Genomic DNA, 229702 nt, shown 5'->3' with positions numbered 1-229702 from the left:
TCACGAAGCCCTGCGCATTGAAACCAATTAACAGAAAACCACACTGACAAACCGGTATTGGTATTAAGGAATTCTGATGACAACCGAAATCAAGGCACCCACTTTTCCCGAGTCAGTGGCCGATGGCACCATCGCAACCTGGCACAAACAGCCCGGCGAGGCTTGCTCGCGCGACGAGCTGATTGTCGATATTGAGACCGACAAGGTTGTGCTGGAAGTGGTCGCTCCTGCTGACGGCGTGCTCGAAGAAATTGTGAAGGGCGAGGGCGAAACGGTCCTCAGCGACGAGCTGATCGGTCGCTTCAAGGAAGGTGCTAAAGCCAGCAGTGCTCCTGCTGCAAAATCTGACTCCAAGGATGATGGCGCGGCGGCACCCGCGGCAGCCGAGGATCTGAAAATCAGCCCGGCGGCCCGCAAAATGATTGAAGAGAACGGCCTGGAAGCCGGCAATATCAGCGGCACCGGCAAAGGTGGTCTGATCACCAAAGAAGACGTCGTGGCCCACATGGCGCAGCCCAAGGCAAGTGACAAGGCGGCAGCGCCGGCCAAGGCCAGCGCATCTCAGGCTCCGGAGAAAGCCTCGCTGGAAAATCTGGTCGTGGGTGAGCGCGTTGAGAAACGCGTTCCAATGACCCGTCTGCGTGCCCGTATTGCCGAGCGTCTGCTGGATGCCAGTCAAAGCACGGCGATGTTGACCACCTTTAACGAGGTCAACATGAAGCCGGTTATGGAACTGCGCAGCCAGTACAAGGAGCTGTTTGAGAAAACCCACAACGGTACCCGCTTGGGTTTCATGGGCTTTTTCGTCAAGGCAGCCTGTGAGGCACTGAAGCGCTTCCCGGCGGTGAATGCGTCTATCGACGGCAATGACATTGTCTACCACGGCTATCAGGACATCGGCGTAGCGGTTTCGACCGACAAGGGTCTGGTAGTACCCGTACTGCGTGATGCGGATTCTCTGGGGCTGGCCAATGTGGAAGACAAGATCCGCGACTTCGGTCTGCGCGCCCGCGACGGCAAGCTGGGTATTGACGATATTCAGGGTGGCACCTTTACCATCACCAACGGCGGTGTGTTTGGTTCACTGCTGTCAACGCCGATCCTGAATCCGCCGCAAACAGCGATTCTGGGCATGCATAAAATTCAGGAGCGTCCGATGGCAGTCAATGGCCAGGTGGAAATCCTGCCGATGATGTATCTGGCGCTGTCCTACGATCACCGCCTGATCGATGGCAAGGAAGCGGTGCAGTTCCTCGTCACCATCAAAGACCTGATCGAAGACCCGGCACGTATTCTGCTGGAAGTCTGATTCTCTGCCGGTCAGTGGTGTGGGCGCTTAGCCGAAATGGCTGCGCCCGATGACCATTCTCTCGGAACACAGTTTTTATAAAGGTTGATCTTATGTCGAAATTCGATGTTGTAGTCATTGGCTCCGGCCCCGCTGGCTATGTCGCTGCCATCCGTGCTGCCCAAATGGGCCTGAAAACCGCTTGTATTGAAAAAGGGAAGGGCAAGAACGGTAAGCCCGCCCACGGCGGTACCTGCCTGAACGTAGGTTGCATTCCCTCCAAGGCGCTGTTGGACTCTTCTCACAAATACGTTGAGGCTGCCCACGATTTTGCAGCGCACGGTATTACCGCCAAAGATCTGAAAATTGACGTGCCTGCGATGATCAAGCGCAAGGATCAGGTGGTGACTCAGCTGACCGGTGGTATTGGTGGTCTGTTCAAAGCCAATGGTGTTACGCCGATCGAAGGCGCAGGCAAGCTGCTGGCCGGTAAAAAAGTCGAGGTGACCAAGGAAGACGGTTCTACCGAAACCCTTGAAGCGGAAAACGTCATTATTGCTGCGGGCTCACTGCCTGTTGAAATTCCGCCGGCTCCGGTTGATCAGGATGTGATTGTAGATTCCACCGGTGCGCTGGAGTTCCAGTCCGTGCCGAAGCGTCTGGGTGTTATCGGTGCCGGTGTTATCGGTCTCGAGCTGGGCAGTGTCTGGGCGCGTCTGGGCAGTGAAGTGGTAGTGCTGGAAGCGCTGCCGGATTTCCTGCCGGCGGTTGATCAGCAGATCGCCAAGGAAGCGGCCAAGATCTACAAAAAACAGGGCCTCGATATTCGTCTTGGCTGCCGCGTAATGGATAGCAAAGTGGCCAAGAAAAAGGTCACGGTTAAGTACAACGACGGTGACAAAGAGCAGGAAGAAGTTTTCGACAAGCTGATTGTAGCGGTAGGTCGTCGCCCCCAGAGCCAGAACCTGCTGTCTCAGGACTGTGGTGTCAATCTGGATGAGCGCGGCTTTATCTTCGTTAACGATTACTGCGAAACCGATGCGCCGGGCGTTTACGCGGTCGGTGATATCGTGCGCGGCCCGATGCTGGCCCACAAAGGCTCGGAAGAGGGTGTGATGGTTGCCGAGCGCATCGCCGGCAAGAAAACCGCCATGAACTACGACGTGATCCCGAGCGTGATCTATACCCATCCGGAAGTGGCCTGGGTCGGCAAGACCGAAGAACAACTGAAAGCCGACGGTGTGCCCTACAACGTGGGTGTGTTCCCGTTTGTGGCCAGCGGTCGGGCACTGGCCGCCAACGACGCCAGCGGCATGGTCAAAATGATCGCCCACGCGGAAACCGATCGTATCCTCGGCTGCCACATTATTGGCGCCAGCGCCGCGGATCTGGTGCAGCAGGTTGTGATCGCAATGGAGTTTGGCTCCAGCGCTGAAGACATCGGTCTGACGGTGTTTGGTCACCCGACCCTGTCGGAGGCGGTCCACGAAGCCGCGCTGGCCGTGGCTGGACACGCCATCCACATTCCTAACCGGAAGAAACGATAGACTTTTTTGCCCGGGTATGCAGCCCGGGCAAAGAAAGGGGGAGAGGGGTTTGGGCTGGTTGATTATTGATCAGCAGCTTGGGCTTTAATTTGCGGTAACCGCTAAATTCAGGGAAAATACGCGCCCAAATTTTGCGGTTTTCGCAATATTTTCGAGGGAGCAGGTCACACACTGACAGGATGAGATCTGCTTGAAGTTCCACAGACCGAGACGGTAAAAAAACATGAACCTTCACGAGTACCAGGGCAAACAACTCTTTGCCGAGTACGGCCTGCCTGTATCCAAGGGTTTTGCCTGCGATACACCAGAAGAAGCAGTAGAAGCCGCCAAGAAAATTGGTGGAGATCAGTGGGTAGTAAAAGCACAGGTACACGCCGGTGGCCGCGGTAAAGCTGGTGGTGTGAAACTGGTCAGCAATACTGACGACATCAAAGCATTTGCCGAACAGTGGCTGGGCAAAAACCTGGTGACCTATCAAACAGACGAAAACGGTCAGCCGGTTTCCAAAATTCTGGTTGAATCCTGCACCGACATCGATCAGGAACTCTACTTGGGTGCGGTAGTAGACCGCTCCACGCGCAAGATCGTTTTCATGGCCTCTACCGAGGGCGGCGTTGAAATCGAGAAAGTCGCGGAAGAGACTCCCGAGAAAATCCTGAAAGCCATCATTGATCCGCTGACAGGCGCTCAGCCTTACCAAGGTCGCGAGCTGGCCTTCAAACTGGGCCTGAACGGCACTCAGGTGAAGCAGTTCGTTAATATCTTCCTGGGACTGGCTAAACTGTTCCAAGAAAAAGACCTGGCTCTGCTGGAAATCAACCCTCTGGTTATCACCAGCGAAGGCAACCTGCACTGCCTGGATGCCAAGCTGAACATCGATAGCAACGCCATGTACCGTCAGCCTCAGCTGAAGGAAATGCATGATCCTTCACAGGAAGACGAGCGCGAAGCGCATGCGGCGGCGTGGGAACTGAACTACGTAGCTCTGGATGGCAACATCGGCTGTATGGTTAACGGTGCTGGCCTGGCCATGGGCACTATGGATATCGTCAAGCTGCACGGCGGTGCTCCGGCCAACTTCCTTGACGTAGGTGGCGGTGCGACCAAAGAGCGCGTTTCCGAGGCCTTCAAGATCATCCTCTCCGACGAAAGTGTTAAAGCCGTTCTGGTTAACATCTTCGGCGGTATTGTTCGCTGTGACCTGATTGCCGAAGGTATTATCGGCGCGGTAGAAAAAGTTGGCGTTAAAGTGCCCGTTGTTGTTCGCCTGGAAGGTAACAACGCTGATCTGGGTGCCAAACTGCTGGCGGAATCCGGTCTGAACATCATTGCTGCAAACGGCTTGACCGAAGCTGCTGATGCAGTTGTTAAAGCAGCGGCGGAGGGTTAATCAATGAGTATCCTTATCAATAAAGACACTAAAGTCATCTGTCAGGGCTTCACCGGTTCTCAGGGTACTTTCCACTCTGAGCAGGCGATTGCCTACGGCACTAAAATGGTCGGCGGTGTAACCCCGGGCAAAGGCGGTCAGGAGCATCTGGGCCTGCCCGTTTTCAACACCGTTGCCGACGCCGTTGAAGCGACTGGCGCGGAAGCCTCTGTCATCTACGTTCCGGCTCCCTTCTGTAAGGATTCCATCCTGGAAGCGGCCAACGCTGGCATCAAACTGATCGTCTGCATCACCGAAGGTATTCCGACGTTGGATATGCTGGAGTGCAAGGTCAAGTGTGACGAACTGGGCGTGCGCCTGATCGGCCCCAACTGCCCCGGCGTTATCACTCCCGGCGAGTGCAAGATCGGCATCATGCCCGGTCACATCCACCTGCCTGGCAAAGTGGGCATCGTTTCCCGCTCCGGTACGCTGACCTATGAAGCGGTTAAACAAACCACTGACTACGGCTTCGGCCAGTCCACCTGTGTGGGCATCGGTGGTGACCCGATTCCGGGCTCCAACTTTATCGACATTCTGGAAATGTTCGAGAAAGATGAGAAGACCGAAGCTATCGTGATGATCGGTGAGATTGGTGGGACTGCGGAAGAAGAAGCGGCTGCCTACATCAAAGCCAACGTCACCAAGCCGGTGGTTTCTTACATCGCGGGTGTGACTGCACCTCCGGGCAAGCGCATGGGTCACGCCGGTGCGATCATCTCCGGTGGTAAAGGTACGGCGGACGAGAAATTCGCTGCCCTGCAAGACGCGGGCGTTAAAACCGTGCGTTCACTGGCCGATATCGGCAAGGCACTGCAGGAAGCAACTGGCTGGTAAGCTGGCAGGTTGTTGGAGAAAGGCGGCTTAGGCCGCCTTTTTTATTGTCTGCCGTTTTCGATGGCAGGGCGCTATGAGTTTGCTGCGGAAAAATGCTCCTCAATCTGCTTGGCGAGTGTGATATCACGCATCGAAATCCCGCCAAGGTCATGAGTTGTCAGTTTGATATCGACGCGGTTGTAGACGTTGGACCATTCTGGATGGTGATCCATCTTCTCTGCCAGAATCGCCACCTGACTCATAAAGCCAAAGGCGCTGACAAAATCCTTGAAGGTCAGTTGTCGATAGAGTTTGTCTTCCCGCACTGTCCAATCTGGCAACTCTGCCATCACATCTTTCAATTGAGATTCGCTGAATCGCGTGGTCATACAGATTTTTCCTCCAGGAAAACGCCACATTCCATATGTGTTGTATAAGGAAATTGATCAAAAAATGCCAGTGAGCGAATGTGATGATTTTGGCATAAATACTCTAAATCCCTGAGTAGGGTTTCCGGGTTGCAGGAGATATACAGGATACGCTTGAACTGCCCGACAAAGGTGCGACTGAAATCGTCCAGCCCGGCGCGGGGGGGATCAACAAACACCGTATTGAGCTGGTAATCCGCAAGATCGAGGTGTGCCAGGCGCCGGAAAGGGCGAACCCCTTGGAGGGCCTGTGAAATTTCCTCCGCCGAGAGACGGGCGAACTCAATATTGCTTATATCGTTAAGCGTGCAGTTTTCCTTGGCGGCCTGGGTAGAGGTTTTCGAAACCTCTGTGGCCAGCACCTTGTTGAAATAACGCGACAGGGGCAGGGTGAAGTTACCGCAACCACAATATAGTTCAAGCAGGTCGTCAGAGAGTTTTGGAAGCTGCTTACAGGCCCAGCTGATCATCTGCTCGTTTACCCCGGCATTTGGCTGGGTAAAACTGTTTTCGTAGTGGCGAAACGTGAATGCCTGACCATCGGCGTTCAGTGTTTCGGTGATATAGGGCTGCGCCAGCACCAATCGCTGCTTACGGCTGCGGCCGACAATACCAATGGAAAACTGCTCCATCAGTGCGCGGGCTTCACGCTCCCAGTCTTCATCTAATGGTCGGTGATAGATCAGGCTGACCAATACTTCGCCGCTGAGGCCGGATAGAAATTCGATCTGAAAAAGCCGGCGCTTCAACGTGTCTGATTGGGCAATGGCGCGACGCAAGGGCTGCATCAACTCGGCAATCGGTTTGCAGGCCACGGGAAACTCGTCAATCACCACAGCTTTGCGATCGCCATCCTTGCGGAACATGACGTACTGGGGTTCGTCATCGATATGCTGAATCCGAAATTCGGCGCGCATACGGTAGTGGGTTTCGCTGGACGAAAACACTTCGGCAGTGGCTGCACCAAGTTCGGCGAAGGCGGGCTTCAAGCGGTCGACTTTCTGTTGCAACTGAGCGCGGTACTCCGCCGGTTTGAAATTACTTAGGGGCATGAGGTTCTCGTAAAGTAGCCACTCAGTGGTGGCGGTTTTGCCAGAGCTCGCTGGCTAGTGCGTGGGCGTCATCGGCGTTTTGAGCTTTGCCCATCAGTCTGAGTGCAATGGCCAGGGTGCCGGTAACCGCAAGCTCGCCGTATTCATCGGCAGTTTTGCTTTCCCAAAATGCGCGCAGATGCGCGATGGGCAATTCTTCCAGTTTTTCCTGCTTGCCGGAAAGCAGACGTGGCCACTCTTCAATTGAGGCTTCGCCGTTTTCAATCAGGTGCAGTTTCAAGTCAGCTTCCGGGCGACGCTCAACTTCGCCCGCTTCACCTTTAAACACCACCGCATGTTTCTGGCCGAGTAATTGGGCAGCGCGTTGATGGCTGTCGGCATAGGCCGGATGAAAAATACTCTGAAGGGAGTAGGGCGCGGCGGTTGGATTGATCAGCCTCGTTAAGGTGTGAACCGGTGAGCGCAAGCCAAATACGTTGCGCAGATCGATAATCTCCTGCAGCGGGGCGCAGAAAGCTCTCAGAGGCACAAAGGCAAAGTTTTTTTGGTCGAGGGCGGTTTGCGCGGCTTGCCAATTCTCACAGGCTGAGTGGCCAAGTTCAGCTAGTACCTCTTCGGAATAAATGCGGCCTTCTGTATGCCCGGCGGCACCGTGCATCACCACGCGATGGCCCGCCTTGGCCAGTGTTAGCGCGGCCAGCAAATACCAGGGGTGCTGGCGGCGTTTGCCGGCATAGCTGGCCCAATCAACATCTACGGTGATGTTCGGCTTGTCGATAAAGTCGCGAACGGCTGAAACAAAGCCCGCCAGCTCTTCGGGGCTTTCCTCTTTAACTCGCAGCAGCATGAGAAATGCCCCGAGCTGAACCTGCTCCACTTCGTCGCGCAGAATCATGCCAAAGGCGGTGCGGGCTTCATCGAAATCGAGCGAGCGCGAACCGGTTTTGCCCTTGCCGAGAATGCGAACGTACTGTGCAAAAGGATGTTCAGACATAAATGCTCTGCTGCGGATAGGGTTAGGACGTTAAAGGCAGTTTTCCGGGCGTGGCAGTCCGGCAATTCTGCTCAGAAGCTTGGCCGGGCTGCCGGGAAACAGGCTGAGAAAATACAGGCTGTTACCCTTGTCGGCGCCCAGTTTGAGCTTGGCATATTTTATCAGAGGCCGCATGGCGGGGGAGTGGTCGAACTCTTTATAAAAGGCTTGAATCAATTCGATCAGCTCCCAGTGGGCCTCGCTGAGGCTGATACCTTCTTCGTCGGCGAGCTGCTCTGCAACCGTCGGGTTCCAGTCGGTCAAATCGAGCAGGTAGCCTTCTTCATCGGTCGCGAGAGCCATCAGAACCAGCTCAGATTGTGGCGATGCTGATCGCAGAGTTCGACGAGGCCGCTGTAATCAATAAGGGTAACGGCCGGGTCTGTTCGTCCCTGTAGGCCGCGTTCCTCAAGATCGGATTGCAGCGCATAGCAGGTGTGGGCACTGGGTTTTTCCATGGCGGCGTACACCCCATCGTGCATCAGTACAATGCTGTCTGCGGGGCCGGCGACTGCGAGGCAGTCTCGTAAGGCCGAGCTGGCGGTCGGGGATTGTTGAACGAGGTGGAGGATCGCGTCAGTCATCAGATGGTCAGCACCCGGTCATACTTCGCGCAAAGGGTTGGCAATTCGCCCGGCTGGCAAAGCTCTACAGGCAGGTTTAAATCTCCCGTCGTCAGATGGCGTTCAGACAGCGCCGCTTCATTCACCAGGATTGGTGCCACGTCGTATAGCGGTAATGAGCTGAGTACCGACTCCACATTCTTGCTGCCGGTATTGTCGGTGTTCTGCCCCTTTACTAACTGCAATACACCGTCATCGGTAAACAGCATGGCAACGTCTACGTCAAAGGCGCTGGCGGCGAGGGCGATATCAATCGCTTCACGGGCATAGCTGGTGCCGTAGGGGGCTTTGCGACAGATCATTAACAGCGATGCCATGCTCAGCCTCCGAAGGTCACGATGCGATCAGAGACCAGCATGGCTTCAACCCACTGTCCCAAACCGGAAAGGTCAAAGCCTTCGAGGGCATTTGCGCCCTGAAGCTTGTAGCGATCGGATTCCCGGGTGTTAACCACGCCCCGTCGCAGTGCGCTGGAGATGCATAGCACCATATCCACGTTGTGAGCCTGGCCGAAGGTCTGCCAGGCCTGTGGCAGGCTTTCCTGATCCTGAGGGGTGACGGTGTAGCCATTGCCGGTCGTTACCGCGTCATGAAAGAAGAACACGCGAAATAACTCATGGCCACTGGCAACCGCCGCTTCCGCAAAGCGTAAGGCCGAGCGGACCGCCGGTGTGGATTGAGGGGAGCCGAGAACGAGTAGGGAATATTTCATGCAAGTAAAAAGCCCCGGCGTGCCGGGGCTTTAATCAGGATTCTGCGATAAGAATCAATCGTCACCTGAGAAAGCCATAAGCAGGTGTAGCAGGCTCATAAACAGGTTGTAGATAGAGGCATACAGGGTAATGGTCGCCAGAATGTAGTTGCGCTCACCGCCGTTCACGATCTGTCCAGTCTGGAACAGAATTGCAGCGCTGGCGAACAGCATAAAGCCGGCAGACAGAGCCAGGCGCAGGGTCGGCATTTCAAATACCAGCGCAGCGACAACACCCAGCATCAGGATGATACCGCCAGCGACGATAAAGCCCGACAGGAAGGAGAAGTCCTTCTTGGTGGTGACCGCGTAAGCTGACAGGCCGAGGAAGATCGCGGCAGTGCCGCCTAGCGCTTGCATGACCAGTTCTGCACCGACGCTGCTTTGCATCAGGGCGCCCATCAGGGGGCCAATAGCGAAGCCGACAAATCCGGTAAAGCCGAAGACAGCCAGCAGCCCCCAGGCGCTGTTAGCCAGCATCTGAGTCAGAAAGGACAGGCCGATAAAGCCGCCCAGAAATACCCAGGGGTTAATCGGTGCCATACCGCGAGACAGGAAGGCGGTAAAGGCGCTGAAAGCGAGTGTCATCGCCAGCAGCAGGTAGGTGTTCTTCAGTACCTTGTTGGTCCCAACCGCTTCAATACCGGCGGGGCTATGAGCTTGGGCAACGGTTCTGTCTTGCATTGCAGTCTCCGAAATAGGTTTCAACTAAGCCAAATCATACTGCGCAGGACGCCAAAAGCAAGGTTAATTGGCATAACCCGAGCGATAGTTTAGACGCTTGATTTGCAAGGAAGTTCTAGCGAGAAAAAGGGGGGAAACCAGGAGAAGAATGGCGGAGGGGCAGGGATTTGAACCCTGGGTGGGCGTTAACCCACGCCGGTTTTCAAGACCGGTGCATTCAACCACTCTGCCACCCCTCCGCGGCAGTCGGCAATTATACAGAGCTCGTTTTTACAAACAAGCATAAGAACAGACGATTCAGTGACTTTTGGAGCATAAAGTAGAGTTTGGCTTAGACAATTGCGTAGCGAGTCCTTTCATGGAACGAAAAACGATCAACTCAAAGGACGGGGTAAAGCTTTCCTGTCTGGTGTCAGACGAATCCGGCGGCGAAGGGCCTATGATGATTTTCTGTCATGGCTTTCCCGGTCTGGCCTATAGCTGGCGTCATCAGCTGCGGTATTTTTCCAAGCGGGGTTATCTTGCTGTGGCTCTGGATATGCGCGGTTACGGTGACAGCGATGCGCCACAGGCGATTGCCGATTATTCGCTGGATCATATTCGCGGGGATCTTCTTGCGGTGCTCTCGCATTTCGGAAAATCCTCAGCGGTTTTTGTCGGTCAGGATTTTGGGGCGCCGGTGGTGTGGAATATGGCCTTGCACGAGCCCGACTGTGTTGATGGCTTGGTTGTGCTTAGTGTGCCTTACGATTTTGATTACTACGGGCGGCGCGGAGATCTGTCGGCGAATGTGTTGCCCTCTGTGCAGTTTGCCAAGGTAGCCGAATCGCACTTTTTGCACGGCCACTATTTTCAGGAACCGGGTCTCGCGGAATCCGAGTTGGATGACAATAGCAGTACGTTTTTGCGGCGGCTTTACTGGGCCTTGAGCGCCAAGGGTGATCTGCTGTCGAGTTTTGGCTCGGGCAAGGATGGTCAAGGTTATATCGAGATCTTGCCGCCCGTGAATGAAATGCTGCCGTGGCCCTGGTTGAGTCAGGCGGAATTTGCGGTTTATGCGGAGGCTTTTTCGCGAACCGGGTTTCGAGGTGGACTGAACTGGTATCGAGTGTCTGATATCAATTGGCAGTTGAATGCGCGTTATCTCGGCCAAAATGTTGCTGTGCCGGTGTGTTTTCTTGCCGGTGAGCAGGATCCGGTGATTGCAATGAGCGCACCGGACTGTTGGTCGGTTATGAAGGATCGAGTGCCGGACCTTCGGGTGTGTGAGTTGCTGCCTGAGGCGGGACATTGGGTGCAGCAGGAGCAGCCGCTTTTGGTCAATGAGAAGATATTGACGTTTTTGGCGGGGCTTTGATTAGGGTGGGACGATATAGAGCTTCGTAGTCCGGGCCGCGTCGGGCGCAGGCCGCGAATCGGGCATCTCACGGCCGAAAACGCCAGCGCTGCGGAACTCGCGCGGTGCGCTCAGACAGTCCTCGCGACAACCCTGACGTTTTCGGCCGTGAGACTGCATGCCCTGACTGATTCGCGGCCTGCGCCCGGCGCGGCCCTAGACTGGGTGCGGAATTTTGGTTCATAAAATAAAAAAGGCCAGCTCCTTTATTAGCTGGCCTTTTCTTTTTGCTTTTAACGATTTCTTGGATCGTTGCTGGCTCGGGGTGGAATTACGCGATCGGGGTCGGGTGAAGCCACTAGGCTGCGATCCAGCTCGGCGGGCAAGGGTGAGGTGGTGGCGATATCGACACTGGTCACCGGCTTGGGGTTTTCCCGTGGATCGTTGGCGGCGCGGCCGCGAGCGCTCGGCGGAACAACCGGTTTGCTGCTTGGTGCAGGTTCACTGGCTGTTTCGCTAACGGTCGGTTTGGCTTTTGCCGCTGGAGCAGGTTGTTCCTGCTGAGCGGGTTTGGGAGCCTCTGCAGCGGGAGCCGCTTCGCTGGCAGCCGGTTTTGCTTCTGCAGTCTCAGCTGGTGCTTCAGCTTTAGCGGTTTCTGCTTCGCTTGCTGCGGGTGCTTCTGTGACTGCGGGCTTCTCGACTTGCTCAGCCTTGCTCTCGGCAGGCTTGCTTTCAGAAGACGTGTTTTCTGAAGCAGCTTGTTCTTGCTTGGCCTCAGTTTTTGCTTCTGCTGTTGTTTCAACAGCAGGCGCAGCCGCTTTAGGCTCTACCGCTTCTTTTGCAGGGGCTTCGGCAGTTGTGTTGTCAGCTTTGGGCTGTTCAACTTCGGCAACTGCATCTGCGGGCAGGGCGATCGCTTCTTCGCGCTTGCGCTCGCCTTTTTGACGTGGCTTGCGGTTGCTCGGGCGGCGCTGCGGACGATTTTCGTCGCGAGAGTTGTTTTCGCCCGCGTTGTCATTGCGGTTGTTAGCCTTGGATGCGTTGTCGTCGTTCTGACGATTCTCCGCATTGTTGTCGCGATTGCCGCCACGGCGATTATCAGAACGACCTTCGTTTTCCTGATCACGGCTGCGATTGCGGTTCTGGTTGTCACCACCGTCACGACGGTTGCGATTACGGTTGCGATTACGGTTGCGGTTACGCTGTTGTGGCTTGCTGGATTCCTGCTCGGGTTCCGGCTCAGGCTGGGCTTTAGCGACCGGGGCAGAGCGAACGTCGATCTCTTCGGCCTGGAAGAAGGTGCTCAGGCTGGAAACGATTTTCTTGAACAGTCCGGAGCTGCTTTCCTGCGGAGCTGCGGACGGCGCTGGCGCAGCGGCAGCAGGCTGCTGAGCAGCAGGAGCTTCGGTGCGCTGGGGCGCCGGAGCGCGAGGTGACAAACCGGAAACAGCAGCTTGTTGGATCGGTGGCAGCTCTTCGTCCTTGGCTTCCTGTTCTTCCTGAGCGTTTTCCAGTTCGCTGGTGATTTTGTAGCTCACCAATTCTTCTTCACCTACATCGCTTTCGCGCAGGCGCTGAACTTCAAAGTGGGGCGTTTCCAGATTGATTGACGGAATCACCACTACGCGAACGTCGGAGCGCTTTTCGATATCGTGAATCGGCTGGCGCTTTTCGTTCAACAGGTAAGAGGCGACGGTGACCGGCACGATGGCGCGGACTTCTGCGCTTTTCTCTTTGTTGGCCTCTTCTTCCAGCAGGCGCAGGATGGAGAGGGCCAGAGATTTGGTGTCGCGAATGGTGCCGTGACCTTCACAGCGCGGGCAGACCTTGGCGCTGGTTTCGCCCAGTGAGGGGCGCAGGCGCTGACGGGACATTTCCAGCAGACCAAAGCGGGAGATGCGACCCAGCTGAACACGGGCGCGATCCGGCTCAAGCGCATCGCGCATGCGATTTTCTACTTCGCGCTGGTTACGCGGCGCCATCATGTCGATAAAGTCGATGACGATCAGGCCGCCGATATCGCGCAGGCGTAGCTGACGGGCGATCTCGTCGGCGGCTTCCAGGTTGGTTTGCAGTGCGGTTTCTTCAATATCACCGCCTTTGGTGGCACGGGCGGAGTTGATATCGATAGACACCAGCGCTTCGGTCGGGTCAATCACGATGGAACCGCCGGAAGGCAGGCTGACTTCGCGCTGGAAGGCCGACTCGATCTGGCTTTCAATCTGGTAGCGGTTGAACAGGGGAACCGGGTCTTTGTAGAGGCGGATCTTGTTCTTGTACTGGGGCATCACCTGCTCGACGAAGGTTTTGGCTTCTTCGAAGGAGGTTTCGTTGTCGATCAAAACTTGATCAATATCGTCGCGCAGGTAATCGCGAATCGCGCGGATAATGACGTTGCTTTCCTGCAGGATCAGCAGGGGGGCTTTGTTTTCTTCCGAGGCCTTGGTCACCGCGCTCCACAGGTGGAGGAGGTAGTCCAGGTCCCACTGCAGCTCTTCTGAGGAGCGGCCGATACCGGCGGTGCGCACAATGACGCCCATACCGTCAGGAATATTGATGTTGCTCAGGGCTTCGCGCAGTTGGGTGCGCTCTTCACCTTCAATGCGACGGGAAATCCCACCAGCGCGGGGGTTGTTCGGCATCAGCACCATGTAGCGGCCGGCGAGGCTGATAAAGGTAGTCAGTGCCGCACCTTTGTTGCCGCGTTCTTCCTTTTCTACCTGAACGATAACCTGGGTGCCTTCCTTGACCACATCCTTGATTTTGACGCGGCCATCCACCTCGGAGGGTGAGCGGTAGAAGTATTCTTTGGAAATTTCTTTCAGGGGGAGAAAGCCGTGGCGCTCGGCGCCGAAGTCGACAAAGGCGGCTTCAAGGCTGGGCTCTACGCGGGTAATGGTGCCCTTGTAGATGTTGGCTTTTTTCTGGATGCGGGTGCGGTTTTCGATGTCGAGGTCGTACAGCCGTTGACCGTCGACGAGGGCGACACGCAACTCTTCGGGCTGCGTGGCATTAATGAGCATTCTTTTCATTTGGTAAATCCTTGATTATGAAGGACTTACCGCAGTGTTACTCGAGCTGAGAACAGCTTACAGTGGCGTCAAACCCGCGTTATAACGCAGTGTTTCAGGCCCTTTCCCGGAGGCGGATCGCGCTTCTACGGCTTGGGACGAACTGAAATGGCTTGGCGAAAACTCCCTGATTACTGTTTGAAAGGCTTGATTGCTAAGATCGGCGAGAGCGGTTTTCTTCACTTCAATTTTCATTTCTACAGACTGGTCGGCTGCTCGAACGATCGCTTAACTTATCGGCGATGCCTTTGGCACCGCTTGCTCAATTCTCATATCTCTCGTGGTAACGATGCGGTAAAATCCACTCGCATGGTTAACATGGGTGCCAGCGACGATTTATTCGCGCGTGCACGGGCTTGTTCTCTACAGTTTTGCGGGTTCGGACACATCCTACGGGACGCTGTCGACAAACCTGCGGAGCCCCTGATCTCTTTGCCTCTTTTGTAAAAAGGTGCGCAGCCTGTGGGTTGTCGCGAGAGACCAAGCGGCTACTGGCGCGAATATAGCAGTTAAGTTCTGTTCGATCAATCAGTTAGATGGGAAGTGTGGCTTGGGTATGGAATCCGGGCGGCCTCAGGCTGTTCAATTAGTTACCGTGGACGAGGGTGCGGATGGTCAGCGCATCGACAATTACTTGCTCAAGGTATTGAAAGGTGTCCCGAAATCGCGCATTTACCGGATTCTCCGCAAGGGCGAGGTGAGGGTCAACAAGTCCCGGGTCAAACCGGAGTACAAGCTGGAGGTGGGGGATGTAGTGCGGATTCCGCCGGTTCGGGTCAGTGATCCTGGCGAAAAAGCTAGCGCCTTTGTTTCCGATTCGCTGGCCGATACCCTGCAGAAGGCCATTCTCTTCGAAGATGATCGTCTCCTTATTATCGATAAGCCTTCAGGTCTGGCAGTGCACGGCGGCAGCGGTGTCAGCCTGGGATTGATCGAAGCTCTGCGTAAAATGCGCCCGGAGGCGAAGTTTCTTGAATTGGTTCACCGCCTCGACCGGGATACCTCCGGTTGCGTTATGCTGGCCAAAAAGCGTAGCACGCTCAAAACCTTGCACGGGCTTCTTCGAGGAGACGGTGTCGACAAGCGCTATCTCGCCTTGGTGGAGGGGCGTTGGTCCCACCGCAAGGAGCAGGTCAAGCTGCCACTGGAAAAGAACGTGTTGCGCTCCGGTGAGCGAATGGTAAAAACCACCCCAGAGGGCAAATATGCCCTGACGCGATATCAGGTGGTGCAGCGATTTGCCGGCGCCACCCTGGTTGAGGCCAAGCCAGTTACGGGTCGAACCCATCAGATACGGGTTCACTGTCAGGCGGCGGGCCATCCCATTATTGGCGATGACAAGTACGGCAAGGATGAGGTTAATCAGCGTTTTCGCGAGCGGGGCGTCCAGCGATTGTTCCTGCACGCCCATTCCCTGCGATTTGAGCTGGAGGGGGAGTGGATTGAAGTGCGCGCGCCGCTTAGTAAAGACCTCCAGTCTTTTGTCGAGAGTGAGTCATAAGTTATTGCTATGGTTGTAATCTTTGACTGGGATGGAACCCTGATTGATTCTGCGGGCAAGATCGTTGCCTGTATGCAGCAGGCGGCGCGGGATGCGGATTTGCCACCGCCCAGTGATGCCGAGGTGCGCAACATCATCGGTTTGGGGCTAGATTTGGCGATCCACCAATTGTTCCCGGAGGCGAGTGTGACAACCCGCGGTGCGCTGCGGGAGCACTATTCGCGTAATTTTATCGCCGCTGATCAAACTCCTTGCGAATTCTTTCCCGGTGTTACCGAATTGCTGTCCTCGCTAAAGGCGCAGGGTGCGGTATTGGCAGTCGCAACGGGCAAAAGCCGGAAGGGCTTATTGCGGGTGCTGGGTAATTCGGGGTTCGAACATTTCTTTGCGGCTACCCGCTGCGCGGATGAGACCGCGTCAAAACCCGACCCTCTGATGCTTCATGAGTTGTGTGAGGAGTTCCGTATCAGCCCGGAAGAGGCGGTTATGGTGGGTGATACCGAATACGATCTTGAGATGGCAAAGCGCATTGCCATGCCCAGTGTGGGGGTGAGTTACGGGGCGCATGCGCCAGAGCGGCTGGCGCAGTGGGAGCCCTTGCAGATTATTGATGCATTTGGCGAGCTGGAAGGTGTTCTAGGTCGCCACTACAGTATTGCCCAGTAACCCTCGTCATTGCGAAACCGCGGTCATTGCGAGGAGCGCAGCGACGCGGCAATCTCTTCGGGTGTGGCAGAGGCGTTACGAGATTGCTTCACTTCGTTCGCAACGACAGGTGGCATCTTCAGGGTATAGTAACACCACGCTTGTTAAGCAATGTCGTCAGTTCTATCAAAGGTAATCCAATCAAAGTGTTAGGGTCATTTCCTTCCGTCTTTTCAAAGAGTGAAATGCCTAAGCCCTCCATTTTAAAGCTCCCCGCGCAGTCCAGCGGCAGCTCTTTCTCGACGTAGCGCTGAATCTGTTCGGTGCTGAGCGTGCGAAACGTTACGGTATAAAGGTCGACTAGGCTGTCCGTGCCATCAGGTCCTGTTAAGCAAAGCCCTGTATAAAAGGAAACGGTCTTGCCGCTGCAGGCCGCCAGTTGCTCGCATGCACGCTCAGCGGTGCCGGGCTTGCCTAGAGGCTTGCCATCCAGTGAGGCCACCTGATCAGAGCCAATCACCAGGGCCTTGGGGTGCTGGCGGGCGATGGCTGCGGCTTTCTCTTCGGCCAATCGCAGCGCCAGATCCTGTGGTTTCTCGCCGGGTTTTGCGCTTTCATCGATATCCGGGCTGTGCCGGGCAAAGCTGATGCCGAGGCGGTGCAATAGCTCGGCGCGGTAGCTAGAACCGGAAGCGAGAACGATTTCGGGTGTCGTTGCAGATGGCATAAGTCGTTATCAAGTCTAAACATACTGATTTGCGGGCAGTTTAGCGGATTTTGCTTTGACAAACTGCCACCTCGGCCCTATGATTGCGCGCCTATGCGAAGACAGCCTCTGCCCCGACAGGTGGACGCTCGGAAGTTAACATCCACTGATGTTGAAATTTCCGGATGTCAGCCAGTCAGCGATTTCCCACGATTTGCTGCGGGACTCTGCGATAACGGCGGAGAAGTAGACGTTAAACTGCACTTTTTCCGGGACGATTCTTCGATCCACCGGCTTAGTGCGAGTCTGGCAACCCGGGTTTCCGTGGTCTGTCAGCGCTGTATGCAGGGCATGCCCATCGATATTCGCTCGGAGTTCGAGCTCGGTATCGTCTGGACAGAAGCTCAGGCCAAAGCGCTACCTCGCGAACTGGATTCGGTGATTCTGGGTGAAGAGCCACTGGAACTGCTTCCTCTTATAGAGGATGAACTGATTATCGAGACACCGTTCACCAATTTTCACCCGGTGGGCGAATGTCAGCCGGCGGGCCCTGTGGCCTACGGTGAGGAACAACCCGAGACTGCCGAGGAGAGGGACAACCCCTTCGCGGTATTGAAAGATTTGAAATCTAGCGATTAAACGCTGAGGAGCATTTAGCCATGGCTGTACAGAAGAGCAAAAAGACCCGGTCTCGCCGGGATATGCGTCGTTCACACGATGCGCTGAGCGGTCCCGCGCTGTCTGTGGATTCGACCAGCGGTGAGAAGCACCGTCGTCACCACGTGACTGCTGACGGTTTCTACCGTGGCCGCAAAGTTGTTGCCGGCAAAGACGACGAGTAACATTGGGCAGCAATGCCAACCCTAGCGATTGACGCCATGAGCGGAGACCACGGTCTCCGCTCTTCACTTCCGGCCGCCGCCAAGGCCATCGCTGAAATCCCCCATCTAAAGTTGACACTGCTTGGTCAGAAACAGGCCATGTTGGATGAGTGTCAGCGTCGCGCCATCGACCCTTCTCAATTTACCCTAGTCGACGTTCCCGATGTTATCGGCATGGACGAATCGCCTGCGGTTGCTTTGCGCAAAAAACAGGATTCTTCCATGTATAAAGCCATCGAGCTGCTGCGCGATGGCCAGGTGGAAGGTGTGGTCAGTGCGGGTAACACCGGCGCACTGGTCGCGCTGAGCCGCTTTCTGCTGGAGCGCTCACCGGGTATTCGCCGCCCGGCCATGTGTGCACCGCTGCCGGGGGATGGTGGCGATACCTATATGCTCGATCTCGGCGCCAATGTGGATTGCAAGGCCGAGGAGCTGGTGCAGTTTGCCGAGATGGGCTCAGCGCTGGTTACCTGCCTGAAGGGGATTGAAGCTCCCCGAGTGGCGCTGCTGAATATTGGTGAAGAGGCGAGCAAAGGCACGGAGCTCGTGCGTCAGACCGCTGAGCTGCTGGCCGCCGAGCCCAGCCTGAACTACATCGGTTTTATCGAAGGTTTCGACCTGTTTACCCACAAGGCCGATGTGATTGTGTGCGATGGCTTTGTGGGCAATATCGCGCTCAAGGTCTGCGAGGGTACTGCATCCTACATCAGCCGACAGCTCAAGGGCCGGTTTCGCCGCAGCTGGTATGGCCTGATCAGCGGGCTCTTTGTGCAGCCGCTCCTGAAAAACTTCAAAGACGACATCAACCCCGACGAATATAACGGAGCCGCCTTGCTGGGACTCAGTGGCGTGGTGGTGAAAAGCCACGGCGGTTCCAGCAAAAAAAGCTTTTATAGCGCAATCCGCCACGCCGCCAAGGCGGCAGAGCAGGATTTGCCACGGCGCATAGCGCAACAACTCACACTGACTTAAATCATTAACACAGGATAGGTATAACAATGACGAAAGGATTGGCTTTTGTATTTCCCGGTCAGGGCTCGCAGAAGGTCGGTATGCTGGCAGAGATTGCCGAGCAGGAAGCTGTGGTTCGCGAAACCTTCCAGGAAGCCTCAGATGCCCTCGGTTATGACATGTGGGACATGGTCCAGAACGGCGAGCAGGAAACCCTGAATCTGACGGAAAATACCCAGCCGATACTGCTGACCTCCAGCGTGGCCATGTGGCGCGTATGGCAGGCTCGCGGCGGCGCGGCGCCTTCTTATATGGCGGGTCACAGCCTGGGTGAATTCTCGGCGCTGGTCTGCGCCGGCAGCCTGAGCTTTGCCGATGGCGTGAAACTGGTGCGCTCGCGCGGCCAGTTTATGCAAACCGCCGTACCGGTGGGTGAGGGTTCCATGGCCGCCGTGCTGGGTCTGGATGATCAGGTGATTCTGGATATCTGCGCTCAATGCAGCGATGCCGGCGTGGTGGAAGCGGTTAACTTCAACGCCCCCGGTCAGGTGGTTATCGCGGGTAAAGTAGCTGCCGTGGACAAGGCCATTGAGGCACTGAAGGAGGCGGGTGCCAAGCGTGCCATGCCGCTGCCCGTCAGCGCACCTTTCCATACGTCTTTGATGCAGCCCGCGGCGGAAAAACTGAGCGAAGCCATCAACGCTATTCAATGGCAGGCGCCAAGCGTACCTGTGGTACATAACGTGCATGCCAAACCAGAAAATAGTGAGGCGGCAATCCGCGAGATTCTGATCAAACAGCTCTACAGCCCGGTGAAATGGGTGGATTGCGTACAGACCATGGTGGATGCAGGCGTGGAAACGACCCTCGAATGTGGCCCTGGCAAGGTGCTCAGTGGTCTGAACAAGCGCATTCACAAGCCGCTTAACTGCCTCAATATTGAAGACCCCGCAAGCCTTGAAAAAGCAATGGAAGCCTGCGGCTGATAACGAATAGAACAACTGGAGAGCATAATGAGCGACAAAATCGCACTGGTAACGGGCGCGAGCCGGGGTATTGGCAAGGCCATCGCGATGGCCCTTTCCGGGCAGGGGATGACGGTTATCGGTACCGCCACCACAGAGGGTGGTGCTGAGGCTATCACCGCCTATCTGAAAGAGGCGGGCAACGCCGGCTGCGGTATGGCGCTGAATGTGTCAGAGGCGGAGTCTGTCGACAGCGTTATCAAAGCCATCAATGAGCAGTTCGGTGCGCCGACGGTATTGGTCAATAATGCCGGCATCACCAAAGACAACATCATGATGCGCATGAAAGACGAGGAGTGGTTCGATGTCATCGATACCAACCTCAACTCCCTCTATCGTCTGACCAAGGCCTGCTTGCGCGGCATGACCAAGGCGCGTTGGGGGCGAATCGTTAATATCAGCTCCGTGGTCGGCTCCATGGGAAATGCCGGCCAGGCCAACTACGCCGCTTCCAAGGGCGGTATGGACGGTTTTTCCCGTGCTTTGGCTCGAGAAGTGGGTTCGCGCAATATCACCGTAAACAGTGTGGCGCCGGGCTTTATCGATACTGATATGACTGCCAAACTGCCGGAAGAGCAGCGCCAAGCGCTGGCGGCCCAAATTCCGCTGGCAAGACTCGGTCAACCCGAGGAAATTGCCGGCGTGGTGGCCTTCCTCGTCAGTGATGCTGCGGCCTACGTGACGGGTGATACCATCCACGTGAACGGCGGCATGTATATGGCGTAAACATTTGTTGTGCGGGATATTTTTGCCAGAAATGGGGTGAATTCAGTAAAATCCTGTGCACAAATTTCAAATCACGGGGTACAATGCCGACCTGATTTGGGGTGGTACTTTATACAGGTTTTCGAACGCGGCTTTTGTCCCCGACAGGCAGGCCCAACGAACCGACAAATACCGATTCATTAAACTAGGAGTCAATAACGACATGAGTAGCATTGAAGAACGCGTCAAGAAGATTGTTGCCGAGCAACTGGGCGTTAAAGAAGAAGACGTACAGGAGTCAGCATCTTTCGTCGAAGACCTGGGCGCGGATTCTCTGGATACCGTTGAGCTGGTGATGGCGCTGGAAGAGGAATTCGAGACTGAAATTCCTGACGAAGAAGCTGAAAAAATCACCACAGTTAAGCTGGCCATCGATTACATCAAGGAAAACCTGCAGTAATCACACGCCTTAGCGGCGTAACTGGTCTACAAAAAGCCGTTTCTATTGTTTAATAGAGCGGCTTTTTTTTTGGCGCTCCCTTTGTATTTCAGTTGTACGAAAAGTGGGCGCTGCTGCGTTGGGATAGACAGGGGCTGATAATGTCGAAAAGAAGAGTCGTTGTTACCGGAATGGGCATGGTGACCCCACTGGGTAATAACCTGGATGAAACCTGGAAGAACATCTGTGCGGGCAAGAGCGGTATTGGCCCTATAGAAAGTTTTGATGTCAGCGCGTTCAGTACTCAATTCGGTGGTTCCATTCGCGACTTCGATGTCAGCCCCTACATGGAGCCAAAAGAAGCCAAGCGCTTTGACCCCTTTATTCACTACGGTATGGCTGCGGCTATTCAGGCGCTGGAAGACAGTGGTCTGGAAATTGCCGAGGCCAACGCGGATCGCGTCGGTGCGGCTATTGGCTCCGGTATCGGCGGTATTGGTCTGATTGAGAAAAGCCGTCATATCATCGACAAATCGGGCCCGCGCAAACTGTCTCCCTTTACTGTCCCCGGCGCGATCATCAATATGCTGGGCGGGCTGTTGTCCATTCGCTACAACATGCGCGGCCCAAACATTGCTATCACCACAGCCTGTACTACAGGTACCCACAATATCGGCATGGCCGGGCGCATGATTGCTTATGGCGATGCCGATGCCATGATTGTCGGCGGCGCCGAGCTGGCCACGACACCGGTTGGCCTCGGCGGTTTTGCGGCGGCGCGAGCGATGTCGACCCGCAACGATGATCCGCAAGCCGCATCGCGCCCCTGGGATAAGGATCGCGATGGTTTTGTGCTCAGTGACGGGGCCGGCGTTCTGGTTCTTGAAGAACTGGAAAGTGCGCGGGCGCGCGGCGCGACGATTTACGCTGAATTGCAAGGCTTTGGCATGAGTGCCGACGCCTTCCATATGACCTCGCCACCGGAAGACGGCAACGGTGCGGCGCGGGCGATGCAAGCCGCGCTTAGTGATGCCGGGGTCGCCGCGGCGGATGTTCAATATATAAACGCTCATGGTACGTCGACGCCCGCGGGTGATGTTGCTGAAGCCCGGGCAGTGAAATCTGTGTTCGGCGACGCGGCCAATCAACTGGCGGTCAGCTCCACCAAATCCATGGTTGGCCACTTGCTGGGTGCTGCTGGCGCGGTAGAAGCCATCTTTTCGGTGTTGGCGATTCGCGACCAGATCGCGCCGCCGACCATTAACCTGGATAACCCGGACGATGAGTGCGATCTGAATTTTGTGCCGCATACCGCGCAGAAAATGACCATCACCCGAGCATTGTCAAACTCCTTCGGTTTTGGCGGAACCAACGGCAGTTTGCTGTTCGGTAAAGTCGACTGATCGCCGGCACAAGAGCTCAGACACCGGGGATGCAAACCCTGCATAATGGAAAGCCGGCCCAATCACTTCCCTTTGAGGACAGAGGTTGGGCGCTCGGCGATGCGCTGTTCGAAACCCTGTTGGTACGACAGGGTAGAGCGGTGTGGCTGGATGAACACCTGCAGCGTTTGCAGCAGGGCTGTGCGCAAATTCAATTGGATTTTCCCGAGAAAGCGCTGCGCACTGAGATTGATGCGCTGCTGAAATCCCACCCCTCAGAGCGCGCGGTGTTAAGACTTTGCCTGAGTCGCGACAGCCTCGGACTGCGCGGCTACGCGGCGGCTACTCGCACGCCTCATCGCTACTGTCAGATTGTTCCCGTGCCAGAGCCAGTTCGCGAATACTGGGAGCAAGGGGTTCGCGCGTTCGTGGCGCAAACAAGGTTACCCGAGCAGGGGCAATTGGCAGGTATCAAACACACCAACCGTCTGCCGCATGTGCTGGCGCGAGCTGAGCGCCCTCAGAGTGACTTTTCCGAAGGGCTGATGCTGTCGGTTAGCGGGTTGGTGATTGAAGGCATAGCCTCTAACTGTTTTATCGCGAAGAACGAAGTGCTATTTACGCCATTGCTGGATCAGGCTGGTGTGGCTGGTATCGCACGGAAGAAAGTAATTCAAAGTGCCCAGGTGGCTGGTGTACCCGTGATAGAGCGGAGACTGACAATGGCGGATATCACTGCGGCCGATGAGCTGTTTTTCTGCAACAGTTTGATTGGGCTCTGGCCGGTGCGGCAGCTAGACTGCCTGTCTTATTCATCTTTCAAGCTGTGCCAGTGGGTGCAGAGGGACCTGGAATCCGTCTGGTATGGTTAAGTGGTTAAAACGGCTTTTGCCGTTCAGTCTGGTAGCGATTACGCTGGCGGCCCTGACGGTATTATGGGCTGATCAGAAACTTAGTGAGCCCTTGAATCTGGTCGACGATGACTACCTGCTGGATTTGCGGCCCGGCACTGGGTTTTCCGCAATGGCCGCCAGTCTCGCCGCCGATGGCGTAATCGCCTATCCGGCGGATATCCTGAATGTCTACGCTCGTCTCACCGGCTCGGCTGGCGCGATCCAGTCCGGTGAATATCGCTTGCCTTCGGGGCTCAACAGTTACGATCTGCTGGCCTTACTGGTCAGTGGCGATGTGGTTCGCTATAGGGCGACCCTGATTGAGGGTTGGACCTTTGCGGAGATGGTGTCTTATCTGGCCGAGCACCCGGAGCTCGACAAACGTTTTGATCCCGCTCAGCCGCTGTGGGCGCAACTGGAAGTGACAGCGCCTCTGCACGAAAACCCCGAGGGGCTCTTTTTTCCGGATACCTACAGCTTTGTCAAAGGCGCGACGGATACGGGAATCATGAAGCGGGCTTACCGTCGCATGCAGGCTGTGCTGAATCAGGAGTGGCCCAAGCGCAGTGACAATTTGCCCTATGATTCGCCCTATGAAGCACTGATCATGGCGTCGATCGTTGAGAAGGAAACCGGTCAACCCCATGAGCGCCAGCGTATTGCCGGTGTTTTTGTCAGTCGGCTGGAGAAGAACATGCGGCTGCAGACAGACCCGACGGTCATTTATGGTTTGCCTGCGGCGGAAAAAAAGAATCTTCGATCGCGTCACCTGAAAGACGACAGTAACCCCTACAACACCTACCGACACAAAGGTCTGCCGCCAACGCCCATTGCCTTGCCGGGTCGAGCGGCCATTCACGCGGCGTTGCACCCGGTGCAGGATGGGGCTTTGTTCTTTGTCGCGAAGGGGGATGGCAGTCATCAGTTCTCGGAAACACTGGAACAGCACCAGCAGGCAGTGCGAGACTACCAGCTCAAGCGTCGCAAGGATTATCGATCCTCGCCGACAAAACCCTGAATCAAGGTCAGTCGTGAGCGGAAAATTTATTACACTGGAAGGCACTGAGGGCGTTGGGAAGTCAACCAACCTTGCCGTGATTGTGCAGTGGCTTGAGAGCCACAATATTCCCTTTATTCAAACGCGGGAGCCCGGCGGTACGCCGCTGGCGGAGCAGCTGCGCGAACTGCTGTTGGCACCGCGTGAAGAAGCGGTAGATCCCAAAGCGGAACTCCTGATGGTGTTTGCCGCCCGCGCCCAACACCTTGCCGAAGTGGTAAAGCCGGCTCTGGCGCGGGGCGAGTGGGTACTCTGTGATCGTTTTACCGATGCGACCTTTGCCTATCAGGGCGGCGGCCGGCAGTTGCCAACGACTTTGATTGAAGAGCTGGAAGCGTTGGTGCAAGAAGGGCTGCAGCCTGACTGTACTTTGTTGCTCGATCTTTGCCCGGAAGTCGGGCTGTCCCGCGCGCAGGAACGTGGTGAACTGGATCGTTTTGAAACCGAGGCCCAGGAATTTTTCGAGCGCGTGCGCGATGCCTATCTCAGTCGCGCCAAGGCCGACCCCGAGCGGTTTCATGTTATCGACGCCGCCCAGAGTATCGAGGCGGTAGCGTCAGATATTCGCAAGGTTCTGGACAGTGAACTGACGGGAGCGGGCAATGGCTGAGACCATATTGCCCTGGCAGGTGAGTCAGTGGGATCAGCTGGTACGCGCTGAAGAAGAGGGGCGTTTGGGTCACGCGCTGTTGTTGTCCGGCCCGTCGGGCATTGGCAAACAGCGTTTTGCCAAAGCCTTGATGCACTGGTTAGCCTGTGAGCAGCCTTCTGCACAAGGGGCATGCGGTACCTGCAGAGCTTGTCATTTCGGTCTGGAAAACCCGGATATTCATATTATTGAGCCACCTGAGGGCAAGCGTCAGATTGGCGTGGATCAGGTGCGCGAGCTGGTGGGTATCTCAGCGCAAACGGCCCATCGCAGTGGCGGCCGTAAAGTGATTTTGATTCAACCTGCGGATGCGATGAACACCAACACCGCCAATGCGCTGTTGAAAACGCTGGAAGAGCCGACGGGTGATACCGTATTGATTCTAATCAGTGACGAGCCAGCCAGATTGCTGCCGACCATTCGATCACGCTGCCAGCGGTTGCCCTTTCCCGTGCCGCCAAAATCGCTGGCACAGGATTGGTTGAAGATGATTGTCACCGATCGCGAGCAATGTGAGGTTTGCCTCCATGAAACGGGGGGGCGTCCGCTAGCCGCCCAGTTTTTGTTTGAGAGTGATGGTCTCGCTGCGCGCCAGCGTTGTGATGAGACCTTGCAAGCGTGGGTTGCCGGCGAGATCAGTTTGTCGCAGGCTTCAGATGCGTTGAAAGACTGCGAACTCGATTTTCTGCTGGAATGGCTGTCGCAGCGCACTCATCACTTGTTGCGTGCCGTGATGGGGGGCGATGAGTCTGCAGTAAACACGATTTGGCAAAGCTGGCGGCAGCGTCCGGCGCAGGACATCCTCGCGTTTCAGCAGCAAGTTCTGGAACTGCGCGCGCAGGTTCAGCGCGGTGTGGCAGTGAACCGCCAGCTGACGCTGGAGTCTTTGTTGCTGAGCTGGAATATGCCGGCAAGGCGGGTAGGGCTTGGCCTATAGTGGTCATCCCGTTATGCTTGCGCATACTGACTGACACGAACGTCGACAACGGAGCAAAAAGAGAATGGCGCTGAACCCGGGTGGCAAAGGTGGCATGCTGTCACTGAACATCAAGGATAAGTCTGTGCTGTTCAGTGCGTATATGCCCTTTGTGAGCGGTGGCGGTCTGTTTATTCCGACCAATAAACCTTATCAGATCGGTGATGAGGTTTTCATGCTTCTTACGCTGATGGAAGAGCCCGAAAAGATTCCGGTAGCTGGCAAGGTTGTCTGGATTACGCCGCGTGGTGCGCAGGGTAACCGCAGCCCCGGTATCGGCGTTCAGTTTATTGGCGATGACGATACTGCCAATCGCAAGATCGAGGAATATCTGGCGGGTATGCTGGATTCCGATCGCGCGACTCATACGATGTAACGGTCGGGCGCCGCATCGCAACTTAGCCCATTCGGGTATCAGTAAATACGGAACAGGTATTATGTTGATCGATAGCCACTGTCATCTCGACAGACTGGATCTTTCTCCCTATGACGGTAATCTCGACGCGGCACTGCAGGCGGCGCGCGAGCGCGGTGTGCAGCGGATGTTGTGCATCGGCATTGATCGCGGCAATGCGCAAACTGTGGTGGATATTGCCTCAAAACATGAGGACATCTACGCATCCGTCGGTATCCACCCACTGGACCTGGCTGACGACATTGAAGCAACTGATGCACTGATCGAACTGGCGGATCACCAGCGAGTGATTGCCATCGGTGAAACCGGTCTGGATTATTATTACTCCGAAGACAACAAGGCCGCCCAACAGGACAGTTTTCGCAATCACCTTCGCGCTGCCGCCAAAATCCGCAAGCCGTTAATAGTCCATACCCGCAATGCTCGCCAGGACACCCTCGATATTATTCGCGAAGAATCCGATCCTGACGTGGCCGGTGTGCTGCACTGTTTTACCGAGAGCCGGGAAATGGCTCATGCGGCGCTGGATATGAATTTCTATATTTCCTTCTCGGGTATTATCACCTTCAAAAATGCTGCAGATTTACGCGAGGTGGTTGCCAGCGTGCCGCTGGATCGTATGCTTGTGGAAACCGATTCTCCCTATCTGGCGCCGGTGCCGTTTCGCGGCAAGAAAAACGAGCCCAAATACGTAGTGGAAGTGGCGCAATGCGTGGCTGATATCAAGGGCATTTCCTTTGAAGAGGTGGTCGCGCAAACCGCTGAAAACTTTAATCGCCTGTTTAAACTGGCAGCTTAAGAGGCCTGCTCCTTGTCTGATCTGTTGAAAACCCCGCTGTTTGATTTGCACGAAAAACTCGGTGCGAAAATGGTTCCCTTTGCAGGCTATGCCATGCCCGTGCAATACCCGGAAGGCGTATTGAAAGAACATCTCGCCACCCGCGACAGCGCCGGCTTGTTTGATGTATCGCATATGGGGCAGATTCGCGTTACGGGTGAGGACATCGCAGCGGCACTGGAAAGCGCCTTGCCTCAGGACGTGATCGGTCTGGCAGAGAACCGCCAGCGCTACGGTCTGCTGACCAACGAAGAGGGCGGTATTCTCGATGATCTGATGTTTGCCAACTGTGGTGACCATTTCATGCTGGTGGTTAACGCGGCCTGTAAACACGAGGATCTGGCCTGGCTGCGCGCCCGGGTTCCCCAACTGCAGTTCGAATTGCTGGACGACAAAGCTCTGCTCGCATTGCAGGGGCCGAAAGCCCGCGCGGTGATGGAACGCTTGGCACCCGGTGCGGAAAAGATGGTATTTATGGATACCGCTGATCTGACAGTAGCCGGCATCGATTGTTGGGTCAGCTGCTCGGGCTACACCGGTGAAGACGGCTATGAAATCTCGGTGCCGTCTACACGCGCCGCAGAGCTCGCCGAAGCTCTGCTGGCCTGCGATGAAGTTTCCGCCATCGGTCTCGGCGCACGGGATTCCCTGCGACTGGAAGCGGGACTTTGTCTCTATGGCCATGATATCGACACCAGCAAAACTCCGGTTACCGCCAATCTGAAATGGGCGGTCAACAAGGCCCGCCGCCCTGATGGCGAGCGCGCCGGCGGCTATCCCGGTTCTGAGGTGATTGCTGCACAGTGGTCTACTGGGGTGGACAGCCAGCGGGTGCTGCTGGACATAGAAGGTCGCGCGCCCGTTCGTGAGGGCGTGCGCCTAGTGGATGCCAACGATGTGCCGGTTGGCGTGGTAACCAGCGGTGGTTTTGGTCCCAGCGTAAGCAAGCCCGTTGCCATGGGCTATGTTTCCTCTGCTGCGATGGAAGGGGAAATTTTCGCCGAGGTACGCAAAAAGAAAATCCCCATTGCCGTGCGCAGCAAGCCCTTTGTTGAACAGCGTTATTTCAGAGGCTAATCCCACGCATGTCGACCTTTCGGCTGGGATTAATAGAGGGCTTCTACGGGCGCCAATGGTCCTGGCCGGAACGTCACGATATGGCGTCTTTTCTCGCCGACGCCGGCTACAGTCACTACGTCTATGCGCCGAAAGGGGATGGTAGCCTGCGCGCGCAATGGCGCGAGCCATTTGTTGATCTCCAGAATCTGACGCATTTTTCAGCGTATTGCCGTGGATTGGGCCTGAAATTCGGGGTGGGCCTGTCACCCATGGGACTGCAATTATCCTATTCAGACCGTGATCGGGCGGTATTGAGAGATCGTCTCAACGAGCTTGCAGCGATTGGGCTCGATACGCTGTGGATACTGTTTGACGATATGCGCGGTGATCACGCCGATCTTGCTGCCAGTCAATCCCGTGTTATGCACGATGTGCGTGACGTCTTTGACGGTGAGTTGGCTGTTTGCCCCGGCTACTACAGTTTTGATCCGGTGTTGGATGAGGTTTTTGGTGAGCGCCCGGCGAACTATCTGCAAGATCTCGATGCGGGGCTGGATGCCAGTGTTGATATTCTCTGGACCGGTGCGAAGGTCATTTGCGAGACGCTGACGGTCGAGGATTGTCGCCAATTCACCGAGCTTACCGGGCGTAAGCCGCTATTGTGGGACAACTACCCCGTCAACGATGGCCGCAAAACTAGCCCCTTTCTTCATCTGAATGCCTTTACCGGTCGTGATCCCGCGATTAAACAGGCGGCGGCGGGGCATTTCGCCAATCCGATGAATCAGCCGAGTCTGTCAAAAATTCCACTGATGACCCTCCCGCAATTGTACAGCGACTACACTGATGCGGATCAGTTGCGTCGTGCCTCACTGGATAGGCTTCCCGCAGACTTGTCGCAGGTGTTGGAGCGGGATTGGGCGCGATTCCAGCGCCAAGGGCTGGACGGGCTTTCTGATCGGGAGAAACGCGCTCTGCTGCATGAATATCGGTCATTGCCCCATCCGGCGGCCAAAGAGGTCTGCGACTGGCTGGAAGGAGGCTATACCTTTGATCCTGAGTGTTTGACGGGCTGAGGCGGGCCTAAGCGGTTGCGGAAAATGGCCGGTTACGGTAATGTCTGCACCCCATGTTTACATGGTAAACATGTTTGTGGCGTCAGCTGTACTCATCCGGCGCCGCGCCGAGGAAGGATTTGAACGCCCGTCGGATTTTCGACAATGGCCGGTTCGCCGGCGATGTGTTCACGCTGCACTGCAGCCAATAACTCAAGTGATGTGAGGAAAACACATGATTTACGAAGGCAAGGCCATCTCGGCCAAGTTCCTGGATAACGGTGTCGCTGAGCTGTGTTTCGATCAGCAAGGCGAATCTGTCAATAAATTCGACCAGCTTACGCTACGCGAACTGGACGAAGCCACCAAAGCGCTGGCCCAGGAAAAGGACCTGAAAGGGGTTCTGGTCACCAGTGCCAAGTCTGTCTTTATCGTCGGTGCCGATATCATGGAATTCACCGACATGTTCAAACTGCCCGACGACGAGCTGAAGGGCTGGGTTCGCGAGGCCAATGGCATCTTCAATCGTTTCGAAGACCTGCCGGTTCCCACTGTAGCGGCCATTAACGGCATCGCACTGGGTGGCGGTTTTGAAATGTGTCTGGCCTGTGACTACCGCGTTATGTCCAGTAAGGCCCGTGTTGGTCTGCCGGAAGTTAAACTGGGCATCAACCCCGGTTTCGGCGGCACTGTACGCCTGCCGCGAGTCATCGGTCCCGACAACGCCATGCTGTGGGCGGCTACTGGCAATGATCAAAAGCCTGATGCCGCTTTGAAAGACGGCGGTGTGGACGCGGTTGTTGAGCCTGACAACCTGCGCGACGCGGCGCTGGATTTGCTCTCCAAAGCCATCGACGGCACCTTCGATTACAAAGCCCGCCGTCAGGAAAAACTGGAGCCGGTTAAACTGAACGACATCGAGCGCATGATGTCTTTCACCACCGGTAAAGCCATGATCGCCCAGCAGGCTGGCAAGAACATGCCCGCGCCGCTGACCGTTGGCAAATCCATGGAGAAAAACGCGGCTCTGGGTCGTGACGAAGCCATCGAAGTTGAAATTGAATACTTCGCCAAGCTGGCCAAAACACCTGAAGCGGCTGCACTGGTTGGTCTGTTCCTGAACCAGCAGACTCTGGGTAAGCGCAACAAGCAGTGGGAAAACAAGGCTGAGCCTGTAAACAAGGCGGCTGTACTGGGTGCCGGCATCATGGGCGGCGGTATTGCTTACCAGAGCGCTTACAAGGGCACGCCGATCCTGATGAAGGACATCGCAGACGCGGGTCTGGATCTGGGTATGAGCGAAGCCACCAAACTGCTGGCCAAGCGCGTTGATCGCGGCCGTATGTCTGGCCTGCAAATGGGTGAAGTGCTGAGCAGCATCCGTCCGACGCTGGACTACACCGGTTTTGATAAAGCCGACGTTGTCGTTGAAGCGGTTGTTGAAAACGTGAAGGTCAAACACGCGGTACTGTCCGAGTGCGAGCAGCACATTCGTGAAGACGCGGTGCTGGCTTCCAACACTTCAACGATCTCGATCACCCGTCTGGCCGAGCCCCTGAAGCGTCCGGAAAACTTCTGTGGCATGCACTTCTTCAACCCGGTACATCAGATGCCGCTGGTTGAGGTTATTCGCGGTGAGAAGACCAGCGATGAAACCGTTGCGCGCGTTGTGAAATACGCCACGCAAATGGGCAAGACGCCGATTGTTATCAACGATTGCCCCGGATTCTTCGTTAACCGTGTTCTGTTCCCGTACTTTGCCGGTTTCGACATGATGGTGCGTGACGGTGTGGATTTCCGCCGCATCGACAAGGTCATGGAAAAATTCGGCATGCCGATGGGTCCTGCCTACCTGATGGACGTGGTGGGTATCGATACCGGTTTCCACGCTGCCGAAGTGATGGCAGAAGGCTTCCCGGATCGCATGAAGCACGACTACACCGGTATTTCCGAGCTGATGTTCAAGGCTGATCGCTACGGTCAGAAGAACGGTGTTGGCTTCTACCGCTACGAGAAGGACAAGAAGGGCAAGCCGCGCAAGACTGAAGACGAAACGGCCCTGAAAATGGCGGCCGATTGCGCCGAGAAGTCCATCGAGATCACTGACGAAGAAATCGTTGCCCGCATGATGATCCCCATGTGTACCGAAACTCTGCGCTGTCTGGATGAGAACATCGTCAGCTGCCCGGAAGATGCGGACATGGGTCTGATCATGGGTATCGGCTTCCCGGTATTCCGTGGCGGCGCGCTGCGCTACATCGACCAGATGGGTGCCAAGGCCTTCTGCGAAATGGCAGATAAATTTGCCCACCTCGGTAAGCTCTACGAGCCCACTGAGAGCATTCGCAAAATGGCCGAAAACGGCGAAACCTTCTTTAAATAATCTGGTGCAGGAGCTTAACCAATGAGTTACCAAGATACTGATGTTGTAATTGTTGATTGCGCCAGAACCGCGATGGGGCGCTCAAAGAACGGTGTTTACCGCAACGTTCGTGCTGAAAACATGTCTGCGGAGCTGGTCAACAAACTGTTGGCCCGCAACCCGGAACTGGACCCGGCGGATATCGAAGATGTGATCTGGGGCTGTGTTAACCAGACCCTGGAGCAGGGTTGGAACATTGCCCGCATGATGTCTGTACTGACGGTTATCCCGCACACCGTTGCTGGCCAAACCGTCAGCCGCCTGTGTGGCTCTTCCATGTCGGCGCTGCACACCGCCGCTCAGGGCATCCAAACCGGTTACGGTGACGTCTTCCTGGTGGGTGGTGTTGAACACATGGGTCATCTGGCTATGAACCACGGTATTGATCCCAACCCGCAGGCCAGCAAGCACGTTGCCCGTGCCGCCGGCATGATGGGCATGACCGCTGAAGCGCTGGGTATGCTGCACGGCATCACTCGCGAGCAGCAGGATCAGTTCGGTCTGCGTTCTCACCTGCGTGCCGCCGATGCCCGCGCCAATGGTCGTTTTGATGGTGAAATCATTGCCATTGAAGGTCACGACGAAGACGGCAAGAAAATCCTCGTGACCGAAGACAACACCATACGTCCGGAAACCACGCTGGAAGGTCTGGCGGAACTGCGTCCGGCCTTTGATCCGCGCAACGGTACCGTAACTGCCGGTACCAGCTCGCAGATCGCTGACGGTGCCTCGGCCATGCTGGTGATGTCTGGAGCCAAGGCCAAGGCCATCGGTGCCAAGCCTCGCGCCCGTATCATCGGTATGGGTGTGGCCGGTGTTGATCCGTCTATCATGGGTTACGGTCCTGTGCCTTCCACTCAGAAGGTCCTGAAGAAACTCGGCATGACCATGAAAGACGTGGATCTGGTTGAGCTGAACGAGGCCTTCGCCGCGCAGGCGCTGCCGGTACTGAAGGATCTGGAGCTGCTGGACGTAATGGATGAGAAGGTCAACCTGAATGGCGGCGCGATCGCTCTGGGCCACCCCTTCGGTTGTTCCGGTACCCGTATCACCGGCACTTTGCTGAACGTGATGGAACAGCAGGACAAGAGTGTTGGTCTGTCGACCATGTGTATTGGCATGGGTCAGGGCATCAGCACCATTATCGAACGCGTCTGATTCATCGTTCGATGCACGTCGCAAACGGGCCTTCGGGCCCGTTTTTGTTTGTGCGATCAGGCAGTTGGCCGTGCTACCATTGCGCTTCCGAAGCTATCAGCCTGTTATTTACAGCCCATTCCCGCTCATGACTGTTCCCGTACTCCTCGCCCAGCATTCACCGGAATCCCTGTTGGCCGCACAACCCCCAGGCGGTTTGGTGGCGATTGCCTATGGCCTTGAGCGCTTCTGGTCATCGGAAGGCGGTGAGGAGCGCTTGATAGCGGTTTATCAACGACAGGAGCAGGGAACCACATTCATTGTTCAATCTGACTCGAAGCCGTTGCGGGAAACGCTGAAAGCGCATGCGGGCGACCTCGCGACCTTGGCGAGTGAACTGCAAACCGACGTTTTCAGCACCAACACAGCGATTGCGCTTGATCCTGTCCATATCCCCAAACCCTGGGGGGGAGAGATCTGGTACACCGGAATGGAAGATCGCGGTCTGGCCGGAGCGGGCCATGCGGGACGCAGTGTGCCACTGCCGTGGGTGCTTTCCGCCTTGCCGGATCAGCTGGTCGCGGGTCGGGAGCGGGGTATTGTGCTCCTTAAAATACTGGCGCCGCGTCCGGAAGAGGTCTTTGGTGATCTCTATTTCGAGCTGCACGAAGAAAAGCGGGAAGTCTATGTGGTTACGGCAGTAGATGAGAGCGCCTGGCCGGATGGTACCGGTGCCATTCGCTTTGGTTTTGATCCGGCGGTTCGTGCGCAATATGACAGCGACAGCGAATTTCGCAGCGCCTTTGCTAGCGCTGTAGCAGATTATGAGGCGGTTCGTCGCAAAATTGACGAGGAGCTTGATCGGCGAGCCGAAACTGAGGGCAGGGCGGCGGACAGGGAGGCCTGGTTGGCGGACCTGCCTGCAGAACTGACCGCGGAGGAGAAATCCCAGCGCGACGCCATGAATCGCTTTACCGCCCTCAAACCCTTGCGGGTGGGGGATGTGGTCAAGGTGCCTACCCTGACGCCGCATTCCCTGCAGCACGGCGTGCGCACGGTCGAGTTCCAGACCCCCGTCTATGAGCGTTTGATTGTGGCCTTCGCCCAGAAAGTGCTCACACAAAAGCACTGGGATACTGCCAAGGCCATCGAGCTGATGAATCTCGAGCCCGAGCCCGAGGCGCCTTTTGAGGTGTTGGTTGAGAGCGAGGGTGTCTGCGTCGAACGCATTGTCGATTTTCCGGATTTTGAGGTGCAGCGTTATACCGTGGCGCCCGGATACACCGTTTCGATCCCGAGCCCTTCAGACTATGCGGTGCTTATGCAGGTGCAGGGCGAGCTGCCGCTAGGCGTGTGCCCGCTGCAAGCCGAGCAGGCGGTTCTCTTGCCGCAAAACTGGAGGGGATTGGAGATTGAGCACAAAGGCGCTAAGCCGCTGATTTTTCTTGTCGCCTTGCCCCGCTAAATCCCTTTGATAGCGCGCTGCCCTCGCTTGCGAGGCGCGGGGCGCTGTGGCACAATTGCCGACCAAAATTTGCAGGCCCAATCGCACCTTTATGTTGTTTAGCCTGCTAATACAAAGGCTTAGACCTGCCTTTTGAAGAATTTGCGAAAGTGGCGGAATTGGTAGACGCACTGGATTTAGGTTCCAGCGCCGCAAGGCGTGAGAGTTCGAGTCTCTCCTTTCGCACCATATTTTGACAATCTACTTTTTCGACAGACAGGCTGCGCGCTCCGCGCAGCTTCCTCAGAGGGATTCCCATGCAAGTGTCAGTAGAAACGACTTCTGGTCTGGAGCGTCGTTTAATCGTTGGTGTACCCGCCGAGCGCATCGACAGCGCGGTTAACTCCAAACTTCAGAAAGCTTCCAAAACCGTTCGTCTGGACGGTTTCCGCCCCGGCAAAGTGCCGATGAAGGTTATGCGCCAGCGTTTTGGTGAGTCTGTGCGCATGGAAGTGCTGGGCGAAGTGATGAATGAATCCTTCTACGAGGCCATTCAGCAGCAGGATCTCAAGCCGGCTGGTCAGCCCGCGATTGAGCCTAAATCCATGGAAGCCGGCCGTGATCTGGAATACGTGGCGACCTTCGAAGTCTTCCCTGAAATTGAGCTGAAAGACTACAGCAGCATCAAGGTTGTCAAGCCGGTGGCTGAAGTGACTGACGCTGATATCGACAAGATGATCGATAATCTGCGCGAGCAGCGCGCGACCTACGAGACCGTTGAGCGTGCCGCTCAGGACGGCGATCAGGTGGTTATCGACTATCTGGGCACCAAAGACGGCGAAGCCTTTGAAGGTGGTGCTGCGGAAGATTCCAATCTGGTGCTGGGCAGTGGCCAAATGATTCCGGGCTTTGAGGATGGAATCGTCGGCATGAAGGCCGGTGAAGAGAAAGTCCTGTCATTGAGCTTCCCTGAGGACTACCACAGCGAAGAGCTGAAAGGTGCCGCAGTTGAGTTCAAGATCAACCTAAAAGAAGTGAAGGAAAAAGCTCAGCCAGAGCTGAACGACGAGTTCTTCAAGTTGTTCGGTGTCGAAGAGGGCGGTATGGATGCCTTCCGCGCTGAAGTGAAGAAAAACATGGATGGTCAGCTGGAAAGTGCGGTGGAAAACCGTATCAAGCAGCAGATCATGGACGGCGTTCTGGATGTGCACAGCGACCTGCAAGTGCCCAAGGCACTGATCAGTCAGGAAATTGATGCTCTGCGCAACCAACAGCTGCAGCAGTTTGGCGATCTGGCCAAGCAGATCAATGCCAAAGACATCTTCCCCGATGAAGTGTTCGCGGAAAATGCCGAGCGCCGCGTTAAACTGGGTCTGGTGCTGAATGAGCTGGTCAGCAAGGAAGGCATCGAAGCCGATGCGGACAAAGTTCGCGAAACTATCGAAAAAATGGCGGCGAGCTATGATGACGCGGAGCAGGTGGTAAACTGGTACTACAGCAACCCGCAACAGCTTCAGGGAATCGAGTCTCTGGTGGTTGAAAATCAGGTTGTTGATAATCTGCTTGAAAAAGCGCAGGTTAGCGAGGAAACTTCCAGTTACGAAAAAGTGATGTCGCCGCCCGAAGAAGAGGCTGCTGAAGACGAATAAGCCGTCTCAGCTGTAGTGGACTCTTAAAGCGATCGGGTGAAAATTCGGTCGCTTTGTTTTTTGTGGGTCCGAAAATGTGGCGGCGCTAATTAATTGGCAAGCCGGAATATAAAAGAGGAACTATGTCGCGCTACAGTTCAGAAGGTTATAACTCCCAACAGATTAACAATCTCGGCCTGGTGCCGATGGTCGTCGAGCAGACCGCCCGCGGTGAACGCTCCTTTGATATCTATTCCCGCATGCTGAAAGAGCGCGTGATTTTCTGTGTTGGCCCTGTTGAAGACCATATGGCCAACCTGATCGTGGCGCAGATGCTTTTCCTCGAGTCTGAAAACCCCGATAAGGACATCCACCTATATATCAATTCACCCGGTGGGTCGGTGACTGCGGGGCTGTCAATTTACGACACGATGCAGTTTATCAAACCGGATGTCAGCACCATGTGTATTGGCCAGGCGGCCAGCATGGGGGCCTTTTTGCTGTCGGGCGGCACCAAAGGCAAGCGCTTCATGCTGCCCAATGCCCGCACCATGATCCACCAGCCCAGCGGCGGTGCTCAGGGTCAGGCGACCGATATTGATATTCACGCTCGTGAGATCCTGATCATTCGAGAGCGCCTGAACGAACTGATGGCTGAGCATACAGGTCAGGATATTGAAAAAATCCGTCTGGACACTGAGCGTGACAATTTCATGAATGCAGAGCAGTCCAAGGCTTATGGTCTGGTCGATGAGGTGATGACGCAGCGGAAAATGGCCGAGAATACGTAGTATTCATTATGCCCTAGGCTTGCAAATTGCGGCAAAAATCCGCATCTTTAGAGAGTTAAAGTTTTTAATGCACCGTTATGGTGCATCTGTTGGAGAGCTTGATGGCAGATCACACGAAAGACGGGGACGACAGTGGCAAACTGCTTTACTGTTCGTTCTGTGGCAAAAGCCAGCACGAAGTCAGAAAACTGATTGCGGGACCGTCTGTATTTATCTGCGACGAATGTGTTGATCTCTGTAATGACATTATTCGCGAAGAGATTCAGGAAAGCAGCAGTGAAGGTAGCCATGATCGCCTGCCCACACCCGCTGAAATCAAAGACATCCTCGGCCAGTACGTTATTGGTCAGGAACGTGCTAAGAAGGTATTGGCGGTAGCGGTTTACAACCACTACAAGCGTCTTCGTTACGCGGATACCAGTGCAGAAGACGTTGAGTTGGGCAAGAGTAATATCCTCTTGGTTGGCCCCACCGGTAGCGGTAAAACGCTTTTGGCCGAAACTCTGGCGCGCCTGCTGGATGTGCCCTTTACTATTGCTGACGCCACTACCCTGACCGAAGCCGGTTACGTGGGTGAGGACGTCGAAAACATCATTCAGAAACTGCTGCAGAAATGCGACTACGATGTCGACAAGGCTCAGATGGGTATTGTCTATATCGATGAGATAGACAAGATTTCCCGAAAGTCGGATAACCCCTCAATCACCCGCGATGTGTCGGGTGAGGGTGTTCAGCAGGCTCTGTTGAAACTGATCGAAGGCACCGTGGCTTCGGTTCCGCCGCAGGGTGGCCGCAAGCATCCGCAGCAGGAATTCCTGCAAGTGAATACGGCCAATATCCTGTTTATCTGTGGCGGCGCGTTTGCCGGCCTGGATAAAGTGATTCGCGATCGTTCCGAGCGCGGTGGTATTGGCTTCTCAGCGGAAGTGAAAAGCAAGAACGACAAGCGCAACGTTGGGGAAGTACTGGCCGATCTGGAACCGGAAGATCTGGTTCGCTACGGTCTGATTCCCGAGTTTGTCGGTCGTCTGCCGGTTATTGCCACGCTGGAAGAGCTGGACGTGGATGCGCTGATCAGCATTCTGACAGAGCCCAAGAACTCTCTGACCAAGCAGTACGGCAAACTGTTTGAGATGGAAGGGGTGGATGTCGACTTCCGTGAGGATGGTCTGCGTGCGGTGGCTGAACGGGCCATGGAACGCAAAACCGGTGCCCGCGGGCTGCGCTCCATTTTGGAGGCGGTACTACTCGATACCATGTACCAAATCCCGTCGCTGGATAATGTCAGCAAGGTGGTCATTGATGAATCCGTGATCAAGGGCGAGTCGGAGCCCATGCTGGTGTACCACAACAGCGACAAGAAGAAAGCCGCGCCAGACGATTAAAATCTGAGCAGAACCAAGCAGGACGGGCCGATTTATCGGCCCTTTTTCATTTATTTCTCTGTCAATACCTTGTAATTCCGCTGTCTACGCCCCATGTTAAAGGGAGTCGGACACAGGTGCCGACCTCCGTTCCACCTGTTACGAGGTTGCCAATGGGTGATTCCAACGAGATGAAGGACTTTCCGTTACTGCCGTTGAGGGATGTGGTTGTCTACCCTCATATGGTGATACCCCTTTTTGTCGGGCGCGATAAATCAATCCGTGCGCTCGAAACCGCGATGGCATCGAATAAGGAAATTATGCTAGTCGCGCAACGTGACCCGAATGTCGACGAGCCGGGCACAGACGATCTGTACGATGTTGGTACGGTCTCCAATATCCTCCAACTGCTACGACTGCCAGACGGTACGGTGAAGGTTTTGGTGGAAGGCGCTTATCGCGCCGAAATTCATCAGGTCGAAGATAACGGCGAATTTTTCCAGGCGCAGGTCTCCGGTCTGGATGCGGAGGAAGTGGATAGCAGCGAAGCAGAATCCCTGATTCGCAGTGCCATCACCCAGTTTGAAAAATACGTCAACGTCAGCAAGAAGATTCCGGCTGAAGTTCTGACGTCTTTGTCAGGTATCGACGAGGTTGGCCGGCTGGCTGACAGCGTTGCGGCGCACATGAGTATGGAGCTGGAACAGAAGCAGGCCATTCTCGAAATGCTGTCCGAGCGCGAGCGCCTCGAGCATTTGATGACGGTCATGGAATCTGAAATTGACCTGTTCGCGGTCGAGAAGCGCATTCGCGGCCGGGTCAAAAAGCAGATGGAGCGCAGTCAGCGCGAGTATTATCTGAATGAGCAAATGAAGGCCATTCAGCGCGAACTGGGCGACATGGAAGAGGGTGGTAACGAGCTCGAAGCCCTCGAAGCCAAGATTAAAGAAGCGGGTATGAGCGCTGAGGCCGAAGAAAAGGCCATGTCGGAGCTTGCCAAGCTGAAGATGATGTCGCCGATGTCTGCCGAGGCCTCGGTGGTGCGCGGTTACATTGACTGGCTGATTTCCATTCCCTGGCAGAAACGCTCTCGCGTAAAACACAACCTCGACAAGGCCGAGGAAGTACTGAACGCGGATCACTACGGTCTGGAAGAAGTTAAAGACCGTATTGTTGAATATCTCGCGGTGCAAAAACGGGTCAAGAAAGTGAAGGGCCCGGTGCTTTGTCTGGTGGGACCACCGGGGGTAGGTAAAACCTCTCTGGGTGAATCGATTGCTCGCTCCACCAATCGCAAGTTTGTGCGGATGGCGCTGGGCGGCGTTCGCGATGAGGCAGAAATTCGCGGTCATCGCCGTACGTATATCGGCTCGATGCCGGGTAAGATCATTCAGAAGCTGTCCAAAGTCGGTGTGCGAAATCCCCTGTTCCTGCTCGATGAAATCGACAAAATGGGTATGGATCATCGGGGCGATCCAGCCTCAGCCTTGCTGGAGGTGCTCGATCCGGAGCAGAACAACAGCTTCAGTGATCACTATCTGGAGGTGGATTACGATTTGTCAGACGTGATGTTTGTCTGCACGTCGAACTCTCTCAATATTCCGCCGGCACTCTTGGACCGTATGGAAGTCATCCGTATTCCCGGTTATACCGAAGCGGAAAAAACCAATATTGCGCGCCGTTATCTGATTCCCAAGCAGATGAAGAACAATGGTTTGGCTGAGAACGAATTAACCATCGAAGAAAGCGCGATCCGCGACGTGATTCGCTTCTATACCCGCGAAGCGGGTGTACGCGGACTTGAGCGTGAGCTCGCCAAAGTCTGTCGCAAGGTGGTGAAAAGTCTTGCCAGAAAGCAGGGTAAGGACTCCCAGCTGGTGGTGTCGTCAGATAATCTGGGTGATTTTCTGGGTGTGCCGAAGTACAGCTTTGGCAAAGCCGAAGAAGAAAACCGCATTGGTCAGGTGACCGGTCTCGCCTGGACACAGGTAGGTGGTGAGCTGCTGACGATCGAAGCCGTGTCCGTAGTGGGCAAGGGGCGTCACGTTAAGACGGGCTCGTTGGGCGACGTGATGCAGGAATCCATTCAGGCTGCTCTGACGGTGGTGAAAAGTCGCTCTCAGGCGCTGGGGATTCCCGCCAATTATCACGATACCCACGACATACACATTCACGTTCCAGAGGGGGCGACTCCGAAGGACGGCCCGTCTGCGGGTATTGGAATGTGTACGGCATTAGTGTCGGTGATAACGGGTATACCCGTGAAGTCTTCAGTTGCGATGACCGGAGAGATTACACTTCGTGGTCAAGTGCTGAAGATTGGTGGGCTAAAGGAAAAACTTCTTGCCGCGCACCGGGGTGGTATCACAACCATCATTATTCCCGCTGAAAATGAGCCGGATCTGAAAGAGATTCCGGATGACATTAAAGCTGACCTAGTGATTAAACCGGTCAAGTGGATCGATGAGGTTTTGGAGATAGCACTCGAGCATTTACCAAAGCCAATATCTGATGAAGAGTACCTTGCGGGCTTGTCTCAGCAGAAATTGGACGCGGATGTGACAGAAGGTCAGGGGAGCTCGCGATATAGTGCGCATTGACGCGACACTTCCTTGACCGTCATAAATGCAGTTGGTATAAATCCCACTCTTAATTCAGTTGATAAGCCTGTTGTCACTGAGAACAGGGAGTGGTTTATTAATTACTTTCTTTTTACGCATTGCCTACAAACGAAGGGGATAATAAGTGAATAAATCTGAGCTAATCGATGCCATCGCTGCTTCAGCGGACCTGCCTAAAGCTGCCGCAGGTCGTGCACTGGACGCGGTTGTCGATTCAATTACGGATGCTTTGAAAAAAGACGATTCGGTATCTCTGGTTGGTTTCGGTACGTTCAGTGTTAAAGAGCGTGCTGCTCGCACTGGTCGCAACCCGCAAACTGGTGAGCCGATCAACATTGCTGCGGCCAAGATCCCCAGCTTTAAAGCGGGTAAAGCGCTGAAGGATGCTGTTAACTAATACGGCGCCTACTTCGTAACACCGTTCGGGGCCTTAGCGCTCCATAATAAAGGCGCATCGAAAGATGCGCTTTTTTTGTAAGTAGTGGAAGAACATGCTTCAGAATATCCGCGACAATATCCAAGGCGTCGCCGCCAAAATAATTATCGGTCTGATGATCGTTCCCTTCGCGCTGTACGGTATCGATTTCCTGTTCAGTGGTAGCAGTGACACACCGGTCGCTGTGGTGAATGGTGAGAAAGTCAGTCAGTTTGAACTTGATCAGGCGCTCGCCATGCAGAAGCGCCAGCTGCTCGCCATGATGGGGAATAATATTGATCCCGGATTGCTCGATGACGCTGTTTTGCGAAGGCCGGCGCTGGACTCCCTGATTCGACAGAAGGTTCTGTTGCAAGCCGCTGATGAGGCGGGTATTGCTGTGCCAGACAGCGTGCTGAATCAGGCGATTATGCAGATGCCGCAATTCCAGGAAGGGGGGCGCTTTTCATCAGAGCGTTTTCGTCAAATACTGGCAGCTCAGGGATTTACCCCTCAGTTGTTCCGCTCTCTGCTGCGGACTGATCTCCTGATTGATCAGCTTAATCAGGGGGTAGCCGGCTCAACCTTTATTACCGATGTGCAGGAAAGCGCGGCGATCCGCCTTGGCGATCAGAAGCGCAGCTTTCACTACCTTACCCTCGATACGCAGAAGTTCGCCGAGCAAATCAGCCCATCTGATGAGGCGATTGAGGCCTACTATCGTGAAAACGAAAGTCGCTTCAAATCACCCGAATCGGTTCGTGTTGCCTACCTCGAACTGAAGATCGAGGATTTCTATGAGCCAGTGGCGGAAGAGGATATTCGTGCGGCCTATCAGCAGGAATTAGAGGCGGCAAACGAGCGCACTGAGCGCCGGGCAGCCCATATTCTGGTTGAGGGTGCTGGCGATGATGCAAAAGCCAAGCTGGCCGAGGCGCAAGAGCGTATTCGTTCGGGTGAAAGTTTTGCCGATGTCGCCAAGGATATTTCCGATGACTTCGGCAGCGCGGAGCAGGGTGGCGATCTCGGTTTCAGCGCTGGTGATACCTTCCCGGAAGCTTTCGAAAGTGCGCTTTCAGAGTTGGAGGTTGGAGAGGTTTCCGAGCCGGTAGAAACCGATGCGGGTCTGCATCTTGTAAAATTGCTGGAAGTGCGAGTTCCCGATGTCGCCTCTCTCGAATCGCGCCGCGCCGATATTGAGCGACAACTTCAGGTTCGCGCGGCCAAGCCGCGATTGATCAGCGAAGTCGAAGCTCTGCGCGATTTGGTGTTCAACGCAGACGGTCTGGATGAACCTGCCAAGACACTGGATCTCGAGGTGAAACAGAGCGATTGGCTGACGCCGGATCAGAACAAAGGCTTGCTGGAGCACCCTGCGGTAAAGGCTGCAGCGTTTAATGTCGATTTGCGTGAGCAGGGTTACAACTCCGAAGTAATCGAGGTGTCGCCCAGTAACTTTGTGGTATTGCATCCGCTAGATTACAAAGCGCCTGAAGTTCGTCCTCTGGAAGAGGTTCGCGACACGATCGTTGCCAGCCTGAAGCAGCAGGGTGGTCGCGAGTTGGCTGAGGCTGCCGCGGATGAACTGATGGCGTCGCTGAGTAATGGCGATTCAGCAGAATCATTAGCCAAGAAAACCGAGGGCGTGGAATGGCAGGTGGCAGTACGCGCCTCACGTCAGGATTCCAGCATTGGTGAGGCGATTCGCCGTAAGGTTTTCCAGATGGCTCGTCCAGAGGAAGGCGCCAGCGGGAATGTTGCCGAAACCAGTGATGCGAGCGGTAATCTGGTGGTTATTCAACTCACAAATGTATACGATGGAGAGCGCAGTCTGGTGGCGGAAAATCGCCGCAGAGAACTCTTGGCAGGTGCCCAGCGTGTGCAGGCGAACCAAAGCTACAACGCCTACTTCGCCAGCCTGATGAGCCGCGCTGAGGTTAAGTACAATTGATTAGCTGTTGCCGGTACAGATTTTTGTACCGGCACAAGGAAATATAATAATGATAGAGCCGGGATCAGAAAGTGCATTACCCGGTGGACAGTTGGATATCTGGATCGCGATTTCGGCCCACGTGGCCGATCATCATCGTGAGTCGGCCTATGAGGCCATGCTGGATGCCAGTGAGCTGGATCACTACCGTTCCTTGCAGTACCCGGAACACCGCTTTGATTACCTTTTAAGCCGAGCCCTGTTGCGCACGGTGCTGTCTTGCTACACCGGGCTTGCACCTGAGCAGCATCGCTTTACCCGTAATGAGTCGGGCAAGCCCAAGTTGGATCGTGAGTCATTGCCCGAGGGAGTTTTTCTTCCCCGCTTCAACCTGTCGCTCACTGACGGTGTTGTGGTGTGCGCAATCAACCGTGATGCACCGCTGGGTATCGATGTGGAGTACCACGGCCACGGCCGTTCCATGCTGGACGTTGCCGATCAGTATTTTTCATCCCTTGAAATTGCCGAGTTGAAGCGGCTGCCGGCCCTGGAGCAACGTGCGGGTTTTTTTCGCTACTGGACCCTCAAGGAGTCGCTGATCAAGGCGCGCGGAGAGGGTTTGTCGGTTCCGCTGGATAGTTTTTCCTTTCGGGCGGCGACCGGCGTGCAAGGCAGTACTCAGAAAGCCAAACTGGTATCCATGGCCGAAGGATTTCTGCCAAGCGAAGAGGCCTGGAGTTTTCGCTACTTTGATTTGGGTAGTGACTATACGGTCGCCGTCAGTATGGGCGAAACCATCGACCATATTTGTCTGCGGGAATCCATTCCACTGGTTGGCTGTGTGGATGTGCAGGATACCTCGAGCCTCTTTACACACGCCCATCAGGACGCACTTTACGCGGCTTTCTGTTAGAATCCCCCGACTTTTTTACAGCTAGAGCCATTGGGGGAAAACGTGTTCAAGGTACTGACGCGAAATCAGATTTCAGTAAAAGGTTTGGATCGCCTGCCGCGCCAGCAGTATGAAATTGCCAGTGAGTTCAGCTCGCCGGATGCCATACTGCTGCGCAGTCACAAGTTGACCATGGAAGAGGTTTCCCCGTCGGTAATGGCGATTGCCCGTGCCGGTGCCGGTGTCAACAATATTCCTGTTGCGGACTGTACCAGCCGCGGTATCCCGGTTTTCAATACGCCCGGCGCCAATGCCAACGCAGTGAAAGAGCTGGTTATCGCCGGCATGACACTCGGTTCGCGCGGTATTCTCAACGGCATGGACTACGTCAACACCCTTGGCGATATGACCGATGGCGCTGAGATGAGCAAGTTGCTCGAGAAAGAGAAAAAACGCTTTAAGGGCCAAGAGCTCATGGGTAAAACCCTGGGTGTGGTCGGCCTTGGCGCGATTGGCTCATTGGTGGCCCGTGCAGGTTTGGATCTGGGTATGGATGTTATTGGCTACGATCCGGCCTTGTCGGTCGACGCGGCTTGGCGTCTGCCAAGTTCGGTTCGCCGGATGGAAAATATCGCCAGCCTGTTTGCCCGCGCGGACTATATCAGCCTGCACTTGCCGGTGCTGGACGCAACGCGTGGTCTGGTCAACGCGGAGCTGCTGTCCAACTGTAAGCCGACGCTGAAGCTGCTGAATTTTGCCCGTGAAGAAATCGTCGACAATGCGGCGATCATTGAAGCGCTGGACGCCGGGCGTCTGGAGCGCTACATCGCTGATTTCCCGGCACCGGGTCTGATTGGTCGCGACGATGTGATTCTGATGCCGCATATCGGTGCCAGCACCGATGAAGCCGAAGAAAACTGTGCCATCATGGCGGCAGAGCAGCTTCGCGATTTTCTTGAAAACGGCAATATCAAGAATTCTGTCAATTTTCCCGCGCTGGCGCTCGAGCGCAGCGAAGGTACTCGTATAGCGATCAGCAACAATAACGTGCCCAAGATACTTGGCCACGTGTTGTCGGCTCTGGCCGATGCAGATCTCAATGTGATTGATATGCTGAACAAGAGTCGCGATGATGTGGCTTACAATCTGATCGATGTTGCCGTGGCGCCATCCGATGACGTCATTGCGCGGATTCGCGGCATCGAAGGTGTTATCAACGTGCGGGTCATAGCCTGATCCGCACGCCAACCGGAAAGGGGCGAGCGTGAGCAGACTGGATACCATTGCCGATCTCATCAGCAATCAGCGAGGCAAGCCCCCCATCCATAAGTGGCACCCGGATCTCAGTGGTGATATTGATATCGTCATAGAGTCAGACGGGCGCTGGGTTCACGAAGGCGGTGAAATCAAACGCCATGAGCTGGTCAAACTCTTTGCCTCCATCCTGCGCCGGGAAGATGATGGCGAATACTATCTGGTAACGCCGGTTGAAAAGTGGCGCATTCGCGTCGAGGACCTTCCCCTGCAGATTATTGACGCCGAAACAGCGCCTGACCGGATGGCGGTGCTGACCAACGTTGATGACTGGCATATTCTCGGGGAGCAGGTTCCGCTGGTGGTTGAGACGGACGCTGCCACCGGAGAACCACGGCCGCGTGTCGAATTGAATCACGGTCTTAGCGCGCGCGTTGGGCGAGCGGTGTTCTACCGCCTCGTCGAGCAAGCGACAGAAGAAAATGGACAGCTGTGGCTGCAGTCGCAGGGGCAGCGATTTTCCTTGGGTTATATGGAGTAGATCAGGATGTCTCGCATTTCTCTCAGCAAAAAGCATAACAAGCCAGAGAGCGACGTTCGGCACATGGTAGGTGAATTGGTCGAGTCACTGGCCCGGCGCTACGACGCCAAAGCCGTATGGGAAGGCGATAGCTCAGTTAAAATCGATCACTCGCGGTTGAGCGGTCGGCTGGATATTCTGCCGGGCGAGGTGCGTGTCGACGTGAAACTGGGCATGCTGGCCGGTGCTTTCAAGGGCAAGATCGAGTCTGAGCTTAGAAAAGCCCTGGACGAAAAGCTCAGTTAATCCTGTTCTTCAGTAAAAAAGCGAAAAAGTTGGGAGAATTTCTCGAGATTGCTGCTCTAAACAGCACTAGCTAATAATGGAGATGCTTTGTGAGGCAATTTAGCAGTCAGTTAAATCTTTGGTCCCTGGTGCTGTTAACGGCACTGACAGTCTTCATGAGTAGCGCGGTGCATGCCGCGTGGCCCCTGACCGACGGCGACGACAAACCGTTGCCCAGCCTGGCCCCCATGCTGGAAAAGGTTAACCCGGCGGTCGTTAATATTTCCACCTATACCACCCGCACCGTGCAGCAGAACCCCCTGTTGCGCGATCCGTTTTTCCGCCGCTTCTTCAATATGCCTGAGCAGCAAATGCCCGAGAGAAAGCGGCGTACAACCAGTGCTGGGTCGGGAGTCATCATCGACGCCAAGAACGGTACCGTAGTCACCAATCACCACGTCATTGATGGAGCCGACGAAATCACGGTCGCTCTGGAAGACGGTCGCAGCTACACTGCTGAACTGATTGGTTCCGACCCTGATGTCGATATTGCAGTCTTGAAGATCGACGCCAAAAATCTGCGTGAGGTTCCGATTTCCGATTCAGAGAAACTGAGAGTCGGTGACTTTGTCGTGGCGATTGGCAACCCCTTTGGTTTGGGCCAAACGGTCACTACCGGTATTGTCAGTGCACTGGGTCGCACGGGGTTAGGTATCGAGGGTTATGAGAATTTCATCCAGACTGATGCCTCGATTAACCCCGGCAACTCTGGCGGGGCGCTGGTAAATCTTCAGGGCGAGTTGATCGGTATCAATACAGCCATTATTGCGCCCGCAGGCGGCAACGTCGGCATTGGCTTTGCGATTCCCACCAATATGGCGAATGCCAGTATTTCCCAGATCCTTGAACATGGCGAGGTTAAGCGCGGTCAGTTAGGCGTAATTATTCAGGACCTGACACCAGAGCTGGCTGATGCATTTGGTATCGATAACGGTCAGCGGGGCGCGCTGATTGCAGAAGTGCAGCCTGGCACTGCTGCAGATAAAGCCGGGCTCGAAGCGGGTGATGTGGTTGTGGCCGTTGATGGCAAGGATATTCTCAGCTCCGCTCAGCTGCGCAATGCCGTCGGTGTGAGAAAGATCGGCGATACGCTGACGCTGACGATTGTTCGCGACGGTAAGCAGCGCACGATCAAGTCCAAGATTGGTGAGCCTTCGAAACTGGTCGCCGGCAAGGACGAAGCTGTGCACAGATTCCTCGAGGGCGCCTCACTGCAAGAGGCCGATGACAAGGACGGCGTGCTCGTGTCCGAGATTGAGCAGGGTACCGCGGCTGCGCGCTCCGGACTGCGTCCTGGCGATATAATTGTCTCTGCCAACAAACAGCGGGTGAAAACCATTGCCGAACTGCGTAAGGCAGCCAAGGGCTCCGATAAACGGCTGTTATTGCAGGTGAAGCGGGGCAGGGCAGCCCTCTACATTGTGCTGCAGTAATTCGGTACTTCATGCGCTAGTTGTGCGCAAAGTGTGAACGGCTTGGCCCTCGGGGTTAAGCCGTTGTTCATTTGGCGGGCGTATTGTGTTGATAGATTCATCAAGAGAGGTGGCCACCATGGGTAAGATGTTGGTTCTCGCGCTCACGATAGTGCTGACGGCCTGCGCCGGCGCCCCGGTCGCAACCGACTACGATACCGACTTTCCCTTTGCTTCGGTTAAACGCTACGCTTGGCTGGATAGTGGCTCAGCGGAAGAGCCCGATCCTGCCGCCCGGCGCAATGATCTGATGCGTGACCGCCTGCGCAAGGCAATTGATGATCAGATGGCGGCGCGCGGTTATCGTAAGGTAGAGCCTAGCGCCAGCCCGGATCTACTGGTTACCTTTCATATGGGAATCACCGAAAGGGTGGAAACCTATGATTTCCATGACCACTTTGGCTACTACCCCTGTTTCAATCGCTACTGTGATAGCAATGGCCACGCCTACTATCCGGGAGGCATCAACCACGATCATTGGCAGACCGAATATCATGAAGGCCGGCTCCTTATTGATATGATCTCTCCGGACACCCGCAAGCTGGTGTGGCGCGGTATTTCGGAGCGACGCATTCCGCAGCTGGAGACGCCGGAAGAGCGCCGACTGTTTATTGTGGAAACCGTGGGTGACACGCTCAGTCACTTTCCGCCGGGCAATCAAACGCATTAAGCGGATAAACCCGGCCATTAGCGGTTGAATCTCATTAGCAGATAACAGACAATACCGCGCCGCGGCAGACAGGGTCTGTCGCTCGTTATGGTGGCCCATCCGGTCCCCTCGCAACGATAGATGGTAAACCCCGCCAGGCCCGGAAGGGAGCAACGGTAGCCGTCGACTCGTGTGCCGGGGTGTGGCTGGTTGGGCCGCCACCCAAACCTCTTCTTTTTAGCCAGTCTCCGCCTAGCCGCAAGTTCAAGTCACGGCCGCGCTGGTGTATCCTAGACCGCTTGATTTCACGTCCACAGGAAAACCATGAGTTATCAGGTTCTTGCGCGAAAATGGCGGCCAAAAAGCTTTCGTGAGCTGGCCGGGCAGGCTCATGTTCTGAAGGCGCTGGTCAATGCGCTTGACCACGATCGATTGCACCATGCCTATTTGTTTACCGGCACACGCGGTGTCGGGAAAACCACCATTGCACGCATTCTCGCCAAGTGCCTCAACTGTGAGACCGGTGTCAGCTCGGAACCCTGCGGTACCTGCGATGCCTGTGTGTCTATCGGTGAGGGGCGCTTTGTTGACCTTATTGAAGTAGATGCGGCGTCGAAAACCAAGGTAGATGATACCCGCGAACTGCTTGAAAACGTCCAGTACACACCCACCCGCGGGCGCTACAAGGTTTATTTGATAGACGAAGTGCACATGCTGTCCACCCACAGTTTTAATGCACTGCTGAAGACCCTGGAAGAGCCGCCACCTCACGTAAAATTCCTGCTGGCGACAACTGACCCTCAGAAGATTCCGGCCACTATCCTGTCGCGCTGTCTGCAGTTCAGCCTGAAAAATATGACGCCGGAGAAGATCGTCGAGCATCTGACCCATATTCTCGGGCAGGAGATGATCGGCTTTGACGAGGCGGCATTGTGGCAGTTAGCGCGGTCTGCGCAGGGTAGTATGCGGGATGCGCTGAGCCTTACCGATCAGGCGATTGCGTTTGGTGGCGGCAAGCTCAATGCCGCCGATGTCGAGTCCATGCTCGGCACGATCGATCACACAGCCGTGGCAGATTTGGCTCGGTGTCTTGCCGAGGGCAATGCGCCCGAACTGTTAGACGTTATTGCACGCCAGTCAGAGCAGGGTGTGGATTTTGCGGCCGTGCTCGGTGAGCTGTTATCGCTGCTGCACAGAATTGCTATCGCTCAGGCGGTGCCGGATGCGGTTGATAAGACGCTGCCGGATAGTGCGACGGTCATCGAGATGGCTGGCGCGATTGCCCCGGAAGATGTGCAGTTTTTCTATCAGGTCGGACTGTCCGGGCGGCGGGATTTGCCGCTGGCGCCCGATGCGCGCAGTGGCCTGGAAATGATTCTGTTGCGCATGCTGGCTTTCAAACCGGCCGGCGTTCACCAGCTACCTGCAGCGGCCCCGGGTGGTGCCGGTACCCCGGCAAAAAAGCCCTCGGCGACGCAGGCTGAAGCCGCACAGGCTGCGCCCGTGTCGCAGCAGCAGAATAAACCTCAGCCCCAAAGCGTTGCAAGCCAGCCCCAAGCTGCGCCCCCTGAGCCCGAGCAGGTTTCGGAGCCGTCGGGCGTTTCCCCCGGGTCAGAACAGAGTGTTATAAAGCCGGCGGGTGTGGCGCACAGTGCGGTCGTTGGACTGTCAGATCTGACGCCTCTGTTATGGCGCGAACGATTTGATGATTTTGGCTTGGCGGGTTTACTTCGTTCCATCTGTTCGCACTGTGTATTGGACTCCGTGCAGGGCAGCAAATTGATGTTCTCGATTGCGCAAAGCAATGCGCATCTTCTGAATGACACGCACATCGAGCGCTTTGAAAAAGCCTTGCAGGCGTATTTTGAGCACGACTTGTCGCTGACGGTAAATCAGGTTGAGGAAGTCGAGCAGGAAACCCCTGCGGAATATCAGTTGAGACGAGAGCAGGAAAATCTGGATCAGCTAAAAATGCTGATTCGTGAAGATCCGCACGTGCTTCGGCTGATGCAAGAATTTCAGGCAACGGTAGACGAAAACAGTATTCGTCCTGCCAGCGACAAATAAATATTGAGGAAGCGTCATGAAAGACCTGAATGATTTAATGAAGCAAGCCGGCAAAATGCAGGAGCAGATGCAAAAGGCCCAGGAAGATCTGGCCAAGCAGGAAGTGGTCGGCGAATCGGGGGCCGGCATGGTCAAGGTCACTATGAACGGGCGTCATTCCGTGCGTGCGGTGCAGCTTGATGAAAGCCTGTTGAGTGAAGACAAAAGTCTGCTTGAGGATCTGCTGGCCGCTGCGGTCAACGATGCGGTTCGCCGGGTGGAGGAGAGTAACAAAAGTGCGCTTGGAAAAATGTTTTCCGGCGTGCCCGGCGGTTTTCCGTTTCAGTAAGCCTTTCGAATTAATGAGTCGCGCTTGAATGAGTCACTACAGCCCTCTGATTGAAGAATTGATTGATGCTCTGCGGGTGTTGCAGGGGGTGGGGCGCAAATCGGCCCAGCGTATGGCCTTCAACCTGCTGCAGCACAAGCGAGAGGGTGCACTGGCCTTGAGTGCGGCTCTGGAGAAAGCGGTCGGGCATATCGGCCACTGCCAACACTGTCGCTGTCTTACCGAGCAGGCGGTCTGCCATCTATGCGCCAGTGAAAAGCGAGACAAAACCACCCTCTGCGTGGTGGAGTCCCCGGCGGATGTGATCGCTTTCGAGCAGGCTGGCGGCTACAACGGTCAATATTTTGTGCTGATGGGACACCTGTCTCCGATAGATGGTATCGGTCCCGAGGATATCGGTATCGACCGACTGATCGAGCGCGCCCAGTCCCTTCAGATCAGTGAATTGATTCTGGCGACCAATCCCACGGTGGAAGGCGAGGCGACCGCCTACTACATCACCGAACAGTTGCGGCAAATGGGGGTCAAGGTGTCCCGCATTGCCCACGGCGTGCCGCTGGGGGGTGAGCTGGAATATGTCGACAGCGGTACGCTGGCCCATGCGCTGAGCGGTCGCAGGGTCGTTGAGTGATGAGCGTCGATTACCAGTATATAGACAGCGATGCGGTTCTAGAGACCATGTGCCAGCAGCTGGCGCAGGCAGAGGTGCTGGCTCTCGATACCGAGTTCATGCGAACGGATACGTTCTATCCGATTCCGGCGCTGTTGCAGTTGTCAGATGGCGAGGCGGTCTATCTCGTTGACCCTCTGGCCATCAGTGACTGGCAAGCTCTTCAGCAACTGCTGACCTGCGCTTCGCCGGTCAAGGTCATGCATTCGGTCAGTGAAGACTTTGAAGTGTTTCAGCGCTTGTTCGGTGTTGTGCCCCGGCCATTACTGGATACTCAGGTCGGCGCAGCGCTTGCCAGTCTGGATAGCGGCATGGGCTACCAGCGGTTGGTGGCCGAGTTGCTGGATATCGAAGTGGACAAGGGCGAAACCCGATCCAATTGGTTGCAACGCCCCCTGAGTGATTCCCAGTGCCTTTATGCAGCTCTGGATGTGGTTCACCTGTTGCCGGTATACCGGAAACTGCAGTCGATACTTGAAGAAAGCGGTCGTTTCGGCTGGTGGCAAGAAGAGGGCGAGCGTCAGGTCAACTCGGCGCAGCCGCTTGCGCCCGAGCAGTACTATCAGCGGGTAAAGTCCGGTTGGAAACTGTCGGCGTCCGAACAGGCTCGGCTGAAGGCCCTTTGCACCTGGCGGGAAACCGAAGCCCGTGAGCGGGATGTGCCGCGCGGACGCATTCTGAAAGATGCCCTGTGCGTGGATGTCGTGCGGCGCCAGCCTCAGAGTTCGTCTGACCTGTCGCGACTGAAGGATATTACCCCGTCGATCGTTCGACGCTTCGGGGATGCGATCTGTGAGGCGATTGAGGATGTGCCGCCGCTGACTCAGAACGAGCTATTGTTACCGCCCCCGGCCGGTGAAGGGCGGGATCAGATGAAATCCCTGCGTCAGCAGGTCGACAAACTCAGTGAAACGCTGGGGATATCCCGCGACGTCATCATGAGTAAGAAGCTGCTGGAAGAAACCGTCCGGCAGCAGGGACTACCCGCGGATTATCGCGGCTGGCGCAGTGAATTGCTGGCCGACACTCTACACGCATTATTTGGAAGCCGAGAAGCATGAAGGTCATCGTCAGTATCTATCGCAGCCCCAAAAAAGAGGGCATGTACCTTTATGTCGAGAAGAGTGAGGGGCTGGAGCGGGTGCCGGAGCCTCTGCTAAAGCAGTTCGGCGCTCCTGAGCTAGCCATGACCCTGGTGTTGACCCCGGAACGCAAGTTGGCCCGGGCGGAAGCACCGAAAGTCCTCGAGTCGATTGCCGATCAGGGGTTTTACCTGCAGATGCCGCCGGTCCCGGACGCATCAGCCCGGAGTTGATGGTGGAAAAATTCTGGGAAACCAAAGCCTTGTCTGACATGACTGCGACCGAGTGGGAGTCACTCTGCGACGGTTGTGGCAAGTGCTGTCTGCACAAGCTGGAAGATGAGGATACGGGCGATATCTACTACACACGGGTGGCTTGCCAGTGGCTGGATGTTGAAACCTGCCAGTGTAGCCATTACGCTGAGCGCCTCGAAAAAGAGCCCACCTGCGTCAAACTGACGCCAAATGACGTAGATGATCTGCAGTGGTTGCCCGAGAGCTGTTCCTATCGACGGCTGCAGGACGGTCGTGGATTACCGGAGTGGCACCATCTGGTATGCGGTGACCGCAACCGGGTTCACGAAGAAGGGCATTCGATTATGGGGCTCTGTGTCAGCGAGCGTCATGTACACCCGGATGGTCTGGAAGAGCACATTGTTCACTGGGTAAATTAAAGATTCACTGGGTGAATTAAGGATCTGATTGGTAAATATGGAAGGCTTAATCGAACGGCAAGAATATATGACTGCTTGGGGTGCTTACCTAGGCGCCTGTTTGGTTCTGATTGCCATTGGTTGGCTGTGGACCCGCGTGATCGGTAATACCTACGCACGCACCGCAATTCGCTTTGTGGCCATTACTCTGCTGTTGTTGCCGGTGGTGCATGAAAGCAGCAACGAGATTCTGGTGCCCGCGCTGGTGGTTGTATCGCTGGGTGCCTTTGTTGGTAACACCCAGGAAGCCATCGAAGCCATGAACATCCTGGGCGGTGCCTGTCTCGGCGCCTTTATGCTGGCGCTGGTCGCTGGCTGGTTTATTTCCAATCGGCAGCGCGGTCGCGCTTATGAAAGCGAGCAACGCCAAGCGCCAACACTGAATGACAGCGGCGACGCTGAGCGCACGCCGCAACCTGAATAAGTGAGTGAAAGGACAAAACTATGAAGTTTGAAGGAACTGAAAATTACGTCGCTACAGACGATCTTCGTCTGGCGGTTAACTCTGCAGTTGCGCTGCAGCGCCCGCTGCTGATCAAGGGTGAGCCCGGCACGGGTAAAACGATGCTGGCGGAAGAGGTCGCCAAGGGCCTCGGTAAAAAACTGCTGCAGTGGCACATCAAGTCCACCACCAAGGCGCAGCAGGGGCTCTATGAATACGACGCGGTATCGCGCCTGCGTGATTCCCAGCTGGGTGACGACAAGGTGCACGATATCAGCAACTACATCAAACGCGGCAAACTCTGGGAAGCTTTTGATGCGGATGAGCAGGTCGTGCTGCTGATCGACGAGATCGACAAGGCCGATATCGAATTCCCCAATGACCTGCTGGTCGAACTCGACAAGATGGAGTTTCACGTCTATGAAACCGGCGAGACGGTGAAAGCCAAGCATCGCCCCATCATTATTATCACCAGTAACAATGAAAAAGAACTGCCCGACGCCTTCCTGCGTCGCTGTTTCTTCCACTTCATTAATTTCCCTGACCGGGAAACCATGCAGAAAATTGTGGCGGTTCACCACCCGGATGCGAAGCAAACACTGGTCAATGAGGCGCTGGAAGTCTTTTTTGATGTGCGCAGCATTCCTGGCCTGAAGAAAAAACCTTCAACCTCCGAGCTGATTGACTGGCTGAAACTCCTGATGGCCGATGACGTGCCAGATGAAATTCTCAAGAACCGCGATGGCAGCAAGGCGATCCCGCCCTTGTATGGCGCGCTGCTGAAAAACGAGCAGGACGTTCACCTGCTGGAGCGCCTGGCCTTCATGCACCGTCGCGAGAGCCGTGGTTAACCGCTTATGCTTGTCAGCTTTTTCTATACGCTCAAGGAATCCGGAGTACCGGTCAGTATCCGTGAATTGCTGGATCTGATTTCGGCCTTGAAGGCACGCCTGGTGTTTGCCGACATCGACGAGTTCTACCACCTCGCGCGTATTTGTATGGTCAAGGACGAAAAGTACTACGATCGTTTTGACTTGGCCTTTGGGCGCTATTTTCGTGATCTGGAAACGCTGGACGATGTTATCGAGGCGATGATTCCGGATGACTGGTTGCGCACCGAGTTTCTTAAGCAGCTGACCGAAGAAGAGAAGGCGAAAATTGAATCTCTCGGCGGGCTAGACAAGCTGATTGAGGAATTCAAAAAGCGTCTGGAGGAGCAAAAGGAGCGTCACGAAGGCGGTAACAAGTGGATCGGAACCGGTGGCACCTCACCCTTTGGTCACAGCGGTTATCACCCGGAAGGGATTCGCGTTGGCGGAGAGAGCAAAAACAAAAAAGCGGTTAAGGTTTGGGAAAAGCGGGATTTCAAAAACCTCGACGACAGTGTTGAGCTGGGCACGCGCAATATCAAAATAGCGCTGAGAAGGCTGCGCAAGTTTGCCCGCACCGGTGCTGCCGATGAGCTGGATCTCGATGACACCATCACCTCTACCGCACGCAATGCCGGCCTACTGGACATCAAGATGGTGCCCGAGCGCCACAATGCGGTAAAAGTGCTGTTGTTTTTCGACGTGGGTGGTTCGATGGACCCTTACGTAAAAACCTGCGAAGAGTTGTTTTCTGCAGCTCGCACAGAGTTCAAGCATATGGAATATTTTTACTTCCATAACTACCTGTACGAGTCAGTCTGGAAAAACAATATTCGCCGTCACGCAGAGCGCACGCCGACGCTGGATATCCTGCACAAGTACAGCGCGGATTATAAAGTGATCTTCGTCGGGGATGCGTCCATGTCACCCTACGAAATTCTGCAGCCGGGTGGCAGTGTTGAGCACTGGAATGACGAAGCCGGTGAGGTCTGGGTTGATCGCGTTAAATCAACTTACGACAAGGTCGCTTGGATTAACCCGGTGCCTCAGGACGAATGGGGTTGGACCCAGTCCATTGATCTGGCCTACAAGCAGATGGAGGGGCATATGTACCCGCTGACGCTGAAAGGGCTGGAAGATGCGATGGCCTATTTGGCCAAATAAGAAATACAAAAGGCTGTCTCCGGGCGGAGACAGCCTGCTGGTTTTACTCGGCTTCTTCAGTGTCCTGCTGATAATCCTGCCAGGCTTCTTTCACCTCGTTAGAGGCTGTGCGCAGTGTATCCATCATGTCCCTATACACTTCAGCAATGGCGTCTTGCTCATCCTGCGTGGCGGCGTCAGCCTTTTGCATGTTGTCGGCCACGCGCTCCTGAAAGTCGTGAGCCGCATCCTGCATCTCGGCTGAAGCCTCATTCATTTTGCGCAGCATGGCGTCGTACATCTGCGCGATCTCGCGTCGTTCATCCGCGGTCGCATCGGCCGCTTTGTCTTGCAAGCAGCTCAAATAGTTTTCGCTTTCCTGAGCGAAGTCTTTTACCTCAGCTTTAGCCTGTTCCATCTGTGACTGTGTGGCGGAATCGCCGTCGGGAACATTCGGCAACTCGGGCGCGTTACATTCGACTGCGAGTGCGGCTGAAGAAAACAGCGTGAAACCGGCAGCGATCAAGAAATGTTGAGTGCGCTTCATGGTGTTTCTCCTTGTTAAGTTGGCTTGAGGAGAAAGTAAATCGACGGCGGGGCGATCTCAAATCGGATGGCGGTAATTTGCCACAGCTATACTGGGTGAAATACGAAAATGCGAAATCGCACACCGGCAGGTGTGCGATATTTACGTTAAGGCTAGAACTAAATGCTTGGAATCAGCGAACTTTGATTTCCGTCCACAGACGACTGGTGAAGCGGCGCTCTTTAGAATTTCTTGCGCTGATGGTTTCCAGGGTTTTGAGCTGTTCTTCGCTGGGGAAAATTGCATTGATGGCGAGAATTTCAGGCTCGATAAGGCGCTTGGCTTCGGCGTTCGGGTTGCCGGTTCCAACGATGTTGGTGAGCTCGGCGGCATTTTCCGGCGCCATCATGAAATTAATAAACTGATGGGCCAGTTCCGGGCTGCGGGCCTTTTTCGGTATCACCATGTTATCCAGAGCCAAGACCGCCCCCTGTTTGGGCAGAACAAAGCCAACGGTAAACGGGCGACCGGCTTCCTGGGCGTCGCTACGTGCCTGAAACATGTCACTGGAGTAGCCGTGGGCAACCCAGATATTACCGACGGTCAGTTCCTTGATATAGCTTGAGGAATTAAACGCGGCCCAGAAAGGTTTGGCTTTGAGAATAACGGCTTGGGCTTCCTTGAGGTGTTGCTCGTTAGTGTCATTCACCGAGTAACCAAGATATTTAAGCGCGGCCGCTATCAGTTCTTCCGAGTCATCCATGACGGTCACCTTGCCTTTGATTTTGGCCAGTATCGTGGGGTCAAAGATCACGCGCCAGTCACTCGGATCAATGCCCAATTCCTGCAGCTTGTTTTCGTTGTAGCCAATAAGGGTTGTGGTGAATGCATAAGGCAGGCTGTACTGATTGCCTGGATCGTAGCTGCGATTCATAAAGCCCGGGCCCATGTTTTTTACATTTCCCAGTTTGCTTTTATCCAGCGGCATCAGAAAGCCTTGCTTGATCAGTGCTTCAACCGCGTTCTGGGTGGGAATGACCACATCATAATCACCGCCGCCGGCGAGCAGTTTGGCCATCATTTCTTCTGTGGAAGAAAAATAGTCCTGCACAACCTTGCAGTCACATTGCTGCTCGAACCGGGCAACGGTTTCGTCTGCAATATAGTCGTTCCAGTTAAACAGGTTTAGCGTTTTCTGGGCCTGCGCAGGTGAGACCAGCGCGGTCAGACTCAAAACCACAGCGGTGACAAGTTTCTTCATGGCTTTCAGCTCCGAAGGGATTGCGGTGAAAAACGCGACAGGGCGGTAATCAATATCAGCGTCAGCAACATCAGCAGGGTTGATACCGCGTTAACTTCCGGAGTGACAGCAATCTTGACCATGGAGTAAATCTCCAGCGGCAAGGTAGAGCTGCCGACGCCGGCAGTGAAAAAGGTCACGACAAAGTCATCAATCGACAGCGTGAACGCCATCATCATGCCCGCCACGATCCCAGGCATCAGCAGGGGCAGGGTAATCAGGCGAAAACTCTGCCATTGGCTTGCGCCGAGATCGCGGGCGGCCTCCAGCAAACTGTCGTCCATGCCGGCCATCCGGGACTGTACCGCCATGGCGACAAAGCCAATACAGAAGGTGACGTGCGCCAGAATGATCGACATCATGCCAAGGCTGATATTCATCAGCATAAAGGTTAGCAGCAGGCTGACACCGATCAGGATGTCGGGCATGGCGACCGGGCCGAGCACCAGTGCCGTCAGCCATTTCTGGCGAAAACGGTGCAGGGCAACGCCAGCCAGTGTGCCGAGAACGCCAGCGGCAATAGCGGCACAGCTTGCAATAATCAACGAATTGGCGGCGGCCTGCAGCATGGCATCATTCTCGATCAGCTGGCGATACCATTTCATGGTAAAGCCGACCCACTCCGCATTGAGGCGCGAATCGTTAAACGAAAAGATCGCTACCACAATCAGCGGAATGTAGAGGAAGGCGTAAACGCCGACGGCAGCGCTGGTAACCAAGGGGTTGCGACGCCTCATGCCCAAATCTCCTGCGCCATCATGTGAGGGCTCCCGGAGTGCGCCCAAGGCGACCGGCGAGAACTACCAGTACCAGGGTAATACCGGTCAGTACCAACGACAGCACACTGCCGAAGGGCCAGTCGCGGCTTTCCACAAATTGTTGCTTGATCACATTACCGATCATGATGCCGTTGGTGCCGCCTAACAAGTCGGGTATGGCGAAAATGCCCAGCGTTGGAATAAACACCAGCACGGCGCCGGCGTATAGGCCGGGCAGGCTAAGCGGCCAGGTAACCTTCCAGAAGCGCTGGGCGCGGGTTGCACCAAGGTCCTGTGCCGCGTCGAGCAAGGCCGGATCGTGTTTTTCCAGATTGGCGTACAGCGGTAGCACCATGAAGGGCAGGTGGACGTAGACCAGGCAGGTGATAACTGCCACGCTGCTAAACATCAGATTGACGGGTTCCAGACCGAGTAAGCCGGTGATGTGATTGAGGCCTTCGGTCAGCGCGCCCTGCGGACTGAAGATAATCATCCAGGCATAGATGCGCACCAGAAAATTACTCCAGAACGGCAGGATGACCATCAAGATCAGCAAATCGCGATGCTTTTTCGGGCTGGCGGCAATGGTCAGCGCCAGCGGGTAGGCGAGTAAAGCGCAGATAGCCGTTGTCAGAACGGCAAACAGCAGGGATTTGAGTAGCAGCTGCAGGTAGAGCGTGGTTTCAAACAGGCGCGCCCAGTTCTCCAGTGTCAGGTCGAAGGTTATCGCGCCGTCTTCCACGTAATACCAAGGAGCCAGACCACCGTAGTCGCCGGGGAAGCGAAATGAGGCCAGCAGCATCAGCAGGCCGGGTACCGCAAAAAACAGAAAGAGGTATACGGCCGGCGGCAGGGTCAGCAGGGCCTTGGCACCGTTTTTCATCGTGAGCTTCACGGTCAGCGAACCAGATGGCCGGCGTCACGCGGCCAGCAGATTTCGACGGCATCGCCGGTATCGAGCAGGCGAGCGCGCCCCGGAGCGCTGTTGGCGAGCAGGGCTTCGATCAGTACCGGATGGCCATCGCGCTTAACCTCGATGATATAAACCGTTACATCACCCAGATACAGCATGTCGTGAACGGTTCCTGGAAAGTGGACTTCGTCGCTTTCGGGCGCAACACTTTTCGCCAGACGAATCTTTTCCGGGCGCAAAGTCAGTGCGCAATCATCGCCGACATTGAACGGGATGTTCGGATTGCTTTGCACGGCGAGTTCACCGAGACCATCGATTGTGATTCGGGTAGTTGCCCCGTCACAGCTTACGACCTTACCATCCAGCAGATTGCACTGGCCGATGAAGTCCGCGACAAAGCGGTTTTTCGGACTGCTGTACAGCAGGGATGGCTCGTCGATCTGGCTGACCTCACCCTTGTTCATGACCGCAATGCGATGGGACAGGGCCAGCGCCTCGCCCTGATCGTGAGTCACGTAAACGAAGGTAATGCCGACTTCCTTCTGCAGGTTGATCAATTCAATCTGCATTTGTTCGCGTAGCTTTGCGTCGAGTGCCGATAGCGGCTCATCGAGCAAGAGAAGGCGAGGGCGATTGACCAGTGCGCGGGCAATAGCAATGCGCTGGCGTTGACCGCCGGACAATTCTTCCGGGAAATGTTTGGCCTTGTCGGGCAGGCGCACGTCCTCAAGGACATCGGCAACGCGGCGCTCAATCTCGGCCTTGCCGACGCCACTCATGCGCAGCGGAAAAGCGATATTGTCAGCTACCGTCATATGCGGGAACAGGGCGTAGCTCTGAAAGACGGTGTGCACCGGCCGCTTTTCCGGCGGCAGGGCCAGCAGGGATTTGCCATCGAGGAGGATGTCGCCACTATCCGGTGTGTCAAAACCCGCAATGGAACGCAGCAGGGTGGTTTTGCCGCAGCCCGAAGGCCCCAACAAGGTAAAGAACTCCCCTGCCTGTACCTGAAGGCTGACCTCGTTCAGTGCCTGAAAGTCGCCGAACCGGCGTGATACGTTAACGATTTCCAACACGCCTGGCAGACTCTCCTGTGGCCAAAACCGGGGGGTGGTAAAAACGGCGCTAATGTCGGGCTAAGTGTGCCCGGCGTCAATACCCTTGGCAAAATATTTTTGCGGGCTTAGTCGAAAGGTTTCTAGTCGGTAAGGAGGGAATGGCCGCCCGAGGGCGGCCAAGAGGGTCAGACGTGAATGCCCTTGAGGACGGCGGCCAGTGCCACCTGCTCTGAGGAGGGCTCGGTTTTGGAACCTTCGGTATCGCTGCCCTGGGCCGCAGCAGAGTCCGGGAAGGTTTTGAAAACCATATTCATAATGATCTCGGTCGCCTTCGGCATGATGGCGTTGAGCACCTGCATGGTAATGCCCAGTGGCGTGGCGATACGCTTGGGTCGTTTCACAATGGCCTCGCCGATCATGTTGGCGGCTTCTTCCGGTGTCAGGGTCGGCACGGCTTGATAGATCGAGGTCGGGCCGATCATCGGGGTGCGTACCAAGGGCATATTGATCGTGGTGAAGGCAATATTGCGATCCGAAAATTCCGCCGCCGCGCTGCGAGAGAAGGCATCCAGTGCAGATTTGGAGGCCGCGTAGGCCGAGAATCGGGGCGAGGTGCCAACGATAACGGCGATCGATGAAATATTGATGACGTGCCCCTGGCGACGCTCCAGCATGGAGGGCGCAAAGCCCATCACCAGACGGATGGCACCAAAGTAGTTGAGCTGCATGGTGCGCTCGAAGTCATGGAATCGATCGAAGGTCAGTTCCAGTGAGCGGCGGATCGAGCGGCCGGCGTTGTTAATCAACACATCCACGTGGCCGTGATTTTTGAGGACGGTTTCCACCAGCTTGTCGCAGGATTCCATGTCGGAGACGTCGCAGGGATAGGCGAATGAGGTGCCCCCCATTTCTTTAATCTCTTTCTGGGTTTCTTCCAGTTTTTCGATGCTGCGGGCAACCAGTACAACCTGAGCGCCGGCTTCGGCCAGCTGCAGGGCGGCGGCTTTACCGATACCGGAAGAGGCGCCAGTAATAACCACAACCTTGCCGGCAACGTTCCCCTTGAGGGTGCGGTCCTTAAACAGATCTGGATCGAGTTTACGCTCCCAGTAATCCCAGATCGCTGGCGCGTAGCTTTCCAGTGAGGGCACGCTTATACCACTGCCTTTCAGCGCGCGCTCAGTCTCGCGGGTATCGTAGCGAGTTTGCATGTTGGCAAATTTGAGGGCATCGGCAGGAATGCCGAAGTCACCCAAGACCGCCTGAATAATGCGCTTGATGGGGGGTAAGTTGCCGAGCATGGAGCGGATGCCTTCCGGGATAAAGGCAAACATGCGGGTGTCGATGCGCAGGGCCATGCGCGGTGCGTGACCAGCTTCGGCAAAAATATTGAGCACTTCGCCCACCCGTTTTGAGTTCGGGTCGGTCAGGTGGAAGCAGGTATTGTCGAGCTTGGGTTTGTGAGAGATGTAGTCGATGGCATCGGCAACATAATCTACCGGCACAATGTTCATTTGGCCGCCTTCAACCCCGATCAGAGAAACCCAGGGTGGCAGCATGCGACGGAATTTCTGGAGTACCTTGAAGAAGTAATAAGGTCCATCAATCTTGTCCATTTCACCGGTCTGAGAATGACCGACTACCATTGACGGGCGATACACGCGCCAGGGAATGGAGCACTCCTTGCGAACAATGCCTTCACTCACATGTTTGGTGCGGAAGTAGGGGTGAGAGAGTCCTTCGGCTTCCTCGAACATGTCTTCGCGGAAGGTGCCGCGGTACATGCCGGCGGCTGCGATTGAACTGGCCAGATGGAAGCATTTGGCCTGCATTTGTTCTGCACAGGCTACTGCATTGCGGGTGCCTTCAACATTGGCAACTTCCTGACTGGCGGCATCGGCTTTCAGATCGTAGATGGCGCCGAGGTGATAAAAGTGATCGATGTTGCCGGTGAGGGCTTTCATGTCCTTGGGTGAAACCCCCAGACGCTTTTTCGAAAGATCGCCGTTAACCGCAACAATTTTGTCTTTGTCCACACCACACTGTTCGATCAGTGTTTGTATTTTATGGCGGGAGCTTTTTCGAACTAACACATAGATAGTGCCGTCACGCTTGCAGAGGTTTTGGATCAGAAAGCGGCCAATGAATCCGGTTCCGCCTGTCACGAAGTAGTTCATGCCTTGCTCCTCAATAATACGAATTATCAGTTTTTCTAGGTGTTGTTTTCGATAAGGGACTTAGTGTTCGTGTTGTCTAGATTCCGTTGTTATGCGTTAGTGAGGTCGACTGCTTGCTCAAGCTCGATAAAAGCATCGTGGATGTATCCGCCCAATTTGTCCAGATTGGGTAGGGCATGGGAAGCAACCAGACCGAAATGCAGATGTTTATCGTAACTGTACAGCGTGATGTTCATATGATTGCCCGGAGTCAATGCGCTCACCGGATAGCTCTCTTCGAGCCGTGCTCCCGCCATATACAGCGTATTGCGCGGCCCCGGCACGTTAGATACTAGAGTGTTGCCAAGCGGCGGCAGTACATCACTCAGTTTTAACAGTTCTGCCAGCTGGGCGAATACGCCGAGTGTCAGGGTGTAGGCAATAACCGACGAGGGTGCAACACCGTCCACCTGATAGCGCACATTACGCAGGGTGAAGCCGATTTCGCGCAGGCGCTCGTACGGGTCGTTAGTCTTGCGCGCCAGATCGACCAGCACAATCCCGATGCGGTTGCCGCCCTCAGCTTCACCCTCGGCGCGCAGGTTGACCGGCATTTGAATCGTGATGGGTTCTTCCAGATCGGTGCCGCATTCCTCAAGGTAGCGATGCAGCGCACCGTCGATACAGCTCAGGGCTACGTGATTCAGTGTGGAGCGAGTGATCTTGCGCAGGCGATTAACCCGTTCCATCGGCACCGTTGCGGTGGACACTTGCCGACCGGCCGATACCTGCCCCGTCAGTACGGTTTTATGACTTAGTTTAAAGGGGACCGCGACGGCGTTTTTAGTGAGATTGACCTGCTCCAGCACCAATTGAGTGCTGAGTTTGGACAAGCCAGCGATCATCTTTAGCTGATCTCGCGACTTGCTGAACAGCGTGCGAACGATGCTGGTGACGGAAGGGCGTTCCCGGTCGCGATGTTCGCGATCGCTCGGCACTGACCAGACAGGGGTTAACTTTTTGGGACGCGCCGATTCCGACAGGCTGCGAATGGTCCATCGCGTAATAGTGACCCCGTCGGCATAGGCGTGATGCAGGCGTGAGTAAACCGCAAAGCGGTCACCGTCCATGCCGTCCAGCAAATAAAATTCCCACATGGGCCTGCTGCGATCCATCTTTGGCGTGTGCAGCTCACCGGCGAGGCGGTTCAGTACACGGCGGTTGCCGGGGGCCGGCAGCTCCCGGTAGAAAATATGATCGTGCAGTGAGAAGTTTTCGGCGAGGCGCCATTCCGGTCGCCCCAATTTAGGAAAATGAATGACCTGATTAAAGGGAGGTTTGACTTGGTCGGCGGTATTCAGCAGTTCGGCGTGCAGATTTTTGACGAAATCTGGCCCCTCGTTTTTGGGCTTGCGGAAAATCATCAGGCCGCCCACATGTTTTGGGCTGGCCTCGGTTTCGGTTAAAAAAAATGCCAGGTCCATCATGGACAGCTTGCTCATACTACCCCCGGTTTTTCTGTATCGATAACGACTTACGGCGGACTTCCTTTAGCGAGAGTCTAGAGTGCCTGTTCCTTATTCTCCAAATCAATGAACTTATAAACATTATTATCTGAGTTAATATGCCTTTGCATCTCAACCAGTATAGACCGAGTCTGGCGAGCTTTCAGGTCAGTGCTTGAACGCGATCAAGGCGGCGGTCACTGCTACATTAAGCGATTCCACACCGTTATGCATAGGGATGGCCAGACTGACATCACTTAGCTGACTGACTTTTCTGGAAACGCCCTCGGTTTCATTGCCAAGCACGTAGACGGTCGGTCCTTCGGGTTGCCATTCCAGCAGTGAGTGACTGGCGTGAGAAGACAGTGTTGCCACGCGACAACCTCGCGCCTTCAGCGTCGATAGCGTATCCGGCAGTTCCTGGCAGTGGTAGATCGGCGCTTTGAACAGTGTGCCGGCGCTTGCCTTAATTACCAGAGGGCCCAGGCTGGCACAGCCCGTTTTTGGCAGTAACAGTCCGGTTATGCCACTAGCGGCTATGCTGCGAACAATCATTCCCAGGTTCTGGGGGTTGGTAATGCGATCCAGTGCCAGTAGCCGGCAGTCGCCAGGTAGAGGTTCGGAGAGAGTCTTAATATCGCGATAGCCCGGTAGCTGCAAATCCAACGCCACGCCCTGATCCTGCTTGCCGTTGCGAGATATCCGCGCCAGCGCTTCGCGGCTGTGAAACTGGGTTTCGATGTTGCGTTTATCTGCCAGCGCCTGGATATCGCGAATAATTCCGTCTTTGCGGTTGCTGTCTGCGAGATGAAGGCGATAGGCGGGGAGGTTTTCGTCCTGCAAAGCTTCAAGTACCGGTTTGCGTCCATAGACGGTGAGCATCTGCTCGTAAAACTGTTTGCGGGCCCGGTATTGCTCGGAATCCTGTTGCGTCACGTTTGGCTGTCCAGTTGGCGGCGGTACTGACCCGGAGACTGGCCAGTCCATTTCTTAAATGAGCGATGAAACGCGCTGCTGTCCTGAAAGCCCATCAGCAGGGCGATGGTATTGATCTTGAGTTCGCGCCGTTTCATATAGGCCAGTGCGGTTTCCTTGCGAAATTCATCCTTCAGTGTCTGGTAGCTCGTGCCTTCTTTCTGAAGGTGGCGGTGCAGGGTGCGTACTGACATGTTCAAGTGTTCGGCAATGCGTTGGGCCGAGGGCACTTCGCTGCCGGGGTGGCGGGCGAAGATGGCTTTGACCTTCTCCTGCCAAGCGTCATTGTCATGGGGATCGCTGCGGCTGATCAAGGGGTAGGGGGCGGATCGCAGAAAACTCTGCAGAGTGCTTTCTGTCTGAACCAGAGGGATATCCAGTAGATTGATCGGTAGAACCAGGGCGTAATCGTCCATGTCGGTACGTACGCTGGCACCAAACAGCGTTTCATACTCCTGACACAGGCGTTCGTCCGTGCTGACAAAGTGCACCTCCAGCGGCGTCAATGGGTGGCCGGTAAACCAGCTGAACAGGCGCCACATCATATAGAGGGTAGAGGCCTTCGAGGCGTGACCGTCATTGGCCTCTTCGCTATTCGGGGGGTTAAATCTAATCAGACAGCGGCCACTCTCATGATCTTCTGTCAGCGGGATGCGGCGATTGCCGGCACTGCGGAACTGATCGCAGTAATCCAGAAACTCCGCGTTGCGAATGATCCCCTGCCGCAGGGTTTTACAGCCGAGAATGAACAGGCACATCATTCGAAAGGTGCCGGGTGGGGCCCGATTGGGCGTCATCATACCAAAGGCTTCGTCCTGAAGCAGGATCATGAGGTGGCGGTAGAGGCGGCTGTATACCCGAGTTGGGACGTTGTCGATGTCGACGGGACTGGCGTTGAGCAGGTTGTAGTCTTCGAGCCCCAGGTCTGACAGTACGTCTGTTACCTGATAACCGTGGTTCGCCACGACCCGCAGCAGGGAGCGGAAAGCCTTGACCGGCATGGTGTCGCGGTTTTCTGCGCTTGCCATTGCTGGGCTCAGGTCTGCGTTCGGTTGTAGGCACGGGCCGCAGCGAGTCGGGCTCTTTCGGCGGCCGCTTTAAGCTGTTCGGCAATCTCCAGTATTTCCTTGCCACTGAGATCGCGATTAATGGAGCCGGTCGAGAACATCAATTCGGGCAGTTGATCATAACCGAATACCGGGACGGTAATGTTGCACACGGGGTAGCGGCTGCCGGGATCGATTCGGTCCAGGTGGTAGTGGGATTGCAGCAGGGCTTTTTGGTATTTACTCGTGACCTGCTCAAGCGTTTCGATATCCCAGGTGCCTCGCAGTTGGGTGAGGTCATCAAACAGAGTCTCTTCGGCTTCGGTTTTCAGGGTGACCTCAAAACCTCGTGCGCGAATGGCGATGACCGAGATGCGCAGTTGCTGGTCAAGCTTGTCGTCAAGCGCTTCCCCCAGTTGCTGCTCGCCAGTCTGCAGCCATTGTTCGAGCTGCCGTGCGGGTGACCAGGCAATGAAGCTGGCGCCGAGTGGCGCCATGAAGGGCAGGCGCATACCCAGCTGATAGGGCGATTGGGCGGGATTGGAATGACCGTAGTGAGCGAGTAGTACCAGATTGCGACCGCTGCGGCCGGCGGCGCCACAGCCCATATTCAGTCGCTGGGCAAGACTCTCCAGCTCGGGGCGGGCGTATTCCAGCACCGGAAACAGGGCAAACGCAGCATTCCCTGCCGCCACAATATTGGGCCCTAGGCGATAGGCTTTGCTGCGCGGATCCTGAACCAGAAAACCGTAGTGGGCCATGGTGGTGAGTATGGCGTGGCAGGTGGCTTTGTTCAGGCCCAGTTTGCGGGTGATGTCAGTCAAGCCAAACGCATCCTGTGGATTGGCGGTTAGCAGATCGAGGATGGCCAGTGCGCGAGCTGTGGGTTTAGAAAATAACGCCATAAGTTGTGCTTACCTCTGTCGGGATAAAAATTTAAACCACGCTGCACAGTGGTACAAATGAATTTGCTGTAATTGAGTTTGGGGCTTTATTACACCCACTTGCACTTAAATGGCACGCTTATTGCTCCAGTCTGGCGCATAGCACCGATCAGATGGTCGATTATTGGGCGATATTCCTCGCTGATGCCTGCGGATGTCTGATATTCGTGAGGAAATGCTGAAAGCAGTCTATCCTCAATTCGGTGCGGTGGCGCGAACCACAATGGTGCGTAGTGCACTGATGTGGGGATTTAATGAATTTCAGCACTGTTATGGTGCGAAATCTGGGGAGATTTATGAAAACACTCAAACACTGGGGGCTGGCGGCTGCTGGCCTGATGTTGACGACCGCGGCAGCGGCTGACGAGTTGAATGGAGCCAATACCGGCTGGATTTTGACGTCGACTGCGCTGGTACTTTTTATGACCCTGCCGGGGCTGGCACTGTTTTACGGTGGCTTGGTGCGCAGCAAGAACGTGCTAAGCGTGCTAATGCAGTGTTTCACCATCGCCTGCGTGGCGTCGGTACTGTGGTTTGTTGTGGGTTACAGCATTGCCTTTACTGAGGGTAATGCCTTCATGGGTAGCCTGAGTGCGAGGGCCTTTTTGGTCGGGGTGGGCGAAGACACGCTTTCAGGCGACATCCCCGAAACCCTTTTCGTCATGTTCCAGATGACCTTCGCGATCATTACGCCGGCGCTGATTGTCGGTGGTTTCGCTGAGCGGATGCGCTTTTCTGCCGTGGTGTTGTTCTCCGCACTGTGGCTGCTGGTTGTCTACGCGCCGGTGACACACTGGGTGTGGGGCGGAGGCTGGCTCGCGGAAATGGGCCTGCTGGATTTTGCCGGCGGCACCGTGGTGCACGTTACTGCCGGCGTGGCGGCACTGGTGGCAGCGCTTGTGCTGGGTAATCGCAATGGTTTTCCGACTACGGCTATGCCTCCCCATAACCTGACCATGACCATGACCGGTGCTGGCATGCTGTGGGTCGGTTGGTTTGGTTTTAACGCAGGTAGTGCCTTGGCGGCCAATGGCGATGCGGCGATGGCTATGCTGGTTACGCATCTGTCTGCTGCGGCGGGCGCCTTCACCTGGTTAACCATTGAATGGATTCGCTTCGGCAAGCCCAGTGCGCTGGGCGCGGTAACCGGTATGGTGGCTGGTTTGGGTACCATTACACCGGCTTCTGGCTTTGTTGGCCCTGCCGGTGCGTTGGTGATTGGTATCAGCGCGGGTGTGATCTGTTTCTACGCGACCATGACGATCAAGCAGGTTTTGAAGATTGACGACTCGCTGGACGTATTTCCGGTGCACGGTGTCGGCGGTATTCTGGGTACCTTTATGGCGGGTATCTTTGCCAGTGATCAGCTCGGTCTGTTCAGTGGCCAAGGCTACGCCGAGGGCATGACCATGTCTTCACAGGTTGGCGTGCAGTTGATCGGCATCGGCGCTACCTTTGTATACACCGCAATCGTCACCTTTGTTCTGTTGAAAGTGGTGCAGTTGATCTGCGGTTTGCGGGTTAGCCCGGAAGAGGAAACCGAGGGGCTGGACATCGTCGGCCACAACGAATCCGGTTACGATATCTAACTCGCCATCGACCTCTGAAACGCCCGGCACTTGCCGGGCGTTTTTATTTTGGGGGTGAGATTGCGTGGTATACTTGCGCGAAATTTGCATAATCAACGTGCCAGGTTGATGGCAGTCGGGGAATAGAAATGGGCGCGAAATTTCTGCTGGTTTCCGTCGATAACGGCGATGAGTTCACGCTAAATGATGGAGGCAGTTACACCATAGGTCGTAATCCTGATTGCGATCTGGTGGTCACTGAAGGCTATCCATCACGTCAACACGCACGTATTTCGGTGAAAGACGGTCAGATCACCCTAGAAGACCTCGGCTCAACCAACGGCACCTTCGTCAATAAACGCCAGATTGACATGCCGATTCAGGTAAAGCCCGGTGATGTGATCAAATTCGATTCTGCGGCTTACCACCTTGTGTCACCGGAAAGCGGCAGCTCGACATTGGTGATGCGCAACCTCGGCAGTACCAGTCAGATACCAGCATCTTCTTCCATTGTTATCGAAGACGGTGAGCAGGATATCGGTTCCGAAACGGCCTTCCATCAGGCCTTCCCTTTGCCCGCGGATTGGGCTGAGGCCGGCGAAAACAGTCAGGCTTTTGGTGGTGGTTCATTTTCCAAGGAAGAGATCGACAAGTTGCTGGAGAGCTGTCTGCCAAAAGACAGAAAGGTCAATGCGGCGCTGGTGATTACCAGTGGCAACCATAAATCCCGGGTGGTGGGCTTGATCGCCAAGGGTGACTCACAGCGCTGGACCATTGGGCGCAGTGAGAAATGCCAGTTTCCGTTGACGGATTCCAGTGTCAGTAGCGAGCACGCGGTGCTGCAATATTTGGCGGGAAGCTGGGAATTGGCAGATACTAATTCAACCAATGGCATCAAGATCAACGGCCGGCGGGAGATGAAAGGGCGATTGCGCGACGGTGACAAGCTGTCACTCGGTCAGGTCAACATGGTCTTTCGGTTGCTCTAATTCGTGACGGAATTGATTTTATACAGCACATCGGCCTGCCATCTTTGCGAGATGGCGGAGGAATTGCTGGACGAGGCGCGCTCACAGGGCGCTCCCATCCAGTTCGAAAAAGTCGATATTGTCGACGACGATGCCTTGATGGAACGTTACGGGGTGCGCATCCCGGTGCTCAGACGTCGCTCTGACAACGCGGAATTGGGGTGGCCCTTCGACGCCGTGACCTTGCATCGCTGGCTGCAGGGCTGACGCTCGTCTTACTCGCCGACCCTCACTGCCAGTACATCGCAGTGGGCGCCGTGAAGGACGCCGTTGGCGGTCGAGCCCAGAATCAGGGCCAGCCCCTGACGTCCATGTGAGCCGACAACAATGAGGTCGGCGCTGATGTCTTCCGCCAGCTGGTGAATTTGACTCTCCGGGCGGCCTATCATTAAATGCAGGCGCTCAGGGGCTATTTGATAGCGCCGACCGAACTGCTCCAGCTGTTTCTCAGCCTGCTCTTGCAGCTGATCCTGCACACCCGAGAAATCCATTGGTATGTCGCCGCCATAGGCGAGGCTGAGGGGTTCTATCACGTGAACAAGATGCAGGGCAGCCTGATTGCGTGCAGCAATATCATTGGCGCGATTGACTACCGCTGCAGACTCTTCGGACAGATCAATAGCCGTCACAACGCACTGGTAGTTTTGCATGAGAGTTTACCCTCCGCAGGTTCTTTGCGTTCAATCATTAAGATACAGAATAGCCCTTACGTCCAGTGTTTAGGAGGCAATTTTGACCTGGCTTATAGCGTTTTTCGTGGTAGCGTTTGTGGTTGCGCCAGTAATCTGGGTGATGCCAACACCGGCCCAGCGTCGGCAGGCACGAATTCGTCAACACGCCCACACACTTGGACTTTCAATCAATATTGTCGAACTGCCTCAGTCACGGCGTGCCCAAGTGCGAAAAGAGGGTGCCCAGCTGGGTGTGCGCTATTGTCTGCCCATCAAGCGAGAGAAGAATGTGTACCGCCCGCAGTGGTTGTTGTGGCGAGTGCCGCCAGAGGGGGAAGACGATGTGCCCCCTCATTGTCCGAAGGCGGTAAGTGCGCAAGCAGACGCCTTGCGGGCGCGCATGGCCGAGGATGTGGTGGCCTTGGAGTCCGGACCTGAAGGTTATGCTGTGTTTTGGCGCGAGCGCGGTGAGGAAGAGGCTGTAGACCGGGTTGCGGCCTTGCTGGAGGATGTAAGACAACTGGCAGGAGGAGAACGACTTGTCCGCAAATGAGGTCAAAAATGGTCGCTACCGGCACTATAAAGGTGGTGAGTATCAGGTGCTGGGTGTGGCTCGGCACAGTGAAACGGAAGAGTTGGTGGTGGTCTATCGCCCCCTCTACGGAGAGCGAGGGCTTTGGGTGCGGCCGCTGACGATGTTTACTGAAACCGTGAACCACGAGGGTCGTGAGCAACCGCGATTTGCGCTTGTCGCCGCCGACCCGATATGAGATTGTGCGCTCGTCCCCCAAATTCAGCAACTTAGGGGGTGTGTGCTTGACCCTTTGCAGGCGACCCCTTATATATGTCGCCTCGTTCAGCGCGGTGCACGTCATCGCAACGTCAATGTCAGAAGGAAATTATGGCCAAATCGCTGGTAATCGTGGAGTCACCCGCGAAAGCAAAAACCATCAACAAGTATCTGGGCCCGGATTACATCGTAAAGTCCAGTGTTGGTCATATCCGGGATCTGCCCACCAGCGGCAGCGGTTCCAAGCAGGTCGACCCCAAGGCCCGCGCCAAGGCGGCCGCCAAAACCCGCAAGATGTCGCCGGAAGAGAAGGCTGAACACAAACGCAAGAAGGCCCGCGAGCAGCTCATCAACCGCATGGGCGTGGACCCGGACAATGGTTGGGACGCGCGCTACGAAATTCTTCCCGGTAAGGAAAAAGTGGTCGCCGAGCTGAAAAAGCTGGCCAGCGACGCGGACTACGTGTATCTGGCAACGGATTTGGACCGCGAGGGAGAAGCCATCGCCTGGCACTTGCGGGAAGCGATTGCCGGTGATGAGAGCCGTTATCGTCGCGTGGTCTTCAATGAAATCACCAAAAAAGCGATTACCGAGGCCTTTTCCAAACCGTCCAACCTCGACCTGAACCGCGTTAATGCCCAGCAAGCACGGCGCTTCCTCGACCGCGTGGTGGGCTACATGGTCTCGCCACTGCTTTGGTCAAAAGTCGCCCGTGGTCTGTCAGCCGGGCGAGTGCAGTCGGTTGCCGTGCGCCTGATCGTCGAGCGCGAGCGCGAGATTCGCGCCTTTATCCCCGAGGAATTTTGGCAGGTTCACACCGACCTGAAACACGCCAAGGGCGACCTGCGGCTTGAAGTTAAAAAACAGGCGGGCAACAACTTCCGCCCCAGCAATGAAGCCCAGACCATGGCGGCGGTCGAATCGCTGCGCGGGTCTAATTACAAGGTCAGTGAGCGCGAGGATAAACCCACCAGCTCGCGGCCATCGGCTCCCTTTATTACCTCGACTCTGCAGCAGGCAGCCAGCACCCGCATGGGTTTTGGTGTCAAAAAGACCATGATGTTGGCCCAGCGGCTCTATGAGGCGGGCTACATCACTTATATGCGTACCGACTCGACCAACCTGAGTGCCGACGCGGTGAACCAGTGTCGCGACTATATCGAAGGGGAATACGGCAAACGCTATCTACCGGAGCAGCCCAATCGCTATAGCAGCAAGGAAGGGGCGCAGGAGGCGCACGAGGCGATTCGTCCTTCCGATGTCACCTTGTTGCCCACCCAGCTGCGCGGCATGGAGCGCGATGCTGAGCGGCTTTATACCCTGATCTGGCGTCAGTTTGTCGCCTGTCAAATGACCCCGGCCGAGTTTACCAGCACCAGCGTTACCGTTGCGGCAGGTGACTTCGAACTTAAGACCCGTGGCCGTGTGATGCGCTTTGACGGTTACCTTCGGGTACAACCTCAGGCGGGCAAGAAAGACGAAGACGCCGAGCTGCCGGATGTGAAAGTGGGTGATGAACTGGATTTGATCAAGATCGATCCGACTCAGCATTTCACCAAGCCACCGCCGCGTTATACCGAGGCCTCGCTGGTCAAAGAGCTGGAAAAACGCGGGATCGGTCGGCCATCGACCTACGCGGCGATTATTTCGACCATCCAGGATCGCGGCTATGTGCGGGTTGAAAACCGCCGCTTTTATGCCGAGAAAATGGGCGATATCGTGACCGATCGACTGGTGGAAAGCTTTAGCGATCTGCTGGATTACAGCTTCACCGCGAAGATGGAAGAGTCGCTGGATGAGGTGGCGGAATCCAAAAAAGACTGGCGCGAGCTGCTCAACGAATTTTACAGCGATTTTTCCAAGCGTCTGGAACAGGCCGAAGCTGACGATGCGGGCATGCGTGCCAACCAGCCCTCGGAAACTGATATTGAATGCCCCGCCTGTGGCCGCAATATGCAGATTCGCACGGCAAGCACCGGCGTATTTCTCGGTTGTTCTGGCTACGCCCTGCCGCCGAAAGAGCGCTGCAAGCAAACCATTAATCTCATTCCCGGCGATGAAGTCGTGCGGGCTGATGCCGATGATGAAGAAGAATCGCGCCTGCTGATCAATCGCCATCGCTGCCCCAAGTGCAATACCGCGATGGACAGCTACCTGATCGATGAATCCCGCAAGCTGCATGTGTGTGGTAACAACCCCGACTGCAGTGGCTTTGAAGTAGAGCAGGGGCAGTTCAAGATCAAGGGTTATGACGGCCCGGTAATCGAATGCGATAAATGTGGATCGGATATGCAGCTGAAGACTGGGCGCTTCGGTAAATACTTCGGTTGTACCTCTGACGACTGCAAGAACACCCGCAAGCTGCTGCGCAGCGGGGAGCCGGCGCCACCGAAAATGGATCCGGTGCCGATGCCCGAGTTGGCCTGTGAAAAGGTGGACGATTACTACGTTTTGCGCGATGGCGCGGCGGGACTGTTTCTCGCTGCCAAGGGCTTCCCGAAAAACCGCGAAACTCGTGCCCCCTTGCTGGCGGAAATCCTGCCGCACAAAGAGGCCATCGACAGTAAATACAGCTATCTGTTTTCCGCGCCAGTCGCCGACGATGCCGGTCGCCCGTCGGTGATCCGTTTTAGTCGCAAGGCGCAGGAGCACTACGTTCAGACGGAAGAAGACGGCAAGCCCACCGGTTGGGCCGCTTACTACCGTGATGGCAAGTGGCAGGTAGAGCAGAAGAAGTCGGCGAAAAAGAAAGCGCCAGCCAAGAAGAAGGCTACTGCCAAGAAAAAAGCGCCGGCGAAAAAGAAAGCGCCCGCGAAGGCCAAGGGAGACTGACGTGGCGGCCAGCGTTCGTGCCCACGCCAATCTTCAGCTTTTCCTGGCGCGCAAGTGCATAGAGCGGCTAGAGCAGCCCGCAGATCCGTTTTGGGGGGAGCACGCTGAGACCGTCGATCGGGATCATGCGGTTTTTCACCTGCAGCTGGCCTATCGCGGCCACTTGGCGGATCTTTGCGAGCAGCGTCAGCGAACACTTCGCCCGGTAACGGCAGCGCAGGCAGTTGCCATGCTTCAGGGTGAGCCTATACCGGAAATTGCCGAGCTGGCAGAAAAGGAAGAGCTGCAGGATTGGCTGAAAGCGCTGGTGTCGGAAAACTTTCTTCCAGGTGTGGAAACCGCTTCACTTGTAAACAATAGCGATTTGATTCCCGTGTCCAGTCCCAATGCGCTGTCGGGAGCTCGTGCACTGTCTCAGATTGCCGATGAATTGGCGTCTCTATTTGCCCGGCATCGGGATACTCAGCAAGAATACTGATCGGCAAGTGTACTGACGCCCAGAATAGGGTTGCCGGGAATCTTGCGTCTTTCTTTAGCCTTTCTTTGCCCTTCCTTGGCCCCGGCAGTTCGGGTTGTTACAATCGAACTTATCAGAGGCGACATTTGCCGCTTCAGTCATACAAGGTGTCAGTGTGTTTTCATACCTCGAACTCGTGGAACTCCCCAACGGCGATATCGTCTTGCAGCGCTCTGACGATGACAGCGAGCCACTGGTGGTGATCAGCTTCTCCGAGGAATCCCGTCAATTTATGGCTGTGCCTCCTCTAGAGGTGGCGCGTGCCATGATTCAGGCGGGTATCCAAGTGGCTTCAGAGTCGCCCGAGATTGCCATCGAGGAAGAGCTGGAAGGCGAAGAGATGCTGGATTCAACGGTTGCTAGCAAAACCGTTCACTAATCGCCTTTGAAAGCCGGGCTCAGCCTTCGAGATAGATGATCAGGCATTCTGCCTGACCTTTACGAGCCGCCCATTCTAGTTGGGCATAAGCGCTTTCGTTCAGCGGGCGTCGAGCCATCATGACGACCGTGTGGCTCTTGCCACCCTGCAGAGCGCGCAATGTCAGTCCCATTGTGTCATCGGCTGTGCGAGACAGTACCTGGAGCAGGTGGTGTCCGCTCTTGCGCACGCTGTCACTCAAAAAACTTTTCACGGACATATCGCCAATCCAGCACACCCAGCGATTATCGTTAGTGTCGTTAAGTTCGCGCAGGATACCGCTCAATAGCAGCTGTCGGGACAGCTGGTTGCTGGCTGGAATATGTAGTTCAGCAATACGGCTGTGATCGTCGCTGGGGGCGAGCAGGTGTTGTTGTGCCATCATCTTCAGTGTCTCCGCAGAATGCCAACGCTCAGACCTTCAATCGCGAAATCCTGTTCGCGCAGGTCCACTTCGATCGGAGCGTAATCCTTATTCTCCGGTAGCAGCAGTATCTGATGCTTGCTCTTGGTCGGTTGAAACCGTTTGACGGTGACTTCGTCGTCGATTCGGGCGACCACAATATCACCTTTATTTGCGATTTGAGTGCGGTGAACGGCGAGCAGGTCGTCTTCGTAAATGCCGATTTCTATCATGCTGTCACCGCGAACCCGGAGGAAATAATCGGCACGCGGCGAAAAGGTTGAGCCGGGCATATCGCAGTAATCCTCAATATGCTCTTCCGCGAGTATCGGGTTGCCTGCGGCAACTCGGCCGACAATGGGGATACCATTGCTGGCGGCGGGCAGTCGAATGCCGCGGGAGGCTCCGGCAATCATTTCGATAGCGCCTTTGCGGGCGAGGGCCTTGAGATGTTCCTCTGCAGCATTGGGAGAGCGGAAGCCCAGCTCGCGTGCAATATCTGCGCGGGTCGGCGGATAGCCGGTCTCTTCTATGTACTGCTTGATCAGGCTAAGAACGTCCTGTTGCCTGGCGGTCAGTGTGCTCATATCGATAACCTGTCTGAATATACAGTATGCTGTTAGTATATACAGTAAGGTTGTCTCTGCAAGGCTTTTTTTAAAGAAACTTTGAGTACGCGATAGGCGGATATATAGATAGAGGGCGCGACCGGGAGATCGCGCGGGAAGGGTCGATCAGAAATCGTCGATCAGACCATTGATTGTATCGGGTTCGATTTCCAGCGGGTTGGACCAGTCGTCGCCGTTATAGTCGCTGGGATCGCGATAGTCGTCGTCGGATAGCTCAAAGGGGTTGCGCCAATCCTCCGGCTCTTCAACGGGTTCCAGTACCAGTTCGTCCCAGCTCTCCATGTCGAACTCGCAGAGCGCGCCGTCCAGCAGTTGGGTTTCAATCGCGTCGTCGATCGCGACAACTTCAAAGATCGAACCGAGTTGAAGGTCTTTGTACCAGCTCCCCACCTGGGGTGTGACATTATTCATTGGATACTCCTCAAAGTGGCGTGGTGTCACCTGTAAAGTATCACTCGCGTGTTTGCTGTCCAGCACCGGAATTGCACAAAAAATTCATGCCATCTGGCCTACGCAATAACCCGTACTGCGCGTAAAATCACTGGTTTTTCATTCGTTTAAATTTTATTCGAGAGTAGAAGCCTGCTGCGCAAGGGCTTTTTTTATTCGGAGTTTGCATAACGGATGGGGCTGTCCTAAAAAAATATTCTAGGACAAAATGCCATGCTGTGATGCGGGCACTTTTTGCAAGCGACTAAAACGCTGTGTCGCGCTGATTCCGGGGACCAACAATGATAGAAGAATGGCTGCAGAAATTACCGGGGGGAGACTACCCTTGGTTGTGGAAGGTGTTTATGGCGGTGCTGGCCACGGCCATCGTCAATTATTTGGTAGGGCGCGCGCTGAATCGCCTGCAAGTCCACTTGGAAAAGACCCACAACGTATGGGATGACGCGGTTCTAGCGTCGGTACGTCGGCCGGCGTACTGGATGATCTGGCTGGTGGGTTTCAGTTACGCGCTGCAATTAATTCTGCAGACCTCCGAAGCCGAGATTTTTACCCTGCTGAATTCACTGCGCTCTGTGATGGCCGTGCTGATCCTGACCTGGTTTTTGGTGGGGCTGGTGCGGGAAGTCGAGCAGCGCTTGCTGTCCGGTGAATACACTCGTTCCGATCAGCCCTTTGACCCGACCACGGTGATGGCGCTGGGTAAATTGGTCAAAACCGCCATTATTATCACGGCGCTTCTGGTGGTAATGCAGTCACTCGGCTACAGCATTACCGGGGTACTGGCCTTCGGTGGCGTAGGCGGCATCGCGGTCGGTTTTGCGGCAAAAGATCTGCTGGCGAATTTTTTTGGTGGTCTGATGGTGTATCTGGATCGTCCCTTTGCGGTGGGCGACTGGATCCGTTCGCCGGACAAGAATATTGAAGGCACCGTTGAAAATATCGGTTGGCGTCAGACCCGGATTCGCACCTTTGACCAGCGGCCGCTTTATGTTCCCAACGCAACCTTTACCCAAATCTCGGTTGAAAACCCCTCGCGGATGCTCAATCGTCGAATTTACGAAACGATTGGTCTGCGTTATGACGATGCGCGGCAGTTGCGCAGTATCGTTGATGAGGTGCGCAGCTATCTCGAACAGCACGATGAGATTGATCAAGGCAAAACCCTGATTGTGAATTTCAACAGTTTTGGCGCGTCATCGCTGGATTTCTTTATCTACACCTTTACCAAAACCACCAAGTGGGTTGAATACCACGCGATCAAGCAGTCCATCTTGCTCGATATTCTGGAAATCATTCACAAGCACGAGGCTGACGTGGCTTACCCCACATCGACGATCAAGTTGCAGCAGGAAACCGCGCAGCAGATTGAACAGCAGGCTGCAAACGGACGCGAAGGTGCCAGTGAATCCAAATCGAAAGCGGGCAGCGCAAAACAAGATGCAGACGAAAACAGCCACAAGGAAGCAGAGTAGTGAGTGACCTGATTGCCATTATCGGCGGCACCGGTTTGTGTGATTGGCAGGGGGCGGAGCACATTTCGTCTGAGCCGATAGAGACGCCATACGGTGAAGCCAGTGCGCCTTTGCGGCGTATGCGCTATCAAGGTAGCGAGTTTGTCTTCCTGCCAAGGCATGGCGACGGTCATAAGTTTCCGCCTCACAAGATTAACTACCGGGCGAATATCTGGGGTCTGAAGTCGCTAGGTATCAGTCAGGTTATTGCGGTCAATGCGGTGGGCGGGATTCATCCGGACTGCGGTACCGGTGCGCTGGTGGTACCGGATCAGATCATCGATTACAGCTACGGTCGCGAACATACGTTTTACGATGGCAGTGATGGTCGTCTGGATCATGTGGATTTGGGGGAGCCCTACAGTATGGCCTTGCGCCGTCGCATTCTGGCGGCGGGGCAGTCAGAGGGCGTCGCGCTGGTTGATGGTGGGGTTTACGCCTGTACTCAGGGGCCACGTTTGGAAACGGCCGCCGAAATTCAGCGCTTGAAGCGCGATGGTGCTGATTTGGTGGGGATGACCGCTATGCCGGAAGCCGGGCTGGCCCGGGAGGCCGGTCTTGATTACGCCTCCCTGTGCTTGGTGGTGAATCCCGCGGCGGGTCTCAGCAGTGAGCCGATTACCATGGACGATATCCAGAAGGTAATTGACTCCGGCATGCAAACGGTAAAGCAGGTGCTGGCGACTGCGGTCAGCGCATAGCCGTTTTATCGCTGGCTTTGCCGGTGATGGGTGTGATTTTGACGATCACACCAAACAGCGGATGGTCCAGATAATGCACCTCGCCACTGCGCATGCGCCGGTTTTGGCGCATGACGACGGTGCGTTCCACATAGTAGCTGCTGTCATTGGCCATCAGGACATCGAGGTTGCTGGCAGGGCGGTTCTGTTCGTTTTCCATCGCCATGTCATCCTCGGGAAGCGGATTCTCCTGCTCGGGTCTAAAGCCCGGGTCATTGACCGGGAAGGGGGTTGGCAGGGCGGGAAATTCCCGCCGTCGCGCCGCTTGCAGTTCTTCTTCACTGAGCTCAAAGCGCTGGGCTGACTGCAAAATGGCTGCGCCGCGGCCAAAGTCGCTCAGCCACAGGTCGGTATCAATGTGCAGGTAGCGCTCCAGTGCGACCTTGATATAGCCCTCCAATTCAAAGTGCTGGCCGACCGGGTCACCGCCCTGAATCAGAATGGGGGTGGCGCTGTCGCGGGGATTCAGGCGCTGTGGCCAAGAGCCGCTAAACAGCAGTCGATAGCGATGAGCGCCGCGAATCTTCTTAACCATGCCGGCAAATTCTGCGTCGCTACTCTCCTTGGCCAGAATAAACGGCAGCGGCGGTTTGGTAACGCCGTTGGACGTTGTTGTGCCGAGCGCGTTCGGGTCGCTCAGCAGCGAAGCCGCTTCTTCGACGGTCGCCTGGGCGCGGGCATTGGCCTGTTCCTCTGCAGATTCTGGGAAGCGCTCCGGATACAGCTCTTTACAGGCAGGGTCGAGAGCCTGTTGCACGCCGGCGGGGGCAGACGGTTCGCGGTAGTCGTCGGGATAACCCTCTCCGGAGTCAACCCGCTCGAGAATATCCAGTAGGCGGTTTTCACCGCTGCCAGCGGTAGCAGCGGGTGAGCACAGGTCAGCCAGAAATTTTTCGCGCGTTTTCAGACGCGTCAGACCTTTCGGGTAGCGCAGCTGCAGCTGGTTGCGCCATATTTCATCGTACTCGCCGGCATCGGTGCGGTGGGCAAAGACCGCCAGATGAATCTGGTACCAGCCTTCCAGCGCCTTGCTGTCAGGCGTTTCGGCGAGCAGGCTGTGACCGGAGAGTGTCAGCGCGGCAGCCAACAGGATTCGAGGGAAGATATTCATGCGGCGGGAGCGAGCTCTCTTATTAGGTTTTCGACAAACTGGAAGCGGGCCTCATTATCAGCCAAGGGTTCCGAGAAGCGCAAGGCGGTGGCGCCGTCGAGTCGATAACGGGCGGGTTTGGTCTGTACCAGCGTGACCAGGTTCGCAGGGTCGATTCGCGGTTCATCGGAGAATTCCAGACGACCGCCCTGTGCGGAGGCTTCCACCTTGAGTATCCCGAGCCGGTCGGCATCCAGTTTCAGCTTTGCCAGGCGGAACAGGTTTTTAGTGGGTTCCGGTAGCAGGCCGAAACGATCGATCATTTCCACCTGAAGCTCGCGCAGATCGTCTTCGCTGGTAGCGCTGGCTATGCGCTTGTAGAGAATCAGGCGGCCCTGAATGTCCGGCAGATAATCATCGGGGATAAGGGCGGGCAAGCGCAGATTGATATCGGTATTGGCCGCCGGTTTTTCCAGATCGACGGTGCGGCCTTCCTTGATGGCAGTAACGGCGCGCTCCAGCATTTCCATATAAAGACTGAAGCCCACGGCGCTGATCTGCCCGCTCTGCTCGTCGCCGAGCAATTCACCCGCGCCGCGAATTTCCAGATCGTGGGTCGCGAGCGTAAAGCCGGCACCGAGAGTGTCGGCTTCGCTGATGGCGGTCAGGCGTTTCTCTGCGTCCGGGGTCATTTGCCGCGCGGGCGGCGTCAGCAGATAAGCGTAGGCCTGGTGGTGGGAGCGCCCAACCCGGCCGCGCAGCTGATGGAGCTGGGCGAGCCCGAATTTATCGGCGCGCTCAATAATAATGGTATTGGCATTGGGAACGTCGATACCGGTCTCGATTATGGTGGAGCACACCAGCACGTTAAAGCGCTTGTGGTAGAAGTCGCTCATTACCTGTTCCAGATCGCGTTCGCGCATCTGGCCGTGGCCCACTGCAACCCGGATTTCCGGCACGGATTCCTGGAGCTCCCGCGCTGCCTTTTCAATGGTTTTGACATCGTTGTGCAGGTAATACACCTGTCCGCCCCGGAGGATCTCCCGGAGGATGGCTTCTTTTACCAGTGCGCTGTCGTATTCCCGGACGAAGGTTTTAACCGAGAGGCGGCGGGCTGGCGGAGTGGCAATTATGGACAGGTCGCGCATCCCAGACATGGACATATTCAGCGTTCGCGGAATAGGCGTTGCGGTCAGGGTAAGGATATCCACTTCCGCGCGCAGGGCCTTGAGCACTTCTTTCTGGCGAACGCCGAAGCGGTGTTCCTCGTCGATAATCACGAGTCCCAGATTGTTGTATTTCAGGTCGCTGCTGAGCAGTTTGTGGGTGCCGATCAGGATATCGATCTTGCCGGCGTTCAGTTTTTCAATAATGGCGCTCTGCTCCGCCTGACTGCGAAAGCGCGACACCACATCCACGGTAATCGGCCAGTTGGCAAAGCGATCCCGGAACGATTCAAAGTGCTGCTGGGCGAGCAGAGTGGTGGGCACCAGAACCGCCACTTGCCGGCTGTTTTGTACGGCGACGAATGCGGCGCGCATGGCCACTTCGGTTTTGCCAAAACCCACGTCGCCACAGACCAACCGATCCATCGGTTTGGGCGCCTGCATATCGCGCACTACGGCCTCGATGGCCTGTTCCTGGTCTGGTGTTTCCTCAAAGGGAAATTCACTGCTAAAGCGCAAGTAGTCTTCCCGCTCAAGTGGATAGGCATAGCCGCGACGGGCTTCGCGTTTGGCGTAAATGTCGAGAAGCTCGGCGGCGACATCACGAACTTTCTCGGCGGCTTTCTTGCGCGCCTTGGACCATTGGTCGGTGCCGAGTTTGTGGAGTGGGGCCGTCTCGGCGTCTGCGCCGCTGTAGCGGCTGATCATGTGCAGGGCGCTGACCGGAACGTAGAGCTTGGCGCCGTCGGCATATTCCAGTGTCAAAAACTCTTCGGTCTGGTTGTCGACATCGATGCTCTGCAGGCCCTGATAGCGGCCAACGCCATGATCGATATGGACCACCGGCGCACCGATGCGCAGTTCGGCCAGATTCTTGACGGTCTGGTCGGTGGTTGTCGTCGCCTTGCGACGGCGCCGGGACTGGGCCACGTGATGGCCAAACAGCTGGCTTTCCGCAACCGCGGCCAGCCTGTCGTCGCTCAGTACCACACCGTGTTCCAGTGCCGCGGTGGTGATACACAAAGCCTCCGCACCCGTCAGAAAGTCTTCCCAGCCTTTAACTTCTTTCGGTTTTAGCTTGTGGCGGCCAAGTAATTCCAACAGGGCTTCGCGGCGCCCGGCGGATTCGGCGCAGAGCAGCACCCGGTGCTGGGCGTTGAAACTGCGCAGCGCCGCGGCCGGGTCTTCATTGTGAGCATCAATCTGCAGCGCCGGGGGTGATGACGACGGCAGGTTGATATTGTCGCCCTCAATCGGCAAAGCTTCGCTGTGCAGCACAAGCTGCGGGTGCTTTTTCAGCTTGCCAAAGACCTCTTCAACCGCGAGGAAGATTTCCGCTGGGGTCAGCACGGGACGCTGCCGGTCGCCCTGGCGCTGTTCAAAGCGCTGGCGGGCGTCGCGCCAGAAGTGTTCGGCAGCGGCTTCTATACCCGCGCCGGTGGCGATGGTGGCGTCCTCGGGGAGGTAGTCAAACAGCGTGGCGCAGTCGTTAAAGAAGAGAGGTAAGTAGTATTCGATGCCGGCGGAGGGGATGCCGTCGCAGATATCCTGATACACCGGGCACTGGCGGTGATCCACATCAAAGCGTGCGTGCCAGCGGTCCCGGAAACTGCGGATGCCGGCTTCGTCGAGGGGGTATTCCCGCCCCGGCAGCAGGTCGATGTTGTCGAACTGGTCAATACTGCGCTGGGTTTCCGGGTCGAAGCTGCGCAGGGTGTCAATTTCGTCGTCGAATAGGTCAATCCGGTAGGGCACTTTGCTGCCCATGGGGAATAGATCGAGCAGGGCGCCGCGCAAGGTGTATTCGCCGTGTTCGTAGACCGTGTCGACATGGCGATAGCCGCTTTTCTCCAGCGACTGGCGCATGGCCTTGAGATCCAGAACCTCGCCCTTCGCCAGCCGGAGACTGTGGCCGCGAATATAGTCCAGTGGTGGCAGCCGGTGTAGCAGGGTGGTGACGGGAACCACCAGAACGCCTTGCCTCATTGTCGGCAGCTCCGCCAGGCAGCGCAGTCGCTCGGAAATGATGTCCTGATGGGGAGAAAAGACGTCGTAGGGCAGGGTTTCCCAGTCCGGCAGTAAGTGCACGGGCAGTTCCGGCGCAAAAAAGCGCAGTTCCTGCTCCATGCGATAAGCCGCCGAGGTGTTGTCAGTAATCAGCAGTACCGGCCCCTGACGCTGGCTGGCAATTTCGGCAATCGCCAGACTTTGGGCGGCGGCGTGGGCGGAGCCGAGTCGCAGTTTGCGACCGGCGCGAATCTGGAGGTCTAGACCGGTTGTCAGCACGTTAAGCGGGGTCTCTCAGCTTGTCCCTCGGGACTGTGGGTTGTTCAGGCGGGCCGCATTTTAGCCCGAGCGCCTCATAATTTCACAGAATGGTGTTGATTGGCCGGGTGAATGCGGCGCCGGGCGTGGCCCTCCGGGCGGTAAAACATAGGAATGTTGTCGTCAAACCCGTTGATCTGGTTGAACTCCGGGGCCGGAATAAAGATAATACGCGCACATTTTTCCGCGCAATCAACAGGGTACCCGCAGTGACCGAGAGAAAACGTGCACGTCCGGCCGATTATTTCGCTGATTGGAAGGAGCGTGAAGCGCTTGCAGAGGGTATGATCCCTCTGGTTGGCAAGCTTTACCGCAACAACAACGTCAAGACCTACATTTACGGTCAGGCTCTGGTCAATAAGTCGGTTCTGGAAATCATGCAGGCGCATCGCTTTGTGCGTCAGGTTGAACAGAACGAACTCTCCGAATTTGAAACCTTCCCCGTGATCAAGGCGCTGGCCGCGCTGGATCTGGGTACGGCCCATATTGATGCCGGTCGCATTGCTGTTGGTTATGAAACCGAAGGCAAGGCGCAGGGCGTTTCTGTTGATGAATACGTAAAAAGTCAGGTTTCGGACCTGATTGGCGCTTCTGCCGAGCCGACGCGCGAGCCGCGTGATGTGATTCTCTACGGCTTTGGTCGTATTGGTCGCCTGATGGCCCGTCTGCTGATTGAAAAAGCCGGTGGCGGCGAGAACCTGCGCCTGAAGGCGGTTGTGGTTCGCCCGAGCGGCAAGGAAGACGATCTGGTCAAGCGCGCCAGCTTGCTGCAGCGTGACTCCGTGCACGGTCAGTTCCGCGGCACTATCCGGGTAGATGAAGAGCGCAGCTCCTTTGTGGCCAACGGCAATGAGATCAAAGTGATCTACGCCGGCTCACCCCAGGAAATTGACTACACCGAATACGGTATTAAAGACGCTATCGTTGTGGACAACACCGGTAAGTGGCGTGACCGTGATGGTCTGTCCCAGCATCTGGCCTGCCCCGGTGTGGCCAAGGTAATTCTGACCGCGCCCGGTAAAGGCGATCTGAAGAATATCGTTTACGGTATCAACGATGGTGAAATCAGTGATGACGACGCGATCATTTCTGCGGCGAGCTGTACCACCAACGCCATCGCGCCGCCGCTGAAGGCGCTGGATGACGAATTCCAGGTGATCAACGGTCACGTTGAGACCGTACACGCCTATACCAATGACCAGAACCTGATTGACAACTACCACAGCGCCAAGCGCCGTGGTCGCAGCGCCCCGCTGAACATGGTACTCACCGAAACCGGTGCGGCCAAAGCAGTGGGTAAAGTGTTGCCCCAGATGCAGGGCAAACTGACCGGTAACGCTATCCGAGTACCGACGCCAAACGTTTCCATGGCGATCATGAAACTGACTCTCGGCCGCGAAACAACCGTTGAAGAGGTGAATGAGTACATGCGCAAGGTTGCGCTGCATTCGCCGCTGCGCAAGCAAATCGATTACTCAAACTCGCCAGAGGTGGTCTCCAGCGATTTCGTTGGGTCGCGCCATGCCTGTATCTACGATAGTGAAGCTACCATTGTGAATGGCAGTTCGGCAGTGATCTATTGTTGGTACGACAACGAATTCGGTTACAGCTGCCAGGTACACCGTATTCTGGAAAAAATGGCTGGCGTAGATTACGCCATCTACCCCAAAGAGAGTTAATTTCTGGGTGCGGTAAGTTGGGGAGCTTACCGTGCAGCAGCAACTCTCCGGCAAGTTTGCAGCGCAGCGGGTCACCGCTGGGCTGCTGAGTGTCGTCCCCCTCAAACGGTTGGCTCGTCCTGCGAGCCAATGGCTTTCGCATTAACAAGAGTGCTAGGCAGGCTGATGATCAAGATTAGTAAGGGTCTGGATTTGCCCATCACCGGCGCCCCGGCTCAGCAGATAGATGCTGGCCCGAAGGTTCGCACGGTCGCGGTGGTCGGTTTCGACTACGTGGGTATGAAGCCGACGATGGAAGTGTCGGTGGGTGATCGGGTTAAAACCGGTCAATTACTGTTTACCGACAAGAAAACCGCAGGTGTGCGCTTTACAGCGCCCGCGACCGGTGTGGTGTCCGCGATCAATCGCGGCGAGCGCCGGGTGCTGCAGTCTGTGGTCATCGACGTGGAAGACGACGACTTTGTCGATTTTGGCAAAGTGGAAGCGTCTCAACTGGAGACTCTTGAAGAATCGGCGGTTCGCAGCAAGCTGATCGAGTCCGGTCTGTGGACTGCATTGCGCACGCGTCCTTTCAGCAAGACGCCCGCCGTTGACGCCTCAGCGGCTGCGATTTTCGTCAATGCCATGGATACGCGCCCGCTGGCGGGTGACCCGCAGGTGGTGATTGCCGAGCAGCGCGACGATTTTGTTAACGGCCTGAAAGTTCTGTCGCGCTTGAACAGCAACCTGTTCGTGTGCAAGGCGCCGGGTGCTGATATCCCCGAAGCGGCGTCGGCCAAGGTAGAAGAATTCGCTGGTCCGCACCCGGCTGGTCTGCCCGGCACGCACGTGCACTACTTGCTGGGAGCCTCCAGCAAGAAAGTCGCATGGACAGTGGACTATCAAGACGTCATTGCGATCGGCAAGCTGTTCACCACTGGTCAATTGTGGACCGAGCGCGTGATCGCGCTGGCCGGCCCGCAGGTTGAAAATCCCCGTCTGATTCGCACCCGCGTTGGCGCGCACTTGGACGAGCTGGTCGCCGGTCAGGTCAAACCCGAAGACAACCGTGTTATTTCCGGTTCGGTACTGGGCGGTCGCACCGCGCGTGGCCCGGTTGCCTACCTCGGTCGCTTCCATAATCAGGTCAGTGTGCTGAAAGAGGGCACCGAGCGTGAATTTATGGGCTGGCTGTCGCCGGGTACCCAGAAACACTCCACGCTGAAAATTTACCTGTCCCAGTTTGCGCCAAAGCGTCTGTTCAACTTTAGCACCAATACCAATGGTAGTGAGCGTGCCATGGTGCCGGTAGGTGTGTATGAAAACATCATGCCGCTGGACATTCTGCCGACTCAGCTGCTGCGTTCACTGATCGTGGGTGACACCCAGATGGCTCAGTCACTCGGCGCACTGGAGCTGGATGAAGAAGATCTCGCGCTGTGCACCTACGTGTGCCCAGGCAAATACGAATATGGTCCGATTCTGCGTGAGAACCTCACGCGTATCGAGCATGAGGGTTAATGATGGGGCTGCGAAAATTACTCGATTCGATGGAGCCGCACTTTCATAAGGGCGGTCGCTACGAAAAGTGGTACGCCCTCTATGAGGCGGTTGATACCATTTTCTATTCACCCGGGTCTACCACCAAGACCACCGCTCATGTGCGAGACGGCATCGACCTGAAACGCATCATGATTACGGTCTGGTTCTGTACCTTCCCGGCCATGTTCTTTGGTATGTGGAACGTGGGCTACCAGGCCAACTCCATTCTGCTGGAGACCGGTGCTGCGATGAACGCCGACTGGCGCACACCGCTGATCGCCGCGCTGGCTGGCAATGATCCGGCCAGTTTGTGGGATAACTTCTGGTACGGCTTCTGGTACTTTGCTCCGGTTTACTTCGTCACGTTTGTAGTGGGCGGCTTCTGGGAAGTCCTGTTCGCCATGAAGCGCGGCCACGAAGTGAATGAAGGCTTCTTTGTTACCTCTATTCTGTTCGCGCTGACCTGTCCGCCCACAATCCCGCTGTGGATGGTGGCACTGGGCATCACCTTTGGTGTGGTCGTCGGTAAAGAAGTCTTTGGCGGTACTGGCAAAAACTTCTTGAACCCGGCGCTGACCGGTCGTGCTTTCCTGTTCTTCGCCTACCCGGCGGCCATGAGTGGCGACGCGGTATGGACAGCAGTTGATGGTTACACCGGCGCGACTGCACTGTCGATTGCGGCCAGTGAGGGCGTAGCCACGCTGCAAAACACCTTCAGCTGGTGGGATTCTTTCCTAGGTACCATCCCGGGTTCTATCGGTGAAACCTCGACGCTGGCGATTCTGATTGGTGGTGCCTTCTTGCTGTGGACCCGCATCGCTTCCTGGCGCATTGTTGCCGGTGTGATGATCGGCATGGTGGCGCTGTCATCCCTGTTCAATGCCATCGATTCCACCAACCCAATGTTTGCACTGCCCTGGCAGTGGCATCTGGTGGTTGGCGGTTTTGCCTTCGGCATGATCTTTATGGCAACCGACCCCGTATCGGCGTCCATGACCAATACCGGCAAGTGGATCTTTGGTGCCCTGATCGGTGTGATGGTCGTTCTGATTCGCGTCGTGAACCCGGCATTCCCGGAAGGCATGATGCTGGCAATTCTGTTTGCCAACCTGTTCTCACCGCTGATCGACCACTTCGTTGTCGAAGCAAATATCAAACGGAGGCTCGCGCGTGGCTAGTAACGATACCATCAAGAAGACGCTGGTAGTCGCCGTTGCTCTCTGTATCGTCTGCTCACTGGTGGTTTCCAGTGCAGCGGTACTGCTGAAGCCGGCCCAGGTCAAAAACAAGGCGCTGGATCGCAAGAGCAACATTTTGGCGGCCGCCGGTATGCTGGAGCCGGGTCAGAGCAGTGCGGAAATCGAGGAGGTCTACGCCTCCAAGATTACTCCGCGCATCGTCGATCTGCAGCAGGGCACTTATACCGATAAGTTCGACCCGAAAAACTTTGAGCAGCGCAAAATAGCCAAGGACCCGAACACCTCGGTTGAATTGAGCGATGCAGAAGATCAGGCCAATATCTCTCGCCGCGAAAATTACAGCATTGTCTATCTCGTAGAGAAAGACGGTGAGTTGGACAAGATCATCCTGCCGGTACACGGTTACGGTCTGTGGTCCACTCTGTACGGATTTCTGGCACTGGAGTCTGATCTCAACACTGTAGCGGGTTTTGGCTTCTACGAGCATGGCGAAACGCCCGGCCTCGGCGGTGAAGTAGATAACCCCAAGTGGAAGGGCCTGTGGCCCGGTAAAGAAATCTATGAAGACGGTGAAGTAGCGATTAAAGTCGTGAAGGGCGCCGTTGATCCGGGCGCCAACAATGTTGAGCACAAGGTCGACGGCTTGTCCGGTGCGACTCTGACCAGCAACGGTGTCACCAACCTCGTGCAGTTCTGGATGGGTGAAATGGGCTACAAACAGTTTCTGGCTAACTTGAAGTCAGGGGAGGCGTAATCGTGTCGATGAAGGAAACCCTTACGGGGCCAGTATTCAACAACAACCCGATTGCCCTGCAGATTCTTGGCATCTGTAGCGCGCTGGCGGTTACCTCCAGCCTGAACGTCACACTGGTTATGTGTGTATCGGTTATTGCCGTTACCGCATTCTCAAACCTGGCGGTATCAAGCATCCGTCACCATATTCCGAGCAGTATCCGTATTATCGTGCAGATGGTCATCATTGCTTCTCTGGTAATCGTGGTGGATCAGGTGCTCAAGGCCTACTTCTTTACCATCAGTAAGCAACTGTCGGTATTTGTCGGTCTGATTATTACCAACTGTATCGTTATGGGGCGCGCTGAAGGTTTTGCCATGAAGAATGGCCCAGTGGCGAGCTTCATCGACGGTATCGGCAACGGCCTTGGCTACAGTGTGGTTTTGCTTTTCGTTGCTTTCTTCCGCGAGCTCTTCGGTTCCGGCAGCCTGTTCGGTATTCAGATTCTGGAAACTGTCAACAACGGCGGCTGGTATGTACCTAACGGTATGATGCTGCTTCCCCCGAGTGCTTTCTTCCTGATTGGCTTTTTCATCTGGGGACTGCGGGCTTGGAAGAAAGATCAGGTGGAAGAACCTGAATTCAAGATCTGTTCTAACACTCGTGCGCAGGAGGCCGTGTAAATGGAATACTATCTGAGCCTCTTTATTCGCTCGGTTTTTATCGAGAACATGGCCTTGGCCTTCTTCTTGGGCATGTGTACCTTCCTGGCAATCTCGAAAAAAATTCAGGCGGCACTGGGTCTGGGGATCGCGGTTATCGTGGTACTGACCATCACTGTACCGGTGAACAATCTGATCTATACCAACCTGCTGGCTGACGGCGCACTGGCCTGGGCCGGTTACCCAGATGTGGACCTGAGCTTCCTCGGTTTGCTGAGCTACATCGGTGTTATCGCGGCGATTGTTCAGATCATGGAAATGTTCCTGGATAAATACGTGCCTGCGCTCTACAGCGCGCTGGGCGTGTTCCTGCCACTGATCACCGTAAACTGCGCCATCATGGGTGCCTCGCTGTTTATGGTAGAGCGTGACTACAACCTCGCTGAGTCAGTGGTTTACGGCGCTGGCGCCGGTACCGGCTGGGCGTTGGCGATCGTTGCGCTGGCCGGTATCCGTGAAAAAATGAAATACAGTGATGTACCCGAGGGCCTGCGCGGTCTGGGTATTACCTTTATCACTGTTGGCTTGATGTCGTTGGGCTTTATGTCCTTCGGCGGCATCGATCTGTAACCGAGGGGAGACTGACGTAGTATGAATACAGTAATCGTTCTCGGTGTCAGCATGTTCACGGTAGTGGTGCTATCGCTGGTTGCCGTGATCCTGTTTGCCCGCTCGCGTTTGGTGAGCTCTGGCAATGTGAACATCGAAATTAATGGCGAGAAAACCATAACGGTTCCGGCTGGCGACAAGCTGCTCGGTACCCTGGCCTCCAACAACCTCTTCCTGGCATCTGCCTGTGGTGGCGGCGGTAGCTGTGCCCAGTGTAAATGCATCGTGGAAGAGGGCGGTGGCTCCATGCTGCCGACCGAAGAAGCTCACTTTACACCACGCGAAGCCCGCCAGGGCTGGCGTCTGTCCTGCCAGACTCCGGTCAAGCAGGATATGAAAATCGAGATTCCGGAAGAAGTCTTCGGGGTTAAGCAGTGGGAGTGTACGGTTGAATCCAACCCGAACGTCGCCACCTTTATCAAAGAGCTGACCCTGCGTCTGCCAGAAGGTGAAAACGTCGACTTCCGCGCCGGTGGTTATGTGCAGCTGGAATGTCCGCCGCACCTGGTTAAATACAAGGATTTTGATATTCAGGAAGAGTATCTGGATGACTGGAAGAAGTTCGGTTTTCTGGATCTGGAATCCAAGTGCGACGAAACAACCATTCGCGCTTACTCCATGGCGAACTACCCTGAAGAAAAGGGTCTTGTTAAGTTCAACATTCGCTGTGCTACGCCGCACCCGAGTGACCTGACGGTTCCACCCGGCATCATGTCGTCCTGGGTGTTTAACCTGAAGCCCGGTGACAAGGTGAAAGTCTACGGTCCGTTTGGTGAGTTCTTCGCCAAGGAAACCGATGCGGAAATGGTCTTTATTGGTGGTGGTGCCGGTATGGCGCCCATGCGTTCGCACATCTTTGACCAGCTCAAGCGCCTCAGCAGCACGCGCAAGATCTCTTTCTGGTACGGCGCCCGCTCTATGCGCGAAGCCTTCTACGTGGAAGAGTTCGACAAGCTGGCGGAAGAGAACGAGAACTTCACCTGGCATCTGGCCCTGTCTGACCCACTTCCTGAAGACAACTGGAATGGCCTGAAAGGCTTTATTCACCAGGTACTCTACGATAACTACCTGCGTGACCACCCGGCGCCGGAAGACTGCGAGTTCTACATGTGTGGACCGCCGATGATGAACGCCGCCTGTATCAAGATGCTGGAAGATCTCGGTGTCGAGAAAGAAAACATTCTGCTGGACGATTTCGGTGGCTGATTTCTTCAAACGCCTTATGCAAGGAGCAGCTCTCGGGCTGCTCTTTTTCGTTCTGGCAGGCTGTGATCGTTCGCCTGACGTTGTCCAGCTGCAGGGTGAGACCATGGGCACCCGGTATCAGGTCACACTGCTGCCACCGAAGGGTTTTGATGACGACGAAGCTCAGGAACAGCTTGATGCACTGTTGGATATCTTCAATCAGATTGCGTCGACCTATGAGCCCAAGTCAGAAGTCAATGCGCTGTCGGCCATGCCGCTGGATGAGTGGCAGGATATCAGTCAAACCTTATCTGAGATGCTTCTGATCAGCCTTGAGGTCAACTGGCTGACCGGCGGTGCCTTTGATGTCACCGTGTCTCCCTTGGTGGATCTTTGGGGGTTTGGCGCCGAGCGTCGGCCGCAGCAGGTTCCAGCAGCATCGGCGATAGAGGCCGCACTGAAAGAAACCGGTTTCAAGCATATTCAACTGGATCTCACGGAACCGCGAATCAAGCTAAAGCAACCGGTTATGGTTGATCTGTCCGGCGTAGCCAAGGGCTACGGTGTAGATATCGTAGCGGAATGGCTTGATCGTCAGCAGGTTGCAAATTATCTGGTGGAAATCGGAGGTGAAATCCGTGCTGCCGGTAAGAGCCCGCGGGGTGACGATTGGCGAGTCGGCATTGAAAAGCCGAAAGGCCTAGCAGGCGGTGTGCAACAGGCGATTCGCGTTAATGGTGTTGGCCTCGCGACGTCGGGTGACTACCGCAATTATTTCGAGGAAAACGGAAAGCGCTATTCCCATACCCTTGATCCCAAAACCGGTTACCCGATAGATCACACTACGGCCTCGGTTACGGTGATCGCGGAAACGGCGGGCTATGCAGATGCGCTCGCGACCGGCTTTCTGGTGCTGGGCGCTGACAAGGCTCTGACGCTGGCGGAGACCCACAATCTCGCGGTTTATGTGATCGAAAAAACCGATGCGGGTTTTTCGACTCGCTGGAGCAAGGCATTTGAACCCTACCTCGATTAAGGCGTATGGTAGGGCAGAGGTGATGTTATGAAGATGCTGTTATTAACGTTTGTGGTCATGTTATTTCTGGTCGCGATGATGGCGATTGGCGTGCTGATGGGACGCAAGCCCATCAAAGGTTCCTGCGGGGGCGTCGGCAATGCCCTGAATGAGCCGGATTATGTTTGCGATCTCTGCGGCAACGATCCCAACAAGTGCGACGAGGAAAATGGCAGAACGGCCAAGGCCGCAGAAGGTCGTAGCAATTTTTACGACGCCGGCTGACTCCTTTCCTGAGGTGGCTCTCCTGAATAGGCTGCCACTGCCGTGACGCCCGTGGGCCGCTTGGGTTAAGATCAACCCAATGGCTCTCGGGAGTTCTCCTACATGCGGTACTTTGCGCTGGAAAAACTGATTAACCTCCACGACGGCTATCGCAAGACTTTCAAGATTGATGACCACCACCTGCTCCTGGTGCAGGAAGAAGGTGAACGCTTTCTGGTCGAATCCTTTTGCCCCCACCGCGAACATAGCTTGATCGACGCAACGATTTTCGGCGACACGATTACCTGTCCCCATCACCAGTATCAATTCAATCTCAGCAGCGGCGCGGTGCTGGCGACAACCGAAGAAAGCTGCCGACGATTGCGGGTGTATCCGTTGATTGAGGAAGGACGCGAAGTCGGTGTGATGCTGTAATTTTCCCCTCGCAAAGCCCAGATAAACGGGCTAGGCTGGCGATTGTTGCTTCGCGTTAGAGCCTTCTGTCGTCCTATGACTTTCCGTCCTTTCATTTTTGTACCTGTCTTCCTTGTCCTGTTCTCCTTAAGAGCCTTCGGCGCTTCAACCATCGAGCAGGCGAACCTTCTGGCCCAGAGCGGTGGTCTGTATGCGCCGGCTTCTGTGCTGCGTGTTTACGATATGGCTGCTGGGCCACACTGGGACGTACCGCGTCTGGATGCGCTGCTCGATGCAATTCGAAACAGTGCCACGCACGGCCTAACGCCTGATGACTATCATCGACGACAACTCATTGCAGCGGATACCGATCCGGTCGCTCGAGAGGTTTACGCGACCGACGCCTATCTGACACTGGCTGGCCACTTGCTCGGCGGCATGGTGAACCCCGTGACTCTCGAGCCGACCTGGACCGCCAAAGGGCGCGAGCGTGATCTGGCAACCTATTTTCTGGAACAGAAAGACAGCGATATCGCGCGCTCGCTGGAGGCTTTGGCTCCTGCTCAGCCACGCTACCACCGCCTCAGGGAAGCGCTGATTCGCTACGAAATTATTGCCCGGGAGGGCGCCTGGTCGCAGGTGCCTCCCGGCCCGGCGATGAAGCCGGGCGAGAGGTCATCGCGCATTGCCTCCTTGCGGGAGCGATTGATCGCCAGTGGTGATCTGGTTGATCTCGATGGCGATCCGGATTTCTATAACGATGCGCTTTTACAGGCGGTAAAGACTTTTCAACGGCGCGCTAATCTCGAGCCAGACGGCATCGTCGGGCCGAGCACCTTGCGAAAGCTGAATCTCAGCGCCGCCGAGCGGGTGCAGCAGATCAAGGTGAATCTGGAGCGCTGGCGCTGGCTGCCGGATGATCTGGGGCATCGACATATCCGCGTCAATATCGCCGATTACCGACTGGAAACTCATGAAGGGGCCGAGGTAACGGAGATCTATGATGTGGTGGTCGGTCGGCCCTATCGGCAGACGCCGGTATTTTCCGGCTCAATGTCCTATCTGGTGCTTAACCCCTGGTGGGAGACCCCGCGGAAGCTGGCGCGCCTCGATCTGCTGCCAAAATTTCAGGCTGACCCCGGTATTTTCACTGATATGGGCTATCAGATTCTGGATACCGATGGCCGTCCTATCGATCCCGGGAGCGTTGACTGGCAGAGCGTAAGCTCGTCCAGGTTTCCATACCGGGTGCGACAGTCGCCGGGAGCGAAAAATGCACTGGGCCGGGTTAAGTTCATGTTCCCCAACGAGCATCAGGTCTATCTCCACGATACGCCTTCGCGGGATTTGTTCAGCAAAACCCGGCGCGATTTTTCCTCCGGCTGTATTCGGGTCAATGATCCGCTGGATTTGGCGGTTTGGGTGCTACAGGGCTCGCCGGGGTGGGGTCGCAAAAAAATTGAAGACATCGTGGAATCCGGCAAGGAAACGACGGTCAGATTGGCCCAGAAAGTGCCGGTTCACCTGCTGTACTGGACGGTTGTCGTGAATGACGAGACCGGCGACATTCGTTTTGTAGAAGACATTTACGATCGCGATTCCCGTGTGTGGAGGGCTATGCAAGGTGAATAAAGGCGCAGTGCTGCTGTGTTTTGTCCTTGGTCTGTTTTTTGTCCCGCTGAGTCATGCCTTTGACCGGGGCGAAGCCGGTTTTGCGGTGTCCGTCGACGGTTTGCAAATACCTTTTCGTGTCATGGGTTTGACCGCTATGCCCGGCGACACATTGACCTTAAGTGTTCCTCCGAAAAGCCGTGTGAAGGCGAGCAGTGGGCGCATTAATCAGGATGGTCCCAAGCGCTGGCACTGGCGCGCGCCTGACAAGGGCATGAGTACCTTGAAGATAACGGACACGGCAGGGCGCGTTGTCGAGTTGAATATTTTTGTGCTGCGTCGTGCCGCCAGCGTTCGCAATGGTGTGATCGACGGCTACCGTATGGGTAATTACCCTCAGGAAGCCTATCGCGGGTTTGAAGCCTATGAGCCGCCAGAAGGTTTTATCGAGGTTACCCCGGCTCTTTTTGATGTCTATCTCTCTCCTCACTTTCAGCTCAAACAGTTTCTCTGCAAGCAGGCCGCCGTGGATGGTAAACAGTTTATGGTGTTCAGGCCCGAGCTGATGCTAAAGCTGGAAACCATCCTGCAGAAGTTGAACGAGCGTGGGATAGCTGCCGACACTCTGTTTATCATGAGTGGTTACCGCACCCCCCATTACAATCACAGCATCGGCAATCGTAAATACTCGCGTCATATCTATGGCGGGGCGGCAGATTTCTTTGTGGATGTGTCGCCGCGCGACGGGCGTATGGATGACCTCAATGGCGATGGCCGCATTGACCGCAAAGACGCGGCGCTGGTGTACGACATGATTGAGGGTTTAAGCCGTGAACATGGCTGGCTGACGGGCGGGCTGGGCGAGTACGGTTCCAGCAGTTCCCACGGACCCTTTGTGCACGTGGATGTGCGTGGTCACCGCGCTCGGTGGGGTAAAAAATAATAGGTCAGACTGAGCTGAATGAGCTGAGGTCTCAGCGATCAAACAGCGCAGCCAAACCGGAAGAAAAGGGCGGTTTGATCAGCCCTTTTTCAGTAATGATGCCACTCACCAGTTCGGCGGGCGTTACATCAAAGGCCGGGTTAAGAGTCTTGATCTCGGAGAGCGTCGCCTGATGGCTGCCGAAGCGTCTGACCTCACTGCTATCGCGCTGTTCGATCGGAATCAGTGTGCCGTCAGCGGTCGACAAATCGATCGTTGACGACGGGCAGGCAACATAAAACGGAATGCCGTAGTGCTTTGCCAGTATGGCAACACCCAGCGTGCCAATCTTGTTGGCGACATCGCCATTGGCCACTACCCGATCCGTTCCCACAATCACCAGATCAACGGCGCCAGAGGCCATGGTCTGGGCGGCCATATTGTCGGTCAGCAGGGTGACGTCGATACCCGCACAGTGCAGTTCCCAACTGGTCAGCCGTGATCCCTGCAACAGGGGGCGGGTTTCGTTGGCGAAAACCCGAAACGAGATGCCCTGTTCGTGAGCAAGGTAAAGGGGGGCGGTAGCAGTCCCTATGCCACCGGTCGCCAGCGCGCCAGCATTGCAGTGGGTCATAACCCCAACGCCGTCGCGAATCAGGGGCAGGGCGTGTACGCCAATGCCGCGACAAAGCGCTTCGTCTTCCGCGTGGATGGCTTGCGCTTCAATGACCAGCGTTTGCCAAAGGCTTTCGCTGTCACCCTCTGCGGTATCTGCAACTGAGCGCAGTCGCTGCAGTGCCCACTGCAGATTGACGGCGGTTGGGCGAGAACTGTTGATATAGTCCGCCTGTCGCTGGAGCTCGGCGATAAAGTCCGCGCGCGGAAGATCGATAAAGGGCTTTAATACCACGCACAGGCCGTAGGCAGCCGCGATACCGATGGCAGGCGCGCCGCGAACCTTCAGGGCGTGAATGCTGGCGTGAATTTGCTCGGCGCTTTCCTGTTGTTCGTAGACAACCTCATGGGGCAGGCGAGTCTGGTCAAGTAACCAGAGCTCACCATTTTCCCAGCGGATAGCCTTGGGGAAATCGCCTCTCATCGACGGTTTGGCAGCACGTCTTTCAGTTTGTTGTGCATGTCCAGAATGGCCGCTTCAGTGTCTTCCCAGCCAACGCAGCCGTCAGTCACGGAGACGCCATATTTCAGGTCGGCCAGATTGTCAGGAATCTTCTGGTTGCCGCCGTGAATATGGCTTTCCACCATCAGGCCAACGATGGATTTGTTGCCTTCCAGAATCTGATTGGTCACGTTTTCCATGACCAGCGGCTGCAGTTCCGGTTGCTTGTTGGAGTTGGCGTGGCTGCAATCCACCATTATGTTGGCGGGCAACTTGTGCTTCGCCAGCTCGGCTTCCGCCAGCTTGATGTGTACGGAATCGTAGTTGGGGCCGGCGCTGCCGCCGCGCAAGACCACGTGCGCATAGGGGTTGCCGCGGGTGTGGATCACCGCCACCTGGCCGTCGTTGTTGATTCCCAGAAAACGGTGGGGCTTGGACGCTGACTGCATGGCGTTGATAGCCACTTCCAGCGAGCCGTCGGTGCCATTTTTGAAGCCCACAGCGGAGGACAGGCCGCTGGCCATTTCCCGGTGGGTCTGGGATTCGGTTGTCCGCGCGCCAATCGCTGACCAGGCAATACAGTCCTGCATGTACTGGGGCGAAATCGGGTCGAGGGCTTCGGTGGAGGTGGGCAGACCCAGCTCACAGATATTAATCAGCAGCTCGCGACCGATATGCAGACCTTCCTGAATCTTGAAGGTGTCGTTCAAGTGGGGGTCGTTGATCAGACCTTTCCAGCCGACGGTGGTGCGGGGCTTTTCGAAGTACACGCGCATCACCAAGTGCAGAGTGTCTTCGACTTTTTCAGCCAGGCCCTTCAAGCGTTGGGCATAGTCCATGGCCGCCTTGGTATCGTGAATAGAGCAGGGGCCAACCACGACAAACAGTCGCTGATCCTTGCCGTCCAGGATATCGCGTATGATCTGACGCGATTTGCTGACCGTTGCCGCAGCCGTTTCAGACAGTGGCAGCTCAGATTTGAGGCTGGCCGGTGTGATCAGGATTTCCTGAGCGTCGACATTAAGATTTTCAAGTGCTTCAGTATTCATTTAAGATTCCCGCGTCCCGCCGGGTGAGTTTTGGCAAAGCCCGGCATTCTAACGCAAAACCGGCGGCAAAGGGTACGATGCGGTGCGAAACACCCGGCTTTACAGCCTGATTTTTTTCGCTTTTTTGGTGAATCCTGTGTTCGCAGATAAACCGGACGAGCGGCCAATAGTAAAACTGAGCCCAAAAGTTCGGGAGCAGGATCGCGGCGCTGATTTTTACAGAGCGATTCCCTGCCGCGAGCTGGGTCGAGCCGAGGCGCTGACCGCTGGTGAAAAAGCTCATCTGCAAGCGCGTAAACAGGCTTGTCTCGAAAAATACCGTAATTTCGCCCCAAGGTCTTTTCAGCGATGAGCCGCTTGCGGGAGTTCAAGCCCAAGCGCAGCAAAGCGAGCGTGGATAAACCGTGGCAGGACGAGATTCTGATTGAGCGGCTGGCAGATGACGGCCGCGGTGTGGGCAAGCGTCAGGGTAAGGTCGTGTTTGTAGATCGTGCCTTGCCGGGCGAAACCGTGGTGGCTAAACGCTACCGGAGTGCAAAGCGCTTTGATGAGGCCGAGTGTCTCTCGGTAAGCGTACCTGCAGTCGAGCGCATTGAGCCTGAATGTCGGCATTACGCCCAATGCGGAGGCTGTCAGCTACAACATCTCGGCTACGCCTCTCAGGTTAGATTCAAGCAGGACTTGTTTGATGCGCTGTTGGCGCGGCTGGATGGGCCTGTCGCCGAAGCGCCTTTGCTGGCCGAGCGTTTTGGCTATCGCCACCGGCTGCGGCTGGCTTTTCAGGCCGGCGTATTGGGCTTAAGGGCCGCTCGCAGTCATGAGGTGGTTGCGCTGGAGTGCTGCGAGATCAGCCAGCCGGCTCTGAACAAGGCCGTTAAGGCACTGGCTGGGCAGCAGGAATTACTGCGCGCCATGTATCGAGGCGAGGTGGATCTTGCCCTGGGTGAGGGTGGTTATTGTCATTGCCGAATTCGCCTTGAGAAGTCTCCGTCGGCTTCCTTGCTGGATAGAATGGTAAGTAAAATACCTATAACTATCAGTGAAATAAAGCATAAAGATAATGTGCTTTATAGTGCTGATGTCAGTCTTCAATATCCCTCCAGCGATACCGTATTCAGGCCAGGTGACTTTACCCAGGTGAACCCTGCGATTAACGCGCAGTTGCTGCAGAAGGTGATGGACTGGCTGGCTCCCACCCCGGACGCGTTTATTCTTGATGCCTTTTCGGGGCTTGGAAACTTCAGCCGTGAACTGCTGGCGAGCGGAGCCCGCGTACTGGGGCTGGAAGGGGACGCGCAGATGGTTGCGCGGGCGCGTGAGCACGTGGTGTCGGAGCGCATAACATTTCGCTGTCAGGATCTGTTTTCAGACTCGCTTGAGCTGCCGCGAGACCTCGACGCCGTAGTGCTGGACCCCCCACGCGCCGGGGCAGAAAGTCTGTGCCGGGCTCTGGTAAGACAGCCTGTTGAGCGTGTGGTCTACGTCAGCTGTGATCCTTCAACCCTGGAACGCGATGCGAAGCTGCTTCAGGCGGGGGGCTATACACTTGAAGCGGCCTGCTGGGCGGATATGTTCCCGCAAACCCGCCATATGGAAGCGGTGATGCTGTTTACTCGGTCACAAGGTTGAACCAGGGCCGAGATTAGGCCGGTATTTGCTGGTATCGCTGCATACCGCGCCGTAACATCTGCTGATCATAATAAAAATGCAGTAGGTGGATGTATGCGCGTTCTTCTCGCGGTGACCTTATTGCCGTTGCTTGTTGCCTGCAACGGTAGTTCCAGCTCTTCCAGCAGTGCGCCTGTTAGCCCGGGATCCTCGACGCCTCCGGTCGTGGATGAGCCCCTTGCCAGAGGTCTTCCCGAAGGTGTTCCAGAGGCTGCGCGGGGCCAGGAGCCGGCGTTGGTGGTACCGCCAGCGTGGCCTTTTCCGGAAGGCGCCCCGCGTACATCCGGTACTGGCCGTTATGCGCACGGCGCGTTTTACTGGACCGATTTTATCTACGATGCGCATGGCGCAGTGGGTGCGAACCCTCCGCTCTACCGCGTGGGAACGCCCTCCGGCGGCAGTTTCGAGTATAGCGAGCCGGCGATGGCGGGTAATGGCGCCGATATCTTTCGCGTGGGTATTGGCCGCGCTGACGGCAACCTGATGCTGCGGGTTGATTGGCAAACGCTGATTGACCTCGCCGTGCCCATCGCTGCCTTTGCCATCGATTTTCGCGAGGGTGGTCAAGACGCTGTGCCCGGGATTTCAAACCTGTCGGCCCCCGGCATCGATGCGGTGATCTTCCTGTCTGACAGCGGTTTATTGATCGACAATCTTGATGGAGCCGGCCCGGTACCGCTGGGGACGGTGCAGACCGATCTTGCGTCGCGCTCTTTTGTGGGCCTGTTGCCCGAGGGTGTGTTTTCCTACGACCGGACCTGGCAGTTGTACCTTGTGTCGGGCATTCATAACGGCAGTGGCGGCTTTCGGGATGATAATCAGGCTTTTCGCAAACTGCCGCATCAGCCGCCGGTGTTCAATGTCGCCTTTAGAGACTATGAGGACGAACCTGCCTTAAACAATTTCTGGTTTGATCAGACGCAAGCGACGGCGCTGAATCAAGGTGATATCAGCCAGTTCTCGCTGACACTGGACTGGTCCCGTATGGGGGAAACCGAGCCTGAGCCATTGGTTTTGGGCTACAGCAATCGCTGGTACGTATCGTCGCTGTCGGGGAGAGAACTCACTGATGGCGGGCAGGCAGCCGGTATTGATCGAACGCCAAACCCGGTAAATCAACCCCAGTATCTGGACGCGGTGCAGCCCTATGGGGTCTACGTGCCTTCCAGTTACGTGGCAAGTCCGACAAGCCCGACCCTGTTTACCTGGCTACTGCACAGCCTGACCCAGAACCACAACCAATACAGTGCCACGGTGCCTAATTTTCTGGAAGCGGCCTGCGAGCAACTGCGACAGTCCATCTGTGCAACCACGCTGGGCCGGGGTGGCGCGGGCGGCTATAGCGGTTCCGCCGAACTCGATTTTTGGGAGGTTTGGCGGGATGTTGCCACCCATTTCACGATCGACCCGGACCGGGTGATCAGCAGCGGTTACTCGATGGGGGCCATCGGCACCATTAACCTGATGATCAAGTACCCAGATGTGTTTGCCGGCGGCGCGGTACTGGCAGGCGCGCACGCAGACAGCCCGCTATTGCCCTGTTCACCCGGCAGCAGCGGTTGCTCAGAGCCGAAGGGCCCTGAGCTGATGAAAAACCTGAAGTGGAATGGCTATTATCAGGCTCATGGCAGTTTTGATCAGCTAGTGCCGTTTGCTGATGCCCGGGCGACGGTCGATGCCATGAAGGATAATGGCTATCGCTATGTGTTTGACCACTACATAGCCGAAGACCACGTTATCTGGACCCTTAAGGACATCGGCTATTCCGCCTTTGAAGAGGCTGCCAAGTGGATGGTTGACTGGCTTTCGGAAGTTGGCCAGCGCAAGATCGATCCCGGCAATTTTAGTTATCGCTGGGAACCCGCGGCGATAGATGAAGCACTTGGCATTGGCCCCAAAGGCGCCTGGTGGCTCAGTGATATCGCTGCCGTAGCAGGGGCTGAGTGGGCAGAAATCACCCTCGATAGTCAGGGGCTTTCTGAGCCGCTTATTGAGGCGGTTCCGGCCGATCCGGAGTTCCTTGCACCTAGCGAGGTGACCTTGAGTCCAGCGATTCGCGAAGCGCAGTCGTGGGCATTCAGCGAACCGGATGCGTTGGGTGGAGTGCTTACAATCAAGCTTGAGCAGGTAGCGGCGCTGACGCTGGATATGGCGCGCGCCGGCGTGGCAGGTCGGGCCGATAAAGTCATACTGCTCGATAGCAGTAATGCAGTGGCGTTAACGCTGACTGGCTTGAGAAACGGTACTCAGGTAAGCAGTGGGGCGGTGAGTGAAAGAGTCCGCGCTGGGACTGTGACGCTGAGCTTGCCGGCGGGCGAGGAGCAGCGGATTGAATTTGCGCCCTAGCAAGGGCGCACGTGTCTTCGCATGCTCACATGTGAGCAATAATGTCGTCGGCGTAGCGTTTTACGCCGTCGATCTTTTTCTCGATATCGTCGGTTTCGCCGTGGTAGAAGGGCCAGGGCATGGTCAGAATGTGAGTTACACCGGCGTCTTCCAGTTTTTTATAGCCATCAATGGTGAAGGCATCTGAGGGTGTGGCCATCACACTGAAGGGCAGGTGATCGCGGCCGTATTCCTTGCGGTAGCCCTTAACTTTCTCGATACAGGCGATGATTTCGTCCGAGGTCTGCAAGTCGGTGACCCAGCCGTCGCCAAGACGGGCGGCGCGTTTCATAGCGGCATCGCTGATGCCGCCAACCCAGATCGGGACGTGGGCGGTGGGCGCGGGATTCATTTCCAGTTTGTCGAACTGATAGTGCTTGCCCTGATACTCGACCATCTCGCCCGACCAGAGCAGGCGCATGACCTCGACCATTTCATCCGCGCGTTTGCCGCGGGTGTGGAAGTCCTGTTGCATCAGCTCAAATTCATCCTTCGACCAGCCCACACCAATGGCAGGGATAATGCGGTTGTCGGAAATGATTGCTGCGGTGCTGATCGCTTTGGCCACCAGGAAGGGGTTGCGCATGGGCAGCACGAAAATATTGTTGGTGAACTTGAGGCGCTTGGTAATGGTGGACAAGGCGCCCGCCATCACAAAAGGATCGGGCCAATCGGTAAAGGCTTCCCAGCGGCGAGAGCCATCGTCGGTATAGGGATAGGGTGTGCGGATGGATTCCGGGTGCACCACATGGTCGGAAAACGACATCGCTTCCCAGCCGGTTTCGTCGGCGACCGGCGCCAGTTGAGTGAGGTGGGCGACGGTACTGAAAGAAGTAGACAGAACAAATTTCATATCAAAGTCCGTGTTTTGATCTTATATGGGCGAGCAGACCATCGGCGGCGCGCTCCAGAGCCTGAATCACGCCGTCGAAGGCGTCAGCCTCCTTGTAATAGGGGTCCGGAATCTGGGCATTGCCGCCGTTCTGGCAGTAGGCCATAAACAGATTGATTTCACCGGCAAAGTCTTTTGGTGCCCAGGCTTCCACATTGGTCAGGTTGATGCGGTCCATCGCGATCACGTAGTCAAAACGCTCGTAATCTTCATCGCAGATCTGTCTGGCAATCTGTGCGCTGATATCGTACCCGGCGCGCAGAGCCGCGGCCTGAGAGCGGTCATCCGGGGCTTTGCCGACATTGAAGGCGGCGGTGCCGCAAGAATCGACATGAATCTTCCCGGTGAGACCCGCTTTGCGAACGCGATCTTCAAGAATTCCTTGAGCGGCGGGTGAGCGGCAGATATTGCCAAGACAGACAAACAATACGCCGACGGACGTTTTTTCTAGTGATGCTTCAGCGGAAGACATAGATACTCCTGACTACAGGGCACAGAGTAGGCGGCAGCGGCAAGCGCTGCATCACCCGAACGGAGGGGCTTGTTCAGCTCTCTTCCGGAGCGGCGCTTTTACCCTGCTTTTTGCGGCTGGCGCGGTATTCCCCGGGTGTCATACCCGTCCATTTCTTGAAGGAGCGATGGAATGCGCTGGGCTCATCGAAACCCAACAGGGCAGAAACCGCATTAATCTTCAGCTCGGGCTGATTGAGCCATCGGATGGCGTGTTCCTTGCGGAGGTTGTCCTTAAATTCCTGATAGGTTGTGTCGTAGTCTTTCAGGCGGCGACGCAGCGTTCTAACAGACATGTTGAGCTGCTCGGCCATGGCCACAACGCTCGGGAAATCGCGGCTGAGATCATTGCCGACGATACGTTTCATCTGCGCTAGCAGAGACGTGTCTTCGTCGTCGGTCGACACCATCAGGTAGTAGGGTGCATTGCGCAGGAATGCGCGCAGGGAGTCTTCGGTATGCACCAGTGGGCAATCGAGATAGTGCTCTGGCAGTACAAAGGCATTTTCGAGCTGGTCGTAATACACCTCGCAGCCGAGAATATGCTCGTAGTAACTTGGGTCCTCGGGCTCGGAGCCTTTCAGGCGCACTTCGTGAAGCTGGATATGGCGACCGATCAGCCAGGAACAGAAGCGACGCCAGATTGCCATGCAGTGCACGACGGTGTCGGTGTCTAGGCTCGGGTGATCTTCCAGAAGGTAGGTGGTGTTAAACGTATAGGTTGCGCGGCCATTGCCCGTGCGTTTGATCGGCTTGGTGCTGACGGGTGACAACCCGGTAATGCTGCGACAGAAACCCATAAACTCTGCCGCTCGGCGCAATGCATTCTCCAGCGTAGTGCAGTGGATAATGCACATACACATCATACGGAAGGTGCCGGTCGGCGTCGGTTGCTGCAGGTTCAGACCAAAGGATTCGTCCTGCAATAACCACATCACTCGCCCGTAAATCAGGGTGTAGTAGTGTGCGTCGATGGGCGTTTCCGGGTCGGCGTTCGGGTCGAAGGGGTCCTGCGGTAAATTCAGTGATTTGATCAGGGTTTTGGGGTCGTAGCCCTGCGCCTCGGCAACGCTCAGCATCGTGCGGGCATATTTCAGCGGCACGTAGTCGTTGCGGTGTGCAGATTTTGGGCGCATATCAGGGCCAGTCGTTGAGTGTTGCATTCATGGTGATGTAAGCCGCCGTCGTAGATATATGGCGGGCAAACTGTGCAAAAAGCGGCAAAATAATAGCATTATCGGTCAGCTATCGACCATCCCTGCTTGAGAATGAGGCAGCGGAAAGTGGCATGCAGCGCGAGGCCGGTGCGTTTCATTGGTCTCAGGCAAGACCGGCTCGTCCTGCAGACAGCGGGCTTGCGCATGCGGGCAGCGCGGCGCAAAGGCACAACCGGCTTCTGCCTCCCGTGTGCTGATTTCGCCCTGTACCATCTCCACCTTGCGCCAGTCTTTACCGAATCCCGGTACGGCATTGAGCAGGGCGCGTGTGTAGGGGTGGGCTGGTGATTCACAGACCCGCTGCGCCTCGCCAATCTCGACCAATTTGCCCTTGTACATCACCGCGATCCGATCCGAGATATGTTGTACCACCGATAGATCGTGAGAAATGAACAGCATGGCCAGGTGCATTTTCTGTTGAATGTCGAGCAGGAGATTCAGAATCTGCGCCTGCACGGAGACATCGAGTGCTGATACCGCTTCGTCACAAATCAGCAGCTCCGGCTCCAGCGCAATGGCTCGTGCGATACCGATGCGTTGACGCTGGCCGCCCGAAAATTCGTGGGGGTATTTGTTAAGCGCATCGTTGCCGAGCCCGACAACCTCCAGCAATTCTTCTACCCGGCGATGGCGTTCAGCCTGATTGCCGCGTTGGTGCACGATCAGCGGTTCTTCGAGGATGTGAGAAACCGTATGGCGAGGGTTTAGCGATTCAAACGGATCCTGAAACACCATTTGCATCTGCGGTCGCAGATTGCGCCACTGTTTCTGATTCAGCCCTGTGAGGCAATGCTCTTTAAAGTAGACCTCGCCACCGGTTGGCGCGTGGAGGTTGAGCAGGGCCTTGCCGAGACTGCTTTTGCCGCAGCCGGATTCGCCGACCAGACCCAATGTCTCGCCGGGCAGAATATCAAGGCTGACTCCGTCGACGGCTTTGATCGTGTTTTTGTGTTGTTTTAATACACCGTAGCGCTGATAGAAGTGCAGGCTGAGGGATGCGGTTCGCAGCAGCGTGTCAGTCGACATGGGCTAGCTCCTGTGCCAGTTCCCGCCAGCGCAGACAGCGAACCGGGTGCGCGCTGTCGCTCTCGTCCATAACAACAGCTTCAGTACGACAGTGTTCGTTTGCATGCTGACAACGGTTACGAAAGCGACAGTATTCGCCGTACTGCTCGGGTTTGGCCACGGTTCCGGGAATGGCGGGTAATCGCTGTTTATGCCCGTTGGCTGCGCTTGGTGTTGAGGCTAAAAGTGCGCGCGTATAAGGGTGGCGCGGCTCTGCAAACAGGGTGCTGCTGGCTGCGGTTTCCACAATTTGGCCCGCATACATAACAGCAATGCGATCACTGATTTGAGAAACCAGCGCCAGATCGTGGGTGATGAACAGCAGGGCGGTGTTGTGTTCGCGCTGCAGGCATTTGATCAAGTGAAGAATCTGAGCCTGTACCGTGACGTCCAGCGCCGTGGTTGGCTCATCTGCGATCAGTAGTGCGGGTTCACAGGCCAGCGCCATGGCGATCATAACCCGTTGCCGTTGACCGCCGGACAGTTCGTGCGGGTAACTGTCGAAGCGCGATTCCGGCTGCGGTATGCCGACGCTGTTAAGCAGTTCGATGACGCGCTGCTTTTGTTGCGCGGGCTTGCGCGCGCGTCCATGAACTGTCAAAACCTCGGCAATTTGATCGCCGATGCGGTGCACCGGATTCAGTGCGGTCATTGGATCCTGAAAGATCATGCTGATACGGTCGCCGCGCAGTTTTGCAAATTGGTTGGGGCTCAGGGCGCGAAGATCCTGATCCTGAAAAATCATCGCACCACCGTCGACAAACACATCAGGCTTTGGCAGCAGGCCGGTAAGGGATAGGGCGGTCAGACTTTTGCCACTTCCGGATTCACCCACTAGACCGAGGGTCTCACCGGGACGCAGTTGCAGGCTGACGCCGTCAACCACCGTATGGGTAGCGTGTTCGCCGCGGATGCGAGTGCGCAGATTGCGGACGTCCAGTAAAAAACTCATTTGCGCCAGGTCTCGTCAATGATCAGGCTGGGTTTGGCGCGCTCAATGTCGCCGTCTTCAATGCGTTGCCGGGTTTCTGTATCAATCCAGAACAGTCCGCCGGTGCTCCCCATAACGGAAAATACCGAGTCGCTGGTGCGCGTGGCATGGCCCGGGGGAAGCTTCAGCCAGCGCCAGTAGCCCTCGCGGGTGTAAGGCACTTTAAAGGTCGGGATAAAAGACCCTTGGACATGAACCAGTTCCTGCAGTTTGTGGGCAAGGCGCACCCGTTCGGCTTTTTCCGTGGCTTTGCGGTACTCGCCAATGTAGCGGTCGATTTCCGGGTTATTGGTGTTGGTGATGTTGTTATTCTGCGGCTTGTGGGCATTATCGGAATGATAGAACTCCCAAAACACCGGAGAGAGGCCACCTCCGGACCAGCCCATCCAGGCGATCTGGTGTTTCTTCTCCAGTACCTGTTTGAAACCGGTTGATGCGTCCAGCAACTGCAGCTGGAAGTCGATTCCGGCCTTGAGTGCTTCGCGTTGAATAATCACCAGTCGATCACTGTGATTACTGCTGAAATAGGTTATGCGCAGACTCAGCTGCTGACCGTTTTTCATGCGAATACCCTGGCCATTGCGTTCCTGCCAGCCCGCCTCATCCAACAGTTGATTGGCTTTGACGAGATCAAATTCTCTGGCACGAATACCGGGGTGGGTATAGTCGCCGTAACCTTCGTATTGCGAGTTGAGGCGCTCGTAATCACCGCGCAGCACGGTATCGATAACCTTCTGCACGTTGGTGGCATGGGCGATGGCGTAGCGCACCTTGATGTCACCCAGAATGGGGTCGTCTTCATTCAGGTACATGCCGGAGGAAGGCTGAGGTACGTCGTTATAAAATTTGATTTTGCCGACCAGACCGTCTTCATAAATATCGCCCTGGGCTTTTTTGTGCCAAAAGCGTGGTGAATTCAGCGGGAAAGTATCCAGTTCACCTTTGGCGAAATACTGGTAGGCCATGTTGATATCGCGGATAACCTTCACCCGCACGTGGTCCGGATTAAAGCGGTGTTTCAAGTAGCGATTGCTATCGCCCCACCAGTCGGCTTTGCGCTCGAACTCAACGTACTTTCCCTTGCGTATCTTGCTGATCTGGTAGGGGCCGGTATTGGGTTCGATCTTCCAGTTGTAGTTGCGCACCCAGTTTTCATCGAGTTGATGAAAATGTTCCGGGGTAGGGCGCAGACCGTATTCGTAGAGCAGCTCTTCACGGGGTTTGGGAACCGCACCCGTGATAGAAATGGTGTGGTCGTCGAATTTTCTTACGTCGACGATCACATTGCTGTAGTGATTGTTGTACCAGGGCGCGACGATATGTTCGGAGCGCATAAACTCGAGTGTGTAGAGGTAATCGTCGGCAGTTACCGGTTCACCGTCAGACCAGCGGGCGCGCGGATCAAGCCGGTAATACACCGTTTTGCCATCCTCAGCAAAGGCCCAGTGCGTGGCGAGCATGGGGATGGGGTTCAGGGTATTCGGGTGAAAATCCACCAGACCCAGCGCGTTGGCCCGGAGAAAATACGCGAAACTGCCATTCGCATCCGGGCCCACCAGTCGCAAGGTCAGCGGGAAGGTGGTGATAAAACTGCGAAAGCGACCGCCGCGCACCGCTTCCGGCGAGGCGAAGATCGGATCATCGAGATTGGTTTGCCACTTGAGGTTCGTTGGCAAATTCGGGGTCGAATTTTCTGCGAGCGCCATAATCGGCTGTAGCAGCAAGGCCAAGACCAGCGAAGTGATGAATGACAAAAGCTTACTCATAATAACTGAACTTTCGTGGATCAAAGGCTTCACGAATGGCTTCGCCAATGTAGGTCACCAGCATTAGCACCAGCGTCATGGCTACCACCACGGACATGACCATCCACAGGGAATCGAGGTTTTCCGTGCCCTGTTTAAGGAGTTCTCCCCAGCTGGGTGTGGGTGGTGGCAAACCAAAGCCCAGATAGTCGAGCGCAGTCAGTGAGGTGATGCCGCCGGCGACGGAGAAGGGCACAAAGGTAATCAGTGTGGAAACACTGTTAGGCAGTATATGGCGGAACACAATCCGGCTGTTAGACGCGCCGATCGCACGCGCGGCCATAACATAGTCCCGTGCCGCTTCTTTGTAGGTGGCGGTGCGCATATACCAGGTGATGCCGGTCCAGCCGAAAAACACCATGATCGCCACCAGTGTCCAGAAGCCCGGTTGCACGATCGACGCCACGATCATGATCACGTAGAGAAAGGGCACGTTTGACCAGATCTCAATGATGCGCTGAAAAATCAGATCGAAGCTGCCCCCCCAAAAACCCATCAGGCAACCGATGCTGACGCCGATCAGATAATTGAAAACAAGCAGCAGGAGGGAAAACAGCAGGGCGATGCGAAAGCCGTAGATAATGCGCGCCAGTACATCGCGACCGCTGGTGTCTGTCCCGAGATAGTGTTTGGTCTCCAGCGAAGGCGCATGCGGTGGGAAATCACCCACCGCCAGATCAGTTTCCAGAGGGCCGTAGGGCACGGGCGGCATGATCACCAGCCCCTCACCATTGGCTTCAAGACGGGTTTTGAGGGCTTTGTAATCCGTTTCGTAGCGGTAGTCGAAGCCAAAGGTCTCGCCGGGAATAATGTCGCCGTAGGTGGGGAAGTACCACTCGCCTTCATAAACCACCAGCAGGGCGCGTTGGCTGGCGATTAATTCTGCACCTAGGCTGAGTACAAACAATACGGCCAGAATAATGGCCGAGTAATAACCCCGACGTATGGCCTTGAAACGTTCCAGGCGTTTGCGCGCTACGGGATTGAGTCGCAGCATCAGCGAGCCTCCCCGAAGCGGATGCGTGGATCAACGAGCGCGACCAGAAAATCGGAAATGATATTGCCGATCAGAAACAGCAAGGAAGTGATAACAAGAATACCGAGCACGACGGGATAGTCGCGCTCCAGAATAGCCTCGTAACCGAGCAGTCCTATGCCATCGATATTGAAGATGGTTTCGATCAAAAACGAACCGCTCATAAAAAAGGCGATATTGCCGCCAAAGGAGGTGGCAATCGGAATCAGGCTGTTGCGAAAGGCGTGGCGCCAGACGGCTTTCGAGCGGGTAAGTCCCTTGGCCGCTGCGGTGCGCATATAGTCAGCGGCCTGATTGTCCATCAGTGCGTTTTTCATCATGAACGTCGTAACCGCAAAACTGCCCGCCATATAGGCGATCAAAGGCAGTGTGCCGTGATACAGAATATCCTTGAACTTATTCCAGGTGTTCAGTTCGTCATAGTCGTCGCTGACAAAACCGCCCAGAGGGAATACGTCCCAATGCGCCGCAAACAGCGAAACCAGGGCGATGCCGACTACATAACTGGGCAGTGCGTAGCCGAGAAAGATAACAGCTGACGATGCGTTGTCGAACCAGCTGTTGTGATGCAGAGCCTTGCTGACCCCCAGGGGAATACAGACCAGATAGGTAATAATCAGCGTGGTCAGCCCGTAAAATATGGATACGGGAAAGCGCTCTTTGATGATATGCCACACCGGGTCGTGATAGCGGCTGGATTCACCGAGGTCAAACTGCAGTACTTTTCCCAACCAGTCCGCGTAACTCTGCAGAATCGGTTTGTCGAAACCGTAGTAAGCTTCCAGTTGCTGAATCTGTTCTTCCGACAGGGTGTTGCCGCTTTGGGTGTCGCGTCTGGCGCCGGCTTGCTCTCCGCTGATCATGGCCGCCGTCATCATTCGTTCTATCGGGCCGCCCGGCACAACCCGGGTGACCGCAAAGACGAGGAGGGTGATGCCGATAAATGTAGGAACAATCAGCAGAAAGCGTCGTATGAAATAGGCGCTCATAGAGTCCTTTCAGGTGTTTGAGTTTTAGCGACCGGACAGCTGGGTAACGTCTACGTAGAGGCTGAGCACCTGCCCCGGCTTTAGGTATTTGCTGGTGTCGATGTTATTCCACTGCGCAATTTCATTGACGTTAACACTGAAGCGGTCTGCGATTCTCGCCAGTGAATCACCCCGGCGCACGGTGTAAGACACCCAGCGTATAACACTGCGGCTGCCGCGATCACCGGAAGCGACGCTGATAGGCTCAGACTGCCAGATAACCAGTTTGCGGCCAATCTTTAGCGGATCCTTTGGCACCATGTTATTCCAGCGCGCTAGCTCGTTGACATTAACCCGATAGCGACGGCTAATGGTCCAGAGAGATTCTCCCGATTTTACCTGGTGATAGACAGCCTGTTTGCCGGTACTTTGCCCCTTCTGTTGGGCAGCGGCCAGTCGCTGGCCTTCGCTCAGCGAATAGTGACTGTCATCCATCGACGCAGACGGTAGCAGCAGAGTCTGACCGGCACGGATGGCGTTGCTTTTCAGTTCGTTTGCTGCCTTTATTGTGGCGATATCCGTATTAAAGCGGCGGGCAATCTTGATGAGGCTATCACCGGGAGCTACCTGATAGCGACGCCAGTTCAGGCGCTGCGAGGGTGGAATGCCTGCCAGTGCCTGTCGAAACTGTTCGGCACTTTGCACCGGTATGGCGAGGCGGTGCGGGCCGTTGGGGTCTGTGGCCCAACGGTTGTAACCGGGGTTGTAGTGGTAAATTTCATCAATACTGATGCCCGCCAGTTCGGCGGCCTGAGCCAGATCAATCTGGCCATCGGTGTCAATAACTTCAAAGGTCGCTTCATTCGGGATAGGGGCGATAGCAATGCCTTCTTCCTCTGAGCGTTTAATCAGCTGGGTGAGGGCCAACAGCTTGGGAATATAGGCTTCTGTTTCTTCGGGCAGTGAGAGCGACCAGAAATCGGTATCCCGCCCGGCTTTGCGGTTGCGGCGAATGGCGCGATTTACGGTGGTGGCGCCTGAATTATAGGCTGCCATGGCCAATAGCCAGTCGCCGTCGAAGCGCGAATGCAATTCCAGCAGGTAGTCGAGAGCCGCCTCGGTAGACGCCAGTACATCGCGCCGACCGTCGTACCACCAGGTTCGAGGCAACCCCATATGCCGGGCGGTTACCGGCACAAACTGCCACAAGCCGGCGGCCCGGCCATGGGAATAGGCGAAGGGGTCAAAGGAGCTTTCGATCGCCGGAAGCAGGGCAAATTCGAGGGGCATGTTGCGTTCGTTGATGGCTTCAACGATATAGTGCATGTAGCGGCTTGATCGCTCGCTAATTGTCTGCAGGTATACCGGGCGGTCACGATAGAATTCGAAATATTCCTGAACCCGCGGGTTGTCCGTGTAGTCAGTCAGCTGGAAACCGCTGGTGATATGCTCCCAGAGGTCGGAGTCGGCCTCTTGAGTCTGCTCTGCAAGACCCTGCAATTTGCAGTCGCCGCGGCGGATCGAGCCTTTTTTGCAGCTGGTTTTTAGCTTGGGTTCGGTAGCACTGCTTTCCTGACGAGGTTGCGGCGCACAGGCGCCGAGTATAACCAGGGAAAGAACAAGAAAAATGGCTTTTGACTTATTCTTCGAAATCGACATTCTCATACAAAATTTACCATCAGCTGATACTGCGTCACTGAATGGTTTGCCTGCTGAAAGTCCAGGCAAAACAATCGTCTAAAAGTTATCCTTCCAGCGTCTTATCGCTGCAAATATGTCTTCTTCCCTGTCAATGTGAATATTAGCATATTCCTTTGCGGACACTTGTACAGCGGCCTGATCGGCACGCAGAAAGGGGTTGGTTGCTCGTTCCTCGGCGAGGCTTGAGGGAACCGTCGGCTGATTTTGACTGCGCAGGTCTTCGACCTGGCGTATGCGCTCGGCAAGTTGGGTATTCTGGGGCTCTACGGCGTGGGCAAAGGCCAGATTGGCTTGCGTGTACTCGTGGGCGCAATACACGCGCGTTTCGCCCGGCAAGGCCTTCAGTCGGCCGAGGGAGTGGTGCATCTGCTCCGGTGTGCCTTCAAATAATCGGCCGCAGCCGCCGGCAAACAGCGTATCGCCGCAGAACAGGCTTGGCTGGTCGGTCTGGGCCGTGTAAAAGGCAATGTGATCCAGAGTGTGGCCGGGCACCGCTAGCACCTCGAATTCGAGTGCCAACAGTTCGACGCGATCGCCGTCTTTGACAGCTTCGTTGATTTCCGGGGCAGAGCTTGCCGGGCCGACGATGCGCAAATCACTGTGACTTTTTACCAGCTCGGGCAGGGCGCCAACGTGATCAAAGTGGTGATGGGTAATGAGTATCCCCTGCAAACTCAGATCCCGTGCACGCAAGTGCTGCTCTACCGGGGCGGCTTCGCCAGGGTCGACTACCCAAGCCTGCCCCTGAGAATCGGACAGGCACCAGATATAGTTGTCACTGAAGGCTGAAATCGGTTCTATAGTAATCATGCATACTCAGATTCAGGATTTTGGGGTACGCTAATTGACTGCTGTCGGGAACGCAAGCAAAGTTCCTGCCAGCCGACAGTGGCATTAGAGTGCATTCAGGGCGAGGAGTTTCACTGTGTCCACATGGCGACGCCAGGCTCCCGATGCGGAGCTGCTGCCAAAGCTGAAGGCCTGGTTTGACTCGGAGCTGGGTCGTCAGCTGCTGAACGAAGAGCGCGTGCTGATCGAAGCGGCGCTGGAAGGTGCCTTTGGGCACTCGTTGCTGGAGCTGGGACTTAGTGGTCGCACCCTGGCCTCGCGCCCAGATGCCATTCGCCGTCACTACTGCATGGGGCCACCCTTGCAGCGCGATTTGGGCAAGCATCTGGATGTGATGAGTGGCTACGCAGATTTGCCCGTGGCCAACGAAAGTCAGGATGTGGTGATCGTTCATCACCTGCTGGAATTTATCGCCAACCCCCACAATATGCTGCGTGAGCTGGAGCGCGTTATTGTGCCTCACGGGCGGCTGTTGATTGTCGGCTTCAACCCGCTTTCGTTGCTCGGTCTGAAATTACATGCGGTAGGGCGCCTGTCCAGTAACAGTGTCTGGCGCCAACACTGGCTGACGCTGTATCGGCTTGAAGACTGGCTGGGTCTTTTGGGATTCAAGGTAGATAAACGCTGGTATGGCTTTCATCGGCTACCGGTGAATAAGCCGCATTGGTTGAATAAGCCTCTCCCCATGGAGCCGGTAAGTCTGAGAAAAGTCCCCATGGGTGGAACTTTTCTGCTATCGGCGACAAAATACCGCGCTCCGGTCACGCCGGTGCGCCCGCGCTGGATTCGTGAGCCCGTGGTCAATGTACGCCCGCTAGGAGCGGCCCGTCAGGGCAATTTCTCCCTAAGTGAGCACAATCAGTGAGCAATAAATGACAGTTGAAGTATTTACCGACGGTGCCTGCCGAGGGAATCCGGGGCCCGGCGGCTGGGGCGTCCTGTTGCGTTATAAGGGCGTTGAAAAAGAGCTTTACGGCGGCGAGCGCGAAACCACCAACAACCGAATGGAGCTGATGGCAGCCATCGAAGGCTTGCAGGCGCTGAGACGCCCCAGTGAAGTCGTTATTACCACGGATTCTCAATACGTGCGCAAGGGGATCACCGAGTGGATTGCCAACTGGAAGCGACGCGACTGGCGCACGGCAGACAAGAAGCCCGTTAAGAACAAAGATCTCTGGCAAAAGCTGGATGCGCTGAGCCAGCAGCACAAGATTGAGTGGCGCTGGGTCAAGGGCCACAGTGGTCACCGGGAAAATGAAATTGCTGATCAGCTGGCCAACCGCGGCATCGATAATCTTTCGCGCTGAAAGACACCGTCAGGAGTAAAGAGTGACACGTCAAGTCGTACTGGATACAGAAACCACCGGCCTTGAGCCTTCCCAGGGGCACCGGATCATCGAAATCGGCTGCGTAGAGCTGGTCAACCGCCGTCTGACCGGGCGTCATTACCACCAGTACATCAATCCCGAGCGTGAGGTTGAGGCCGGGGCGATTGAAGTTCACGGGATAACCAATGAATTTCTCGCCGACAAGCCGGTTTTTGCGGCGATCGCCGACGACTTCATGGATTTCATACGTGGCGCAGAGCTGGTCATTCACAACGCCCCCTTTGATGTTGGCTTTATCGACCATGAACTCAAGTTGCTGCAGCGCGATGAGCGCACAGCCGATAGTTGTCGAGTCATTGACAGTCTGGTGATGGCTCGACAGAAGCATCCGGGTCAGCGCAACAGTCTGGATGCCCTGTGCTCCCGCTACGGCGTCGATAATTCCCAGCGCGATCTGCACGGTGCCTTGCTGGATGCGGAGATTCTGGCAGATGTCTATCTGCTGATGACCGGTGGTCAAACGGATCTGGCGCTGGCCGGAGACAGCGCGAACTCCGGTGAGGGCGGTTCCGGAGTGACTGAAATAAGACGCGTTGCGGCCCAGCGACCTGCGCTAAAGGTTCTGCGCGCCAGTGACGACGAACTGGCGAATCACCAGCAGCAACTGCAGGCCATTGACAAGGCGAGTGGTGGTCAGTGTCGCTGGCTTGAGCCCTCCTGAAATGCTCTCATCAAGGCGTTAGCAGCTATGTTTGTCATTGACGAGTGCCGAATTTTGGCACTATTCACGTCAATCGGCATAGGCTGGCTATCGCTGGTAGGTAAACTGTTACAAGTTTAAATACAATCACTTATCGTGCACCGTTAATCAATTCAGCAGCTTCCTCTGAAGAGAGGCAAACCGGTCGGCGCAGGCGCCCGGCGGTATTTGGATCAATGCGCTACGACAGACAGTGCTCGACAATAAAAGCATCTCGGCCCATGCAGCCGGGGTGGCAAGGGGAATAGATGGCAGTCATTCTGGTTTTTGCCCGAGCGGGGGTGTTCCGTGCAGTATGAAGTCCCTGTCAATATGTCTTCTCTGGATCTGGTGTCGACCGAACTGGCGGCGACGCTGGATGAAGCGACAGATGCCTTTGAAGAGTATATTTCTGATACGGATAAGCTCGACAAGCTCAAAGACTGTGCGCAGCTAAGCTGGCAGATCGCCGGCACGCTGGATCTGATTCAAGTGCCCGGTGCCGCATTGCTGGCACGGAATATTGAGCAGGCCTTGCAGAGTTGCTGCGCCTCCGGTCGTGGCCCGAACGAAAAGCAGGCCGAAGCGCTTAGCACTTCCTTGTTTGTGCTGCCGCGCTATCTGGAATCAGTGGCCTCACGCCAGTCAGATATAGCGGTCATCCTGCTGCCGCAGGTCAATGAATTGCGAGCCGCTCATGGAAAAGAGCCCCTTTACGAGCACGCTCAGCTTGGCCTGAAGCTGCCGCAGTTTAGCCGCGAATTTTCACTCGAAGTACCGGTTCAGGCGGGAACGCCTGACCAGGAAACATTGAAGCGCCTGCGACATATGTATCAGGTGGGGCTCCTCGGCGTCCTCCGCGATTCACAGGTCAGCCTTCACCTGCGATTGATGTTCCGGGCCGTGCAGCGGCTGTGTGCCTTGATTCCGCCCGGCGAGGCCCAGCGCTTTTGGCTGTTGGGCAACGCGGTGCTGGATGCTTTCCAGGAGCGCAGGCTTGCGATTAACAGTACCCGGCGGCGGATTTTTACCGTGTTAGACAAGGCGTTCAGATCCTTGTCCTCTGACCCTCAAAAACTCACCGTAGTGCCCGATGCACCAGCTTGCGAACAGGAGATGCTGTACCTGCTGCAGATCAGTGACAGCGCCCCAGAGTCTATTGCCGGACGATTGCTCAAGGCCGCCGACATCGCGCCGCTTGATGTGACGGATCGCGATATGCAAGTCGCCATGCAGCGGATGTTTGGTCCCGGTTTGGATGCCATGAGCACAGTGATTCGCGAGTTGCGAGAAGAACTGCGCAATGCCACCGATATGCTGGAAATCCTGATGCAGAGCGGGCGTACTGACGAAGAGGAGGTTGCTCCGCTGTGTCAGATTCTGGTGCAGCTGGGCGGCATACTGCAGGTGCTTGGTCTGCCGACGCTGGCGCGTTACGCTCGGGCGCAGGCGGATCAGGCCAGAGCCCTGAAGGATATGGATCACACGGCAACGCTGGCGGCCTTGCCGAATATCGCCGACGCCATTCTCTTTATCCAGCATTCCCTCGACAATCTGGAACGCAATCCCGGCGCGGTAGAAGATCTGGACGATCTGACCCCGGATCGGCAATTGCAGATCAGTAGCATGAGCCAGCTGGAAACCTCGCGGCTATTGGTGTTCAAGGAGTCTGAATCCGGGATCAGTCTGGCCAAACGCGCCATCAGTGCCTACGTCGACTCCGACTACGATATCGCCCATATCTACAACGTCGGCACGACCCTTAACAGCATTCGAGGCGCCTTCCACGTACTGACGATGGGGCGTATTACCCGTGTGCTGACGGCTGCAGTTACCTTTGTGAACGACTTTGTCGAAAAACGTGACATGCGCAGCCCGGATAAGGCAAAACTGCTGCTGGAAACCCTGGCCGATGCATTGATCAGCGTGGAATACTACCTCACTGAGTTAAGCCGCCACCACCGCGCAGATGAAGAATTGCTGTCACTGGCGGAAGAAAGCCTGAAAGCGCTGGGCTACCAGGTTAAACCCGCCTGAGCCTGCACTCCGACCTGCTGAGGTTAGCCTCTGATGAGTTTAATGCTGCTGGTTTGTGCTCTGACTTTGCTCGCCATTGGCTTGCTGGTGCTCGCATTCCGCTTGCTGTTCAGCCTGCCAGTACTCAAACATTTCGCTCAAGGCGCGGTCGCGCTGAGTGCGGCCTTGCTCGCCGGAGTCGCTTTGTTCAGTGCCTGGGACCTATATTCCTACCGGGCCCTGCTGGAAGAGACGCCAGTGGCGGAGCTGGTATTTCATCGACAGGCGCCTCAGCAGTACCGGGTTGAACTCCGCGTAGATGACCAGGTTCAGGAGTTTGTGCTGAACGGTGATCAGTGGCAGCTCGATGCACGCATGATCAAGTGGCAATCGGTGGTGGCCAGGCTGGGCGTTGACCCGCTGTTCCGACTGGAGCGTTTGTCAGGTCGCTATGCAACGGTCAGTGACGAATTGAATAAACCGCGCAGTGTTCATGCGCTGGGTGAGTCGCGCGCAGTCGATCTGTGGCACTGGCTGCGTCAGAACGAACGCCTTGCACAATTTGCGGACGCCGATTACGGCAGCGCGGCCTATCTACCTATGGCGGACGGCGCGCGCTTTCAGGTTTCGATGACCAGTTTTGGCTTGATTGCACGGCCATTAAATGACGCGGCTGCTGTTGCCGTTGCAGAGTGGTCTTCTTGACAGGCTGCCCCTCGGACGCGAATATGCCTCGCCCACGTATTTGAACCCGGAGCACAATTTGGAATTTCTCTCGGATTACGGTCTGTTTCTCGCGAAAACGGTTACTTTTGTTGTCGCCGCCTTACTTATTATCGGCATGCTCAGTTCGCTCGGCGGCCGGCGCCGCGATAACGAGGGCCATATTGAAGTGACTGCGTTAAATGATCGCTTCGAAGACTGGGAAGAGCAGATCAAGTCCGTGGTTCTGGACGAAGCCAGCTTTAAGGCGGAACGCAAGGCTGCCCAGAAAAAAGCCAAGGCCGAGCGCAAAGCCAAAAAGAAAAGCGGGGCGGAAGAAAATGAAAAGCCGCGACTCTTCGTGCTCGATTTTGACGGCGATGTAAAAGCTTCAGATGTAGAGCATCTACGCCATGAAATTTCTGCCGTGCTGACGCTGGCCAAGCAGACCGATGAGGTCTTGGTGCGGCTGGAAAGTGCAGGTGGCATGGTGCACAGCTATGGACTTGCCGCGTCACAGTTGGCCCGTATTCGCAATCAAGGCATCCCGCTGACAATCGCCGTTGACCGAGTGGCGGCCAGTGGCGGCTACATGATGGCCTGTATCGGCAACCGTATTCTTGCTGCGCCCTTTGCGATACTGGGCTCTATCGGCGTCATTGCCCAGCTGCCGAACTTCAACCGTTTGCTGAAGCAGCATAACGTCGATTTTGAAATGCATACCGCGGGCGATTACAAGCGTACCTTGACCGTATTCGGTGAGAATACGGAGGAGGGGCGTGATAAATTCCGTGAGGAGCTTGAGGAAACGCACGTTCTGTTCAAACAGTTTGTGAGTGAAAACCGGCCTCAGGTAAATATTGAAAAAGTGGCTACTGGTGAAGTGTGGTACGGCTCGCAGGCTTTGGCCGAAAATCTGATTGATAGCATTTCTACCAGCGACGAGTATATTCTTCAGAAACGCGGAGACTGTGATCTCTTCGAAGTGAAATATGTCGCCAAAAAAACCTTGGCGGAAAAAGTAGGTGTTGCAGCACATGGCGCGTTTGATGCGGTGCTGGGTAAATGGATTTCACGTTTGAGTCAGCGGCCTCTGCTCTGAGGTGGTATCGTTAATCTTAAGGGATTGATGCAAACGTTCAACGCAAGAGGTAGTGCGTGCTTTCTCGCAATTGTGCCGGCCTGACAATTCAGGAAATACTCTTTCTGCTGCTGGTGATTGCCGGGGTTGTGGTCCTGCTGTACCCCGTGGTTAACGAGCGGCTGGACGAGTACCAGCAGGAGCAGGCGGAGTCGGATTTGCAGGATCTTGCCGCCGCGCTGGAGCAGTACAAGTTGGACAACCATTTCTATCCTACCTCCCGTCAGGGGCTGTCTGCGTTGGTGGAAAAACCCCGGTCGGGTCCGATTCCAAAGAACTGGAATCCTGAAGGCTACCTTACGCGCGGCGTGGTGCCGCTAGACCCCTGGGGCCAACCGTATTTCTATGAGAGCCGCGAAGCCGGACGATTCTACGATCTCAAAACGTTGGGTTCAGATATGAGCCCCGGCGGCACCGGGCTGGCGGCAGATATCAGTATCAGCCGCTAGATTCCGGTGGTTAGGCTTTCCGGCCTGTCTTGTCTATGCTAAGAAGTACATCAATATCGATTTCTAGCAGCAGGATGGCATATGAAACAACTTGGCGTACTCGACACCGCCTTTATTAACCTTGAGCAGACCAATACTCCCCAGCATATCGGAGGCATGGGGATATATGACCCTTCGACCGCGCCCGGCGGTTTTGTACGTTTCAAACAGGTAATCGCCAATTTTGAGCAGCGTCTGCACCGTCTACCGCTGTTTCGAACCCGCTTGCATCAGGTGCCCGGTAATCTGGACCGGCCCTACTGGGTCGTCGATGAGAATTTTGATGTCGAGTTCCACTTGCGCCACATCGCGCTGCCTCATCCCGGTGACTGGCGTCAGCTCTGCATTCAGATAGCCCGGTTGCATTCACGCCCGCTCGATATGTCCAGGCCGCTGTGGGAGGCCTATATCATTGAGGGCCTGGATAACATCTCGGATCTGCCGGAGGGCAGTTTTGCGGTTTATACCAAGATGCACCATGCGCTGGTTGACGGGGCGGGCGGACAATCGTTTATGGCCGCGCTGCACGATCTGGAACCTGAACCGGAAGAGAACTCCGACGCCATGCTCAATCAGGCGCCCATCGTTATTGATCACAAGCCCAATTCTGGTGAGCTTCTGGCGCGGGCGCTGGTCAATCAGACCCGCAATACCGTTTCCCTGGCCAGCGGCAGTGTTTCGCTGGCGCGGGATTTTGCCAAATTGGGCTACGGTATTTTCAAGAAAACCGTCCCACTGCCAGACATCAATGCACCGAAAACCCGTTTTAATACGCCGGTAGGCAAGCACCGGGCCTTTGAGGCGGCGACCTTCGCGCTGGAGGATTTTAAAGCGATCAAAAATGCCTTCGGCGTCAAAATCAACGACGTTGCACTGGCCGTCGTGTCTGGCGCCATGCGCCGTTATCTGGAGCAGTTGGGCGAATTGCCGGATGTTTCCCTGGCTGCAGGCATACCAATGAATATGCGTACCCGCCGTGGGGTCAATGAAGACAACAATCAAGTGGGCTCGGTATTCTGTAAACTGCACACGGATATTGCCGATCCGGTTGAGCGTTTAAGAGCCATACAACAGAGTGCAACCGACGCCAAAGAGTTTGGCGAGAAGTCGCCATTGGTCGACGCGATGAAACTGGTGGGAGTGTTCTCGCCGTGGTTTGCCAAGGGTGGGGCGAAACTCTATTCGAGTGGCAAGATCAGTCGCCATATGCCAGTGAATATCAGTACCGTGGTGACCAACGTGCCCGGCGCCAATTTTGACCTGTATTGCGCCGGTGCCCGCCTGGTTCGGTATCACGGCCTTGGCGTGCTGACACCCGGTGTAGGGCTGTTCCACGCGATATTTTCCTTTGGCGATAGCGTCACCATTTCAATCTTGGCTGATCGTGAACAGCTGGAAGATCCGATGCAGTATCGCGAACATGTCGAAGCCTCGTTTGAAGAGCTGAAATCACTCGCGGCCAAAGCGAGTCAACCGAAGACGAAGGCGTCCGGCAAGAGTCGTAAACGCAAAGCCTCCAGTGGCCAGTAAGGGGGCATCAATGACTGAATCCACCTGGGATACCTTGATCCGCAATGCGCTGGTTTTTGATGGGACTGGCGCGCAACCCGCCGTGCAGGACGTGGCGATAAGACATGGCCGAATCATGGCACGTGGCGAAGCCTTGCCCGCCGGCAATGCCAGCGAAGTGATAGACGCGGACGGGCTTTGGTTGCTGCCGGGCATGGTCGATATTCATACCCACCTGGATCTGGAGGTTGAGGTTAACCCCGGATTGGGAGAAGCGGTGCGTCATGGCACAACCGCGGTGGTCGTTGGCAACTGTTCTCTCGGTACAGCTTTTGGGGCGCAAGAAAAGAACGGCGAGAGCCCAATTATCGACTGCTTTACCCGCGTTGAGAATATGCCCAAACGGGTGCTGCAAAAATGCGTGGATAAGATGAGTTGGGATAATACCGCAGATTATCTCAAGCATTTCGAAACACTGCCACTGGGGCCGAACATAGCGCCCTTGTTGCCGCACTCCATGCTCCGCGCTGAAGTCATGGGTGTGCACGATAGCGTTACGCGGCTGCCCACCATAGAAGAACTTGAGGTCATGAAAGAACTGACCCGTCAGGCGATGGATCAGGGCTATATTGGCTTTTCGACTGACAGCATTATTTTTCACTACCTCGCCAACGACCCTCATAAGGAAAAGCGCATACCGACCCAGTTTGCTTCGGAAGATGAACTGAAGTCGCTGATCTCCATTGTTCGGGAGTATGACCGGGTATGGCAGGCGACGCCGGACAGTAAACATCTGCTGAGTACCCTAAAGCGGTTTTTCTGGACCTCGGGGCGACTGTTCGGCAAACCCCTGCGCGTCAGCGCCTTGACGGCGCTGGATTTCAAATCGACACCGGGCGTGTGGAAGCGACTACTGCGTCTGGCCAAGCTACTGAATTCCTCTTTGCTTAAGGGGCGATTCCACTTTCAGGCCCTATCGACCAACTTCAGAATGTGGGGCAATGGTGTACAGGCGCCGATCTTTGAAGAACTGGAATCTACTCGTGCGCTGATTGCCTATGAAGTCGATGATATTGAAGGCCGGCGGGCGCTGATGGAAACTCCCGAATGGCAGGCTCAGTTTCGTGAAGATTGGCAGTCAGTGTCGCCGGCTTCAGCGAGTTGGCTGACAAAATTAGGGGTTCCCACTGCCACATTCCAGCTCGACCCGGACGATATTTTTATTGATCCGGTAACGCCTGTAGCGAGCTGGCATGATCAACCGCTTTCGGATATTTATCTGCGCTTTCAGGCTTATCGACAGGGGCGGGGCAATCCTGCCTGCGATGATGAGAGGTCGGTATTCGACGATGCGCCCAAAGATTGCGACACCCTAGCCGATTTTTTTGCTCACTGCCTGCGTCGGTTTGATCTCAAGTTCCGCTGGTGGCTCGATGTCGCCAATCTCGACGCGGATATTACGGAACGGATTCTGTTCGACGAAAACACCCTACCCGGGTTCAATGACAGTGGTGCCCACATCACTAATCTGGCTTTTTATGATGGCAATTTGCTGACCCTGCAGATAGCGCAGCGCCGAGGCTTGGAGAAAGTGGCGCAGGCGGTACATCGGCTGACTCGGGCGCCGGCAGAATTTTTTAATCTCGATGTCGGCACCCTGGATGTCGGGGCTCAGGCCGATGTGGTATTGATCAACCCGGAGTCTCTGAAAACCTATGATTCCAATGCGCGAAGAGAGTTGGTTTACAACCCACACTTTGAACATGACGTGCTGGTAAACCGTTCAGACGGCGTAGTGGAGCAGGTCTATATTCGCGGTCGGCGTGTATGGGAGGAGGCCAAGCGTTTTACCGAGGTCTTGGGCTCAGAAACCCTCGGGAGGGCGTTGACGGCGGTGAACTGATGAGGGGGATGTCCCCCCAAAGCTATAAAAATAAGGATTAACCATGTACAGCTCGCTCTCTTCATTACTGGTAAGAAATGCTCAAACCATTCCTTCTCACATCGCGACCGTCATGGATGGCCGCGAGCAGAGCTGGCTAGAATTCATGCAGCGAGTTCAGAGACTTGCCGGCGCGCTGAAAGCCGAAGGTGTTAAGCCGGGAGATCGGGTAGGCATACTCGCGCTGAATTCCGATCGCTACTTCGAATTGATTTATGCCATTCCCTGGCTGGGCGCCGTGGGTGTGCCCATCAATATTCGCCTGGCGCCACCAGAAATTACTCACTGGATTACCGATTCGCATACGGAGTATCTGTTTGTCGACAGCTTTTTCAAGGAGACCATTGCGAATTTGCGCAGCAAGCTGCCCTTGAAGGCCGTGTGGGGCGTAGATGAAGCGGTGGCAGAGAAAAGTGTCGATGATCTTGTTTCTGCAGGGCATAAGCTAAGTGATTACCAGAGTTCCGGTGATGATCTGGCGTTTCTGATGTATACCGGCGGTACCACGGGGCCGTCAAAGGGTGTCATGCTGAGTCATCGCAATCTGCTGAGCTCTTGTCTGCAGGCAATGCCGACCCTGATTGATGTGAGCTGGCCCGAAGAGAAGCGTTTTCTTCGTGTGGCACCAATGTTTCATGTGGCCGATATGTACAACGGCTTCAGCCAAACGATACTGGGCTCGACGAATATATTTTTACCGTTTTTTGAGCCCAAGGCCGTGTTGGATGCCTTGCAGAAGGAGCGGGTGAGTTACGTGATGTTGGTGCCCACCATGTTGGGCATGATGCTTCAGTTGCCTGAATTTGCAGAGGCAGAATTGTCGCAATTGAAGGCAATCGGGTACGGCGCCTCACCTATGCCGCAGGCCATTCTTGAACGAGCGCAGGCCTTGCTGCCACATGTGGATTTCTTTCAGGCTTATGGGCAAACCGAAGCTGCGCCTATCGTCAGTGTTTTGACCGCTCGCGATCATGCCAAGCCAGCTGATCCAAAAATTCTCCGATCCGCCGGGCAGGTCGTTCCCGGCGTAGAACTGCAGATACTGGATGACAAGGGCGATCCCCTACCCGAAGGGGAAGTTGGCGAGATCTGTGTGCGCGGTGACAATGTCATGCGTGGTTACTGGCATTTGGATGATAAAACCGCGGAAACCTTGAAGGGGGGCTGGCTGCACACCGGTGACGGAGGCTACCTTGAGAAGGGTTATCTCTATGTGGTTGATCGGGTTAAAGACATGATCGTATCGGGGGGAGAGAACGTGTATTCCTCTGAGGTCGAGCAGGCTATTTATAAGCATCCGGCCATTGAGCAGTGTGCGGTTATCGGGATTCCCAGCGAGCAATGGGGTGAACAGGTTCACGCGGTTGTCGTGTGCAAAACTGGGCAGAGTGTGTCGGAAGGTGAGCTCATAGCTCACTGCAAGGAGTGGATTGCGGGTTATAAATGTCCCCGCTCAGTAGAGTTTCGCTCTGAACCCTTGCCGCTGTCCGGTGTCTCCAAAGTACTGAAGAATGAGCTGCGTAAACCCTATTGGGAGGGGCGTGAGCGGGCGGTTAATTAGCTTGACTCTGTAGTCTGATACAGGGTTTCTACTGTCTGTGTGCCCTCATCCTAAAGGGCGTATTGATAGGGGAACTTTGTATGGAACATGCCCACTGCGCAAAAACCTTACCGCAAAACGATCGGCAATCAACTTTACCCTCTAAGCCGGATTTTGACTGGACCAGCGGCCCTGTCTGGCGGCAGTCGGCCAAGAATACCGGCTGGTGCCTGCTGGGTTGTGCAATCGGCGATTTCGGCACGATTTTCGCGTTTCAAATGTTAGCGCCAGAGACCAACGCCATGCTGGTGATGGCGTTGGCTATGATGAATGGTTTGCTCACCAGTGTTGCACTGGAAACCTTCATTCTCAGTCGTCAGATGGTCCTGAGGCTGGCTTTCAAAACGGCGATCGGAATGAGTCTTGTGAGTATGCTTGCGATGGAGTTTGCCATGAATCTGACTGACTATCTGCTGGTGGGCAAGGCGGCCTTGACCTGGTGGTCAATAGGCCCGAGTCTGCTAGCCGGTTTTATGACACCTTGGCCCTATAACTACTGGCGCTTACGTCGGAATGGAGAGGCCTGTCACTGATTCCTTCCCTGAGTCTTTACTTAAAAGCAGGCCAGTTGAAAAGGAATAAAGCGTGTTTGATTTAATTTCCCGGCGCCGATTTGTTTCCGGCGTCGCGGCCGGCGCAGCATTAACGGGATTAAGCTTTCATTCCGGTCGTGCGCTGGCTAATCGAAGCCCCTCGGTACTGAAGGGCAATGAGTTCGACCTGCGGATTGCCTATCAGCCAGTCAATTTTACGGGTGTAGAGCGCACAGCAACGGCAATCAATGGCACTGTGCCGGCGCCGATCCTGCGCTGGAAAGAGGGTGAGCGAGTGACCCTAAGGGTGACCAATAATCTCGCTCACGATAGCTCCATCCACTGGCACGGCATGATCTTGCCTACCGGAATGGATGGCGTCCCCGGCCTGAGTTTCGATGGCATCAAACCGGGGGAAACCTTCGAATACCAGTTTGATGTGAGACAAAACGGCACCTACTGGTATCACTCTCACTCCGGGTTTCAGGAACAGACCGGTGTCTACGGTGCCATAGTGATTGATCCCGTAGAGCCGGATCCGGTGGCCTGCGATCGTGACTACGTTGTGCTGTTATCAGATTGGACAGACGAAGATCCACACGACGTTTACGCCAAGCTGAAGAAAATGAGTCATTACTATAATTTTCAGGAGCGCACGGCGGGTGACCTATGGCGGGATATCAAAGAAAAGGGCGTCGCCAAAACGTGGCAAGAGCGCAAAATGTGGAACACGATGCGCATGAGCCAGACCGATATCGCCGACGTGACAGGCTATACCTATACCTTTCTGATGAATGGCGTAACGCCTGATCAAGGCTGGACGGCGCTGTTTAATTCCGGAGAAAAAGTCAGGCTGCGTTTTATCAATGCCGCTGCCATGAGCATCTTCGATATTCGAATTCCCGGCCTGAAAATGAAAGTGGTTGCCACCGACGGCCAGAATATCGAGCCGGTCAGTGTGGATGAATTCCGGATTGGTGTCGCAGAAACCTACGATGTTGTGGTCGAGCCGGAATCGGATACTGCCTATACACTGTTTGCTCAAACCATTGATCGCAGCGGCTACGCGCGTGGCACGCTGACTCCTGATCCAGCTTTGCAAGCTGAAGTACCATCGATGGATCATGTGCCCTTGCTTGGGCGCGCAGATATGGGAATGTCGCACGATATGGCTGGCATGGATCACAGCATGCACAATATGAAAGGCATGGATCACAGCCAACACGGCATGCACGCCAAACATATCGCTGGTAAGCCGGCGCCTGCGGGGTTTGGCAGTCGGGCTGAGATAAAGCACGCAAATACCGAATTCGGCCCACACATCGATATGCGGGCCGATTCGCCTAAGAGTGGACTACGTGATCCGGGCGTCGGTTTGCGAGATCACGCAGAGCGCTACGGTCGCAAGGTTCTGACGTATGCCGAACTTCGCAATCTCTATCCGACGCAAGATCGGCGCGACCCGATGCGGGAAATTCAGGTACATCTGACGGGTAATATGTCGCGCTATATGTGGTCGTTTGATGGCGTTAGTTTCGACGAGGCTGAACCTATCCGCATGACCTACGGCGAACGCGTTCGCATTACTCTGGTCAATGACACGATGATGACCCATCCCATTCATCTCCACGGGGTGTGGAGTGAGCTGGAAACCGAAGAACTTGATTATCTCCCGCGCAAACATACCATCATCGTTCAGCCCGGCTCGACAATAAGCTATCTGGTAACCGCTGATGCCATTGGTCGCTGGGCCTACCATTGCCACTTGATGTACCACATGCCGGGCATGATGAGAGAAGTACGGATAGAGAAAGGATGAACACGGTTCAGAAGCTACTTGTTGGCGTTACATTGGTACTTTCTGCTTTTGCCGTTCAGGCCGGTGCGAAGAATGATCCTTTTCTGACTTCGGCAAAAATTGATCAGTTTGAGGTGCGCAGTACTGAAGGCCCTGATCCGCAGGTTCTGGAAGGCAATTTCTGGGCGGGGTATGACCTGAACAAACTCTGGGTTAAAGCTGAGGCCGAGCACGTCGACAGCGAGTATGAGGAGTTGGAGCTTCAGGCGCTTCATAGCCGTGCTATATCGACCTACTGGAATCTACAGGTAGGTGCCCGTAGGGATTTCGAACCGGAACCCAAACGCGATTGGGGCGTGATCGCCCTGCAGGGACTGGCACCGTATTTTTTCGAAATCGATGCCTCCCTGTTTATGGGCGGGGCAGGGCGCACAGCTTTGCGGCTTTCGGCGGAGTATGAGTTGATGTTGACGCAACGACTTATACTGTCTCCCGAGATTGAGCTTAATGCCTTTGGCTTTAATGATGAGAAAACGGCAGCAGGTTCCGGTTTGGCAGACGCCGAGATCGGACTTCGTTTGCGCTACGAAATCCGGCGCGAGTTTGCGCCCTACATTGGGGTAAACTGGAAAAAGAAATACGGCAATACTGTTGAGTTTGCGCGTAGGGATGGTGATGACATAGAAGATGCCCAGATCGTGATAGGGTTTCGTGCCTGGTATTAGCGCCGCTGTGATCTATAGTCGCCCTTGTAAACGTAGAAGAAAGTTTTAAAGGAGAATAATTAAATGCTTACTGTGTATCATCTTGCTGTATCCCAATCCGACCGTGTTGTCTGGATGCTCGAGGAACTCGGCATCGACTATCAGCTGGAGTGGTTTGATCGAGGAGATGACCTTCTCGCACCTCCCGAGTATTTAGAATTGCATCCGGCGGGCATGTCGCCAGTCGTGCGCGACGGTGACAAGCTGTTGACCGAATCGGCTGCAATTCTGGAATACCTCAGTTATCGCTATGCTGACGGAAAATACAGTGTAAAACCGGAGGAAGAGGACTACGCGGACTATCTTTACTGGATGCACTTTAACAACAACGTTCAGTCAGTCTTCTTTTTGAAAATGGCCTTGGGCGGTGATCTCAGTGCGGTTAAAGATAACCCGGTTGCGACGACGGCCAAACGTCGGGAAGAGCGCTACTACCAGCATTTGAATGATTATTTAGAGGGTCGCAACTATTTGGCGGCTGATCGATTTACCTGCGCAGATATGATGATTATGTTCAACCTCACCGCGCTCCCCTTGTTTGGCGGACGCGGAATAGATGATCTGCCGAATGTAAAAAAATATGTAGAGGGAATATCTCAACGCCCGGCTTATCAGAAGGCTATGGCGATTGCTGGTCCGGGGGCGACTAAACCAGAGGCTTGACCTGAGCAATGATCGGTACAAAAAAGGGGCGCTTTGCGCCCCTTTTGCATTTGCCGCGGACGAACTTATCTGCCGCGGCGAACGGTTTCAAAGGTTCCGTGCAGTGACCAACCGTCTTTCAAATCGCCGGCAGTAGAGATAGCGACTTCCTTGGCTTCTACAACGGTACAGTTACCGGGCTGAAGTACGGTTTTGCGATCGTCGTATTCAATTTCAAGCGGGACGACGTGCCGTGTATCCGGCAGGCAAAGACGGACATCACGCGGCGACTTGAAGTTAACCACCTCGACGTCTGCATTGGAGTTTACGGTGAATTCACCGGGCTCCTGATAAAGTCTTTCCACGGCCTGGCGAAAAGTGCTTTCGCTTTCCACTTGGGCCAGTGACGGGGCGCTCAGGGTTGCGGAAAGTGCAATAACAGGTACTGTTTTTGACAGATTCATGCTTCCTCCCTTGTAAGCTGCTGTAATTCAAAAAGCTTAAAAAGTCTTTTGCTGTGGCGGGCTATCCGTAACCGAAAACTCGCCGCCCACAGATAGTAGTAAGTGTTAGAGCGCGGGCCTTCAAGGCATTGAGGGGAGTTCGTGTTAACCAGTTCACAGCTTGCGGGGACTGATTCTGTGAATTTTTCAGGAAGTGCTAGAACGGCGGAAAACGCAGCTCACTGTGCGATGAGCTGCTTTTCGAGGCTTAATTGATTTTCGTCGGCGGCGAGATACCAGAGGTAACGGTCCCAATCGCCCAGAACAATCCGTTCGGCAGGTTGCCGCTGAACCGTCAGCGCATGCCTTGCGGGACGATGGGTATGGCCGTGAATCAAGCGAGTACAACCGTGCTCCTTAAGCGCTTTTACAACTTCTTCCGGTGTGACATCCATAATGTCTTCGGCCTTGTTGCTGGTGGCTTCGGAGCTCGCCATGCGCAATTGCTCTGCCAGTTGACGGCGTGCTGCCAGCGGTTGCGACAGTAGTTGTTGTTGCCATTCGGCCGAGCGTAACTGGACCCGAAGTGACTGATATTCGGTATCTGCGGTGCACAGACTGTCGCCGTGCATCAGAAGCGTAGGCGTGCCGTAGAGATCGATCTTGCTGGGATCATCCAACAGGGTGCCGCCGGTTTCTGTGGCGAATTGTTCGCCCAGAAGAAAATCGCGGTTGCCGTGCAGAAAATACAGTGCGGTACCGCTGTCGGCTAAACGGCGAAAGGCAGCAATACTTTCGCGGGCGAGGTTTGCGTCGTCGTCATCGCCCACCCAGGCTTCAAATAGATCACCCAGCACATAAAGTGCCTCGGCGTCTTTTGCGGTGTTCTCCAGAAAATGTAAAAACGCCCGGTAGATGTCCGGGCGTTTCTCATCCAGATGGAGATCTGAGATGAAGAGGGTAGTCATTATTCGGCAACGTAGGCCTTTTCGATAACCACGTCTTCTGCCGGAACGTCCTGGTGGCCGGCGGCCATGGTGGTGCGAACGCCTTTGATGGCGTTAACCGTGTCCATGCCTTCGACAACTTTGCCAAATACCGCATAACCCCAGCCTTGAGCGGTTTTGCTGCTGTGGTTGAGGAAGTCATTGTTTTTCACGTTGATGAAAAACTGTGACGAGGCGGAGTGGGGATCCATGGTGCGGGCCATGGCCAGGGTGCCAAGCTCGTTCTTCAGGCCGTTGTCCGCTTCGCACTCGATGGGGTCGCGGGTGGCTTTCTGTTGCATGCCGGGGGTGAAACCACCGCCCTGAATCATAAAGCCATCGATAACCCGGTGGAAAATGGTGCCATCATAGAAGCCTTCTTCGACATATTGCTTGAAATTGGCCGCTGTATTCGGCGCGTTGTCGAAATCCAGCTCGATTTTGATATCACCATGATTTGTTTGAAGAATAATCATTTTACCGCCTGTGTTGATCAGTGTTGAAAGCCGCTATAATACCCGCCTTTTGCGTTGGACGCGAAACCCAATCCAACCCTGCTGGAAGAGTGCATGAGCAAACCCGAAACCCAGGCCACCAACTTTGTTCGCGATATCATCAAGGCCGACATCGACGCCGGTAAATTGAAGCCGGAAGAGGTGGTTACCCGTTTCCCACCGGAGCCCAACGGCTACCTCCATGTGGGGCACGCCAAGTCGATCTGTGTGAATTTTGGTCTGGCCGAGCAGTTTGGCGGCCAGTGCAACCTGCGCTTTGACGATACCAATCCGGCGAAAGAAGAGCAGGAATACGTCGATGCGATCAAGGAAGACGTATTGTGGCTGGGTTTTAAGTGGGGCGGCGATGTGCGCTTTGCCTCCGATTACTTTGACCAGTTTTACGAGTGGGCTCAGCACCTGATCCGCAAGGGTTTGGCGTATGTCTGCGATCTGAGCGCAGAACAAGCCAGCGAATACCGCGGCTGGGCGACCAAGCCGGGCAAGCCGAGCCCCTACCGCGAGCGCAGTGTTGAGGAAAACCTCGACTTGCTTGAGCGGATGAAGAACGGTGAATTCGAAGAGGGCAGCAAGGTGCTGCGGGCCAAGATTGATATGGCCTCACCGAATATGAATCTGCGCGACCCGATTCTGTACCGCATTCGCAAACAGTCTCACCACCATACCGGTGACAAGTGGTGTATATACCCCAGCTATGACTTCGCCCACGGTCAGGAAGATGCCATCGAGGGCGTGACCCACTCCATCTGTACCCTGGAATTTGCGGATCATCGCCCCTTGTATGATTGGTTTCTGGAGAATCTGCCGGTTCCCTCGCGTCCGCATCAGTACGAATTTGGCCGCCTGAATCTGGATTACACCGTCACCAGCAAGCGTAAACTCAAGCGACTGGTCGACGAAGGTCATGTGGATGGCTGGGATGATCCTCGGATGCCGACCATTCACGGCATGCGCCGTCGGGGCTTTACTGCCCGTGCCATCCGTAACTTCTGCGATGGCTTGCCCGTCGCCAAATCTGACGGGGTGGTGAGCATTGCCCAGTTTGAATCAGCCGTTCGCGACGATCTCGATAAGCACGCGCCGCGGGCAATGGCTGTGTTAAATCCGCTCAAGCTGGTTATCGAGAATTTTTCTGAAGGTGAGGTGGAAAACCTGAGCGCACCGCGCCACCCTAAGGAAGACATGGGCGCGCGTCGCTTGCCGTTCACCCGAGAAATCGTCATTGATGCCGATGACTTCAGCGAAGACACCAGCCTGTCGCGTAAAAAGTTCAAGCGTCTGGTGCTGGGTGACTACGTGCGCTTGCGCGGTGCCTATGTGATCAAGGCTAATCGGGTAGAACATGCCGACGATGGCAAACCGTCAACGGTGTTCTGCGAGTTGGTCGAAAACACGGTGGGTGAAGATCCGCCGGAAGGCATCAAACCGCGTGGTGTGATTCACTGGGTTTCCATGACCGAAGGCCGGAAAGCGACGATTCGTAAGTACGATCGGCTGTTTTTGAACTCGGCGCCTGACAAGGGCGAAGAGGACTTTATTAGCCATATCAATCCGGAGTCCAAGGCGGTTCTTGAAAACTGCTGGATTGAACCAGAGTTAGCTGACGCGGCGCCCGAAAGCAGTTTCCAGTTTGAGCGGGAAGGCTATTTCGTAGCGGATCGCTTTGATCACAGCCCTGAGAACCCGGTATTTAATATGACCATTGGTCTGCGCGACAACTGGTCCAATAAGGCATAAGCATGGCGTTAACTCTCTACAATACCCGCACCCGCAAGAAAGAGGCCTTCCAGCCCCTCAGTCCTGACCGGGTAACCATGTATGTGTGCGGACCGACCGTCTACAACTTTATTCATATCGGTAATGCGCGTCCGGCGGTGGTGTTTGATACGTTTTATCGCCTGCTGAAAACTCAGTATCCCGAAGTGGTCTACGCGCGCAATATCACGGATATTGACGACAAGATCATGAAGGCCGCCAAAGATAACGGCGAGCCGATCAGTGCAGTTGCTGAGCGTTTTACCGAGGCCTATCTCGAAGACATGGTCTCACTGAATACGCTCTCGCCGGATATGACGCCCAAGGCAACGGACAATGTCGATGCCATGCAAAGCATGATTGCGACCTTGATTGAGCGCGGTCACGCTTATGCGGCAGAAGGGCATGTCCTGTTTGCGGTTCAGTCGATGGCGGATTACGGCAAGCTGTCTAATCGTTCACTGGAAGACATGCTCGATGGGGCGCGGGTAGAAGTCGCACCTTACAAGCAATATGCCGGCGATTTTGTGTTGTGGAAGCCTTCCAGCGAAGACGAGCCTGGCTGGGACAGCCCCTGGGGTTATGGCCGGCCTGGTTGGCATTTGGAATGCTCTGCCATGATCAAAGCCCATTTGGGCGATCAGATTGATATTCATGGTGGCGGTCGCGATCTTATTTTCCCTCACCACGAAAACGAGCGGGCCCAGAGCTGTTGCTCGCAGGACGGTGACGGTGAGTTTGTGCGCTACTGGATGCACAACGGCTACCTGAATATCGACGGCGAAAAAATGTCGAAATCCCTCGGCAATTTCCGCACCGTGCGCGATTTGTTGGGGCAGTACAAGGGCGAGGTTCTGCGTTTTGCGCTGCTTTCCGCTCAATATCGTTCGGAGCTGGATTTTTCGAAAGAGCTCCTGACGCAGGCCAAAGCAAGTCTCGACTCACTGTATACCGCCTTGAAAGACAGCGCGGAGATCGAGCCGGACCTGGGCATTGGCTTGGATGAACAGCCGGCGTATAAAGCCCTGCTCGATGACCTGAATACGCCCATTGCCATTGCCGAGTTGCATCAATTGGCCAAGGCCCTGAACAAGGCGGATGCGGCAGATAAACCTGCCTTGAAAGGCGCGTTGTTGCGCTGCGCTGAGCTAATGGGTTTGCTGCAGGCTGAGCCGGAAAGCTGGTTTAAGGAAAGTGCCGGTGAGGCGGGTATCAGCGCCGAGGCGGTAGAGTCGCTGATCGCTGAACGCCAGCAGGCCAAGCTCGATAAAAACTATGCCCGTGCGGATGAAATTCGGGAAGAGCTCAAGGCTCAGGGTGTGGTGCTGGAAGACAGTCGCGAAGGAACCAGCTGGCGACGCGAGTGAGTTATTGGTCGGCAACCACGCGGTTGCGGCCCTCGTTTTTTGCGCGGTAGAGATTCTGGTCTGCGTTTAGCAGGGCGGCTTTTAGCTCGCTGTAATGGTCTGCGACCACGACGCCAAAACTAGCACTGATGCCCTCGGGCAGCCCTTCGATCTCGAGGTTTTCTATGCGCTGGCGTAGCTTTTCAGCAATGTCAGCGGCGCTCTTTCGTTTGGCTCGTTGCGCCATGATCAGAAACTCCTCGCCACCGACCCGACTGACAACGTCACTTCCTCGCAGGCTTTCCCTGAGCAGTGTGGATACTTGCACCAAAACCTCGTCCCCACGCTGATGGCCGTGTTTGTCGTTGATGGCTTTAAAATTGTCTATATCGCAGGTTATGACCGCTAGAGGGAAATGAGAGCTCTCCTGACGCCGGCATTCGGGATAGAAAAAACCATCGAGAAATCGGCGGTTAGTTAATCCCGTGAGGGGGTCGGTTACCGCCTCAATAACTTGATCTGTATGGCGAGTGCTCAGGTCTACCTGGCTGCGCTGACGGTAAAACTCGCTTATGGCTGCGAGAATCATCAGTGTGAGCAGTGCCGCCATCGCACGGCTCATTTCGGCGTAACTGTAGCTCGCAGGTATTGCGTCGGAATTCACCAGTAGCGTGCCTGTGGCCGTTAATATCAGCGTGGAAACGACCAGCCCCGGTAACGCACCAAGGTAAATAAACTGAATAAAGAGCAGGGGGAAAACCCAATAAAGCCCGGTGTTTTCCAAGCCACCGGTGTACACCAGTGCCAAGCTCAAAAGTGCAACCAAGGCGCTGGCAATTCTGACACCAATCACCACTTGCTGAGTTGTTCTGACGTAAAGAAATGTGGCCCACACACCCGCTGCCGCAGCAATCAACACAAGCTGTAGCCGGTGATCCTCGCTGCCGAGCTGGCGGAAAGCGAAAAATATCAGTACCAGCCCGCCGACGATTGTGCTGAGATTGAAAACGTAGCGGAGACGTCTGGCATCGATATCGTCCGCGGTTTCGCGGGTTGCGAGTTGGGATAAATCGTCTAGGCGCTTCACGTGGGATTTATCCTGAGCTCTTATAAATTATTATCGCCTAGTTATAGCGCGTGCCTGCGTCTTTGCCAATAGCGGCTTGCGAGTACCCAGCCACAGCTTGCCCCCACCGCGTTGGCCAAAGCGTCTAGGGGGTCGGCATGTCGGCCCGGGATCAGTGCACCCTGCAAGACTTCAAGTAGACCACCATACAGCATAAGCACGGGGAGTAAGAGTTTGCGCCATCTGTCGTTCAGAGGTAGAGCGCGAGCCAGAATGGCAAACAGGAAATAGGCGCCAAAGTGTGCGACCTTATCGTTATAGGTGATAACGGGTAGGTCGGTGCCCGGTAGTAGGGAGGCGCCGGTCAGTACCGCAGCATAGCCGCCAAACAAAAGCCAGCGCAGCCCCATTCTAGTCTTTACCCATAGCGCGAAGTTGCTCGTTGCTATAGTGAATCAGTTCCTTGATAGAGCGCTTTTCGTCGCCGCGACTGAAGTCAATCAGCTGGTGTCGGACTTGTACCCGAGTAAAGGGCAGTGGAATCAGAAAGCGATCCCAGGTGGGTAGGCGGATGCCATGGCCGACGCAGCGCACCAGATAAAGTGGTACGCGATTCTTTTTGGCCAGCATCAGGGCGCCGGGCTTCATTTCGTGGCGCGGGCCGCGAGAGCCATCGACGGTGAAAACCACGGATTTTCCGCGTGCCAGCGCATCATTTAACTCGTAAAAGGCTTCCCGTCCTCCCTTGGAGGTTGAGCCATAGACCATTTCAAAGCCCGCTCGCCGGGCGATAACCTGGGCGACCGCATAGCCGTTGTGATTAAGGGACGCAATCGATGCGACCGGCTGCGTGGCGAAGAGGCCCGTGGCCGCCACCATCTCATCGTGAAATACGGCGATCACGGAGGGTTTGTCTGGTCTGAACTTTTCCGAGAAGCGCAGGCTGGGCATGGCAAGAAAACAGACTTCGAAAAAGCCTTCGAGAACTTTTCGCGCCAGCTTCTGCGACCAGGTTAGTGGTCGTTTTCTTTTTGCCATCAGCCTTGCCCGGCGATTGCCCGCTCTCCGGATTCAACGCTTTGCATAATCAGTGTGTTGATGGTCATCGGGCCAACGCCACCGGGAACGGGCGTGTAAGCTGCAGCGCGTTCTGTGATGGCCGACAGTTCAATATCGCCAACGCCGCCGGGATGGTAGCCCGCATCGACAACGACGGCGCCATCCTTGATCCATTCGCCTTTGATGAACTCCGGCTTGCCGACGGCGCCAACCACAATGTCGGCCTGACGGATATGCTGCTCAAGGTTGCGGGTGCGGGAGTGGCAAATGGTGACTGTCGCATTGGCTTCCAGCAGCATGGCTGCCATCGGCTTGCCCAGAATAGCGCTGCGACCAACGACAACTGCGTGCTTGCCTTCAATGTCGACTTTGTAGTGGTCAAGCAAACGCATGATGCCTTTGGGCGTGGCACAACCATAAGCTTCTTCGCCCATGGCCATGCGGCCATAGCCGAGACAGGTTACGCCATCCACATCTTTGGTCAGGGCGATGGCGTCGAAGCAGGCACGCTCGTCAATCTGTTCCGGTACCGGGTGTTGCAGCAAAATGCCGTGTACATCCGGGTTGCTGTTCAGTTCGTCGATTTTGGCCAGCAGTTGTTCTGTGGTGGTAGAAGAGGGGAGTTCAACCGCCATCGATTCCATGCCAACGCGGCGGCAGGCATTACCTTTCATTTTGACGTAAGTCGCCGATGCGGGGTCATCACCCACCAATATGGTTGCCAGAATCGGGATCTTGCCCCCGGATTGTTCTTTGAGTCGGGCAACCCGCTCGCTGAGCTGCTGTTCGCACTGGGCGGCCAAGGCTTTTCCGTCCAAAACACGTGCCGACATGGAGTCTCCCTTCTAAGGCATTTTCAAGGCAATTTTAGCGGGCGCTATTGTCGCACCTTGAATGGAATAGGCCAAGCTTTCAGCTGGGCTGCTCAATTCTTCGCCAAGTGCAGGATATTAAAGTGCTTTATCCGCCGAGAAAGCGTAAATTGATGGTAAATAGCAATTGACGCGATAGGGGGTGGTGCGTATTATGCGCACCTCCTCTTGCGGGGCAATATAAAGCCTGGTCAGTCGGGGTATAGCGCAGTCTGGTAGCGCGCCTGCTTTGGGAGCAGGATGTCGGGAGTTCGAATCTCTCTACCCCGACCATTTCCTCGCTTTATGTTCGCTTGGAGGGTCCGTGCGCCCGTAGCTCAGCTGGATAGAGCAACGGCCTTCTAAGCCGTCGGTCGCAGGTTCGAATCCTGCCGGGCGTGCCACCGCAATGAAGACACCTCAGTGGTGGCCGTAGCTCAGTTGGTAGAGTCCAGGATTGTGATTCCTGTTGTCGCGGGTTCGAACCCCGTCGGCCACCCCATTTTCTCCCTCCTTTTTATTACTCTCTCGTGCAGCGTCGTTGATGTTGTCGGTTTGCGACGTGATTCCGGCATTTCTTACCTTTCTCGGTCCGAGAGGGTAGATAGTTGCGAATACTTGCAGTAAATTGTTTTCAAAATGAAGCGCATAGCGCTCAAAGCAAATACAGCAATAAATAAGATACTGACTTCTGGAGAACCTGAATGACCACTTTGCACCGTGGCTTAACAGCGCTGGTCTGCACGCTGTTGTTATCTACCCCTCTAGTGTCTCACGCCCAGCTGGGTGCTCCAGCCGGTGCCGGACCTGCCCCTGACCTGAGTTGTACCGGTCGCGGCGCGGACGGCAAGATGTCCTGCGGTGACATCGGGCTTGAAGAGACCATGGATTTTTGTGACGACGTCGACGGAGATTACGTCTGCGACAATAAAGATGAATGTCCCGATACGCCCGAAGGCGTACCGGTGTTCATGAACGGTTGTCACGAAATGGAATTGAGCGCGGATCGCCCCTGGGTGCTGCGTGGTGTGAATTTCGAGTTCGATAAAGCCGTACTGCGTTCAGAGTCGATTTCGATATTGGATGCTGCCGTTAACGTCTTGAACGAGCACCCCGAGCTGCTGGTTTCTATCGATGGTCACACCGACAGCAAAGGTTCGGACTCCTACAACCAGAACCTGTCCTTTAATCGGGCGAACACTGTTCACGACTACTTTATCGACAAGGGTGTGAGCGCTGAGCGCTTGGTGTTCCGTGGTTTCGGTGAGTCCAAACCGGTTGCGCCCAACGAGAATCCTGATGGCTCCGACAACCCCGATGGTCGATTTGAAAACCGCCGCGTTGAACTGAACGTGCTCGATATGGAGGCCTTCAACCAAGCTAAGGTAGAAGTTGCTGAAGCCAGAGCTGAGCGGGAAGCCGAACAGGCGCGTCGTGAAGCAGCTCGTGCTCGTGCCGCCGCTGAGCGCGCAGAACGTGAAGCGGAAGCAGCTGAGGAAGCGGCAGAAGAGCAAATGGAGCAGGCTGAAGAAGAGGCCACCGAGAGTGATTCCAGTAGCTTTGACGAGTCCGATTACCTCGATTTCGCCACCGATAGCGACGATTCGAGCAGCGAGGCGGACAGCAGCGCCAGCGACGACTCTTCTGCGACTGAATCAGCCTCTGAGTCAGAAGCTGCAGCAGCCGAAGAAGAAACTGCAACCAGCTCCTCTTCTGACAGTTCAGAAAGTGATTCCACAGATTCTAGCAGCAGCGAAAGCGGCGAATCTGGTTTTGACGAAAGTGAATACCTCGACTTCCTTGAGACCTACGACGACAGCGGTTCTCAATAAGTAGCGAGCGAGAGCAAAGCCGGCGCAGCTGGCTTTGCCTGAAACGTACATAATCATTTACGGATATCTTTAGGAAACGACTATGGCAATCGATTTACCACCCGCGGTACCACCAACATTAGTCAATGCGAGTGCGATGTCCGAATTCGCTGGTTCCGCTGCGCCTTATGTTGGCAAAGTGGGCAGCTTCGAGCTTCGCGTAACGGGTGATCACCACCTGAGCAACAACGAACTCGACAAGATTTTTGGCACTGCGAAATCACCCGATCAGGCTATTCTGCTGATCAGCTCCGCGACCAATCGCAAAGGGCATTTGTTGGTAAATACCTTGTATTCACGCGACGCGGCAGTCGTTTACGTGCATGCACTGCAAGCGCGAGTGGGCGATGTTAGCGGCGATGAGGCGATCACAGGCTTCTTCGATGGACTGGAAGGCGACCCTGACCTGAAGCGCAGTGAGTTCGATCAGGCCCGCGCAATGGCCGATATCAAATCCAAGCGCACCGGTGTCGATTACAGCGTTAGCTATCAGACCTCTGAAAATGATCCCGGTGTTGTGGGAATGGTTTTCACGGGCGAAGAGCGTGAAGATGCCGACCGCACTGACCTGACTCTGAAACTGAGCAATGAAGGTAGCCGCTTCGCCGGTCGCTATTACGGTGACGTGGGTGTTTCTCACAACACGATGGGCGGCACCACGCTGGGCCTGGACTACCAGACGGCGATTACCGAGTGGGGCGAGTCTCGCGAAGGTGATGAGTACGATCAGATTACCGCACGGCTGAGTCGCCCATTTAGCTTTGGTCTCTACGGCATTCGCGCAAGCCAAGCGGAATACACTCAGGATTTCACGACTCAAACGCCTGGCTCCTGCGCAGGTGTTGTGATTATGGGGAGCTGTGTAGGTGCAACCTTGCCTGCGACAACGTCCACCAGCGTATTTGATGCTGAAATCCAGCGTATCGCTCTCACCGGTGAGCAGGTGTTGAGTAGCGATATTGACCGTCGCTTTAGCCTGACTCAGGAGCTGGAGCAGGTGGATTCTCAGATTGACGATGAAGGTGGCAATAACCTTCAGGACGAGGCTTACACCACACTGGAGATTGGTGCCAAGTATCAGCGTCAGCACCGCTTGGCCTCCAAGAAAATGCTGAACTATACCCTTGCTCTGGCTGCGAAGGGTGGAATCGATGATGACGGCGGTACGCTGGAAAGCACGCCCAACATGACCGGTGTTGCGGTAGGCAAGCGCGTCGGCGATTTCATAGTCTACAACCCTCGCATCGCGGTTGAACTGGATAACCTCAAGCGTACCAGCATCAAGTTCGACTTGGCGGCTCAGATTGCCAATGACCAAGTGCCGCAGCAGCAGCAGTGGGTATTGGGCGGTGTTAACAGCATCTCGTCCCACCTGCCCGGCACGCTGGTTGGTGATTCAGGCGTCTTTACCCGCATTGGTCTTAACCACAAGCTGGTCAAACTGGATAGCTTTGATCTGACCGCCGGCATTTTCGCGGAACATGGCCGTGCGAACTTCGAAGACGCCAATGGCTCGGGCAACGACACCATCGCCATTTCGGATATCGGTGTTCGTCTGTCGGCTAACTACGAAGATGATCTGGAAGTATCCTTGGTAATCGCCGATTCCATCTCTGAAAAGAATCTGGATGACGACTACCTTGAGGCGACTGAAGCTGATGTCTTTGCCAGCGTGAAGCTGATTTTCTAAGCACGATCGGCTGATCGTTAAGAACCGCGGCATTGTCCGCGGTTTTTTTATGCCCGAAATTGTGCGCGTAAACCCCGGGCACAAAAAAACCGCTGGCTCCTGACAGAGACAGCGGTTTCTGTTTCCTGAAGGCTATTACATATTCGGGTAGTTGGGCCCGCCGAAGCCTTCCGGGGTGACCCAGACGATGTTCTGAGCCGGATCCTTGATGTCGCAGGTCTTGCAGTGAACGCAGTTCTGACCATTGATCTGGAAGCGCTTGCTGCCATCTTCGTTCTCAACCACTTCGTACACGCCGGCAGGGCAGTAGCGCTGCGCCGGTTCGTCGAAGGTAGGCAGGTTGTCGCGAATCGGCAGGGCCGGATCTTTCAGCGTCAGGTGGCAGGGCTGATCTTCTTCATGGTTGGTATTGGACAGGAAGACCGATGCCAGGCGATCGAAAGTCAGTTTGCCATCCGGCTTCGGGTAGGTGATCTTTTTGCTTTCTGCCGCGGGCTTCATCTTGGCGTGGTCGGCTTTCTGATCCTGGAAGGTCCAGGGCAGGTTGCCGTTGAAGATATTGATATCCACAAAAGCGTAGGCCGAACCGATCAGGTTGCCCCACTTGTGTTGGGCCGGACCGAAGTTGCGCTGCTGGTGCAGCTCTTTGTACAGCCAGGAGTTGTTAAAGGCCTCGGTGTACTCGGTCAGGTCGTCGTTGGCGCGCTCTTGCTCAGTGATCGCCTGATGGACCGCCTCAGCCGCCAGCATGCCGGATTTCATGGCCGTGTGGCTGCCCTTGATCTTGGCAAAGTTCAGGGTGCCGGCATCACAGCCAATCAGCAGGCCGCCCGGGAAAGTCATTTTGGGCAGGGATTGCAGGCCGCCTTTAACGATAGCACGCGCACCGTAGGAGATGCGCTCGCCGCCTTCTAGGAAGTCTTTGATGATCGGGTGAGTCTTGAAGCGGTTGAATTCTTCAAAGGGGCTCAGGTAGGGGTTGTCGTAACACAGGTCGGTAATCAGGCCCAGTGCCACTTGGTCGTCCTCGATGTGGTAGAGGAAACCGCCACCGAAGGCGCCGTTTTCTGCCAGCGGCCAGCCGGTAGAGTGAACGACTTTACCCTGAGAGTGTTTCTCGGGGTTGATCTTCCAGAGCTCTTTGATGCCGATACCGTAGTGCTGGGGGTCCTTGCCGGCGGCCAGATCGAATTTCTCGATCAGTTGCTTGCCCAGGTGGCCGCGACAGCCCTCGGAGAACAAGGTGTACTTGGCGTGCAGCTCCATGCCCGGCATGTAGGAGTCTTTTTGCGAACCGTCGGCAGCGATGCCCATATCGCCAGTGGCGATACCCTTAACACTGCCATCCTCATTGTAGAGAATCTCGGCCGCAGCAAAGCCGGGGTAGATTTCCGCGCCCATGCCTTCGGCTTGTTCGGCTAGCCAGCGGCACAGGTTGCCCAGGCTGATAATGTAGTTGCCTTCGTTGTGCATGGTTTTCGGCACAGCAAAGCCGGGCACCTTGATGGCTTTCTCTTCACTGGTCATGTAGTAGATGTCATCGCCAGTGACTTCGGTGTTCAGCGGCGCACCTTTCTCTTTCCAGTCGGGAAACAGTTCGTTCAGTGCGGTCGGCTCAAATACCGCGCCGGAGAGGATATGGGCGCCTACCTCGGAACCCTTTTCGACTACGCAGACGCTGATATCCTTGCCGGTGCTTTCACTCAATTGTCTGATCTTGCAGGCGGCAGAGAGGCCTGCCGGGCCGGCGCCGACGATCAGTACGTCAAATTCCATTGATTCGCGTTCCACGTTTGAACTCCTCTTCTGAATCAGTAAATACAGCCAAATCAAGGGGAAAGCTGCATTTGGAAGGCCGCAAAGTATACTGTCAGTGCCCGTAAAAGGCCACCGGTGTGGGATGTCCTGTATTCAATGCCGGACTAGTCAGACCTTCTATCTACGAAGAAAATACCGCAATCGGGTCAATAAGTTAGCTAAAAAGTAACGAATTGTCGCAAAGCGTCGATTTGTGTGTGCTAATACCCCTGAAATAAAGGTTATAAATCCGCTAAATGCGCCGACTTTATTGACCTTGTCAGTCAGAAACGTCAAGATACCCCCCGATTTTTACGGGGTGCCTCGGTTCCGTCGAGTCATTGGCATCACTTTTCCACTAGCTGAACAGAATATGGGGAATCCATGAAGGTTCTTGTTGCTGTCAAACGTGTCGTTGATTACAACGTCAAAGTTCGACCCAAGTCCGATGGCTCGGGTCCAGACCTGAACAACGTCAAAATGTCTATCAACCCGTTCTGCGAAATCGCTGTAGAAGAAGCGGTTCGTCTGAAAGAGAAGGGTATCGCCACTGAAGTGGTTGCCGTTTCTCTGGGCGCCAAAAACTGTCAGGAGCAGATCCGTACTGCGCTGGCACTGGGGGCTGACCGAGGCATTCTGGTTGAGACTGACGAAGATCTGCAGCCCCTGGCGGTTGCCAAGCTGCTGAAAGCGGTTGTCGACAAGGAAGAGCCCCAGTTGGTTATTCTGGGCAAGCAGTCCATCGACGGCGACAACAACCAGACTGGCCAGATGCTGGCTGCGCTGGCTGGTATGGGTCAGGGCACCTTTGCTTCTGAAGTTGCGATTGACGGCGATTCTGTCAGCGTAACCCGCGAGATCGATGGTGGTCTGCAGACTGTTAAGCTGAGCCTGCCTGCGGTTGTTACGACTGACCTGCGTCTGAACGAGCCTCGCTACGCTTCTCTGCCGAACATCATGAAGGCGAAGAAAAAGCCACTGGATACCCTGACTCCCGATGAGCTGGGTGTTGATGTTGCGCCGCGCGTTAAGACCCTGAAAGTTGAGCCCCCGGCAGAGCGTCAGGCGGGTATCAAGGTTGAATCCGTTGCCGAGCTGGTCGACAAACTGAAAAACGAAGCGAAGGTGATTTCATGAGTATTCTTGTAGTTGCTGAACACGACAACACTGAAATCAAAGGCGCTACGCTGAGCACCGTTGCTGCGGCCAAAGCCATCGGCGGCGACATTGCGGTACTGGTAGCCGGTGAAGGCTGTGGTGCTGCTGGCGAAGCGGCTGCCAAAATCGACGGCGTTGCCAAGGTTCTGGTTGCAGACAATGCAGCTTACGGCCACCAACTGGCCGAAAATCTGGGTGAGCTGGTTGCCGAGCTGGGCAAAGACTACGGTCACGTACTGGCGCCTGCGACCACTACGGGTAAAAACTTCATGCCGCGCGTTGCTGCGCTGCTGGACGTTGCCCAGATTTCTGAAATTATCGCCGTAGAAAGCGCTGACACGTTCAAGCGTCCGATCTATGCCGGTAACGTTATTGCGACTGTACAGTCTTCTGACGCAATCAAAGTAATCACTGTACGTGCCACTGCCTTTGACGCGGTTGCTTCTGAAGGCGGTTCTGCCGCTGTTGAAGCCGTTGATGTGGCCAAAGACGCCGGTAAGTCCGAGTTCGTGAAGGAAGAGATTGCCGAGAGCGATCGTCCCGACCTGACCGCTGCCAGCATCGTGGTTTCCGGTGGTCGCGGCATGCAGAATGGCGACAACTTTGAAATGCTGTACAAAGTTGCCGACAAACTGGGCGCTGCGGTGGGTGCTTCTCGCGCCGCTGTTGATGCCGGTTTCGTGCCGAACGATATGCAGGTCGGTCAGACCGGTAAAATCGTTGCGCCCGATCTGTACATCGCGGTAGGTATCTCCGGTGCGATCCAGCACTTGGCGGGTATGAAGGACAGTAAAGTCATCGTTGCCATCAACAAGGACGAAGACGCACCGATCTTCCAGGTTGCCGATTACGGTCTGGTAGCGGATCTGTTCGACGCCGTACCGGAGCTGGATGCTGCTCTGTAAACAGCGACTTGTCTCACAGAAAACCCGGCCTTGTGCCGGGTTTTTTTATGCTAGGATTTCGTCAATTCCCAAGAAAGCCGTCAATGCGGAGATAGATAATGAAAAAACTGCTTTTGCCCCTGTTGCTGGCCAGTCCGCTGGTGTCTGCAGACCTGTTGCTCGACAAAGATGTGTCGCAGCTTAACTTTGGCAGCATCAAAAACAATACGGTTGCAGAACTGCACCGTTTCACTACCCTGAGCGGTGAGATCGACCGTAACGGCAAGGCCGTTATCACCGTCGATTTGGCGAGTGTCGACACGCGTATTGATATTCGCGATCAGCGCATGAAAGAGCATCTGTTTCAGGTGACGAAGTTCCCCAGCGCGGTTTATACCGCCAGTATCGACATTGAAAATATCAGCGATATGGAAGTAGGCAATATTCAGCAGCGCCGCTTGAAGGGTGAGCTGGATTTGCACGGCCATAAGAAGCCGCTGGAATTGCTGGTGCGTATCGTTCGGGGTACCGGTGGTGCATTTACGGTGTTTACTGTCGAGCCCGCATTTATCAGTGTTTCGGATTTTGCGCTGGGCGCAGGTGTCGATAAGCTTCAGGAAATTGCCGGACTATCGTCCATAACCCGGGCTGTGCCGGTGACCTTCTCTGCGGTTTTCCGTGAGAAAGAGGCGGAAGAGGGTGAAGATGAAGGTGATAAGGAAGAATCACCCTTGAAGAAAGTTTTGCCGTTCTAACAGTGTCTTTATCAGTCCCGGCGCAGTTTGTCAGAAATGGCAATCGGCGTCGGGTAGTTCAGAATAATGATGTAGGACGACACCACAAAAGTAATGATGGTCGTCGCCTGAATCAGGTGAGAGGCTTCTCGCCCGATAATAGCGGATCCCGCCGCCATGTAAGCAATCAACAGCGAAAATTCGCTGACCTGTCCCAGCCGAAAACCCAAATCCCACGCCAGCGAATTGCGCTCACTAAGCCCATGCAATAGGTAGCGAAAGATTACTGGTTTCAGGCCGAGCATAGTGGTCGCCAAGACCATCGCCGGCACCAGTACCTCGCCAATTAGCCCTAAATCAAAGCGCGCGCCGAGCGAAAAGAAAAATAGAATCAAAAAGAAATCGCGCAGGGGTTTGAGGTTAACGGCGATGTATTGTGATATCGGGCTTGTAGCAAGGCTGATGCCGGCGAGAAAGGCCCCGATTTCCGCAGACAGGCCCAGTGCGTGCCCCGCTTCGGCGAGTCCCAGACACCAGCCCAGCGCCACCAGAAAAATATATTCGTGAAAGCGGTCAAAGCGGCGCAGCAGCGGCAGCACAATCCAGCGCACGGCCGCGAAGGCTGCTGCGACAAACAAGGGTAGCGACAGCAGCGTCAGACTGAAATCCATGATGCTGAACTCGCCAAGACCGAAGGCCATTAGCAACAGCAGTACAAAAATCGCGATCAGATCCTGAAGGAGCAGCAGGCCAATCATGAGCTCGCCGGTATGCTTATGGTGCAATACGGTCGTTGGTAGCAGCTTGATGCCGATAATAGTGCTGGAAAACATCATCGCTGCGCCAATCACCAGGCACTCCACCAGCGTGAAACCGAATAGGAAGGCGATACCGATTCCCAACGAGGCGAAGGCTAGAGAGGAGAGCAGGGCGACGACAGTGGATTTTTGTATGGTGTCAATCAGGGCGCGAGGCTGCATATCGAGCCCCAACAGAAACAGCAAAAACAGGATACCAACATCGGCGATATCGGCGAGCAGTTTGAGGTCGGTGACCCACTCAACACCGTAAGGGCCGATCACGGCGCCCAGTACGATGTAGGCAATAATTAGAGGTTGGCGAGTGTAGAGCGCGAGTGAGGCGACCACTGCGGCGCCCGCGAAAATAAGAAAAAACGATGTGGTTATGCCGCTCACTCGGTTCGCTCCATCGCTCGATAGTGTCTTTGATAATACGGGATTCGGACTGAGATCGCAGCTTTAGGGGGTTTATACAGACACAAAAAAGCCCGCACTAGGCGGGCTTAGTCTAGCAAGGGCTGATTATCAGGCGACTTCCTGAATCTCCACCGCTGCGATACGGGCACCTTCTTCGGCGCCTTTCTGGAACTCTGCAATCTGATCAAAGTTCATGTAGCGGTAGATTTCGCTGGACATGGAATCCAGCTTCTCAGCGTACTGCAGGTACTCTTCCGGCGTCGGCAGTTTGCCCAGAATCGCGCCAACTGCAGCCAGTTCGGCTGAAGTCAGGTAGACGTTGGAGCCATCGCCCAGACGGTTCGGGAAGTTACGGGTCGAGGTAGACAGTACGGTGCTGCCCGGAGCCACACGTGCCTGGTTACCCATGCACAGTGAGCAGCCCGGCATTTCCATACGTGCACCGGCGCGGCCGAAGATGTTGTAGTAGCCTTCTTCCATGAGGGTGTGCTCGTCCATCTTGGTCGGCGGAGACAGCCACATGCGGGTGGAGATACCGCCTTTGTGGGCGTCGAGCAGTTTACCGGCGGCGCGGAAGTGACCGATGTTGGTCATGCACGAACCGATAAAGATTTCGTCAACCTTATCGCCTGCCACTTCAGACAGTTTCTTGGCGTCGTCCGGATCGTTCGGGCAGCAGACAACCGGCTCGGTCACGTCAGCCAGATCGATTTCGATCACGGCGGCGTACTCGGCGTCTTTGTCGGCTTCCATCAGCTCGGGGTTGGCCAGCCACTCTTCCATCTTGCGAGCGCGGCGCTCGAGGGTGCGCTTGTCACCGTAGCCTTCGCTGATCATCCAGCGCAGCAGGGTGATGTTGGAACGCAGGTACTCGGCAACGGATTCTTCGCTCAGCTTGATGGTACAACCGGCAGCAGAGCGCTCGGCAGAGGCATCAGACAGCTCGAAGGCTTGCTCGGCAGTCAGGTGCTCCAGACCTTCGATCTCGAGAATGCGGCCAGAGAAGATGTTCTTCTTGCCTTTCTTCTCAACGGTCAGCAGGCCTTCCTGAATCGCGTAGTAAGGAATGGCATGAACCAGATCGCGCAGGGTGATGCCGGGCTGCATTTTGCCCTTGAAGCGCACCAGTACCGATTCAGGCATATCCAGCGGCATAACACCGGTGGCAGCAGCAAAGGCCACCAGACCGGAACCGGCCGGGAAGGAGATTCCCATCGGAAAACGGGTGTGAGAGTCGCCACCGGTGCCGACGGTGTCAGGCAGCAGCATGCGGTTCAGCCAGCTGTGGATGATGCCGTCGCCGGGGCGCAGGGAAACACCGCCACGGGTCATGATGAAGTCCGGCAGGGTGTGCTGCGTGTCAATATCCACGGGCTTGGGGTAAGCCGCGGTGTGACAGAAAGACTGCATGGTCAGGTCGGCAGAGAAGCCGAGGCAGGCCAGATCTTTCAGTTCGTCGCGGGTCATCGGGCCAGTGGTGTCCTGAGAACCCACGGTGGTCATGCGCGGCTCGCAGTAAGTGCCGGGGCGGATGCCCTCAACGCCACAAGCTTTACCAACCATTTTCTGAGCCAGAGTGAAGCCTTTGTTGCTTTCCGCGGGGGCTTCTGGCTTGCGGAACAGATCAGACTCGGGCAGACCCAGAGACTCGCGCGCCTTGGTGGTCAGACCGCGACCGATGATCAGGTTGATACGACCGCCGGCCTGCACTTCGTCCAGCAGTACATCGGATTTCAAAGCGAACTCGGAAATGGTTTCGCCGGCTTCGTTCAGAATCTTGCCGTCGTAGGGGCGGATCTCAACGATGTCGCCCATGTTCAGATCGTCAACGGGGGCTTCAAAAACCAGCGCGCCGGCGTCTTCCATGGTGTTGTAGAAAATCGGGGCAACCTTGTTGCCGATACAAATGCCGCCGGATTTCTTGTTCGGGGTCCCGGGCATATCTTCACCGAAGAACCACAGTACAGAGTTAGTGGCTGACTTACGTGAAGAGCCGGTGCCGACAACGTCGCCAACGAAGGCAACGGGCAGACCCTTGTCCTGGATTTCCTTGATCTGAGCCATCGGGCCGCGAACGCCGGGTTCTTCGGGTTCCAGACCGTCGCGCTTCATCTTGTACATGGCCAGCGCGTGCAGGGGGATATCCGGGCGGCTCCAGGCATCGGGGGCAGGGGACAGGTCGTCGGTGTTGGTCTCACCGGTTACTTTAAAGATGGCAACCTTGATGGACTCGGCAACCTTGTCACGCTTGGTGAACCACTCGCCATCGGCCCAGCTTTGCAGTACGGCTTTGGCGTGTTCGTTACCGGCTTTAGCTTTTTCTTCCACGTCGTGGAAGGCGTCGAACATCAGCAGTGTGTGCTTGAGTTCTTCGGCAGCCTGGGCAGCCAGTTCCGCGTCGTCCAGCAGCTCCACCAGAGTGGCAATGTTGTAACCGCCGTGCATGTTGCCCAGCAGGGTAACGGCTTTGGATCGGTCGATCAGGGGAGAGCTGGCTTCACCTTTAACGATGGCAGACAGGAAGCCCGCTTTAACGTAAGCAGCTTCGTCAACACCGGGCGGAACGCGCTCGGAGATCAGTTCTACCAGGGTATCTTCTTCACCGGCAGGTGGGTTTTTCAGCAGTTCCACCAAGGCGGCGACTTGCTCGGGATTCAGGGGTTTCGGGGGAATTCCCAGTGCGGCACGCTCGGCAACGTGTTCACGGTAGGCTTCAAGCACAGTTAAGCTCCTCTGGTCGCAATTTCGGTACCCTGAAGCCGCCGGGATCGCCGGCAGCCGGGGCTATCGATGCCCATCATCGACGTCGAAAGGTGCGCAATTATACTGTAAATCAACCAGTTCGCTAAGAGGCAAAGGCAGGACTTGTCACTCAGGACCGGGACAGTTACCGTTATAGCCGCCGTTTTTGCCGTGAATAAACCGGAGATCTTTCCCTCGTGAGTCCGCCCCCTGCGCGCCAGAATGTTCTGCCCCGTGTTACCACCCCCTGTATTGGCGTCTGCTCGACGGCGCTGGGCGACAGCGTCTGCCGTGGCTGCAAGCGGTTTTCGCATGAGGTGATTGACTGGAATGGGTACAACGAGGAGCAGAAGCAGGCTATAGACCGGCGATTGGACGATTTTTTGTCTCAAGTGGTCGGCAATAAACTCCGCATCGTCGATGCCGGCCTGCTGGAATGGCAAATGCAGGTACAACAGATTCGCTTTAAACCGCACAAACGACCTGAGGTTTGGGCCTTTGCCTTGTTGAAAGCGGGCGCCGCCCAGATCAAAGACCCGGCCGAGTTTGGCCTGGCGATTGATGCCCAATACCGCGATGTGCCGTTGACTCAGCTAAGGGATATGATCGACCGGGAGTTTTATATCCTGTCCGAGGCTCACTACGATCGCTATATGAAAGTAGTCTGAGATCGGGGGTCAGGGCGTCGGGTCTGATATACTCCGCGCCTCGCCCAAGTCCACGAACTGTTGTTTGCAATGAAAACCGTTGATATCCAGCCCGTCAAAGATTTTCTCGCCTGTGAAACCCCGCAAGCATGGCTCCAAACCGCTTTAGAAAATCAGTCTATCTTGTTGATTGATCATGCAAATTGCGAGAAGAAAGCAGCGTCGACGGCGCTGAACCTGATGTATCGCTATGTGGATAAACCGGACCTGCTGACGCGTATGTCGAAGCTGGCCCGAGAAGAGCTGCGTCACTTCGAGCAGGTGCTGGCCATTATGCAGCAGCGCAATGTGGACTACGTTCAGCTCAGTTCCGCCCGCTACGCGGGTGGTTTGCGCGAGCATATGCGCACGTCTGAGCCGGGCAAGCTGATCGATGTGCTGATTGTGGGGGCGTTTATCGAGGCCCGCTCCTGTGAACGTTTCGACAGCCTCGCGCCACTATTGGATGAGGAGCTGGCCGAATTCTATCGCTCACTGCTGCGCTCGGAATCCCGCCACTTTATGGATTACCTGAAGCTGGCCAAACAATATGCCAAGGAGGCGGGGGTTGACGCCGCCGAGGTTGACCGGCGGGTCGCCTTTTTCGCCGAAAAAGAGGCTGAACTGATTCAGGCGCCAGACCGCGAGTTTCGCTTCCACAGCGGGCCACTGAACTAGAATTCGGGATTTAGTGCAGCGCAGCGACCATTATCTCGCTGTTGTCCGCCAGCAAGGCCAGCTCCTGTTCCAATACTCCAATGCTATGGCAATGGCTGATCGTAATATCGATTAGCGCCTGCAGTAGACAGGGTGAAACCCGTTCGCTGACATACAGACTGATGCCGATATCACCCGCCAGACGTCGCAGGCTGATGCGCAGGTCACCATCGGCGCTCACCACAGGCTGTGGCAGCGCGGGGTGGGACGACACCACATGCTCCAGGGTATCTCGAGCAGTGGAATTGACGTCTACAAAGATCAGCTCTGGCTGCAGTTCCTGCAGTAACTTATAAAGGCTGTCTTCCGACACGCTGCGCGGAATCAATTCAATACCGACATTGGCCAGCAGTTGGAACAGTTTTTCGGAGCGCGGTCCATCGACGCCGACCATCAGCGCGCGCAGTGGAGCTTTAGCCGATCGTTTCATTGCTTTGCCTTAATTCACGTATGTTGGCTTGACTGAGTTCGTGCTGCTCAAGGTAGCCGAGCACCTTGCCCACATCGAAACGCTTGCCATCGATAAACTGATTGGGCCCGAGGTGGGGCGCAAAATTCTGCAACATTTGCGGGCTGAGATTGCCCTCTGTCTTACGGTTGATCGCCGGGCAGGGCGCGCCGATTTCGCTCGCCACCTCGCGATAAAACGTGGGCAGATACACCTGCTCGGCAATACTGCTGATACTGACGGGGTTACGCAATTGGCCCCAGCGATACATCTCAGCGATGTACCATTCCGCCTGATTGAGCCAGGGAAAGTTTGCGCTGTAGCGATTAAACACATGAAAATCTGGCGCGTCTTCCGGCGGTCTGTCCGGGTGCCTTTGGCTGATACCGCACAGAGACAGGGCAACCGTCTCCAGCCCCTGATCAATGTAACCGCGCTCGGTTAGAATCTCTGCCGCGACCAGGCGGTTTTCACTTTGATCCAGCCACGCGCAGGCTTTCATCAACGCGCGTAAAACGGCTTTATGCGTCTCGGGGTGTTCATCAGCCCAGCGCTTGGCTACGGCAAACACTTTTTCCGGGCTGTTATTCCACAGCTCGTATTTGGTTGCCACCACGTGGCCAAGACCGGCTCGCACGGCCACCGTATTCCAGGGTTCGCCCACGCAGTAGCCGTCTATATCCCCGGATTTCAAGTGATCGACCATGTCCGGCGGCGGAATCACCACAATCTCGATATCGAGATCCGGGTTGGTGCCACCACAGCCCAGCCAGTAGCGCAGCTCGTAGTTCTGGGTTGATACGGGAAAGACGACACCAAAACGCAACTTGGGGCGTTTATTTTGGGCATTGGCACGAATCACCAGATTCAGGGCTTGGGTTGCCGCAAGGGCAGAGAAGGCGGCGTCAGGGTCGGTGGCGACAACGGCCTCATAGAGTCGGTTACTCAGCGTGATGGCGTTGCCGTTCAAGTCGAGAACAAATGCCGTCACCATATCCAGCCGCGGGCCGGCCACGCCAAGCCGAGCCGCCACCGGCATGCTGGCCAGCATCTGCGCGCCATCGTGTACGCCAAGGCTGACTTTATCTCTGATACTGGCCCAGGAGTGTTCGCGACTCAATGTGACCTCGAGACCCTGTTCCTCAAAAAAGCCTTTCTCCTTGGCGACCGCAAAGGGAGCGCAATCGGTCAGCGGAATGTAACCGAGTGTGAGCTGCTGCTTTTCCAGGGATTCCACGCGGGGTATTTTCATGCGGCCTGACCCAAGGCGTTGTCCGATCCTTCGCTTTTATCTTTTGGCTTGCTGTCAGATTTTTTCTGAGCTGGATTGGAGTGCTTCTGATGCAAAAACCGCAGTACGGCGGCGCGGTACTCGTTGTAGTGGGCATCGCTGGCGAGGGTAAGGCGATCCCGGGGACGCTCCAGATCAATATCGAGGACTTCACCGATGGTCGCTGCCGGACCGTTGGTCATCATCACGATGCGATCAGACAGCAGTACGGCTTCATCGACGTCGTGAGTGATCATCACTACTGTATTGTTTAGCTCGGTCTGGATTTCCATGAGTGAATCCTGCAGGTGAGCGCGGGTGAGGGCGTCCAGTGCGCCAAAGGGTTCGTCCATCAATAGCACTTTGGGTTCCATCGCCAGCGCCCGGGCGATACCAATACGCTGTTTCATACCGCCAGAGAGCTCCGCCGGATATTTATGGGCGGCGTGCTCCATGTGCGCGAGTGTGAGGTTATGCATAACCCAATCGCGGATTTCCGCTTTGGATTTCTGCCCTTTAAACACCTGTTTAACCGCGATCTCGATATTTTCGTAAGCGGTGAGCCACGGAAACAGCGAGTGATTCTGAAACACCACCGCGCGCTCCGGGCCCGGTTCGTTGACTTCCTTGCCCTCAAGCACCACCGCGCCTTTGGTCGCTTGGTAGAGGCCGGCGATAATATTGAGCACGGTAGATTTGCCGCAGCCGGAATGGCCGATCAGGGAAATAAATTCCCCCTTCTGAATTTTCAGGTTGACCTTATCCAAGGCGCAGAAGGGGCCCTTGGGTGTCGGGAATTCCATGGTCAGGTGTGACAGGTCGACATAGGGGTTCATGGTCTGCTCCTTTAAGATCAGCTTTTTACGTCTTCGTGAGAAATTAGTTTTTGCAGTGTCAGCATTAGCCAGTCGAGGACAAAGCCAATAAAGCCAATGGTGACGACGGCAAACATAATGCGCGCGAGGGATTGCGAGCTGCCGTTCTGGAATTCATCCCAGACGAATTTTCCAAGCCCGGGGTTTTGAGCGAGCATCTCAGCGGCAATCAGTACCATCCAGCCTATGCCGAGTGAGATTCGCAGGCCGGTGAAAATCATGGGCAGGGCGGCTGGAATGGCGATCTTGCGCACGCGAGTTATCCAGCCGAGGCGAATCACGCGGCCGACGTTGATCAGATCCTTGTCGATATTGGCAACGCCCACGGCGGTATTGATCAGCGTTGGCCACATACAGCAGAGAGTCACGGTGATCGCCGAATTGACAAAAGATTTGGCAAACAGCGGGTCATCGCTGATATACACTGCGCTCACCACCATGGTGACGATGGGCAGCCAGGCCAGTGGCGAAACCGGTTTTAAAATTTGGATGATGGGCGATATCGCGGTATTCAGACCGGGGCTAAGGCCGCAGGCAATACCCACGGGTACGGCAATCACCGAGGCAAGAAGAAAGCCTGTGAAAACGGTTTTCAGGCTGGTAAAAATCTGGTCGATAAAGGTGGCGTTGCCGGTGTAGTTGCGCCATTTAAGTTCTGCGTCAGGGTTGCGCTCCAGTTTTTTCGCATGCCGTTTTTCCTGGCGCTCGTAGAAGGCCGCCTCTTTGGCGCGCTCTTCTTTATGCTCGGCGTAAAGCGTTTTGCCGGCATCGAGGACGGCACTCGGGCCTGGCAATTTACCGAGGCTGGTATCTACCTGGGCGGCACCGGCGGCCCAGAAAAACAGGAAGAGGGCGATGGCCAGCAGCGGCAGGCCCAGCAGGTTGCCCAGCTGCCGTGATTGTTCTTTCGGGTCTTCCCAGAAGGCCAGTTTGACCACCGGCACCATCCAGCGAAAGCCTGCAACCTCAAAGAATCCGATGGTTTTTTGTTTAAACATGATGTCTCCCTAACAAGGCAAGAAAAGCGCGGCGAACCGCGCCTTTATGAGTCTTAAACCTCGTCCTTGCCTTTCAGTCCGATCTTGAATTTGCCGAGGTAGTCGTTGGGCTTGGTGCCGTCATAGGTCACGCCATCAATAAATTCTTTTTGTGGCGGTTTAAAGCCGGTCTCCTTGGCGAAATCCGGAAAGTCGCTGGCTTGCATAACGCCATCGACGATCAGTTCTTCAGCGGCGGCGCGGTAGATATCCGGGCGATAGACCTTCTTGGCCGTCTCCATATACCAGCTGTCGGGCTTGTGCTCGGCGATCTGGCCCCAGCGGCGCATCTGGGTCAGATACCAGATCGCATCGGAGTAGTAGGGGTAAGTTGCGTTATATCGGAAGAACACGTTGAAGTCGGGAACCGGACGCTTGTCGCCTTTTTCATACTCGAAGGTGCCGGTCATGGAGTTGGCAATGACCTCAGCGTCGGCGCCTACGTAGTAGGGTTTGGAAAGAATTTTTACCGCTTCCGGACGGTTGGCGTTGTTGTTTACATCCAACCATTTGGCAGCGCGAATCATGGCTTTTACGACTGCGATATGGGTCTGCGGATACTTGTCAGCCCACTCCTTACTGACGCCAAAGACTTTTTCAGGGTTGTCCTTCCAGATTTCATAATCGGTGATGACCGGTACGCCGATGCCCTTGAACACCGCTTGCTGGTTCCAGGGTTCACCCACGCAGTAGCCGTAAATGGTGCCGGCTTCCATGGTGGAGGGCATCTGCGGTGGCGGCGTTACCGACAATTGCGCGTCGGCGTCGATCATGCCGCTGGTGTCGCCTTTTTTCGGGGCATAGTAACCGGGGTGAATGCCACCGGCAGCCAGCCAGTAGCGCAGCTCGTAGTTGTGAGTGGAGACGGGGAATACCATGCCCATTTTGAAGGGTTTGCCTTCGGCCTTGTATTTTTCGACCACGGGTTTTAGGTAGTCGGCTTTAATCGGATGAACCGGTTTGCCATCCGCCTGTTTGGGAATGTTCGGTTTCATCTGTTCCCAGATATCGTTGGAAACCGTGATCCCGTTGCCGTTCAGATCCATGCTAAAGGCGGTAATGATATGTGCCTGCGTGCCGAAGCCGATGGTGGCACCGAGCGGCTGACCGGCGAGCATGTGCGCGCCATCGAGTTGGCCGTCAATCACGCGATCCAGTAGCACTTTCCAGTTGGCTTGTGCTTCGAGGGTGACAAACAGGCCTTCGTCTTCAAAAAAGCCTTTTTCGTAAGCGATGGCCAGCGGGGCCATGTCTGTAAGTTTGATAAAGCCGAATTTCAGTTCTTCCTTTTCGGGCTCTGCAGCCTGGGTTAATGCGGCGCCGCCGAGCAGCACGCTCGCTGCGATCGACTTGAACCACTGTTTATACCTGAGTGACATAGCAATCTCCTTGGTGCTGGTTGTGTGGGCCTTCGGCTGCAGTCCTTGTGCCCGGCTGAAAATGCCAGCTGGTTTGTCTTGTATTGGCTTGAGTTAGAGCAACGACCGTGCCAAGGTTGGAATAGCTAATAAAAACAGTTAGATAGCTGACGCGTGCGCCATTTTGATTAGGGGGCTCCAACAGCGGCTGCGCTCGGATGGTGCTTGTGGTGCACTCACTGTGTTCTTCCAGACCGGTACTGCCGCACCGAATAAGCGCACTAGAATCTGGCGTGCTTGAGTTGATGGGTGCGATCACGCACACTAGCTTTCCACCGAAAATAACGCGTTCGCAGTCTTTACCGATTGCTTGTATGACAGAGACACCATGGGGCTGACGGCATCAGAATGGCAGGCGGTATGGCTGACGCTTCAGCTTGCCTTCAGTTCAACCTTCTTACTGCTTATTCTGGCAACGCCATTGGCGTACTGGCTGGCGCGCACGCGCTCTTGGTTAAAAGGCCCGGTGTCGGCACTGGTGGCGCTGCCACTGGTGTTGCCTCCCACCGTGTTGGGCTTTTATCTGTTGGTGGCGATGGGGCCGGAGGGGCCGCTAGGCCAGCTGACCCAAACACTGGGTATTGGCACACTGGCGTTTACGTTTCAGGGGCTGGTAATCGGTTCGATGATTTACTCATTGCCTTTTGTAGTGCAGCCCATTCATAACGCGATCGAATCCGTCGGACAGCGCCCTCTGGAAGTCGCCGCAACTCTGGGGGCTGGCCCTGTCGACCGCTTTTTCTCTGTGTTGTTACCTCAAGCGCGAGCGGGTTTTATCACCGCAGCTGTGCTCGGTTTTGCGCATACGCTCGGCGAGTTTGGTGTGGTGTTGATGATTGGCGGAAATATTCCGGAAGAAACTCGCGTGGTCTCGGTGCTGATTTACGATCACGTCGAAGCGTTGGATTATGCCGGAGCGCATCGGCTGTCGGCCTCGCTACTGATCTTTTCCTTTACCGTCTTGTTAGCGCTGTATCTGGTGCAACACCGGTCGAATCTACGGACGGACTTTAGGCTGTGAATAAGAGCAATGGCTTGATCGCCCGCTTTCAGCAGTCATTCAGCGGCGGTTTTAATCTGGATGTAGATCTCACACTACCGGATCGCGGCATCACGGCGATCTACGGTGCCTCAGGTTCTGGGAAAACCACGCTACTGCGCTGTATTGCCGGGCTGCAGCGAGCACAGTCAGGTTTTCTGTCCCTGAATGGTCTGGTCTGGCAGGATGCTCAACGTTTTGTGCCAACGCATCAGCGAGCGCTGGGTTACGTTTTTCAGGAAGCGAGCCTGTTTTCCCATCTAGATGTTCAGGGTAATCTCGATTTTGCGCGTCGGCGCAGTCGAAATCGCGATCAAGACTATCTGAAAAACGTGGTTGCGATGATGGGGATTGAGCCGCTGCTGAAACGTTCAACCGCGGCTCTGTCCGGTGGCGAGCGCCAGCGTGTTGCCATTGCGCGCGCACTGCTGTCGCAGCCAAAACTGTTATTACTGGATGAGCCACTCGCCGCGCTGGATACCAGTCGGCGTGAAGAGATTCTTCCTTATCTGGAGCGCCTGCACGAAGAATTTGAGGCGCCTGTGCTGTATGTAAGTCATTCGCTAGATGAAATTACGCGCCTGGCTGATCAGCTGGTTGTTGTTGAAAATGGGCGGGTAGAGGCCAACGAAGCGCTCAGCATAGCGCTTACCCGAACAGAGCTTTCGATATCACAACACGATGACGCGGGTGTGATATTGGAGGCTCGGGTGGTCGAACGCGACGATCAATGGCATCTGATTCGCGCGGCATTTACTGGCGACAGTTTATGGGTGCGCGACAACGGCGATAGTCTCGATACAGCACTGCGCATTCGGGTCTTGGCTCGAGACGTAAGTCTGGCTCTGGAGGAACCGGGAGCGTCCAGTATCGTCAATCGGCTCAAGGCTGAGGTAGAAGCCATCGATGAAACCGCCGACAGTGCTATGGCCTTGGTCACCCTGAAGTTAGCAGGTGAAAATCGTTTGCTGGCTCGCCTGACGCGTCGCTCGGTTCACTCCCTTGAGCTTTGCGTTGGACGCCCGGTCTGGGCTCAAGTGAAGTCGGTGGCGGTATTGCGTTGACGAGGGACGGTGCCTCACCGCAGCGGATGCCGCGGTGAGGTCAGGGCGACTCAGCTTTCCTGGGCTGGAGCTTCGGTCGCGGGTGCAGAGGCAGCCGGTGCTGCAGCAGGTGCGGCGGCTTTTGCCTTGGTAGATTTGGCTTTGCGGGCACGACGCTGAGTGCTTTGCGCAGATTTCAGTGCGGCTTTTTCACGGCGAAGCAGTTCGCGCTCAGACTTCTTGCGCAGTGCGGCTATTTGCTTGTCGGCTTTGGCTTGAATGCGCGCAATGGCCTTGGCGGTACTGCTTTCGAGTTTAGCCTGAGCATTGGCAACCACTTTTTCGGCGGTTTGTGCCTTGGCAAGTTTCGCTTTGGCGACTTTCAGCTCCGCGCGTTTCGCGGAAACGGCTTTCTTCTCGGCGCGAACTACGTCGCGAGCAGCAGCAGCGGCTACGCGGGCTTTATCAACGGCGGCTTTCTTGGCGGGCGTTGGCTTGGCTTTGGCAGCAGTGCGCTTGGCCTTCAAAGCATCGGCCGATTTGGCCAGTTTGATTTCGCTTTTGCCAACTTTGGCGATCAGCTTGTTCAGTTCAGCCTCTACGCTGTTAACCTTTTTCTCCAAATCCGCAACCAGATTGGCAACGGGAGTTGCTTTGCTTGCGTTTGGTTTGGCGACGGCTTTTCTTGGAGGCGCTTTTTTAGCGGGGGCTTTCTTTGCTGCAACTTTTTTGGCAGGAGATTTTTTTACAGTGGCTTTCTTGGCAGCAGTTTTTTTAACAGCGGCTTTTTTTGTGCGAGGCATGAAGTCCATCCTTATTGCATAAAAATTGCGCGCATTAAACAGGAATTAAAAAAGAAATAAAAGATGTGATGGTTTTTTGACTGCAAAAATTATTTGGTACTTTGCATGATCAGTGGTAGCCGGGCTGGATGATCAACGCTGGCTTGTTTCTTTTTATCATTATAGAGGCAGGCAATGGCTAAAGACTTAATCGCCGAAAACGAATATCGTCCTGCGCCTGATTCCAGAGCTGATCAAACTGAATGCTGTAGTTTTGCGCCAAGGGGCGGTTGTTAAAATCAGCCCAATGGGTGCCGGGACTGCGCCGGGATGAAACGATCAGCCCGCATCGATCGGCAACCACAAATTCCTCGTCTTGTTGGCCGGCTTGTTCTTCCGGTAGCACCTTGAGCAAGATGGCAGAACTCAAACGTCGTTGCAGTTCCAGTAATCTATGTCCGGTTCCTGCGAGAAGATCCGGTCGTAGCACCAGTAGGCGGATTTCCGTGGATTTATGTCGCCGCGCCAAGGTGGAGAGCGCGTTACGCACGTCGTCGCTATCAAAGGCTGCCGGGTTAAGCGATTCACTAAAAATACGAATTTGCTGCCGGCTTTGGGACAGCATGGACGAAACTGTTGCCGGAAGATCGCTAACGGCAATTCGGCCGTTGTCTTCGCCGAGCAGTGATTGGCTGCGCAGTACAAAGCGCATGGAGCGATGGGGGATACCCGCGTCCATGAAGGTCGGGCCGTAGGCTACGAAGCCGAACTTTTCGTAAAAACCGATGGCGTGTTCCTGACTGTGCAGCCAGGCTTCACGTTTATTGAGGCGTTTTGCACAGTGCAGGGCTTGGGCGAGAAGGTGTTCGCCGATGCCTTGTGAGCGGTATTCCTTAAGTACCGCCATTCGACCGATGTGGCCGTCCTGCAGCATGCGAACCGTGCCCACTGGCCGCTCACCATCGAAAGCCAGCCAGTGGTAGGCGTGGGCGTCTTTTCCATCCCATTCCAGATCTTCCGGAACGGATTGCTCCTGAACAAATACCTGGCGCCGGATTGCCTGCAATGCGTTCTGATGGGTTGCCCAGTCAGCGTCGATAATCTTCATAGACTAATAATGACACGGAAGGCAGAGTTTTTTAATCCGCGTCTGCGAGCAAGGCACCGGTAGAGAGCAGAAAGCTGGCTGCCTCTGGGCTGGCTTTGAGTAGTTCGGTCCAGAGTGTAGTGGGCAGCACGCCGCCGGGTACACACTGACAGATGTCTGCCAGCAGGGGGGCGGAGGCCGCATTGACGCGAAGGCTCATACCGTTACTAAACAGAATATTGCTGCCGTCGCTGCAATAGACGGTGATACGAGAGTCTAGTGCTCGGGCGACGTCGGTGCTTGGAACTTCGCGGGGTGAAGACTGCGGCAGATAGTCGCCGGCAGGTTCGGTGACGAGTTCGCCGAAACTTTGTATCAGTAACTCTCCGTCATTGAGTACGGGCTGAAGCAGGGCTTGTAGTTGTTCAATATGCTCAGCCGTAAGGAGGTTACCCGCCGCCAGCGTCGCTTCGACATCGCGATAGCGTTGATCCTCACTCAACACACTGCTGAGGGTGTCCCACCAGCGTTCAAGAATCTGGGCGACAGAGGGCGCGCGAAAGCCCACTGATAGGGTAATGCAGTCGTCATCTAACGCGGTGCCCCAGTGGGCCACTCCGGGGGGAATGTAAAGAATATCTCCCGGCTCCAGCACATAGCGGTCACATTCTTTAAATTCGTGTAGCAGACGCAGTGGCTGGTCGGCCATTAAATCGTCGCTGTCGTCACACTGCTGACCGATGCGCCATTCCCGTCGGCCACTACCCTGAACCAGAAAAACATCGTAGCGATCAAAGTGCGGCCCGACACCACCGCCGCTAACGGCGTAGCTGACCATGATGTCTTCAATACGCCACTGGGGGAGAAAATCGAAGTGGCCGGCGAGGGCGGCAATGTCTTCAACCCAGTGGTCTACCCGCTGTACCAGTAGCGTCCAGTCTGTGACGGGGAGATCATTGAAATCGTCTTCGTTGAAAGGGCCGTTACGCATTTGCCAGACGGTATCGCGACCGGCAATAAGGCGGGCCTCTGCGTCGTCTTCGCAGGCCAGGCCGGCAAGATCATTGCCGTCAATGGGGCATTGGTAGTTTGGCAGCCCCTGCCGGATCAGCAGGGGCTTTTTTTGCCAGTAATCGCGAAGGAAGGTATCGCGATCAAAGCCGGCGAGGGCCATTAAATGGCGCGCGCCTGTGCAGCGGCGTTACCGATGTAACTGGCTGGGGTCAGCGCCTGCAGTTCAGCCTTGGCTTGGGCGGGGATGTCGAGGGACTCGACAAAAGCCTGGATGGCGGCCTGATCAATGGTGTGGCCACGGGTCAGGGCTTTCAGTTTTTCGTAGGCCTGTTCAACGCTGTAGCGGCGCATGACGGTCTGAATGGGCTCTGCCAAAACTTCCCAAGCTGCGTCAAGGTCTTCGCTGATGCGGGCGGTGTTGATCTGCAGTTTGCCGATACCTTTCAGACTCGCCTCGTAGGCGATCTGGCTGTAGGCCATGCCCACGCCCATATTGCGAAGTACCGTTGAGTCGGTCAGATCGCGCTGCCAGCGAGAGATTGGCAGTTTAGCCGACAGGTGTCCCAAAATCGCGTTGGCAATGCCCAGATTACCCTCGGAGTTTTCAAAGTCGATGGGGTTGACCTTGTGGGGCATGGTTGAGGAGCCAACTTCGCCTTCCACGGTTTTTTGTTTGAAGTAACCCAGCGAAATATAGCCCCAGATATCCCTGTCGAAGTCGATCAGAATGGTGTTGAAGCGGGCGATGGCGTCAAACAGCTCTGCAATATAGTCATGCGGTTCGATTTGAGTGGTGTAGGGGTTCCAGGTCAGACCCAGCGATTCTACAAAGTTTTTCGCATTGGCTACCCAATCCAGCTGGGGGTAGGCAGAAATATGGGCGTTGTAATTGCCGACCGCGCCGTTGATTTTGCCCAGCAGCTCAACCTGCTTGATGGTTTCGAGCTGGCGGCGCAGGCGCGCTACTACGTTAGCAATTTCCTTACCCATGGTGGTCGGGCTGGCCGACTGACCGTGGGTGCGTGACAGCATCGGTACTTCAGCCAGTTCATGGGCAAGTTTTACCAACGCATCAATTATGGTCTGGGCCTTGGCCACCATTTGTTCGCGCCCGGCTTTCAACATCAGGGCGTGAGACAGGTTGTTGATATCTTCAGAGGTGCAGGCGAAATGCACGAATTCGCTGCCGGCTGCCAGTTCAGCATTCGGCGCGATGGTGTCCTTGATCAGATACTCAACGGCTTTTACGTCGTGGTTGGTGGTGCGCTCGATCTCTTTAACCTTGCGGGCGTGTTCTTCGCTGAAACCGCTAACCAAGGTTTCGAGCAGCGCATTGGCATCGTCAGAAAAGGGCTTTAGCTCGGGAATGTCCGGGTGGTTGGCCAGTTGCTGCAGCCAGCGCACTTCCACTTCAACCCGGTATTTGATCAGGCCGAATTCACTGAAAATCGGGCGCAGGTCAGCAGTTTTGCTGCCATAGCGGCCGTCGATGGGAGAAATGGCGGAGAGTGCCGTCAAGTCCATGAGGGTTCCTTGCTGTGCGGGAATTTGGAAAGGCCGCAATTCTACCCCAGAGCGCGGCCCACGTCAGTGGGGAATCTCTTGCTGCAGGATTTCTCGCAAGGTGTCGAGGATCCGCTGCTTTTTAAACAGGAAATGGCGCCGCCGCCCACCGAGTTGTTTCCAGAGATAGGCGCCGCGAATGCCGGCCAGCAGCAGGGCGCGGATTCGGTCAGCGTTGTGAGGGTTCTGCAATTGCTGGGCGCTGCCATTAACCTTCAGGCGGAACTTGAAATTGCTGATCGTATCTTTGTAGACGGCGGCAATCGGTGGCGACAAATCATTGATATTCGTGCCATTAATTTGCATTCCCTTTTCCACATGAGCGAGGCGGGAGCGGATAATACTGCCTGTGTCCGGCTGTTTTTCCAGCTGTCTTTGCAAATGGGTAATGCCAATAATATAGCGCACTAGCTCCCGGTCGCTGTTGCTGCGAGTACCGCTGAGCAGATCATGCAATTTACGCAGACCCAGTTCCAGCGCGGGAACGCCACCGTAGGCTTCCTCGGGAGATTGGGTGGAGAAGCTAAACAGGCTCCGCAGGCAGGCTTCAAAAGCTGCCGGTTCGGCATCGCCAGTGCGGGCGATTGAGTCGACCAGCGCAACACTCTGACAAACGCCAGACAGCGCAAGCACCTGCTGCCGTAATAACTGCTGGCTCATACCTGCTCGTATCCTGTTGTCGAGTGTTGTTCCGGCTCTTGGTCAAAGGCCTGCTCGATAACTGTGCCGCCGAGACAGATTTCGCCTTGATAAAACACTACAGATTGCCCCGGCGTAACCGCGCGTTGCGGCTCATCGAACAATACGCTTAGCCGATTATTTTCCAGCGTAACGGTACAGGCCTGATCTGGCTGACGATAGCGGGTTTTCGCAGCGCAGCGCAGTGGAAACTCCGGTGTTTCCGCAATCCAGTGAGGTTCAGCAGTGCGCAGGGCAGTTTTAAAAAGCGCGGGATGGTTGCTACCTTGGGTAACCCGCAATACGTTGCGGTCGAGGTCCTTTTCAACCACATACCAGGGGGCGTCGACGGCGCCGGCGACACCGCCGATGCCCAGTCCCTGTCGCTGACCGATGGTGTGGTACATCAGCCCGCTATGGGTGCCGATCACGCGCCCGTCAAGATCTTCAATATTGCCCGGCTGGGCGGGCAGATAAGTTTGCAGGAAATCCTTGAAGCGGCGCTCGCCTATAAAGCAAATACCGGTACTGTCTTTTTTGTTGTGGGTAACCAGACCGTGTTTTTCAGCGATCTCGCGGACTTCGGATTTTTCGAGCTCGCCGACGGGGAACAGGGTGCGAGCGAATTCCCGGCTGCTGACCGCGTGCAGGAAATAACTCTGATCCTTATTGTTATCGAGCCCTTTGAGCAATCGGCCTTCGGCGTCCCGGCGCGCGTAGTGGCCGGTAGCAATAAGGTCTGCGCCCAGCATCAGGGCGTAGTCGAGAAAGGCTTTAAACTTGATCTCCCGGTTACAGAGGATGTCCGGGTTGGGGGTGCGGCCGGCTTTGTACTCGTCCAGAAAGTGCTCGAAGACGTTGTCCCAATATTCCGCGGCAAAATTGGCGCCGTGGAGCTTGATGCCTAGTCGATCGCAGACCGCTTGCGCATCCGCGTAGTCCTCTTTGGCCGTGCAGTATTCGGTGCCGTCGTCTTCTTCCCAGTTCTTCATGAACAGGCCTTCGACCTGATATCCCTGCTCAAGCAGAAGCACGGCGGTTACTGACGAATCCACGCCGCCAGACATACCGACGATGACTTTTTTGTCTGCGTTTTTGTCTGAGAGGGCGCTCATCCGTAAATCAGCTCCAGCGGGTAGCGATGCCCCTTGAGATACTGGTCAATGGTGGCGAGAACCAAGTGGCTGCGCAGATCGCTTTCTCGCGCCTGTAGTTCTTTCCGGCTTAACCACAGCGGTTGAATGATGCCGTCATCGAGTTCCGAGTTGATTTTCCCCAAGGCAGTACCGAAGAAGCTGGTGCGGTAATAGGTCACGCCGTTGGCGGCTTTGTATAGGGTGGTGCCGATGATCCCGTCAATCGAGCAGTCGTACCCTGTTTCTTCCAGCACTTCGCGGCGGGCGGCCTCTACCAGAGATTCTTCCGGCTCAAGATGGCCGGCCGGCTGGTTAATCACGCGCTCGCCATCGGCGATTTCTTCAACGACAAGAAACTTGCCGTCGCGTTCAATAACGGTTGCCACGGTTACATGTGCGTGCCAGGGGCGTTCATCGGTCATGCGCTGAATAAAGCTCGCTTTACCTGAAATTTGGCCGCGATTATACGCGCTTGGGGCGGGTGGATGTAGGGCGACGCCGGGAAGAGTGCGGTTTTGAGCGGAAATTGCGCTTTGTTTTTGCAGGCTGGGCGAGGTGCACGGATTCTTCCCGGAATTCTCCCGGCGCTAGCCCGTCTACCCGCCATTGGCCGATTGCCACCCGAATCAGGCGCAGGGTGGGAAAGCCGACGGCCGCCGTCATGCGCCGTACCTGACGGTTGCGGCCTTCGGTAATCTCAAGTTCGATCCAACTGGTGGGGATCGCGGCGCGCTCACGTATCGGTGGGTTGCGTGGCCATAGTTTCGGTTCGTTGATCCGTTTTGCGCGACAGGGCAGTGTAGGGCCGTCCTTGAGTATAACGCCCTGACGCAGGCGCTCGATGGCGTCGTCAGTGATGTCGCCATCCACCTGCACCTGATAGGTTTTTGGTAATTTGTGCTTGGGATGACTAATCTGTGCCTGTAATCTGCCATCATCTGTCAGGATGAGCAGACCCTCGGAGTCATAGTCCAGCCGCCCGGCGGGATAGACACCGGGTATCGACAGGTGGTCGGCCAGGGTTTTCTTGCCGTCTTTGGCTCGAAACTGGCACAGCACCTGAAAGGGTTTATTGAAGAGGATTAGTTTGCTCATTAATTAGACAGGAAATAGTCACTATAAATTGGTATGATACGTCGCCTTTTGCCTACCGGCAGTCTAAAGGCCTCACTGAAAAACAGATAATCCATGGAGTCAAGAATGGGATACCAACACATCAAGGTGCCTGCAGAGGGTGAGAAGATTTCCGTTAATGCGGATCTTTCCCTTAACGTCCCCGATCGGCCAATTATTCCTTTTATCGAAGGCGATGGCATCGGTGTCGATATCACTCCGGTCATGATCGATGTTGTCGATGCGGCGGTTGATAAAGCCTACGGTGGCAGCAAGAAAATTAGCTGGATGGAAATCTACACAGGCGAAAAAGCCGCTGAGCTGTACGACGGCGACTGGTTTCCGGCCGAAACGCTGGACGCGATCAAAGAATATGTAGTGGCCATCAAAGGCCCGCTGACAACCCCCGTAGGCGGTGGTTTCCGCTCGCTGAACGTTGCCCTGCGTCAGGAGCTGGACCTCTACGTATGTCAGCGCCCGGTACGCTGGTTTGAAGGTGTGCCTTCGCCTGTTAAAGAGCCTGGCAAAACCAACATGGTTATCTTCCGTGAGAACTCTGAAGACATCTATGCCGGTATCGAGTGGCAGGCGGGTACGGACGAGGCCAACAAGGTCGTTAAATTCCTGCAGGAAGAAATGGGCGTTACCAAGATCCGCTTCCCTCAGGAAGTAGGTATTGGTGTGAAGCCAGTATCTGAAGAAGGTACCAAGCGTCTGGTGCGCAAAGCCATTCAGTACGCTGTCGATCAGGATCTGCCATCTGTGACACTGGTTCACAAGGGCAACATCATGAAGTTCACCGAGGGTGCCTTCAAAAACTGGGGCTACGAGCTAGCCGGTGAAGAATTTGGTGCCGAGCTGCTGGACGGCGGCCCGTGGATGAAGATGAAAAACCCGAACACCGGGAACGAAATCATCATCAAAGACGTGATTGCTGACGCCATGCTGCAGCAGGTTCTATTGCGTCCCGACGAGTACAGCGTTATTGCGACCCTGAACCTGAACGGTGACTACCTGTCTGACGCCCTGGCGGCCCAAGTGGGTGGTATCGGTATCGCACCGGGTGCCAACCTGAGTGACAATGTTGCCCTGTTCGAAGCGACTCACGGTACCGCACCGAAGTACGCCGGTCAGGACAAGGTAAACCCGGGTTCACTGGTACTGTCTGCTGAGATGATGCTGCGCCACCTGGGCTGGAACGAAGCGGCTGACCTGATTATCGATGGCATGAACGGTGCGATTCAGGACAAGACTGTGACTTACGACTTTGAGCGGCTGATGGACGGTGCGAAACTGCTCAAGTGCTCTGAGTTCGGCAAGGCCGTTATCTCAAAAATGGGCTAATAAAAGCCCTTGCGCGCAGCCATTGGCTGCGCGATCCCCTTAAGAGCGGAGTGTGTCAGACGCCGATTTGGGCGCTCAGGCTACTTCGCTTTTTTTCTGTTCAGATTCGGCGCAACGAATATTCGTTGCGTGAACGCCTTTTGGGCCCTGTTCCAGATCAAACTGGACTGTCTGGCCGGCTTTCAACGTTTTATAGCCATCCATGTCTATGGCGCTGTAGTGCACAAAGATATCCTCATCGGAATTTTCTGTTACTACAAAGCCGTACCCCTTGGCATTATTGAACCACTTGACTACGCCGGTATTCATAAGGTCATTTCCATAATGCGTTTTTGATATACTGCAACTCCCTGCACTCACTATGACATGACAGCAGCTGATTGTTGTAGAACTTCCTTCGCTATCAATGCCTTAGTTGAGTTAACTTATACAGGTAGTCGCTGGACAGTCAATATGCCAGTTTGACGATTCGCAAAAATTCACGGATATCAGAACTCTGTAAGACTATGCAAGATTCTTGGAAATACAGTGAAACTGGGGCTCTGCGAGTGGTCGCGGGCCAAAATGACGAGGAGGGCGATCGTCACGGCGGGGGTCTTTCAGTGCAGGAAATTGAACCTGAGCTGAAATCGCCATCGCTCTATAAAGTCGTATTAATGAATGATGACTACACTCCCATGGAATTCGTGGTGGAAGTGCTACAAAAGTTCTTCAACAAAGACCGGCATACCGCAACTCACATCATGTTGACGGTGCATACACAGGGCAAAGGCGTCTGTGGCATCTATACTCGTGATATAGCGGAAACAAAAGCCGCGCAAGTGAATCAATACTCGAGGGAAAACGAGCATCCGCTGCTGGCGGAAATCGAAGAAAGCAGTGACTAAGAGGTACAGGGCAATATGCTGAGCAGAGATCTGGAAGCGACATTAGGCCAAGCCTTCAAGGAAGCCCGCACCAAAGGCCATGAATTCATGACCGTCGAGCATCTGTTGCTGGCGCTCATCGATAACGATTCAGCGAAGAAAGTCATGGTTGCCTGTGGCGCGGATATTGCCCAGCTGCGATTTGACCTGATCGAATTTATCGAGGCCACCACACCGCTGATTGCCACCGAAGACATGGACCGTGAGACCCAGCCGACGCTGGGCTTTCAGCGGGTTTTGCAGCGTGCGGTGTTTCATGTGCAATCCAGCGGAAAGCAGGAGGTCACCGGCGCCAATGTGCTGGTCGCCATTTTTAGCGAGCAGGAAAGCCAGGCGGTTTACTTTCTGAAGCAGCAGAATATCGCACGGCTGGATGTGGTGAATTACATCACCCACGGTATTTCCCGTGTGGCCGACGAGGAGCCCGGTACGACAGCTCCCAAATCTGATGAAGAGGGCGCAGAGGCGCAGGCGGATCGCCCGCTCGATCAGTTTGCGGTGAACCTCAATGAAGAAGCCAAGGCGGGGCGAATTGATCCGCTGGTCGGTCGTATGGATGAGGTCACCCGGGTCGCGCAGATCCTGTCCCGGCGCCGCAAGAACAACCCGCTGCTGGTGGGTGAAAGCGGTGTCGGTAAGACCGCTATCGCCGAAGGGTTAGCCAAGCTGATTGTTGAAGGCGATGTGCCCGATATTCTCAAGCAAAGCGTCGTTTACTCGCTGGATCTTGGGGCGCTGCTGGCGGGCACGAAATATCGCGGCGATTTCGAAAAACGCTTTAAAGGCCTGTTGGCTGATCTCAAGAAGCGAGAAGGCGCGATTCTGTTTATTGACGAAATTCACACCATAATCGGTGCGGGTGCCGCCTCGGGCGGTGTTATGGACGCCTCGAACCTGCTCAAGCCGCTGCTCGCTTCAGGTCAAATGCGCTGTATCGGCTCGACCACCTTTCAGGAATACCGCGGTATTTTTGAAAAAGACCGCGCTCTGAGTCGCCGCTTCCAGAAAATCGACGTGCTGGAGCCTTCGGTTGATGAAGCCTATGGCATTCTGAAGGGGCTTAAATCCCGTTTTGAGGCCTTTCACGAGCTGCAGTACACCGACGCAGCCTTGAAGGCAGCGGCCGAGCTTGCGGGTCGCTACATCAACGACCGCTTCCTGCCAGACAAGGCGATAGACGTGATCGATGAAGCAGGGGCCTATCAGCGCCTGCAGAAGGGCGATCAACGCAAAACTGTGCTGGATGTGGAGGACATTGAAGCGGTCATCGCCAAGATAGCGCGGATTCCGCCCAAGTCAGTCTCCAGCGACGACAAGCAGACGCTGGCCAAACTCGAAGACAACTTGAAAATGGTGGTGTTTGGCCAGGATCAGGCCATTACGACCCTGTCTTCGGCGATCAAGCTGGCGCGTGCCGGCCTGAAAGAGCCGCAGAAGCCGATTGGTTCCTTCCTGTTGGCGGGTCCGACCGGGGTGGGCAAGACCGAAGTCTGCCGCCAGTTGGCCAAGCAGCTTGGGCTGGAGCTGATTCGTTTTGATATGTCCGAGTACATGGAGCGTCACACCGTATCGCGCCTGATCGGTGCACCCCCGGGTTACGTGGGTTTTGATCAGGGTGGTCTGCTAACCGATGCGGTTACCAAGGCGCCGCACTCCGTGGTGTTGCTGGATGAAATCGAGAAGGCCCACCCGGATCTCTTTAACCTGCTGCTGCAGGTGATGGATCACGGTGCGCTGACCGATAACAACGGTCGCAAGGCAGATTTTCGCAATGTAATTCTGGTGATGACCACCAACGCCGGTGCCGAAAATATGAGCAAGCGCTCCATCGGTTTCACCGAGCAGGACAACAGCACCGATTCACTGGAGGCGATCAATCGCCTGTTCACGCCGGAATTCCGCAACCGGCTCGACAGCGTCGTGCAGTTCAATCCGCTGCCTGAAAACGTGGTGTTGACCGTAGTCGACAAGTTCCTGATCGAGTTGCAGTCGCAGCTGGATGACAAGCAGGTCACCATTAATGTCGACGACGATGCACGTGAATGGCTGGTAGAGCACGGCTACGACAAGCTGATGGGTGCCCGCCCGATGACCCGGATCATTCAGGAAAACATCAAAAAGCCGCTGGCTGAGATGGTGTTGTTCGGTGAGTTGGCCGAGAAGGGTGGCGTCGTTCGGGTGTCAGTAGAGAACGGTGAGCTTACATTGACAGCCCAACAGGGCGAGGAGTTGGAAGCGCCTGTGCATTGACAGGCGCTGAAGGCTTCAGCGAGCGCGGTAGGTGATGCGACCTTTGGTCAGGTCGTAGGGAGTGAGTTCAACTTTCACCTTGTCACCGGTCAGTATGCGGATGTAGTGCTTGCGCATTTTGCCTGAAATATGGGCAGTGACCACATGGCCATTTTCCAACTTCACGCGGAAGGTCGTGTTCGGCAGGGTGTCGATCACTTCGCCTTCCATTTCAAACTGGTCTTCTTTCGCCATTCGGCGCTACCTCTGAATATCTTGAACAATGGGTTTGCCGCCTGCCCGAAGGGGTGGAGAGTCTCGAGCACGCGATTTTGGCTGCGCGCATTTTGCCCTAAAACGGCGCCCGGCGCAAAGTCGGTGCCCCTCAGCGAAGGGTGAGCCAGCGTTGATCGATCAATAGTTGCAGCGGTCGATACTGGATTTTGTAGTTCATCTTGTCGCAGTTTTTGATCCAGTATCCCAGATAAACATGCTGAAGATTTTCGCTTCGCGCGTACTCCACTTGCCAGAGAATCGCGAATTTACCCAGCCCGCGCTGATCGCGAGATGGGTCGAAGAAGGTATAAACCGCCGACAGACCGTCGTCGAGCAGATCAAACACGGCGACGGCGATTAGCGTTTCGCCCTCATAAAACCGCGCAAAACGGGTAACTCCCCATTCCGCGCTCAAAAAGCCTCTGAACTGTTCCTGGCTGGGGGGGAACATATCGCCATCGCGGTGGCGCTCGGTGATATAGCGCTCGTAGAGAGGGTAATCAAGCGCCATATCCGGCTGGGTACTCACCTCGACGCGTAGATCACCATTGCGTTTGAAGTTGCGCCGTTGAGAGCGGTTAGGTTCAAACTGGTCGACGGGGATGCGAGTGAGAATGCACTGGCTGCATTGGGCACAATGCGGCCGGTAAAGGTGTTCGCCGCTGCGGCGAAAGCCCTGGCGTGAAAGCTGAGAGTAGAGGCTGCGATCGACACTGGCTTCCGGGTCAATAAAGATGGTGACCGCCTGCTGATCCTCAAGGTAACTGCAGGGGTGGGGACGGGTTTGGAATAGCTTGATTTCTTCTAGGCTGGCCATAAACACAGCATGTCACAGGTTATTGTGGCTCTGCCAGTCCCCAGTGTTGTCTAGTTGGCTGCGCCAGTGCCGCGAGTCGCTCCGAAAAGGTCTCGCGTGTTATTTCCACCGCGCCCATCCGGAACAGGTGGGGATTGCCCACCTGGCAATCTATCAGCTCAACGCCAAGGTCCTTCAGTTTGCGGCAGAGTGAGACCAGTGCGATTTTGGAGGTGTTACTCTCGCGGCTGAACATGGATTCGCCAAAAAACATGCGCCCCATGCCGATCCCGTAAAGACCACCGACCAGTTCCCGGTCGCGCCAGACCTCCACTGAATGCGCCCAGCCCAGCTCGTGCATGCGGGTATAGGCATTGATCATATCGTGTGTAATCCAGGTTCCAGTGCGGGTCTGGTCGAGGGTGGCGCAGGCATTGATTACGCGGCGAAAGGCGGTATCAAAGCTGACGCGGAAGTCGTTGCGACGCAGGACTTTGCGCAGCGATTTAGAAATATGTACGTCGTCTGGGAATAACACGGTGCGGGGGTCGGGGGACCACCACAACAAGGGTTGAGGATCTTCATACCAGGGGAATATCCCGAGCTGGTAAGCACGAAGTAGTCTGTCGGGATGAAGGTCGCCCCCGACCGCCAGCAGCCCGTTGGGTTCGTCCAGAGCGGCGGTCAGGGGAGGGAAGTCGAGGCTGTCCGGGTTCAGCCAGTCTATGGTGGCCATCGGTCAGTCTCGGGCTATTTATAGGCAATCAAAGATTGTCGAGGTATTTTTCGGCGTCGAGCGCGGCCATGCAGCCAAAGCCCGCCGAGGTCACCGCCTGACGGTAGATATGATCCGCTACGTCACCCGCAGCAAAGATGCCGGGAACGCTGGTCGCGGTTGCATTGCCTTCGGTGCCGGAGGTGATTTTCAGGTAGCCATCTTTCATATCCAGCTGGCCAGCGAAAATGTCGGTATTGGGCTTGTGACCGATCGCAATGAATACGCCGGCAAGTTCGATATCCTTGGTTTCGCCGGATTCGGTGCTCTTGATACGCATACCGGTTACGCCGCTGTCGTCACCCAGAACTTCGTCCAGCGTGTGATTCCACTCGATGCGGATATTGCCGTCCTTTTCACGGTCAAAAAGCTTGTCTTGCAAGATTTTCTCCGCGCGGAGCGAGTCGCGGCGGTGTACCAGAGTGACTTCTGAGGCAATGTTGGAGAGGTACAGAGCCTCTTCAACCGCGGTGTTGCCGCCACCGATAACGGCGACTTTCTTGCCGCGATAGAAAAAACCGTCGCAGGTGGCGCAGGCGCTGACGCCTTTACCCATAAAGGCCTGCTCGGAGGGCAGCCCCAGATACTGGGCTGAGGCACCGGTGGCAATGATCAGGGCATCACAGGTGTATTCGTTGTTGCCCTTGAGGCGCAGCGGGCGCTCGGAGAAATCTACGGATTCAATGTGATCAAACACAATTTCGGTTTCAAAACGCTCGGCGTGCTTCTGCATGCGCTGCATCAGTTCCGGCCCCTGAACACCGTCGTTATCGCCGGGCCAGTTGTCGACGTCAGTGGTGGTGGTGAGCTGACCACCTTGCTCCAGTCCGGTTATCACGACCGGCGACAGGTTGGCGCGGGCCGCGTAAACCGCCGCGGTATAGCCGGCGGGGCCTGAGCCGAGAATGATCAGGGGATGGTGCTTTGCTTCTGACATTGTGGGGGTGTCCTGCGATTCTGTGGGTGAAAATTTGTAGGTGAAAAAATCATCGAATGGCCGCACATGATAGGGGAAAAGCCTGCCTCCAGCAAAAGCTATTCCATTGGCGCAAATGCGTCCCATGAATGATAAGATGGGGCCACTTTTTGAAATTAAAAGAACGGGTTGAGGAACATTTGAAAAAAGCAGCTCAACGTCGAGATGGCGAAGCCAGGGAGAAACTCTCGTTGCGACTTCGCGAGGGTGCGCTGATTGCCTTTGCTGCAATCTTTTTATTTCTCCTGCTCGCCCTCAGCACCTACAGCGCAAGTGACCCCGGCTGGTCGCGAACCGGTAGCGGCGGGCCGATTAATAATGCCGTTGGCCCGGTTGGCGCCTGGTTCGCTGATGTCTTCTACGCCTTGTTTGGCTATATGGCCTACCTGTTTCCGCTGATGCTGGGTTTTCAGGCTGTCCGTATATTCCGGGTTCGCGCCAGTGCCCAGCCGATAGACCCGGTAGTGCTTAGCCTCCGTTTTGTGGGCTTTATTCTGGTGATGATGGCCAGCACCGCGCTGGCATCAATCAGTGTGGTACAGGCCGAGATACCCTTTGGCGCGGGCGGTGTGCTGGGTGAGGCGGTTGGCACGGCTTCGGTGGATGCCTTCAGCGTTATTGGTGCCCGGCTGGTTTTGCTGGCCATCCTGCTGTTTGGCCTTACGATTTTCACCGACCTGTCGTGGCTGGCGCTTATGGACAGAACTGGCGAGATTACGCTTCAGGGTTGGGATTGGCTGGTAGATCGTGTTGAGCAGTTCCGGCAGTGGGCGAAGGAACGTAAAAATATCAAGACGGTTCAGAACCAACGCCGCGAGGCCGTGGTTAAGCAGATCGCTAAACAGAAAGACCGTATTCCTCCGAAAATCGAAGCGCCGCCACCGAAACCGCCTCAGGCTAGTAAGCGGGTGGAAAAAGAGCGGCAGAAATCGCTATTTGATACGCCCGTGTCCGGCGAGGTTCCGCCGCTGGAATTGCTGGATGAGGCCGATCACCACAACAAGAAGGGCTATTCCCCGGAGACGCTGGAGGCGATGTCGCGCCTGCTGGAACTCAAGCTGGCCGACTTCAGTGTCATAGCGAAAGTAGTTGCGGTCTATCCCGGCCCGGTGATTACCCGTTTTGAAATAGAGCCCGACGCGGGTGTGAAGGTCAGCAAGATAAGCAACTTGGCCAAGGATCTGGCGCGCTCGCTGGCAGTGATCAGTGTACGTGTTGTTGAGGTTATTCCGGGCAAGCCCTACGTGGGGATTGAGATTCCCAATGAAGACCGCGAAGTTGTGAACTTTCGGGAAGTGCTTGCCTCCAAAGCCTATGACGACAACAAATCGGCACTTACCCTGGCGCTTGGTCACGATATTTCCGGCGAGCCGGTAGTCGCCGATCTCGCCAAGATGCCCCACCTGCTGGTAGCCGGTACCACTGGTTCCGGTAAGTCGGTGGGCGTTAATGCGATGTTGCTGAGCCTCTTGTATAAGGCCGGGCCGGACAAGGTTCGGTTGATGCTGGTTGACCCCAAGATGCTGGAGCTTTCGGTCTACGACGGCATTCCGCACCTGCTGGCGCCTGTTATTACCGACATGAAGGATGCTGCCAATGGTCTGCGCTGGTGTGTGGGTGAAATGGAACGGCGCTATAAGTTGATGGCCGCTATGGGCGTGCGCAACCTGGCCGGTTTTAACCGCAAGATCACCGATGCGGCCAATTCCGGAAATCCGATCAAGGACCCTCTGTGGGTGCCGGGCGAAGAATTTATCGCCGGTGAAGAGGTGCCGGAAGCGCCGGAGCTGAAACCCTTGCCGGCGATTGTTGTGGTGATCGACGAATTTGCCGACATGATGATGATTGTCGGCAAGAAGGTGGAAGAACTGATAGCGCGGATTGCCCAGAAAGCGCGAGCTGCGGGTATTCACCTGATTCTGGCAACCCAGCGACCCTCGGTGGATGTCATTACCGGTTTGATCAAGGCCAATGTGCCTACGCGCATAGCCTTTCAGGTCTCGTCTAAAGTGGATTCGCGCACCATTCTCGATCAGGGCGGCGCGGAACAGCTGCTCGGTCACGGTGACATGCTCTATCTGCCGCCGGGTAGCGGTCTGCCGGTGCGGGTACACGGTGCCTTTGTGTCAGATGATGAAGTGCATCGGGTTGTAGCCGACTGGCAGCGCCGCGGTGAGCCCGACTATATTGACGGGCTACTGGAAGAGGGCAGTCAGATCGATGCCTACACCGGCGCGCCGGCTGAATCGGGTGGCGATGACGACGGTGAGGGGGATGAGCTCTATGACGAGGCGGTTAAGTTCGTTACCCAGAGTCGCCGCGCCTCGATTTCCTCGGTACAGCGCAAATTACGCATTGGTTATAACCGGGCCGCACGCCTGATTGAAACCATGGAAGCGGCGGGTGTGGTCAGTGAAATGGGAACTAACGGCTCCCGCGAAGTGCTGGCACCGCCGCCAGTGGAGTAAAACGTGATCGTAATGCCTTCAAAAACCAAAGCCTTTATTTGTGCCATTGCTTTACTGTCACTCGCGGCGCTGGCGCAAGCCGGTTCCGGCGGCGCCGAGCAACTGGCGGGTTATCTGCAGTCGGTGCAAAACCTGAAAGCGGGTTTTACCCAGACAGTGCGTGACGATCGCGGCGAGATTCTTGAGGAGTCTCGCGGCAGCATGACCTTCAAGCGCCCCGATAAACTCCGCTGGGAAGTCGCTGAGCCCTATCGCTATCAGGTGATTACCGACGGTGAAACCCTGTGGCGCTATGACCCGGACTTCGAAGAACTGGTGACCGAGCCCTTTGATCGGGTGTCGCAAACACCGATCATGATTCTGGCTGCAAGCGCGGAAGAGCTGACTGCAGATTACGAAGTCCGCTTGGTGGCCGGAACAGAGGTTCAGCGGTTTTCGCTTAAACCCCGGCAGGCAAATGCCGATTTCAGCGAGTTGGAACTGAATTTTAAGGGCGAGGTGCTTCAGTCGATGCTGCTGCGGGACAAGCTCGGCCAGACGACGCTGATTGAATTGACGGATCCCCGGATCAATGCGCCCACGTTGCCGGCTGAATTATTTGTCTTTAGGCAGAACTCGTGACCGACACACAACCCCTCGCAGCGCGGATGCGGCCGGCGGATCTGGCCGGCTTTCTCGGTCAGGAACACCTGCTGGCGCCGAATAAGCCATTGCGAGAAGCACTGGATTCCGGTCAGCTCCACTCCATGATTTTCTGGGGGCCACCGGGCGTTGGCAAGACCACGCTCGCCAAGCTCATTGCGCAGCTCTGTGATGCCCATTTTATTACCGTGTCGGCGGTGCTAGCCGGCGTAAAGGAAATTCGCGCGGCGGTAGAAGAGGCAAAAACTCAGCAAAAATTCGATCGGCAGACAGTCCTGTTTGTGGACGAGGTGCATCGTTTCAACAAAGCCCAGCAGGATGCCTTTTTACCCTTTGTCGAAGACGGCACCCTGATCTTTGTGGGCGCCACCACGGAAAACCCCAGTTTTGAGCTGAATAACGCGCTATTGTCGCGCGCGCGGGTCTACCGACTGAAATCCCTACCGCCGGAAACGCTGGTCAATATTCTCCAGAACAGCCGGGAAAAGCTGGGCTTTAATTGTGACGATGCCTTACTTTCCTTGCTGGCCCAGGCGGCCGATGGCGATGCCCGCCGAGCCCTGAACTTTCTCGAACTGGCACTCGATATGGCCTATGCCGCCGGTCATCCGGACAGTCTTGATGAAGCCATCATTCGGGAAATCCTTAGCGGTCAGCCACGCCGGTTTGATAAGGGCGGCGATGATTTCTACGACCAGATATCGGCCTTGCATAAGGCTGTACGCGGCAGTTCACCGGATGCAGCCCTGTACTGGTTTGCCCGCATGATCGATGGGGGCTGTGATCCGCTTTATGTTGGGCGGCGTGTTGTCCGTATGGCCAGCGAGGATATTGGCAATGCCGATCCGCGATCGTTGCAGATTGCGCTGAATGCCTGGGATGTGCAGGAACGCCTCGGCAGCCCGGAAGGCGAGCTCGCACTGGCACAAGCGGTGGTTTATATGGCCTGCGCGCCGAAAAGCAATGCGGTTTACAGCGCCTATAAGGCCGTGCTGCGTGATATTCGAGCTCAGGGCAGTGAATCGGTGCCCCTGCATTTACGCAATGCGCCCACCAAACTGATGAAAGAACAGGGCTACGGTGATGATTACCGCTACGCCCATGACTATCCCGATGCCTATGCCGCCGGCGAAAATTATTTCCCGGAAGCGCTGAAAAACGCGCAGTACTATCAGCCAACCGGGCGTGGACTGGAAAAGAAAATCGCAGAAAAACTCGATTATTTGCGCCAGCTCGATCAGGCCAGTGGCTGGAGGCGCTACTCCTGATGTTACAATACCTGCTGGTTGCCCTCGGCGGCGCGCTGGGCTCTGTCAGTCGTTTTGCCATCGGCAGAGCCAGCTTTCACTGGTTTGATCACTCATGGCCCTGGGCCACGTTTGCGGTGAATTCATTGGGTTCTTTCGCCATCGGCCTGATCTATGTATTGATTACCGAGCGAAGTGCAATGCACGCCGACAGCCGCTACCTGTTGATGGTCGGCTTTTTGGGCGCTTTTACAACCTTTTCGACCTTTGCCCTCGAAACCGTTGCCATGCTTGAAGGTGGCCGCTGGGGTCTGGCGCTGGGTTATGTTCTTGCCACGCTGGTGAGCTGCATACTCGGCTGCGGATTGGGCATGTTGGTCATGCGTTAACTGGAGACACGTTTTCAATGCTCGACCTGAAACTGGTAAGGCAGAACCCACAGGCGGTTGCCGACCAATTGGCCAAACGTCATTTTGATTTTGATGTGGACGGTTTTCTGTCCCTCGATGAAGCCCGCAAACAGGCCGATATCGAAAGCCAGAACCTGCTGGCCGAGCGCAAACAGGCGTCGAAGAAAATTGGTGAATTGGTAAAAGGCGGTATGCCGATCGACGAGGCGAAAGCCAGTGTCAACGCCACCCTTGCCAAGATTGAAGAGCAGCTGAGCGAGCTTACTTCAAAAGCGAAAGCCGCACAGGAAACGCTAGACGACTTGATGGCGGGCATACCCAATATTCCGCACCCGGACGTACCGGAAGGTAAAGACGAAGCCGATAACCTTGAAATTCTGCGCTGGGGCGAGCCCAAGTCCTTCGATTTTGAAGTGAAAGATCACGTCGATGTAGGTGAAAACCTCGGCGGTCTGGATTTCGATGTGGCAGCCAAGTTGACTGGCAGCCGTTTCAGCGTCATGCGCGGTGAAATCGCGCGTATGCACCGGGCACTGATTCAGTTCATGCTCAACACCCATATCGGCCAGCACGACTACACGGAAGTGTACGTGCCCTATATGGTCAACAAGGATTCCCTGCGCGGCACTGGCCAGCTTCCGAAATTTGAAGAAGATCTGTTCAAGCTGGAAGGGGATCAGGAGTATTACCTGATTCCGACGGCCGAGGTGCCAGTGACCAACCTGCTGCGCGATACCATCGTTGAAGCGGCGGATATGGAAAAAGGCCTGCGTTTTGTCTGCCATACGCCCTGTTTTCGCAGCGAAGCGGGCTCCTATGGCCGCGACACACGGGGCATGATTCGCCAGCACCAGTTTGAAAAGGTTGAGCTAGTCCAATTGGTAAAACCCGCCGATTCTGAGGCAGCGCTCGAAGCCCTGACCGGTCACGCCGAAGCGATACTGCAGCAGCTGGAATTGCCTTACCGCAAAGTCTTGTTGTGTGGCGGTGACATTGGCTTCTCGTCGCGCAAAACCTATGATCTGGAAGTGTGGCTGCCCGCGCAAAACCAATACCGTGAAATTTCTTCTTGCAGTAACTTTGGCGATTTCCAGGCGCGGCGCATGCTTGCCCGCTGGCGCAATCCGGAAACCAATAAACCCGAATACCTGCACACCCTGAATGGTTCCGCGCTGGCGGTAGGCCGCACCTTGGTGGCTATTCTGGAAAACTATCAGCAGGCCGATGGCAGCGTCGTTGTGCCCGAGGTACTAAAACCTTACATGCAGTGTGATGTGATCAAGTAATGGACTATCTGCCGCTCTTTACCCGCGTTGCCGGCGCCGACTGTCTCGTGGTGGGGGGTGGCACGGTTGCCTTGCGCAAAGCTGGCGCGCTCGAACGCGCCGGAGCCAGGGTCACTGCGGTTGCTCCTGAAGTCGCCGATTCTCTGAAATCCCTCTGTCTAAACTCCGGCGGTCGAGTTATTGAACGCGGTTTTCAGGCAAATGATCTCGATGGCGTAATGTTGGTCATTGCAGCCACGGATGATGAATCCGTCAATCGTGCGGTATCTGATGCCGCGCGCCAGCGCAATGTGCTGGTTAACGTGGTGGACCAGCCGGAACTCTGTAGCGTTATTCTCCCTTCTATTGTCGATCGATCGCCGCTGATTATTGCGGTTAGCAGTGGTGGTCGCAGCCCGGTGCTGGCGCGTTTATTGCGCGCACGGCTGGAAAGCGTTATTCCCGCTAGCTACGGCAAACTCACAGAATTGGTGGGAGATTTTCGAGATAAAGTCCGCCAGCGTATCCCGGATTTCAATCAGCGCCGAGATTTCTGGGAGCATATTCTGCAAGGCCCCGTTGCCGAGCTGGTCTTTGCCGGGCGTAAGCAAGCGGCGACAGAAATGCTTGAAGACGAGCTGCAAACCGCCAAACCCGCACCACGTGGCGAGGTCTATCTCGTTGGCGCAGGCCCCGGTGATCCGGATCTTTTGACCTTCAAGGCGCTGCGCCTGATGCAGAAAGCCGATGTGGTTTTGCACGACCGACTGGTGGCAAAGCAGATCGTGGATCTTTGCCGCAAGGATGCCGAGTACATTTACGTGGGCAAGGCGCGTTCCAACCACACTATGCCTCAAGATGACATTAACGCACTGCTAATCAAGCTGGCGAAAGAGGGCAAGCGGGTGCTGCGTCTGAAGGGCGGCGACCCCTTTATCTTCGGGCGCGGTGGTGAAGAACTCGCAGGGTTGGCGGAAGAACGTATTCCCTTTCAGGTGGTGCCGGGTATTACCGCAGCCGCCGGCTGTGCCAGTTATTCCGGAATTCCGTTGACGCACCGGGACTACGCCCAGTCGGTGCGTTTTATGACCGGCCATCTCAAAGACAACACTATGAATCTGCCCTGGCAGGAATTGGTGCACAAGCAGCAAACCATCGTGTTTTACATGGGGCTACAAGGCCTTAGCATCATTTGCCGTGAAATGATGGCTCACGGTCGCGAACCTGATACGCCGATGGCGCTAGTGCAGCAGGGCACCACACCCAATCACAAAGTTCTGGTCGGCACCTTGGCGACGATGCCCGAACTGGTCGCCAGAGAAGAGGTCGCTGCACCGACCCTGATTATCGTTGGCGAAGTGGTCAAGCTGCGTGAACAGCTGGCATGGTTCGAAAATCCACAACAGGAGGCGGTACTGACTGAGCCGCCTGAACAGGATAATCCATGAGTTACGACTATGATCTCTTTGTTATCGGCGCCGGCTCGGGCGGTGTTCGTGCGGCTCGCATGGCCTCCAGCTACGGCGCTAAAGTGGCTATCGCAGAAGAGCGCTACCTTGGTGGCACCTGTGTCAACGTCGGCTGTGTGCCGAAAAAACTGTTCAGCTATGCCGCGCATGTGACCAGCGATATCCGCAATGCTGCGTCGATGGGCTGGCAGATTGAAAAGCCCGTGCTCGACTGGCCAACCCTGCGAGATAACAAAACTCGCGAGATCGAACGCCTCAACGGTGTCTACGAGAATATTCTCGGTAATGCAGACGTTGAAATCATTCGTGGTCACGCCCGCGTTAGCGGCCCCGGCCAAGTAGAAATTAACGGTAAAACCTTTCGCTGCAAGAACATCCTGCTGGCTGTGGGCGGCTGGCCGTATATGCCGGATATTCCCGGTGCCGAGTACGGCATCTCGTCGAATGAAATTTTTTATCTCGACACGCTGCCTGAAAAGGCGGTCGTTGTCGGCGGCGGCTATATTGCCTGTGAGTTTGCCAGCATCCTGAATGGGCTCGGTGTGGAAACCACACAGCTCTATCGTCGGGATCTGTTTTTGCGCGGCTTTGATACAGAAATTCGCGAAATTCTAGCTGAGGAAATGCGCCGCGAAGGGGTGGGTCTGCGTTTCAACAGCAATCCTGCCAGTATCGAAAAGCAGGGGGATCAGCTGCAAGTAACACTGGAAAATGGCGAGAACCTCGAAACCGGACTCGTGCTATTCGCGACCGGTCGCAAGCCCTTGCTGGACGGGCTTGGCCTAGAGAACGTCAATGTGGAACTCAATGATCGTGGCTATATCGCGATCAATGATAATTTTGAGACCTCCGAGCCCGGTATTTACGCCTTGGGCGATGTAACCGGCGGCATTGAATTGACTCCGGTCGCACTGGCGGAAGGAATGACACTCGCGGCGAACCTCTTTAACGGTGAGCAGCGGCGCATGGATTACGACCATATCGCGACCGCGATTTTCAGTCATCCGAATGTCGCCACGGTGGGTCTGAGTGAAGAGGACGCGCGCGAGCGCTATAGCAAGATCGATGTGTATACCTCACGGTTTCGCCACTTGAAGCACACCCTGGGTGATCATCAGGGCAAGGTGTTTCTTAAATTGATCGTGGACAGCGAAAGCCAGCGCGTTGTCGGTGCTCATATGCTGGGCGATGAAGCGGCTGAAGTGATTCAGGGTGTGGCCATCGCCGTTAAAATGGGCGCGACCAAAGCGGATTTCGATGCCACTATTGGTATTCACCCTTCAGTGGCAGAGGAGTTTGTCACTATGCGGTCTGTGACACGTCACTAAACGTCAGGTCGCTGGTGTGCGGATAAGCCAGTCGTCGATAGGATAACGCCCCACATGGTGGGGCGTTGAGAAAGGTTTACCGGTTGGCTTTGGCAACCTGAGGTTTGGAGAATACCGCCATACTGTCGACCAGGATATGGCTTGCTTCTACCAGCATAGGGTCCGGCTCTTCAGCCTTGTCTTTTTCCTCGCCGTTATCGTCAACCGATGCGGTTTCTTCCTCTTCCTCGTCGGCATCCAGCTTGGTTAGCGGCTCCAGCCCTTTGGCGATGCGACGCTTGTTTTCTAGCTTCAGCTGCAGCTTGCGGCGATCATCGCGCTGCTTGCGGCGAACTTCCTCGTTCAGGGATAGAGTTTTGACGTTACGGAACTCATCCATTTGCTCCAGCTGCTCACTCAGGAAACGGAAGTCTGGGTCATCACTCACCCGTTTGCGGTGTTCTTTTCGCAAGCGCGGTATTTCGGATTCAATATCAAAATAGGTGTGGTGGTAAACCGGCGCGATGGTATCCCAGGGCAGGGCGTTGTCGAGGGTGCTCTCGCCGACCAGCTCCTTGTCGTAGATGGCAGGGAATTCGATATCAGGAATGACGCCGTTGTGCTGAGTACTCTCTCCGGAAACCCGGTAGAACTTGGACTCGGTGATTTTTAGCTGACCGTGTTGCAGTGGGCTGATGGATTGCACTGTGCCCTTGCCAAAGGACTGATTGCCAATCACTACGCCGCGCTGATAATCCTGAATCGCGCCGGCAAAAATTTCTGACGCAGAAGCGCTCATACGGTTGATGAGAACGGCTAGCGGTCCGTCATAGTAATCACTGCTGCGACGTTTACCTTCGCGCTTAACCCAGGCGTTGGCAAAGCGAATCTGAACGGTCGGTCCGGATTCGATAAACAGTCCGGTCAGGGCATTGGCTTCGGCCAGCGAACCACCGCCATTGTCTCGCAGGTCAATGATAATTCCTTCAGCACCGTCGGCCAGCAGCTCGTTCAGCAGGCGCTGGGTATCGCGGGTCGAGCTTCGAAAGTCGGGGTCGCCACGGCGAAGGGCCTCAAAGTCGAGATAGAAGGCGGGAATGCTGATGACACCGACTTTGACGACACGGCCATCCCGGTAAACCTGAATCATTTCCTTCTGGGCACTTTGTTCCTCTAGCTTGACCTCGTTGCGCTCAATCGTGATGGTTTTTCGAACCTCTTCACTCTGGGATTCGGCAGGAATGACCTGCAAGCGCACGTGGGTGCCTTTGGGCCCGCGAATCAGGTCGACGACGTCATCCAGTCGCCAGCCAATGACATCCTTGAACTCCCCGTTTTTACCTTCAGCTACCGCGATGATGCGATCAGCGGGGTGCAACTGGCCGTTCTTGTCCGCAGGCCCGGCGGGGACCAGTCGCACAACCTTGGTGTACTCATCGTCGGACTGAAGCACGGCGCCGATACCTTCCAGTTTCAAGCTCATATTGATCTGGAAGTTTTCAGAGATGCGCGGCGAGAAATAGTCAGTATGCGGGTCGTAGACTGACGACAGGGCGTTCATGTAGTACTGAAACACGTCCTCGCTGGTGGACTGTTCCACACGCGACAACTGGTTGCTGTAGCGCTTTAGCAGCAACTCCAGCGTGTCTTTTTCTTCCTTGCCCGTCAGTTTCAGCGAAAGTACGCGATTCTTGATCTGCTTGCGCCACAGGTCGTCCGCGGCCTTGGCATTGGCGGGCCAGGGAGAGTTCTCGCGATCCAGTTCTAGCTCCTCGTCCTCCGTGAAATCAAAGTTTCTGACCATCGCTGGCAGTTCGCCTATGGTTTTCTGGAGGCGCTCAGTAAGGCGTTTGTGATAGCGGTTGTAAATGGCAAAGCCGCCACTAAGCTCGCCTTTTTTTAGCTCGTCGTCCAACTGGCTGCGCAGGCGCTGAAATTCGTTGATGTCCGACTGCAGAAAGAAAACCTTTCCCGGATCCAGCGTTTTGATAAAGGCATCGAGCAACATGGCGGAGGTGTTGTCGTCCAGCTTGAGGTTGACGTAGTGCTCCTGTTCAAGCTGTTTGACGATCATTTTTGCAGTCTGGGCCTGCACTGCCGTGGGTTGCAGTGGTGATACCACCTCAACTGCGGCGGTGCACAGCGAGGCTGCCAGAGTGAATGCGGTTGCGAGTAGGGCGAAACGCGGGAGGGACTTCAATCTCATAGGCTTCTGTTATCTGACTTCGTTGCTTACCAGCTATAGTAGCGCCCCGACAGGGGCGGGTCACCCGTTGCTTTTATGGTGGGTCACAAAAGCGGCAATACTTCCGAAAGTCCTTGTCAGCTTAGGGCTTAGCGCAGCAAGGTATCCACCACATTAATAAACTTCGGTAACTAACTGAATATTAGTTAGTAGTTGAGTTTTAATGTAACGTAAAAAGTGCTTCCGACCCCTGGCTCAGAGTCGACGCTAACGGCCCCTCGATGCCGCTCCACCAGTTTCTTGACCACTGCCAGACCGATGCCCGAGCCCTCAGTATCGTCGGAACTCTGCACCCGGCGGAAGGCACCGAAGATCTGTTCCAGATATTGCGCTTCGATACCGATGCCGTTGTCCTTCACCGCGATGGTGGTCATTTGGCCATCGTTACTGTGTTCATAGACCCTGATTTGCGGTTTGCGTTCCGAGCGATAGCGGATCGCGTTTTGAATCAGGTTCTGAAAAACCCGCAGCAGCCCATTGCGGTCGCCGAGGACAGTGGGTAGGGGATCGACGGTGATTTCTGCGTCATGGTCACGAATCATTGCCAGAAGATCGTGTTGAATCTGATCTACGCAGTCATTGAGATCCTGCGGTGCCAGTTCCAGCTCGGAACTGCCTGCTCGAGAGTAATCAAGCATATCATTGATCAGCTTGGTCATACGCCGTGCAGCTTGCTTGATATACTCGAGATCAGTAGCCGCATCGTCGGGAAGGTCGGGCCCAAGGTCGTCTTCCAGAAACTCGCAAAAGCAGATCAGCGTGCGTAGGGGCTCCTGTAAATCGTGGCTGGCGACGTAGGAGAACTCCTCGAGGTCCTCGTTGATCTGCTGGATTCGCTCCGTCTGCTCGCGCTGCAGTCGGTCCATGACCAGGCGCTTGGAAATATCGCTGAATACGACCACCGCACCAATCACCTTTTCGTTTTCTACAATGGCGGTGCTTAGATACTCAACCGGCAGTGCGCTGCCATCGCGATGCCAGAATACCTGATCATCCACCCGGTGGGTTTCACCGCGGGTCAGCGTGTCATAAATAGGGGAGTCCTTCGCGTCGAACTCGCGGCCGTCCTGATGATGGTGATGAAATAGCTCGTGGGCGTTCTGACCCAGTAACGCTTCTTCCGAAAACCCCAGTAGATCAGTTGCGGCTGGATTGACAAAGGTTATATTGCCGCTCTCATCGAGGCCGTAGATACCTTCGCCCACATTTTCCAGAATGCGGCTTACCCGCTGGCGACTGTCCTTGATCTCCCTCTCAAACAGTTTCTTGTGGGTAATGTCTTCTGCCAGGCCGAGGATGTATTTCACCTCGCGAGTTTCCGGGTCAAGCACCGGTACCTTGGTGTTTTGAAACCAGCGGATTTCGCCGCCGAGCTCCATGTACGCTTCTTCGTTAACAATCTCCCCCTCAAAGACGACCTTGTCGTCGCTGCGGTTGTCAGTATCCAGACTGCGCTCGCCGAAAACCTCCTCCTGGGTTCGGCCGATCATTTGTGGGGCATCATCTTTTACTGCGGCAAGGCTGGCATGGTTGGCGCGGAGAAAGCGGCGGGTCGCGGCATCCTTGATATAGAGCAGCATCGGCAGATTATCGATCATGCTCTCCAGAAACTCACGCTCCTGCCTGAGCTCGCGGGTTTTGTAGTGCACCAGTAATTGCGCCGATTGATGTGCGCCTGTCGAGCTGATAATCAGAAGGCTGACGGCGCCGATAATGATGAACCCCCCGAAAACCAGAGGCGCAAGCCGCGCAGTCATTTGGGTTGAGATCGATTGGGCTGCGAGCCAGCTTTCCAGTGACAGGTCGTAATCCAGATATTTCAGGTCCTTGGTTTGGCTAAAGCCGCTCGGTGGTATGTCTGATTCCGAGGTAAACAGCACTGTGCCGCTGCGCCGGTCGGTCAGTCGGTAGCCGACCTCGGACTGCATCGCCAACTCCGCCAATGGCGCCACCATTTGCTCTATCCAGACAATGCTCAGTACTGCGTTTCCGGCACTGAGGGGCGTGAGGGGCGATACCAGCACATAAATTAGCGTCGGGCGCTCCGAACCAACGATTTTCAGGGGGCCTGCTGAGGTGGTGGTGTTCGTCGAAAAGGCTCGATCTATCGCCTCGCGCCGTCTCGATTCAGAGCGTAGATCAAAACCAAAGGCATTGGGGTGCCGATCGTGCGGTTCTATATAGAACAAGGGTTGATAAAAGGGGCGCGGTTCGACGGGGCGGGGGCCCTCCGGGGAAGCTTCAAAAATCTCGTAATCCTCAAGCCCTTCCGCTCGGGCTTTCGCGATGATGTCTGATTTATCGTCGTGGGCCACCCTCGGCGCCCAGGTCAGGGTGGGGGGCGACGACATGGACGCGGTGATCGCCTTATAAAAGTCGTGGAACTCTTCTCTCGAAACCTTACCTGAAACATTAAATAGGCCAGCTATATAGTTGAGAAGATTTATTTTATTGGTCAAGTGATCGCTGAGAGCGTTGTAGCCAAGCTGGCTTCTGACCGCCAGATTGGATCTCAGCTCGGATTCAATCTGCTGTTTGCCAGAGATATAAACGAGGGTGAGGAACAGAAACATCGACAGGGCTGGAATGGCAATCAGCAGCTTCCGGCGCATACTAATCAGATCGGTTTTTTGCATGACAACCAGCAAGATCGGTGCGAACACCAATACGCCGAGAGAATCGCCAAGCCACCAGTTTAGCCAGTTTGCAGGAATGCCGCTGGGGGCCAGCCCACCAAAAAGGTACAGGGTCGCATTCCCCACAGAGGCAGAGACTAGCGAGGCAATTGGGCCGCCGACCACAATCAGCACACCCGCCTGTTTAAGTGTATTCAGGGTCCAGGGGGGATCACTTCTCGCCAATACCAACCGAGCCCCAACGACGGCCTGTAGCGCGGAGCCGCTGGCAATTAAAAAAGGGATAAGCAGCGATGCAGGGTTACCAATATCTGCATTGGCCAGAAAAGATCCGAGCAAGACACCGAAAGCCATCGGCCAACCCCACAGCATCACCGAGGCCAGAGCCAGCCCGGAGGGAGGCCAGATTGCCGTAGCATAGCCGGGAGGAATAGCGAAAATCAGTCCGATTTTCGCTAGAAGGTAATAGGCGAGTGCGAGTGCAATAACGCGCACAGGCAGGAGGTAATTTGTTGTTTTGTTCGGGGGCTGTATCTGAGCCAAGCCTAATTCCGCCTTGAGAATTCCGTGGCAAACCCTTGAAGTCTAGCTTATTTTTAGGGCTCAGGCCGTGCCAATTTCCTTGGCGTATCCTTCATTCACAACGGTGCCATGCTCACCGTAGGTCGCGTGTTGAGGTTTGCCATGCAGAATTTCCAGGCCGCGATTTACGAACTGCACTTGTGCTTGAATATTCGCGCCGGCTTGCTGGTTCATCGCATGGCATTCTGCCAATAGGGTCATCGCGTTGCGCCAGTCCTCGTCGACCAGACGGCGCTGCCCGTAATTCTGAAACAGATCTTCGACCGCCTTCTGATCGCGCTCGTTGACGCCCACTTGGGTAAACATCCGGGAACGGCTGCGAACCAGTTGGTCGAGGTAGTCGGCATAGCGAATCTTGCGCTCAGCTATTTCCAGCAGCAGCGTCCGGTCCCGCTGGGCCAGGGCTTCAGTTTCTTCGGCGAGAACGCCCTTAAACTGGTGGATGGCGGCGATGACATCACGAGTAATGCTTATCAGATCGGTTGTGCGCGTCACGGGACTCTTCCTCTCTCTCGTCAATCCATCGACCGTGTCAGTTAATGTCTGTCGTTCAGGTTTTGGTTCAGGCTTGTAGCAGGTGTTCCAGATCAATTACGGCGCGAGCGACGCGCTGTGCATTGACGGAATAATCACCACTTTCAATTGCAGCTTTGATGCGATCGACTTTTTCGCGGTCGATATCACCGGTTTCGCCGATTTTGGCCTGCAATTGCTCGAAAGTTGAGACATTTCGGGTGCCCGCGTCCACCGGCGCTGCAATCGCTTGCTGCTCCGCTTGATCGCCGCCAGAGACCGCTGTGGAGCGGTTGTTGGCCGAATCCAGCTTGCGTGGCTGGTTCATTCCCGAGTTGTCTATTTTGTCTACCATTGTCCTGACCGCCTGTCTGTTTCGCGCCGTCTAAACACTTATCGGCACGTGTCGGAAATTCTTTAGTCTAGAGTATGATTTCGACCGTCTCACCGGAGCGCACGATACCTTCTACCACCCGCCCCGAGTTTACATTCTTCACTGTAATACGTTCGCCAAGGCTGGCCTTACTCGTTGCGACTCCTGACATGGTGACGCCGACGGCGCCGCTGCGAGCCAAAATCCGCACCGACTGACCACGTTTAATCATGACAGCCGACTCCACCATGTTGGGGCTGATAACGGCGCCCTGGGCGATTGCCCGGCTGACTCGGTAGCCGCCGTGCTGATTCAGGCTGCTGATATAGCCGTAGCCCATGGCGGACACTTCGCGTTTTACCGACTTTACGTCATTCGGACCGAGCACAGTGCCGGCCGGCAGGGGCCGAATGGCCACCAAGGCCTTGGCATAGGCCGTGATATTCACGGGCAAATAGACCGTCCAGCTGGCGCCCTGTTCACAGCGCACACCCACGGTAGTGCGGCGTTTGATTTGGGCGCGTGAGGGCAGAAATGCCTTAACGGCGCCGGCGCAGCGGGGCAGGCGGCTGCGACTGTCCAGCCGACCCGCTTCAATACGGTGTTCGTGATCACGCCAGGGATTGCGGTCAGCGATAAAGCGCTCTGCGGCGCGGCGGATACTGCTTTCGCTTTGCAGATTGCTTGCCAAGGCGAGAGGAGAGGTCACCAGCGTGGCGAGCAGGCAGGCGAGGACGCGATGCGCGCTGCGTTGCGGTTTGCGGTCTCCAGTCATGCCTTTCTCCTCTTTACAAACATCAGGGCTTTCTAGGTGATGTCAAAAATCTGTCGTCTCATCACGGTAGCAGCAATTAGCGTGCCAGCCTTAAACGACTCGCATCCTGGAAACTTATAAAGAGAAGCACAAAGCGGTGAACAGAAAGTTGCCGCTGAGGCGGCAAAGGCTTGCCGCTGACCTAATTCTGCATCAGTCGGGATTTTGGCGCGTAGCGCTATCTAATTGAAATATATGGGGTTTGTAAACTGGCACGGCTGTTGCAGTGACAGCGGTAGAGCAGATTGCCGTCATCCGTAGACAGGAACGCTTGTTCACCGTATCGGCACTCACGAACAGAACTTTAGGACGAAATGGTATGCCTTTGAATTTTGACTCAGCCTTGGGCGTTCACGAACGCGCCCTTTATACCCGGTCCCAGCGCACCGAGGTACTGGGTGCAAATATGGCTAATGTGGATACCCCAGGATACCAGGCTCGTGATATCGATTTTCGCGAGGCGATGAATCAGGCCGCGCAGGGGCAGAACCTGAGTGTCAGCCGCACGCGCAGCAACCATATTCAGCCTGATGGCGGCGCCGCTGCTCTAGAGGCGCAACTGAAATACCGCGTCCCTAACCAGCCAAGTCTTGATGGCAATACCGTCGAACTGCATGTGGAACAGGCGCAGTTTGCTGACAACGCGGTTCGCTATCAAGCCACGCTGACCTTTTTGGGCAGCAAATTCAGCGGGCTGAAAAATGCCATTACCGGAGGTCGATAAGCATGTTCAAGGTCCTTGATATTGCCGGCTCTGCCATGAATGCGCAGATGGTCCGGCTTAATACTACTGCCAGCAATATGGCGAACGCCGATTCCGTGGCCACTACAGAAGCTGAAGCCTACCGCGCCAAACAGCCTGTATTTGCGGCACTGCTTCAGGAAACGGCCAATGCCGCTGGTGTGCAGGTCACCGGGATTGTGGAAAGCGAAGCGCCCGTCATCAAGCGTTACGAGCCGGGTAACCCCATGGCAGACGCCGACGGCTACGTCTTTGGTTCTAACGTGAATGAAGTGGAGGAGATGGCCAACATGATTTCCGCCTCTCGTTCCTTCCAGAACAATTCAGAGGTGTTCAACACCTCTAAAGATTTGATGCTGCGCACTCTGCAGCTGGGCCGTTGAGGATTAACCCATGGAATTGAGAACGATCAGTGACATCCAGGCCCTGCAGGGAAAAAACGGTAATCTGGGTAAGGAAAATCTGGGGCAGAACGACTTTATGAAGTTGATGCTGGCGCAGATGCAAAATCAGGATCCTTTTAGCCCGATGGACAACGCTGAATTTCTCGGCCAGATGGCCCAGTTCAGCACCGTTAGTGGCATCTCGGAAATCAATACCTCCATGGCCTCACTGGCAGATTCGCTGAAATCTTCCCAAATGTTGAATGCGGCATCGCTGGTCGACAAGCACGCATTGGTTGCGTCACCAACAGCAGCTTTTGATGGCGCAACACCGGTCACCGGGCGCGTCGAATTGCCATCGTCAACTTCCGGTGTGCAAGTAGAGGTTGTGGGCAGTAACGGTGAAGTGGTTCGCCGTATGTCACTCGGCCCGCAAGCTGCCGGTGCCGTGGACTACGCATGGGATGGCCGCAACAGCTCTGGTAATGCAGTCCCCGCCGGGGAATACCAGCTGAAGGTCAGCTACTTTTCCGGCAACCAGCAAGAAGCGCTGGAGAATCATATTCACGCACAGATCATGAGCGTTAGTCTGCCCTCGCAGGGCGGCAGCGCCAATGTCGAACTCAAAGGGTTGGGCCAGTACCAGCTCTCTGACGTCAAAAGCATCAGCTAGCAGGAGAGCGCATATGAGCTTTGATATAGCAGTTACCGGCCTTAACGCCGCGTCAAAACTTCTCGATACCACCGCCAACAACATAGCCAATGTCGGCACCAACGGCTTTAAGCGTTCCAAAGCGGTTTTTTCGGACGTGTTTGCCAGTTCAATAACCGATACCGCTGCCACGCAAACGGGTTCCGGCGTCAAATTGGCGAAGATTGCCCAGCAGTTTTCTCAAGGCAATATTTCCCTGACCAACAATAATCTGGACTTGGCCATTAACGGCGATGGGTTTTTTACGCTCAGCAGCGTTGATAAAGGCCTGGTCTACACGCGTGCTGGTGAATTTAGCCTCGACAAAGACGGTTATGTGGTAAACAGCAATTTGAATCGCCTGCAGATCTTCCCGTCAACGGGTAACGGCTCCTACGCCAGTGGTTCGCTGATTGACCTGCAGCTCGAAAACTCTACATTCGCACCGCAGGCGACTACACAGGCCAACATAGGCCTGAATCTGCCCTCTGGCGCAAGTGTACCGGTGGCATCACCGTTCGATCCGAGCAATCTGAATACCTTCAATCACTCGTCGTCCATGACGATATACGATTCCCAAGGATCTTCTCACTCGGCCGCCATGTACTACGTCAAAGACGCCGCTCCCAACAGCTGGAGCCAGTATCTCTACATTGACGGTACAGCTGTAGGCGGTGCGAATAACCTGACCTTTGACGGTGCTGGTGTTCTTCTATCGCCGGCGAGCGGAACGATCACCTATCCCGCATACACGCCCACCAATGGCGCGAGCGACATTAACCTGACTGCGGACTTTGGTAACTCCACGCAGTTTGGTACCGATTTTGTGGTGAACAGTCTGTCTCAGGATGGTTTTGAAGCGGGCATTCTCAGCGGCGTGGAAATCGATGCTAATGGAGTTGTTTCAGCGCGTTATTCAAATCAGGCCTCTGAGCAGCTCGGCAAAGTCGCCGTAACGCTGTTTAACAACCCCCAGGGTTTGCAGCAGATCGGTAACAACACCTGGACCGAAACGTTTACAGCTGGCGCAGGCCGCCTCGGTGAGCCTGGAACCTCAAACTTCGGTCTGATTCAGTCCAGTGCGCTGGAAAGTTCCAACGTCGATCTGTCAGCCGAGCTGGTTGAGATGGTCACTGCACAACGCAACTTCCAGGCCAACGCCCAGGTAATCTCGACCGCTGATCAGATTACTCAGGCCATTCTGAACATCCGCTAAGCGGAAGTGAGTAAACGCAATGGATAAATTATTGTATTTGGGAATGACCGGCGCCAAGCAGACTTCGCTGGCGCAGGCGACCAATGCCAATAATTTGGCAAACGTCTCCACCACCGGTTACCGCGCTGACTTTCACAGTCTGTTCGCCGAACAGATTGCCGGCGCGGGCCTGCCAAGCCGCAGCAACTCAGTGCTCGCCGAAAACGGCATCGATACCAACTCGGGATCGCTGCAGCACACAGGCCGCACATTGGATGTGGCAGTTGGTGGCGAAGGCTGGTTTGCGGTGCAGACACCGGAAGGGCGCGAAGCCTATACCCGCCGCGGCGATCTGCAGTTGACCTCGGATGGTCAGCTGCTCACCGCGCAGGGTCATAACCTGCTGGGAGAAGGTGGCCCCATTGCGATTCCCGAACACAGCAGTCTCAGCATTGGCGGCGATGGCAGTATCTCGGTCGTGCCGTTAGGGCAGGGACCCGATACTCAGATCGTGATTGACCGCATTCGGGTGGTTGCCCTAGATGAATCACAATTGGTGAAAGGCGAAGATGGCCTGATTCGCCAGCGCAATGGTGCAGAGGGCGTTCCCGATGCAAGCCTGAAAGTCGTATCCGGCGCCCTTGAATCGTCCAACGTGAATGCCGTCGATGCCATGGTGCGCATGATTCATCTCGCGCGACGCTATGAAATGGACGTGAAGATTATGAGCACCGCGGGCGAGATGGCCGATACCGGCGCCAGCCTGATGCGTATGAGTTAATAGAGGAGAATTATCGTGAATCCATCACTCTGGGTAGCAAAAACCGGTCTTGATGCACAACAGACGCGGATGCAAGTGGTGAGCCACAACCTCGCCAATGCGAATACCGTCGGTTTTAAAAAGGGCCGAGCCTCGTTTGAGGACTTGCTCTATCAAAACGTGAGGCAAGTGGGGAGCCAAACCTCCCAGCAAACACGTTCGGCCACAGGTTTGCATCTCGGTACCGGTGTCAGAGTCGTCTCGACTGAAAAAGTCTTTAGCCAGGGCAGTGTTTCCCAAACCGGGAATTCACTGGATATGGCGATCGATGGTCGTGGTTTTTTCCAGATTACCTTACCCGATGGCACGCCGGCCTATACTCGGACTGGCGAATTCCAGCTGGACGACCAGGGGCAGGTGGTGACACCTGCGGGCCATGTGGTTGAACCGGGCATCACAGTTCCGCAGGGCGCACAGGCTGTTGCTATTGGTTCGGATGGCACGGTAACGGCTCAGCTCTCCGGTGGCAGTGCGCCTGTTCAGATCGGTACTTTCCAGCTTGTGGATTTCGTGAACCCGGAAGGCCTCGAGCCGATGGGTGAAAACCTGTATCTGGAATCTGCGTCAAGTGGTACGGCAACCGCCGGCACGCCGGGTCTTGGCGGTCTGGGAACCATTATGCAGGGTGCGCTGGAAACCTCAAATGTGAACGTGGTGGAAGAGCTGGTCAATATGATCGAAACCCAGCGCGCCTACGAGATGAACTCGAAAGCGATTTCCACCAGCGATCAAATGATGCAGTACCTGAATAACAATCTGTAGGAGAGTCGGCTAATGCACCGTGTCATAGCGATCTTTGCAGTGCTGTTGCTCACAGCCTGCGGTAGCGCACCTGAAAAAGAGCAGATCGCCGACAACGCCGAAATCATGGGCGGTGTTAAGCAGCGCGGTGCCGAAAGTCTGGGTTCTATTTATATGCCTTCGCGCGGTCTGAGTCTGTTTCTCGATCGTCGTGCACGCCAGGTTGGCGATTCCATTACGGTCACCCTGCTTGAGCAAACCGATGCATCGAAGCAGTCCAGTACCTCTACCGCGAAAGAACAGTCCAACTCGATCCCCGGTGTGACTCTGTTTGGACGGGGTGTGACCAAAGATGGCATCCCGATACTGGAAACATCTATCGAAGCCGATCAGGAATTTGCCGGTCAAGGCTCTTCATCGCAGAGCAACAGCCTAAAGGGCAGTGTGACGGTTACCGTGGCCGAAGTGCTGCCAAATGGCAACCTGTTAGTGCGCGGTGAAAAGTGGGTCACGATTAACCAAGGTGAAGAATTTATTCGCGTGACCGGTGTTGTGCGGCCTGAAGATATCGGTGCAGACAACTCGGTTCCCTCATTTAAATTGGCGGACGCCCGCATTACCTACAGTGGTAAAGGCGCGATTGCCGATGCCAACCGCATGGGCTGGCTCGGCCGATTCTTCCAGTCAGTTCTGTCACCTTTTTAGAGTGTGAATACTATGAAGAAGTCACTGTTTATCGCACTGTTCAGTCTGATTTTATCGGCTGATGTTTTCGCCGAACGTGTAAAGGATCTGGTGGACGTCGCGGGTGTTCGATCCAACCAGCTGGTCGGTTATGGACTGGTTGTAGGTCTGAACGGAACCGGTGACCAGACCAGTCAGGCGCCCTTTACCATTCAGAGCATCAAGAACATGCTGTCGAATTTCGGCGTGCGGGTGCCGGACAACGTTAATCCCCAGTTAAAAAACGTTGCGGCGGTATCACTACACGCCTCATTGCCGCCCTTTGCGAAACCCGGCCAGGCGATTGATGTCACGGTCTCATCTATTGGTAACGCCGCCAGTCTACGCGGTGGCAGTTTGTTAATGGCGCCGTTAATGGGTGCTGATGGCCAGGTCTACGCCATGGCTCAAGGCAGCCTTCTGGTCGGCGGGCTTGGTGTTCAGGGGCAAGACGGCTCTCGGGTTTCGGTCAATATTCCAAGCGCAGGCCGCATCCCTAACGGGGCTACTGTGGAGCGCCCGGCACCGAGTAGCATGACCGCAGATGGCACTATCTGGCTGAATCTGAAGATTCCCGATTTCACGACCGCGCATCGATTGGCCGAGCAGATCAATGAGGCTTATGGCCCTATGGCCGCTGAAGCCATTGATGCAACGTCTATCCGCGTCGCTGGCCCGAAACAAAAATCCCAGTATGTGACCTTTATTGCGATGCTGGAAAACCTCGAAGTCACTCCAGGTGAAGCGCCCGCCAGAGTCGTGGTCAACTCGCGATCAGGTACGGTGGTCATTGGCGGCAACGTTCGGGTCATGCCCGCAGCGGTCAGTCACGGTTCGCTCACCGTCTCCATTGCCGAAGGGGCAACTGTCAGCCAGCCGGGGGCGTTCTCGGGCGGGGAGACTGTGGTTATTCCTGATTCCGGCATCGAGGTCGACCAGGCAGAATCAAGGATGTTTTTGCTGGAAACAGGAGTGACCTTGGAAGAAATTGTTAAAGCGATCAACAACGTGGGCGCGGCCCCAGGTGATCTGGTGGCCATACTTGAAGCCTTGAGTCAGGCCGGTGCACTGCGCGCCGAACTGGTTGTCATCTAATGAGCGTGCGCTGATGGACATTGGCAAACAGCATTTCAATTACCACGATTTCGGCGGTTTTGCCGAAATGCGGCGCGAGGCTCAAAACCCGAACGGGGAGGGGGCCAAGGCTGCTGCGAAACAGTTTGAGTCCCTGTTCGTACAGATGATGCTCAAAGAAATGCGGGATTCCCTTCCCGAAGGTGGCCTGTTTAACGATCAGTCGCTGCGCTTCTATCAGGACATGATGGACAAGGAACTGTCACAGTCACTGGTTGCGGGCGATGGCATCGGGCTGTCAAAAATCATTGAGCGTCAGCTGACAATTACACCGGAAGCAGATGCACTGCGTGCGTCGCTGGTAGAAAAGCCAGAGGAGGCCAAACATGACGGCTGAAACAGGCAAGGAGATCTGTCATGGCTGATATGATGAATTCGGCGTTGTCTGCCATCGTTAGTTACCAGCGCGCACTGGCGACGACCAGTCACAACATTGCCAATGTGAATACCGAAGGCTACAGCCGGCAAAGTGTTTCGCTAAGCACCAATGTCCCTCAGAATTTTGGCTTTGGAGCAATCGGCAGTGGCGTGAGAGTCAGCACGATTGAGCGTCAATTCGATCAGTTTGTTGTTGATCAGATGCGCAATTCCAGCAGTTCCTACCATCAGGCGCAGGCCTATACAGATCTCGCGGCACAGGTTGATCGACTGCTATCCGATCCGAACAGCGGTATATCGTCTGCGCTGTCCAGCTTCTTTAATTCTATGCAACAGCTTTCGGATGATCCGAGTTCCATTCCTGCGCGCCAAGGCGTATTGGCCGAAGCGGATAATCTGACGAGTCGCTTGGCCTCCGTTGCGGGGCAATTCAGCGGCATTAGTCAGGAAATCAATACGCGGATGCGCTCCTCTGTCGAGGAAATCAATGGCCTGTCATCACACATTGCCGAATTGAATGAAGCCATTACTCGCGCCCGGGCTCAAACGGGAGGCAATGAGCCCAATGATTTGCTCGATCAGCGCGATCAGGCTTTGCTTGAACTGTCGAGTTTTATGGACATTAAAGTCGTCAAGCAGGATGGCGATACCATGAATGTGTTTACTAGTACCGGTGAATCCATTGTACTGAATAACCGCAGTATGGCGCTTGGCGTAACCGGCAGTGAATTTGATCCCACCCGCTTGGAGATAACTCTGGAAAGCGACAGCGGCACCCGTGAAATCAGTGGCTTGATCCGTGGCGGCAGTCTCGGCGGCGTATTGAATTTCCGGGAAGAACTGATGGATCCGGCCCTGGCCCAGCTCGGTCGCATGAGTTATGGCCTGGCGGAAGCTGCAAATTCCCAGCACCGTGCCGGTATGACCCTGAATGGCGAACTTGGTGGAGACCTGTTTTCTATCGCTTCGCCGGAAGGCGTTGCCTCACGCAATAACACCGGGGGCGCGCTCGTTACAGTCGGTATCACGGACACCGGCGATTTGACGACAGACAATTACCTGCTGCAATACAACGGCACGTCGTATCAGCTCTTTAACGCCCGCACCGGTGCTGCTGAACCCACTACGGGCACAGGCACTGCCGCTGATCCATTATTGGCCGCGGGAATGAGTATTTCACTCAGCACTACGCCTGCAACCGGTGACCGTTTTCTGATTAAGCCCACTTCCAATATGAGTGGCAGCCTGGAACTCGCGATTAGCCGTCCCGATGACCTTGCCGCTGCGGCCGCAACCCGCGTTAGCGCGGCAAGCACGAATCGGGGCGATGCGGCCTTGGTCTCAAGCTCTGTGATTGACGCAACCGATCCGCAGTTATTAACAACGGCCACCCTCGAATTTCTGAGCCCGACGACCTACCAGATCAACGGTGCGGGCAGTTTCACTTATACCCCGGGTACGGCAATTGATATTAACGGCAGTCGATTGACTCTGGATGGTACACCGGCGGCGGGTGATCGCTTTACGCTGTCATCGAATAGTGGCGGGGTGGGTGACAACCGTAACGCCTTGGCCTTGGCCAACCTGCAGGATCGCGGGCTGTTTGAAGGCGGCAACACCTCGGTTATGGATTCAGCGACAACCCTGCTGGGCGATGTAGCCGTGGCAACACGCGCTTCCTCGGTACAGGCCTCATCGCAGTTATCTCTGCTTGAACAGAGTGTGGCGCGGCGCGAATCGGTTTCCGGGGTAAATCTGGAGGAAGAAGCGGCCAATATGCTGCGTTTTCAGCAGGCCTATCAGGCAGCGTCACAAGCCGTCAGTACTTCGAACTCCCTGTTTCAGACGCTGATTAACGCCTTCCGATAGTGAGACGACGATGAGAATTTCATCTAACCAGCTTTTCCAGCAAGGTCTCAGTGCCATGATCGACAAGCAGTCGACCCTGAGCCGTACCCAATTGGAAATCAGTAGCGGTCAGCGCATCGCAACGGCAGCCGATGATCCCGTTGGCGCCGTGCGCGCGGCAGGTCTGGATGCAGCCATTGTACGAGGTGAGCAATACGTCAAAAACGCCGGGTTTGCACGAACCCGACTGGCCGCGGAAGAAAGTGCGGTCGATAATGCAATCAATGTGTTGCAGCGTCTGCGCGACCTGACCTTGCAGGCCAATAACGCCAGTCAAAGTAACGAATCCCGAGCTGCCATTGGTCGAGAAGTTCGCGAGCAGCTTGACAACCTGTTAGGGATTGCCAATACCGCCATGGGCGATGGCAATTACCTGTTCTCCGGTTATCAGGAGAAAGTTCAACCCTTTAGTTTTAGCAATGGCACATTGACCTACCACGGCGACGATGGACGGCGCGACATACAACTGGGGCCGGGGCGCAGCGTTGCGGATGCTGATCCAGGGTCGCAGGTTTTTGCCGGTATCCGTAAAGGTAACGGCGACTTTGAAGCACTGGCGAATTCCGCCAATACCGGTTCAGCGGTGGTCAGTGTTGGTTCGGTGACCGATAAAACGGCATGGGATGAGCGCACCTATGAAATTGTGTTCACCAGCCCTACGAATTACGACATCGTGGATGACACGTCCACGGTGATAAGCAGTGGAACATATAACGAAGGCGATACCATTGAGTTGGCCGGTGTCAGCGTTGGCCTAAGCGGCCCTGCCGCAGCCGGCGACCGTTTTACGGTTCGCGCCAGTGAACGCAGCGATGTTATGTCGATTGTCGAGCAGCTAGCGCAGACACTGGAAACAACCGCAAACACCAGTGGTGAGCGCGCCGCCCAAAGTAATGGATTGAACGTGGCGCTGAGCGATATCAGTCGAGCGATCGATCACCTAGTGGAGGTCCAGACCAGTATCGGCGCGCGGCTGAATGTGGTCGATCAGGAAGAAAATCTCAATGAGAACGTGAATGTGCAATTGCAGGGAACCCTGTCCGGCATTCGCGACGCCGATATTGTTGAAGCTGCCACACGCTTTAACCAAACACTCATAAGCCTGCAGGCTGCGCAGCAGGCCTTTGCCCGCGTTCAGCAGCTATCGCTGTTTAACGTACTGTAACCCCTGAGCCTTAATCTCACGTCATTGCGCAGCTAAAACACCGCATGGGGTGCGCTCCGGCGCCCAACGACGCGGTTATACGCATCCCACCTACGTACATCCACCTACAAAAAAAGTGTAAAGATCCCCAAAAATACGCCGATAAGATGAGTGAACGCGACGAGGCCTGCATGGCTGATGTCCCGAAACGAGCAAGACTCATACTCATTGAAGGAGTACAACCATGTCTCTGGTTATCAACACAAACGTTGCATCACTGAACGCTCAGCGTAACGTTGACCGTTCGCAAGGTGACCTCAACACGGCCCTGCAACGCCTGTCTACTGGCCTGCGTATCAACAGCGCCAAAGACGATGCGGCAGGTCTCGCCATCTCAACCCGTTTCACCACGCAGATCAACGGTCTGAACCAGGCTGTGCGAAACGCCAATGACGGCATCTCGCTGGCCCAGACTGGTGAGGCTGCGTTGGATGAAATTACCAACAACCTGCAGCGCATCCGCGAGCTGGCAGTTCAGTCTGCTAACGCCACGAACTCTGCGTCTGACCGTCAGGCTCTGGACGAAGAAGTTCAGCAGCGTCTGGCTGAGATCAACCGTATCGCTGGCCAAACAAGCTTCAATGGTCAGAAAATCCTGGACGGCAGCTTTGGTACTGCTCAGTTCCAAGTGGGCGCCAACGTGGGCGAGACCATTTCGGTCAACTTGGCTACTGGCGTAAAAGCCACTCAAATCGGTCAAATCGCGAGCGGCACCAATACCGTCACTACCGGTGCTTTTGCGGCCAATGACTTCAGCATCGCCGTAGGCTCCAACGACGCAGTTAACGTCGGCGCCTCAACCGCGGGCAGCGAGGGCATTGATGCGACACTGACCGAAGGTGGGCAGGCAGCTTCAAGTGCTTTTGCCAAGGCAGAAGCAATCAACTCGGCGGGTATTTCTGGTCTGAGTGCTACCGCAACCACCTCTGCGACCATCGCCTTTACGGACGTAACTAGCGCTGGTGGTGCTGGTACCTACTCACTGCAGATCAACGATACAATGATCTACGATGGCACCGTTGTATCCGCCACTCTGGACATCGACGATGTTGCTGCAGCTATCAACCAGAACTCCGCTTCAACCGGTGTAACGGCCGAAGTTGATGGTACTGATATCGTCCTCACTGCTGCGGATGGTCGCACAGTGCAGATTGACGAGACTTTGGGCGGCGATACTGCTGGCGGGGTAGGTGACTCCACCAACTACGGTTCACTGACACTGTCAGCGTCAGATACCATTACTCTTGCGGGCGATCCATCTACAGCTGGCTTTTCGGCCGGTACCATAGCGCTGGATACTGCTACGGTTTCTAGTGCATCGGTAACGACCGTAGCGAACTCCAACACCGCTATCCAGCGTGTGGACGCGGCGCTTGAGTCTGTGAGCACACTGCGCGGTGACTTCGGTGCGGTTCAAAACCGCTTCGAGTCCACCATCACCAACCTGCAAACCATCTCTGAAAACCTGTCTGCCTCGCGCAGCCGGATTCAGGATGCGGATTTCGCGGCCGAGACAGCCAAGCTGACTCGCGCGCAGATCCTGCAACAGGCTGGTATCTCCATCCTGGCTCAGGCCAACTCGGCACCGCAAAGTGTATTGTCCCTGCTGCAGTAAGTCGCAGCTGACCCGCCGGGCTAACCCAGCGGAGTCCAGTGATCGGGGGGATGGCCTTAGTGGCCATGCCCCTTTTCGCGTTTCGATTTCAGTAGCCGCGTGGAATGCGAGGTGAAATGATGGATATCAATGTCAACAAAAGTCAGGGCGTGGCCACAGCGGATGCGGCAACCAGAAGCTCGCCTAACCCGGATAGCGGCAAGACATTGCCGGTTTTACCGGTGTCGAAAGGCAATAGCGGCCAGGCCGCGGTGGTCCTCGAGGGCGGTAAATCGGCATCGCCGCCACCCGAGCTTAAAATGTCCAGTGAAACCGTTGAGCGCCTGAACAAGGTGCTGCAGGAAAGAGCTCGGGAGCTGGAGTTCTCGGTCGATGAAGACAGCGGGCACATCGTTGTCCGGGTGATTCACAAGGAAAGCGGAGAAGTAATTCGGCAATTGCCACCGGAGGTTGTGCTGCGTTTTGCAGACGCCTTTACCAAGGGTACCGGCAGCTTAGTGGAAGAATTCGCTTGATTGGCCCAAGGTTTGCATTGCTTTACAGTGAAGTACTGTGTTTTTTAACTCAGGGGTAGCGCATGGCACAGATTATCTCCAGCGGAATCGGTTCGGGGCTCGATGTCTCGGGCTTAGTGTCGCAGCTGGTACAGGCAGAGCGTGCCCCCGTAGAAAACCGCTTGAATACCAAGGAAATAAAAGCCCAATCCCGGTTGTCCGCGTACGGCACGTTGAAATCCTCACTGAGCAGTTTTCAGAGTGCGTTGACCGCGTTGCAGAACAGTGAGCTTTATCAAGGGCGCACCAGTACCGTTTCCAACAAAGATCTGTTCACTGTCAGCGCCGGGGATACCGCCTCGGTCGGCAATTACACCATTCAGGCCGAAAATTTGGCTAGTCGTCACAAGCTGGCCTCAACAGCCTTCGCAGATGACGATACTTCTGTGGGTACAGGAACGCTTACCTTCACTATCAGCGGTGAGAGCTTTGATCTCGAAATTAGCAGTGGCAGCGATTCCCTCTCTGCGATTCGCGATGCCGTTAACGATGCCAGTGACAACGTTGGTGTTAAAGCCTCGATCATTCGGGATGAAAACGGTAGCCATCTGATCTTCACAGCGGATGAAACGGGTGCCGACAACGCTATCACCATCAGTGCGACGACAACCGGTACAGATACCGGCGACCTGACCCAGCTGAATTTTGACCCCAACGCAATACCTGCGAACAACCCAATGACGGAACAACAGGAAGCTCTGGATGCAACGCTGATCATTGACGGGTTTACCGCCAAAAGTGCGACCAACACATTTGATAATGTGATTGACGACGTTTCGATCAACTTGAAGGACAGCGAAGCGGGGCAGAAAGAAAGCCTGGACATTGCTCTCGACAAATCCGCGGTTAAAAAAGCGATCAACCAATTTGTGCAGGCCTACAATACGCTGAGAGACAACATCAATACGCTGAAAGCCTATGATCCTGACACAGGTGCAGCAGGACTTCTTCAGGGTGATAGTGCAACCAATCGCTTATCCAGCCAGCTGCGACAAGCGATCAGTGACACGGTCTCGGGGGCCGACGCTGACCTCGATACCTTGGCTGAAATAGGTATAACTACGAACTTCGAAAACGGGACTTTGAAAGTCGACAAGGATATGCTCGACAGTCTCGTGGACGAACGCTTCGATGATTTTGTGTCGCTGTTTGCTGGCGACAACGGATTGGCATCGAGATTGGATGGCCTGGCTGATCAATACACGAAATTTGAAGGCACACTGGATACCCTGAGCAATGGCTTGCAGGGTGAGATTGATCGAATTACCGACCAAAGAGAAAGTTTGGCTAGGCGTCTGGCCAGTGTAGAAGCCCGCTATCTGCAGCAGTTTAACGCATTGGACACGCTACTTGGTGAGCTGAATCAGACCAGCAGTTTCCTGACATCCCAGCTCGATAATCTGCCTGGTTTCACGAAAAAGGATTAATAGGTATTTACCACCAATACCTAAAGATGGCCGTGTTTTGGTCGATATCCTGAGTAGCACAGGCCAACGCAGATGAGGACGAGGTTATGAGTTATTCCAACGGACGCGCCGTTAATGCCTACAACACAGTGGGTGTAAACAGCCGGATCGAATCCGCCAGCCCGCACCGTCTCATCAGCCTTTTGCTTGATGGTGCGCTGGAAAAAATCGCCGTTGCGAAAGGTCATATTCAGCGCAATGAAGTGACCGCCAAGGCTCAGTCTATTGGCCGCGCCATGTCGATCGTTGAAGGCCTGCGCATGAGCCTCGATCATTCGGTGAAGAACGAAATCACCACCAATCTGGACGAGCTCTACAGCTACATGGGGCGACGTTTGTTGTATGCCAATCTTAAATCCGATGCTGCGGTGCTGGACGAAGTCAGCGATTTGCTGCGCGAGCTCCATGAAGCCTGGACGGCCATTGGAGATCAGGAAACGAAACCCGCCATTGCAGCTGTAGAGTGACCACACTTATGGATAACGTTGTCTCGATCCAGAGCCGGGCTCTGGCCGAATGCAGTGAAAAGCTGGACCGGATTCGCGCGATCAGCGAGGCGATACTCGACGCTGCTGAAGAGGGCGACTGGGAACTGGCGCTCGCGCGGCAGCGATTTCGGAGTACCGAGCTGACTGCGTTCTACGCGCAAGGTGATGATCTGCCTCAAGAAGTTGCTGAAATGATCGCCGCTGGTATTCGTGAAATACTGGCTGTAGATGCCAAAGTGACAGATCTCGCCTGCAAGGGTAAAACCTCGCTACAAGAAGAAGCGGCCCTGAAACAGCGCAACAGCCTTGCGGCTCAGGCCTATCTCAACCAATCCTCATAGTACATTCCCCCGCCAGTGCGATGATTAAGGGGGGTATTTATGCGGGTATCTGCGTATACCTTCCTCCCTTCGTTACTCCTAAGCTGTAGTCAGACTGAGACAGTTTGAATCAGTCTGGCAGCGTAAAATCGCGCTCGCAGTAGACGCAGCGTTCAAAGGCAGAAATCTGGGGCTAGCAATTCCTTCAGCGCTTTGAGCCAACACTAATCAATAACGTGGCGAGATAAACGATGGCAGGTTCAACGGTCAAGGTGTCCTACATTCATGCCGATCGCGGTCCGCTGGGTCGTTCCGAAGCCCAGCGCAGTGTTCGCGAACTCATCGATCAGGTAGCCGCGTTTGATACCCTGGTGCTTATTCAGGGTGAGTCTGGCAGCGGCAAGGAAGTGGTTGCTCGATCCATTCACAATACCTCGAATCGCAAAGACAAGCCCTTCGTGCCCGTAAACTGCGGTGCGATTCCGCCCGACTTGCTCGAATCCGAGCTGTTCGGGCATGAGAAGGGGGCGTTTACCGGCGCAATCACCGCCCGCAAAGGCCGCTTTGAAATGGCTGAGGGCGGTACGCTGTTCCTCGACGAGATCGGGGACATGAGCTTCAACATGCAGGTAAAACTGCTGCGTGTGTTGCAGGAGCGATGTTTTGAGCGCGTCGGCAGCAACCAGACCATTCAGTGCAACGTGCGCATTCTGGCCGCAACGCACCGGGATCTGGGCGCAATGATCGAGGCGGGGACATTCCGTCACGATCTGTTTTACCGGCTGAATGTCTTTCCCATCACGGTTCCGCCACTGCGCGAGCATCTGTCCGACCTGCCGGAGCTGGTAACCCATTTTCTCGATCGCTTTAAAGAAAAGGGCATGGTGACACCGCGTTTCACCAAGACTGCTCTGGAAGCCCTGCAGGGCTATCACTGGCCAGGTAATGTTCGGGAGCTGGAAAACATTCTTGAGCGACTGTCTATTACTCACGGTGGCCGTCTGGTCAGTGCGCGCGACTTGCCTTGTCCGATCGGTTCTCCTCTGGCGAGTGAGGAAACGGCAGAGGAAATCAGTTTTCTGCTGGGCAATAGCAATGACGAAGACGAGGAAGTGCTTGAGAACGAAGCTTCCGACCCGGTTCTCGATTTGCCGGAAGAGGGCTTCGACCTGAAAGCACATATTCAGGCACTGGAAAAACAGTTTATTGTGCAGGCGCTGGAGCGCGCCAATGGCACAGTCACCCAGGCGGCGAAGCTGCTGGGCCTGCAGCGCACTACGCTGGCGGAAAAAATGAAGAAGCTGCAAATGACCTGATTAGCGGAAGAATTTATTGAGTAGAAACGGCGACCTTGTGTCGCCGTTTTTTATGTTGGGGGTAAAAGATTTTTGCTGTTAGAAGTGCCGCCAATAAACCGGCGTCAAAAAAATGTCGTCGGCACTTGTGCTCTCTGTAAGGTACTGAAATAAAAAGATAAAAAGCAATGGCACGGCGTTTGCAGTAACAAGGTTAACAGAAACCTTGAGAGCCCTGGTGCCATGAGCCTGAAACCCCGAAACGCCCGACTGCTGATCATCGATTCAACGCCTGCAACCGCGGCGTCGATGAAGCGAGCGTTGCTGCATGCAGGTTATGAAGTCGACTGCGGTCACTCTGAGCAGGAAGCCCTTACTGCCCTGCACAGCGCACGTTACAGCTTGGTACTCTGCGAAAAACCGTTCTACGAGTCGGGCGAGATTCTCAATGCCATTCGCGGCCTGTCAGTGCAGGTGCCGGTGCTGGTTACCGCAGACACACAGACCGTCAATGCGGTCGTAGAGGCCGTAAAGAGCGGCGCTGCCGATTTTCTGTCAAAGCCAATTGATCCAGCCATGCTGGTTAAGGTGGTAGCAGAATATGTGCCAGAGGAATCCTCAAATAATCTGATTGCCGCTGATCCCTCTACCTTGAAAATCTGCGACTTGGCTTCTCGGGTTGCCGCTACCGATGCCACAGTCCTGATCAGTGGCCCCAGCGGGGTCGGCAAGGAAGTTTTCGCACGCTATATCCACAGCCAATCCTCACGCACGGATCAACCCTTTATCGCCCTGAACTGCGCTGCGATTCCTGAGAATATGCTGGAAGCCATGCTCTTCGGCTATGAAAAGGGCGCCTACACCGGTGCTGTGAACAACCATATCGGCAAATTTGAGCAGGCCCAGGGTGGAACACTGCTTCTGGATGAAATCAGCGAGATGGATTTGTCGCTGCAGGCGAAGCTGCTGCGCGTCTTGCAAGAGAAAGAGCTCGAACGGCTGGGCGGCAAACGCACCATCCGTCTGAATGTGCGTGTACTGGCCACGACTAACCGCGATCTGCGAGAGACCGTAGCGCGCGGTGAATTTCGGGAAGACCTGTTTTACCGCTTGAATGTTTTCCCTCTCGCTATCCCGTCACTGCGTGCCCGCCCAGAAGACATTATTCCGCTGGCCAGACATTTTGTGACTATCGATCGCGATGCTGACCAGGTCAGCCGCCTGTCAGTGGCAGCTGAGCAGAAGTTGAAGGACTACCACTGGCCGGGGAACGTGCGCGAGCTCGACAACGTGATTCAGCGCGCCTTGATTCTCCAGTCCCGCCGCACTATTGATGCGGAGGATATCCAGTTTGAAAGTTTTGGGCTTCAAACTGCCACTCAGGCGGAGTGCGTTGAGCCATCAGGCGCCGGCAGTTTGAACGACTGGATGCGCACTCAGGAGCATCGGCAGATCGAGAATGCTATTCGACAGGGTGGCAGCAAAAAAGAAGCTGCGGCCATTCTGGGCATCAGTCCGCGCACGCTGCGCTACAAACTGCAACGACTGCGCGAAGCGCAGTACGCAAATTGAGTGAGGGCTAAATTATGTCTGACAATATGCGTGTAGACAGCATCCTCAGCCAGATCCGCGCCATTCGCAATGAAGCGAAACCGGCCGCGATAGAAGGGCTGAACCCGGTCAAGGAAGCGCAGCCCGCCCAGGATAGTTTTGCCAAAATGCTGACAGATTCCGTGAATGCCGTCAGCGATACCCAAAAAAGCGCCTCAGATCTGGCGCAGGCCTTCGAGCGTGGCGACAAGAATGTGAGCCTGGCAGAAGTGATGGTCGCTTCCCAAAAAGCCAATGTTTCTTTTACCGCGATGGTAGAAGTCCGCAACAAAATGATTGACGCGTATCAGGAAGTGATGCGCATGTCGGTGTGATGAGGGAGTGCGCCTAAATGGCTGAGGCTGCAGTAATGAATGCCGGTACCTTACGGCAAACCATAGAAAGTAAACCCTGGTTGCGCCAGATCATGATGATGGTGGGTATTGCCGCCAGCGTTGCGGTTGGTGTCGCGGCGGTCATGTGGTCACAGGAGCCCGAATACCGAACACTTTACGGCTCCATGCCGCCGGAGCGCTCTGCCTCTGTTCTGGATGCACTGTCCTCTTCGGGAATTCCCTATAGATTACAACAGCAAACCGGTGCGATTCTGGTGCCTGCGGATCGATTGCACGATGCGCGTATTCAGCTCGCCGGTTCCGGCGTGATCAATGACGGTTCCGGCCTGGAAATGCTGCGCGAAGAAAAAGGCTTCGGCGTCAGCGATTTCATGCAATCCAAGAAATACGAGCACGCGCTGGAAACCGAACTGGCCCGCACGATTGAAAGCATGCATCAGGTTCGCAAGGCACGGGTTCATCTGGCAATACCGAAGCAAACCGTATTCGTTCGCGATCAACGCAGCGCCAGTGCCTCGGTCATGCTGGATATCTACGCCGGCAGTACGCTGGATCGACAGCAGGTGCGCGCCATTATCAACATGGTGAGCGGCAGCGTACCGGAATTGGACGCAACGTCAGTCACCGTCGTGGATCAGACTGGCAATCTGCTGTCTTCTCTGGAAGAAGAGACCGGCTTAGAGGTCAGTGCGAAACAGTTTGAGTACCGGAAAAAGATTGAGAAGGAATACGAGAATCGTATTACCAACCTGCTCACGCCGATAGCCGGGCTGGGCAAGGTTAAGGTTCAGGCAGCGGTTGAGCTGGATTTTTCTCGTATGGAAGAGAGCCGCGAGAGCTGGAACCCTGAGGCGCAGGTACTCCGCAGTGAACAGGTGAACACCAATCGCCGTGGCGGCGCTGCCGGTGCGGGCGGTGTGCCCGGGGCCTTGGCAAATCAGCCGGTTGGCCGAGCCGACGCCAATGGCGGGGAAAATGAAACAACGGAAAGCAGCTCAATCACCCGAAACTATGAAATCGAGAGGGTGCTTAACTATACAGCTCGACCGGCGGGTGACATTCAACGCATTTCCGTGGCGGTGGTCCTCGATGATGCGGTCGCAGAGCCCACGCCTGATGGCGAAGGTGAGGGCGCAACGAAAGCTGCCTATACCGCCGATCAATTGGCGCAACTGTCTGGTCTGGTGCGTGATGCGATTGGTTTTGACGAGGCACGCGGTGACCGGGTGAGTGTGATCGCTACCAGTTTCCGCCCCGCGATGATTGAAGAGGGTGAGCCTGAGGCACCGCCGCTGTGGGAGCAGCCCTGGTTTGTTGGCCTGTTGAAGCAAGTGCTGACCGGTATTGCGGTCATTCTTATCGTGTTCAGTGTGATTCGCCCGAGCATCAAATCGCTCATGCAAGCACAAACGGGTGCCAAGGATCTGGCTCCTGCGGCGAACTCCGGCCATGGAGGCGGTGCAGAGTTGAGCCCGGCCATTGCCGCGTTGGCGGCACCGGGCAGTGTACAGAAAGTGGAAGAGGGCCTCGATGCGATACGAGAAGTAGCGGATCAGGATCCAAAATTGGTAGCGCAAGTGGTTAAAAACTGGGTGGCACGCGATGGAAAATAGTGTGGAAATCAGTGGTAGCGAGCAGGCCGCTGTCCTATTGCTGATGATGGGTGAGGAACGTGCAGCCAAGATTCTGCAGCATGTCGACTACGAAGCCGTAGAAAAAATCGGTGCGGCGATGGCTGGCATCAAACAGGTCGATTCTAACCGTGCTCACTCTGTCTGCAATCAATTTCGCGAAGATCTCAACAGTCATACCCCCTTGGGTATCGGTGTGCCGGGTTACGTAAGAAACCTGTTGGTTAACACTATGGGTGAGCAAACGGGCAGCACCCTGGCAGATCGCTTGCTTGGTGACGACAGCCCGCGGGAGCTGGATTCGCTGCGCTGGATGGATCCAGACACGATTCTGCATATTTTGCAGGACGAACATCCCCAAATTATTGCTATTACCTTGGCGCATCTCGACCAGAGTTTGTCTTCGCGTGTCGTCGCAAAGTTGGAAGAAGGCTTACAGGAAGATGTTCTGTTCAGAATTGCGACGATGGACAAAATCCCTGAATCTGCGATGAAACAGCTGCAGTCGACCCTGAAAACCAAGCTGGATTTGTCTTCTAGCTTCAAAACCAAAACTGTGGATGGTGCTACAACTGCCGCCGGCATTCTAAATGGTCTTGATGGCGACACTGAGGCCAGGATTCTGGAAACTTTGGCTAAAACCGATGAAACCATGCGGCAGCGGCTTGAGGATCTCATGTTCGTGTTTGGCAATTTGGCTGAGCTGGACAATAAGGGTATGCAGTTGCTGCTGCGTGAAGTGACCAGCGAACAGCTGTCTGTTGCACTGAAGGGCGCCGACGAACTGGTTCGTGACAAGGTCTTCAGCAATATGTCCAAGCGCGCCAAGGAACTGTTGGTGGACGATATGGAAAGCCGTGGCCCGACCAAGCTCAGTGATGTGGAAGATGCACAAAAAGCTATCCTCGCCGTGGCGAGGCAACTGGCTGAGGATGGCAAAATTAACCTCGGCAGCTCTTCCGACGACTATGTTTAAGGGGTTGGTGGAATAGCCATTGATGAGCGCGAATCTGAACGAAGACGCCTACGACCTGCGCTTGCTTAATGACGGCGATGCACAGGGCTGGACCCCGCCTAGCGTGGCGAGTGCCACGGCAGCTACGTCACAGGCTGAAAATGAAGAACAGCAGATTCTTGCCTTGATTGAGGAGGCCCGTCAAGAAGGCCTGGAGATGGGGCGCGCGGAAGGTTTACGTGAATATCAGCAGAAAATTGCTGAAGTTCAGCAGCTGATTCAAGCCTTGGCCAGTCCTCTGGACGCGTTGGACGAGCTGGTAGAGCAACAACTGGCACAACTGGCGCTGGGAATTGGCCAGCAATTGGCGCAGCATCGCCTGGAGCATCATCCCGACGATATCGTCGCTGTAGTTAAAGCCGGACTCGAGCTGCTACCGGTTAGCGCCGAGCCCGCCAGAATCAAGGTTCACCACGCTGATGCCGCCATTCTCCGAGAGGCCGATACCGTGGACCATCGCATTGAAATCATTGAAGACCCGGCTGTGGCGCGTGGCGGCTGCCTGCTGCTGGCAGGCAGTTCCACGATAGATCGCAGCGTGGCAGCGCGGCTCAAGCAAGTGGTGAATAAGGTCTTGGGCGAAGGCGCCGACTTCCCGGAGGAGGGCGAATGAGGGCTGATACCAGACAGCTACAGCGAAACCAGCGTTGGCATGGCGCCTTACAGGGGCTGACCAGCAACCTGGAAAAAACAGAACCCCTTCTGGTTGAAGGTAAGTTGAAGCGTGTTGTGGGAACCACCCTGGAAGCCGAAGGTTGTTCAGTGCCCATTGGCGGCTATTGCCGCGTCGCTACTGCCGACGGTGGATGGCTGGAAACGGAAGTCGTAGGCTTTGCTGGCGATAGAACCCTGCTAATGCCGACCGGGGAGTTGCGTGGGGTTATGCCCAATGCGCGAGTTGTTCCCTCACCCGGCGGTGGCGAGTTACTGGTTGGCGATCAGTTGCAAGGGCGAATTATTGATGCCTCTGGGCGAGCTCTGGATGGCCGCGGCCCGCTGAACTGCACTGAAACCCGATCAATCCAATCAACGCCTATTAACCCCCTGTCGCGCAACCCAATTCGCGAGCCGCTGGACGTCGGCGTGAAAGCCATCAACGGTATGTTGACCGTTGGGCGCGGCCAACGGATTGGCTTATTTGCCGGCAGCGGCGTCGGTAAGAGTGTGCTGCTTGGCATGATGACCAAGTTCACCAATGCCGATGTGATTGTCGTGGGCCTTATTGGTGAGCGGGGCCGAGAAGTTAAGGAGTTCGTCGATTCGATATTGGGTAGCGAGGGCATGTCCCGGTCAGTAGTTATCGCTACACCGGCGGATCACCCGCCACTCATGCGTTTGCGCGGTGCCTGGCTGGCAACCGCCGTGGCTGAACACTTTCGCGATCAGGGAAAAAACGTATTGCTTCTGATGGACTCTCTGACAAGATTTGCTCAGGCGCAGCGTGAAATCGCTCTTGCTGTCGGTGAACCACCGGCGACTAAGGGCTACCCACCCTCCGTTTTTGCACGATTGCCGCAATTGGTAGAGCGAGCGGGTAACGGTGCACTCGGTGGTGGTTCAATTACGGCTTTTTATACCGTGCTGGCTGAGGGCGATGACCAAAACGACCCGATTGTCGATTCAGCAAGAGCTATTCTCGATGGCCATATCGTGTTGTCGAGAAAACTGGCAGAAGCCGGACACTACCCGGCGATTGATATTGAACAGTCTGTCAGTCGGGTGATGAACGACATAGCAGACAAAAGTCACCTGGATATGGTGCGATTTCTGCGGCAGAACTACGGATTATATCAGCAGAACCGGGACCTCATCACGATCGGCGCCTATCAGAAAGGCAGTGACCCGAGACTGGATGAAGCCGTGAGGCTGTGGCCCAAGATTAACCGTTTTCTACAACAGGATGTGCGGGAATCAGTAGGCTTTGATGCCAGTCTGGACAGTTTGTTTGCAATCGGCGGTAACTGACGAGCAGTACCCGTCATACCACGAGCGGTGAGCTCGAGCACAGTGAAGGAAGACGGGATTGATTACCTAATTACGGGGAATAAGCGGAATGCAGCGCTCAAAACGAATCACTAAAGTGGCGGAAATCGCTGAACGCGAAGAAAAAATCGCCGCCGAGAAGTTCCAGAATGCGCTTAGCAATTATCAGAACGCTAACAACAAATTAACCGAACTGGCTGAGTACCACGCGGAATACTCACAACGCTCCAAGCCTGCAGCAGGGAACCTCAATTTATCCAGCTTGCAGGATACGCGTGCTTTTTTGCGCAAACTGAGCGAAGTGATCACCATTCAGAAATCTGTCGTCAACCAGAGCGAGTTGCAGCTGGAAAAGGCGCGTCAGCACTGGCTTGAGAAAAAGCAGAAAACCACTTCCCTCGATCGCCTCGCGCACAACTACCGCAAAGAAGAGCACGCTGAACTTGCCAGAAGAGAGCAACTGAACAGCGACGACCTGAATGTGCTTCGTTTTAGCTGGATGCAGCGTCAACAGTCTGCACAGTGACATGTCTGGCACGCCATTTGCTCTCTTAAATACCGTCAAGCTGAATTCAATAGAGCGCATCCCTTTTAAGCGCTCTCTGCCGTGAGATATTTTGTTAATGGAAATTAGCCAATCCAACAATCTTGGTGATCTTGCAGCGCTGCTGCAGCTGCCTCTGCAGGCAGGAAATCCCTCTCAGTTGCCCCTTTCAGCCAGCGCGAATCCCAGTGATGGTGTGGCTTTCGGCAAGATCATGAGTCAGCTCCACGGCGCTGATCAGCCCCTTAACGTGGCCCAGACTGCGACCGAGACAGCACTTGTGCAGCCGATACAGGAAACGGCCCCGGCCTCTTTTGCCAACGCCTCGTTCGGATTGGTGACGGAGGGGGATAGCGGCAAAGACTTGCCGCTAGTGCGGCAAGTCGCAACCGAAAAATTGTCTGTTGTCGATGGCCTCCCACAAGATTTTGGCCATAGTGTAGCCCTGACTGCGCAACAATCGCTGCCATCGGAGCAGGCCGCTCTTGCAAGACAAGCCAGCGCCCAATTGGGTGGTATTCCCGACAGTCCACAGTCAGAACAGATGTCGCGCGGTAGTCAGGAGCAGGGATCTACCTCACAGCCAAAACTTGAAGGCCAGTCACCGGCTGAGCCGAAACCGGGTAGTGCTGAGTCGTCCAATGCCATTTGGCGGGATCGGGAGTTGAATCCATCGCAAACGGCGGTTTCTGATCTGGCCGCAAAACCTCAGCCTGAACCGAGCGAGACGCTGAAGACAGCCCTCCCGGTGGAGCTTCCCAAAAAGATTACCCGCCAGGAAGACGGGACCGGCAATGTACACCGGACCCTGGAAGGCCTGTCAGCGCTGAATCTGAGTCGCACCAGTAGTGCTACCCCGGTGCTTGAATCGGCAAGCCCTCAGGGCTTTACCGAGAAGGCGGTAGCCGATGCCTTTACCGAGAAAGTCGTATGGATGACAGGGCAGGGCGCGCAGCGCGCTAATCTGCAACTACACCCTGCTGAACTGGGTGCTCTCCAGATTCGTGTCACGATGATCGAAAACACGGCTCAGGTCGAAATTCATGCTCAGAACGCTGATACCGGCGAAATGCTGGAAACCTTGCTGCCTCGCCTTCAAAGCGCACTCGAACAGCAGGGCGTGAAAGTGGACGAGCTTAAACTCAATGCCAATGCACTGTTTGCAGAATCTGGTGAAGAGCGCTCCAGTCAGGCGAAAACCAATCAGAATAACACCCCTCAACAAACCTCCGAATCAGGGGATACCGAAGCAGACTCTGGTGGCGCCATCATAACGGAACTCTCGGGTAGCGAAGCGGGCCGTGTCGATTACTACGCCTGACGCGTCAGGATTTTGGCGTCTCGCTTTTAGAGCAATAAAAATATAGTGAAATCAGAAGGTTAAATACTGGCATAGCGTTTGCTATCACTCTGGGTAGTACCCAATAGCGCCTGATTTTTGGCGCAAGGAAGAGTGGAGCAGATTTGGCTATGAAAAATATTCTGATTATCGCGGCAGCCCAGACGGTTTTAGTTGCACTAACCGTTGTGGGCACTTGGTTCATGTTTCAATCAACCCAGCCGGCTGCCCCGGCAGTGGCTGGCGAGGGCGGTGAACTTGCCGCACCCGTTAAAGCCGATCCTATCTACATCTCTGTTGATCCTGCCTTTGTCGTCAATATGGAAGACCGGGGGAAAATGCGTTTTCTGCAAATGCAGCTCGAAGTCATGAGCCGCAATTCAGATGTAGAAGAGCTGATGGATAAGCACTACACGCGCGTAAGAAACGACCTCATTTTGACCTTTGATGGTCTGACCATGGATGACATCCGTCAGACCGAAGGGAAAACCAATCTTCAAGAAAGAGCACGCGTAGCGATCAACAACGTCTTGCTGGATGAGGCGGAGATTGAAGAGGCCATAGAGGCCGTGTACTTCACAAAATTCGTCGTGCAGTGAGGTCTTAATCGTGGCTGGTGTACTCGATCAGGAAGAAATTGATGCGCTGATGGGCGGCTTGGAAACCGGCGAACTTGAAACCGGGGAGCAGGAAGCGGTTGGGGTCGAATCCGAAACTGCAGTCACGGAAGCATCTACCGGCGGCAAAGCCAAAAGCTTCGACTACAGCAAGCATCACTACGCGCTGCATCGGCTGTTGCCAAAAATCCGGGAAGTACACAGCAACTACGCGGAAGCGCTGCAGGAAAAGATCGGCAAGCTTTCCTCGTCGGTCAACAAGGTAGAGATCGACGAATTGACCGTTACCGATCTGGATGAGCTCAGCCCACGCATAGACACACCGTGTCGCCTTGCCATTATTACTGCCAAGCCTATCGCCAGCCCGGTTTTGCTCGCCATAGAGTCCGATCTCGTGTTCGACATTGTTAACCGTTATTTCGGCGGCGGTAACAGCCTGCGCAAGACCCGCTTGAGCGAAAAATTTTCTTCAACCGAGATGAAGCTCAGTGAACTCCTGGTAGAAGACATGGTGACCGAGCTCGCCCCCGCGTGGCAGCCCTTGTTAGATATCGCGCCGACCATTAGCGGTTGGGAGTTCGATCCCCGTTCAGTAGACGCCTTGGACGAAAAAGAAGCACTGATCGCTACGCGCTTTAAAGTGAATTTCGATAATGGTGAGGGTGGTATTTGGGTGGTAGTGCCCTGGCACGGACTTGAACCCTTGCGCGGCCAGCTGAAAACCGCTGACAACCTCGCCTTGCCCAATACCGACCCAAATTGGCAGCCGAAATTTGTTGAAGGCCTGGAAGAAGCCAGTGTCGAGCTCGTTGCCGTGTTATCCGAGCAAAAGATCAAATTGAAGCATGCCATGCAATTGAAGAAGGGCGATGTCATTGCAATTAACGATCCGAAAGAAGTGGATATCAAAGTCGGTTGCGTACGTTTGATGCGAGCCCATTTTGGTACCCACGAAGGAAATATGGCCGCGCAGGTTCTCGAAATCTTGCGCAGCCCCATGGCCAACCGTCAGAAATAGAGGACACCCCATGAGCGAAGAAAATTCACAGGCTGCGGCACCGGAAATGGCGGAGCTTCAGGACAACGCCGGTGGTGCCGGCGGAGACATCAACCTGGATATGTTGCTAGACGTCAACGTGTCACTTGCTATCGAACTCGGCCGCTCGGAAATGAGCATCCGTGACCTGCTTCGCCTGAATCAGGGCTCTGTGGTTAATCTCGACCGAATGGCGGGCGAAGCACTGGATGTACTCGTTAACGGCACACTGGTAGCACGCGGTGAAATCGTCGTTGTTAAGGAAAAGTTCGGCGTCAAACTCACCGAAGTGGTCAGCCCTGAAGAGCGCGTTCGCCGCCTGAACTGAGGTCTTTGCATGCGTTTTATGTCAGCACTTTTTTTGTCCAGCCAGATATCACCGGCGATTGCGCAGAGCGCAGCGCGCGCGGCGGAGCCCATTTCTTACGGCAATGCCCTGAGTGTGGTTACCGGGCTGGCGATGGTTGTGGCCTTGCTGTTCGCACTGGCCTGGCTGATGCGCCGCAACAAAGGGGTATTGGGCAACGGCAGTCAGAAAATCGCTGTGATTTCCCAGCTGCCCGTGGGTGTACGAGAAAAGGTGCTGCTGCTGCGAGTGGGTGAGGAGAATGTGCTGGTGGGTTATTCCGGCGGCGGTCTCCAAGCCTTACATGCATGGCATGGTGATATTCCCGCAGATATCGAAGTCACGGATCAGCCTCCCCAAAATTTCGCTGACTATCTGTCACGACTGCGCGCAAACCGGAGCGACAAATGAAGCGTCTTGCGCTTGCACTAGTACTGATTCTGCCACTTTCAGCTCTGGCGCAAAATGCTGGGCTGCCGGCAGTGACGCTGGAAACAGCTGCCGATGGCAGCGGCGAATATACCCTGTCGATTCAATTGCTGGCACTGATGACCGTGCTGACCCTGCTGCCCGCATTGCTGCTGGGCATGACAGCGTTCACGCGCATCATCATTGTTCTCGGTATTTTGCGTCAGGCGCTGGGTACCGGGCAGGCACCGTCGAATCAGGTACTGCTTAGCATCGCGCTATTTTTAACCCTGTTTATCATGTATCCGGTGTTCCAAACCGTACACGCAGACGCCATCACACCTTACCTCGCTGGCGATATGGCCTTTGCCGATGCGGTAAAAACCGGATTCGCGCCGATTCGCGAATTTATGCTGGCCCAGACTCGTGAGTCCGATATCGCCATGTTTTCCGGTATCGCAGGCGTACAGTCCATCGAATCACCGGAGGACATTCCCTTCGCAGTGCTGATGGCCTCCTTCCTGACCAGCGAGTTGAAGACAGCCTTTCAAATCGGATTTTTGCTGTTTGTTCCCTTTGTGGTCATCGATCTGGTTGTTGCCAGCATTCTGATGTCGCTCGGCATGATGATGCTGTCTCCCATGCTGGTTTCACTGCCTTTCAAAATTATGCTGTTTGTGCTGGTCGACGGTTGGGTGCTCCTGATGGGTTCCCTGGCGGCCAGCTTTGCAACGTGAGGTTTTATGACTCCTGAAGACGTCATTGAAGTAGGCCGTCAAGCCATGACCCTATCGGTCTTGCTCGCCGCTCCGCTGCTGCTGGCAGCCCTGGCTGCCGGTGTGCTGATCGGTATGTTTCAGGCAGCCACCCAGATTCAGGATATGACCTTGAGTTTCATTCCTAAGCTGGTGGTGTTTGTGATTGCGCTGGGTATTGCCGGTCCGTGGATGCTGCGGCTGGCGATTGATTTTACCCATCGCATGTTCGAAACCATTCCGGTTGTCATTGGGTAGCGTTATGGTTTTTGAGGAAGCTCAAATCAGCGCCTGGATTGCCTCTCTCTGGTTGCCCTTTCTGCGGGTAACCGGTGCGATGATGGCAGCACCGCTGTTTGGTTCTTCCTACGTACCGATTCGCTCGCGCATTGCGGTAGCGCTTTTTACCGCCCTCGCGGTGGCACCAGTGATTCCGCAGGCGCCAGCCGTGAGTGCCCTCAGTCTTGAAGCTGTAGTAATAGCGGCCAATGAGATTGTCATCGGTATCTGCATCGGCTTTCTGGTGCAGCTGGTTTTTGAAGCCATTGTCTTTGCCGGGCAGACCATTTCCATGGGAATGGGCTTAGGCTTTGCGATGATGGTTGACCCCCAGCGCGGTAATTCGGTGCCCATACTTAGTCAGTTTTTCCTCTTGATAACGCTGCTTATTTTTCTTGCCCTCGATGGACATCTGGCCTTTTTGGAACTCGTTGCTGGTAGCTTTGCGATCTGGCCTGTTGGTGTCGCGATGGTCAGCGTCGATACCCTTGGCTTGGTAATCGAGTGGAGCGGCGAGATCTTTGGTGGTGCGATTCGCGTTGCTTTGCCCGCGGTAATAGCGCTACTGGTCGTACAGATTGGAGTAGGGGTTATCAGCCGTGCGGCGCCGACCCTCAACCTGTTTGCGGTGGGTTTCCCGATCGCAATTCTGGTGGGCTATCTGGTGTTGTATCAGATGATGCCGCTGTTTATTCCGGCATTGGATTCTCTGCTCGCGCCCGCCTTTGAGACGACGCGCGTACTCCTTGAAGGAGGCAGCAATGGCTGAAGACAGCGGTCAGGAACGCACAGAAGAGGCGACGCAGAAAAAGCGTGACGACGCGCGTCGCAAAGGTCAGGTACCTCGTTCAAAAGAGCTGGCGACCACACTGGTCACGCTGTCTGGCGCCTGCATGCTGGCCTTTGCCAGTCAGGGGCTGGGCGAGGGCACGCTGAAACTGTTTGCCCAATCCTTTAGTGCTGATTACCTGACAATCAAAGATATTAACGCCATGCCGACCCTGTTTTTCCAATTCTGGGTTGAAGCGCTGATGCTGTGCATCCCGCTGTTTGCGGTCCTGTTTATTGCCGCCGCCGTGTCATCAATCGCGCTGGGTGGCTGGACCTTCTCTCTGCAATTCAAGCCCGAACGCTGGAACCCGGTGTCTGGTATTGCCCGCATGGTATCGCTCAAGAGTTTGGTAGAGCTGCTGAAAGCCATGGGCAAACTGTTTCTGGTCGGCATAGCCGCCGTGTTGGGTGCAGTGCTTATGCAGGATCAGATTATCAGCCTGGTAAACCACGCTCCGGATAAGGCGATTCGCGATGCACTGGGTATTCTCAGCCTGTTTTTCCTTATTTCCAGCCTGCCGCTCATATTAATTGCAGGCATTGATGTTCCTTTTCAAAAGTGGAACCACGGTAAAGAACTGCGGATGACCAAGCAGGAAATCCGCGACGAAATGAAAGAAACCGATGGCCGCCCGGAAGTGAAAAGCAAGCTGCGAGAAATGCAGCAGGCCGCCGCTCGCCGCCGCATGATGGAAGACATTCCTCAGGCCGATGTGGTTATTACCAACCCGACCCATTACTCGGTTGCCCTTAAATACGATGAGGTCAGCGGCGGCGCGCCGCGCGTGGTTGCGAAGGGCGTCGATTTGGTTGCTGCGAAAATCCGAGAAGTGGCCGGCGACAGTGACGTACCGATTGTCGAGTCCCCGCGTCTGGCGCGGGCGGTTTACGCCACTACGGATATCGGCGGAGAGATTCCAGCGGGCTTGTATCTGGCTGTGGCTCAGATTCTGGCTTACGTCTATCAATTACGCGACTGGCAGGCAGTGGGCGGCGATGCGCCCGAGCAACCTGAGCCTACGGTCGACGATGAATATTTGCGCGGCTTGCAGCCGCAGGCAGAGTGAGTGAAACGCTATGGCTGACGGAACAACAAAATCCTCAAACCTGATTCCCCCGTGGATGGAAAGCTTCCTGGCGAGCGGAATGGGCGTATTGCTGCTGTTGATGTCCCTGTTTGCGATGCTGGTGTTGCCGATGCCGCCGTTCGCACTGGACTTGTTTTTCACCTTCAATATCACGCTGTCACTGGTGATCTTGCTGGCAGTTATCTACGTGGAACGGCCGGTCGATTTCAGTATTTTCCCCACGGTACTGCTGCTTGGCACCATGCTGCGTCTGGCACTGAATGTGGCCTCCACGCGCGTGGTATTGCTTGAAGGCCATACCGGCCCCGGCGCGGCCGGTCGCGTTATTGAGTCTTTTGGCGACTTCGTTATTGGCGGTAACTATGCGGTCGGTATCGTGGTGTTCATCATCCTGGTCATCATCAACTTTGTGGTAGTAACCAAGGGCGCAGGCCGGGTTTCGGAAGTAACGGCCCGTTTCACCCTGGATGCCATGCCCGGCAAACAGATGGCAATTGACTCGGATTTGAGTGCCGGTTTGCTGACCGCGGATCAGGCACGTGAGCGCCGCGAAGAGATTAGAACTGAATCCGATTTCTATGGCGCGATGGATGGTGCCAGCAAATTTGTACGCGGTGACGCGATCGCCGGTATCGTGATTCTGTTTATCAATATTCTCGGCGGCCTCTGCATTGGCGTATTCCAACACGACCTGAGTGTTGGTCAGGCCACTGAAAACTATGTGCTGCTGACCATCGGTGACGGCCTCGTTGCGCAAATCCCGGCGCTGCTGTTGTCGACAGCCGTTGCCATCATTGTGACCCGCATTTCCCGCTCTCAAAACCTGGGGCAACAATTAAAAGGGCAGATGCTGGCCAACACCCATGTGTTAATTCTTGCCGGGTGTATTTTGACCGGCCTCGGCGTTATTCCCGGCATGCCCAATCTGGTTTTCCTGACACTGGGTATCGCCTGTATCGCGGCGGCAAGGGTGCTCGACAAGAAACGGGCGACGACGCCGGAAGTGGTGGACGAAGACGACAAACAGGCAGCGGCCGAGGGCAGTGCGCCGGCGACGCCTTCCGAGCTTGATTGGGATGATGTGACCAACCTCGACGTGGTGGGGCTTGAAGTTGGGTACCGCCTGATTCCGCTGGTTGACCGTCAGCAGGGCGGAGAGCTGATTTCCCGAATTACCGGTGTTCGCAAGAAACTGTCGAAGGATCTCGGTTTCCTGATCCAGCAAGTCCATATCCGCGACAATCTCGAGCTTTCACCGGCGGCTTACCGGATAACCCTGCTCGGCGACACGATTGCCACCGGCGACATCATGCCCGGTATGGACCTCGCCATTAATCCCGGCGGTGCTCAGGGCAACCTGCGCGGTACACCTACCAAGGATCCGGCGTTTGGCATGGATGCCCTGTGGATTGAACCCGCCAGCCGGGATCAGGCGCAGACCCTCGGTTATACCGTGGTAGACAGTAGCACCGTGATCGCGACTCACCTGAGCCAGGTGATCAAAGCTCATGCCCACGAGCTGCTTGGGCACGAAGAAGTACAGCAATTGCTAGAGCGTCTGGGCAAAACTGATCCTAAACTGGTAGAGAGCTTGGTACCGAAACAGCTCCCCCTCAGTATCGTTGTGAAAGTGCTGCAGAACCTGCTGAAAGAGAACGTTTCGATCCGCAGTATCCGGCTGATTGCCGAATCTTTGGCGGAGCAGGCGCCTCGATCCAAGGAACCTGACGAACTTTTGCAAGGTGTCCGCCAGGCGCTTGGTCGAATGATTGTTCAGGAAATCAATGGCTTATCGGAGGAGCTTCCAGTAGCGGCATTCGATGCAGATTTGGAACACATATTGCACGATGTAGTGCGTGGCAGTGGTGGTGGCCTGGAACCCGGCCTGGCCCAGCAGCTTCAGGAAGATCTCGCTGAGTTTTCGCGTGGTCAGGAAGCTTCAGGTCAGCCAGCCGTGGTACTGGTAGCCCCACCCATTCGAAACTGGCTGTCGCGGTTTATCCGCCGGAGTTTGCCGAACATGCACATTCTTGCTTACAACGAAGTACCGGATACCAAGCAGGTACGTCTGGTTTCCACTCTCAACCACCAGCGTGCGCTGGAGGTTGATCAAAGCAACGCGTAAGGACGAGTAAGTCGATGAAAACCAAAACGTTTATTGGCGCCGACAGCACTCAGGCCATGCGCAAGGTCAAAGACGCGCTGGGCGATGACGTCACGCTGCTGTCCTGTCGCCGGGTGAGCAACGGCGTCGAAATCATCGTTGGGGTGGAGGCCGAAGCCGTAGCCCCTTCTTACCAAAACCCACGCCAGAAGTTGCGTGAAGAACTGCATCAGACTCGGCGGGAACTCAATCAGTACGCACGGACCTCGGAGTGGGCTAGCGAACGCGCCAAAAATCCGTCGAGCCGAAAACTCGTCGAGTTTCTGAAAGCGCTGGATATTGAGCCGCGCATAGCCGCCGCGCTGTTGCGCCAGATTCCCCAGGGCGAGCGGATGGATGTACAGCAGGAAATGCTGCACAGCATGCTGAGACGGGCGCTGCGCACACTGCCAGTACCCCGGGAGGGTGTGACTGCTCTGGTTGGGCCGGCGGGCGCCGGTAAAACCAGCAGTATCGCCAAAATCACCGCAGATTTTGTCCGCAATGGCAAGGCGGATGATATAGCATTGATTACAACGGACACCACCCGCATTGCGGCCGAGGAACAACTGCGTATCTACGGCAATATTTTCCGGGTACCGGTGCATGCCGCAAGCAATGCTCATGAGGCGGCTCACTTGATCAATATGCTGTCTAACAAGCGCTACCTGCTGATCGATACGGAAGGTGTTGGTATTCGCGACACCGCTGGCCTCGAGCGACTGCAAAGCCTGTTTGGCGCCTTGCCGGATATGGATGTGTTTTTGACCCTGCCGGCGGATCGCGATCAGCACACCCAGTGGGAAATTACCCAGCGCTTCCGTCAAGCCCTGCCGCTGAACGGTATTGTGGCCACGAACCTCGATCAGTGCGTGCGTCTGGGCGCGCTGATGTCCGTCCTTATCCAGAGCCGCCTGCCCGCAGTCTGGTTCAGTGATGGGACTCGTATTCCCGGCAATCTAAAAGCAGCTGAAAGCAAATGGATCATTGCTGAAGCCATCCGCCTGGCGCGTGAATTCAAACGCAGTCAGCCGATGGGAGACTCAGATTTTGGATCGCGCAGGGAGGCGGTAGCGTGAGTCGAGTAAAAGTTATTGCGGTAGCCAGTGGTAAGGGCGGCGTTGGTAAAACCAATGTCTCCGTCAATCTCGCCTATCAGTTGTCCCGCGCCGGGCGCAAAGTCTTGCTGCTCGACGCGGATCTCGGTTTGGCTAACGTGGATATTCTGCTGAACCTGAAGCCGAAGCGGAACCTATCCGATGTGCTGGAAGGGCACTGCAGCCTGAAAGACATTCTGGTGACTGCACCCGGTGGTTTTACGGTGATACCTGCAGCCTCTGGGAAGAAGGGCATGGCTGAAATGGCGAAAAGTCAGCACGCAGGCATCGTGATGGCGATGAGCGAGCTGGACCAGGATTTTGATGTGATGATCGTGGACACCGCCGCTGGTATCAGCGACAGCGTGGTCACTTTCAGTCAGGCCAGTCATCACGTGACAGTGGTATGTTCTGATGAACCTACCTCAATGGCAGATGCCTATGCGCTGATCAAGGTGCTTAGTCGAGATGCGGGCATTGAACGTTTCAAGGTTCTGCGCAACCGGCTGCCGAATGACCTGGAAGCGCGTGCGGGTTTCAAGCGTTTGGAGGAAACCGCCAATCGCTTTTTGAACGTGCAGCTCGAATACGCGGGCTACATTCCCGATGACCCCTTTGTGGCAAAGGCCGTATCGCGCCAGCGTTGTGTTTCCGAAGCCTTTCCGTCTTCGCCCTCCGCCAAGGCCTTCAAAACCTTTGCTGACAAAACCGACAGCTGGGATACGCCGGTGACACCGCACGGCGGGCTTGAATTCTTCGTGGACCGGATGAGCAGCTAGGTTTATGGCAACAGGTTACGCAGCTTACAGTGAAGTCCAGCAAGGCGATCGCAATGCCCTGGTCTTGCAGCACGCCGATTTAGTGAAAAAGATTGCTTACCACCTGGTGGCGCGACTACCCGACAGCGTCGATGTCGATGATCTGATTCAAGCCGGCATGATCGGTATGCTGGAAGCGGCCAGCCATTTTCGTGCTGATGGCGGGGCCAGCTTTGAGACCTTTGCCAGTATGCGTATTCGTGGCGCGATGATTGACCAGCTGCGCAGCAGCGGTTGGACACCGCGTGCGGTGTCGCGCCAGCTTCGCGACCTCGCCGGCGCTATTCAGCGAGTAGAAAACCGGCTGGGGAGGGAGGCCAGCGGGCAGGAGATCGCGGCTGAAATGGGTGTATCCACGGATGAGTACCATCAATTACTCAAGGATGCCAACACCATCCAGATTTGCTCGCTGGAGCAGGTAAGCAACGACGAGGGTGAGGTATTCGGTGATGCCTCGGAAACGCCGGAAGAAACCTTCGACAAAGTCGCCTCAGACAACTTTCAAACAACGCTCGCCAGTCACATTGACCAGCTACCGGGAAAAGAAAAGCTGGTTATGTCGCTCTATTATGACGGCGGGCTAAATCTTAAAGAAATTGGCGCGGTACTGGAGGTATCAGAGTCCCGCGTTTGCCAGATTCACGGTCAGGCCATCTTGCGCCTGAAGCAACGGCTGTCGGATTGGATCAGCCCCCAGTAGGCGGGAGTCACGTTATGCCAAACAATGAGCAAGTCAATCAGCTCCTCAATCAATTGGTGGCACTGCCGCCAGAAGCCCTGTTTCTGTTTTTGTTGGGCGCCGCAGCCGCAGGTATTGGCCTGTTGTGGATTGCGCGACGCAGTCAGGCCCGCAAACAGTTGCAGAAGCGCGAGATTGAGAAGTTTCAAGCGGTTTGTCGCTTGGTAGAAAATCAACGCCAGGAAGTCAGTTTTCTGCAAAGCCGCCTGCAGAGCCTTGAGAGTTATGTCGACAGGCTGAACGCACACCAGCAACGTGTGCTGGACTCTGCCAGCCAGCGCCGTCAGCGTTTGGACGACGCCATCGGCATAGCCGGGCGCTGTGCCGATGATATTGAGTTAAGTTCTCGTGCCGGCGTTAGCCCCAGCGAAGCCAAGCTGATTGCCCGCCTGTATCGCGGACCTGCTGCATCGTCCTGAGTGCTACTCAGGCTCTATCCAATTCAGCTCGTCTTGCAGGGTATAGGCAAAGGCGAGCGCTTCAGCCACCGCAACATATAACAACGCCGGAATTTCGTCGCCGATATCGACCTGAGACAGGAGTGCCGCCAGTTTCGGGTCGCGGCGAATGGGAATATCGTGTTCATCAGCCAACTTCAGAATTTTATCCGCCAGTGCATCTTCGCCCTGCGCGGTGACTCTGGGGGCCCTATAGCCATCGTACTCAAGGGCTGTTGCGGTTCTTGGAGGATTCGTTTTTTTCATGCGGTGGCACTTAAACCCGGCAGGTCTACCTGAGGCTGTAGTGAATCGGGAAGCGCCCCAAAATGCCCCTCTACCTCACTGTTTTCAATGCCAGCCTTAGAAAGCTTTGCCTGCAATACAGGGCTTTTCTTTGCCACCCAGTCCAAGACCTCGGGATTTTCACTGAACAGCCGGATAGCCGTCCGACTATCGCCGTGGTCAATATGGATGGCGAGTTTACCGACTGCCCAAAGTTCGACGCTTAAAGTAACTAGCCAGCGCTTTTCCTTCTGCTGTTTATCAGTGCGGCCGGCGTTCTCCTGTCGCATAAAGAATTGCCAATAGTCGATATCCTCGCCGTTACGAACCGGGAGATCGAGCAGCCACTGTGCCTGACCCTGTTCCCGTGCCTGCAATGAAGCCAGTTGCTGGGATTCAATCCGGTTTACGCTGCTCTCCAGCACTCTGAGGAGTTGGGGCAGGGTATCCAGCCGGCTTTCCATCGTGGCTAGAAATTGTCCCAGTTGCAGGCTCTTCAAACTTGCTGGCGAGGGTGCGGCTTGCTGATAGGCCTGGCTGACTTGCACACCCTTACCTGCGCCCAGGGGGCTGGTAAGATTGGCTGCTGACATCTGGGGTGTGGTGTTAGACAAAGTGGCCGACTGCGCCGCAGGGAAGGGGCGCGGTTGCATGCCAGTGGGCAGCGCAGGTTGCGGATTATTTGGATTCCTTGGTGCTGCCGGCGGTTGCGGCGTACTGGCCGAAGGGCGCTGGGGCGCGTCATAAGTCGGTTTCGCCGGTGGCTGTTGGCCTTGCGAAGCGCTCGCCTGTTGCGGTGATGCGCTGGCGTTCTGCTGGGGGAGGGCAGAGCCTGATTGAACCTGAGAAGAGTTCGGGTTTGGGGGTGGCGCACTCACGGTTTGGGCGGTCTGTGCAGGTTGAGGCGTATGCTGCCCGGCAAGGCGTACCAACAAGGCTTTCAGATCTGTTCCCTGCGGCAATTGCCCTCGTGCCAGCAAGGCTTCGAGAAATAAGCCGCTACGCAACAGCGTCTGCCGCAATTTGCCCGCATTCATTACATCTTCACGCTGTGGGAGAACCGCCAGTAAAGGCTCCAGAGCCTGTTTTGCAAAGGTATTCGTTGTTGGTATTTGCAGAGCCTGACGCAGAGGTGCCGATTGTTGTGAGGCCACTCGCTGCTGAAGTTGCACCGCGACCTGCCCCTGCTGCTCGCTCAGTGGCCGAAGAGCGGGGCGCCCCTGCGCATCGCTGCCCATGACCTGAAGATGGGCGCGTTTACCGACGGTGAGGGGCAATTCGCTGGTGGCATTCAGTTGATGCCGCCCCAGATTGAGGGTGTAACTCGACGCATCATTCTGGCGTGCCACCATGACATCCAAAATAGCGCCCACGCGAAAATTCAGCGTCGTCTGCCGGGCACCCGAAACGCCCGCAAGGGTGGTGCCGGTAATATAGAGGGGCTTATCGAAGTTCACGCCGAAAGGCTCCGGGGCTTTTCTATGGTATCGGCGTGCAGGCGGAAAAACTTTAGCCTGATTCCGGCTGTCGATAACCGTAACGGGACAGAATTTCTCTGACAGAATCTGAGTTAAAAAAGCCTATCAAGGCTTTGGAAATATTGATATTTTTTGATCTATTAAGAATGACGCCATCCTGGCGAATAGGCGGATGAAGCTCTGCCGGCACCTCCCATAAACCACCGGATACCGGGTGCTCCCGCAGTTGTGAAAGCGCCACAAAGCCGAGCTGAGCATTCCCCGATGCCACAAACTGAAAGGCTTGCGCAATATTTTCGCCTTGTACCCAACGCGGACGGGTCGCATTAAGAAGGTTCAGCTTATCCAGTGTGGCTTCGGCGGCTTGACCATAGGGGGCGAGGCGCGGGTTGGCCAAGGCCAGTCGATTGAAGTCGGTGTTTAGCAAGGCGAGCGGATCATCCGCACCCGGAGACCACAAGACGAGCGTACCCAAGGCATAGGTAATTCGCGAGTCTGGCAGGGCATGCCCCGCATCGATCAGGGCTTGGGGTTTTTCGCGGTCAGCAGACAAAAACACATCGAAGGGCGCGCCATAGCGAATCTGCGCATACAGTTTGCCGGATGAGCCGGACGCCAGTGTTACCCGATGACCGGTCTCCCGTTCGAAAGCAGCTCCGATCTCGCGCATTGGCCCCATAAAATTGGACGCGACCGCCACCAGCAAGGTTTCACCTGCTAATGAAGCAGGGAGGTTGCCAAGAAGCCAGCACAGTAAAAAGACATTGCGAAAACGGCGCACGAGGACGTTCAAATCTCAAGGTAGGTGGACGTTGGTGGCTTGGTCTACGATTATAGGCGCGATAATCACAGCAATACCATCCATCGCGATTCACCAACGGAGGCCATTTTTTGACTGACACACCCACTAACGCTCTGCCGATACTGCGTTTTATCCCCTTCCGTCGTCGCGACATTGTGACAATGTGCGAGCAGGAGGGAGGCCTTTCAGAGGAGCAGGCTGAGCAATTTCGTCAGGCCAATGCGCTGATAGAAGACTTTTTCCAGCGGGATTTTCACGCTATCAAGCAGCGGCTGAAAGATGCCTATGCGCCTCTAGATCCGGATGCCGATACTCGCTGCACCGCCGTTGCTGCGCAAAATCCGGATGAGCTTTCCCAGACTCTGGCATCGGTGCTGAATCGCGGCAACTATGAAAAAGTAACCGAGGAAGGCCTTAATGCGGCCTTTGAATCGGCCTCCTTATTTAATATTCGCCTTTTCGTCGACCTGAACGATTTTGACGATGTGCTGCTGTATACCCGGGGCGTCAGTGAGCGCACGGAAACGCTGAGTGGTCCACTGGGATTGTTTTCCCGTACAGTGACCTTCAGAAATTTTGATCGCGTTGTTTTGTATATCCGCTTTAAAAGCGATATCGATGAAAACAGTACGCTGGGAGGCTGCCGGCCTGGAGCCACCATGCTCAAACTGTTCAAAGATGTGCCCGAAGCGGATCTGGAAATGCTGTTCCCCAATACGCGAATTGGCATGCGTTTTCGCGACAAGCTCTTGATTGGCATCCCGGCTTTGATCAGTGGCGGCGTTGTGTTGACCACCAAAGTCGGGGCCACGCTGTTATTGCTAGGTTCGTTGTTCGGGTTCTGGCTTGGTTTAAAGAACGAGCCCGTAACGCTTGATCGCAATGCCGTGCTGGCACTGGCGGCTGGTCTCGGTGCCCTGGGCGGCTACCTGTGGAAGCAATTTTCGAATTTTCGCAATAGAAAGCTGCGGTTTACTCAGGCGCTTACCCGCAACCTGTATTTCAAACTACTCGACAATAATGCAGGCGTAATACACCGGATACTCGATGACGCGGAAGAGTCCGAGTGCAAAGAAAGCACGCTAGCGTATTACTTTCTGTTGCGGGCAGGTGAGCCACTTTCTGCTGAAGCGCTGGATGAAACAATAGAAAGTTGGTTTCAGGAGCGCTGGCAGTGCACGCTGGATTTTGAAGTTGATGACGCGCTGAACAAGCTGGAACGGCTGGGATTGGCTGAAAAACACGGGGAGGGCGCATGGATTGCCAAGGCATCGAGTGCAAATTCACGCTAGAATGCGCTCTTTGGAACTTTGCGAACCGGTCTTTGACTAAGCATTACGCAAAGTAGGCACGATTTGTGCTGAATGATTAAAACTCTATGCTTTTTTGATCAATTTGATTGAATAAATTTTATCCAGGATCTCATGTCTCGCTCAAAAACACTTTACGGTATTTCTCGAATCGACGACCCGGTTTATCGCACTTACGCCTGGCGCGTAAGCCTGCGTCGGCAGAACAAGATGATTGTCAAAAACTTCACCGACAAGCGTCACGGCGGCAAGCGCAAGGCACTCGCCGCGGCCAAAGCCTTCCGCGACGAAATACTTGAAAAATACCCGCCGACCACGCGTCAGCAGTTCTGCTCGACCCTGCGTCGGCATAACACGTCTGGCATTCCCGGAGTCTACCGCTACGCAAAACCTTACACGCTCGCTGATGGCAAAGAGCGCAAGCTCTGGTATTGGGAAACGACCTGGCCCACCCAGGAAGGCGGCAGTGCAAAAGCAACCTTCAGCGTAAAGCATTACGGAGAGGAAAAGGCCAAACAGCTTGCGATCGCGGCACGGGAAGCTGGAATCAAAAATCTCAAAGGTGTGTATTGGGCATCTAAACGGGGAGAGGCTGCCTAGTGTCACTCTGTTTTAACAGTATAGGTAGGCAGTGGGGCTAAACTCCGCCGTACTTTCTCAATCAAGGGAGCAATTTGCTCCCACCCCCATCTCAGAGTGCACGCAATTCTCGACGCATCAGTGTAAGGTTCTCCCCCCTCCGCACCGAGTTGATAGCCCCGAAGTTTCTTCACTTAGATTAGCAATTTAAGCGCGCAACGTCACAAATTCGTTACAAACCCCAAACATCAGCTGACAAGCACTAAAGGCTAAATTTGGTAATTATCGGGTTATTCCTGCAGCCAGCTCATAGGATTCCGCGATTGCTGCAAATCTCACCTCATGACTAAGCTGGACGATCGTGGCGTGCAATGCGTCATGAGTTTCGCGGCGTGTATGCAACAACAATCGAACAAAGTGCAAAACAACCTATGGATCACGAGGGGGTAGCGGAAATGAAAACCAGCAGACGAGTATTGACGACGCTTGGGGCAGGGCTCGTACTGATGCTCTTGGCGTACGGGAGCGGGGCCCATGAACCACCCCCACAGACTACTTATAGCGGATCTGCCACGGGTATTGATATCAATGTAAATTCACCTCCAGTGGCTGGCGGCAATATCAACTTCGCCAAGACGCAGGAATATTCAGACGAAGAGAGCTTTAGCGAAACGCAGCAACACTCTAATCAAACCATTGGACCTTTCCCTGATTCCACGAACAATATGGCTTCTGGAGGAGCAGGGGAGATCTTTGCGATGACCGAGGGTGGCACGCTGATGGAGAACGTCGCCACCTCCATGGCGGTGATCACCAATTTGAGTGATTTTCAGATATCTCCTGACTCCGCAATGTCGCCAGCGCTCACGGTTAATGCTGACATAATTCTGTCTAACAGTCGGGCAGAATGTATTCCCAGCGATCCGAGTATTACGGTAAGTGGTGGAGCTCTCATCGGCAATCTCGATCTCCAGTTGAATGGAATGTCGGTTACCGGAGGCCCGGTCACGATTGATGCGCCGCCGAACACGACGATTTTCGAATTACCCGGTGTTGTTAGAGTCATTGCCAACGAGCAGGTTGTCACTGGTGATAGTATTGAGATCACCGCCTTGCACATTGTCATGGAAAGCGAGCCGTTCATGGATGTCAAACTCTCCAGATCAAAGTCCGACATTAGCTCCTGCCCCCCAAAAGTGACACCGAAACCTGGCGAGCGAATGGAGGGTAAAGGTGCGATTCGGTGGCCGGATGGCACTGAAGCGTTTTTCTGCTACTGGTGCGCTATCGATGCCGAGGGAGAGGTGGCCGGCAATCTGTACCTGTTCGACAATAGCGAAAATGGTGTCGAAGTTCAGAACTGGTGGAGCGTAACCGAATTCGTCAACCCGGATGGCTCAACCTCGTTTCCGCTAACGCGCAGATGCACATTCGAGGACTCCAACGTAACAGCAAACGCGGGTGGCGCGACTACAACGGAAACCTGTCTCGTGACGGGCACCGATAGTGGCGCTGCCGATGGAACTAATGAAAGCGCTATATTGGATTGCGAGAGCTATGACTCGCAAGGACCACTGGAGTACGGCGATATTACGATCACCCCGGGATCAGATTGATTCCCGGAATTTCGAGCCCCCTGGTATAGGGGGCTTTTTTAATATCCTTAATTTAACATAATATACATTATGCGTAATTATAGATTGGTCACTGGGAAAGGCAGTTGCCTAATTGGTCATACAAGTACCCATCCCCGAATGTAACGAAGTTTACAGTCCACAACTTGGCTACTCGTTATTATTGAGCAATTGTCCCGCACACAGACAGGCGTTCGTGTGGAATACTTGAAGCAACTGAATTCGAATCAATAACAACAGGAAGTTTTTTGCCAATGACAAATAGTTCTTATGTTCTGCCCGTTGAGCAGCTGAAAGCCAATCTTAAAACCAAGCCCAATGACCTCTGGCTACATCAACCTACTAATGGCGAATGGAAAAGTTACACCGTTGCACAGGTCGTTGATGAAGCAAGTCGCGTTGCGAATGCGCTTTTGAACCAGGGCATTGAGCCCGGTGACCGGGTCGCTATTCTCGCTAAGAACAGCTATGCGTGGATGGCCGCCGACGTCGGTATGATGCTGGCCGGCATTATCCCTGTGCCAATCTATTCCACTGCATCCTCTGACACTATTGAGTACGTTATTGAGCACAGCGGCGCCAAACTCTGCTTTGTTGGCAAACTGGATGACTGCAGTGCGGCAGAAAAAAGCCTCACCAATATTCCGGTTATTACCTTTCCGGATTCGAACGGTAACTATCAGGGCGCGCAATCCTGGCAGAGTATCCTCGACTCCTCAGCGCCACTGGCGAGCTACCACACGCCAAAAGCTGATGATATGGCGACTATCGTTTACACCTCCGGAAGCACAGGCAAACCCAAGGGTGTGGTGTTGACCCATGGCAATCTGGGCGCCGCTGCGGTAGAAACCAAAAACCGCATGGTAGGTGGTGAGGAATTGCACCGCATGATGTCCTACCTGCCGCTGGCTCATATCACCGAACGCTCTGTAGTCGCCATGACATCCATCTATGGCAAGGTGGAATTGTTCTTCTCCGAAGGTTTGGAAACCTTTGTTGAAGAGCTACATCACTGCCAACCCACCGACTTTATTTCTGTACCGCGGCTTTGGGCCAAATTTCAGGCAAAAGTGCTGGCGCAAATCCCGGATGACCAGCTACAGGAAATGCTGGCCGGTGAGGGTGGCGATGCAGTAGCAGCCGCTATCCGTGACAAGCTTGGCTTTGGCTCATGCAGCACTTACGGTTCGGGCTCTGCCCCCATCTCCCCTGCTCTGCTCGAATGGTTCCATCGCATAGGCGTGGATATTGCTGAAGGCTGGGGTATGACCGAAACATCCGGCCTCGCCTGCTCCAACCAACCTTTCACAGTTGAGGGTATGGGCACCATTGGCACTCCCCTCGCCTGCAACGAAATGAAGCTCTCTGACGAGGGTGAAGTCTTGATTCGCGGTGATGCCATCTTTACCGAGTACTACAAAAACCCGGAAGCAACGGCGGAATCCTTTATTGATGGCTGGTTCCGGACTGGCGACAAAGGCGTTAAAGACGAAAACGGCGCTTACCGCATCACCGGGCGTGTGAAGGAACAGTTCAAAACCGCCAAAGGGAAATATGTAGCTCCCGTTCCCATTGAAAGTCGACTGGCCACAAACTCGCTGATTGAGCAAGTGTGTGTGCTGGGTGCTGGCCGCCCGGCGCCAATGGCGATTGTTGTGCTTAACGATCAGGGCCTGAGCAAAGACCAGATCAAGGCCAATCTCGAGCAGACACTGAATGAGACCAATGAACAATTGGAATCTCATGCGCGCCTGGATCGCATAGCGATTTCGGAAACAACCTGGGACGTCGAGAACGATCTGCTGACGCCCACCATGAAGCTGAAGCGCGACAAGATCGAAGCCTTTTACAGTGCGACGATTAATAGCGAAGCGGAAAGCGGCGTGTATTGGGTATATCAATAACGCAGTTTTGAGAGAAACATCATTTGGTCAGTAGATAAATAAAAAACTGGGAGGTAATAAAGCAGAAGGAAAAGAAAAGAACGGTCGATACCAGCCCTGCCACAATCACTGGCAGCGGGTTGGTTTCGGCCAAATCCATCAGGCGCTTGCGGCCCGCATGGTTTTGTACGGCAAAGATCAGCGAAACCGCCTGGGTAATGGCTTCGAGGAAACCCAGCGATTTCTGTTTTTTCTCAGAATCGTTCATACGGTTATTTAACCTGCTGTTTGGCGAGTTTCCGGGCCAGCGTACGTCGATGCATACCCAGCCGCCTCGCGGTTTCTGAAATATTAAAGTCGGTCTCTGCGAGCGTTTGGTGAATTCGCTCCCACTCCAGGGTTTTAATCGACGTTGCGCGCCCTTTGATTTCAACTTCGGCATTGCCCTCGGCGCTGTTAAACGCCGCTTCGATGTCATCGGTATTGGAGGGCTTGGCCAGGTAGTGACAGGCACCGAGTTTTACGGCTTCGACCGCAGTGGCAATGCTCGCGTAACCTGTCAGCACAACGATTAGGGTATCGGGATCGTGTTCATGCAACGCCTGCACGCAGGCCAAACCAGAGGCTTC

General features: G+C 55.4%; 226 protein-coding genes, 5 tRNA genes and 1 other RNA gene (2 of these 232 only partly in view). 154 read left to right on the top strand and 78 right to left on the bottom strand.

Translation table 11 applies throughout. The features are described 5' to 3' along the window. From FHR99_RS04030 to sucD, 5 genes are all read left to right on the top strand, one after another. Positions 1–31: the 3' portion of a 2-oxoglutarate dehydrogenase E1 component gene (locus tag FHR99_RS04030; RefSeq protein ID WP_183409253.1), read on the top strand. Its footprint begins 2813 nt before the window's first position; only the last 31 of its 2844 coding nucleotides appear in the window; its start codon lies off the left edge, out of view; the stop codon is at positions 29–31. Positions 32–76: 45 nt separating this feature from the next. Further along, positions 77–1309, top strand: coding sequence for a 2-oxoglutarate dehydrogenase complex dihydrolipoyllysine-residue succinyltransferase (gene odhB / locus FHR99_RS04025; RefSeq protein ID WP_183409252.1), 1233 nt, complete (start codon positions 77–79; stop codon positions 1307–1309). A 92-nt stretch (positions 1310–1401) separates the two neighbouring features. Then, complete coding sequence (gene lpdA / locus FHR99_RS04020; protein WP_183409251.1) at positions 1402–2835, top strand: dihydrolipoyl dehydrogenase; 1434 nt, start codon at positions 1402–1404, stop codon at positions 2833–2835. Between the two features lie 223 nt (positions 2836–3058). Next, positions 3059–4225 carry an ADP-forming succinate--CoA ligase subunit beta gene (gene sucC, locus FHR99_RS04015; protein WP_183409250.1) on the top strand — a complete coding sequence of 389 codons (1167 nt, stop codon included), beginning with the start codon at positions 3059–3061 and terminating at the stop codon, positions 4223–4225. Between the two features lie 3 nt (positions 4226–4228). Further along, a complete protein-coding gene (gene sucD, locus FHR99_RS04010) occupies positions 4229–5101 on the top strand; it encodes a succinate--CoA ligase subunit alpha (RefSeq protein WP_183409249.1) in 873 nt (290 codons plus the stop codon). Positions 5102–5172: 71 nt separating this feature from the next. On the opposite strand, the gene FHR99_RS04005 is transcribed toward sucD, so the two are convergent. From FHR99_RS04005 to FHR99_RS03965, 9 genes are all read right to left on the bottom strand, one after another. After that, entirely contained in the window at positions 5173–5469 is a 297-nt protein-coding gene (locus FHR99_RS04005; protein WP_183409248.1) for a 4a-hydroxytetrahydrobiopterin dehydratase, read from the bottom strand. After that, positions 5466–6560: a tRNA (uridine(54)-C5)-methyltransferase TrmA gene (trmA, locus tag FHR99_RS04000; RefSeq protein ID WP_183409247.1), complete on the bottom strand. Its 1095-nt coding sequence runs from the start codon at positions 6558–6560 to the stop codon at positions 5466–5468. The genes FHR99_RS04005 and trmA overlap by 4 nt, the downstream gene beginning before the upstream one ends. A gap of 22 nt (positions 6561–6582) precedes the next feature. Further along, positions 6583–7554, bottom strand: coding sequence for a glycosyl transferase family protein (locus tag FHR99_RS03995; protein ID WP_183409246.1), 972 nt, complete (start codon positions 7552–7554; stop codon positions 6583–6585). Positions 7555–7584: 30 nt separating this feature from the next. Beyond that, entirely contained in the window at positions 7585–7896 is a 312-nt protein-coding gene (locus FHR99_RS03990) for a TusE/DsrC/DsvC family sulfur relay protein (protein ID WP_183409245.1), read from the bottom strand. Beyond that, the gene (gene tusB, locus FHR99_RS03985) at positions 7896–8177 is read right to left on the bottom strand and encodes a sulfurtransferase complex subunit TusB (protein WP_183409244.1); all 282 of its coding nucleotides are present in this window, start codon (positions 8175–8177) and stop codon (positions 7896–7898) included. Before tusB ends, FHR99_RS03990 begins: the two co-directional genes overlap by 1 nt. Continuing rightward, the gene (tusC, locus tag FHR99_RS03980) at positions 8177–8533 is read right to left on the bottom strand and encodes a sulfurtransferase complex subunit TusC (protein WP_183409243.1); all 357 of its coding nucleotides are present in this window, start codon (positions 8531–8533) and stop codon (positions 8177–8179) included. Before tusC ends, tusB begins: the two co-directional genes overlap by 1 nt. A 2-nt stretch (positions 8534–8535) precedes the next feature. Then, positions 8536–8928 carry a sulfurtransferase complex subunit TusD gene (gene tusD / locus FHR99_RS03975; protein ID WP_183409242.1) on the bottom strand — a complete coding sequence of 131 codons (393 nt, stop codon included), beginning with the start codon at positions 8926–8928 and terminating at the stop codon, positions 8536–8538. Positions 8929–8982: 54 nt separating this feature from the next. Next, entirely contained in the window at positions 8983–9651 is a 669-nt protein-coding gene (locus tag FHR99_RS03970) for a Bax inhibitor-1/YccA family protein (protein ID WP_183409241.1), read from the bottom strand. A gap of 149 nt (positions 9652–9800) precedes the next feature. Next, positions 9801–9890 (bottom strand) — tRNA-Ser (locus FHR99_RS03965). 119 nt (positions 9891–10009) lie between these two features. On the opposite strand from FHR99_RS03965, the gene FHR99_RS03960 reads away from it, so the two are divergent. Continuing rightward, positions 10010–11008, top strand: a complete 999-nt coding sequence (locus FHR99_RS03960) for an alpha/beta fold hydrolase (RefSeq protein ID WP_183409240.1) — start codon at positions 10010–10012, stop codon at positions 11006–11008. A gap of 272 nt (positions 11009–11280) precedes the next feature. Here the strand turns inward: FHR99_RS03960 and rne are convergent, their stop codons facing one another. Continuing rightward, positions 11281–14019, bottom strand: coding sequence for a ribonuclease E (gene rne / locus FHR99_RS03955; RefSeq protein ID WP_183409239.1), 2739 nt, complete (start codon positions 14017–14019; stop codon positions 11281–11283). 595 nt (positions 14020–14614) lie between these two features. Here rne and rluC point away from each other — a divergent pair. Both rluC and FHR99_RS03945 read left to right on the top strand, forming a co-directional pair. Then, the gene (gene rluC / locus FHR99_RS03950; RefSeq protein ID WP_183410128.1) at positions 14615–15559 is read left to right on the top strand and encodes a 23S rRNA pseudouridine(955/2504/2580) synthase RluC; all 945 of its coding nucleotides are present in this window, start codon (positions 14615–14617) and stop codon (positions 15557–15559) included. Positions 15560–15568: 9 nt separating this feature from the next. Then, positions 15569–16225: an HAD-IA family hydrolase gene (locus tag FHR99_RS03945; RefSeq protein WP_183409238.1), complete on the top strand. Its 657-nt coding sequence runs from the start codon at positions 15569–15571 to the stop codon at positions 16223–16225. Positions 16226–16343: 118 nt separating this feature from the next. Here the strand turns inward: FHR99_RS03945 and FHR99_RS03940 are convergent, their stop codons facing one another. After that, entirely contained in the window at positions 16344–16931 is a 588-nt protein-coding gene (locus FHR99_RS03940) for a Maf family protein (protein WP_183409237.1), read from the bottom strand. Between the two features lie 93 nt (positions 16932–17024). Here FHR99_RS03940 and FHR99_RS03935 point away from each other — a divergent pair, with 93 nt between their 5' ends. The 41 genes from FHR99_RS03935 (at position 17025) to FHR99_RS03735 (ending at position 55453) form a co-directional block, all read left to right on the top strand. After that, positions 17025–17549 carry a YceD family protein gene (locus FHR99_RS03935; RefSeq protein ID WP_183409236.1) on the top strand — a complete coding sequence of 175 codons (525 nt, stop codon included), beginning with the start codon at positions 17025–17027 and terminating at the stop codon, positions 17547–17549. A gap of 20 nt (positions 17550–17569) precedes the next feature. After that, positions 17570–17752: a 50S ribosomal protein L32 gene (gene rpmF / locus FHR99_RS03930; RefSeq protein WP_183409235.1), complete on the top strand. Its 183-nt coding sequence runs from the start codon at positions 17570–17572 to the stop codon at positions 17750–17752. Positions 17753–17764: 12 nt separating this feature from the next. Continuing rightward, complete coding sequence (gene plsX / locus FHR99_RS03925) at positions 17765–18763, top strand: phosphate acyltransferase PlsX (RefSeq protein ID WP_183409234.1); 999 nt, start codon at positions 17765–17767, stop codon at positions 18761–18763. 26 nt (positions 18764–18789) lie between these two features. Continuing rightward, positions 18790–19728, top strand: coding sequence for an ACP S-malonyltransferase (gene fabD, locus FHR99_RS03920; RefSeq protein ID WP_183409233.1), 939 nt, complete (start codon positions 18790–18792; stop codon positions 19726–19728). Between the two features lie 27 nt (positions 19729–19755). After that, a complete protein-coding gene (gene fabG, locus FHR99_RS03915; RefSeq protein WP_183409232.1) occupies positions 19756–20493 on the top strand; it encodes a 3-oxoacyl-ACP reductase FabG in 738 nt (245 codons plus the stop codon). A 202-nt stretch (positions 20494–20695) separates the two neighbouring features. Beyond that, on the top strand, positions 20696–20932 hold the full coding sequence (gene acpP / locus FHR99_RS03910; RefSeq protein ID WP_183409231.1) for an acyl carrier protein: 237 nt from the start codon (positions 20696–20698) through the stop codon (positions 20930–20932). 140 nt (positions 20933–21072) lie between these two features. Next, a complete protein-coding gene (gene fabF, locus FHR99_RS03905) occupies positions 21073–22314 on the top strand; it encodes a beta-ketoacyl-ACP synthase II (RefSeq protein ID WP_183409230.1) in 1242 nt (413 codons plus the stop codon). A 29-nt stretch (positions 22315–22343) separates the two neighbouring features. After that, on the top strand, positions 22344–23165 hold the full coding sequence (pabC, locus tag FHR99_RS03900) for an aminodeoxychorismate lyase (protein WP_183409229.1): 822 nt from the start codon (positions 22344–22346) through the stop codon (positions 23163–23165). Beyond that, positions 23158–24204: an endolytic transglycosylase MltG gene (gene mltG / locus FHR99_RS03895; RefSeq protein ID WP_183409228.1), complete on the top strand. Its 1047-nt coding sequence runs from the start codon at positions 23158–23160 to the stop codon at positions 24202–24204. Before pabC ends, mltG begins: the two co-directional genes overlap by 8 nt. A 13-nt stretch (positions 24205–24217) precedes the next feature. Beyond that, on the top strand, positions 24218–24853 hold the full coding sequence (tmk, locus tag FHR99_RS03890) for a dTMP kinase (protein ID WP_343067369.1): 636 nt from the start codon (positions 24218–24220) through the stop codon (positions 24851–24853). Then, positions 24846–25829 carry a DNA polymerase III subunit delta' gene (locus tag FHR99_RS03885; protein WP_183409226.1) on the top strand — a complete coding sequence of 328 codons (984 nt, stop codon included), beginning with the start codon at positions 24846–24848 and terminating at the stop codon, positions 25827–25829. Before tmk ends, FHR99_RS03885 begins: the two co-directional genes overlap by 8 nt. Before the next feature lie 64 nt (positions 25830–25893). After that, on the top strand, positions 25894–26244 hold the full coding sequence (locus tag FHR99_RS03880; RefSeq protein WP_183409225.1) for a PilZ domain-containing protein: 351 nt from the start codon (positions 25894–25896) through the stop codon (positions 26242–26244). A 61-nt stretch (positions 26245–26305) separates the two neighbouring features. Beyond that, positions 26306–27082 (top strand): TatD family hydrolase, encoded by a 777-nt coding sequence (locus FHR99_RS03875; RefSeq protein ID WP_183409224.1) that lies wholly within the window; start codon positions 26306–26308, stop codon positions 27080–27082. A 12-nt stretch (positions 27083–27094) separates the two neighbouring features. Next, entirely contained in the window at positions 27095–28198 is a 1104-nt protein-coding gene (gene gcvT / locus FHR99_RS03870; protein WP_183409223.1) for a glycine cleavage system aminomethyltransferase GcvT, read from the top strand. 8 nt (positions 28199–28206) lie between these two features. Then, positions 28207–29256 carry a beta-N-acetylglucosaminidase domain-containing protein gene (locus FHR99_RS03865; protein WP_183409222.1) on the top strand — a complete coding sequence of 350 codons (1050 nt, stop codon included), beginning with the start codon at positions 28207–28209 and terminating at the stop codon, positions 29254–29256. Between the two features lie 214 nt (positions 29257–29470). Then, entirely contained in the window at positions 29471–31618 is a 2148-nt protein-coding gene (gene fadB, locus FHR99_RS03860) for a fatty acid oxidation complex subunit alpha FadB (protein ID WP_183409221.1), read from the top strand. Positions 31619–31639: 21 nt separating this feature from the next. Continuing rightward, positions 31640–32815 (top strand): acetyl-CoA C-acyltransferase FadA, encoded by a 1176-nt coding sequence (fadA, locus tag FHR99_RS03855; protein ID WP_183409220.1) that lies wholly within the window; start codon positions 31640–31642, stop codon positions 32813–32815. 172 nt (positions 32816–32987) lie between these two features. Further along, positions 32988–34259 (top strand): hypothetical protein, encoded by a 1272-nt coding sequence (locus FHR99_RS03850; RefSeq protein WP_183409219.1) that lies wholly within the window; start codon positions 32988–32990, stop codon positions 34257–34259. 143 nt (positions 34260–34402) lie between these two features. Beyond that, positions 34403–34487 (top strand) — tRNA-Leu (locus FHR99_RS03845). Positions 34488–34555: 68 nt separating this feature from the next. Then, positions 34556–35887, top strand: a complete 1332-nt coding sequence (gene tig, locus FHR99_RS03840) for a trigger factor (RefSeq protein WP_183409218.1) — start codon at positions 34556–34558, stop codon at positions 35885–35887. A 122-nt stretch (positions 35888–36009) separates the two neighbouring features. After that, complete coding sequence (clpP, locus tag FHR99_RS03835) at positions 36010–36657, top strand: ATP-dependent Clp endopeptidase proteolytic subunit ClpP (protein ID WP_281388550.1); 648 nt, start codon at positions 36010–36012, stop codon at positions 36655–36657. A gap of 101 nt (positions 36658–36758) precedes the next feature. Continuing rightward, entirely contained in the window at positions 36759–38042 is a 1284-nt protein-coding gene (clpX, locus tag FHR99_RS03830) for an ATP-dependent Clp protease ATP-binding subunit ClpX (RefSeq protein ID WP_183409217.1), read from the top strand. Positions 38043–38194: 152 nt separating this feature from the next. After that, a complete protein-coding gene (gene lon / locus FHR99_RS03825; protein WP_183409216.1) occupies positions 38195–40621 on the top strand; it encodes an endopeptidase La in 2427 nt (808 codons plus the stop codon). A 145-nt stretch (positions 40622–40766) separates the two neighbouring features. Continuing rightward, positions 40767–41039 carry an HU family DNA-binding protein gene (locus tag FHR99_RS03820; protein ID WP_183409215.1) on the top strand — a complete coding sequence of 91 codons (273 nt, stop codon included), beginning with the start codon at positions 40767–40769 and terminating at the stop codon, positions 41037–41039. Positions 41040–41133: 94 nt separating this feature from the next. Beyond that, complete coding sequence (locus FHR99_RS03815) at positions 41134–43008, top strand: SurA N-terminal domain-containing protein (RefSeq protein WP_183409214.1); 1875 nt, start codon at positions 41134–41136, stop codon at positions 43006–43008. Positions 43009–43057: 49 nt separating this feature from the next. Next, positions 43058–43900 carry a 4'-phosphopantetheinyl transferase family protein gene (locus FHR99_RS03810; RefSeq protein ID WP_183409213.1) on the top strand — a complete coding sequence of 281 codons (843 nt, stop codon included), beginning with the start codon at positions 43058–43060 and terminating at the stop codon, positions 43898–43900. Between the two features lie 42 nt (positions 43901–43942). Beyond that, positions 43943–45115, top strand: a complete 1173-nt coding sequence (locus tag FHR99_RS03805; protein WP_183409212.1) for an NAD(P)-dependent oxidoreductase — start codon at positions 43943–43945, stop codon at positions 45113–45115. A 28-nt stretch (positions 45116–45143) separates the two neighbouring features. Then, positions 45144–45674: a DUF1285 domain-containing protein gene (locus FHR99_RS03800; RefSeq protein ID WP_183409211.1), complete on the top strand. Its 531-nt coding sequence runs from the start codon at positions 45144–45146 to the stop codon at positions 45672–45674. Positions 45675–45680: 6 nt separating this feature from the next. Further along, complete coding sequence (locus FHR99_RS03795) at positions 45681–45959, top strand: polyhydroxyalkanoic acid system family protein (protein WP_183409210.1); 279 nt, start codon at positions 45681–45683, stop codon at positions 45957–45959. A gap of 155 nt (positions 45960–46114) precedes the next feature. After that, entirely contained in the window at positions 46115–47431 is a 1317-nt protein-coding gene (locus tag FHR99_RS03790; RefSeq protein WP_183410125.1) for a DegQ family serine endoprotease, read from the top strand. A gap of 118 nt (positions 47432–47549) precedes the next feature. Continuing rightward, positions 47550–48140 (top strand): DUF4136 domain-containing protein, encoded by a 591-nt coding sequence (locus FHR99_RS03785; RefSeq protein ID WP_183409209.1) that lies wholly within the window; start codon positions 47550–47552, stop codon positions 48138–48140. Between the two features lie 97 nt (positions 48141–48237). Next, positions 48238–48334, top strand: an RNA gene (ffs, locus tag FHR99_RS03780) — signal recognition particle sRNA small type. Positions 48335–48443: 109 nt separating this feature from the next. Beyond that, positions 48444–50186 carry a DNA polymerase III subunit gamma/tau gene (gene dnaX, locus FHR99_RS03775; RefSeq protein WP_183409208.1) on the top strand — a complete coding sequence of 581 codons (1743 nt, stop codon included), beginning with the start codon at positions 48444–48446 and terminating at the stop codon, positions 50184–50186. 16 nt (positions 50187–50202) lie between these two features. Continuing rightward, on the top strand, positions 50203–50514 hold the full coding sequence (locus FHR99_RS03770) for a YbaB/EbfC family nucleoid-associated protein (protein WP_183409207.1): 312 nt from the start codon (positions 50203–50205) through the stop codon (positions 50512–50514). Between the two features lie 28 nt (positions 50515–50542). After that, a complete protein-coding gene (recR, locus tag FHR99_RS03765; RefSeq protein WP_183409206.1) occupies positions 50543–51145 on the top strand; it encodes a recombination mediator RecR in 603 nt (200 codons plus the stop codon). Next, on the top strand, positions 51145–52245 hold the full coding sequence (rnd, locus tag FHR99_RS03760) for a ribonuclease D (RefSeq protein ID WP_183409205.1): 1101 nt from the start codon (positions 51145–51147) through the stop codon (positions 52243–52245). Before recR ends, rnd begins: the two co-directional genes overlap by 1 nt. Next, positions 52242–52499, top strand: coding sequence for a YcgL domain-containing protein (locus FHR99_RS03755; protein ID WP_183409204.1), 258 nt, complete (start codon positions 52242–52244; stop codon positions 52497–52499). The genes rnd and FHR99_RS03755 overlap by 4 nt, the downstream gene beginning before the upstream one ends. Next, positions 52499–52939 (top strand): YcgN family cysteine cluster protein, encoded by a 441-nt coding sequence (locus FHR99_RS03750; protein WP_183409203.1) that lies wholly within the window; start codon positions 52499–52501, stop codon positions 52937–52939. Before FHR99_RS03755 ends, FHR99_RS03750 begins: the two co-directional genes overlap by 1 nt. A 67-nt stretch (positions 52940–53006) precedes the next feature. Continuing rightward, entirely contained in the window at positions 53007–53402 is a 396-nt protein-coding gene (locus tag FHR99_RS03745; protein ID WP_183409202.1) for a hypothetical protein, read from the top strand. A 20-nt stretch (positions 53403–53422) separates the two neighbouring features. After that, the gene (locus tag FHR99_RS03740) at positions 53423–54271 is read left to right on the top strand and encodes an AAA family ATPase (protein ID WP_183409201.1); all 849 of its coding nucleotides are present in this window, start codon (positions 53423–53425) and stop codon (positions 54269–54271) included. A 6-nt stretch (positions 54272–54277) separates the two neighbouring features. Further along, entirely contained in the window at positions 54278–55453 is a 1176-nt protein-coding gene (locus FHR99_RS03735) for a vWA domain-containing protein (RefSeq protein ID WP_183409200.1), read from the top strand. 43 nt (positions 55454–55496) lie between these two features. Here the strand turns inward: FHR99_RS03735 and FHR99_RS03730 are convergent, their stop codons facing one another. From FHR99_RS03730 to FHR99_RS03685, 10 genes are all read right to left on the bottom strand, one after another. Beyond that, positions 55497–55979: a Ku70/Ku80 C-terminal arm domain-containing protein gene (locus FHR99_RS03730; protein ID WP_183409199.1), complete on the bottom strand. Its 483-nt coding sequence runs from the start codon at positions 55977–55979 to the stop codon at positions 55497–55499. Between the two features lie 172 nt (positions 55980–56151). Then, positions 56152–57219, bottom strand: a complete 1068-nt coding sequence (locus FHR99_RS03725) for an ABC transporter substrate-binding protein (RefSeq protein WP_183409198.1) — start codon at positions 57217–57219, stop codon at positions 56152–56154. Between the two features lie 5 nt (positions 57220–57224). Next, entirely contained in the window at positions 57225–57995 is a 771-nt protein-coding gene (locus FHR99_RS03720) for an ABC transporter permease (RefSeq protein WP_183409197.1), read from the bottom strand. 19 nt (positions 57996–58014) lie between these two features. Further along, a complete protein-coding gene (locus FHR99_RS03715) occupies positions 58015–58899 on the bottom strand; it encodes an ABC transporter permease (RefSeq protein ID WP_183410123.1) in 885 nt (294 codons plus the stop codon). A 14-nt stretch (positions 58900–58913) separates the two neighbouring features. Beyond that, a complete protein-coding gene (locus FHR99_RS03710) occupies positions 58914–60005 on the bottom strand; it encodes a polyamine ABC transporter ATP-binding protein (protein ID WP_183409196.1) in 1092 nt (363 codons plus the stop codon). 167 nt (positions 60006–60172) lie between these two features. Next, a complete protein-coding gene (locus tag FHR99_RS03705) occupies positions 60173–62164 on the bottom strand; it encodes an SDR family oxidoreductase (RefSeq protein ID WP_183409195.1) in 1992 nt (663 codons plus the stop codon). 89 nt (positions 62165–62253) lie between these two features. Continuing rightward, positions 62254–63645 (bottom strand): wax ester/triacylglycerol synthase family O-acyltransferase, encoded by a 1392-nt coding sequence (locus FHR99_RS03700; protein WP_183409194.1) that lies wholly within the window; start codon positions 63643–63645, stop codon positions 62254–62256. Between the two features lie 171 nt (positions 63646–63816). Continuing rightward, positions 63817–64584 carry a TrmH family RNA methyltransferase gene (locus tag FHR99_RS03695; RefSeq protein ID WP_343067364.1) on the bottom strand — a complete coding sequence of 256 codons (768 nt, stop codon included), beginning with the start codon at positions 64582–64584 and terminating at the stop codon, positions 63817–63819. After that, entirely contained in the window at positions 64581–65651 is a 1071-nt protein-coding gene (locus FHR99_RS03690; protein WP_183409192.1) for an AraC family transcriptional regulator, read from the bottom strand. The genes FHR99_RS03695 and FHR99_RS03690 overlap by 4 nt, the downstream gene beginning before the upstream one ends. An 8-nt stretch (positions 65652–65659) precedes the next feature. Continuing rightward, entirely contained in the window at positions 65660–66574 is a 915-nt protein-coding gene (locus FHR99_RS03685) for an IclR family transcriptional regulator (protein ID WP_183409191.1), read from the bottom strand. 193 nt (positions 66575–66767) lie between these two features. Between FHR99_RS03685 and FHR99_RS03680 the strand changes: the two genes are divergently transcribed. The 4 genes from FHR99_RS03680 (at position 66768) to FHR99_RS03665 (ending at position 69416) form a co-directional block, all read left to right on the top strand. Beyond that, on the top strand, positions 66768–66977 hold the full coding sequence (locus tag FHR99_RS03680; protein WP_183409190.1) for a hypothetical protein: 210 nt from the start codon (positions 66768–66770) through the stop codon (positions 66975–66977). Beyond that, a complete protein-coding gene (locus tag FHR99_RS03675) occupies positions 66910–68202 on the top strand; it encodes an ammonium transporter (RefSeq protein WP_183409189.1) in 1293 nt (430 codons plus the stop codon). Before FHR99_RS03680 ends, FHR99_RS03675 begins: the two co-directional genes overlap by 68 nt. Positions 68203–68330: 128 nt before the next feature. Continuing rightward, positions 68331–69170, top strand: coding sequence for an FHA domain-containing protein (locus FHR99_RS03670; RefSeq protein WP_183409188.1), 840 nt, complete (start codon positions 68331–68333; stop codon positions 69168–69170). A gap of 3 nt (positions 69171–69173) precedes the next feature. Further along, a complete protein-coding gene (locus FHR99_RS03665; protein ID WP_183409187.1) occupies positions 69174–69416 on the top strand; it encodes a glutaredoxin family protein in 243 nt (80 codons plus the stop codon). 8 nt (positions 69417–69424) lie between these two features. Here FHR99_RS03665 and FHR99_RS03660 read toward each other — a convergent pair whose 3' ends face one another. Continuing rightward, entirely contained in the window at positions 69425–69859 is a 435-nt protein-coding gene (locus FHR99_RS03660) for a universal stress protein (protein WP_183409186.1), read from the bottom strand. A gap of 82 nt (positions 69860–69941) precedes the next feature. Between FHR99_RS03660 and FHR99_RS03655 the strand changes: the two genes are divergently transcribed. From FHR99_RS03655 to FHR99_RS03635, 5 genes are all read left to right on the top strand, one after another. Further along, a complete protein-coding gene (locus FHR99_RS03655; RefSeq protein ID WP_183409185.1) occupies positions 69942–70433 on the top strand; it encodes a hypothetical protein in 492 nt (163 codons plus the stop codon). Then, positions 70420–70650 carry a DUF1653 domain-containing protein gene (locus FHR99_RS03650; protein ID WP_183409184.1) on the top strand — a complete coding sequence of 77 codons (231 nt, stop codon included), beginning with the start codon at positions 70420–70422 and terminating at the stop codon, positions 70648–70650. Before FHR99_RS03655 ends, FHR99_RS03650 begins: the two co-directional genes overlap by 14 nt. A gap of 131 nt (positions 70651–70781) precedes the next feature. Beyond that, the gene (gene topA / locus FHR99_RS03645) at positions 70782–73502 is read left to right on the top strand and encodes a type I DNA topoisomerase (protein WP_183409183.1); all 2721 of its coding nucleotides are present in this window, start codon (positions 70782–70784) and stop codon (positions 73500–73502) included. A 1-nt stretch (position 73503) separates the two neighbouring features. Then, positions 73504–73980 (top strand): hypothetical protein, encoded by a 477-nt coding sequence (locus FHR99_RS03640; RefSeq protein WP_183409182.1) that lies wholly within the window; start codon positions 73504–73506, stop codon positions 73978–73980. 154 nt (positions 73981–74134) lie between these two features. Continuing rightward, positions 74135–74398, top strand: coding sequence for a hypothetical protein (locus FHR99_RS03635; protein ID WP_183409181.1), 264 nt, complete (start codon positions 74135–74137; stop codon positions 74396–74398). Positions 74399–74417: 19 nt separating this feature from the next. On the opposite strand, the gene FHR99_RS03630 is transcribed toward FHR99_RS03635, so the two are convergent. From FHR99_RS03630 to FHR99_RS03620, 3 genes are all read right to left on the bottom strand, one after another. Then, positions 74418–74822: a hypothetical protein gene (locus tag FHR99_RS03630; RefSeq protein WP_183409180.1), complete on the bottom strand. Its 405-nt coding sequence runs from the start codon at positions 74820–74822 to the stop codon at positions 74418–74420. A gap of 2 nt (positions 74823–74824) precedes the next feature. After that, on the bottom strand, positions 74825–75427 hold the full coding sequence (lexA, locus tag FHR99_RS03625; protein ID WP_183409179.1) for a transcriptional repressor LexA: 603 nt from the start codon (positions 75425–75427) through the stop codon (positions 74825–74827). Between the two features lie 147 nt (positions 75428–75574). Beyond that, complete coding sequence (locus FHR99_RS03620; RefSeq protein ID WP_183409178.1) at positions 75575–75880, bottom strand: DUF6763 family protein; 306 nt, start codon at positions 75878–75880, stop codon at positions 75575–75577. A gap of 320 nt (positions 75881–76200) precedes the next feature. Here FHR99_RS03620 and FHR99_RS03615 point away from each other — a divergent pair, with 320 nt between their 5' ends. Together FHR99_RS03615 and FHR99_RS03610 are read left to right on the top strand one after the other, a co-directional pair. Then, positions 76201–77391 carry a mechanosensitive ion channel family protein gene (locus tag FHR99_RS03615; RefSeq protein WP_183409177.1) on the top strand — a complete coding sequence of 397 codons (1191 nt, stop codon included), beginning with the start codon at positions 76201–76203 and terminating at the stop codon, positions 77389–77391. Further along, complete coding sequence (locus FHR99_RS03610; RefSeq protein WP_183409176.1) at positions 77391–78131, top strand: S-methyl-5'-thioinosine phosphorylase; 741 nt, start codon at positions 77391–77393, stop codon at positions 78129–78131. Before FHR99_RS03615 ends, FHR99_RS03610 begins: the two co-directional genes overlap by 1 nt. Here FHR99_RS03610 and FHR99_RS03605 read toward each other — a convergent pair. Beyond that, positions 78121–79281: a CsiV family protein gene (locus FHR99_RS03605; RefSeq protein WP_183409175.1), complete on the bottom strand. Its 1161-nt coding sequence runs from the start codon at positions 79279–79281 to the stop codon at positions 78121–78123. The genes FHR99_RS03610 and FHR99_RS03605 overlap by 11 nt on opposite strands. Continuing rightward, the gene (gene mfd, locus FHR99_RS03600; RefSeq protein WP_183409174.1) at positions 79278–82712 is read right to left on the bottom strand and encodes a transcription-repair coupling factor; all 3435 of its coding nucleotides are present in this window, start codon (positions 82710–82712) and stop codon (positions 79278–79280) included. The genes FHR99_RS03605 and mfd overlap by 4 nt, the downstream gene beginning before the upstream one ends. Before the next feature lie 248 nt (positions 82713–82960). Between mfd and FHR99_RS03595 the strand changes: the two genes are divergently transcribed. The 12 genes from FHR99_RS03595 (at position 82961) to FHR99_RS16555 (ending at position 94646) form a co-directional block, all read left to right on the top strand. Continuing rightward, positions 82961–84430, top strand: coding sequence for a glyceraldehyde-3-phosphate dehydrogenase (locus FHR99_RS03595; RefSeq protein ID WP_343067363.1), 1470 nt, complete (start codon positions 82961–82963; stop codon positions 84428–84430). A 165-nt stretch (positions 84431–84595) separates the two neighbouring features. Further along, a complete protein-coding gene (locus FHR99_RS03590; protein ID WP_183409172.1) occupies positions 84596–85930 on the top strand; it encodes a Na(+)-translocating NADH-quinone reductase subunit A in 1335 nt (444 codons plus the stop codon). Positions 85931–85932: 2 nt separating this feature from the next. Next, positions 85933–87129, top strand: coding sequence for an NADH:ubiquinone reductase (Na(+)-transporting) subunit B (locus FHR99_RS03585; RefSeq protein ID WP_183410122.1), 1197 nt, complete (start codon positions 85933–85935; stop codon positions 87127–87129). Beyond that, positions 87122–87904 carry a Na(+)-translocating NADH-quinone reductase subunit C gene (locus FHR99_RS03580; RefSeq protein ID WP_183409171.1) on the top strand — a complete coding sequence of 261 codons (783 nt, stop codon included), beginning with the start codon at positions 87122–87124 and terminating at the stop codon, positions 87902–87904. The genes FHR99_RS03585 and FHR99_RS03580 overlap by 8 nt, the downstream gene beginning before the upstream one ends. Before the next feature lie 8 nt (positions 87905–87912). After that, entirely contained in the window at positions 87913–88566 is a 654-nt protein-coding gene (locus tag FHR99_RS03575; RefSeq protein WP_183410120.1) for an NADH:ubiquinone reductase (Na(+)-transporting) subunit D, read from the top strand. Further along, complete coding sequence (gene nqrE, locus FHR99_RS03570) at positions 88567–89175, top strand: NADH:ubiquinone reductase (Na(+)-transporting) subunit E (protein ID WP_183409170.1); 609 nt, start codon at positions 88567–88569, stop codon at positions 89173–89175. 21 nt (positions 89176–89196) lie between these two features. Next, entirely contained in the window at positions 89197–90420 is a 1224-nt protein-coding gene (gene nqrF / locus FHR99_RS03565; protein ID WP_183409169.1) for an NADH:ubiquinone reductase (Na(+)-transporting) subunit F, read from the top strand. Next, positions 90413–91435 (top strand): FAD:protein FMN transferase, encoded by a 1023-nt coding sequence (locus FHR99_RS03560; protein ID WP_183409168.1) that lies wholly within the window; start codon positions 90413–90415, stop codon positions 91433–91435. The genes nqrF and FHR99_RS03560 overlap by 8 nt, the downstream gene beginning before the upstream one ends. A 27-nt stretch (positions 91436–91462) precedes the next feature. Further along, positions 91463–91699 carry a (Na+)-NQR maturation NqrM gene (gene nqrM, locus FHR99_RS03555; protein WP_183409167.1) on the top strand — a complete coding sequence of 79 codons (237 nt, stop codon included), beginning with the start codon at positions 91463–91465 and terminating at the stop codon, positions 91697–91699. Positions 91700–91801: 102 nt separating this feature from the next. Continuing rightward, the gene (locus FHR99_RS03550; RefSeq protein WP_183409166.1) at positions 91802–92113 is read left to right on the top strand and encodes a Rieske (2Fe-2S) protein; all 312 of its coding nucleotides are present in this window, start codon (positions 91802–91804) and stop codon (positions 92111–92113) included. Between the two features lie 75 nt (positions 92114–92188). Beyond that, entirely contained in the window at positions 92189–93724 is a 1536-nt protein-coding gene (locus tag FHR99_RS03545) for a L,D-transpeptidase family protein (RefSeq protein ID WP_183409165.1), read from the top strand. Beyond that, entirely contained in the window at positions 93717–94646 is a 930-nt protein-coding gene (locus FHR99_RS16555) for a D-Ala-D-Ala carboxypeptidase family metallohydrolase (protein WP_183409164.1), read from the top strand. The genes FHR99_RS03545 and FHR99_RS16555 overlap by 8 nt, the downstream gene beginning before the upstream one ends. A 31-nt stretch (positions 94647–94677) precedes the next feature. On the opposite strand, the gene mtnA is transcribed toward FHR99_RS16555, so the two are convergent. The 3 genes from mtnA to FHR99_RS03525 are packed head-to-tail and all read right to left on the bottom strand — an operon-like array spanning position 94678 to position 97074. Continuing rightward, positions 94678–95724, bottom strand: a complete 1047-nt coding sequence (gene mtnA / locus FHR99_RS03535; RefSeq protein ID WP_183409163.1) for an S-methyl-5-thioribose-1-phosphate isomerase — start codon at positions 95722–95724, stop codon at positions 94678–94680. Beyond that, entirely contained in the window at positions 95721–96791 is a 1071-nt protein-coding gene (locus tag FHR99_RS03530; protein ID WP_183409162.1) for a 3-deoxy-7-phosphoheptulonate synthase, read from the bottom strand. The genes mtnA and FHR99_RS03530 overlap by 4 nt, the downstream gene beginning before the upstream one ends. Further along, entirely contained in the window at positions 96781–97074 is a 294-nt protein-coding gene (locus tag FHR99_RS03525; protein ID WP_183409161.1) for a hypothetical protein, read from the bottom strand. Before FHR99_RS03525 ends, FHR99_RS03530 begins: the two co-directional genes overlap by 11 nt. A 65-nt stretch (positions 97075–97139) precedes the next feature. Between FHR99_RS03525 and FHR99_RS03520 the strand changes: the two genes are divergently transcribed. Together FHR99_RS03520 and FHR99_RS03515 are read left to right on the top strand one after the other, a co-directional pair. Then, positions 97140–98420, top strand: a complete 1281-nt coding sequence (locus FHR99_RS03520) for a class I SAM-dependent RNA methyltransferase (RefSeq protein ID WP_183409160.1) — start codon at positions 97140–97142, stop codon at positions 98418–98420. A 93-nt stretch (positions 98421–98513) separates the two neighbouring features. Further along, positions 98514–100805: an alpha/beta hydrolase gene (locus FHR99_RS03515; RefSeq protein ID WP_183409159.1), complete on the top strand. Its 2292-nt coding sequence runs from the start codon at positions 98514–98516 to the stop codon at positions 100803–100805. 25 nt (positions 100806–100830) lie between these two features. On the opposite strand, the gene FHR99_RS03510 is transcribed toward FHR99_RS03515, so the two are convergent. From FHR99_RS03510 to gloB, 10 genes are all read right to left on the bottom strand, one after another. Beyond that, positions 100831–101697, bottom strand: a complete 867-nt coding sequence (locus FHR99_RS03510; RefSeq protein ID WP_183409158.1) for an LLM class F420-dependent oxidoreductase — start codon at positions 101695–101697, stop codon at positions 100831–100833. A 1-nt stretch (position 101698) separates the two neighbouring features. Further along, the gene (locus FHR99_RS03505) at positions 101699–102208 is read right to left on the bottom strand and encodes a low molecular weight protein-tyrosine-phosphatase (protein WP_183409157.1); all 510 of its coding nucleotides are present in this window, start codon (positions 102206–102208) and stop codon (positions 101699–101701) included. A gap of 73 nt (positions 102209–102281) precedes the next feature. Beyond that, positions 102282–103382, bottom strand: a complete 1101-nt coding sequence (locus tag FHR99_RS03500; protein ID WP_183409156.1) for an AraC family transcriptional regulator — start codon at positions 103380–103382, stop codon at positions 102282–102284. A gap of 105 nt (positions 103383–103487) precedes the next feature. After that, the gene (locus tag FHR99_RS03495) at positions 103488–104489 is read right to left on the bottom strand and encodes an ABC transporter ATP-binding protein (RefSeq protein WP_183409155.1); all 1002 of its coding nucleotides are present in this window, start codon (positions 104487–104489) and stop codon (positions 103488–103490) included. Continuing rightward, on the bottom strand, positions 104479–105480 hold the full coding sequence (locus FHR99_RS03490; protein ID WP_183409154.1) for an ABC transporter ATP-binding protein: 1002 nt from the start codon (positions 105478–105480) through the stop codon (positions 104479–104481). Before FHR99_RS03490 ends, FHR99_RS03495 begins: the two co-directional genes overlap by 11 nt. After that, positions 105477–107285 carry an extracellular solute-binding protein gene (locus tag FHR99_RS03485; RefSeq protein ID WP_183409153.1) on the bottom strand — a complete coding sequence of 603 codons (1809 nt, stop codon included), beginning with the start codon at positions 107283–107285 and terminating at the stop codon, positions 105477–105479. The genes FHR99_RS03490 and FHR99_RS03485 overlap by 4 nt, the downstream gene beginning before the upstream one ends. Continuing rightward, positions 107278–108318, bottom strand: coding sequence for an ABC transporter permease (locus FHR99_RS03480; protein ID WP_183410118.1), 1041 nt, complete (start codon positions 108316–108318; stop codon positions 107278–107280). Before FHR99_RS03480 ends, FHR99_RS03485 begins: the two co-directional genes overlap by 8 nt. Positions 108319–108320: 2 nt before the next feature. Beyond that, positions 108321–109349 (bottom strand): ABC transporter permease subunit, encoded by a 1029-nt coding sequence (locus tag FHR99_RS03475; RefSeq protein ID WP_183409152.1) that lies wholly within the window; start codon positions 109347–109349, stop codon positions 108321–108323. A gap of 24 nt (positions 109350–109373) precedes the next feature. Beyond that, positions 109374–110993, bottom strand: a complete 1620-nt coding sequence (locus FHR99_RS03470; RefSeq protein WP_246386450.1) for a lytic transglycosylase — start codon at positions 110991–110993, stop codon at positions 109374–109376. 72 nt (positions 110994–111065) lie between these two features. Then, complete coding sequence (gene gloB, locus FHR99_RS03465; RefSeq protein WP_183409151.1) at positions 111066–111839, bottom strand: hydroxyacylglutathione hydrolase; 774 nt, start codon at positions 111837–111839, stop codon at positions 111066–111068. A 115-nt stretch (positions 111840–111954) separates the two neighbouring features. Here gloB and FHR99_RS03460 point away from each other — a divergent pair, with 115 nt between their 5' ends. The 14 genes from FHR99_RS03460 to FHR99_RS03395 all read left to right on the top strand — a co-directional run bounded on the left by FHR99_RS03460 (position 111955) and on the right by FHR99_RS03395 (position 127101). After that, complete coding sequence (locus FHR99_RS03460) at positions 111955–112743, top strand: methyltransferase domain-containing protein (protein ID WP_183409150.1); 789 nt, start codon at positions 111955–111957, stop codon at positions 112741–112743. A 7-nt stretch (positions 112744–112750) separates the two neighbouring features. Further along, positions 112751–113185, top strand: a complete 435-nt coding sequence (rnhA, locus tag FHR99_RS03455) for a ribonuclease HI (protein ID WP_183409149.1) — start codon at positions 112751–112753, stop codon at positions 113183–113185. A gap of 22 nt (positions 113186–113207) precedes the next feature. Next, entirely contained in the window at positions 113208–113927 is a 720-nt protein-coding gene (gene dnaQ, locus FHR99_RS03450) for a DNA polymerase III subunit epsilon (protein ID WP_183409148.1), read from the top strand. Positions 113928–114254: 327 nt separating this feature from the next. Further along, complete coding sequence (locus tag FHR99_RS03445) at positions 114255–115982, top strand: FimL-related protein (RefSeq protein ID WP_183409147.1); 1728 nt, start codon at positions 114255–114257, stop codon at positions 115980–115982. A 33-nt stretch (positions 115983–116015) separates the two neighbouring features. Next, a complete protein-coding gene (locus FHR99_RS03440) occupies positions 116016–116666 on the top strand; it encodes a cation/multidrug efflux pump (protein ID WP_183409146.1) in 651 nt (216 codons plus the stop codon). 58 nt (positions 116667–116724) lie between these two features. Beyond that, positions 116725–117765 (top strand): protease SohB, encoded by a 1041-nt coding sequence (gene sohB, locus FHR99_RS03435; protein WP_183409145.1) that lies wholly within the window; start codon positions 116725–116727, stop codon positions 117763–117765. Between the two features lie 56 nt (positions 117766–117821). Beyond that, positions 117822–118253 carry a type II secretion system major pseudopilin GspG gene (gene gspG, locus FHR99_RS03430; RefSeq protein ID WP_183409144.1) on the top strand — a complete coding sequence of 144 codons (432 nt, stop codon included), beginning with the start codon at positions 117822–117824 and terminating at the stop codon, positions 118251–118253. Positions 118254–118334: 81 nt separating this feature from the next. Then, complete coding sequence (locus tag FHR99_RS03425; RefSeq protein ID WP_183409143.1) at positions 118335–119822, top strand: WS/DGAT/MGAT family O-acyltransferase; 1488 nt, start codon at positions 118335–118337, stop codon at positions 119820–119822. Between the two features lie 10 nt (positions 119823–119832). Continuing rightward, entirely contained in the window at positions 119833–121704 is a 1872-nt protein-coding gene (locus tag FHR99_RS03420; protein WP_183409142.1) for an N-acyl-D-amino-acid deacylase family protein, read from the top strand. A gap of 43 nt (positions 121705–121747) precedes the next feature. Continuing rightward, positions 121748–123304: a long-chain-fatty-acid--CoA ligase gene (locus FHR99_RS03415; RefSeq protein ID WP_183409141.1), complete on the top strand. Its 1557-nt coding sequence runs from the start codon at positions 121748–121750 to the stop codon at positions 123302–123304. Between the two features lie 80 nt (positions 123305–123384). Beyond that, a complete protein-coding gene (locus tag FHR99_RS03410; protein WP_183409140.1) occupies positions 123385–123876 on the top strand; it encodes a DUF4396 domain-containing protein in 492 nt (163 codons plus the stop codon). Between the two features lie 52 nt (positions 123877–123928). Beyond that, on the top strand, positions 123929–125695 hold the full coding sequence (locus FHR99_RS03405; protein WP_183409139.1) for a copper resistance system multicopper oxidase: 1767 nt from the start codon (positions 123929–123931) through the stop codon (positions 125693–125695). After that, a complete protein-coding gene (locus FHR99_RS03400; protein WP_183409138.1) occupies positions 125692–126399 on the top strand; it encodes a copper resistance protein B in 708 nt (235 codons plus the stop codon). The genes FHR99_RS03405 and FHR99_RS03400 overlap by 4 nt, the downstream gene beginning before the upstream one ends. A gap of 63 nt (positions 126400–126462) precedes the next feature. Then, positions 126463–127101: a glutathione S-transferase family protein gene (locus FHR99_RS03395; RefSeq protein WP_183409137.1), complete on the top strand. Its 639-nt coding sequence runs from the start codon at positions 126463–126465 to the stop codon at positions 127099–127101. Between the two features lie 65 nt (positions 127102–127166). On the opposite strand, the gene FHR99_RS03390 is transcribed toward FHR99_RS03395, so the two are convergent. The 3 genes from FHR99_RS03390 to FHR99_RS03380 form a co-directional block, all read right to left on the bottom strand. Further along, positions 127167–127544 (bottom strand): hypothetical protein, encoded by a 378-nt coding sequence (locus FHR99_RS03390; protein WP_183409136.1) that lies wholly within the window; start codon positions 127542–127544, stop codon positions 127167–127169. A gap of 218 nt (positions 127545–127762) precedes the next feature. Beyond that, a complete protein-coding gene (locus FHR99_RS03385) occupies positions 127763–128491 on the bottom strand; it encodes a UDP-2,3-diacylglucosamine diphosphatase (protein ID WP_183409135.1) in 729 nt (242 codons plus the stop codon). Further along, a complete protein-coding gene (locus FHR99_RS03380) occupies positions 128491–128985 on the bottom strand; it encodes a peptidylprolyl isomerase (protein ID WP_183409134.1) in 495 nt (164 codons plus the stop codon). The genes FHR99_RS03385 and FHR99_RS03380 overlap by 1 nt, the downstream gene beginning before the upstream one ends. Before the next feature lie 93 nt (positions 128986–129078). Between FHR99_RS03380 and FHR99_RS03375 the strand changes: the two genes are divergently transcribed. Both FHR99_RS03375 and cysS read left to right on the top strand, forming a co-directional pair. Continuing rightward, on the top strand, positions 129079–130761 hold the full coding sequence (locus FHR99_RS03375) for a glutamine--tRNA ligase/YqeY domain fusion protein (protein WP_183409133.1): 1683 nt from the start codon (positions 129079–129081) through the stop codon (positions 130759–130761). A 2-nt stretch (positions 130762–130763) separates the two neighbouring features. Continuing rightward, the gene (gene cysS / locus FHR99_RS03370; RefSeq protein WP_183409132.1) at positions 130764–132146 is read left to right on the top strand and encodes a cysteine--tRNA ligase; all 1383 of its coding nucleotides are present in this window, start codon (positions 130764–130766) and stop codon (positions 132144–132146) included. A 1-nt stretch (position 132147) separates the two neighbouring features. Here the strand turns inward: cysS and FHR99_RS16550 are convergent, their stop codons facing one another. The 4 genes from FHR99_RS16550 to folD are packed head-to-tail and all read right to left on the bottom strand — an operon-like array spanning position 132148 to position 135083. Beyond that, positions 132148–133212, bottom strand: a complete 1065-nt coding sequence (locus FHR99_RS16550; RefSeq protein ID WP_183409131.1) for a diguanylate cyclase — start codon at positions 133210–133212, stop codon at positions 132148–132150. A 41-nt stretch (positions 133213–133253) separates the two neighbouring features. Next, a complete protein-coding gene (locus FHR99_RS03360; protein WP_183409130.1) occupies positions 133254–133601 on the bottom strand; it encodes a VanZ family protein in 348 nt (115 codons plus the stop codon). A 1-nt stretch (position 133602) separates the two neighbouring features. Then, complete coding sequence (locus FHR99_RS03355; RefSeq protein WP_183409129.1) at positions 133603–134229, bottom strand: lysophospholipid acyltransferase family protein; 627 nt, start codon at positions 134227–134229, stop codon at positions 133603–133605. Continuing rightward, positions 134229–135083: a bifunctional methylenetetrahydrofolate dehydrogenase/methenyltetrahydrofolate cyclohydrolase FolD gene (gene folD, locus FHR99_RS03350; RefSeq protein WP_183409128.1), complete on the bottom strand. Its 855-nt coding sequence runs from the start codon at positions 135081–135083 to the stop codon at positions 134229–134231. Before folD ends, FHR99_RS03355 begins: the two co-directional genes overlap by 1 nt. 235 nt (positions 135084–135318) lie before the next feature. On the opposite strand from folD, the gene FHR99_RS03345 reads away from it, so the two are divergent. From FHR99_RS03345 to FHR99_RS03325, 5 genes are all read left to right on the top strand, one after another. Beyond that, positions 135319–135395, top strand: a tRNA-Pro gene (locus FHR99_RS03345). A 33-nt stretch (positions 135396–135428) separates the two neighbouring features. Further along, positions 135429–135505: transfer RNA gene (locus tag FHR99_RS03340), tRNA-Arg, on the top strand. Positions 135506–135527: 22 nt separating this feature from the next. Next, positions 135528–135603, top strand: a tRNA-His gene (locus tag FHR99_RS03335). 202 nt (positions 135604–135805) lie between these two features. Continuing rightward, a complete protein-coding gene (locus FHR99_RS03330) occupies positions 135806–136933 on the top strand; it encodes an OmpA family protein (protein ID WP_183409127.1) in 1128 nt (375 codons plus the stop codon). 136 nt (positions 136934–137069) lie between these two features. Further along, positions 137070–138662: a ShlB/FhaC/HecB family protein gene (locus FHR99_RS03325; protein ID WP_183409126.1), complete on the top strand. Its 1593-nt coding sequence runs from the start codon at positions 137070–137072 to the stop codon at positions 138660–138662. A gap of 135 nt (positions 138663–138797) precedes the next feature. Here the strand turns inward: FHR99_RS03325 and FHR99_RS03320 are convergent, their stop codons facing one another. Then, complete coding sequence (locus tag FHR99_RS03320; protein ID WP_183409125.1) at positions 138798–140453, bottom strand: 4Fe-4S dicluster domain-containing protein; 1656 nt, start codon at positions 140451–140453, stop codon at positions 138798–138800. 390 nt (positions 140454–140843) lie between these two features. Here FHR99_RS03320 and FHR99_RS03315 point away from each other — a divergent pair, with 390 nt between their 5' ends. From FHR99_RS03315 to FHR99_RS03305, 3 genes are all read left to right on the top strand, one after another. Further along, positions 140844–141596 carry an electron transfer flavoprotein subunit beta/FixA family protein gene (locus FHR99_RS03315; RefSeq protein WP_183409124.1) on the top strand — a complete coding sequence of 251 codons (753 nt, stop codon included), beginning with the start codon at positions 140844–140846 and terminating at the stop codon, positions 141594–141596. After that, positions 141593–142522 carry an electron transfer flavoprotein subunit alpha/FixB family protein gene (locus FHR99_RS03310; protein ID WP_183409123.1) on the top strand — a complete coding sequence of 310 codons (930 nt, stop codon included), beginning with the start codon at positions 141593–141595 and terminating at the stop codon, positions 142520–142522. Before FHR99_RS03315 ends, FHR99_RS03310 begins: the two co-directional genes overlap by 4 nt. A 98-nt stretch (positions 142523–142620) precedes the next feature. After that, positions 142621–143256, top strand: a complete 636-nt coding sequence (locus FHR99_RS03305; RefSeq protein ID WP_183409122.1) for a YceI family protein — start codon at positions 142621–142623, stop codon at positions 143254–143256. An 11-nt stretch (positions 143257–143267) separates the two neighbouring features. Here FHR99_RS03305 and FHR99_RS03300 read toward each other — a convergent pair whose 3' ends face one another. Together FHR99_RS03300 and acnB are read right to left on the bottom strand one after the other, a co-directional pair. Continuing rightward, positions 143268–144431, bottom strand: a complete 1164-nt coding sequence (locus tag FHR99_RS03300) for a cation:proton antiporter domain-containing protein (RefSeq protein WP_183409121.1) — start codon at positions 144429–144431, stop codon at positions 143268–143270. 129 nt (positions 144432–144560) lie between these two features. Beyond that, entirely contained in the window at positions 144561–147173 is a 2613-nt protein-coding gene (acnB, locus tag FHR99_RS03295; protein ID WP_183409120.1) for a bifunctional aconitate hydratase 2/2-methylisocitrate dehydratase, read from the bottom strand. Between the two features lie 218 nt (positions 147174–147391). Here acnB and FHR99_RS03290 point away from each other — a divergent pair, with 218 nt between their 5' ends. Then, positions 147392–147862 carry a DUF1289 domain-containing protein gene (locus tag FHR99_RS03290; RefSeq protein WP_183409119.1) on the top strand — a complete coding sequence of 157 codons (471 nt, stop codon included), beginning with the start codon at positions 147392–147394 and terminating at the stop codon, positions 147860–147862. 69 nt (positions 147863–147931) lie between these two features. Then, the gene (locus FHR99_RS03285) at positions 147932–148558 is read left to right on the top strand and encodes a MiaE family protein (protein ID WP_183409118.1); all 627 of its coding nucleotides are present in this window, start codon (positions 147932–147934) and stop codon (positions 148556–148558) included. Positions 148559–148568: 10 nt separating this feature from the next. Here the strand turns inward: FHR99_RS03285 and FHR99_RS03280 are convergent, their stop codons facing one another. Genes FHR99_RS03280 through FHR99_RS03260 form a run of 5 tightly spaced genes read right to left on the bottom strand, consistent with a single transcriptional unit; the run spans position 148569 to position 153606 of the window. Beyond that, positions 148569–149027, bottom strand: a complete 459-nt coding sequence (locus FHR99_RS03280) for an ANTAR domain-containing protein (protein ID WP_183409117.1) — start codon at positions 149025–149027, stop codon at positions 148569–148571. Beyond that, entirely contained in the window at positions 149011–150297 is a 1287-nt protein-coding gene (locus FHR99_RS03275) for a CmpA/NrtA family ABC transporter substrate-binding protein (protein WP_183409116.1), read from the bottom strand. The genes FHR99_RS03280 and FHR99_RS03275 overlap by 17 nt, the downstream gene beginning before the upstream one ends. Beyond that, positions 150294–151151, bottom strand: coding sequence for an ABC transporter ATP-binding protein (locus tag FHR99_RS03270; RefSeq protein ID WP_183409115.1), 858 nt, complete (start codon positions 151149–151151; stop codon positions 150294–150296). The genes FHR99_RS03275 and FHR99_RS03270 overlap by 4 nt, the downstream gene beginning before the upstream one ends. 17 nt (positions 151152–151168) lie before the next feature. Beyond that, complete coding sequence (locus FHR99_RS03265; protein ID WP_183409114.1) at positions 151169–152188, bottom strand: ABC transporter permease; 1020 nt, start codon at positions 152186–152188, stop codon at positions 151169–151171. Between the two features lie 53 nt (positions 152189–152241). Further along, on the bottom strand, positions 152242–153606 hold the full coding sequence (locus FHR99_RS03260) for a CmpA/NrtA family ABC transporter substrate-binding protein (protein WP_183409113.1): 1365 nt from the start codon (positions 153604–153606) through the stop codon (positions 152242–152244). A gap of 367 nt (positions 153607–153973) precedes the next feature. On the opposite strand from FHR99_RS03260, the gene modB reads away from it, so the two are divergent. Together modB and modC are read left to right on the top strand one after the other, a co-directional pair. Next, positions 153974–154666: a molybdate ABC transporter permease subunit gene (gene modB / locus FHR99_RS03255; protein WP_183409112.1), complete on the top strand. Its 693-nt coding sequence runs from the start codon at positions 153974–153976 to the stop codon at positions 154664–154666. Then, entirely contained in the window at positions 154663–155748 is a 1086-nt protein-coding gene (gene modC / locus FHR99_RS03250) for a molybdenum ABC transporter ATP-binding protein (protein WP_343067357.1), read from the top strand. Before modB ends, modC begins: the two co-directional genes overlap by 4 nt. 50 nt (positions 155749–155798) lie before the next feature. On the opposite strand, the gene FHR99_RS03245 is transcribed toward modC, so the two are convergent. The 8 genes from FHR99_RS03245 to FHR99_RS03210 form a co-directional block, all read right to left on the bottom strand. Next, complete coding sequence (locus FHR99_RS03245; RefSeq protein ID WP_183409111.1) at positions 155799–156530, bottom strand: histone; 732 nt, start codon at positions 156528–156530, stop codon at positions 155799–155801. Positions 156531–156708: 178 nt separating this feature from the next. Further along, complete coding sequence (locus FHR99_RS03240) at positions 156709–157617, bottom strand: GNAT family N-acetyltransferase (protein WP_183409110.1); 909 nt, start codon at positions 157615–157617, stop codon at positions 156709–156711. Between the two features lie 31 nt (positions 157618–157648). Then, the gene (locus tag FHR99_RS03235; RefSeq protein WP_183409109.1) at positions 157649–158770 is read right to left on the bottom strand and encodes a cupin domain-containing protein; all 1122 of its coding nucleotides are present in this window, start codon (positions 158768–158770) and stop codon (positions 157649–157651) included. Next, positions 158770–160134, bottom strand: coding sequence for an adenylosuccinate lyase (purB, locus tag FHR99_RS03230; RefSeq protein WP_183409108.1), 1365 nt, complete (start codon positions 160132–160134; stop codon positions 158770–158772). The genes FHR99_RS03235 and purB overlap by 1 nt, the downstream gene beginning before the upstream one ends. A gap of 63 nt (positions 160135–160197) precedes the next feature. Further along, positions 160198–160833 (bottom strand): high frequency lysogenization protein HflD, encoded by a 636-nt coding sequence (gene hflD / locus FHR99_RS03225; protein ID WP_183409107.1) that lies wholly within the window; start codon positions 160831–160833, stop codon positions 160198–160200. Then, the gene (mnmA, locus tag FHR99_RS03220; protein ID WP_183409106.1) at positions 160830–161966 is read right to left on the bottom strand and encodes a tRNA 2-thiouridine(34) synthase MnmA; all 1137 of its coding nucleotides are present in this window, start codon (positions 161964–161966) and stop codon (positions 160830–160832) included. The genes hflD and mnmA overlap by 4 nt, the downstream gene beginning before the upstream one ends. Beyond that, positions 161963–162409 carry an NUDIX hydrolase gene (locus FHR99_RS03215; RefSeq protein ID WP_183409105.1) on the bottom strand — a complete coding sequence of 149 codons (447 nt, stop codon included), beginning with the start codon at positions 162407–162409 and terminating at the stop codon, positions 161963–161965. Before FHR99_RS03215 ends, mnmA begins: the two co-directional genes overlap by 4 nt. Positions 162410–162449: 40 nt before the next feature. Then, the gene (locus FHR99_RS03210; protein ID WP_183409104.1) at positions 162450–163082 is read right to left on the bottom strand and encodes a pseudouridine synthase; all 633 of its coding nucleotides are present in this window, start codon (positions 163080–163082) and stop codon (positions 162450–162452) included. Positions 163083–163187: 105 nt separating this feature from the next. Between FHR99_RS03210 and icd the strand changes: the two genes are divergently transcribed. Further along, positions 163188–164444 carry an NADP-dependent isocitrate dehydrogenase gene (gene icd / locus FHR99_RS03205; RefSeq protein ID WP_183409103.1) on the top strand — a complete coding sequence of 419 codons (1257 nt, stop codon included), beginning with the start codon at positions 163188–163190 and terminating at the stop codon, positions 164442–164444. A gap of 75 nt (positions 164445–164519) precedes the next feature. Here the strand turns inward: icd and cspD are convergent, their stop codons facing one another. Then, positions 164520–164753: a cold shock domain-containing protein CspD gene (cspD, locus tag FHR99_RS03200; RefSeq protein WP_183409102.1), complete on the bottom strand. Its 234-nt coding sequence runs from the start codon at positions 164751–164753 to the stop codon at positions 164520–164522. A gap of 197 nt (positions 164754–164950) precedes the next feature. Here cspD and clpS point away from each other — a divergent pair, with 197 nt between their 5' ends. After that, a complete protein-coding gene (gene clpS, locus FHR99_RS03195) occupies positions 164951–165331 on the top strand; it encodes an ATP-dependent Clp protease adapter ClpS (protein WP_183409101.1) in 381 nt (126 codons plus the stop codon). A gap of 15 nt (positions 165332–165346) precedes the next feature. Then, positions 165347–167620, top strand: a complete 2274-nt coding sequence (clpA, locus tag FHR99_RS03190) for an ATP-dependent Clp protease ATP-binding subunit ClpA (RefSeq protein WP_183409100.1) — start codon at positions 165347–165349, stop codon at positions 167618–167620. 15 nt (positions 167621–167635) lie between these two features. On the opposite strand, the gene infA is transcribed toward clpA, so the two are convergent. The 4 genes from infA to trxB all read right to left on the bottom strand — a co-directional run bounded on the left by infA (position 167636) and on the right by trxB (position 170383). Continuing rightward, on the bottom strand, positions 167636–167854 hold the full coding sequence (infA, locus tag FHR99_RS03185; RefSeq protein ID WP_183409099.1) for a translation initiation factor IF-1: 219 nt from the start codon (positions 167852–167854) through the stop codon (positions 167636–167638). Between the two features lie 130 nt (positions 167855–167984). Beyond that, positions 167985–168692, bottom strand: coding sequence for an arginyltransferase (locus tag FHR99_RS03180; protein WP_183409098.1), 708 nt, complete (start codon positions 168690–168692; stop codon positions 167985–167987). Between the two features lie 19 nt (positions 168693–168711). Then, positions 168712–169407: a leucyl/phenylalanyl-tRNA--protein transferase gene (gene aat / locus FHR99_RS03175; RefSeq protein ID WP_183409097.1), complete on the bottom strand. Its 696-nt coding sequence runs from the start codon at positions 169405–169407 to the stop codon at positions 168712–168714. A 28-nt stretch (positions 169408–169435) separates the two neighbouring features. Next, complete coding sequence (gene trxB / locus FHR99_RS03170) at positions 169436–170383, bottom strand: thioredoxin-disulfide reductase (RefSeq protein ID WP_183409096.1); 948 nt, start codon at positions 170381–170383, stop codon at positions 169436–169438. Positions 170384–170532: 149 nt separating this feature from the next. Between trxB and FHR99_RS03165 the strand changes: the two genes are divergently transcribed. Genes FHR99_RS03165 through gorA form a run of 7 tightly spaced genes read left to right on the top strand, consistent with a single transcriptional unit; the run spans position 170533 to position 179251 of the window. Then, the gene (locus FHR99_RS03165; protein ID WP_425488598.1) at positions 170533–172890 is read left to right on the top strand and encodes a DNA translocase FtsK; all 2358 of its coding nucleotides are present in this window, start codon (positions 170533–170535) and stop codon (positions 172888–172890) included. Between the two features lie 12 nt (positions 172891–172902). Beyond that, positions 172903–173511, top strand: coding sequence for an outer membrane lipoprotein periplasmic chaperone LolA (lolA, locus tag FHR99_RS03160; protein WP_246386525.1), 609 nt, complete (start codon positions 172903–172905; stop codon positions 173509–173511). Positions 173512–173537: 26 nt separating this feature from the next. After that, positions 173538–174800 carry a replication-associated recombination protein A gene (locus FHR99_RS03155; RefSeq protein ID WP_183410112.1) on the top strand — a complete coding sequence of 421 codons (1263 nt, stop codon included), beginning with the start codon at positions 173538–173540 and terminating at the stop codon, positions 174798–174800. Continuing rightward, positions 174800–175168, top strand: a complete 369-nt coding sequence (crcB, locus tag FHR99_RS03150; RefSeq protein WP_183409093.1) for a fluoride efflux transporter CrcB — start codon at positions 174800–174802, stop codon at positions 175166–175168. Before FHR99_RS03155 ends, crcB begins: the two co-directional genes overlap by 1 nt. Before the next feature lie 17 nt (positions 175169–175185). Next, positions 175186–176475 carry a serine--tRNA ligase gene (serS, locus tag FHR99_RS03145; protein WP_183409092.1) on the top strand — a complete coding sequence of 430 codons (1290 nt, stop codon included), beginning with the start codon at positions 175186–175188 and terminating at the stop codon, positions 176473–176475. Next, complete coding sequence (gene cysG, locus FHR99_RS03140) at positions 176475–177902, top strand: siroheme synthase CysG (RefSeq protein WP_183409091.1); 1428 nt, start codon at positions 176475–176477, stop codon at positions 177900–177902. The genes serS and cysG overlap by 1 nt, the downstream gene beginning before the upstream one ends. Beyond that, the gene (gene gorA, locus FHR99_RS03135) at positions 177899–179251 is read left to right on the top strand and encodes a glutathione-disulfide reductase (protein ID WP_183409090.1); all 1353 of its coding nucleotides are present in this window, start codon (positions 177899–177901) and stop codon (positions 179249–179251) included. Before cysG ends, gorA begins: the two co-directional genes overlap by 4 nt. A 76-nt stretch (positions 179252–179327) precedes the next feature. Here gorA and FHR99_RS03130 read toward each other — a convergent pair whose 3' ends face one another. From FHR99_RS03130 to flgA, 5 genes are all read right to left on the bottom strand, one after another. Continuing rightward, positions 179328–181436: a carboxy terminal-processing peptidase gene (locus FHR99_RS03130; RefSeq protein ID WP_183409089.1), complete on the bottom strand. Its 2109-nt coding sequence runs from the start codon at positions 181434–181436 to the stop codon at positions 179328–179330. A 185-nt stretch (positions 181437–181621) separates the two neighbouring features. Continuing rightward, the gene (locus FHR99_RS03125; protein ID WP_183409088.1) at positions 181622–184654 is read right to left on the bottom strand and encodes an ATP-binding protein; all 3033 of its coding nucleotides are present in this window, start codon (positions 184652–184654) and stop codon (positions 181622–181624) included. A gap of 60 nt (positions 184655–184714) precedes the next feature. Continuing rightward, on the bottom strand, positions 184715–185188 hold the full coding sequence (locus tag FHR99_RS03120) for a flagellar export chaperone FlgN (RefSeq protein WP_183409087.1): 474 nt from the start codon (positions 185186–185188) through the stop codon (positions 184715–184717). Positions 185189–185255: 67 nt separating this feature from the next. Further along, entirely contained in the window at positions 185256–185561 is a 306-nt protein-coding gene (flgM, locus tag FHR99_RS03115; RefSeq protein WP_183409086.1) for a flagellar biosynthesis anti-sigma factor FlgM, read from the bottom strand. A gap of 67 nt (positions 185562–185628) precedes the next feature. Next, positions 185629–186354, bottom strand: coding sequence for a flagellar basal body P-ring formation chaperone FlgA (gene flgA, locus FHR99_RS03110; protein WP_183409085.1), 726 nt, complete (start codon positions 186352–186354; stop codon positions 185629–185631). Positions 186355–186712: 358 nt separating this feature from the next. Between flgA and flgB the strand changes: the two genes are divergently transcribed. The 38 genes from flgB to FHR99_RS02920 all read left to right on the top strand — a co-directional run bounded on the left by flgB (position 186713) and on the right by FHR99_RS02920 (position 221084). After that, positions 186713–187117: a flagellar basal body rod protein FlgB gene (flgB, locus tag FHR99_RS03105; RefSeq protein ID WP_183409084.1), complete on the top strand. Its 405-nt coding sequence runs from the start codon at positions 186713–186715 to the stop codon at positions 187115–187117. After that, positions 187114–187518, top strand: a complete 405-nt coding sequence (flgC, locus tag FHR99_RS03100; RefSeq protein ID WP_183410110.1) for a flagellar basal body rod protein FlgC — start codon at positions 187114–187116, stop codon at positions 187516–187518. The genes flgB and flgC overlap by 4 nt, the downstream gene beginning before the upstream one ends. 10 nt (positions 187519–187528) lie before the next feature. Further along, positions 187529–188191 carry a flagellar hook assembly protein FlgD gene (locus FHR99_RS03095; protein ID WP_183409083.1) on the top strand — a complete coding sequence of 221 codons (663 nt, stop codon included), beginning with the start codon at positions 187529–187531 and terminating at the stop codon, positions 188189–188191. 13 nt (positions 188192–188204) lie between these two features. After that, a complete protein-coding gene (gene flgE, locus FHR99_RS03090) occupies positions 188205–189425 on the top strand; it encodes a flagellar hook protein FlgE (protein WP_183409082.1) in 1221 nt (406 codons plus the stop codon). Between the two features lie 19 nt (positions 189426–189444). Beyond that, positions 189445–190185, top strand: a complete 741-nt coding sequence (gene flgF, locus FHR99_RS03085) for a flagellar basal-body rod protein FlgF (RefSeq protein ID WP_183409081.1) — start codon at positions 189445–189447, stop codon at positions 190183–190185. Positions 190186–190200: 15 nt separating this feature from the next. Further along, positions 190201–190986, top strand: a complete 786-nt coding sequence (flgG, locus tag FHR99_RS03080; protein WP_183409080.1) for a flagellar basal-body rod protein FlgG — start codon at positions 190201–190203, stop codon at positions 190984–190986. 12 nt (positions 190987–190998) lie between these two features. After that, positions 190999–191670, top strand: coding sequence for a flagellar basal body L-ring protein FlgH (gene flgH / locus FHR99_RS03075; protein WP_183409079.1), 672 nt, complete (start codon positions 190999–191001; stop codon positions 191668–191670). A 12-nt stretch (positions 191671–191682) separates the two neighbouring features. Further along, a complete protein-coding gene (locus FHR99_RS03070) occupies positions 191683–192783 on the top strand; it encodes a flagellar basal body P-ring protein FlgI (RefSeq protein ID WP_183409078.1) in 1101 nt (366 codons plus the stop codon). 13 nt (positions 192784–192796) lie between these two features. Further along, positions 192797–193159 carry a rod-binding protein gene (locus FHR99_RS03065; RefSeq protein WP_183409077.1) on the top strand — a complete coding sequence of 121 codons (363 nt, stop codon included), beginning with the start codon at positions 192797–192799 and terminating at the stop codon, positions 193157–193159. A 20-nt stretch (positions 193160–193179) separates the two neighbouring features. Then, the gene (flgK, locus tag FHR99_RS03060) at positions 193180–195069 is read left to right on the top strand and encodes a flagellar hook-associated protein FlgK (protein WP_183409076.1); all 1890 of its coding nucleotides are present in this window, start codon (positions 193180–193182) and stop codon (positions 195067–195069) included. A 10-nt stretch (positions 195070–195079) separates the two neighbouring features. Then, positions 195080–196273, top strand: a complete 1194-nt coding sequence (gene flgL / locus FHR99_RS03055) for a flagellar hook-associated protein FlgL (protein ID WP_183409075.1) — start codon at positions 195080–195082, stop codon at positions 196271–196273. Between the two features lie 223 nt (positions 196274–196496). Then, positions 196497–197927, top strand: a complete 1431-nt coding sequence (locus tag FHR99_RS03050; protein ID WP_183409074.1) for a flagellin — start codon at positions 196497–196499, stop codon at positions 197925–197927. Positions 197928–198043: 116 nt separating this feature from the next. Beyond that, positions 198044–198442 (top strand): flagellar protein FlaG, encoded by a 399-nt coding sequence (locus tag FHR99_RS03045; RefSeq protein ID WP_183409073.1) that lies wholly within the window; start codon positions 198044–198046, stop codon positions 198440–198442. Positions 198443–198504: 62 nt separating this feature from the next. Further along, a complete protein-coding gene (gene fliD / locus FHR99_RS03040) occupies positions 198505–199908 on the top strand; it encodes a flagellar filament capping protein FliD (RefSeq protein ID WP_183409072.1) in 1404 nt (467 codons plus the stop codon). A gap of 86 nt (positions 199909–199994) precedes the next feature. Beyond that, the gene (fliS, locus tag FHR99_RS03035; RefSeq protein ID WP_183409071.1) at positions 199995–200414 is read left to right on the top strand and encodes a flagellar export chaperone FliS; all 420 of its coding nucleotides are present in this window, start codon (positions 199995–199997) and stop codon (positions 200412–200414) included. Between the two features lie 8 nt (positions 200415–200422). Then, positions 200423–200776, top strand: coding sequence for a flagellar protein FliT (locus FHR99_RS03030; RefSeq protein WP_183409070.1), 354 nt, complete (start codon positions 200423–200425; stop codon positions 200774–200776). 230 nt (positions 200777–201006) lie between these two features. After that, positions 201007–202071, top strand: coding sequence for a sigma-54 interaction domain-containing protein (locus FHR99_RS03025; protein WP_183409069.1), 1065 nt, complete (start codon positions 201007–201009; stop codon positions 202069–202071). A 222-nt stretch (positions 202072–202293) separates the two neighbouring features. Beyond that, positions 202294–203622, top strand: a complete 1329-nt coding sequence (locus FHR99_RS03020; RefSeq protein WP_183409068.1) for a sigma-54-dependent transcriptional regulator — start codon at positions 202294–202296, stop codon at positions 203620–203622. 14 nt (positions 203623–203636) lie between these two features. Next, a complete protein-coding gene (gene fliE / locus FHR99_RS03015; RefSeq protein WP_183409067.1) occupies positions 203637–203975 on the top strand; it encodes a flagellar hook-basal body complex protein FliE in 339 nt (112 codons plus the stop codon). A 17-nt stretch (positions 203976–203992) separates the two neighbouring features. Further along, positions 203993–205609: a flagellar basal-body MS-ring/collar protein FliF gene (gene fliF, locus FHR99_RS03010; RefSeq protein WP_183409066.1), complete on the top strand. Its 1617-nt coding sequence runs from the start codon at positions 203993–203995 to the stop codon at positions 205607–205609. Beyond that, positions 205599–206603 (top strand): flagellar motor switch protein FliG, encoded by a 1005-nt coding sequence (fliG, locus tag FHR99_RS03005; protein ID WP_183409065.1) that lies wholly within the window; start codon positions 205599–205601, stop codon positions 206601–206603. The genes fliF and fliG overlap by 11 nt, the downstream gene beginning before the upstream one ends. 22 nt (positions 206604–206625) lie before the next feature. Further along, the gene (locus FHR99_RS03000; RefSeq protein WP_183409064.1) at positions 206626–207255 is read left to right on the top strand and encodes a FliH/SctL family protein; all 630 of its coding nucleotides are present in this window, start codon (positions 206626–206628) and stop codon (positions 207253–207255) included. Then, positions 207252–208607, top strand: a complete 1356-nt coding sequence (fliI, locus tag FHR99_RS02995) for a flagellar protein export ATPase FliI (protein WP_183409063.1) — start codon at positions 207252–207254, stop codon at positions 208605–208607. Before FHR99_RS03000 ends, fliI begins: the two co-directional genes overlap by 4 nt. An 88-nt stretch (positions 208608–208695) precedes the next feature. Next, on the top strand, positions 208696–209151 hold the full coding sequence (gene fliJ, locus FHR99_RS02990) for a flagellar export protein FliJ (protein WP_183409062.1): 456 nt from the start codon (positions 208696–208698) through the stop codon (positions 209149–209151). A gap of 97 nt (positions 209152–209248) precedes the next feature. Beyond that, complete coding sequence (locus FHR99_RS02985) at positions 209249–210490, top strand: flagellar hook-length control protein FliK (RefSeq protein WP_183409061.1); 1242 nt, start codon at positions 209249–209251, stop codon at positions 210488–210490. A 149-nt stretch (positions 210491–210639) separates the two neighbouring features. After that, complete coding sequence (locus tag FHR99_RS02980) at positions 210640–211107, top strand: flagellar basal body-associated FliL family protein (protein WP_183409060.1); 468 nt, start codon at positions 210640–210642, stop codon at positions 211105–211107. A 10-nt stretch (positions 211108–211117) separates the two neighbouring features. Continuing rightward, positions 211118–212143 carry a FliM/FliN family flagellar motor switch protein gene (locus FHR99_RS02975; protein ID WP_183409059.1) on the top strand — a complete coding sequence of 342 codons (1026 nt, stop codon included), beginning with the start codon at positions 211118–211120 and terminating at the stop codon, positions 212141–212143. A gap of 10 nt (positions 212144–212153) precedes the next feature. Beyond that, a complete protein-coding gene (fliN, locus tag FHR99_RS02970; RefSeq protein ID WP_183409058.1) occupies positions 212154–212489 on the top strand; it encodes a flagellar motor switch protein FliN in 336 nt (111 codons plus the stop codon). A gap of 18 nt (positions 212490–212507) precedes the next feature. Continuing rightward, entirely contained in the window at positions 212508–212918 is a 411-nt protein-coding gene (locus FHR99_RS02965) for a FliO/MopB family protein (RefSeq protein WP_183409057.1), read from the top strand. After that, entirely contained in the window at positions 212915–213652 is a 738-nt protein-coding gene (gene fliP / locus FHR99_RS02960) for a flagellar type III secretion system pore protein FliP (RefSeq protein ID WP_183409056.1), read from the top strand. Before FHR99_RS02965 ends, fliP begins: the two co-directional genes overlap by 4 nt. Before the next feature lie 6 nt (positions 213653–213658). Continuing rightward, positions 213659–213928: a flagellar biosynthesis protein FliQ gene (gene fliQ / locus FHR99_RS02955; RefSeq protein WP_183409055.1), complete on the top strand. Its 270-nt coding sequence runs from the start codon at positions 213659–213661 to the stop codon at positions 213926–213928. 4 nt (positions 213929–213932) lie between these two features. Then, positions 213933–214718, top strand: coding sequence for a flagellar biosynthetic protein FliR (gene fliR, locus FHR99_RS02950; protein ID WP_183409054.1), 786 nt, complete (start codon positions 213933–213935; stop codon positions 214716–214718). Next, a complete protein-coding gene (flhB, locus tag FHR99_RS02945) occupies positions 214711–215847 on the top strand; it encodes a flagellar biosynthesis protein FlhB (protein ID WP_183409053.1) in 1137 nt (378 codons plus the stop codon). Before fliR ends, flhB begins: the two co-directional genes overlap by 8 nt. A 55-nt stretch (positions 215848–215902) precedes the next feature. After that, entirely contained in the window at positions 215903–217993 is a 2091-nt protein-coding gene (gene flhA, locus FHR99_RS02940) for a flagellar biosynthesis protein FlhA (protein WP_183410108.1), read from the top strand. 14 nt (positions 217994–218007) lie between these two features. After that, positions 218008–219090, top strand: coding sequence for an AAA family ATPase (locus FHR99_RS16545; RefSeq protein ID WP_183409052.1), 1083 nt, complete (start codon positions 218008–218010; stop codon positions 219088–219090). Next, on the top strand, positions 219087–219887 hold the full coding sequence (locus tag FHR99_RS02930) for a P-loop NTPase (protein ID WP_183409051.1): 801 nt from the start codon (positions 219087–219089) through the stop codon (positions 219885–219887). Before FHR99_RS16545 ends, FHR99_RS02930 begins: the two co-directional genes overlap by 4 nt. A 4-nt stretch (positions 219888–219891) precedes the next feature. Then, positions 219892–220626, top strand: coding sequence for an RNA polymerase sigma factor FliA (locus tag FHR99_RS02925; RefSeq protein WP_183409050.1), 735 nt, complete (start codon positions 219892–219894; stop codon positions 220624–220626). Between the two features lie 14 nt (positions 220627–220640). Beyond that, a complete protein-coding gene (locus tag FHR99_RS02920; RefSeq protein WP_183409049.1) occupies positions 220641–221084 on the top strand; it encodes a hypothetical protein in 444 nt (147 codons plus the stop codon). Between the two features lie 3 nt (positions 221085–221087). On the opposite strand, the gene FHR99_RS02915 is transcribed toward FHR99_RS02920, so the two are convergent. Genes FHR99_RS02915 through modA form a run of 3 tightly spaced genes read right to left on the bottom strand, consistent with a single transcriptional unit; the run spans position 221088 to position 223646 of the window. Next, positions 221088–221369, bottom strand: a complete 282-nt coding sequence (locus FHR99_RS02915; protein WP_183409048.1) for an EscU/YscU/HrcU family type III secretion system export apparatus switch protein — start codon at positions 221367–221369, stop codon at positions 221088–221090. After that, positions 221366–222844 carry a flagellar hook-length control protein FliK gene (locus FHR99_RS16540; protein WP_183409047.1) on the bottom strand — a complete coding sequence of 493 codons (1479 nt, stop codon included), beginning with the start codon at positions 222842–222844 and terminating at the stop codon, positions 221366–221368. Before FHR99_RS16540 ends, FHR99_RS02915 begins: the two co-directional genes overlap by 4 nt. A 52-nt stretch (positions 222845–222896) precedes the next feature. After that, a complete protein-coding gene (gene modA / locus FHR99_RS02905) occupies positions 222897–223646 on the bottom strand; it encodes a molybdate ABC transporter substrate-binding protein (protein ID WP_343067350.1) in 750 nt (249 codons plus the stop codon). Between the two features lie 110 nt (positions 223647–223756). On the opposite strand from modA, the gene FHR99_RS02900 reads away from it, so the two are divergent. From FHR99_RS02900 to FHR99_RS02885, 4 genes are all read left to right on the top strand, one after another. Beyond that, positions 223757–224959, top strand: a complete 1203-nt coding sequence (locus tag FHR99_RS02900; protein ID WP_246386447.1) for a TMEM143 family protein — start codon at positions 223757–223759, stop codon at positions 224957–224959. 132 nt (positions 224960–225091) lie between these two features. Next, positions 225092–225577 carry an AP2/ERF family transcription factor gene (locus tag FHR99_RS02895; RefSeq protein WP_183409046.1) on the top strand — a complete coding sequence of 162 codons (486 nt, stop codon included), beginning with the start codon at positions 225092–225094 and terminating at the stop codon, positions 225575–225577. 350 nt (positions 225578–225927) lie between these two features. Continuing rightward, positions 225928–227172 carry a choice-of-anchor P family protein gene (locus FHR99_RS02890; protein WP_183409045.1) on the top strand — a complete coding sequence of 415 codons (1245 nt, stop codon included), beginning with the start codon at positions 225928–225930 and terminating at the stop codon, positions 227170–227172. Positions 227173–227444: 272 nt separating this feature from the next. Continuing rightward, positions 227445–229094, top strand: a complete 1650-nt coding sequence (locus FHR99_RS02885) for an AMP-binding protein (RefSeq protein WP_183409044.1) — start codon at positions 227445–227447, stop codon at positions 229092–229094. A 19-nt stretch (positions 229095–229113) separates the two neighbouring features. On the opposite strand, the gene FHR99_RS02880 is transcribed toward FHR99_RS02885, so the two are convergent. Then, positions 229114–229341, bottom strand: a complete 228-nt coding sequence (locus tag FHR99_RS02880) for a DUF2970 domain-containing protein (protein WP_183409043.1) — start codon at positions 229339–229341, stop codon at positions 229114–229116. A 4-nt stretch (positions 229342–229345) separates the two neighbouring features. After that, positions 229346–229702, bottom strand: partial view of a response regulator transcription factor gene (locus FHR99_RS02875; RefSeq protein WP_183409042.1) — the 3' portion only. The gene runs 183 nt beyond the window's last position; only the last 357 of its 540 coding nucleotides appear in the window; the start codon falls outside the window, past its right edge; its stop codon occupies positions 229346–229348.

Source organism: Litorivivens lipolytica (assembly GCF_014191715.1).
In the GTDB taxonomy this organism is placed as follows: Bacteria; Pseudomonadota; Gammaproteobacteria; order Pseudomonadales; family Spongiibacteraceae; genus Litorivivens; species Litorivivens lipolytica.
The sequence above is the reverse complement of the archived record's forward strand: the minus strand, read 5'-3'. Positions and strand labels throughout refer to the sequence as shown.

Excerpts from the sequence above, each read along its gene's own strand:
- tusC (WP_183409243.1), bottom strand. The coding sequence starts at position 8,533 with ATGGCATCGCTGTTAATGATCTGTCGCAAAGCCCCCTACGGCACCAGC.
- fabF (WP_183409230.1), top strand. The coding sequence starts at position 21,073 with ATGTCGAAAAGAAGAGTCGTTGTTACCGGAATGGGCATGGTGACCCCA.
- flgK (WP_183409076.1), top strand. The coding sequence starts at position 193,180 with ATGGCTGATATGATGAATTCGGCGTTGTCTGCCATCGTTAGTTACCAG.
- fliQ (WP_183409055.1), top strand. The coding sequence starts at position 213,659 with ATGACTCCTGAAGACGTCATTGAAGTAGGCCGTCAAGCCATGACCCTA.
- FHR99_RS16545 (WP_183409052.1), top strand. The coding sequence starts at position 218,008 with ATGAAAACCAAAACGTTTATTGGCGCCGACAGCACTCAGGCCATGCGC.
- FHR99_RS03940 (WP_183409237.1), bottom strand. The coding sequence starts at position 16,931 with ATGCCATCTGCAACGACACCCGAAATCGTTCTCGCTTCCGGTTCTAGC.
- FHR99_RS02980 (WP_183409060.1), top strand. The coding sequence starts at position 210,640 with ATGAAAAATATTCTGATTATCGCGGCAGCCCAGACGGTTTTAGTTGCA.
- FHR99_RS03970 (WP_183409241.1), bottom strand. The coding sequence starts at position 9,651 with ATGCAAGACAGAACCGTTGCCCAAGCTCATAGCCCCGCCGGTATTGAA.
- FHR99_RS03330 (WP_183409127.1), top strand. The coding sequence starts at position 135,806 with ATGACCACTTTGCACCGTGGCTTAACAGCGCTGGTCTGCACGCTGTTG.
- FHR99_RS03770 (WP_183409207.1), top strand. The coding sequence starts at position 50,203 with ATGAAAGACCTGAATGATTTAATGAAGCAAGCCGGCAAAATGCAGGAG.
- fliE (WP_183409067.1), top strand. The coding sequence starts at position 203,637 with ATGTCTGACAATATGCGTGTAGACAGCATCCTCAGCCAGATCCGCGCC.
- FHR99_RS03700 (WP_183409194.1), bottom strand. The coding sequence starts at position 63,645 with ATGAGCAAGCTGTCCATGATGGACCTGGCATTTTTTTTAACCGAAACC.
- FHR99_RS03310 (WP_183409123.1), top strand. The coding sequence starts at position 141,593 with ATGAGTATTCTTGTAGTTGCTGAACACGACAACACTGAAATCAAAGGC.
- FHR99_RS03420 (WP_183409142.1), top strand. The coding sequence starts at position 119,833 with ATGACTGAATCCACCTGGGATACCTTGATCCGCAATGCGCTGGTTTTT.
- flgB (WP_183409084.1), top strand. The coding sequence starts at position 186,713 with ATGCCTTTGAATTTTGACTCAGCCTTGGGCGTTCACGAACGCGCCCTT.
- mltG (WP_183409228.1), top strand. The coding sequence starts at position 23,158 with ATGGTTAAGTGGTTAAAACGGCTTTTGCCGTTCAGTCTGGTAGCGATT.
- FHR99_RS03325 (WP_183409126.1), top strand. The coding sequence starts at position 137,070 with ATGTCCGAATTCGCTGGTTCCGCTGCGCCTTATGTTGGCAAAGTGGGC.
- recR (WP_183409206.1), top strand. The coding sequence starts at position 50,543 with ATGAGTCACTACAGCCCTCTGATTGAAGAATTGATTGATGCTCTGCGG.
- FHR99_RS03730 (WP_183409199.1), bottom strand. The coding sequence starts at position 55,979 with ATGAAGCGCACTCAACATTTCTTGATCGCTGCCGGTTTCACGCTGTTT.
- FHR99_RS03520 (WP_183409160.1), top strand. The coding sequence starts at position 97,140 with ATGAGCCGCTTGCGGGAGTTCAAGCCCAAGCGCAGCAAAGCGAGCGTG.
- FHR99_RS03935 (WP_183409236.1), top strand. The coding sequence starts at position 17,025 with ATGCGAAGACAGCCTCTGCCCCGACAGGTGGACGCTCGGAAGTTAACA.
- FHR99_RS03030 (WP_183409070.1), top strand. The coding sequence starts at position 200,423 with ATGGATAACGTTGTCTCGATCCAGAGCCGGGCTCTGGCCGAATGCAGT.
- fadA (WP_183409220.1), top strand. The coding sequence starts at position 31,640 with ATGAGTTACCAAGATACTGATGTTGTAATTGTTGATTGCGCCAGAACC.
- rnd (WP_183409205.1), top strand. The coding sequence starts at position 51,145 with ATGAGCGTCGATTACCAGTATATAGACAGCGATGCGGTTCTAGAGACC.
- tusD (WP_183409242.1), bottom strand. The coding sequence starts at position 8,928 with ATGAAATATTCCCTACTCGTTCTCGGCTCCCCTCAATCCACACCGGCG.
- flgM (WP_183409086.1), bottom strand. The coding sequence starts at position 185,561 with ATGGTAGACAAAATAGACAACTCGGGAATGAACCAGCCACGCAAGCTG.
- FHR99_RS03245 (WP_183409111.1), bottom strand. The coding sequence starts at position 156,530 with ATGCCTCGCACAAAAAAAGCCGCTGTTAAAAAAACTGCTGCCAAGAAA.
- flgL (WP_183409075.1), top strand. The coding sequence starts at position 195,080 with ATGAGAATTTCATCTAACCAGCTTTTCCAGCAAGGTCTCAGTGCCATG.
- FHR99_RS03750 (WP_183409203.1), top strand. The coding sequence starts at position 52,499 with ATGGTGGAAAAATTCTGGGAAACCAAAGCCTTGTCTGACATGACTGCG.
- folD (WP_183409128.1), bottom strand. The coding sequence starts at position 135,083 with ATGTCGGCACGTGTTTTGGACGGAAAAGCCTTGGCCGCCCAGTGCGAA.
- FHR99_RS03995 (WP_183409246.1), bottom strand. The coding sequence starts at position 7,554 with ATGTCTGAACATCCTTTTGCACAGTACGTTCGCATTCTCGGCAAGGGC.
- rluC (WP_183410128.1), top strand. The coding sequence starts at position 14,615 with ATGGAATCCGGGCGGCCTCAGGCTGTTCAATTAGTTACCGTGGACGAG.
- flgH (WP_183409079.1), top strand. The coding sequence starts at position 190,999 with ATGCACCGTGTCATAGCGATCTTTGCAGTGCTGTTGCTCACAGCCTGC.
- FHR99_RS03945 (WP_183409238.1), top strand. The coding sequence starts at position 15,569 with ATGGTTGTAATCTTTGACTGGGATGGAACCCTGATTGATTCTGCGGGC.
- FHR99_RS03745 (WP_183409202.1), top strand. The coding sequence starts at position 53,007 with ATGACTGCTTGGGGTGCTTACCTAGGCGCCTGTTTGGTTCTGATTGCC.
- FHR99_RS03095 (WP_183409083.1), top strand. The coding sequence starts at position 187,529 with ATGGAATTGAGAACGATCAGTGACATCCAGGCCCTGCAGGGAAAAAAC.
- mnmA (WP_183409106.1), bottom strand. The coding sequence starts at position 161,966 with ATGAGCGCCCTCTCAGACAAAAACGCAGACAAAAAAGTCATCGTCGGT.
- FHR99_RS02885 (WP_183409044.1), top strand. The coding sequence starts at position 227,445 with ATGACAAATAGTTCTTATGTTCTGCCCGTTGAGCAGCTGAAAGCCAAT.
- lpdA (WP_183409251.1), top strand. The coding sequence starts at position 1,402 with ATGTCGAAATTCGATGTTGTAGTCATTGGCTCCGGCCCCGCTGGCTAT.
- FHR99_RS03585 (WP_183410122.1), top strand. The coding sequence starts at position 85,933 with ATGGGGCTGCGAAAATTACTCGATTCGATGGAGCCGCACTTTCATAAG.
- FHR99_RS02985 (WP_183409061.1), top strand. The coding sequence starts at position 209,249 with ATGGAAATTAGCCAATCCAACAATCTTGGTGATCTTGCAGCGCTGCTG.
- FHR99_RS03740 (WP_183409201.1), top strand. The coding sequence starts at position 53,423 with ATGAAGTTTGAAGGAACTGAAAATTACGTCGCTACAGACGATCTTCGT.
- FHR99_RS03440 (WP_183409146.1), top strand. The coding sequence starts at position 116,016 with ATGAGTTTAATGCTGCTGGTTTGTGCTCTGACTTTGCTCGCCATTGGC.
- FHR99_RS03490 (WP_183409154.1), bottom strand. The coding sequence starts at position 105,480 with ATGAGTTTTTTACTGGACGTCCGCAATCTGCGCACTCGCATCCGCGGC.
- FHR99_RS03680 (WP_183409190.1), top strand. The coding sequence starts at position 66,768 with ATGTCTGATATTCGTGAGGAAATGCTGAAAGCAGTCTATCCTCAATTC.
- FHR99_RS03285 (WP_183409118.1), top strand. The coding sequence starts at position 147,932 with ATGAAAACCGTTGATATCCAGCCCGTCAAAGATTTTCTCGCCTGTGAA.
- FHR99_RS03880 (WP_183409225.1), top strand. The coding sequence starts at position 25,894 with ATGGCGCTGAACCCGGGTGGCAAAGGTGGCATGCTGTCACTGAACATC.
- FHR99_RS03155 (WP_183410112.1), top strand. The coding sequence starts at position 173,538 with ATGCGGCCGGCGGATCTGGCCGGCTTTCTCGGTCAGGAACACCTGCTG.
- FHR99_RS03605 (WP_183409175.1), bottom strand. The coding sequence starts at position 79,281 with ATGAATATCTTCCCTCGAATCCTGTTGGCTGCCGCGCTGACACTCTCC.
- fabG (WP_183409232.1), top strand. The coding sequence starts at position 19,756 with ATGAGCGACAAAATCGCACTGGTAACGGGCGCGAGCCGGGGTATTGGC.
- FHR99_RS03265 (WP_183409114.1), bottom strand. The coding sequence starts at position 152,188 with ATGTTTAAACAAAAAACCATCGGATTCTTTGAGGTTGCAGGCTTTCGC.
- FHR99_RS03590 (WP_183409172.1), top strand. The coding sequence starts at position 84,596 with ATGATCAAGATTAGTAAGGGTCTGGATTTGCCCATCACCGGCGCCCCG.
- rnhA (WP_183409149.1), top strand. The coding sequence starts at position 112,751 with ATGACAGTTGAAGTATTTACCGACGGTGCCTGCCGAGGGAATCCGGGG.
- FHR99_RS03550 (WP_183409166.1), top strand. The coding sequence starts at position 91,802 with ATGCGGTACTTTGCGCTGGAAAAACTGATTAACCTCCACGACGGCTAT.
- FHR99_RS03735 (WP_183409200.1), top strand. The coding sequence starts at position 54,278 with ATGCTTGTCAGCTTTTTCTATACGCTCAAGGAATCCGGAGTACCGGTC.
- FHR99_RS03475 (WP_183409152.1), bottom strand. The coding sequence starts at position 109,349 with ATGAGCGCCTATTTCATACGACGCTTTCTGCTGATTGTTCCTACATTT.
- FHR99_RS03390 (WP_183409136.1), bottom strand. The coding sequence starts at position 127,544 with ATGAATCTGTCAAAAACAGTACCTGTTATTGCACTTTCCGCAACCCTG.
- FHR99_RS03785 (WP_183409209.1), top strand. The coding sequence starts at position 47,550 with ATGGGTAAGATGTTGGTTCTCGCGCTCACGATAGTGCTGACGGCCTGC.
- FHR99_RS03885 (WP_183409226.1), top strand. The coding sequence starts at position 24,846 with ATGGCTGAGACCATATTGCCCTGGCAGGTGAGTCAGTGGGATCAGCTG.
- modB (WP_183409112.1), top strand. The coding sequence starts at position 153,974 with ATGGGGCTGACGGCATCAGAATGGCAGGCGGTATGGCTGACGCTTCAG.
- FHR99_RS03065 (WP_183409077.1), top strand. The coding sequence starts at position 192,797 with ATGGACATTGGCAAACAGCATTTCAATTACCACGATTTCGGCGGTTTT.
- FHR99_RS03525 (WP_183409161.1), bottom strand. The coding sequence starts at position 97,074 with ATGAGCTTTTTCACCAGCGGTCAGCGCCTCGGCTCGACCCAGCTCGCG.
- clpP (WP_281388550.1), top strand. The coding sequence starts at position 36,010 with ATGTCGCGCTACAGTTCAGAAGGTTATAACTCCCAACAGATTAACAAT.
- tusB (WP_183409244.1), bottom strand. The coding sequence starts at position 8,177 with ATGACTGACGCGATCCTCCACCTCGTTCAACAATCCCCGACCGCCAGC.
- FHR99_RS02890 (WP_183409045.1), top strand. The coding sequence starts at position 225,928 with ATGCGTCATGAGTTTCGCGGCGTGTATGCAACAACAATCGAACAAAGT.
- trxB (WP_183409096.1), bottom strand. The coding sequence starts at position 170,383 with ATGTCAGAAGCAAAGCACCATCCCCTGATCATTCTCGGCTCAGGCCCC.
- sucC (WP_183409250.1), top strand. The coding sequence starts at position 3,059 with ATGAACCTTCACGAGTACCAGGGCAAACAACTCTTTGCCGAGTACGGC.
- FHR99_RS03715 (WP_183410123.1), bottom strand. The coding sequence starts at position 58,899 with ATGAAAAACGGTGCCAAGGCCCTGCTGACCCTGCCGCCGGCCGTATAC.
- FHR99_RS03795 (WP_183409210.1), top strand. The coding sequence starts at position 45,681 with ATGTCTCGCATTTCTCTCAGCAAAAAGCATAACAAGCCAGAGAGCGAC.
- FHR99_RS03315 (WP_183409124.1), top strand. The coding sequence starts at position 140,844 with ATGAAGGTTCTTGTTGCTGTCAAACGTGTCGTTGATTACAACGTCAAA.
- FHR99_RS03725 (WP_183409198.1), bottom strand. The coding sequence starts at position 57,219 with ATGAAGAAACTTGTCACCGCTGTGGTTTTGAGTCTGACCGCGCTGGTC.
- FHR99_RS03545 (WP_183409165.1), top strand. The coding sequence starts at position 92,189 with ATGACTTTCCGTCCTTTCATTTTTGTACCTGTCTTCCTTGTCCTGTTC.
- flhA (WP_183410108.1), top strand. The coding sequence starts at position 215,903 with ATGGAAAGCTTCCTGGCGAGCGGAATGGGCGTATTGCTGCTGTTGATG.
- lon (WP_183409216.1), top strand. The coding sequence starts at position 38,195 with ATGGGTGATTCCAACGAGATGAAGGACTTTCCGTTACTGCCGTTGAGG.
- FHR99_RS02920 (WP_183409049.1), top strand. The coding sequence starts at position 220,641 with ATGCCAAACAATGAGCAAGTCAATCAGCTCCTCAATCAATTGGTGGCA.
- serS (WP_183409092.1), top strand. The coding sequence starts at position 175,186 with ATGCTCGACCTGAAACTGGTAAGGCAGAACCCACAGGCGGTTGCCGAC.
- FHR99_RS03790 (WP_183410125.1), top strand. The coding sequence starts at position 46,115 with ATGAGTAGCGCGGTGCATGCCGCGTGGCCCCTGACCGACGGCGACGAC.
- icd (WP_183409103.1), top strand. The coding sequence starts at position 163,188 with ATGGGATACCAACACATCAAGGTGCCTGCAGAGGGTGAGAAGATTTCC.
- FHR99_RS03000 (WP_183409064.1), top strand. The coding sequence starts at position 206,626 with ATGAGCGCGAATCTGAACGAAGACGCCTACGACCTGCGCTTGCTTAAT.
- FHR99_RS03270 (WP_183409115.1), bottom strand. The coding sequence starts at position 151,151 with ATGAACCCCTATGTCGACCTGTCACACCTGACCATGGAATTCCCGACA.
- fliI (WP_183409063.1), top strand. The coding sequence starts at position 207,252 with ATGAGGGCTGATACCAGACAGCTACAGCGAAACCAGCGTTGGCATGGC.
- crcB (WP_183409093.1), top strand. The coding sequence starts at position 174,800 with ATGTTACAATACCTGCTGGTTGCCCTCGGCGGCGCGCTGGGCTCTGTC.
- FHR99_RS03670 (WP_183409188.1), top strand. The coding sequence starts at position 68,331 with ATGGGCGCGAAATTTCTGCTGGTTTCCGTCGATAACGGCGATGAGTTC.
- FHR99_RS03020 (WP_183409068.1), top strand. The coding sequence starts at position 202,294 with ATGAGCCTGAAACCCCGAAACGCCCGACTGCTGATCATCGATTCAACG.
- fliS (WP_183409071.1), top strand. The coding sequence starts at position 199,995 with ATGAGTTATTCCAACGGACGCGCCGTTAATGCCTACAACACAGTGGGT.
- FHR99_RS03705 (WP_183409195.1), bottom strand. The coding sequence starts at position 62,164 with ATGAACTACTTCGTGACAGGCGGAACCGGATTCATTGGCCGCTTTCTG.
- FHR99_RS03960 (WP_183409240.1), top strand. The coding sequence starts at position 10,010 with ATGGAACGAAAAACGATCAACTCAAAGGACGGGGTAAAGCTTTCCTGT.
- FHR99_RS03530 (WP_183409162.1), bottom strand. The coding sequence starts at position 96,791 with ATGAATACTGAAGCACTTGAAAATCTTAATGTCGACGCTCAGGAAATC.
- FHR99_RS03865 (WP_183409222.1), top strand. The coding sequence starts at position 28,207 with ATGTCGACCTTTCGGCTGGGATTAATAGAGGGCTTCTACGGGCGCCAA.
- hflD (WP_183409107.1), bottom strand. The coding sequence starts at position 160,833 with ATGAGCCAGCAGTTATTACGGCAGCAGGTGCTTGCGCTGTCTGGCGTT.
- FHR99_RS03575 (WP_183410120.1), top strand. The coding sequence starts at position 87,913 with ATGAAGGAAACCCTTACGGGGCCAGTATTCAACAACAACCCGATTGCC.
- FHR99_RS03505 (WP_183409157.1), bottom strand. The coding sequence starts at position 102,208 with ATGTCTTCCGCTGAAGCATCACTAGAAAAAACGTCCGTCGGCGTATTG.
- cysS (WP_183409132.1), top strand. The coding sequence starts at position 130,764 with ATGGCGTTAACTCTCTACAATACCCGCACCCGCAAGAAAGAGGCCTTC.
- fliP (WP_183409056.1), top strand. The coding sequence starts at position 212,915 with ATGAAGCGTCTTGCGCTTGCACTAGTACTGATTCTGCCACTTTCAGCT.
- FHR99_RS03180 (WP_183409098.1), bottom strand. The coding sequence starts at position 168,692 with ATGGCCAGCCTAGAAGAAATCAAGCTATTCCAAACCCGTCCCCACCCC.
- odhB (WP_183409252.1), top strand. The coding sequence starts at position 77 with ATGACAACCGAAATCAAGGCACCCACTTTTCCCGAGTCAGTGGCCGAT.
- flgF (WP_183409081.1), top strand. The coding sequence starts at position 189,445 with ATGGATAAATTATTGTATTTGGGAATGACCGGCGCCAAGCAGACTTCG.
- FHR99_RS03485 (WP_183409153.1), bottom strand. The coding sequence starts at position 107,285 with ATGAGTAAGCTTTTGTCATTCATCACTTCGCTGGTCTTGGCCTTGCTG.
- FHR99_RS03400 (WP_183409138.1), top strand. The coding sequence starts at position 125,692 with ATGAACACGGTTCAGAAGCTACTTGTTGGCGTTACATTGGTACTTTCT.
- fadB (WP_183409221.1), top strand. The coding sequence starts at position 29,471 with ATGATTTACGAAGGCAAGGCCATCTCGGCCAAGTTCCTGGATAACGGT.
- purB (WP_183409108.1), bottom strand. The coding sequence starts at position 160,134 with ATGGACTTGACGGCACTCTCCGCCATTTCTCCCATCGACGGCCGCTAT.
- FHR99_RS03375 (WP_183409133.1), top strand. The coding sequence starts at position 129,079 with ATGAGCAAACCCGAAACCCAGGCCACCAACTTTGTTCGCGATATCATC.
- FHR99_RS03380 (WP_183409134.1), bottom strand. The coding sequence starts at position 128,985 with ATGATTATTCTTCAAACAAATCATGGTGATATCAAAATCGAGCTGGAT.
- flgA (WP_183409085.1), bottom strand. The coding sequence starts at position 186,354 with ATGACTGGAGACCGCAAACCGCAACGCAGCGCGCATCGCGTCCTCGCC.
- FHR99_RS03755 (WP_183409204.1), top strand. The coding sequence starts at position 52,242 with ATGAAGGTCATCGTCAGTATCTATCGCAGCCCCAAAAAAGAGGGCATG.
- tig (WP_183409218.1), top strand. The coding sequence starts at position 34,556 with ATGCAAGTGTCAGTAGAAACGACTTCTGGTCTGGAGCGTCGTTTAATC.
- FHR99_RS03070 (WP_183409078.1), top strand. The coding sequence starts at position 191,683 with ATGAAGAAGTCACTGTTTATCGCACTGTTCAGTCTGATTTTATCGGCT.
- FHR99_RS03210 (WP_183409104.1), bottom strand. The coding sequence starts at position 163,082 with ATGAGCAAACTAATCCTCTTCAATAAACCCTTTCAGGTGCTGTGCCAG.
- FHR99_RS02925 (WP_183409050.1), top strand. The coding sequence starts at position 219,892 with ATGGCAACAGGTTACGCAGCTTACAGTGAAGTCCAGCAAGGCGATCGC.
- FHR99_RS03385 (WP_183409135.1), bottom strand. The coding sequence starts at position 128,491 with ATGACTACCCTCTTCATCTCAGATCTCCATCTGGATGAGAAACGCCCG.
- FHR99_RS03235 (WP_183409109.1), bottom strand. The coding sequence starts at position 158,770 with ATGGCCCTCGCCGGCTTTGATCGCGATACCTTCCTTCGCGATTACTGG.
- FHR99_RS03360 (WP_183409130.1), bottom strand. The coding sequence starts at position 133,601 with ATGGGGCTGCGCTGGCTTTTGTTTGGCGGCTATGCTGCGGTACTGACC.
- FHR99_RS02895 (WP_183409046.1), top strand. The coding sequence starts at position 225,092 with ATGTCTCGCTCAAAAACACTTTACGGTATTTCTCGAATCGACGACCCG.
- clpX (WP_183409217.1), top strand. The coding sequence starts at position 36,759 with ATGGCAGATCACACGAAAGACGGGGACGACAGTGGCAAACTGCTTTAC.
- topA (WP_183409183.1), top strand. The coding sequence starts at position 70,782 with ATGGCCAAATCGCTGGTAATCGTGGAGTCACCCGCGAAAGCAAAAACC.
- FHR99_RS03280 (WP_183409117.1), bottom strand. The coding sequence starts at position 149,027 with ATGAAACGATCGGCTAAAGCTCCACTGCGCGCGCTGATGGTCGGCGTC.
- FHR99_RS03815 (WP_183409214.1), top strand. The coding sequence starts at position 41,134 with ATGCTTCAGAATATCCGCGACAATATCCAAGGCGTCGCCGCCAAAATA.
- fliN (WP_183409058.1), top strand. The coding sequence starts at position 212,154 with ATGAGCGAAGAAAATTCACAGGCTGCGGCACCGGAAATGGCGGAGCTT.
- FHR99_RS03025 (WP_183409069.1), top strand. The coding sequence starts at position 201,007 with ATGGCAGGTTCAACGGTCAAGGTGTCCTACATTCATGCCGATCGCGGT.
- trmA (WP_183409247.1), bottom strand. The coding sequence starts at position 6,560 with ATGCCCCTAAGTAATTTCAAACCGGCGGAGTACCGCGCTCAGTTGCAA.
- FHR99_RS03045 (WP_183409073.1), top strand. The coding sequence starts at position 198,044 with ATGATGGATATCAATGTCAACAAAAGTCAGGGCGTGGCCACAGCGGAT.
- FHR99_RS03690 (WP_183409192.1), bottom strand. The coding sequence starts at position 65,651 with ATGGCAAGCGCAGAAAACCGCGACACCATGCCGGTCAAGGCTTTCCGC.
- FHR99_RS02965 (WP_183409057.1), top strand. The coding sequence starts at position 212,508 with ATGTCAGCACTTTTTTTGTCCAGCCAGATATCACCGGCGATTGCGCAG.
- FHR99_RS03675 (WP_183409189.1), top strand. The coding sequence starts at position 66,910 with ATGAAAACACTCAAACACTGGGGGCTGGCGGCTGCTGGCCTGATGTTG.
- rne (WP_183409239.1), bottom strand. The coding sequence starts at position 14,019 with ATGAAAAGAATGCTCATTAATGCCACGCAGCCCGAAGAGTTGCGTGTC.
- sucD (WP_183409249.1), top strand. The coding sequence starts at position 4,229 with ATGAGTATCCTTATCAATAAAGACACTAAAGTCATCTGTCAGGGCTTC.
- fliR (WP_183409054.1), top strand. The coding sequence starts at position 213,933 with ATGGTTTTTGAGGAAGCTCAAATCAGCGCCTGGATTGCCTCTCTCTGG.
- FHR99_RS03130 (WP_183409089.1), bottom strand. The coding sequence starts at position 181,436 with ATGAGATTGAAGTCCCTCCCGCGTTTCGCCCTACTCGCAACCGCATTC.
- FHR99_RS03050 (WP_183409074.1), top strand. The coding sequence starts at position 196,497 with ATGTCTCTGGTTATCAACACAAACGTTGCATCACTGAACGCTCAGCGT.
- fliJ (WP_183409062.1), top strand. The coding sequence starts at position 208,696 with ATGCAGCGCTCAAAACGAATCACTAAAGTGGCGGAAATCGCTGAACGC.
- FHR99_RS03685 (WP_183409191.1), bottom strand. The coding sequence starts at position 66,574 with ATGGCGTTATTTTCTAAACCCACAGCTCGCGCACTGGCCATCCTCGAT.
- nqrM (WP_183409167.1), top strand. The coding sequence starts at position 91,463 with ATGAAGATGCTGTTATTAACGTTTGTGGTCATGTTATTTCTGGTCGCG.
- FHR99_RS03515 (WP_183409159.1), top strand. The coding sequence starts at position 98,514 with ATGCGCGTTCTTCTCGCGGTGACCTTATTGCCGTTGCTTGTTGCCTGC.
- FHR99_RS03630 (WP_183409180.1), bottom strand. The coding sequence starts at position 74,822 with ATGATGGCACAACAACACCTGCTCGCCCCCAGCGACGATCACAGCCGT.
- fabD (WP_183409233.1), top strand. The coding sequence starts at position 18,790 with ATGACGAAAGGATTGGCTTTTGTATTTCCCGGTCAGGGCTCGCAGAAG.
- fliG (WP_183409065.1), top strand. The coding sequence starts at position 205,599 with ATGGAAAATAGTGTGGAAATCAGTGGTAGCGAGCAGGCCGCTGTCCTA.
- FHR99_RS02880 (WP_183409043.1), bottom strand. The coding sequence starts at position 229,341 with ATGAACGATTCTGAGAAAAAACAGAAATCGCTGGGTTTCCTCGAAGCC.
- clpS (WP_183409101.1), top strand. The coding sequence starts at position 164,951 with ATGCAAGATTCTTGGAAATACAGTGAAACTGGGGCTCTGCGAGTGGTC.
- nqrE (WP_183409170.1), top strand. The coding sequence starts at position 88,567 with ATGGAATACTATCTGAGCCTCTTTATTCGCTCGGTTTTTATCGAGAAC.
- mtnA (WP_183409163.1), bottom strand. The coding sequence starts at position 95,724 with ATGAGAGGCGATTTCCCCAAGGCTATCCGCTGGGAAAATGGTGAGCTC.
- FHR99_RS03620 (WP_183409178.1), bottom strand. The coding sequence starts at position 75,880 with ATGAATAATGTCACACCCCAGGTGGGGAGCTGGTACAAAGACCTTCAA.
- FHR99_RS03500 (WP_183409156.1), bottom strand. The coding sequence starts at position 103,382 with ATGCGCCCAAAATCTGCACACCGCAACGACTACGTGCCGCTGAAATAT.
- FHR99_RS02915 (WP_183409048.1), bottom strand. The coding sequence starts at position 221,369 with ATGAAAAAAACGAATCCTCCAAGAACCGCAACAGCCCTTGAGTACGAT.
- gorA (WP_183409090.1), top strand. The coding sequence starts at position 177,899 with ATGAGTTACGACTATGATCTCTTTGTTATCGGCGCCGGCTCGGGCGGT.
- FHR99_RS03875 (WP_183409224.1), top strand. The coding sequence starts at position 26,306 with ATGTTGATCGATAGCCACTGTCATCTCGACAGACTGGATCTTTCTCCC.
- FHR99_RS03215 (WP_183409105.1), bottom strand. The coding sequence starts at position 162,409 with ATGACCGATGAACGCCCCTGGCACGCACATGTAACCGTGGCAACCGTT.
- acpP (WP_183409231.1), top strand. The coding sequence starts at position 20,696 with ATGAGTAGCATTGAAGAACGCGTCAAGAAGATTGTTGCCGAGCAACTG.
- FHR99_RS03415 (WP_183409141.1), top strand. The coding sequence starts at position 121,748 with ATGTACAGCTCGCTCTCTTCATTACTGGTAAGAAATGCTCAAACCATT.
- pabC (WP_183409229.1), top strand. The coding sequence starts at position 22,344 with ATGCAAACCCTGCATAATGGAAAGCCGGCCCAATCACTTCCCTTTGAG.
- flgE (WP_183409082.1), top strand. The coding sequence starts at position 188,205 with ATGAGCTTTGATATAGCAGTTACCGGCCTTAACGCCGCGTCAAAACTT.
- FHR99_RS03720 (WP_183409197.1), bottom strand. The coding sequence starts at position 57,995 with ATGAGGCGTCGCAACCCCTTGGTTACCAGCGCTGCCGTCGGCGTTTAC.
- FHR99_RS03395 (WP_183409137.1), top strand. The coding sequence starts at position 126,463 with ATGCTTACTGTGTATCATCTTGCTGTATCCCAATCCGACCGTGTTGTC.
- FHR99_RS03275 (WP_183409116.1), bottom strand. The coding sequence starts at position 150,297 with ATGAAAATACCCCGCGTGGAATCCCTGGAAAAGCAGCAGCTCACACTC.
- FHR99_RS03990 (WP_183409245.1), bottom strand. The coding sequence starts at position 7,896 with ATGGCTCTCGCGACCGATGAAGAAGGCTACCTGCTCGATTTGACCGAC.
- FHR99_RS03305 (WP_183409122.1), top strand. The coding sequence starts at position 142,621 with ATGAAAAAACTGCTTTTGCCCCTGTTGCTGGCCAGTCCGCTGGTGTCT.
- flhB (WP_183409053.1), top strand. The coding sequence starts at position 214,711 with ATGGCTGAAGACAGCGGTCAGGAACGCACAGAAGAGGCGACGCAGAAA.
- FHR99_RS03410 (WP_183409140.1), top strand. The coding sequence starts at position 123,385 with ATGGAACATGCCCACTGCGCAAAAACCTTACCGCAAAACGATCGGCAA.
- FHR99_RS03510 (WP_183409158.1), bottom strand. The coding sequence starts at position 101,697 with ATGAAATTTGTTCTGTCTACTTCTTTCAGTACCGTCGCCCACCTCACT.
- FHR99_RS03615 (WP_183409177.1), top strand. The coding sequence starts at position 76,201 with ATGATAGAAGAATGGCTGCAGAAATTACCGGGGGGAGACTACCCTTGG.
- fliF (WP_183409066.1), top strand. The coding sequence starts at position 203,993 with ATGGCTGAGGCTGCAGTAATGAATGCCGGTACCTTACGGCAAACCATA.
- cysG (WP_183409091.1), top strand. The coding sequence starts at position 176,475 with ATGGACTATCTGCCGCTCTTTACCCGCGTTGCCGGCGCCGACTGTCTC.
- FHR99_RS03355 (WP_183409129.1), bottom strand. The coding sequence starts at position 134,229 with ATGGCAAAAAGAAAACGACCACTAACCTGGTCGCAGAAGCTGGCGCGA.
- clpA (WP_183409100.1), top strand. The coding sequence starts at position 165,347 with ATGCTGAGCAGAGATCTGGAAGCGACATTAGGCCAAGCCTTCAAGGAA.
- cspD (WP_183409102.1), bottom strand. The coding sequence starts at position 164,753 with ATGAATACCGGCGTAGTCAAGTGGTTCAATAATGCCAAGGGGTACGGC.
- FHR99_RS03260 (WP_183409113.1), bottom strand. The coding sequence starts at position 153,606 with ATGTCACTCAGGTATAAACAGTGGTTCAAGTCGATCGCAGCGAGCGTG.
- FHR99_RS03660 (WP_183409186.1), bottom strand. The coding sequence starts at position 69,859 with ATGCAAAACTACCAGTGCGTTGTGACGGCTATTGATCTGTCCGAAGAG.
- FHR99_RS03810 (WP_183409213.1), top strand. The coding sequence starts at position 43,058 with ATGATAGAGCCGGGATCAGAAAGTGCATTACCCGGTGGACAGTTGGAT.
- gloB (WP_183409151.1), bottom strand. The coding sequence starts at position 111,839 with ATGATTACTATAGAACCGATTTCAGCCTTCAGTGACAACTATATCTGG.
- dnaX (WP_183409208.1), top strand. The coding sequence starts at position 48,444 with ATGAGTTATCAGGTTCTTGCGCGAAAATGGCGGCCAAAAAGCTTTCGT.
- infA (WP_183409099.1), bottom strand. The coding sequence starts at position 167,854 with ATGGCGAAAGAAGACCAGTTTGAAATGGAAGGCGAAGTGATCGACACC.
- FHR99_RS03425 (WP_183409143.1), top strand. The coding sequence starts at position 118,335 with ATGAAACAACTTGGCGTACTCGACACCGCCTTTATTAACCTTGAGCAG.
- FHR99_RS03470 (WP_246386450.1), bottom strand. The coding sequence starts at position 110,993 with ATGAGAATGTCGATTTCGAAGAATAAGTCAAAAGCCATTTTTCTTGTT.
- aat (WP_183409097.1), bottom strand. The coding sequence starts at position 169,407 with ATGGCCACCATAGACTGGCTGAACCCGGACAGCCTCGACTTCCCTCCC.
- plsX (WP_183409234.1), top strand. The coding sequence starts at position 17,765 with ATGCCAACCCTAGCGATTGACGCCATGAGCGGAGACCACGGTCTCCGC.
- nqrF (WP_183409169.1), top strand. The coding sequence starts at position 89,197 with ATGAATACAGTAATCGTTCTCGGTGTCAGCATGTTCACGGTAGTGGTG.
- lolA (WP_246386525.1), top strand. The coding sequence starts at position 172,903 with ATGCCTTCAAAAACCAAAGCCTTTATTTGTGCCATTGCTTTACTGTCA.
- FHR99_RS04005 (WP_183409248.1), bottom strand. The coding sequence starts at position 5,469 with ATGACCACGCGATTCAGCGAATCTCAATTGAAAGATGTGATGGCAGAG.
- fliD (WP_183409072.1), top strand. The coding sequence starts at position 198,505 with ATGGCACAGATTATCTCCAGCGGAATCGGTTCGGGGCTCGATGTCTCG.
- rpmF (WP_183409235.1), top strand. The coding sequence starts at position 17,570 with ATGGCTGTACAGAAGAGCAAAAAGACCCGGTCTCGCCGGGATATGCGT.
- lexA (WP_183409179.1), bottom strand. The coding sequence starts at position 75,427 with ATGAGCACACTGACCGCCAGGCAACAGGACGTTCTTAGCCTGATCAAG.
- FHR99_RS03495 (WP_183409155.1), bottom strand. The coding sequence starts at position 104,489 with ATGTCGACTGACACGCTGCTGCGAACCGCATCCCTCAGCCTGCACTTC.
- FHR99_RS03240 (WP_183409110.1), bottom strand. The coding sequence starts at position 157,617 with ATGAAGATTATCGACGCTGACTGGGCAACCCATCAGAACGCATTGCAG.